Consider the following 162,964-nt stretch of genomic DNA (forward strand, 5'->3'; position numbering starts at 1 on the left):
GTCTAAATCGACCACCACAATGTGCTCAGCGCGCATACCATCGTATTCCACTCCCGACGGTTTAATCGCAATCACGCCGCGCTCGCGGTCAATCTCAGACACGTTGCCCCAAGTGAAGGTCACTAAGCCGTATTTCGGCAGTTTGAGGTTGGCTTCGAGCACACGTTGTTTCAGTTCGCTGTACATGATTTCTCCTTAGGCGGTGACAGCCAAAGCTTCATCAATCACGTTGAATACATCGGTTTTGCTGCGGCAACGACGAAGTTTGTCTAAATCCACGCCCGTTTCGCTGTCTTCATCATCCAACACTTGGGTCACTTCCATCAGACCTTCCATGTGCTCGTCTGAAGAGCTGCCCGCTAGCGTGATCAACACATCAACTGGCTCATCTTCGCCTTCAAAGTAGATTGGCTCTTCTAACGTAACCAGTGCGAAGGCAGTACGAATTACGCCGTTTTCTGGGCGTGCATGTGGCAGTGCCAAGTTAGGCGCGATGCAGATGTAAGGACCCAACTCTTCCACGCTGCTGATGATGGCGTCGTGGTAGGAAGGCTGAATCGCTCCAGAGGCAATCAACATGTCCGTACCAATCTTAATGGCTTCACGCCAGTTAGACGCTTTTGCTTGCAGTTTGATTGAGTTGTTGTCGATCAGTGATTGTTTTAATCCCATTGTTCTATCTCCAGTTTGGGTGCCGTGACTTTGGCTTTTGAAGCCCGGCACCACTGTTGTTATCCGCTGTTTGTTATTGGTTTCTTATCTCTTCATTGAGAGAAGTATTTGGTCATGCTGTTTTATTTTGCTGGTACAAAGTTTTTATTGATGATGTCGAGTAGCTCGTCTCCGAAGGAGTTAGGGTTAAGCATGTTTTGCACCCCGAGTACAAACTTGCCTTCGCCTGGCTCCATCTCCGCAGACAGGTGCTTCGACGATACGATGATGTCCGTGCTCGCAAGCTTCGACTTGTAGTCCGACACTGCGCATGAGTCCATCACGTGAGGAATGCCTTTCTTCTCTAGGTATTTGCCGATCTTCATTTTCATCATCATCGATGAACCTTGACCGTTACCACATACTGCTAGGATGCTTACTGGGCGCAGACCGTCGCTCGCTTTGATTGCTTGCTCTACCGCTTCAATCACTTCTGGCTCTTCACTGATTTCTACTGTGCCTTGCGCGTCTTCTTCAGCACGTAGCTTGCGAGAAGCGAAGAACATGTAAACCAGAGACAGACCAACAAGAACGAAGAAGAACATTTTCGATGCAGACAGACCTTGCATGATTGGTGGGAATACAAGCGCCCAGTCCGCCATGCCCATCCAACCGTTGAACTCTGTACCGTGCTGGCTAAATAGGTGGATAGCCCAAGCAGAACCTAGCACCTCGATGATGCCCATCACGAAACAGATCTTCATCACCGCTTTCCAGCCACCGAAGTGGTTAGCAAATACGCCGATGGTCGCGTTAGAGAAGAACATTGGAATGAAGCCAGGGATGATCATGATTGGTGCATCGAATGCCAACATCGCCAGTACTGCCGCGAACTGACCCAGCGCACCCCACATGAAACCAAATACCATTGCGTTAGGAGAGAATGCGTAGATAGCTGCACAGTCAATCGCCAATACCGCATTTGGAATCACGCGCTCAGAGATGCCTTTGAACGCTTCAGACAGCTCAGCAACGAACATACGTACACCGGCAACAATCACCTGAATCGCAACAGCGAATTTCAGACCCGTTTCTAGGATGTAGATAGTCCAGTGTGTGGTGCCCGCCATTTCTTGAAGGTTATCAAGACCGAATGAAAGCAGAATGATGCCGAAGAACACCGTCATCACGATCGCCGTTGCTGCGATGCTGTCGTGGAAGATGTGTAGCCATTTAGGCAGTTCTAGGTGGTCAACGCTGTCGTTCTTATCACCCAGTTTTGGCGCTACTTTTGTTGCAATCCAAGACGCGACCTGTTGTTGGTGACCAATAGAGAAACCCGCCCCGCCGGTGACTTCTTCAGTTGGCTTGAACATGATGTTGGAGGAGATACCCCAGTACAACGCCATTAACACCGCAGAGTAAATGATGGTTTCCCACATGCTTGCGCCAAGCACAAAGTAGAACACGGCGATCAGGCCCGCTTGCTGGAACATGATGTGACCAGTCAGCATGATGGTGCGGATACCCGTGTAGCGGCGGAACAGTACCAAGAGGATGTTGATACCTAATGCCAATAGAACGGCGTAACCTACCCAAGAGTAGTTATCGCCCATCGCTTCCATGGTGGACATCATGGAGGTGTAAGGGTCAATGACTGAGCCAGTTAGCCCGTGGTATTCAGAAAGTTTAGAAATCACAGGTTTGAAGCCAGCAACTAGGGTGCCCGCACCCACTTGAACCAGCATGAAACCCACGATCGTTTTGATGGAACCTTTAATGATGGTGGTGGCGTCTCTTCTCAGCAACCAATAGCCAATGCATGTTACCAAACCCAGTAGTAGTGGGGCTTTGGTCATAACTTGGCTGTAAAAAATATAGAAGATGTCGTACAAGAACTCCATATCTTTACCCCTAGAGTGTTTTTTATTTGTAATCGTATGTAGGTCAGAGTGATTCCATCTGATGTCGTAGAATCTACTCAGTTTTTGCTCACGAAATAAACTCTAACAATCAAAAGTAATCACGCAATGCTCATTTGTGATTATTTTGATATTTATCAATTTTGCCCTCCAAAAAACCCTACAAATGGTAAGCGGATCACACACAAAAATTAAATTACCAATAAATACAACAACTTATAAATCCTTGTGATGAGGTTCAGATTTTCATCAGTCTTGAATTTGACAATCAAGAGCGTGATTAATAGAATCAAAACAAATCACAAGTAATCACCAAATAATCACTAGATACACATTTCGGTGAATTTGAATCAAATAGGGTGATGGTATGAATGAAGTACAAAGACACAATGGCATTCTGTCTTTATTAGAAGAAAATCAGACGATTAACGTCTCACACATTATTGAGAGCTTTAACGTCTCTCCAGCGACGGCTCGCCGTGATATCTCTAAGCTGGATGAGCTAGGCAAACTGCGCAAAGTACGCAACGGCGCAGAACGCGTCGAAGCAGAAAAGAAAAAATGGTCACCGCTGAACATCAACAGCACTGAGCATTACGAAGAAAAATCCTTGATTGCGATGCAAGCCGCTGAGCTTTGTCAGCCTGGCGACAGCGTGGTCATCAACTGCGGTTCGACCGCTTTCCTACTTGGGCAGAAGCTATGTGGGCAAGACGTGCAGATCGTCACCAACTACTTCCCATTGGCAAGCTACCTGATCAATGAAGACCATGACGATGTGATCATCATTGGCGGTCAATACAACCGTTCACAAAAACTGTTCTTAAATCCGGCGCCCAACTCGCTTGGCAGTTACGCAGGCAATTGGATGTTCACCTCGGGTAAAGGATTAACCGAAGCCGGACTCTACAAGGCTGACATGTTAACCGCGGTGGCTGAGCAGCAAATGCTTGAGCAAATCGACAAGCTCGTCGTCGTGGTAGACAGCTCCAAAGTGGGTCACAGAACGGGTATGTTGTTCTGTCCTACCGAGAAAATCGACATTCTGATCACAGGCAAAAACGCCAACCCAGAGGTCATCAAAGCGATAGAAGCAAAAGGGACACAGGTCATTCTGGTCTAACGCGCCCTAGCCTCTTTCTCGAATAAATAAAAATAATTCAGCTCAGTGCCTTAACCACAAATTAAGGCGCTCGGCTCCCTACATCCCAAATTTAATAAAAATTGTGAAACAAAAAGGTGTTGCTATGAGTAAAGTAAATGAAATCACTCGTGAATCTTGGATCCTAAATACATTCCCTGAGTGGGGTACCTGGTTGAATGAAGAGATCGAAAATACGGTTGTAGAACCAAATACATTCTCGATGTGGTGGCTAGGTTGTACAGGTATCTGGTTGAAGAGTGAGGGCAACACCAACATCTCTATCGACTTTTGGTGTGGTACGGGCAAAAAGACGCAAAAGAATGCCTTCATGAAGAACCAGCACCAAATGATGCGTATGGGCGGTGTCGAAGCGCTGCAACCAAACCTACGTACTGCTATCTTCCCGCTTGACCCATTTGCTATCAAAGAAATCGACGCTGTGATGGCATCCCATGACCATGCTGACCATATCGACGTGAACGTTGCGGCGGCGGTACTGCAAAACTGTGGTGACCACGTGAAGTTCATCGGTCCACAAGCTTGTGTCGATTTATGGATGGGCTGGGGCGTGCCAGAAGAGCGTTGTGTTGTCGCAAAAGTGGGCGATGTGCTTGAAGTCGGCGACATGAAGATCCGCGTACTGGATTCATTCGACCGTACTGCACTTGTCACGCTGCCAGAGGGCACTTCATCTTACGATAAAGAAATCCTCGACGGCATGGACAAACGCGCGGTGAACTACCTGATTGAAACTTCAGGCGGCTCGGTTTACCACTCTGGTGACTCGCACTACTCGAACTACTACGCTGCACACGGCAACGAATACCAAATTGACGTGGCACTGTTGTCATTCGGTGAAAACCCACGCGGCGTGACAGACAAGATGACGTCTTCTGACATCCTACGCGCAGCAGAATCATTGAATTGTGATGTCGTGATGCCATTCCACCACGATATTTGGGCGAACTTCCAAAACGACCCACGCGAAATCGAAGTGTTGTGGAACATGAAAAAAGACCGTCTGCAATACAAGTTCGCACCGTTCTTCTGGCAAGTTGGGGGCAAATACACCTTCCCAACCGATAAAGGTCGCATGCACTACCAACACTTCCGTGGCTTTAGCGACATCTTCAAAAACGAACCAGAACTGCCATACAAAGCGTTCTTGTAATTCCGTCGCAACGTCAGACAGCGAAAACCAAAAGGGCTCTCAATTGAGTCCTTTTTTATTGCAGAAACCGCAGATTATACAGAGCGCATTTTCTGCGACGATTAACATTCGCTATCTAATAAGTAAGAGAGCTTTAAGAGAGGCTAACGCTCTCAAAAAACCTAGACGCTAGTGCACATCTACAAGCATTCTAATAAATGCCAACTTCACTCTAACTTACGCTCAATATCGACAATATCCGCCTAAAGCCTAGAAGAAAAACCACTTAAAATTGAACTACTTAGGCATCTTTAATCGACAAAAATCATTTGATGTACTGCTTACAAGTCCAATGTTAAATTGGTTTCGGTTAGTACATCCGAGTGCAATGTGTGACTGCGTTCGATGTCGCTTAAGTGTCAAATCTCCAAGGATGGAGTACCCATCAGGCACTTGAGTTCCACTTGATGTATGCTCTTATTTTTAATATCAAAAAGGACTCACTAAGAGTCCTTTTTTTCGTTTAGACAACCGTTAATCTCAGATAGCACGTAAACCGCGTCAGACTTCGACTTGCCATTGATGGGTTAGTTGAGAATGAGTCGAGCGTTAATCGGCTGGATAGGACGATTGTTCTTGCCCATGATTTCCATAAACGCTTTCACTTGCGCTGCAGATACCGTTTGAACCTCTTTTAGTACTAACCAACGAACGCCTTCAGAACATGGCGGTGTCGTTAACGAGCCATTGAATCGGTAGTAGCTGTGCTTAGAAGGAATGAGAGACTTGATGCTCACTGGTGCAAAGCTGGTTGTTTTGCCTTTTTCAAAGTCATGCTTTAGCAACTGCTCCAATGCTGGGTTTTCATCTCCTAGCTTATAGAAGACTGCCACAACCGCTAGATTGCCATCCTTATCGGCATGAACAAAGTGCGCCTCTAGCGGGTACTCTTTTCCGTTGATGTGGTTTTCAGATGGCGTATGGAAGTGAAACTGAGAAAGCGTGAACTTTTTATCGTCAACCAGTAGCGTGTTATTACCTTCAACATTGGCTTGCAGAGTATGACCATTATCAATAGCAGAAACGGCATCACCTAAATAGTTGATGTTGATTTCATCCATAATACCCAACACGGTTGATTGAATATTAACAGGACTTTGGTTCTTACCTTGCTGGCAATCTTCAGAGAACTTGCCCCAAAACTCAGGTCCATTCTCGCCTTCGTATCCCCAATGCGCAGCATGTGCTGCAGAGCTCAATAAAAGGCTAATCGCTAACAGTGATTTCTTCATCTTATCCTCATCTAATAAATTAAGAAAAATCAGATAATTAGTAAAACCTCAAAGTCATCACAGTGTCAGATAAATATAAACACATCCATAATCAACATTTATCAAAATGAATTAAGCAAATATTTAAACCACTTTGGAACAGAACTAATAGTGAGATGTGTATTTCACCATCAGACTAGATTATTTCAACATAAAGGAATCACAGCAAAACTGCTTGAAGCCTTATTCTTATACCTTAATAATCCAAACGCAAAACAAACATCGTCTAAAACGCCATCAATTTACCTCGTCATAAAACCAAACTCTAATTCAGGGTTTACTGCCAACTAAAACTATCATTTAAAAAGACATGCGATTATGAGTGAATATATCTACGTTTATGATGACAAAATCTTGGATGAATACCTAGATAAAGTGAATGCTCGTAAAGATATGGTTAATCGATCGACATTAAGATTATTTGCCAATGAGCTTAAAATTGAACTTTCAGTCGGTAGGCTTAAAGCAAAAGAGTTTTACGACTATATAAGAAGACCCAAGAACATCATTAGGTTATTGAAGTAGGGACTATTTAATAATCTGCTCCAGATATTTAGATTCAGCTTCAACTACAGCTAAACACATTGAAACAGAACGTGAGTCATATACTATAATGTTCATCAAACGTTACTACACAATTGTTTGGTTTCACTTTGGTTCCGTAGATGTAATCATCTACTTTTCCTGCTATTGATTCTTTGCAGCTTTAAATGATTAAAGCTGCTTTTTTTCAGTATCGACTCATCGTGAATATTAGGCATAGAAACGACTGCAAACAAACGCAATGCTTCATGATACGCAGCAGTTTCTATGGCGCACTTCGATGCTATCTTTTTTCAAGCATGCCTTTATCAACAATGAAGTCTATGATTTCTTGCAGCCCCTTCCCCTCTTTCAGGTTGGTAAACACATAAGGTTTTTCTGGACGCATTCGAGCGGTATCCGCTTCCATGACCTCTAATGATGCTCCAACATAAGGCGCAAGGTCTATTTTGTTGATAACAAGCAAATCAGAGCGTGTAATGCCCGGTCCGCCTTTGCGTGGAATTTTCTCCCCTTCCGACACATCAATAACATAGATCATCAAGTCAGCCAGTTCAGGGCTAAACGTGGCACTGAGATTGTCACCACCACTTTCGATAAATACCACGTCTAGGTTTTTGTGCCGCGTAGAGAGTTCCTCCACCGCAGCAAGGTTCATCGAGGCGTCTTCTCTGATCGCGGTATGCGGGCAACCACCAGTCTCGACCCCAATAATACGGTCTGCATCTAAGGCTTCTGCCTGAGTGAGTATCTTTGCATCTTCTTGCGTGTAGATATCGTTAGTGACGACAGCGATCTGATAAAGATCTCGGAGAGTTTTGCACAGAACCTCTAGCAATGCCGTTTTACCAGACCCAACAGGTCCGCCAACGCCAATTCGCAAAGGTTGTTTGTAGTCTTCTTGCATAAGAGTTGTCCAAATTATGGATGGAGTTAAAAATTCGATGTGTAATTATTTAATGGCTAATAATGAAAAAGCCGAACGTTATTGAAAGTCACCAATCAAGAGGATGATTTTGAATGGTGATCATCAAGCAATAGGTGATGATTGTTTTAGTGAGTATTGGAGTATTGAATAAGGCACTGAGTTGTGAATGGTTTGAGAGTGATTAGGCAAACTCATTGGCGAAGTTTTTGACTAACTAACCCGTAAATATTGATAACGAAGGTTTGCAATTTTTATCATCAACAATGTCTACATGATTCGACTGGTAGGTTATGTCTCCTAACCACTCTCGAAGCAAAATATACAATAAAAGCCTCACCATTCCATTCCGATATCAGCCCATAAAATTTAGAATTAGAATTCAGGCTAAATTATCTGAACATTGTGACTTCATATCTACACCCTAAGATGTTCAAAATACTTAAAGCACCATCTCTGCATAAAAAACGCTATTATAAGGTGTGCTATTGATGCTCAATTCAGCTATGTGACTCGTAATCTTAATTTTCATGATTGATAAAAACAAAAACATTATTCATTACTTTCAATAAGTTAAATAAAAAATCAATAGCGCCTATTTAGATTTGAGCTCAAATTACTGAGATAAGACACTTTCTTTGATGAATTTATGAAAAGAACAAAGGAGTAGCGTTATACTGTGCGTTGTACTGTCGCATGGATGCTTTTCTTTTAGCCCAACTTACTGCCTGTAGTAAGCCCAATTATGAGATAAGCAATAGTGGAATATAGATATATTGAAATGTTCAAACCCGTAAAACTTGAGGAGTTTTACGTAGAGTATCACTACATCGTCAACATCGCCTTTGCCAAGGGGACGGTTTACATCAATGAACAACAAATCACCATCGATGGTCCAACAACCTTAATCATTCCTCAGTTTACCTGCTTGTCATGTAATTTGACTCAAAAGTCGTCATTCTCACCATTGCAGATTCAGTTGTTAATCGTGACCGATGAGATGCTCGAATCCTCACTGCTTCAACTGCCTCAAAAACGTAGCTTCATTAAAAACACTGTCGCCCATCAACTGCCAACACCAGTGGATGTGGACAATAACTTTCAGCTACTCAAAGAAGTGTATGACTCCTTAAGTAGAGATGCTTTGAAGATCATGTTCTTAGAGCAAACTCTGTACTTCATACTGCTCTCTCTTTGCGAGTCGGGTATCGATGTTTTCAATGTCTTTCAGTTCAATTACGAAGAAAGCAAGCGCGAAGTCATCGCACGAATGATCACGAAAGAACCACAAAGAAAGTGGCAAATTCAAGATGTTGCCAAGCAGCTGTTTACCTCTACCTCAACATTAAGAAGGCATTTGCAGAAAGAGAACCTGTCGTTTAGCCAACTATTGGTAGATGTAAGAATGGGGCTTGCATTGAACATGCTAACGTTCACTTCCTACAACGTTTCACAGATCAGCAACCGCTGTGGATTTGGTAGCGCCGCTTATTTTTGTGATGCCTTCAAGAGAAAATATCACTTAACGCCATCACAGTTCCGAGCTCAGTCTAAGAAGACCAGTGATGCGTCACTTGTCTCCACAAGAAGTGACGATGTGAGCTAACACCGCTCCAAAAAAAGGCAGTGGATGACGGATCGAGCGTAAAGCCTTGCGCTTTCTGCTCAGTCTATTTTGCTTTTCATTTAAATCACCAATCATTGCGTCCAGGTAACGTTTTCTCTCGTCCTTCAGGAGTATGGTGTTTCGCTTTATGCACTAGAAAACTTCACGATATACCCAAGCCACCTCAAAGGCTGGGTCATAAAAATTAGATTTAGGGAAATATTATGTCTAATTCGATCACCGTTACATCTGATGACTACAACAACATCTGTCGATTACTGGATAACATTCCGAATTGCAGTGACGAGCTGCTTAAATTAGAAGATGAAATTGACCGCGCATTGATTGTCGATGCACACGAGATCGACAACAATATTGTCACGATGAACTCTAAAGTGACGTTTAAATTCCTTGGTGAGGAAGAGCAGATCCAGAAAGTGCTCGTGTATCCAAACCAAGTGAAAGATAACTCGCACATCTCCATACTCGCGCCGATTGGCATGGCGCTTATCGGGCTGTCTGTCGGTCAACGCATCGATTGGATACTGCCAAATGGCAACAAGAAAACCATTGAGATCTTGGATGTCGTTTTTCAACCAGAAAGAAATATAGAGTAGAGATAATCCAACGAATAAACCCAATCATCAGCCATCACTCCTAACCAGAGTGATGGCTTTGTGTTTTGATTACACTTGTGGCGGTGTGCCTTCTGCGTTTGACAGAACACAATCCATTTGAACTTTGGCACCTAGCGCGATGTTAGACACAGCAATCACAGTTCTTGCTGGCAAATCGCCATCAAAGAAAGTGGCGTACACCTCGTTGATTGCATCAATATCAGCGATGTCAGTCACTTGAATATTGACCTTAACCGCGTCATTCATCACGTGACCGATACTCTCAACGATCGCTTTAATGTTTTTCAAACATTGCTCAGCTTGCTCTTTAGCCCCACCTTGAACCAGCTCATGGTTCAGCGCATCTATCGGTAGTTGCGCAGAAATGTGGTTATAGTGAGAAAACGCCACAGTTTGCGTTGCAAGCGCATCAAGAGGAGCATTCAGCGTGTTGTTTGCCTTAATCACAATGCCATGGCGATCTTCAACTTCTTGAGGCGGCGTACCGTCACCATGAGAAATCACGGCATCAATTTGTACTGCTGCGCCCATTGGCAGCGCTGAAGCTTGAATAACCGAGCGAGCAGGCATGTAAGCCACGGCTCTTGCGATCGCCGAATCTGGGAAGAAAGTACGGTACACTTCGTTTACTGATTCAATATCTGCTAGATCTTGCAGGTAAACGGTCGTTTTTACGATGTCATCCAGCGGAACATCAATGCTCTCTAGAATGTTTTTGATGTTTTGCAGAGATTGATGAGTTTGTTCTTTTACGCCACCTTCGACCAAGTTTCCTGTCGCTGCATCTACCGGCAACTGTGCGGAGATGTTGTTGTAGTGCGAGAATGCGACCGTTTGTGTAGAAATCGGATTGGTCGGTGCTAGATCAGTATCACGCGACACCTTGATCAGGTCACATGGCTTTTGGGGTGTTGTCCCCTCTCCATTAGAAATAAGCGCATCCATTTGTAGTAACGCTCCTTCAAAAGGCACCGCTTCAATCGCCAGCACTGTGCGCGTTGGTAGAAGGTTCGTAAAGAAAGTCGTATATACCTTATTTACTTCTTCAACGTCATGAATGTTGGTCAAGTAGACATTTACCTTAACGACATCATCCATTACATGATCAATGCTCTCTACAATTCTTTTAATGTTCAAAAGACATTGTTTGGCTTGCTCCTGAATACCACCTTCAACAAGCTGGTTGGTTTGAGGATCAATCGGAAGTTGAGCGGAGATATTGTTGTAGTGAGAAAACGCTACACTTTGCGTTGAATGGCTGTTGAGTGGTGCAGTTTCTGTATTTCTAGAGCATTTAATAATGGTGCCAGTCATTTTAATGTTACCTTTAATTAATGATAAAAGTATTTAACTTACGTGAACATCATTGAGGCTAGAAAGGAGAGCCATTAGCTATATATCATTCCAATTCAATATAGAATAATAATAGAATCAACTGTTTCTGTTATATCCATCTTTTAAACCATAGATAAATAGAGCCAAGATCAACAAAGAAGCGGTGATAATCAGAATAGTTCCTAATATATCGATTTTATTTAAAGAGAAAGTAATCATCCCGGATAGAACCCCAACAAGGATGACTAAATCAATTAATATGCCTCTAAATATTTTCATACCTCTCCTTTCACAAACAATCACATCGTAAGTAAAACTATAAGATTATGCTGATTATTTAGACGCACTTCATTACAACATGCGCGCATTATGTTTAATTTTTACACGCTTTACATTTCAATTTTCCCATTGCCTTTATGTACCTTTTCCTACTCAAAAATTCATCTCTAATATCATTAATAATATGAAACCAAGAAGAACAGAAAAAGGCTTGCATTTGATTTATAAATTAAACAATTAAGTCATAATGTTTTGAAATAATAAGAAATATTTCACACCCACTTGTCGATATAACCCCCTATTTGATAGAGTCCACTCGCTCATATGAATTGAGTAACCTACTCACAGATAACTTTATTCCGCTCTTGCACAACTTAGCCCTATCCAATTTTGGTTAGGGCTTTTTTTGAGGTAGAAAATGAACTTAGAAAGGATTGACTATTCATCGATTGAGGACTTTGAGATTAGGTTAAAGCCCTTCAATGCCACATACTGGAACAAGATATTAAGTTTTCTCAATTCTATTGATGATGTCACCTCCTTTTCTTGCGATTCAGAAGACAACGTCTTTGTCGAATTAGACTCAAGCTTACTCTTCTACAACTGTGAAAATTCAAATAAATACAAGTTTAATTTCGATAACGTTTTTATTTGTCAGTTTAAGTCTATCGCCAGTGATGGGTATAACATCCGCTTATATTCGAATGGTGTTAATTTTTTATCTATTTAACGGATAGTAAGCCGAAAAAAATATGTACGAGAAAACAGATAAGTTATGTCCAAATTGCTTTCGTTGGCTACTAAGAAATACAGCCAAAGGTGAGATATATTGCCCCGATACGATCTCATGCAGAGTGAAGGGTTCATTGAGCATGCCTCCGTTAAAAGTCACCAAAGCGAGACTAAGAAAAACCTTAGTTAACGAAATTAGAAAAGACAGACAACACCAGAACCTAACGGTCATCAACCGAATTAATAAGCTCTTGAGTTAGAACATAACAAAAGAAGTGCTTTCACTTTGAAGCACTCACCGAAACTTGGATAAAGCGAGCAATCTCGTCCAAACCAATACTGATGAACACGACCACCACCGAGTATGCACATGCTCGGTGGTGGTACTTTATTTAAGCCCTAACAACGTAGAAAACAAAAGGACAAACAACAGATGAAGACTGTTATTCATGAAACCCTATTACGCTTATCTTCAGCCCCACAAGAGTCTCATGTTCAAATTAGGCAGGAGCTCTACAACACTCTAAAACTGCCATTCGAGAAGCAGTTAGCGTTATATACCCATGTTCTTGGTCCGGTAAGTTCCGGTCAGCTGTCCAGCAACCAGAGCTTAACCAGAGCGGTAGGCGATGCGGAAAGAATCATCCTAAGTAACAAATAATCGACGGCAAGGAGTCGCTTTCTCACACCTCCCTTAACCAAAAAAGTCGGCCTCACCACTTTAAACGGTGAGGCCGACTGTTATATTGCAGAGTTAACTCCAAGCCCTTGGAATTCTATCTCGCCTTATTTCTTTCTAAGTACGAAAAACAGAATAAACATAGAGCCAATTGCTGAAGTCATCAGACCTATGGGTAACTCCTGACCAGGGATCAGTACTCGGCTCATCAAGTCACTGGCTGAGAGCAGCATCGCGCCAATAAAAGCACATAAAGGCAATAGATAACGATGACTTGGTCCGGAAAATGGTTTCGCGAGATGCGGCACGATAAGTCCAACAAAGCCAATCACACCACTTAAAGAGACAAAGATGGCTGTAGAGAGCGCCGATAAAATAAACACGGTCACACGGAGAAATTTGACGCTTACACCCAGTGAGTTACTGGTGTCCTCGTCCACCAACATGGCATCGAGCGAACGCCAGCGCAACATGGTAAACAGTGCGAGCAAAATAACCCCAACAGAGGCAAACGGCAGATTTTCCCACTTTGCCAGCCCTAAGCCTCCCATCGACCAAAAGAGAATATTACTCGCCGAACGTTGATCGCCGGTATAAATCAAGTACCCAGTAATGGCACTGAACAGGAACGAAACCGCCAATCCAGATAAAATAAGGCGCTCAACCCCTTGAGACTTTTGCAGAAAGAACACCAGGATGACCGAAGCTGCGGATAAGGTTGCCCCTGCAAATGCTGCCACAGGTAAAGACCATTGACCTAACGCCAAATCGAAATGGCTGATAACCGCAACAACGCCAGCCGATGCACCTGCAGATAACCCGAACAAGAATGGATCAGCCAAGTCGTTCTTAGTCACGGTCTGCAATAGCGTCCCCACCATAGCAAGCCCTGCACCAACTAAAATCGCGAGCAGAAATCTAGGAATTCGAATCTCACTCAAAATAACGTTGGTCATTGCAGGTAGCGAGGCGTGGTCAAAGGTAAAAAACTGATAAACCGAGGAAAAGGGTATGTTTATTGTTCCGTAAGAGAGCGAAAGGAACAGTATGACCGATAGCAACATCAGACTTGCCACGATAGCAAGCCAAAACTTTACATTCGAATTACTCATTAATCACGATACCAGCCTCGGGATGGAGCTTGGCTGCAATCTTCTTGATGGCAACCACATTGTTGGGACCTGGCGTCAGCTCACTGTACTTCAACCGCAAAAATTGACCATTTTTCACCGCGTTCGTTTGGCGCATTAGAGGGTTGTCACTCAGGGCTTTTATCGAACTGTTGATCGCTGCATCATCTGAGCTGCCATAATCCACCAAAATGATCATATCGGGATTATGAATGGCGACTTTTTCCCATGGTGCGGTGCCCCAACTAAAGTTTTCGTTGCCCATCACGTTGACGCCACCAGCCGCTTTGATCAGCGCGTGAGGCATGGCAAAGCGCCCACTGGTAAAGGGCTGATCAATGCCTGAATCGTAAAGGAACACCTTCTTGGTTGGATAAGCAGCCACCTTTGCCTCTATTTCGTTGAGGTCTTTCTTCCAGCTCTCGACTAAGTTCTGTGCTTTATCACTCTTATCGAAGACTTTGCCTAGCTTAAGGACATCGCCGTAAAGCAGCTCCATAGAAGCTTCTTGTTTCTTCTTAGTGATGTGAGCGCAGCTTTCGCTGAGTACCAGCGTCTTGACTCCAAAGTGCACCAAGTTTTGTGGCGTCAGATCCGAGCCAAATTTTAGACCGTAGTTCCAACCAGCAAACAGGAAGTCCGGATTCTTTTCTAGTAAAGGTTCTAGCGTTAAGTAACGCCCAGAGATTTCGGGAATATCACCTAAGTCTGCCTTGAACTGATCGGATACTTGATACCAACCTGTAATACCATTTACTGCCACCATGTTAGGTTGTAGCCCCAATGCGAACGCCATTTCCGTCATATTGAGATCTTGGAATACCGCTCGTTTTGGTGCTTGTTCAAACGTCAACACGTCCCCGCAGCTTTCAACACTGACTGGGTAATGTGGTTCCGTCGGTGCATTGGTGTTTGCGTAAACAGAGACAGATAAAAACAACGGCATCAAGCATATTTTTTTCACGGTAACTCCTTAATCTATTTCAAAAAAACGGATCGCTTTTCCTGTTGTAGGATGTAAGAAATGAAGGGTATTCAAATCAAAAGTATCTTTTATCCAGTGAGCATTGAGCGTGTTTTCGACCGTATCGCACACCTGCATCTTGCCTCGATTAATGATCATCACTTGGTCGGCAAAGTATTCGGCAAGGTTTAAATCATGTAACACGGCAATCGTTGTAATCTGCTTATCCTTAACGATTTTGAGGAGCTCTATTCTCGCTTTAGGGTCTAAGTGATTCGTCGGCTCATCTAAAAGCAGCAACTTGGGTTCTTGCACCAACACTCGCGCTAAGTTGACGCGCTGAAACTCTCCACCAGAAAGCTGCCCAACTTTTTGCTCTCTTAACTTCTCCAGTCCAAGCTCGGCGATCACCCGGGTAATGCATTCGTTGTCGTATTGGCGTGTGGAATAGTGAAAATGAGGAAATCGCCCCAGAGAAATATAATCAAGCACTCTCATTTGTGGGTCGACGGTATTATTCTGCCCCATAAATGCAATATATCTTGAACGCATTTTATGGTTATAACTCGAAAGTGGTTTACCAAGAAAACTCAATTCACCAGAGAATATATTCACCGTTCCCATAATGGTGCGAATAAAGGTCGATTTTCCGCACCCATTAGGACCAACAATCGCTAAGAACTCTTTCTCTTTTAGACTAAAGCTAATATCCCTAACTAACTCCGTTTTAATGCCCAGTGACAATCCCTTAATGGTTAACACTTCTTTCACATTAATAAGCCTTGCTAGTTAATATTTAGCCATTATCAAATAAAAAAATCCGTAGTCAATAAAAACAGAAAATAAAAAATATGTTTTTAATTATGATTTAGAAATATATTCATTTTACTTAGAAATAGAGCCCTATCCTTTATTCATGTGAAACGAATAGCAAAGTTAATTGAAAAACTACTATATCAAATAGCTAAATTTACAATCGTGATAATAGATATGAAGTATAGAAAAGTAATTGACTGTAAAACGATAACACTCAGAGAGTTTTATGTGGAACATCATTACATAATATATCTCTCTGAAGCCAAAGGGCTGGTGTCCATCAATGACAGTAAAATCGCCATTACCTCCCCAACTATCTTGATGATTCCTCAATACAGTCGGGTTTGGTGTGACTTACGCAGCGAGCGCCCGACACAGTGTATTGAGGTTCAAATACTGACTGTATCCAACCATACGATCGACTCTCTGATTGCTAAAGTTCCGCAGCGGGCATTTGGTGCCAATAATATCTCTTACGCTATCAGTGACAACTTCGAGATAAAGGACAGATTCAAAATATTAAAAGAGGGGTATGACACCTTAAGTAACCACGTTTTAAAGACATTACTGGTTGAGGAGACTCTGTTTTTTATATTCTTAACAATGAGTTACTATGAAATGGATATTGTTCGAATGTTCAAGTCCGATCATTACCAATCAAAGCGAGAAGTCATCACTCGGATGATAAGCCAAGATCCGACGCATAAGTGGCAAATTGAGGAGGTCGCCAGCAAGCTGTTCATATCCTCTTCCACATTAAGAAGACACTTGAATAAAGAAGACGTCTCTTTCAGCCAATTGCTGTTAGATGTAAGAATGGGCATTGCACTCAATATGCTGACATTCACTTCCTACAATGTCAGTGAGATCAGCCATCGTTGCGGCTTTGGTAGTTCGGCTTACTTCTGTGATGCATTCAAACGAAAGCACAATTTAACGCCCTCAAAGTTCAGGCAGTATTCTAGAGAAAACAACGGTTCATCACTGCTGACACTCAGGTACTAATCACTCCCTCATAGTCAAACAAACGCAATCAAAACGCAGAGTCCACAAAACCTAAAAAAGCCCAATATTGGCGTTAATATTGGGCTTTATATTTTGTTTATAAGAACGGAAGCTTAGCCTTCCACTTTCGCTGGTTCGCCTTTGAATTTGTTTAGCACGGCAGTATGCAGACCATTCTGATACGCCACCGCAACGAGTACAATCACCACACCGATTGACTGTAATAGCGTCACCGACTCACCACTTGTAAATGGTGCAACAAGAACGGTAGTAATTGGGCTTAATAGCAATAGACCTGCGACAACGGTTGGGTCCAAGTTTACCGAACCAATTTGTACAAATACCCAAGCAACCGCATGACCAACAACACCTAAGATCACAATCCAGATCCAGTTGCTCATATTAATCGCATCACCTGCAATAGAACCATCGGCTGCTGATAGTGGCAGTTTGCCGTCGACAAGAACACCCGTGGTAATGTTGAAACCGTGCGTCGTCGCCATAACAATCGCAGCAGGGATAAGCTGAGCAAGGAATACCCACATCAGTGGCTGGAAGTAGCGACCTGCGTTCAGTGTGCCCGACTTACGGCTAGTGTAGAGGTATAGCGCGTAACAAATACCGGATTTAATACCCAGAATCGTACCCACTAGCGCAATTGGGTAGCCCCACATGGTGCTTGGACCTTCGGATGGACCGCCTTCTAGAACACCACCCGCTAGAACAATACCGAACAACATAATCGGTACTAGGAACCAGAAACTTTTCTCCGGCTTAAACTTATCAAACGTCATGGCAAGCAATGGCATGATGATGATCTGTAGGTTAAGCAAGATAGATGAGATGCCCGCACCAATAAAGAAGATCGCAAAGTTCCAAGAGGTCATATCAAGACCAAGGAAAATACCGGCAACAATAGCGAGAGCAAAACCAGATTTATTAATTAAGCCTTTCTTTTTAATTTCGGCAACGGCAAATGGAATTAACACCAAGAAGCCGACAAGACAACGTAAGAAGGCGTTGGTTGCTGGTTCAAAGTTTGCTTCTTTTACCATGATTGCCGAGAACGCTAAGGCGAAAATACCAATCATAATAAACATATAAGCAAGTGGTTTGCTCATTTTTTTCTCTGGTCCAGATGTGGACGCGGTTCTAACTTCAGACATAAATAGCCCCAGAATGTAAATAAAAGTAATATTGGATTTTTAATTAACGCACATTGTTATTTAGTAAAATAAAAATATGCATTAATAAGCCATACCAGTACTCAATGACTGGTATGGCTTAATTAATACAGAGTTAAATAATTTGCGTAGGGAGACGCTAGGGTAAATATCGTTTTTATATTAAAAGAAGATTGATGCTATCTACGATCAGGCAGCATGCCTTCTTTCAAAATAAAGCGAATAATTTCTTCTAAACCAACACCGTCATGTAAGTTCGCGAAAATAAATGGACGATCGCCACGCATCTTCTTCGCATCACGGTCCATAATATCGAGAGACGCGTGTACATATTCAGCAATGTCGATTTTATTAATGATCAATAGATCTGACTTGGTGATGCCCGGACCACCTTTACGTGGGATCTTGTCACCTGCAGACACATCAATAACGTAAATCGTTAGGTCAGACAGCTCTGGACTGAATGTCGCAGCCAAGTTATCACCACCAGATTCGATCATCACCAGCTCAAGATCTGGATGACGCGATTGTAAGTCGTTCACCGCCGCTAGGTTCATCGAAGCGTCTTCACGGATAGCAGTATGTGGACAGCCGCCTGTTTCTACGCCAAGAATACGATCCGATGGCAGCGCGTCATGTTTTAGCAAGAAGTCCGCATCTTCACGGGTGTAAATATCGTTCGTTACAACCGCGATGTTGTAATGATCTTTAAGTGCTTTACACAATTTACGTAGCAGCGCTGTTTTACCAGAACCAACAGGACCGCCTACACCAACACGTAAACACTGTGTCATATTAATTTTCCTTTTGTTCTTTAAAGCAAATTAGCTTCGAAATAGTCTTGAATATTGCGTTTCATGTTTTGCACTTCCTAGCGCTAAGCCAGGAAGCGTTGGACCTAGCTCCCAATCCTCTAAGCTGAGGGCAGATTCGACCGCTTCAACAAGCTTAGGTTGCAGTCGAATGCACAGACGCTGCGCTGCGGTATGCCCCAGCGGTAGTGCTTTACATGCCACCGCCAATTGGTTTTCTAACCATCCCCATGCAAAGCCAAGCAGGCTTTGTCGAACAGGAATATGGTTAAGCTGTGTAACCCAAGCAAACATGGTCACGTATCCAGGTTCTTGAAGCTGTTTTGCCCCTTCAACATGCAGCTGAGGGTGCATTTCAAGATTGGTCAGTAAGTCTATTAATGCTTGACCAAGACGAATGTCTTCTTCACATAACTCAGAGGTTTCGCGATTCGCTAACAGCCAATCGTTCCAAAACGTCACTTCTTGGCAATCGCGATTCGCCCACGAGTGATACAAGCGTGCTAACACAGGTAATTCACAACGCGCTAAACCGTCATCAAGCACGCCTTCTAGCCACGCACCAAGCTCTTCTTCGTTTTTCACCCAACCAAGCTCAAAAGCGCTTTCTAGCCCTTGCGACCAAGCAAACGCACCAATAGGAAGCGCTGGGCTAATAAATTGCATCAAACCAAGTAGTGCTAGATCACCGACTTCACGATCAGAAGTATTAGTGTTCATGCTGATGCCCGTGGTGATGGTGACCATGAGAGTGATCATGAGATTGCTCACGACCAACATGCGCGTACGCACCGGATTCTGGGTCAAAAGGCGCTTGATGATGCGTCAATGTTGCGCCAAGCAATAGTGCCAGCTCTTCAAGCACATGGTCCGGTGTCATTCGTACCCAACAACGTCCGTCTTCATCCTGACCAACCGCGAGCAATGTGTGGCGGTTGCCTAGGTGATAACAAAGGCGAGCGAGAGGAAGCGTGCCGTTGATGTAAGCCGTCGTGACGGGTTCGTTCGCTGCATGGACACGAATCACTTCACCCGTTTTCGCTTCTAGCAGGTCGCCATCACGTAATACTGGTCCACGATCGAGAAACAAACCGACATCATGTCCCTTTTCCGTCACTCCTTTCAGGCGTCCTCGGATACGCAGCTCATAAGGAAGAATAAGACTATCGAATACCTCACATTCCGTATTGGCATCTAATCGTTTTGTTAGTTCAAGCATTGCAAGCCCTTACTGTTAATTAGAACAAATGGTAGCGTTGAGCCAACGGAACTTCTGTTGCTGGTTCACACGTCAATAGAACGCCGTCTGCACTTACTTCATAAGTTTGTGGATCAACGGTCAGTTCAGGACACACGTCGTTGTGCTTCATGTCTTGTTTGGTCTTGTTACGAACGTCTTTACACGCAACAAGCGGGCTGTTCAGACCCAGTTTTTCTTCTAGACCTGTGTTCATCGCAGCTTGGCTAACAAACGTCATGCGCGTCGCTGATACTGCGCGACCTAATGAGCCGAACATGTTGCGGTAGTGAACTGGCTGAGGCGTTGAGATCGCCGCGTTTGGATCGCCCATCGCAGCGCCTGCGATCATGCCACCTTTCAAGATGATGGATGGCTTAACGCCGAAGAATGCTGGTTTCCAAAGCACCAAGTCAGCGAATTTACCTACTTCAATCGAGCCCACTTCGTGTGCGATACCGTGAGTGATGGCTGGGTTAATGGTGTATTTCGCGATGTAGCGCTTCGCACGGAAGTTATCTGCGCCAAGATCTTGGTCTTCAGGAAGTAGACCGCGCTGGACTCGCATCTTGTTTGCTGTCTGCCAAGTACGACATACCACTTCACCCACACGTCCCATTGCTTGTGAATCTGATGACATCATCGAGATCACGCCCATATCGTGAAGAATGTCTTCTGCGGCGATACTTTCGCGACGAATACGAGAGTCTGCAAACGCAACGTCTTCAGGGATGTTTGGATCTAGGTGGTGACACTCCATCAACATATCCAAATGCTCATCAACGGTGTTGATGGTGTAAGGACGCGTTGGGTTTGTTGAAGAAGGCAGTACATTTGGTAATGCACACGCTGCAATGATGTCTGGAGCGTGACCACCACCCGCACCTTCCGTGTGGTAGGTATGGATACAACGATCTTTAAATGCAGCCAGCGTATCTTGTAGGAAGCCAGATTCGTTCAAGCTATCTGAGTGAAGCGCAACCTGAACATCGTAGCGATCTGCAACATTCAAGGCGTTGTGAATACATGCAGCAGTCGCACCAAAGTCTTCGTGGATCTTCAGGCTCATCGCGCCAGCTTTAACTTGTTGCTCAAGCGCTTCAGGCGTACTTGCACTGCCTTTACCTAGTAGACCAATGTTCATTGGTAGATCATCGACCGCTTGCATCATCTTACCGATGTGCCAAGGACCTGATGTGCTGGTTGTCGCTAGACTTCCTGTTGCAGGACCCGTACCGCCACCAATCATGGTTGTTACACCGCTCATCAGCGCTTCATCGATCTGTTGCGGACAGATAAAGTGGATGTGTGTATCGATACCACCTGCGGTTAAAATTTGGTTCTCACCTGCGATGATTTCAGTACCAGGACCAATGATGATATCAACATTAGGCTGTACATCTGGGTTACCCGCTTTACCGATGGCTGCGATACGACCTTGCTTAAGACCAACGTCAGCTTTAACGATGCCCCAGTAATCCATGATGATAACGTTAGTAATAACCGTATCCATCACTGCGTCATCACAACGCTGACTCTGACCCATACCGTCACGAATAACTTTACCGCCACCAAATACGACTTCTTCACCGTAGTGCGTGTGGTCTTTTTCAATCTCAATCCATAGCTCTGTATCACCCAGACGGACTTTGTCGCCCGTGGTAGGACCGTACATGTCTACATACGCTTGTCTAGAAATCTTCATTACTGTTACCTTTACTTAGAATTGTTATCTAGTGAGCCCATCACGTCACCACGGAAGCCGTAGACTTGACGTAAGCCAGCGAACGGAATCAGTTCCACTTCGCGGGTTTGACCTGGTTCGAATCGGATTGACATGCCAGCGGCAATCGCTAGGCGATGACCGTAAGCAAGCTCTCGGTCAAAAGATAAAGCGCGATTCGCTTCAGCAAAGTGGTAGTGCGAGCCAACCTGAACAGGGCGGTCACCCGTATTAGAAACTTTCACTGGAATCGTTGTGCGGTCAGTACACAGCTCAATGTCATCTGCTTTTAGTTGGTATTCACCTGCAAACATGGCGGTCTCCTTAAATAATCGGGTTATGCACAGTCACTAGCTTTGTGCCGTCAGGGAAAGTTGCTTCTACTTGTACTGTTTCAATCATTTCAGCAATGCCAGGCTGAACATCAGCACGAGTTAAGATTTCACGACCAGCACTCATCATTTCTGCAACGGTGCGCCCTTCACGTGCACCTTCCATGATTGCGCAGCTGATCAGCGCAACAGATTCTGGGTAATTCAGCTTAATGCCTTTTTCTTTGCGTCTTTCAGCAAGCAGACCTGCAGTGAACAAAAGTAATTTGTCTTTATCTCTAGGTGTTAATTCCATCGTTTACTCCGTTTCATGATTTTCAATATAAAATCGCGTTATTAGGTGTTTAATAAGGCGTTATAATTCGAATTTGATTAAGTCAGCCAGATTCTTGGTATCACTGGTTCCATGCCAATGAGCAGCGGACGCAATACTTCTCTCGCTTGTTGGAATAAGTCCCAAACTTCGTTTCTTTCGGTACCGAGATAGCGGATGACCAACACGCCGCGTCGCTCACTCACCGCCCAGCGATCAGATGCTGGCATGTGCTCTCGAAGTGCTAAGATGGCTTGTTTTGGATCGTCTAGACCCACCGCCCACATATTGGCGTGAACCGTTGAACCACCTTGTCCCCACTTACCGGTAAAACGCGGATGAGTCGGGTCGACCGTTTGTCTTTCAAGCCACAGCGGTTTGCCATTTTGGTAGAGGTTAAATTGTTGAGTGATGCATCCACTGTTGAATGGCAACTCACTAGCAGGTCGCCCTAGAACGGTAATTTCCCAGCCAAGGCACTTGGCATTTGTACCCAAGTTGATCGTGCAAGTTTGGTCACCAATAGAACCATCAAAAGCAATCGACTCTTGAGGAAGCCACTCTAAAATGGCGTTCTCCTCAACATCCAAGTTGGTGTGTTGTTTCCACGGCACTAAGTTGCGGTCGGCTTTGTATAGCTTGTTTGCGGCGGGGGTTGTCACTAAAGCGTGAGCGTCACTTTGTACACCAATGTTGAAGTTCAGCTCGTCACCACTCACCAAGCCACCAGGCGGGTGCAGAATGTAGACATGGCAACAGCCGTCTTTACCCTCAGGATAGAAAGGTCTTTGGACGATCAAGGGTCCAAAGTGTCGTAGGGTATTTAATCGCGTGACACTGGAATTACCTTCAGCATGAGCACCAAATTTTAATGTCAAAGACGCTAACCACTGACGATTGAGACCAAAACCTTGTTCAACACGAGGTGTATTGGTTTTGTCAGTCGTTGTCGTTTGGAAATCTGTCATATGAACATACCTTTCTACCTACCTTTAAATAAAAAATTAGGATTAAAATGCTTATTACCGTTTCATTGGTAACGAGTGAAATAGGTCAAACTTCAACGAATAACGCTGAATAGAAATAAAAATTACGAGTAATAAATAATGCCTGGTGAAAAGAGACACTTAATAATTCTCTTCTTTAACTTCACCTACAGCGATACTATTAATAAACTTACACAATTACATGAATTTCTATATCGATGCTGTAACGAATGGACACAATATACAGGAATCAAGCGGAGTCTAAATTAGACATTTTGCCCAAAAGATTACAATATAAATGTCAGCATCACTTCATTATTAATGGAATGTTTAAAACTATTTCTGCGTTACTAAATAAAAAATATAAACAGTGAGTTTACTCACAATTTCTATCATTGCTAAACGATGAGATAAGAGTGAATTACCGGAAACCGATAAACTTAAACAATGGATTTTCTGAAGCGGCTTCTGAACTGCTGAGGTGTAGTAAGTTTATTTTTTTTAAACACAGTGCAGAAATAGGCGGAGCTCTTAAATCCACTCAGGTTGCTTATCTTCAATATGCTGAAGTTACTAAACTTCAGATACCGAATCGCGACATTGAGCCTCACCTCGTTGAGGATGCAAGAGAAAGACTTCTGCTCTGCCGATAATCCTCTTCTCAAGGTAGAGATACTGGTCGCCATAGACAAAGCCGCCGCCTCAAGCGTCCAATGCTTCCTCGGTTCACGCATAAGCAGATTGGACAATCTCTCAGAAACCGACAGGTCACTTTTCATGTTTAAGACGATATTGATGTCTTTGTTTTCCAGATGTAGGTGAATCAGAAGTTCAACCACACTCTGTCTAAGCAGCGTTTTATTCAACCGCCCCATACAACGGTGCCCATCAACGACCCGATTCATTAAAAAGACATCACAAAAATCTTTGTTATGAGCTTTTAAGAAATTTCCGCCATCACTCGAACGACACAACTTTCGATTTCTCTTATCAAAGATAAACTTGTTTAACTCATAAAGGTCTTGCTTAATAAAGCCAATATCAAAATCATTTAAGCTAATGAAGTCTAATTCAGACTGCTCAGTTAACTTTGATATATTAACGTGAACAAACGAGTTTTTTGGAATGATAATTAAGCTATTATTAAACTCTTGAACGGGAGAGCTATTAATATTAATGTCTCCTTGATAACCTGAGACTCTGGCAAATATCGTCTTTTTAGTTCTGTAATTGTGTAGCCTAAAATTGCTGGCATTAATATTATGAAAAAACATTGCTATCAAATAATTAACATCTATATACTGTCAAGCATATTAGCAAGATAGTCGATTCTTTGTGCGACATGTATAGATAATCAATCCATAAATGAAGTTATATGACTTCAAATCTAAATCACTCCCCTACCCCTATAGAAAACTGGTCGCACTGCCATCGTGAAAATGGCGTGATTTGATAGGAAAAGATCACCGCTCCGCTAACTCAACTAGCATAAATAGTACTTCTTGGTGTTAGCCTCAGTTAGGCTTTTGACCACCCCTTCTTCTTCAAGCAGAGTGAGCGCTTTTTCAATAGGCAGTCTTAACAACCCTAGCTTTATCATTAACGTATCGACCGATACTGAAGTGTCGCCAATGGACGACAAGCACTGAACAATGCAATCTCTGGTCTTACGCTTTGACTCGTAGTTGCTGATAAACCGCCTTTTGACGGCGACCTTCTCTTGCTTGCTCTTACATTGATTACCCAAATCCATACGAAACCAATTTAAGTCTTCCAATAACACGCTATATGGCTCACCCAAGTTATCAATGACAACGAACTGATCATCCGTTGAGTTGATCACGGTGTAATCCACACCCTCCGATATTCTTGTCTCGCTCGGTGTTTTTATACTCGAGTAGAAGCGAATGGTGTCACCAAGCAAGCTATCGCTCTCTTTCTCCAACTTGCCCGTGGCGACAGCCAAACCAACATCAATCAACTTATAGAACTCGCGCACGATTTTGTGTTTTGGCTGATAGGCACAGTCCAAGTTCAACTCGCAGGTTGCACAGTGATAATGACATTTACATTGGACGTAGGATTGGTTGGAACCATCATAGACCCAGTTATTGCGATAATTAATGTAATACATACTGCCCAGAGCCGTGTGGGTCACATTCACCTTGTTACTTTTTACCAATCTACTCATGGTGGTAACGAGCGTCTCTTGGTCATAAACCCCCTTGATATAGAGGTTTTGAGAAAGCTCTTTTAGACTCACCTTCTGCTCAGAGTTAAATAAATAACCAATGATTTGGTTCTCTAAAGCATCAAGGGCGTCGTTTTCTTTTTCCTCGAATTCTTTTTTGAACTTTCGGACTAAGATTTTCAGTTTATCTTTAGCCAGACGTATCACTTGAGCCTTGGAGATATCATGTGTTGGTTCTAACAAGGAATAGATCTCAAACCCCGCGCCTTCAAACTGTAGGGTGCGACATAAGCCTTGCCTTAACGTTCTAATTTCTTTCTTTTTTCTCCCATCCACAGCATGAACACGCAAGATAAAGTGATGAATCTCTTTCGCAAAAAATACCAATTTCATAATCGTAATTTAAAAATAAAGACCTGAAGAGCTCACTAGCATTTCAAGTGAGTATTAGAAAAATCGGCGAGGTTAAATACGCCAAAAACAAGGAGACAAAACGACCACGATAGTGAGGATCTCTAAGCGTCCCATCAGCATTCCAAGGCTCAAAATCCACTTTGCTGCGTCTGGCAGTGTAGAGAAGTTGCCAGTAGGACCAATAATAGAACCGAGACCAGGACCGACATTCGCCACCGAAGTAATGGCACCGGACAAGCTAGTGACAGGGTCTAAGCCTATGATTGCCAATAACATTGCGATAAAAATAATGGTTAATGCATAAACAAAAGCGAATGCCGTTACACCTTGCACAATACTGTCTGACAAGCGCGCTTTGTTGTAACGCAAGGTAAAGACGCCAGAAGGGTGTACCAACTGAAAAACCTGCTTTTTAAGGAGTGAGGTCGCTATCTGAATTCGGAAGATTTTGAAGCCCCCTGACGTTGAGCCAGAGCACGCACCCATCAACAGAACGAAGCAAAACAAAATGGTTGGTAAACTCCCCCAACTGGAGAAATCGTCCAATGCAAAACCCGTGGTAGTCATCACCGTAACGATATTAAAGGTCGCAATACGAATCGCGTCGATAAACGTATAATCGAGCTTCAATGCCAACCAGCAAGCAACAACCAAACTCAACGCAACCACCAACTTAAAATAAGCTCTGATTTGCGCGTCTTTCACTAAATACGACAGGCTCTTTTGGTTGATTGCTGCCACAAACTGAATGAATGGCATACCACCCGCAAACATAAAGATGATCGCCACCCAATGAGCCATTGGCGAGAAGCCGTTCATGGAGGCATCGGTCGTTGAATATCCTCCGGTAGATACAGTGGTCAGTGCGTGGTTGATTGCATCAAACACAGTCATGCCAGATAGCAAGTAGCTCATCACACAAAGAAAAGTCAGCAGCAGATAAACAGATAGAATACTCTTGGCAACACTCTTCATTCGAGGTGCACTTTTTGTTGACCAATCAGAGGATTCGGTTTGGAAAAGTCGCATTCCACCAACATTGATCATGGGTAGAATAGCGATAGCCATCACGATGAACCCTACGCCACCAAACCACTGAAGCAGCGAACGCCAAAGCAATATGCTGGGTGCCATGTTATCAAGACCAGCAAGAACCGTAGACCCAGTCGTGGTGATACCAGACATGGTTTCAAAATAAGCATTGGTGAAGCTAATTTCATTGATGAATACAAAGGGAAGTGACGCAAACGCGCTGCCTAGAACCCAGACTAGCGTGGTGATCAAAAACGCATCTTTTACCTTGAGAGCGAGTGACGTCTTTCCGCCAATCGCCACGCACACTAATCCCCCTACATGGGTAATGATTGCTGATAAACCAAAATCTAACGCCCCTTGAGTCCCTGTCACTACAGCCATCAAAAAAGGGATATACATAAATAATGCGAGTTTAGATAACAGGAATCCCAAAACGAGAAACACTGGTTTATAGCTAATCATTAAAAATCAGTTCATTTTATTCTTACCAATAACTTTATTATTTATTCAATTTTCTCAATTAAATTCAATTGATATATAAGGTTTAGTCAATGACAGATACAATATGAACAAAAATATAAATCATGCCATTTATTAGCAAGAAACATCAAAACACAATAGGCAGATAGCGCAATGACTTATTCTTATACTTTCGTTACATTGATATAAACAACTGATAAAAAACATCTAAATTAATACTTATAACTTTATGTTTCTGCCTAAAAAGATCCCTCTATTACCTAGTTATTCGATGTCGAGTAACTGCTATATAAACGCAGACTTTTCATCCCCCTTGAGCAATTGCAGTGAAAAGATTCAAATTACATCATGTTTAACAACGGTTTATATCAAGTTATCCAAAACCACCACTGATTTATATCTCTCGAAGTTTTGTTTGCCAATAAGCTCCATCATGAGCAATGGACTCATCAATTCACTCGACATTCTGCTTAAGAAAAATGACGACACTCTATCTTCCATGGATAAAGATTTACTAACCCATGCCATCTACTTTTTTAGGTCTCAGTTCTCAAACTAACGTTGAGCTACCATATAAGCATCGCCATTAGACATTGTTTTCTTTGGAGTTTTTTCTGAACTCCTGAGGCGTTACACCATACTTCTTCTTAAAGATCGTACAAAAGTACGCCGAGCTATTGAAACCACTGAGTTCACTGATTTTTAAAACATTATATGACGTGAATGTTAAGTAGTTGATGGAGATACCTAACCTTACATCATTGAGAATGTGCGAGAAGGCGCCCCCTTCCTTAGAGAGGTTTCTCCGTAACGTAGAAGGGCTGGTAAACATACAACTCGCCGCCAGGTCTAACGTCCACTTCTTCGTTGGTTCAGACATAAACAGCTTGGCTAAACGAGAAGACAGCGATATGTGATAGTCACTGTTAAACAATATGCTGACATCCACACCTTTTTTATACAGCAGTAATACCAAGTGAAAGATACTCTGCTTCAGTGCGATATTTTTAATGCTTTTCAGCTTTTGGCAATTATTAAGTTGTCTATTTGAGTAAAAAATTTCGCACAGCTCTTTACTCTTATACAGAATAAATGACTCATTCTTGTTTTTGTTTAAGATGAGGTCATTAAGCTTTTCGAGCTTCACCTTCATCTTTTTGATGTCAGTCTTGTTGAGAGTCACTACCTCAAATGAGCTCTCATCCCCCTGCCTAAGCAGATCGCACTCAACCATCGCCCCTTCTGGGATAACCAGTAAGCTATTGTTAAACAATGACACTTCGCTTCCATTGATGGCGATGAACCCTTGGTAATTGGAGATCCGAACGAGTAAGCTCCTTTTCGAACGGTAGGGCTTCAGTGTGACTTTCTTTGATTGAACTTGATGGAAAAACATATGCGAATGACCTGATGCTTTTTTCTGAGAGTATCACTCCTCCCACTGAAAACATCATGAGTCATAATCAATGAGATATTTTCAAAATAATATGATGGTATTTCTACATTTCGTATTTATTGGTGTATTTTCTGGTAAAAAAACGCAGTTAACATGATAAGCGTCTGTTTATTATATAAAACAGACAGAAAATCCTACCCTTGTTATTTAACACCTAATAATAACAACCATTTAATTATTCGCTCATTCGATATAACACAGCTAGGTTGGTACACTATCCGGGTTTCTGTTTGTATTTTTTAAATCACCTGAGATATACCACTATTTTCGAAGGAATTATGGAGCGAATTATTCGATTTTTTACTTTCGGTCTTTGGGGAACGAAAGACGAACGACACCTTTCAAGAAAGATCAATCATTCTTACACATCATTAAAAGTCGTTGGCAGGGGGACCGTGTTTATATCTGCCAAAGAGGTTCATCAAGACCTAATGACGAACAATATTTATGAAAGAGCTCGGTTACTCGTTGAGGAGAAATAGTTGTTTTTGTTGCTAATCTTACCAATCTTGGTAAGTGGTTTTTTGGTTTGTCATATCCATCCGTTCTATCGATACAAGGTGCACCGTTATGAAGGGCAGTACCTGTACTTAAAAAGCGCAAACTTAGGCATGATATGTTTGTTTATCGCCTTAGGCTTAGTCTTGATCATTAATCGCTACGCGTATTTTTTCGCAGCCATCACACATGTAGCTCCGATAAAATGGTTACCTGATGCATTGTTGGCACAGACGCCTTATGAGTTTACATCGAACCTACTCTATGAACTTGATGCCTTTACCAATCAAGAGGTTATCAATCTCACCTGGGTGACCATGATTACGTTTTCGATGTTGCTCGTTCCTGTATTTTGGTCTCTGCTCGCCTACATCAAATATTGCATTCGCTACATGACGTTTAGCCCAAAAGAGCGACTGAATGCGAGAGTCTTTTCCGACAGCTCGCTGGATGACTTTCTCTTTAAATCAGCGTTAGAAAAAGGGGACAAAATGGTCATGCTGACCCTGTCGGATAGAAGGTTATATGTGGGGAAAGTACTCAGCCTAGGCGAGCCCAACGAAGCAGAAGGACTCAACCAAGAGATATCGATAAAGCCGGTAATGAGTGGGTATCGAGACAAGGGTACGCTAGAAGTTCATTTTACTAAACACTACGCCAATAGTGATGCCAATGCCGTCACCATCATCAAGCAAGATCTGATCTCTTCAGCCTGCGCTTTTAGCTTTGCAACCTATGAGAAATTGCATCGAAAAGGCTAGAAAGTGGGAAAGCGTATCATCCTACCCACGGTTGATACGCTTATCATACTTCTACGCCGGCTTTACGTTTAAAAGAAATTGCTCTAGTGAACCAATTCCCGCCAGCTCAAAAATCTGATTAAGCACGTTCTGATGGTAATTGTGCATATCAAGGATTTCCTCAATCACCTCTCGCTCCATGCTACCCAGAAAAATGCCCGCTAATATCGCGTCAAACCAGCGGAAAGTACACCGAGCGACGACGTTTTTTACGTTAAGTTCATTTGCCCTAATCGTGATATCCAGCAGCAGTTGGTACTTATAAAAATATAGCTCACTGCCATATTCCTCCGTAATAGGGAACGCCTCCGCTTCCTCGCCAAATATCAACAAGCGATCTTCTATCATTTCTTGATGCTTGGCTTGCACATTGCGTCTGAAATTACTGACTTCCACACCCAACCATGAACCGACCAGCAAGATGTAACTGTCCATGCCTTGAAGGCTCTCAAGTACTTCCTGCTGTTTTTCATAGATGGCCTTTCTCACCGCTGGCACTTTAGCCTTCGGGCATAAACCACGCCAAGCAAGGTCCAATAAAGTCACAAGTTCATTGGGATCTTCGTTATCCGAGTAATAAAAGGTAGAGCGGTTGATGAAGCGATCTGCCAAACGTTGATGTTTATCCCTGTAGAGATGAATCAGACAGGCATCCGTCGTTTTACAATAAGCTTCACAAGGTATAGAAACATAGTGTGATTGGACGCGGTTGACTTGATAGTGCGTGTTCTCGCACGAATGTCCCAGAATGCGTTTTAAGAGGCCCATAAATCTCCTAAAGACCTACAAGAGGTTGATATCCTTAACAAACAAACTTAATGGTGACTCTGCACCCTAGCACGTTGGTTTTTTATTTGGGTCTCATACCGGAAGTTGACGGTTTTTCACTGTAACTTGCTTGAGAATCTAAAGGAGAGAATCCCTGCGCCGTAACTCATTCAAGAGAAGAAGTACGTCAGATCAAAAAAAGCCAGTCTCTCAGGACTGGCTTTTGTTTTGTGGAACGAGGCAGGTTACTTAATAAATGAAATACAGCCCTGCAGAATCACTAAGTTGACGATGTCGATAAAGAACGCGCCAACAATAGGCACCACCATGAAGGCTTGTGGTGATGGACCGAAGCGGTTAACGATAGAGCCCATGTTCATTACTGCGGTTGGCGTCGCGCCCAGACCAAAACCACAGTGACCACTTGCGATGACCGCTGCATCGTAGTTGCTGCCCATCACACGGAACGTCACGTAGTAAGCAAAAAACGCCAGAATCACCGATTGCACCGCCAGAATGATAAGGAACGGGATTGCCAAATCAAAGATGTTCCACAGTTTTAGGCTCATTAGCGCCATCGCTAAGAACAGAGACAGCGAAACCGTACCAAGAATATCGACCGTTTCAACATCCACTTTGCGTACTTTGGTTACTTCCATGATGTTGGTGATCACCACACCGATAAACAGCGCGTAAACGAAGTCTGGAATCATCAACCATTTGATGCCAAAGCTGCTCACCCAGCCTTCTAAGTAATCAGCACCAGTAACACACAATAGAATGATCGATAAACTCTCGACCACTTTCTTCGCGGTTACGCGGTCTTCTTCGTGCTCGTTGTAGGTCACCAATTCAGGGAAACGCTCGTGAGTCTGATTGGTGCGTCCGTATTCAGATTCAAGGTTACGTTTATCGATCAAGCGCTGCGCTACTGGGCTGCCGATGATGCCACCAATCACCAAACCAAAGGTAGCGGATGCCATTGCCACTTCTAAAACGTTGTGCAAGCCGTACATGTCTTGGAAGGTTTGCGACCATGCTGCGCCTGTACCATGACCGCCAGACAGCGTAATCGAACCTGCAATTAAGCCCATTAGCGGGTCTAAGCCGAGCACCGTTGCCAAAGAGACACCGACAGCATTTTGGATAAGAATGTACACCGATGCCACAGCTAAAAAGATAAACACCTTAGCGCCACCTTTAATCAACTGGGTGTAATTCGCAGCCAAGCCAACGGTAGCGAAGAACATCAACATGAAAGTGTTTTGCAGCGGTAAATCGAAAACTAAATCCACGCCATTGAAATGCATCGCGGTGATCGCACATGCGACAATCAAACCACCCACGATTGGCTCGGGAATATTGAATTTCTTTAAGATCGGTAATTTAGCGTTAACGAATTGTCCCAGGAACAACACACAAATAGCTACGAGAAACGACTCTTGTGGACCGACAGAAATGACCTGATTCATAAAACCTCTTTGCCTCCTTTTTCTCATCCTTTGAGTAACAACTCGCAGGTTGAGCGGTATTTAGGCAGTTCAGAGTGCCTACTGAACGTGTGGTTTTCTAGGGTCCAAACCCACTAAATTCTCATTAAATAAGAAAGCAACAACTCGGATATTCACCAAATTCTCACCCAGTGAAAAAACACACTTTTTCACCAAGTTTTGTGGCGCAATTTTCTCGTTTTTTTCGCACTTCTCAACTTATGAGAAGTGAACAATTTTTTGCCATTTTTTAAGGGCAAAAACGTATGCGATTGCGTGCAAATTTTGTGTGAAACTCTGATGCAAACTTTGTCGAATTTTCTTCGACAAAAGTGATTGAGAAAACAGCGCAAGAAGATTGGCGCTTTCTATCCCACCGCCAAGGTGTTATACATATATATAACACCAACTCAGCCAAGGAAACCAATCATGACGCATTGGCATGATCGCCAACCGATTTTCCGTCAGTTGGCTGACCAGATCACCCAGCAAATATTGCAAGGCATCTGGCAAGAGGGCGAAGCTTTGCCTTCGGTACGCAGTGTCTCTGCGGATATGAAGATTAACCACCTGACGGTCATGAAAGGCTATCAGTTATTGGTTGATGAAGGATTGGTAGAAAAGAAACGTGGGCAAGGCATGTTTGTCGCCCAAGGTGCAAAAAAACAGCTGCTTGCTGATGAAAAAGCCCGTTTCCTTGAACAACAAATTCCGCAGATCGCCGACACATTACAACGTCTGGATATGTCACTTGATGAATTTATCCAACAAATCCAAACACATATTGAAGGTGACCAATGAGCGCATTAGTCAGTGTAAAACACGTCTCCAAGCAATATCGTCAGCAGGGTGAAGCGCTGCATGACGTGAGCTTTGATCTACAAGCGGGTCAAGTGCTTGGCTTGCTAGGTCATAACGGTGCGGGTAAATCGACTCTCATTAACGCCCTACTCGGTGCACACGAATATCAGGGCACCATTCGCATCAACGGCTTTGAGCCAATTATGCAACGCGACAAAATCATGCAGAGCTTGTCTTACATCTCGGATGTGAACGTGCTGCCAAACTGGATGACGGTTGCTCAGTTGCTCGATTACACCGAGGGCGTACACCCAGGTTTTAATCGCAGCAAAGCCGATGCCATGCTTCGTCAAACCGACATCAAGCCGCGTGCACACATCAAATCCCTATCGAAAGGCATGAAGGTGCAATTGCACTTGGCTGTCGTCATCGCGACCAATACGCAGATTCTGATTCTGGACGAGCCAACGCTTGGCTTGGATTTGGTTTATCGCGATACCTTCTACCGTCACTTGCTGGAATGGTTCCATGATGGTGAGCGTGTACTGATCATTGCGAGCCATGAAGTATCGGAAATCGAACACCTACTGACGGACGTGCTGATCCTTAAACACGGTCAACCTGTTCTGCAAACCTCAATGGACAGCATCAGCGAAGATTACTTCATTCTCGATGCCAGTGATGAGCATCGCGCACAAATCAAAGCGCTGAAACCACTGTCATCGCAAAAAGGCTTAGGCACGACTAAATGGTTGCTGTCATCCCAATACGCAGAACAAGTTGCAGGGCTGGGTGATGTGTATGGCGTCAAGCTTGCGGATCTGTTCTTGGCATTGCAGAAGGAGGCAGCATAATGAAATCGATTGTCGCGATGTTGCGTAAAGAATGGCTAGAGACCCCATTGGTTACACGCGTGCCGTTGTTTATGTTTGCCTGTGGCGTGCTGCTGTTCGTCAGCTTAATGAGTAGCTCGACACTGCAACACAATATGTTCTTCCAAATGAGCCTTGGTGGTGATGTCAGTGACATCCACAAAGAACTAGGCGATGACGTCAACATGCTGATCACAGGTGGCATTGGTTTATTGTCGATCCTGCTTGGCACTCAATACTTCCCGAGAACGCTGCGTAAAGAGCGCTCAGAGGGCAGTATCATGTTTTGGCGCAGTATGCCTGTCAGTGACGTAAAAACCCATCTAGTGAAGCTGACGTTTGGTTTATTGGTGATTCCATTGGTGTGCTCGGTATTGGTTTTCGCTGCGGACTTTATGCTGTGGATGTTAAATGTTTCAACGGACCACCAGCTGGCGTTGTTGTATCGACAAGCATCACTGGGCTTCGTACTGCTGAACTGGGTTGAATTCTTGCTTCGAATGGTAGTGGCTGGCGTGTTGCTATTGCCGCTCGCACTAACCGCAATGGCAATCTCACAGAAAGTGAACTCCCCCTTGTTGGTCATCTTGATTGGTATTTACGCGCTACGTTGGATGCCAATTGCGATGTTCAACTTCTATGGTCTGGATGATTTCTTCTCAGCAATTTTCTATCTACCACTGCACGCGATTCTTGCGCCAAACCCGTTCAGCGCGATTCCAGATGCAGGTTGGATGAACGTTGGGATTTACGCTTTCATCGGTGTGCTTGCTTGGACGGCTAGCATCAAGTTCAGCCGCACTGTGGACTAACAAGCACAAGCACAAGCACAAGCACAAGCACAAGCAAAACCACACATCAAAAGCGAGGTTCTGTCCTCGCTTTTTTCATTTTCAGCACCATCAATCTTCATTCTCTTTACTTCAACGCAAAAATAATCAGCCTATAGCAATAGCGCTCCGGTGTGGTTAAGTTCATAATCCCCCGCTTAATGCGCTCGGCGCTGTTATCTAGAATTTTTGAAAAGCAGAACATCAACCATGACCACCAAGCCAACAGTCATTATTGGACTGTACAACCCAAAGAGTCCAACCAACGTTGGCGCTGTATTGCGAGCCGCTGGCTGCTACGACGCTGCGCAAGTTCGTTACAACGGCACACGCTACAGCCGCGCAGTAAAATTCCAGACCGACACCCAGAACTCACAAGAACGCATTCAATTAGTGGAGATGGAAGACCTCACTGCTAATGTTGCCGACGATGTGGAAATTGTTTGTGTTGAGTTAGTGGTCGGCGCAACAGCACTGCCGCACTTCACTCACCCAGAGAACGCGATTTATGTGTTTGGACCGGAGGACGGCTCACTGCCGCAAGAGATGGTCGATAAGGCGCATCACGTGGTGTACGTACCAACTCATGGTTGTATGAACCTAGCCGCGACAGTCAATGTTGTGCTTTACGATCGCATGGCGAAAACACTAGGGACGATTGATGACCACCAGCAAGTCGTTGCTAATCGCGACAACAAGAACCGCTTGAAAATGAAAGCTTGCGTCTAGACAGACGAAGCTACTCATTGGCGAACGCCAGATACAAAAAAGGTCACAGCAATACTGTGACCTTTTGTTTTATTTGGCGTCTTAATCTATCTAGCCAAGGAACGAAATGTAGCCTTGTAGGATGATCAAGTTAACGATGTCGATGAAGAAGGCACCAACGATCGGCACAACCATGAACGCTTGTGGTGACGGACCAAAGCGGTTAACGATTGAACCCATGTTCATTACCGCCGTTGGGGTTGCACCCAAACCGAAACCACAGTGACCACCTGCGATAACCGCAGCATCGTAGTTGCTACCCATCACCTTGAACGTTACATAGTAGGTGAAGATAGCCAGAATCACTGACTGCACGCCTAGAATCACCAAGAATGGGATCGCTAGGTCAAAGATGTTCCATAGTTTCAAGCTCATCAGAGCCATCGCTAGGAACAGAGACAGCGACACCGTACCTAACATGTCGACCGTTTCGGCATCCAACTTACGAATCTTGGTCACTTCCAAGAAGTTAGTGATGATCACACCAATGAACAACGCATAAACGAAGTCTGGAATCATCAGCCATTGAATGTCGTAAGTGCTCACCCATTGCTCTACGTACTTAGCACCTGTTACACAGATCAATAGGAAGAACAGTTTCTCAACCACTTTTTTCGCGGTTACTTTGTCTTCTTCGTACTCGTTGTACGTCACCAACTCCGGGAATTTCTCGTGGGTTTTGGCATCTCGACCACCACGACCATACTCAGATTCGATGTTGTTCTTTTCGACCAGACGCTGCGCAACCGGACTACCGATGATACCACCGATGATCAAACCGAATGTTGCTGACGCCATCGCGATTTCCAATACGTTATTCAAACCGTAAACGTCTTGGAAAGTTTGTGACCACGCCGCCCCCGTGCCGTGACCACCTGATAGAGTAATCGAACCAGCGATAAGCCCCATCAGCGGATCTAAACCCAATGCCGCTGCCAGTGAAACACCGACACCGTTTTGAATGATGATGTAGAACGACGCGACTGCTAAGAAGATGAAAACCTTCGCGCCCCCTTTCATTAACTGAGTGTAATTTGCTGCCAAACCAACGGTAGCGAAGAACATCAGCATGAATGTGTTTTGCAACGGTAAGTCGAACTCCAAATCGACGCCGTTAAAATGAAGAGCAGTAATGATGCAGGCAACGATTAAGCCCCCTACAATCGGCTCAGGTATGTTGAATTTCTTTAAGATCGGTAGCTTAGCATTAATGAAATGCCCCAGGAAAAGCACACTGATCGCAACCAAAAAGGACTCCAGTGCACCTACAGATATTAAATGATTCATATCGCCTCTTATTATTGTTCTCTTCATCCTCCGTAATGATTGAGTGTTAGTTTAACCTTCGCTCAATAGCAAATTTTCTCGCTATATTTTTCCGAAAATACTCAAAAGGTTGTGTTAAATGCGCCTTAGGCTAGTTTAAGGGACGGTCGTTAAGCGATGTTCTGATTTACGCGCTATTCGCAAGCCCTAAAATGTAAAAGGAGCCTGTTAAGCTCCTTCTTATCCTCTTCATAGACAAACAGAAATGACTGCTTGCAGGAGATGGATATCGTGTTGTGAGTATTGTCCGAGTGACACTTTCTGAACCGCTATCGGGCTCCCTTACTTAAACAGAATGTGATCATCACTATCGAGCAAAGTTCCTTCCCGTCATAACGAATAGAGCGCCGAGGTGGCGCTCTAACATCTGGGTTTGCTTGTATCCCATCGTAGTTAAAAACTCTGACTCATGGTGTTTGGAACGAGCCGAATCCCGGGAAATTCTCAAGCTTGCAACAAGTGTTCTCGTTACAACGGAGCGAGATTATAACATATCGCTGAAAATTTTCCTCATTTCAGTGCTATTCGCCACTTTCATAGTTTGCTTCTGCAATGATCAACTGTTCAATATCATTACTGCAGATGAAAGCGCGAAGTGCCTCGAACTTGGCTTCATCCCACGTGTAGATTTGCAGGGCGAGCAACTTATCAATGATGTCTTGCTCAAAGCGAAGCTTAACAGGCTTTGCTGGTGTTCCTGCCACCACGGTGTAAGGTGGGACATCTTTGGTCACGACGCTGTTTGCGGCAATCACTGCGCCTTCCCCAATGGTGACACCGGGCATGATCATCGCGCGCATGCCAATCCAAGCCGCGTCACCAATCACGGTGTCTCCTTTGCCTTGGTAAGATTGCTCGATGTCATCAAGGAACGGATACAGACAGAACCAGTCCGTCCTGTGATTATGGTTGCCGCCCATCAAAATCACCGCTTCAGCCGCGATACAAACGTAATCACCGATGTAGAGCTGATCGACTTCCCACCTCGGTTGCCACGCTTTACTGACTTCATCGCCATGCAGATAACGCACGACAGAATCTTCGAAGCCATTATCCCAACAATCGCTGTAATAACTATGGGTGCCTTTGATGTGGATGTTTTGGTTTTGCACCACTTGGTGCAGGTACTGAAATTTGGACCAATGTTTTTTCATGGCAATTACCTCAATAGAGTAAATGTATGCCACGGAACGATTTCTCGTGGCGTTGTTGCTGCGTTCTCAGTCAACGACGCCTATTGGATGCGGGGTTGCAGTAGTAATGGATTATTCATGAATGTGTCCTCCAGCGCGCACACTATAAAAAGCATGTATAATTTTCAAGCAAACCAAACAAATAACAAGATTCCGAAAATGAAAAGTCACTCTGCCTTTGCCTCTCTGCTGCTGTTTGCTGCCACAGCGTCTGCGAGCGAAAACATTAAAATCGAATACCGCCCTGCGGAAACTGCCGACGATCGCTTTGCTGCGCAAGTGATTGAAAGCAGTGAAGTGAACGACATCTTTGTCCAGCTTTCCGATGATTACTTCCCGTTTGATAACCCACTAACACTGACCTACGGTGGCGAAGACGGTCCGCTTTACGATCCAGAAACCCATACCATCCATATTCCCTACACCTTCTATCTGGAATCATTCAACTACTTCACCAACAACAAGTACCAAGAACGTTACGGTAAAGCACCGAAAACGGGCGCGCTCGATACTTTGCTGCACACACTACTGCACGAAGCCGGACACGCTTACATTGCTGATCAAAACATTCCGGTACTGGGTAAAGAGGAAGATGCGGTTGATAACTTCGCCACCATTTTGTTGATTGATTACGTTGATGACGGTGCCGATGTGGCGATCAGTGCTGCGGACATGTTCGCATTCGAATCCGACGACAGACCGGACTACTACGATTTTGGCGAGTACATTGATGAGCACAGTTTCGATCTGCAGCGTTACTTCTCTACCCTGTGTCTGGTCTACGGCAGCGATCCGGAGCAATACAAAGCCTTACTCGATGAAGTAGAAAAAGATTACTTGCGCGATCGCAAAGAGTTCTGCCAATTCAATTACGGCAACATCCGCGATAATTGGCTGCATTACTTGCAAGACAATGAACTAAAAGAAAAATAATCGCGTAGAAGGGATAAGAACTGCCAATAGTGAATTCAATCATGACCAAACTGACCGTATTTTACGATGGCACTTGTCCCTTGTGCGCCAAAGAGATGAGTGCGCTAAAACAACGCGATGCCGAGCAGCAAATCAAAACCATCGACATCTACAGCGAGGCATTCGCTGATTATCCGCAGATCAATCCTGAACAAGCCAACACCATTTTGCACGCTCTCAATAAAAAGGGAGAACTGCTGCTTGGGTTGGACGTGACTCATCGTGCATGGCAATTGGTCGGTCGCGGTTGGTTGTATGCACCATTGCGTTGGCGCATTATCAAACCTGTTGCGGACTGGCTTTACCTCAAATTTGCCAAAAACCGCTACCGCGTCTCCTACTGGCTAACGGGCACTTCTCGCTGCAATAACGGTTCGTGTTCACGTTAATTGTGATCCCGCTTAAAAATGCTACGACCTTAGTCTAAATTTATAAACTTCCTGTACTTCTGATTGATTAACTCAGTTAATCTCTAAGCATTACAACAATAAGTATTAATAATTTTATCAGGCAGACTTATTCAGCTTGTCACTTGTAACGCTACGCCGAGAGAAGGACGTCTCTATGAATCTGACGATCAGAAAACGACTATATATCCTTTCAATAATTCCAATTCTAACCATGGCAATAGGCATGATGTGGTTCACCTACCTACAAACCACTGCCTACAACGAACACGAGATTGAGCAGACTCGAAGTCAAATGATGGAGATGAAAAAAGCTGAGCTCAAAAACTACGTCCAAATGGCGCGTTCCGCTGTCGAGCCACTACTCGCTCAAAACGCCCCACTTGAAGAGGCTCTGCCTATATTGAAACAGCTGGAGTTCGGTCAATCCGGTTACATCTTTGGCTACGATTCAAAAGGCGTTCGCGTCGTAGTGGGTAAAAACACTAAAGGCATCGGGGAAAACTTCTATAACTTGCAGGATAAGAAAGGCAATTACCTGATTCAGGATTTGCTCAAAAATTCCAAAACTGGTGAGTTCACGACTTATTACTTCCCGAAACTCGGTCAGAGCGAAGCACTACCGAAACTCAGCTACTCAGTCTTTATTCCTGAATGGGATCTTATGCTGGGTACGGGCTTCTATACTGACGATATCGATGCCATTGTGGCAAACATGGAAGAAGCTGCGCATCAGGCTCTCAACACCACACTGACTGCGATCGCTCTATTCTGTGTCTCGATTGCAGCCATCGTCGCGGTCTTCGCGGTGTTTGTTAACCGCAGCATCATGAAGCCTATTGAGCAGTTTGATGCTTCAATTCACTCTTTCGCGCAAGGCGATGCCGACTTAACCGCACGCATGGAAGAATCAAGCGTACCGGAGTTCACTCAGCTTAGCCGTAACTTCAATATCTTCGTTGAAAGCCTGCAGGGTATCATCAAGAGTGTTAGCTATGTCGGGCAAGAAGTCGTTTCAGAGACCAACGACATGTCACAGCGAGCATCGCAAGTGGACGAATTGGCTTCAGGTCAACGTGAAGAGACCGAACAAGTCGCAGCGGCAATGACCGAGATGACAGCAACGGCGCACGAGATTTCCAGCAACGCTAACCAAGCGGCGCAATCCGCCAAAGACGCTGATGATAACTCACAGCAAGCAAAACACATTGTTGATTCCGCAGCGAGCTCTGTCGAAGCGCTCGCACTAGAAGTGTCGGAAGCCAGCACGGTGATTTCTCGCTTAGAAAGCGATGTACAAAACATTTCTTCTTCGCTAGAAGTGATTCAAGACATCGCCGAGCAAACCAACCTATTGGCACTAAACGCAGCCATTGAAGCAGCCCGTGCAGGCGAACAAGGTCGCGGCTTCGCAGTCGTTGCCGATGAAGTTCGTAAACTGGCGAGTCGCACTCAAGACAGCACAGGCGAAATTCACCAAATGATTGAGCAGTTGAAGTCTGGCTCGGATGCAGCAGTGAAAGCCATGGGTTCAAGCCAAGCGCGTGGTGAAGCAACGGTTGAGGAAGCACGAGCTGCCTCTGCCGCACTGCAAGAAATCCAAGCCGCAATTGCTAACATCATGGACATGAACACCTTGATCGCAACGGCAACCGAAGAGCAAAGCCAAGTTGGGCAAGAGATTTCACAACGTATTGAAGTGATCTCTCAACAAAGCAGCCAATCGGCACACCTTGCCAACCAAAACCGTGCAGGCAGTGGCAACCTTAACCACAAAGCTAACGAGCTGTACGACTTGGTCGGTCGCTTTACGGTTTAACGCTTTCCTCATCCATTCACTATGCAAACAGCGACGCCAAAACGTCGCTGTTTTTATTTCTGCTATCCTCAGAAGTCTTAGCTATAATGCCGCCAACTAAGCACCTACAAGGGCAAAACCAGATGATTATCATGACTACCAATTTCGGTGACATCGAGATTGAACTGAACCTAGAACGAGCGCCAGTTAGCTCAAAGAACTTCAAAAAATACTGTGAAGATGGCTTCTACAACGGCACCATTTTCCACCGCGTTATCGACGGCTTTATGATCCAAGGTGGCGGTCATACCGAAGACATGGCAGAAAAGCCAACACGCGCCCCGATTGCGAACGAAGCAAACCGTGGTCTAAAGAACCTTGTTGGCACTATCGCAATGGCGCGTACCGATGCTCCGCACTCTGCAACGGCACAGTTCTTCATTAACTTGGAAGACAATGATTTCCTAGACCACACCGCAACTACCAACCTAGGCTGGGGCTACGCCGTGTTTGGTAAAGTGACTGCGGGTATGGATGTCGTAAACCGCATCGCGAAAGTGAAAACGACCTCTAAGCTTGGTCACGATGATGTGCCATGCGATCCCATCATTATTGAGAAAGTGACAGTCAGCGAATAAGCCCATTCGCCTCTTGGTAGAAATCGTCGCAATAAAACGAAAAAAGCGCCTAATGTCTTATGACTTAGGCGCTTTTTGTTTTTGTTGCTGAAAAAAAGAGCAGCGAGTTTACAGTGTAAAGAGTGAGCAGTTCTAGCGATTACATCCCTTTGAACAAACTTTGAGATGCACGGCTCACAGCGAGCTTGTTTTCTCCGACGTGAACAAACATTCTGCCTGCAAAGTCTTTGTTTACTTTGCTAATTTTGCACACTTGCACCACGCTTGAACGGTGCACTTGCCAGAACTGTTCTGGGTTAAGCTTCCCTATCAACTCTTTCAACGAGGTGCGAATCAAATACTCCTGCACTTTGCATTGTCCTTGTTGGGCATATACAGAAACGTATTTTTCTTCCGCTTTGAAATACAACACATCAGACGTAGCAATCAGATGAATATCTTCCCCTTGCGTCGCTTTGATCCACTGAAGATATTGCGGCGTTTGTGGCGCGGATAATTGTTGTAACTGTTCTAACAGGCTGCTCATCTGCACATTACTGCTTTCTTGCTCTCGCTTAGCAAGGCGTGCTTTCACTCTTTCACACGTCGTCAGCAGGCGCTCATCCGAGATAGGCTTGAGCAAATAATCGGCGGCATTTTGTTCAAAGGCTTTGATGGCGTAATCATCGTACGCAGTGACAAACACAATCAAAGGTGGATTGGCGAGTTGATTGAGTTTTTGCGCTAGTGTCATGCCATCCAGAACTGGCATACGAATATCAAGAAACGCAATGTCAGGTTGGTTTTGCTCAATGGCTTGCAACGCTTGTTCACCATCCGCGACTTTGGCTATCACCTCTAGCTCTGGCCACACTTCAGCTAGGCTTTTATCAAGATGACGCCTCAATAGCGGTTCATCATCAGCAATAATGGCAGTAAACCCTGTATTCATTCCTTTCTTCCTTGATTACGATTCCATTGGCCAGCTCATGCGAACACATACGCCACCCTGAGCAGACTCACTGATAGAAACCTCTCCTTGCCCTGCGAACAAAGCTTCAACTCGCTGCTTGAGATTACTTAAACCGACGCCTGACCCCATGTGCCCACTCACGTGATTTAAGCCAACACCTGTGTCTCTGACTTCAATCAGCAAGTTCTGTTGTTCGCGCTTAATCAGCAAACGGACTTCACCGCCTTCTCGCTTCGGCTCAATACCATGGATGATGGCGTTTTCGATTAAGGGTTGAAGCATCATCGGCGGTAACTCGCTTCTACCTAGCCCCTCTTCTACCTCAATCTTGTAACTGAGTCGGTCACCTAAACGGGTTTGCTGGATGCCTAAATAAGCTTCAATTAACGCCGTTTCATTGTCTATGGTAGTTTGCTCTTCACGTGAGCTTTTGAGCGTTGCACGCAGCAGCGCGGTTAACTGTTCTAGCATCAGCTTGGCTTTATCAACATCTTGCGACATGAGCGCACTGATATTTGCCAAGGTATTGAATAAGAAATGCGGTTCAATCTGGCTTTGCATCTGCTTAAGCTGACTCAGTAATAGTGCACGATCTTGCTCTGCTTTCTCGCGTTTGATGGCTTCCAACTCTCGTTGAGCGATTGCATGTTGCTCGCGTGAGTAAAAATAGAAAAAGCACATGGCACTGAATAACAACCCCATGAGTCCAACCGATAGCATACCTGAGATGCCGAAATATTCTCCGAGCCAAAACTGGGCGTTTACCACACCGAACAATAAGCAAGCCGTCAGCGAGATAGCCACTTCCGCCAAACGAGGAATGGTAGGAAACAGGCGGTCGACAAACCATGAGAAGAAGATCGCCGAATAGCCAAATCCAAAGCTAACCAACACATGGATGTAGAATGGACCGCCCCAAACCGAGAACGTCATTGCTGAGATAAAGAGACAAAATGCCGTGGTCACTAATAAACTACGTAACCACACATTCTCAACTACTGATTTTGCTGAACACATTTAAAACTTCCCTTTGATATTAAATACAATCATATGCTTATCATTGATTTGTGCGTAAGCAGATTGGTCGTCTCCAGCTAAAAAGCGTGCGGCAACTTCCACTTCTACACTTTGATCGCCGGTATCAATCCATTGGTAGTTAAGCCACTGCGTGACAATCACACCGCCATCTTGCGGCGACAGCATCACATCTAACGTGGGTGTTATATCGCTTAACCAGCCCATATCCGCTTTGCCGTTCCATGCTGCCCACGCTTCCACATCCCAACTCCAGTGCAGCATTACGTTATGCTGAACGATATTGGCGTGCTGAAACCCTTGAGCGTAGCTTGTTGCAAGTAGAGACGTTTGGGGGTTAATGGTTTGAGAGAGTAGTTCGCCACGCTCTATTGCTTGTTGCCATTCGCTTTTCGACCATGCTCGGCTGTCGTACCAATATTCAGCAATCACGTTGTGTCCGGCTTGGTTTGCCCAGTTCAATCCAATTAAGGCTTGGAATGCACTGCCCTGCTCCTCAACCGAAACGGGTCGGTAAAGATCATCCTGCTGAAACTGATAGCCAACACTTTGCTTTTGCCACAGCATGGAGCCGTGCATGGCGATGGATTCATCCCACACGGCAATGGCACTGGCTCCGAGTAAACCTCGGCGCACATCATCGTAATAACCAATCAGCTGATATTCTGTGTCACCCACTAGCGCATAACGACGAATACCAACACCTTGTTGCTCTACGGCTTGATCAAGTGAACTTTGGTCTTGTTGCCCCCAGCTTGAATCGGTCGCAATGACGGTCCATTCGCCGGCCATATCGTAGTGTGAAAGTGAAAACACGCCCGCGCCCTCTTCTGCGACTAAGCCAACAGGGTTTTGTCGATACGGCTTAAACAGATCCAAAGGTCGGTAGCCATAACCCACGCCCCAATCCACGCGCAACTTACCCAAACTCACATCAAGGGTGGTATCACCGACTTGCCACTCCCCTAGCCAAGCAAGCTCTCGAATCAGCAGTCGGTTATCAGCTTCACTCCACCAATCACTCTCTCCTTGTTGATTGAAGTACAAACCTTGGCTGTACAGAGCAAACAAGCCACTGAAGTTTTGATAGTTGACCTGCACATCCAACAACGCATTGAGTGAATCACGAGAACTGCTCTGCGCCTGCATAAATGCGCTATCACGCTGCTTAGCCGTTTCGTAACTGACAGCCCAATCCCACTCAAAGCTCAATTCATCATTGGCAAAAGCTGGGGCTGCATTGCCCACACACAATGACGCAGCAATCAACAGACTGGTGTTTTTGTTAAGGTTAGGCTGACGCGATTTCATGTCACTTCCTTGCTCGTTTTCATGGATCTACTTACAGAGTTGAGGCTAAAGCTGAGTCGTATTGGCTTTAGGCAAATAGCTTGGGTTGTAGAACTTATTATCCAGTTGCCAAGGCACGATTTCTTGGTACTCGATAACGGTCTTTTTGCTCGGCTGAATGCTATCAAGCAAGGTCATCTCACTGACGTAGTCTTCACCGTTGTCGGTTGCACGCCCGTATAGCGCTTGCTTGGCGAGTTTACCAGAGCGTAAGTAAAGATCGGCTTTGATTGGAAACGCATCTTGCTCAGACAACCACAAATCGATCTTCTGATAGCTCGCCCCTCTAGTTTTCGCGGTTAAAGCAAGGTGATAAGCCGCGACACTTTCTCCGTTCACCGAAACAGCTTCTGTCGCTTTCCATTCACCTTGATAATCTTGGCTCCACGTCAGGGTTGAGATGTCGCCGATAGACGCTTCACCGAGCAGCTTCTGCATTGGCGTAATGCGAATCGGACGGCGGCTCTTCGGCATTTGTAGCCAATAGTTGTCGCCCATCATCAACATCTTTTGCCCAGCTTCGACTGCCGATTTGAACACCACCAGCGATTCACGATTTGGACGCGTGTACACGTGGTAAAGGCGGGTTTTATCTAACTCTTGGTCTTGATATAAGCGCACCAGAGACACCACTTTGGAGGAATCATCTTGCAAGCGATAGCTGTCCGCTTTTTCAATCAATTGCGCGACTTGCTGTGCATCTAACGCTGATTCATTCGCACTGGCATTGATGCTTACAACGCCGCTTACCGTCAGCAATGCAATTGGTAATAGTGATTTGAAATTAAACATAAATCAGTGCCTCCGTAATTGGCTTGTTCACCCCTTTGCGCGCTGAGAAAAACGCCGCAACCAAACAAATCATCAATACTGCAAATCCTGCGACTGCCACCAGCTCCCAAGAGAAGTAAATCGTCAATGGATACCCTTCCGTGCGTCCTGGCGGTGGCGGCATTTGCACATCCACGACCATCAGTAAGACGGTCACTAACGCAGTAAACAAAGCGCCGATTAAGCTGCCAATCACCGCAAGTAACCCTGCTTCGCGCAAGAACCCAGCAATAATTTCGCGAGGGTAGCTACCAAGTGCTGACAAGGTGCCGATTTCACGTGTACGCTCGGTGACCGACATGGTCATGGTGTTGAACAGCGCAACAAAGACCACCAGCGCCATTACTGCGCCCATGATGCCGAAGATACGGTCGTACAAATCTTTCACTTTGAGATAGAAGAAAGCACGTTCTTGCCAAGGCGTAATCTCAATATCTTGATCACCAAAGTTCTGTTTTTGCTTACTCAGAGCCGAAGCCACTTGTTGCTCGACTTGGCTAGTTAAACTGGTGTCAAACAGGAAGACCGATAACGCGCTGACTTTGTCTGAGCCCAACAACGATTGCGCACTATTGATGTGCACGTAAAGCTGGCGTTTATCAAGCTCAGGTACGCCAGTTGAGTAAATGCCACGGACTTTGAAGTCATACGCGTTCAATGCACCGTCGGTTGTGGTCGCCAGCAAGGTAATCCAATCGCCAACATGCACGCTTAGGTTGTTCGCTAAATCAACGCCAAGCATCACTTCTGGCTCTGCAGGGTCATAGCGCGATGCATGAATGTTGGACAGCGTTTGCCCTTCGCGCACATCCAAAAACGGTCCTTTCATATCGAATTCGCGTTCGTTCACGCCAATGCCGATAAAGATCGAGGACTTGTTGCCGTTGGAAATCAAACCGCTGAACTCAACTCGTGGCTGCACGCCTCGCACTTCATTCAACCCAATCAATTGCTTGGTGATGTCGTCGGCGTGAGTTAAACCGTTACTCAGCGGCATCTCTTCTTCTTTGGCGAAGTAACCCGGCGTGGTTAACGTCAGATGCCCCGTGTCACGTGCTGTTGACTCTTTCAAACTGTCGTAGGTGTACAGACCAAAACCACCCGCACTGGTTAACGCAAACACGGCAATAGCGATGATCAGCATCGACAACAAACTGCGACGGCGATTGCGTTGCAGGTTCAACCAAGCAAGGCGAACGGAAACTGGAATTAGCTTGCCCATGAAACCTCCTCCACACTTGCGTGCGTTTGAGTAATTTTGCCGTCCACCAACTCAATGGTTCGATCGCAGCGAGATGCCATACGAGGGTCGTGTGTGGCGACGATGAAAGTGGTACCAAGCTCGTGCCCGAGCCCTTTCATAATGTCGATGATCTTGTTGGCAGTTTGGCTATCAAGGCTTGCGGTTGGCTCATCAGCAATCACCAACGCCGGTTTGTGCACTAACGCACGAGCAATTGCCACGCGTTGCTGCTGACCACCAGATAGGTTATCGGGCATGTGATGAATAAACTCGCCCAAACCAACGTGCTCTAACATTTGTGTGGCGAGCTCGGTTTGCTCTGCTTTTGAAAAGCCGTTGAGGTGTAACGGATACGCCACGTTCTCCAACGCCGTCATCACAGGCACAAGATTGAATTTTTGGAACACAAAACCAAGCTTTTCACGGCGCATTTTCGCCGCCTGCATTTGTCCGGTTGGGTATGGGCAGCCTGCAAATGTCACCTGACCTTGGTATTGAGTATCCAGTATGCCAAGCACGTTAAGTAAGGTGCTTTTGCCTGAGCCAGACGGTCCGCACAATGCCACCATTTCGCCGGCAAGCACTTCACCAGACACGTCTCGCAATGCACGTACCGTTTGGCTACCAAGGGCGTAATCACGGCTAAGTTGATTAAATACGATCATGGCGCCTCCCTAATATTTCGCTAGCAACGCTTTCGCGGTTTGCGTTTCTAGATTGCTATCACCTAACTGCTCCATTTGTGCTAACCATGTTTTGGCTTGTTGAACATCTTCAGCGCGCAGTGCCGCTTCAATGGCGTAGCGATAAATCCACGAAGTAGCTGCGAAAGGTTGTTGGCTAAAACTCGGTTCATCAAGCAGAGAAAGGTACAGCTCGTAGCCACGCTCAAAGTGATTGAACATGTCCGGCAGAGCGGTAAACGTAGTGGCTGCCATGGCGGTGGCTAATTGATATTCCGGCAAGCCTTGTAAGCGTTGTTGCTCTTGCAGTGGTACTGGCTGATTCGCCATTAAATCCAAACCTTTTTGGATTGTGGCAAGACCGCGCTCGGTGAACTTCATCTTGTTCCAAGGCATAAACGCTTCACGACCTTGCAACGTCTCAGCACTGCCTAAATACACTAAGGTCACTGGCGTTGCGCCCTGCTCTTCGAGTTGTTTGGATAATTCGCCGTAAACGGTATCAACTAAGCCAGAGTCACCCTGCGCTGCTTGGTTGAATTGACTGAGTGTGCGCTCGCTTGGGTTAGCCAGAGCCAGATTGCTGCTGAGTGCAAATGCGACGATAAACGTACTTGCCAGTTTAAGAGCTTTGATTGAGCGAGATTGAGAAACCATCATGTACTGTCCTTAGTTGAACGTGATTTGATGGTTTCAGATTAAGGGAGAAGATCGCACGCTGCTTTTGCATGCGACCAATGGCAGTTATGCGGAGTGAATGGTATTGAGGGAGGATGAATGGTTTCGCTCCTCTGAAGCCTGCAAAATCGCTTCGACCATTAAGGTCAGCGCTTTAGGCTGATAGTTACGCTGACGATAAACCAAATAGGCTTCGCGATCCCCGCGGCTATAGGATGGTGCGACGCGCACGAGATTCAATTCAGGCTTAACATGACGTAAAGGGATTGACGCAATTCCTAAACCGTTTTCCACCGCTTTGATCACTGCGGTGATGTCATTGACCACTAAGCGCGGCTTGCAGTTGAGCATGTCCACCAGCTTGTCTTGTTGATAGATAGGCACTTGTGTGGTGTGTGTGCTGGCTACCCAGTCTTGCTTGGCTAAATCTTGTAAGGTTTCAATATTGCCGCCCGCTTGCGCTAGATATTCAGGGCTAACAAAGAAAGCGTGCTCTACTTTAAACAACGGGCGCGCGATCATATCGTCCAAACCATCCAAATCGAACGTCACCACTAGATCACGATCGGTTTCTGGAATCGAATTCACTTGGCTAAGCAGAAGATCAATGGTCACTTTTGGGTAGGTTTTGATGTAATCCTCAACCACCTTATCGACTAAGTCATTGTAAAAGCGGCTTGGCATCACCAATCGGATTCGCCCCTCCACTTCTTGGCTTTGCTGATTGAGCTGCAAGATGCCGGATTCAATCTGCGACATCGCACTGCTGAGCTGATCAAACGCCTGTAAGCCTGTCTCGGTTGCCACCAACTCACGTCCTTTCTTCTCCAGCAATCTCAATCCTAGACGCGCTTCCAGCGCCGATAAACGACGAGACATCGTAGAGACCGGCAGTTCGAGCTTTTTCGCTGCCGCGAGTAGAGAGCCTTGCTCAACCACTGAGCAAAACAGGTACAGATCATCAACGTTTCCAAATATGGAATTCATACTTCTTCCATTGGTTATTTTTTCCAATTTTAGATGAGTATAACCTAGCCCACGTAGAAAAGAGACCCGAATATGCCGTGAACGCGGCGCGTAATAACGAATGAATACTAGGTACAGACGTGAAAGAAAATTTTTATAAATACGCGATATACACTGTTTTTTCAGCGGCTGCTTTGTTCTCCGCTTTTTTAGTCACCTCAGACAATGTTTCCCCTTTCACCACCCAAGCGACACTGCATCGTAATGTCGCAACCATTGCGCCGGAGGTATCTGGTGTGATTACGGATGTGATGGTGAATAACGGTGAATTGGTTGAAAAAGGTCAGCCTCTGTTTGCTATCGATGCCAGCAGCTACCAATTGAAAGTGGCACAAGCCAAAGCCGAACTGCGCCAAGCACGTGAATCAGATTCCGCGAAATGGCAACAATTGGCAGCAGCGAAACAAACCCAAAGCCAACGCGAGTTCGAATACCACAACGCGAAGCAAAAACTGACGCGTAACCAAAAACTGCGCAACAAAGGGCTGGCAACAGAGCAAGAACTTGATGACGCGATCACCAATACACAAGTCGCCAGCAGCGCGGTTGAAGCGGCGAACGCAGAAGTGAAACGCATTGAGGCAGAGCTTTCTACTCAAGACCGTACGGCAGCGATTGAGCTAGCAGAAGCAAAACTTTCCAGTGCAGAGCTCGACCTAAGCCACACCCAAATCGTGGCGCAAACCGAAGGCGTGGTAACGAATTTGCAACTGCAATCAGGCAGCTACATTACACAAGGCACAGCGTCATTGATGCTGGTGGACGAAGCTCATGCGTGGATCAGTGCGGACTTTAACGAAAAAGGCATTGATAAGCTAACTAATGGTCGCGAAGTGTTGGTGTCCTTCGATGCGCTACCGGGCAAAGTGTTTACTGGTGAAGTCAGCAGCCAAGAGCGTGCGATTTACGATACCAACAATGCGAATGGACAGCTTTCTAGCGTGACCAATGATACTCGCTGGATCCGTGAGCAACAGAAAGTGCGTACCCGCATTACGGTTAACGAGTTGGATCCTTCGATGATTTCTGGTTCACGAGCGAGTGTGATCGTTGAAAGCGGCAATCCTATTATGGATGTCATTGGCTCAGCTTGGATTCACTTGGTGGCGATGTTCCGCTACATCTACTAGGGGGTGAACCATGTGGACCTTCGAAAGCCTGTTTCAAAGTCGTTCTGAGCGCAATGAAGCACTGCGCGTTGCCCTTACTGTGACGATTTGTATGGTACTAGGCAAACTACTGAACCTTGATTCTCCAGTTTATCTGGCGCTGTATCCAACCATCATCATGACCAAGAACAAAGACTACTCTTGGCTTGGTCTGCTTCGCACCTTGCTACCTACGTTATTAGCAGCAAGCACAGCATTGGTGGTGACCGAAGTGTTTTCACAGCATCCGTTTGTGGTGTGGACCATTAGCTTGTTCTTCTTTGATTTCATGCGCCGCAGAGCGACCACGCCGCCAAAGAAAGGTCAGATGCTCATGCCAACCTTCAACTGGATTCTGATTGTGGTGTTTGCTCAGCACACCACCATGGACATGCCAATGCGCATTCATGAAATCCTGCTATCAATGCTGATTACCATGGTCGTCGCAAAAACCATGGTAGCTCTGTTCCCTGTTGAACGTGGTGGCAAGCCACCAGCATTTGAAAAAGAACCTGTTACGTTTGAGAACCGAGCGATTTCACTCGCGTTGATTGGTCTGGGTGTGGCGTTCTTGATGATTGTCGACATCATTTCAGCAACGTTTTGTTTGGTGCCAGTGATTGCCGCAGCAACGCAAACCACACACAAAAGCTTTATCGATGTGGTTGACCGCCGTTTTCAAACTCAGGTGGGCGGCTGTGCATTAGCTGTAGTGTTCACCTTACTAATGGCTGGGCATCAATCCACGTTCGGTTACTACACCATCGTATTAGGTCTGCTTGCCTTTATGATTACCGCATCAATGGCAAAAGCAAAAGGTCCAGCCAAAGACGTTCATGCTGATGCGTTATTGGCGACCATGCTGCCGATTCAACTCTACATGACCAGTAACGAGTTAGGCTTGGAGAGCACCTTCCTTCGAGCTTGGGAGCTTACCGTTACTTTGTTTGTACTATGGGCGCTGTACCATTTCACGCACAAGCCAGAAAAAGCCCAAGCCTAATCATGCCATCGCCTTAAGTGCTCAATACTTAAGGCGCCCCTTGTTCTTATCGCGCTCATTTCATTGCGCTGTCTGTACCAATTTCCATTTCAATCTTATAAAAAATGTGGCGCAAAACCTCAGCCTGGTGTATTTATCCATCCCACGACTTTCCAAGTCAGCTTACCCATAACAGGCGGCGTCGCACACTCCTCTCTTGCACACCTTTGCGTGGTGTCTGTTATTTCCAAATTGGATTCTTAGCATCGGAATAGTTTGAGCTCGCAGAGTTCTGGTTGTTTTCGCCCCGCGTTGGGGCGTTTTTAGGTTGTAGAAGATGAACAAGCGTTTCTTCCCTAGGATTGATTTGCCATTGTTGATGGCGATCATTCCGATCATGCTATTGAGTTCGCTCACTCTCTGGAGTGCCAGTGGATTCAATGAAGCTATGCTCTTTAAACACCTCGCTCGATGCGGTTTGACGCTGGTGTGTATTTTGGTGATGTCGTCGATTCCTGCGTCCAGTTATCAACGTTCAGCGCCTTATTTGTATCTGGTTGCAGTTTCGCTCTTGGCTGCCGTTGCCCTGTTTGGCGATAGCACCAATGGCTCGCAGCGTTGGCTCGATATCGGCTTCTTCCGCTTTCAACCCTCTGAGCTGATCAAGCTCTCCATTCCCATTATGATTGCGTGGATGCTGCATCTAGAAGGTGGGCGACCAGACATTCGCAAAATTGCTTTCTGTTTGCTGATCACCTTTATTCCTGCGGGCCTAATTGCCTTACAACCTGACCTAGACGGCGCTATCTTCACTGTGATTTACGCGTTGTTTGTACTGTTCTTTGCAGGCATGAGCTGGAAGATAATTGGCGGCTTTTTGGTGAGCATTCTTACGCTGGCACCAATACTTTGGTTCTTTGTGATGGAAGCGTATCAGAAGAGCCGTGTAACGCAGTTTTTGCACCCTGAATCGGATCCACTGGGTTCGGGCTACCAAATCATCCAATCGTTGATTGCGATTGGTTCTGGCGGCATGAAAGGCAAAGGCTGGATGAATGCCACTCAAGGTACGCTAGGCTTTATCCCTGAAAGCCATACTGACTTTATCTTCTCGACCTACGCAGAAGAATGGGGCTTTATCGGTTGTGTGGTGTTGTTAGCGCTGTATTTGTTCATTACAGCGCGTGTGATGCTGCTAGCATGCCAATCTGAGCACTTCTTCAGTCGTCTGGTGAGTGGTGCGTTAGCGATGAGCTTCTTCCTGTACGCCTTCATCAACACCGGCATGGTAAGTGGCTTGTTGCCAGTAATGGGTAGTCCACTGCCGTTCTTTAGCTACGGTGGTACGGCGATGCTGACTCAAGGCATCTGTTTTGGTGTGATCATGTCGCTGTGTTATTCCAAGTACCGAAACACCTAAACGCTAGTCACAATAGAAAAGACAAACAACACGATCAAAAAAGGCTTCCCTCGGGAAGCCTTTTTTACAACTGGAGAACCGAATTACAGTTCGCCGTTGTGGTATACCTGTTGAACGTCGTCACAGTCATCTAGAAGGTCTAGGAACTTCTGGAATTTCTCTGCGTCTTCACCCGCTACTGGCGTGTGAGTTTGCGGAACGAATGTGATTTCTTCAACGTCGATCGTTAGATCTGGGAATGCAGCGTTAAGCGCAGTTTTTGTTTTGAAGAACTCTGTATGAGGTGCGAATACAGTGATAACACCGTCTTCTAGCTCAACGTCAGTAACGTCCACGTCTTCCATCATTAGCGTTTCTAGGATGATTTCATCATCTTCGCCTTTGAACTGGAATACCGCTTGGTGATCGAACATGTGAGAAACAGAACCTTCAACACCAATTTTCGCACCCACTTTAACAAAGCATTGGCGAACGTCTTGGAATGTACGGTTACCGTTGTCTGTTAGACAGTCTACGATCACGCTTGTGCCGCCAGGGCCAAAGCCTTCGTAACGTGCTGGAGTGTAGTCTTCACCACCGCCGCCGTTCGCTTTGTCGATCGCTTTATCGATAACGTGTGCAGGAACTTGGTCTTTTTTCGCTTTTGCGATCAGGTGCTTCAGAGACAAGTTCATGTCTGGATCACCACCACCGTTTTTCGCGCACATGTAAATTTCTTTACCGTATTTGGAATAAACTTTAATTTTTGCGCCTGCAGTTTTCGCCATAGAGGCTTTGCGCACTTCAAAACTTCTTCCCATCGGGATGTCTCTCTAAATTCAAATTTAATGCGAAGGATTTTAGCAAAGAGTGAACAGTTTTACCTTTCACCTTGCAAAGGAATGGGGAGGAAACCTCATTCGCCGCTGTGGTTTACACCAGAGCCACGGTTCGCTTTATGCGACACCCATTACTCGTTTGTACTTATCGACCGCCTGTTGAAAAAAGACTTTTTCGTCAGCGTCGTTAATCTTAGACAGCTGTTCTTCTATTACCTCTGGACCAGATTTCGCTTCTTTAAGCTTCCAAACCAAAAAAGACGCTTGTTTATCAAGTTCGATTTTGTTTTTCTCGTCAGGCGGTAACAGGGATAGATTGAACGACATTCACAGCCTCAAGGTACTTTAATAAATACTAGCCGCGCACTATAGCACACAGATTTGACTTTTAAGAAGTGAAACGCACTTTACTTGATCAATTTCAAGTTGCTTGTTTCGGATTCGATCGCGTTTGCAATGACTCTGGTAGGTATCGCTCAAAGATTTGCTGCAAGCGCTCTTTTGTCACCGGTTTAGCAACAAATTCGTTCATCCCTGCATCAAAGCAGCGTTGTTGATCCTCTTTAATTACATTGGCACTTAAAGCAATGATCGGCACTTGCTGTCCCCACTCGCCCATCTTGCGAATGTTTTCAGTAGCAATAAACCCATCCATCACTGGCATTTGACAGTCCATCAATATCAAATCGAATTGATGTTCTTGGCATTGTTGAAGCGCCTCTTCACCGTGTTCTGCCACATTCACCTGCATGCCGAGTTTTTCCAACATAATGCGCACGACTTTTTGGTTTACCGCGGTGTCTTCTACCACCAGAATCCAAGGTTTGCCCTCGTCTTTGGTTGGTTTAAGGCTTTTTGGCGCGCTGTCTTCACCGTTACGAAAATCAAGCACGTTCGGTGTACTTGGCGCAATTGGTGTATCACTGACGATATTGAGTGGAATAGTAAATTCAAAACAACTGCCAAGCCCCGGCTCACTGGTCAGACGGATCTCACCGCCCATCACTTCGACCAAGCTGCTGCAAATCGCTAAGCCTAAACCAGTACCGCCGTATTTTCTCGTCGTGCTGCCATCGGCTTGCTGAAACTTCTCAAATACCGCTTGCTGGTTTTCTTTCGCGATACCAATCCCCGAATCAACCACACGGAAATGTACGCTGGCGACGTCATCTTCTCGGTTCACTTGTGACACCATCAACTTAACATGGCCACGCTCGGTGAACTTGACTGCATTACTGAGTAAGTTACTCAGCACTTGTTTGAGCCTACCCACGTCACCTTCCACTTCTGAAGGGAGTTGAGCGTCGATGTCGCAAACCAACTGTAAGCCTTTCTGCTGAGCTTTAACGGTGTGCAGTCTGCCAACTTCATGCAGCAGATCGAGCAGATTATAAGTGGCCGTCTCAAGCTCAATCTTGCCCGCTTCAATTTTAGAAAAATCGAGAATGTCATCGATGATGACCATCAGTGAGTTGGAAGAGCTGTTGATGATGGAAACAAAGTCTTTTTGCTGTTCATCCAACTTGGTATCACCGAGTAAGGAAGCAATGCCGATAATACCGTTCATCGGCGTACGAATTTCATGACTCATGGTGGCAAGAAATTCACTCTTCTTACGGTTTGCCACTTCGGCTTTGTCACGTGCTTCTTCGATTTCCAGTTGGTGCTCACTGACACGCTCAACGCTTCGGTTATATTTGCGTTCTAATAAACTCACTTCATCGAAAAACCAACGCTTAGGGAGCTGCACTTTGCTCGGTACATGGCCACCGCTAAAATCACTCACCGCGCCTGAGAGCAATTGAAGTGGCTTGACCATCAAACGAAACGTCACCCAGAGAACACCGATGATGAGCAAGAAGATCTTGATCGCTTCCGCGATCACAAGAAAAAAGAAGGTTTGCCATAATCCTTGATAGATCGGGCTGAGATCCGATTGCACCGTCACTTCGGCAAGATCAAAGGTTTTTGTGCCCATGTCGTATTGCAAAGGCCATTGACGCTCGATCCGATCTTCCGTCAAGGCCGAGCCTAATTCGAAGATCACTTCATCCGGTGTCGCGATTCTTAGGTAGTCCACTGAGGGTAAGCGCATTGCTCCTTCAGCTTGGGTGTGCAGCAATTCTCTATCTTCCACCCACAGGCTGGCGGAAAAACTGGAAAGGTAGCTGGTTTTCACCTGTTCCAGCTCTTTATCCAAGCGAGCAAGATCATCGTTGAAGTCACGATACAAACTGATGGAAGAAATGATCACGGTAAAGATTAAACTCAACGCAAAAATCGCCAGCATCAGCTGGTTGCCGATACTAAACCGACGTTGAGTTCGCTCTTTTGTCTCCATATGAAATCGCTCCCTTAAACATGCGCTACTATAAATATAGTCACGTCACGACAATAATCGAGGTTAGGATGAAAGGACTCTTACGTACATTAGGCTTTAGTTTTATGGCCTTAAGCGCACACACCATGGCGAGCGAAGTGAACTACTACGTTATCTCTGAGCAAGCTCGACCATTCCAAATAGAACAACAAGGTGAACAACATTCCGGAATTGTGACTGACATCGTCAGTGCTATCTTTGCTGAATCCGATTACGAGGTGAAATACCACACTTACCCATTTAAACGCATGATTTCCGTACTTGAAGCGGGCGGTGAGGAGAATTGGGTCACTTATGGCAGCCCAAATTGGGGCAAGGTGCAATCGGAAAACCTCTCTGAACAACCTATTTACACTGTAAAACACGTACTGGTTTCGAGCAGTAAAGCGCCATTCAAATTCAGCGATATGCAGCACATGCAAGGTCGCTCTATCGTGCTGCTGCTTGGCTTTGATTATCCGAACTTAAGTCCCTTCTTTGAAAACGGCACCGTCAATGAAATGCGCGTGAAAGACTACGACGCCGCTTACCGCGTTCTGCAACGCACTCCTGGTGATACCGCCTTTGTCGAGATGGAATCGCGTGTGGTGTACAACATCAAACGTTTAGAGCTGCCAATGGGAGACTTCCAGATCCAATCTTTCAGCTCTGTCATTCCAGATTACTCAATCTATCTGGCTTTCTCTCCGGAGATGAATCCGAAAGTGCAGAGCTTCATCAATAAACGCCTAGCAGAGCTCAAAAGTTCGGGGCAAATCGACAACATCATCAAAAAATACATCTAACCGTTCATACCTAACCAATCATGAAAAAACCGCCAGCTTGGATAAGCTGGCGGTTTCATCTTTATCTCGTATCTGCGAATAATCTTGTTCGAGCGCTTAATCTTGTTCGACAAATTTGGGGTCGAACATGTGGCCAAGCTTATTAGCTTTGGTTTGTAAGTAATGTTGGTTGTTTGGGTTATTGCCTTCTTGTAGTGGTACCCGCTCAACTACGTTAATGTTCACCTTCTTCAGCGCTGCAAGCTTGCGTGGGTTGTTGGTCATCAGACGCACTTGATCAATATTCAGGTGGTCGAGCATCCCCTTACAAAACGCGTAATCACGCATATCAGCAGCAAAACCCAGGCGCTCATTGGCTTCGACCGTGTCTGCACCTTCATCTTGTAAGTGATACGCACGAATCTTATTGATTAAGCCAATTCCCCTGCCCTCTTGACGCAAGTAGAGCAGCACGCCACAACCTTCTTCGACAATATTTTGTAATGCACGGTTAAGCTGGAAACCACAATCACAACGAGTGCTAAACAAGGCATCACCGGTTAAACATTCTGAATGCAGACGAATCAGCGGTGCTTTACTGTTTGCAGGGTCACCATACACCAAAGCCAGATGTTCTTTTCCCGTCGCGTTCTCGATAAAACCATGCATGATAAACGTGCCCCATTGGGTTGGCAGCTTGGCTTTATCGACAAAGCGCACCAAGTTGTAAGGTTCGACGTGTTTTAGCTCAGCACGTACATTCATCAAAATCTCCCCTAAATGGTTTTCACCCGAGCCGTCACCACCGTCACCCCAAAAGGCATCTTTATGCGAGTGTTCGGTCAAGCAGGCATTCCCTGTTTCCATCAGTTGTTGGGCTAGTAGCGGGTTTTGTAGAAACTTCTCACGGACGATAAACGCCATTACGGAGAGTTTGTCGTCGTCCCAATCTTCACGGACGAGATGTTGATATTTGCGGCTTAAAGCAAAGGCTTCGTCGGGGCTTTTTGCAGTGAGGATTTTATTTTGTAGTGCGCGGTCGTTGAATTTTTGCGCTTGGTAATAGTGTTCGCTGGTGGGCCAAGATTGGGTAGAAACTCTTATCTGCGCTTGGCAAAAGTTGGAGAGGAAACCGTGGGATTCATCGGGTTCATAGAAAAGGATCTGATCAACCATAATCGTACTCCTAACGTTGCTGTTTAATAGTCAACAAAAAGCATATTGCTATTGATATAAGCTTTAGTAACGCAGGGAGAGAAAGTCAAATAACTGGTTGTAAATCATAAAAATGAAAAGGGCAGTCTTATGACCACCCCATGGTTTAATTCCGCAGTGCGAGAATTAGTGAATTAAGCCAAGTTCCCTTGCTTCTTCGATGCTCAAGCCGCTTTCACGGATTTCACGAAGAGCTTCAATACGACGTCTTGCTTCGGCAGATTTCACGGTTTTCTCAGGTCTCACAACGGTTTCTTCTTCAGGGAGTTCCCATTTGTGAGCGATGTTGCTCATCTCTTCATGGTCGATAGAATTAATGGACATATTTCCTCCGAACACACCATGTTTTCGATGGGTAATCTATAGCAAACCCCCAATGCAGAGGTAAGAAAAACTGTGGGGAAATGTGACCCCTTTCGACCTTTCACTAACTCGTTAATAGATTCATCATTTAGTTTTTGCAAAGCGCGTTTTTAGCGATTAAATTTGAAGAATTCCCCCTACGAAAAGTGAGCTGATCCAGCTCTCATTTTTCCCTCGTAAATTCACACTTCCATAACGGAAAAAATTCTTTTTATTACACTCAACTTTCGAGTCACTTCACTGATTAGACGGTTTTGCCTTTCGCAAATCTCACACACCTGATAATGATAATAATTATCTTTTGTATTGGTAAGGTGTAATGATGAGTGAACTAAACCTGAATCAGGCATATCACTCTGATCCTGTCATTCAGATCAGAGAGTTATGTGTGGATTACATCACCGATAACGGCGACTTCAATGCTGTGAAATCGGTGAGCTTTGATATTGGTAAAGGCGAAATATTTGGTCTGGCGGGTGAATCAGGCTGTGGTAAAAGTACCATTGCTTTCTCTATCAACCGTCTGCACAAGCCGCCCGCGTTTATCTCTGGTGGGCAAATTCTATTTGAAGGCAAAGACATCCTTCGTCTGCCTGATAATGAGCTTAATACGCTACGCTGGAGCGAGATTGCAATGGTGTTCCAAAGTGCCATGAACTCACTGAATCCGGTTCTCACCGTTCAGGAGCAATTTGCCGACGTATTACGCCACCACAAAGGATTAACCAACGAGCAAGCCAAAGACCGCGCGGAAAAGCTTCTCGACTTGGTCAACATTCCGAGAAATCGTCTGGGCGAATATCCACACCAGTTCTCCGGCGGCATGCGTCAGCGTTTGGTGATTGCGATTGCCCTATCCCTCAATCCAAAACTGATCATCATGGACGAGCCAACCACGGCGCTCGATGTGGTGGTTCAACGTGAAATCTTGCAGCAAATCTATCAGTTACGTGACGAGTTTGGCTTCTCAGTACTCTTTATTACCCACGATTTAGCGCTCATGAGCCAATTGTGCGACCGCATTGCCATCATGCGCCACGGCAAGATTGTTGAAGTGAATAGCTCATACGAAATCCGCAATCATCCTCAACACGAATATACCCAAAAGCTTTGGGCTTCGTTCCCGAATATTCACGATGTACATAAACAGCCACAAACGGAAGGAGCACCAGCATGAGTGAACCGATCATCCAAATGAAAAACGTGATCAAGGAATTCAAAGTCGGTGGTGGCTTCGCCAAAGAAGAAACCTTCCGTGCGCTTCAGGGCGTTAGCTTTGATCTTTATGCAGGCAAAACCCTCGCGCTGGTGGGCGAATCAGGTTGCGGCAAGAGCACCTGCGCGCGATTAATTACCAAGGTCTATCCAGCCAGCGATGGTGAGCTCCTTTTCAATGGCAAAAACATCAACGACATTACTGCTCGTGGTGAGATTCAGGATTACCGCAGTAAGGTTCAAATGGTGTTCCAAGACCCGTTTGGCTCTTTAAACCCAACCCATACTATTCGCCATCACTTAACTCGCCCACTGAAGATTCATAAGCAAGTGAAAAGTGACAAAGAAATCCCAGCGAAACTACTAGAGCTGTTGGATTTGGTAGAGTTGCCAGAGGAAACGCTGAACAAGTTCCCTCACGAACTCAGTGGTGGCCAGCGTCAACGCGTTAATCTGGCGCGCGCTCTAGCGGTAGGCTCACAACTTATTCTTGCCGATGAACCGACGTCGATGCTGGATGTATCGATTCGCTTGGGCGTACTCAATCTGATGCAACGCATGAAGCAAGAACTGGGGATCGGGTTCCTATACATCACTCACGACCTGGCAACCGCGCATTACATCGCAGAAGAAACGGCAGTGATGTACAAAGGGCAGATCGTCGAGTGGGGAGATACCCAAGCGATCTTAAAGAATCCACAGCACCCATACACTAAGTTATTGATCTCTGCGGTACCGGATCCTGATCTGCCATTTGGTAACTTGGTGGAAAGTGAACCAAACTATTCAATAGATGCCGATGAGATCCGTAGTCGCAGCAGCGTTGTGGTCGAAGACTATGATCAAATCGGACCAAATCACTTTGTAAAACAATGGACTGAGGCAGCCTAATGGATTTGATGACCTGGCAAGATCAACTATCAGATTGGTACGACAATCGGAAGCATGATCAAGTAGAAAGCTTAGAAGCGATCTTATACCAAGCGCCTGTCGCTGTGTTTGGTCCAGAACTGACGGACGAACAGAGTAAAGCGATCGCTTGCTGGCTAGATGGCTGTTTAAGAGTCTTTCAACACGCTAGGCATCAAGACCATCAAAAAGCCTTCCAAATCCTCCAATACACGGGTGCGAAGCTCGAACAATCGGCTTGCCAACCAATGACCGATATTCTTATCAAGGATTGGTGTCTCAAACGCTTACAACATTTGACCGTTCTGGCGTTAGAGTTTTGTAATCAGCAACACGATCAAACGGAATGGCAACAACAAGCGAGCAGCTTGATCGAATCACACATTGCGTTGATGCGATCGTTGAATTGGAATGAAACGAGGAAGCATGATCAAGGGTTACGTCATTGATTCGGAAAGATGATCAAGGTAACAGACGGGGACTTGTCAGTTTAAGCAGGTGCACAGGACAGGAATTTTAGATAAAAAAAAGCGAGTTTCTTGAGGAGAAACTCGCGAAGTCTATTCAGAATGAATGTAACAATATGAGCCAATCTATTAATCATCAGAAAGGACAAAAGGTTGTCTATTCGGGATAAATCTTAGTCTGCCCTCGGAACCGCAATGTCAGTGATTTGTAAGAGTTAGGTCTGATTTCCATCAGTGCAATTCATTGTTACATTCTGAATCAATTCGTCACGCTTATCACTCGAAAAGCATCCACGTGATTCATATTAAATCGCCATTTCATCAAGCGCTCTGAATACCATCTCATCCATGTGGCCTTCAAAAATCTGACGACACACTTTTCGACGAACAGCCAACCCAGCGATCAAACGCTCGATAGTCAGATGTTTCACGTCATTTTGGCCGTTAAACAGCTCCACCGTTTTGCTCAATGTCTCGTATGGCAGAGGGGCGTCCCCTACTCGCAGATAATCAAGCTTGTCAATGAACTCAGAACACTCTTCTTTGATTGAGGCATAGGAATGCCCTGTCATCGCCGATAAAGCCGTTATACTGCGTTCTAGGGCCTCTGGAGAGGTATATTTAGATAGAGTAATGGTTATCTCGTCCGCGTTAATCTCGACCAGGTGCTTTTTCTGTTTCACTCGACGGCCCAAATTGCCACGTGGAGATGGTGCTTTGCGCTGAATAGGCTCAAATTCGCCGTCTATGATGCCTGAGAGCTCGTCTAGCTGCTGCCTTGTAACCATCTCATTACGAAGTGGGTTTGGCAGCGTAGGCGCCATGTTGCGCTTTCCTGCGTTGGTTGTACGAGCGCGAGAGTAGCGCAATACCTCTTCCACATCGCATTTGATGTCGACTTGGTAGTCCATCACTTTGCCATTTTCGATCATGGTCTCGATCGTTAAGTGATAACCCCATAAGTTCACAACAAAAAGATCTTCCGTCCCTTTGCCGTCAGACAGGCGCTTCAACTCACGGATCAGATCCATTGAGAAACGACGCCATTCGATGTTGCGTGCCAGTTTTTGGTTCAACTCACTCAGCAACATGCAATCGGTGTGTTTGCGCACCATGCGGCTACGGAAGAACGAATACAGCTGGAACACCAAGGTGTGCTGTTTCAGAATCTCTGGCGGGAACAAGAAGAAATAATCACGCGTCAGCAGTTCTTCGTAGAACGAAGGTTCCCAGACTAGGATGTACAAGTTCGGCTTAATGCGAATCTCGCCGTCAGCACCTTCTGTTGGCGCTTCTTCCGATGCGGTAATGGTTCTCGCAATGAAACGGAAACGATCACTCTTGAAGCCTTCTGGCATGTTTTCACTTAGCCAACGGCCAGTTAGCTCATGCAATTGGAAATCGGTAAATTCAATTCGATCAATACTGTCACGGATTGAATCACGTGCCGGGCCGCTGTCTTTCTTGCCACGCAATGACAGGATATCCGTGATGTACAACGGGGTTTTATTCGGCACATGCGCCGCATCCATGTGGTACTGATCTTTGTGATGATCATGGTATTGCACGGTCAGTGTAAACAGAGCAAACAGCGTCATCAGATCGTCCACGGTCATGATGTTTTTCGACGATCGTGTTTCAATCACAGCTTTGGTGCCAGAGATCGACACCATGGATTTTTGGTAGCTCTTACGAGTGCGTGGTGGCGCTAAAGCTTGGTCGATGATCCCTGCCCAGTTAGTTGGTGAGACGACAAATTGATCCGCTTCATCCTTCATCATCGGTGGGGTATTCAGACCATGCTCATTCAACAGGCGTTTGTTCACTTGGGTTTGTGCCAAAGCCTTAGAACGTTTTTGCTTTTCGCTCTGACGAACTTTTTCTGTGACTAAGCTGGTGGCACCCAAGGCTGAGATTAGCTGGTTAGGGTTAACGAACTTGTGCAACATGGTTTTACCTGCAAGGCCTTCTTCAAAGCGCACAGGTGTTTGAGTAAACAAACCAATGTTAACGGCAGCACGTAAGCGTTGTTGTAATGCGGCTCTGGTTAGTTGACCGTCGGTTGCTGCCACAATTTCTGTTGTGGAGACCAAACCGTCTTTGCTGCTGAATCCTCGTAAGGAGATCAGATTAAGCAACTCTAAGATGCTCTTGGTAACCCCTTTGAAGTGTTGGTATTGTTCTACCCAATCTGCAGAAGATTCGTGTACCTCAAAAAGGTGCCCATCCTTATGGCTTCTTGGCGCTTTAATCAGAATTTTTTCATCAGCCGTCATTTTAGATCCAGATCACACTAGCCGTAGTTTTGCTATGGTTCCGAAGAATAAAGAAAAACAGATCATAAATAAAGAAAAAATCTTTGTTTTTTAAATAACTGATCTTTTTGATTAATCTGATCTTAATTGATTATATGATCTAATGATCTGGAGATTTTTAACGACGTAAGCTTATGTTTTAAATAGATATTTTAAAGCGGCAATTCGGAACTATGATCATGATTATTCCGAAACGATGATCAACAAAAGTCAGAAAGCATGATCACAAAGCGCCGTAAGCATGATCATTAAGTTTCTGAAAAGATGATCAAAAAGGTCGTGAAACGATGATCATGATGTTTGTACAACTTATCCACAGAAATAAAGGTACGCCTTGGAAAACTTTGTCTTCGTTTGCGGTAAAGCAATGGTTTTTTACCTTTGGAACAATGATCAAGAGCGTCGTTTTGCATCGTTCTGTCGCTGCTTGTGAATACTATTTGCGCAAATGCTGAAACCTTGTCCAATTTTACATCGCACGCCTTGTTTCTCTGTATTATCCCGAAACAAACGGAAGCATGATCATGATATCGCGTTCTACATTTTGTTTTCGGTTTATTTTCATCGTTCCACGTTTTTATCTTTGATTTGGCCTCTATCCCCCAGTCTATCTGCATTCGTCCGTAAATTGGCCGTGAAAAAGCATGCTTCCGAGGCTGAAATTCACTTGATCATTTTTCCGATAAATTGATCGCATTGAAAAATCGATGTGCAATGTACTGGGACACATAATTTCCTTGATCATGCTTTCGTGTTTGCTGCTCTCGACGGAAGAATGATCATGATGCTTCCTTGATCATTCTTCCGTTCAATATCGCTTATTTACATGAATAAGCATACTGGATGTATGATCAAGGTCGTTGCTTCTCGTGTTTTTAATTAAAAACGCTCATTCATCGTCAAACACTAGATTCATCTCACACTATCCGTAATTTAGCGTCTTTCTATAATCGTTCCGGAAAAACTGTAGATTTACATTGTAAATACGTGACAGTGTGACATTTTTATTCTTTCAAAGTTTGAAGCACTTTATTGGCATAGATTTGATTAAATTTTGTGATGTTTTTAAGGTGAAATCATAAAACAGGCGTTTGTGAGTGTTTTTTATGTGATGGTTATTCAAAATGCATGTTCACCTTTTTGTTGTTTTTGGATTGCAGTGCTGTACAATTAAATGCAGATATCCTTCCAACGGAATTTGGCATGAAAAGAGAAACAACGATTGAAAATCTCCAGGAATTAGCAGAACTGACGCAACAAGTTCAAGCTGACCGTATTGAGATTGTTTTGGAAGAGCGTAGTGACAACTACTTCCCACCAATGTCTAAGGCAATGATGGAAACCCGCTCAGGTTTGACTCGCCGTAAGCTGGACGATGCTATCGGTAAGATGGAAGCGGAAGGTCATCAATTTACAAAGAATAATGCCAACCATTATTCAATCACGCTTGAAGAAGCGCACATGCTAATGGATGCGGCAGAAGTGCCTAAATTCCATGAACGCAAAAAGAATTCTGAAAACAAACCGTGGATCATCAACGTACAAAACCAAAAGGGTGGTACGGGTAAATCGATGACAGCGGTTCACTTAGCCGCATGTCTGGCGCTAAACCTAGATAAACGCTACCGCATTTGTTTGATTGACCTTGACCCTCAAGGCTCTCTGCGTCTGTTCTTGAACCCACAAATTAGTGTGGCAGAGCATGACAACATCTATTCAGCGGTTGATATCATGCTTGGTAACGTACCAGATGGCGTTGAAATCGATCGTGAGTTTCTACACAAGAACGTGTTGTTGCCAACGCAATACCCGAACTTGAAGTCGATTTCTGCTTTCCCAGAAGACGCAATGTTCAACGCAGAAGCGTGGCAAACACTCTCTGAAGACCCGTCGCTAGACATCGTTCGTCTGTTAAAAGAGCAGTTGATTGACAAGATTGCGAATGACTTCGACGTGATTATGATTGATACCGGTCCACACGTTGACCCGCTAGTATGGAACGCAATGTACGCATCAAACGCGCTATTGATTCCTTGTGCAGCGAAGCGTCTTGACTGGGCTTCAACAGTAAACTTCTTCCAACACCTTCCAACGGTTTACGAGATGTTCCCAGAAGATTGGAACGGTCTTGAGTTTGTTCGTTTGATGCCAACCATGTTTGAAGACGACAACAAGAAGCAAGTTTCTGTTCTAACTGAAATGAACTATCTTCTAGGTGACCAAGTTATGATGGCCACTATTCCTCGTAGTCGTGCATTCGAAACCTGTGCTGACACCTACAGTACAGTGTTTGATTTGACCGTAGGCGACTTCGAAGGTGGTAAGAAAACACTCGCGACTGCACAAGATGCGGTACACAAGAGTGCACTAGAACTAGAGCGCGTACTGCACTCTAACTGGCCGTCATTGAATCAGGGGTAATGAATAAATGGCATTGAAAACGTCTGAATTAAACGCGAAATTATTTGGTAAAACCAATAAGCGTCGTGTTGCGACACCTCAAGAAGCGCAAACGGCGGCAAAAGACAAAGCACAAACTATCGAACTTGCTGTAGCAGGCGAGAACACCGTTCAGTTTGAATTGGTGCGCATTCCTGCGGATAAAGTGGCGACAGACACGAGCGTATTTGCAGAGAACGCTCGTGAGCAATCTTTCCTAAACGAACACGCTTTATCGGATGTGTTGGTGACGTTGAAAGAACGTGGTCAACAGTATCCAGCGGTTGGTCGTCGCACAGAAGATGGCAAGATTGAAGTATTAGACGGTAGCCGCCGTCGTATGTCTTGTATCTTAGCAGGACAGGATTTCTTGGTTTACGTTGGTGACGGCATCAACACAGACCACGCGAAATTCCTTTCTGATGTTGCAAACGCGCACAAGCCACTGTCTCTATACGAAAAAGGTAAAGAGATGCAGGCGAAACTTGAAAGTGGCGAAGCTGAAGACCAAAAAGCACTAGCAAAAATGTTCCAGTGCAGTGAAGCATTGGTGAGCGGCGCGTTAAAAGCTGCGGCACTTCCGCTTGAACTTCTGCAAGCTTATCCGAATGTTGGTGATTTAGGTCGTCCAACAATTGTTAAGCTGCATAAGCAGTTCTCGACATTGAACGGTGAACAACAACAAAACTTGTTGGATAAGTGTCGCACGTCGGAAGGTTATTTGTGGCAGCGCAGTACAGCTCAAGGTGTGGCTCGTCTTACTAAAGAAGTGACAGAAAGCATCGAAAGCTGGATTGCAGAATTAGCGCCAGCGAAGCCGGCTAAGAAAGCTGAAAAAGTCGATCTAGTTAAAGGTCGCGCAAGCTACAGCCGTAAAGGTAACAACCTTGCTCTTAACTTGAAGAAAGTTGACGACAGCTTGATGGAAGAAATTCTTGCTTTCGTTGAGAGCAAAATGAAGTAAAACTCTTCTTTTTTGAAACCGCCTCCGGGCGGTTTTTTTATGTCTGCAATTTGGCAAAGTCTCGATGAATCGAGATGTGATAACATGGCGTTAGTTCAATGCTTGGATATACGTAATGCTCGCACAATCTGAATTCCTTTCTCAGCTTCAGCTCCAATCTTACAAAGCCTTTCAACGTAGTGGCGTGGTGATTTACGGTGATGCCGATTGGCAAAACGCCTTGATTGCCTACTTCCATCAAAAGCAACAAAATCAAACTTGGTTCTGTGTAGGGGATTGGCAACTAGAAAATACCCACTGCGTAAATGCAAAACAAGGCAATATGTTGCTCGGCCGTGAGTGTGACGTTCTGCTGTTTGACGCGAGAAAAGAGTTTGACGCCAACAGTTTTACCTCGGCTCTTGGTGCACTCGTCGGCGGTGGGCTTTTGATTGTGGTCGCCAACAAAACGCAAGACGCGGATGAAGCGGAACTGTGGCTGCAAACGCAATGGCAACAACTCACCGTTATTGAGGAGAATTTACCATTACCTCCGTTGCCAGATTTCACCCAAGCGGAAAAAGCGCAACAGTACAGTGAGCAAGCTGAAGCGGTTTCTTTTATCGAAAAAGTGGTGACAGGGCATCGCAAACGTCCTTTAGTATTAACCGCCGATCGTGGTCGAGGAAAAACCAGTGCGTTAGGCATTGCATGCGCGCAGCTTCTAGAGCAAAAGCCATTACGAATTCTCGTCACAGCGCCAAGCATCAAAGCGGTTGAACCTGTTTATCAGCACGCACAGAGAATGCTATCAACCGCACAGCGCGTTAAGAAAGACCGATTGGAAGCGGGGCAGGGCTACATTCAGTTCATCGCACCGGATGAATTACTCTCTACTTTACCTGAGTGTGATTTGTTGTTGGTTGATGAAGCTGCTGCGATTCCAGTTCCTATGCTTAAGCAAATTACTGAGCAATATCATCGTCTCGTGTTCTCAACCACCATTCATGGTTATGAAGGTTGTGGCCGCGGCTTTACGCTTAAGTTTGTTGATTGGCTACAAAAGCAAAGACCCGGAATGAAGCTTTGTCATCTTCAACAACCTATTCGATGGGCGACAAACGATAATTTAGAAGCATGGCTTTACCAAGCATTTTTACTGGATGCTGAACTTACCCCGAGTCAGCCTGCTGAGCTTGGCGATATTTCATTAATCAACCTCCGTAAGTCAGCGTTGATTTCTAATCCTTCCGTATTGAAAACGTGCTTTGCGTTGCTCGTTAATGCGCACTATCAAACCTCACCGAATGATTTGCTGCATCTTTTGCAAGATGAACATTGTCAGATCTACGTAGCTCAGAATAACAATGACGTCGTCGGGGTGATGTTAACGGTGGAGGAGGGCAATCTCGATTCGAATCTCGTTAAAGATATTCAGTTTGGGAAACGTCGCCCGAAAGGGCACCTGACGCCAGTGACTATTATCAATCAACTTGGTTATGCTGATGTGGGGGCGCTTTCCACTTTGCGAGTCATGCGAATTGCGGTTCATCCAGATTTGCAAGGGCAGGGTATTGGCCATCAAATGTTGAAGCAGTTGGAACAAACTACGCCGCCTCATATCTCTTATTTGTCCACCAGCTTTGGTGCAACAGAAGAACTGATTACGTTTTGGAAGCAATCTGGTTTTGAATCCATTCGTCTTGGAAGTATGCGAGATGCGGCAAGTGGGTGTTACTCGTTGTTGATGGTTCGTCAGTGTGGCTCACAACAAGGTTGGATAAACGAAGCTAAATCGTTGTTCGAAGAACTGTTGCCATTGAGTGCGGCGTCTACTTATCCTAAGTTAGAGCCAAGTTTGCTTCGTGCACTCTTGCCTGCCTCGGCATCTACTTGCCAGTTCCATTTAACGAAGCGCACTTTAATCGAGAGTTATGCTCAAGGTGGGAACAACTTTGAATCTGTCTCTATTTGGATTCAGCAATGGTTACTGCAATGTGGTTTGGCTGATGTGTCTGATTTGATGATCAGTAAATTATTCTTAAACAAAGACTGGAGTGAGTACGCTAAGCAATATGGCTTGCCGGGACGTAAGCAAGTTGAAGCGCAGATAAGGAATGAACTACAAGTTTTGCTAAATTTACAGTGTAAACAGAACAAGCAATTTACACTGTAAAAGTGGTTAACGGGAGGAGAGGGTTTACACTGTAAATCCTCTCCTTTTTTATTTGGTATTTTGCTGAGGCTGACGGTTGAGATGTAAGGCCAATCTCAATTTACACTGTAAACGGAAGTCTTGTCTTATTAGTTATATATAAAATGAGCTAAATAATAAACTTCCCTTAAAGTCAGATTACCCAGTAGGGATGCTTTACCATCTATTCAAAGACAGGTCGTGATGCATTGGTAAAGTAGGGAGAGCACAACGCAAAAAATGAATCTAAATCGGATTTAGAAATTCTGAGTAAGCTTATCTCTAGCTCATAAGTCGCGGGGCTTCCTTTAGTGATGTGAGCCTGATTCTGAGAATTGAGAGGTTTGTTCAGAAAATGATTTTGGTTAGACTGAATTGGGTGATGGGTAGCAGATGGATTGGTTATGTGGAAGATATGCCTTGAATGGTCGGAAGACAAAACGAGGATTTTTGCCCGTCTACCGGGAGATATTGAACTCGGAGGTGAGCTAAATCAAAAGGAGTTGCCTGAACAGCTTCAAGCAATGAATGCAAGTCAGGCGTTTGTTGATGACGCTGAAGTGGTTCGATTCATTAACTGTGCTCGTGAGCGTAAAGCAGAAGCATACGAAGGCGTCGTCGTCGCACAGATTAAGAATGCTCAGGTAGAAGTTGAACTGTCGAACAACGACATGCTTGCTAGCATGAACATTGTAGGTGCTTTTGGTGGCCGTGGTTTGCGTGGCCCTGAAATCGTTCAAGCACTGGCTCATGCAAGAGTATCGAAAGGCATCAATAAGTTGGCGCTTAAAAAAGTTATGGTCGTCAGCAATCAACTCAAACCCGGAGAAACCTTCACTCAACCTGTCGCCGTTGGCAAACAACCCGTCAAAGGTAAAGACGCCATCTTTACGCCACTCGTCAAAGACATCACCAAACGTATCCTCAAACCGAAAGAAGGCCAATCGACCAGCGACAAGATTGATTTACGCAACTTGGGTGAAACCATTGCCGTTGATATTGGCGACGAGGTTATGCGTCGAACGCCTGCAACCAAGGGTATTCCAGGTTTTACTGTGCAAGGACGCGTAATTCCTCCTCAAGCAGGCAAAGACAGTCCGATTAAACCTGGTAAAGGAACGGAAATTAGCAAAGCCGATCCTAATCTTCTGATTGCTTCTGTATCTGGTACGCCTCTCATCAAAGACAAAACCATCGAAGTTGATAATGCACTGTGTCTCAACAGTGTGGGCGTGAATACTGGACACGTTAAGTTTAAAGGCAATGTCATCATTGGCGGCAACATTGAATCTGGCATGATCGTCAAAGCGACAGGCTCTATTACCGTTGGTGGCTTTATTGAATCTGCGGATGTACAAGCTGAGGGTGATATCCAAGTGGCGAAGGGCATAATTGGCCACACAGTCAGTGATGGTCAGCCGAAGAGTTGCCACGTTCGAACCAAAACATCGATTCGTGCCAGTTACGCCCAGTATTGTGAATTGCAGTCTGGCGAGGATATAGAGCTCGCTGTGCACAGCATGAATAACGACATTGAGTGTGGACGCAACCTGACGGTACTTGATGCCAGCGGTAAAAACGGCACTTTAAGCGGTGGTGATGCCAAAGTCGGAAGCAAGGTGCTTTGTTCGCAACTTGGTGTAGAGGGCGATACCGCAACGAAAGTCGAGGCTTTCGCTCGTTACGCCTTGTACAAAGAGCGCATTGCCAGCTTAAAAGAAGAATACAAATCTGCCCAAGAAGGCACGATGGATGTGATTCGTAAGGAACTTGAATTTAAGAAGCGTCCCAAAGCTGAACGTACCGATGAAGAGCAAGCTCAAATTGAAGTAATGAAAGCGCAAAACAATGCTCGCCTTGAAGAAGTTAAACAGAAGCTAGAACACACTGAGCAAGAGTTTGAAGTCTCGCTGGAAGAGAATATTGTCGAAGCCAAAGATCGCGTATTTACGCGCGTTACAGTGCAATTTGGAGACGAACAGGTGACAACCAAACGCACCCACGGCGGTTGTGTGTTTAGCTTTAACCAATACGAAATCAAAGTGGCGGCAAATTTAGAGGAAGAAGACGTCGTCGCGATTTAACTCTTTAATTGAAAGAATGAAAATGCCCGTGTATTGAGAGGTACTCGGGCTTTTGTTTTTTGAACGTTAGGCAATGTGTTCTTGGTAGTACGCACCAAGCGCATGTATATCGCTGCTGCACATGAGCTTCATTGCTTGTTTAATATGGTTAATGGGCCAATCCCACCATTTGATTTCTGACAACATAGCGACACATTCGTCGTCAAAGCGCTGGCGAACAATATGATTGTGACCAACAACAATCGAGTAGGGCGGAACATCTTTAGTGATGACTGAGCGCGCACCAATCACGGCACCATCTCCAATCTTCACGCCCGGCATGATCATCGCTTCGCTACCAATCCAAACATCATTACCCACAACAGTATCACCTGCGCGTTCAAATCCGCTCTGTACATCTTCTCCAAACTCTTCAGGTGAAAATGGAAAGGTAGAAATCCAATCTACCCGATGGCCTTGATTGCCTGCCATCATAAAGGTCGCGCCAGAAGCGATTGAACAGAACTTGCCAATGATCAGCTTGTCCACTTCGCCATAAGCACCATCTTGCCACTCTCGTTGGGTAACGCTGTCGCCCATCAAATAACGAACCGATTGATCTTCAAATGTTTTACCGTGATAAAACCCTGAGTAATAACTGTAATCTCCCACCTCGATATTCGGGTTGGTGACATGGTCTTTGATCACTTGCCCTTTTAACCAAGTATCGAATGCGTTCATTCGTGATTCTCCGTTCCAATTTTAAGTTGTAAGCAGTGTAGAGCCTTTCTATTATTTCCAGTAGATTGTTTTTAGAGATTCATAATTACCATATGGAAATAAAGTGGCTAAGCTACGTGCCGATGTACATCGCTCTATGTGAAGAGAAGAGTATTGCTGGCGCAGCGAAAAAACTGCGTTGCTCAAACGCGCACGCGAGCCGTCAATTGAGGCAGTTAGAAGAGATTCTGTCCGTACAGTTGATTCAACGTACAACAAGACAATTTAATCTTACTTACGATGGGCTGCGCTTTTATCAGCAAGTAAAGGGCTTGATGGAAGGGGCAGAACAGATTAATGAACAAGTGATGGAAAGTGACCGAGTCGCTGGGCATTTGCGCATCGCGGCGTCGGCGTCATTTGGTTCGGCGTTATTGAACCGAGCATTGATCGAGTTTCGCCAACTTTATCCGGAAGTGACGTTCGAAGTGATCTTCTCAGAAACGCCTTTGGATCTTATTGAGTCTGGCTTTGATGTGGCGTTTTTCTTCACAAACAATCCACCCGAGGGCTATATTGGCCACCATCTGCGCTCTTTACACTGTAAACCGTTCGCACACAAAGCGTACTTGTCTAACAAACCAAGCATAGCTACGCCGGAAGATCTTTATCAGCTTGACCACATTGTGTATCGCAATGAAGAGTTAAACCTCGATACGTGGCACTTTCATCATATGGAAACCAAACAAAAAGTGTCAGTGGCTTTGCAAAGTGTACTTAGCTTTAATTTGGTTCAATCCATGCTTGAAGCCACTCTTGCGAGATGTGGCGTTGCAATGTTGGATGAATTTGCATTGGAGAAACTCAACGGTGAAGAGCGATCGCAACTCGTGCCGTTACTCCCTGAATGGCAAACGGATGCGATCCTACCGCTCTATATTCTTTATCCTAAACGTGAGCATTTACCAAAGCGAACGCAGGCGTTTATTGAGCATTTCAAACAGCAATCATTTTAAGCTGTAATCATTTTAAACTGACAGGTTGTCTTGAGCGTGCAGGTCTTTAATCTCTGCAGTGCCTTGAAAGTGTTGATTACAAGTGCGGCAGTAGAATTGAGGCGTTAACTCGTGATAGTGGTTACCGGTAAAACAGCGTGATACCAACACCATCAAACGGGCTGTTTTGCCGTTGATGTTTTCAGGTTGAGTGTTGATGCGTTTCATCACGCGTTTGTGTTCAGTCGGTTTGTTGCAGTGTGAGCAGAATTTTACAGGCATAAGGCTCTCATATTGATTCAGTGATGATTAATTGATGAGAGAGTACTTTGCTTAATGATGAAAAAGTAAACATGCATGTAATGATAATTGACAGCAATGCCTATTAGGAAACTCATAGAGTGGCTAGTAACTGAAAAGAAGGAAGATTTCACTCCTCGATATTATAAAGGCAGGAAAAATATCGAGGAGGAAATCTTAGCTAACTAAAACGAGTGTATGGACATTTACAGCTCGTAACGTAGCCCGAAGTGGTAGTAGCTTTCATCTGCATGTGCACCACCAAACGAGACTTCTTGTGCGTTGTCGTAACCGCGTGAGCCATTACGGTCAACGTAACTTGTGTAGATAGAAGAGCGAGGGGTCAGTTTGTATTGCACTTCAACTGTCGTATCTTTCAGCTCAAGCTCGTCGCCGTCGCTGTTTTCTAGAGAGCGGTAACCAGCACGTAGCGCCCATTTGTCATTTACACTGTAAACTGCGGTCAGCTCCATGACTTTATCGGTACTGGTTTCAGAGAAGTAACCTTCTAGCTCATCTTCTGAGTAAAGTGCACCTAACATCAAATCACCCAAGTAGTAACGCGTACCTGCACCCCAGAAGGTGTAATCGGTATCGTTATTTTCACGCGCATCGCCTTTGCTCTTTTGCATTGCAACTACAGGGGCGAGTGTGCCTAAATCGCCCATTTCTAGGGTGTAACGTAGTGCTGCGTTGTAGCCGTAATCGAGTTCAGAGGTGCTGTTACCAATAATGTAAGCCACAGATGCATCGAAGTTACCAATGCGGTTTTGGTATTGCAGCGTACCGTCTTGACGGAAAACTTGTGTCGCGGTTTTATCCACTTTATTTGCTTGGCGCGCCATAGATACGTCTGATGACGCGAACACATCACCAATGTCGGTGAACATGATTAATCCTGACGCAACACGACCACCTGTGATTCGACCGTAATCTTGCGCATCAATACCGGCCCAAACGTAACGTGCTGTGAGAGAAGGCTTGTCGTTCACTTGGTTGGCGTATTCTGCTGCACCTACCTGATATTGCGCTTGGCCAATGACAGAGGCGTGTTCGTTGATAGTTTGTGAGCCATTCAAACCAATACGGCCATCAAATTCGCCATTGGCATCACCGTGTTCATCATTTTTATTGGTGACGTTGAAGCCAAGACGCGAGTAAATGTTCAGAACCGACCCGTCTTCTGCTTGGTAAAGTTGAGCGGCCATCGCTGCGTTTGATGCCATCAAAGTAGGGAGAAGTAGAGTCAAAATGTGCTTTTTCATGTGAACGACCTTTTCGTTTCTATTGTTTTTAAGCACGACAAAGCCCCTTCCGAATAACGGAATATAATCAATGTCGTGAGAAGTAGAGAGAGGGTGCGCCCTTGAAAGCTCAAGGACGCGAGCTAGTCCATTCCTATAGGGGTTAGAATGATTTAGCTTAAATCAACGTCTTTGCAGCCAAAGAAGTAGGTAGCTAGGAAGCCAACGATGTAAGAGATAAGTAGGCCACCAATGAACACCATCATGCCGGCAAAGATGCCGCTAGCCGAGGTCATCAAAGGGATTGCAACGATACCAGATGGGCCGAATACGGTGTTTAGACCGACAGGCAGGCCAAGGTAAGAGACCAAACCGATAAAGAAGCCACCCGCTGCGCCACCAATACAAGCGGTTACGAACGGTTTAACGCGCGGTAGCGTCACACCGTAAATCAGCGGCTCACCGATACCAAGTAGACCTGGAATGATGGCACCTTTTACTTGTGTGCGTAGTAGGGCGTCTTTCTTGGCTTTGAAGTACAGCGCCATAGAAGCACCCACTTGACCACCACCAGCCATGGCTAGGATAGGAAACAGCGAGTTAAAACCTTGTGCTTCCATCAGGGCAAAGTACACTGGCACAAACCCTTGGTGGATGCCAAAAACCACGGAAATTAAGAACAAACCTGCCAAAATCGCGGCGCCTAATGGGTTGTCATTCAAGTTTAGGAACAACCAAGACATACCTTTAAATAGCTCACCACCGATTGGCATGATGATCAAAAACGTTACTGCACCCATGATCAAAAGCGTGACAACTGAGGTTAAGATCATGTCCAGATCGTCAGGCATATACTGACGCACTTTTTTCTCGACCTGAGCACCAATGATCGCTGCCATCAAAACGCCAATAATGTTGCCGCGCGGATCAATCGCAAAGCCGAAGAACTCATTCATTCCTGAATAAATGCCCGACGTTGCATCGGGGTTGTAACCCAACACAAATAGCGAAGCGAGTATTGCGCCATTGACGCCTGAGCCACCGAAAGCTTGTTGAGCGTTGTAGCCAATTAGAATGCTCAAGAAAGCGAACAGACCTTTGCCAAAGACCTTCATGTAGGCAATCAAATCCAACATAAACTGGCTTGGCGTTTGGTCGAGCACGAAGATTTGTTCCAATAACGTGGCAAAACCAAGCAGCAAGCCCGCTGCGATAAAGCCGGGAATCAGCGGTGTAAAAATGGTGGCAAACTTACTCAGAAAACGCTGAACCGCACTGGTTTGCTTACTCTTCATCTGTTTTTTCTGCTCTGCAGCGACAGCAGAAAGATCCTGTTGTGATGCGTCAGGCTCTTCACTGTCACCAGAGATTAAGCTGTCGATCAACTTATTCATCATATCGGCAGCTTGCTGAGCTTTACCGGGACCAAGAATGATCTGGAATTGCTCGTCGCTTTCTACCACCCCCATTACGCCGGGAATTTGTTTAATGACGGATTGGTCCGCCAAGTTATTATTCGTGAGAGATAAACGCAAACGCGTCATACAGTTACCGCACTTACTTACGTTGTTACTGCCACCCACTGCGGCGAGCAATTGCGATACTGTGTTAGAGGTAATTTTGGCCATAGGGACTATCCTTCAGGACTAGGGCTATTTAGTTATTATTTAGTGCTGCACGAATAAAACCGTTGTGCTCGGCGAGGCGAGATTTGGCTTGCTCAGCATCCAAATCAGCCAGAATCATTAAAATTGCGGTCTTACAGTGACGCTCACACGCTTCAAGCGCTTTTTCTGCTTGTTCTTTTGTTGCGCCTGTTGCTTCAATCACAATGTTAGTTTGACGCTGAATCAGTTTGGCGTTGGTGGCTTCTACATCCACCATTAAATTGCCAAACACTTTGCCGCTGCGAATCATTGCGCCAGAAGTCAGCATGTTCAGCACCAGTTTCTGTGCTGTGCCCGCTTTCATGCGTGAAGAGCCGGTGACGACTTCTGCGCCCACTACCGGAAGAATGGCGATGTCCGCCGCTTCTGCCATTGCGCATTCTGGGTTACATGCGATTGATGCCGTTGTTGCTCCGACAGATTTTGCGTACTCCAAACCACCTAAAACATAAGGCGTACGGCCACTGGCAGCGATACCAACCACAACATCATGCTGAGTCAGATTCAGAGCTTTTAAATCGTCTTGGCCCATTTGAGCGTTGTCTTCTGCGTTTTCTACCGCTTTCAAAATCGCTTGATGACCACCAGCAATTAAACCGATAACCATATCTGGGTGTGTGCCATAAGTTGGAGGACATTCACTCGCATCAAGAATACCAAGGCGGCCAGATGTACCTGCGCCCATGTAAATCAAACGGCCACCATTGGCGAACGCTGCAGTAATGGCATCGACGGTTTGCGCGATTTGTGGCAATACGGCTTGCACCGCTAAAGCGACTTTCTGATCCTCTTGGTTAATGACTTGCAGCATCTCGATGGTAGAAAGCGTATCGATCTCTGCGCTCGCTGGATTGCGGCTTTCTGTCACCAATCGGCTTAAATCAATTTTCATGTTTTGTACTCTTCGTAAATGTTCAATCTGAGGGCGATTCTATGGAATAAAATATTCAGGTTTGGTGATAAAAATCACACTTGAGGTTATTCTTTGTTCAGTAAAAATTTGGAATAATGACCGAGAATATTGATGAGATAACCTACGTAGAAACAAGGGTTGTTAAGTTAATCAGGCAGTTAAACAAAAGTGTGATTATTTCTGTTTTGGAATAATTTATTTAAATTTTTTGGAATTTTGTTGTGTCCGTTATCAATAAAATCGTCGCAAGACGTACTCAACTCTCTCAAAGTGGTCGTTTGGTTGGCGATTGGATTGTCGAAAATGCAGAAAAAGCCGCCCAATTGACCAGTCAAGAACTTGCTGCGCAAGTGCAAGTGAGCCAATCGAGCATCGTCAAATTCACTCAGAGAATTGGCTATAAAGGCTATAGCGAGTTCAAGTTGGCGTTGAACGAAGAGATTGGCCGTAAGCAAGCGATGCAATCCACCCCGCTACACAGTGACATTCTGGCGGATGACCCGATTGCGGTGATTTCGCAAAAACTGGTTAAAGCGAAAACCGACGCTATGTTCCAAACGACCAATGCGCTCTCTTATGAGGCGTGTCATCAAGCGGTGAAGTGGTTGAGTGAAGCGCGCCGTGTGCAAGTGGTGGGCATTGGCGGCTCTGCACTTACGGCAAAAGATTTGAGCTTTAAACTGCTTAAGCTTGGGATTACCGCGCTATCAGAGCAAGACAGTCACGTACAAATTGCGGTTGCGCGTACGCTCTCTTCACAAGATGTGCAGATCGCGATTTCTTTTTCAGGAGAACGCAAAGAGATTCTGGTGGCTGCGGAAGCGGCGAAAGAGCAGGGAGCAAAGGTGATTGCTTTGTCTGCTCCGGGGAGAAGCCGCTTGAGAGACATTGCCGATATCACGTTTGATACCATCGCCAATGAAACAGAGCATCGTAGTTCTTCCATTGCTTCGCGTACGGCACAAAACGTGATTACGGATCTGCTGTTTATTATTTTGGTGCAACAAAGAGACGAAAGCGCGCGTCAGTTGATCAGTGATATCAGTACCGATATCAAGCAGATCCTTACTTGATCGCTTAGTATAGCTAGAAATTAAAGATCTGGATCGTGCTGCAACAAAGCAATAAACGCATCGAGATGCTTTTCGATCGTGAGATCCGCCGAGATCGGGGGTAATTCCACCGTAATACAAGGTAGTTGGCGTTCATTGCACCAAGTTCCGAAAGACCCTGGCGTTTCGTAATCAACATCGTCAACGATAGGTAGATTGAATTGCTTGCCGAGCCATTTGGCCAAATCAGAATGAGCGGGATCATCGACAAACGCTAATGGCTCATGAAACGAGACCACAAATTTTGGTCTGCGCAGTTCAATCAAACTAATGAGTGCGTCAACTTCTGGCTCTAGCTGTTCTTTGCTACCAGTTTTTACTTTCACGTCTCGAACCGGTGTATGTGAGCTCCAGCGATAGACTGTGCCGTGCTCTGTCCAATTCTGCGTAGGAAACGCACGGTTTAGATCGACTTGATTGGCATTGGCTCGTGTACCCAGTTGGTTTGCGTCTGGGTTCATCGATAAAATCACATCGTGTTTCAGACACTCCGCTGGCAAGCTTCTTAACGCGCACGACAATCCGGCGATTGAGGCTGTCTCATCGCCGTGTGTCCCCGCGAGAATAAGGCCTCGTGAGTTACTTTCTACTTGTGCTGGGAAGTACAACAACGGCGCGCCCAGTACCGATTTTCCATATGATGTCGGCGTAATTAAAAATGCCGCTCTTTCCGTTCTTGGAATTAGACTCACCGTAATCTCCTGATTGTTCGAGTAGTATCTGTTCATCACTCAAGCTATATATAACTCATGTTACAGCCGTTGAACTTAGCATCTTGAGACTACTCGGATATAAACTGAACATTTAAAGTTCGTCAATGCTTGTATGATGAATAATGGTACTTGCTTCAAAAGACGTGTTAGGAGAACGAAAAACGATATGGATTTTAAAAAGCATTCAACAGCGTTGCTGGTTTCCTCTTTATTGACCCCATTTTTATCCGCTTCAGCTCTCGCTGATTCTTTGCCTGATGGTGTGCAACTTGCACCGGAACAACATTTAGTACGAGCAAACGATGCAGAAGCGGCGACGCTAGACCCTGCAAAAGCCGAAGGCTTACCAGAGATGCACGTAATTCGTGATTTGTTTGAGGGTTTAGTGATTCAAGACCGCGATGGCAATATCGTTCCTGGTGTTGCGGAATCTTGGCAAACCGAAGACAACCAAACCTTTGTGTTCCAGCTGCGTAAAGACGCAAAATGGTCGAACGGCGATCCTGTGACAGCGGATGATTTTGTCTATTCACTGCGTCGTGCAGTGGACCCGAAAACGGCTTCTCCCAATGTTTGGTATCTAAAACTTACTAAGATCAAAAACATCGCCGACGTAGCAGAAGGTAAAAAGCCACTGGATGATCTTGGTATCACCGCCGTCGATAAACATACTCTACGCTTCGAACTTGATAGCAAGGTGCCGTACTTTGTCGCAATGACAGGCCACACTTCGATGATGCCGGTACACAAAGCAACGGTTGAGAACAGCGAAAAGCCGTGGAGTGACCCACAGCAGTTTGTTGGCAACGGTGCATTTGTTCTGGATAAATGGGTGGTGAATGAACGCATTGAACTGAAAAAGAACCCAAATTACTGGGATAGCGCGGATACTCATCTCACTGAAGTGACATACATTCCGTTTGAGAATCAAAACGCATCAATTAATCGTTATGCGGTGGGCGAAGTGGACATCACCTCGGATGTACCAACCCACATGGCGCAAAAGCTGAAGAAGGATTACGAGCAAGCGTATACCGCGGTTCCGCTACTTTGTACTTACTACTACGCGTTTAATACTACGCGCCCTCCGTTCGATGATGAACGAGTTCGTAAAGCTGTGTCTTATTCGATGATGCGTGATGTGATCACGAATGGTGTCACACAAGTGGGTAATCTGCCTGCTTATACGTTTGCACACCAGTACACGGCGGGCTTTGATGCGACTCAGCCAGAATACAGCACATGGACGCAAAAACAGCGTGATGAAAAGGCGCGTGAACTGCTTAAAGAAGCAGGCTACAGCGACGGCAAATCTTTAGATTTCAAATTGCTGTACAACACAAGTGAATCGAACAAAGCCATTGCTGTGGCCATTGCCTCCATGTTGAAGAAGAACTTAGGTGCGAAGGTCGAGTTAGAAAACCAAGAGTGGAAATCTTATCTTGTTTCGCGCAGACAAGGTGATTTCGATGTCATGCGTGCCTCTTGGTGTGGCGATTACAACGAAGCGTCTACCTTCTTGAGTCTGTTACGTTCTGGTTCGTCAGGTAACTTTGCTCGTTACAGCAGTGAAGCCTACGACAAGGCGATGAACAGCGCCTTGGCGGCAACCGATGAGAAAGCGCGTCAAGATTTCTATGATCAAGCCGAGCAATTGTTGGCGGTAGATATGCCAATCGCACCGATTTACTACTACATGCAAGCGCGTTTGGTTCGTCCTACGGTTGGCGGTTTTGCCAAGAACAACGTAGAGGGCCGTATCTACTCGAAAGACCTCTATATTAAGAAGTAGCGCTCAAAACAAGTGATAAATATGAAGCCCCGAAGATGTTTCTTACGGGGCTTCTTTTTATTGCTAGCGAGTGGAGAGCTTATTCACGAGCATCGCCACTCGTTTGCCAAGATACTCCGCCGTTGCAACATCTGAGGCATGCAACTGGCCGTCTTCACCGCCTTGAGCAACAATGCCACCTTGCACACCATATCGGTTCAGGTTCTGCTCGCCAGAATTGCTGATCTTATCCAATCCGACCCACATCATGCCATGCTGACTAGCGAGCGTTTGCAGATACTGCAACGTCATTGACTGATCACCGTTCATTGCTCCACCACTGGTAAAGCCAGCCGCGATTTTGCCCGCCCATTTTTGGTAATACCAAGATTCACTGCTTGCATCTGCAAATGTTTTAAACTGCGCTGCTACGCCGCCCATATAGGTCGGTGAGCCAAAGATAATCGCATCGTACTCAGCAAGTTCATCCATTAGGCTAGGGTTCACAAAACGTCCCTCAATAATCTCACGGCCTTCAATACGGTGAGAGAGGATCTCACATTCACTTTGTTGCTCAATGCCTTGTTGTTCAACGCCTGCGGCAATCGCGCGAGCAAGCTGACCAGTAACGTCGGTTTTTGAGAAATAAATAATCGCAATTTTGGACACAATGGTTCCTTTTTCATTGTTGATGTTGAATCGTGCGAATAAGGCTAAAACCTCAAGCTTAGTTGAGGTCAAGAGATGGTTTGAAATGAGTGAACTAAATGTTTGCTGATTGATTTCAGTGTTATGAATGACATTCTTTCACATTATTAGTTAGTCGTGTTTTTATGGTACTGATGATTGGTTATTATTGCTCATGACTAATTTAATGCATATTGAGAGGCTTAGTTTGAGAAAAATTATTTTATTGCTTTGTATTTTTACATTACCTACGTTCGCAGCTTCAGGGCCCAATTATTTGAGTGGCAAGATAAAAAATCTAACAGCTATCCAGGATGGAATATTAATTATGCTAGATACAGGAGTACCTGAAAACTGTGAAGGGACTCCTTATGGCTGGATGTTGATAAAACAAGAATATACAGCGATGTCGTCAGTCGTTTTAGCTGTGTGGGCCGCAAATAAAAAATCGGGAACAGTATATACGTCAGGTAGGCATAATGGCGTTGGGTATTGCATTGTCAATCAGTTCGATCCTGCTAATTGAATGAGGGGGATACTATGAGAAAAATATTGCTTTCAATTACTCTTTTACTTATGTCTGCAAAAGCTATTGCTGATATTGAGGTTGTATCCAAAGTCGTTCCTAGAAATCTCCATGTGTATGACTTCACAGGTAATACTTTTGTGGATCTTAAAGCGCATGGGTGTTCTGGTTCTAGGTATCACTTGAGTCCCAATCATCCCAAGTATGATGCTATTTTCTCAGTGCTTTTAGCTGCTCAGTTGGCAGAAAAAACAGTCTCAGTGCGATATGATGGTTGTGTGAATGGTAGTAATGCTCAAGGGAGTATTATTGGAGTTTACTTAGATTAGTTGTTAAAGCCGTTATTGTGGAGTTCGTGAGATATAGTTGGAAGAGAGCTAAATATAGCTCTCCTCTAAAGGATTCAAATACGGATGTGAGCTATTTTGGGGAACCCCTCTAAACATTCGCCTGAGCGGATTACTAAAGTAACGGGCTTATCGGCTACTCTAGAAGATAACAGCATAGAAAAGTTTTCCTTAGCGAATTGATGATTTTGAGGAAGTATATATTGGTCATTACGTTTACATATTCCTTTTGTGGGTGTCATGTTCTCTAGAGCAACTAAGAAGCCCGAATGACCTTGCCAGTTGTTTATCCACTTTATTTTCCCAAATACTGTAATATCGGAAGCAAAAGTAGAAAATGTGGCCAGAGAGAGGGATAAGATGATGATCCGTAACATGTTTAGTTCCTTTAGAATTATTCAGACAGGTAGCTGGCATAAGCAATTGGTACTGTAACTCTCCAAGGGCTAAGCCCGCAATTTAAAACCCAAAAACCTATAGGAGTTTTAGTGGTAAAAGCAGTCAAAGCCATGCTGTACATCTCTTTAAAGCCGGGTAAGTCCTTGTCCAATTTCACAAGGCCTGAACGTTCACAGTTTTTTGTGTTAGCAAACTTGGAACTAAAAATATAAACATGTCCACTTTCTACCTGTATCTTACTAATAATTTGTTTTGATGTGTTCGCATATGAGTTAAAAGATAGTAGTACTATTAGAATAAACATTATATGTTTCATATTTTGATCTTTCTTTTTAATGGTTGATTAAATTTGAATTTCTACGTTGATTTAGTGATCCTTACCCAGGCTACAATAGATCTTAGTTCTTCACATGATTCGGTATCATGGAATGCCAAATTTTTATCAGTTGTAAAAGCAGCTAAAACAAGTGAGAACTTTCTATTTGCAACAGCTTCATTTGGGCTTTTTACTCGATATAAATTACTACCACATTGATTCTTGATAGTAGATTTAAATTCAAAAACAGTTGAGTCACTATCAAGCTGATAAATATAATCTATTTTACTTTCAAGAACATCTTTTCCAGCCGTTGCTGATGCAGTAAAAAATAATAAAAACAATATGATGTACTTATTCATTGTTCTAACCTACACGATGAACTCTTAAACGTTCACCAACACATGAATCTGAGTTACTGTCTTTATCATAACCAATATTAACCACCTCCTTCATCGAGTATGTGGTTAATAATCTAGACATTACTAGTTGGCGGGACTCAGATGAAATAGCAGGATCAATTGCCATTAGGTCAAAATTAGTACATTTTGGATGGCTGGTTGGCATTCCTTCTACTCTTATTAAAATTAATGTGCTGCCAGGGTAGGTAAGTACACTTGTTACTTTACCCTGAAAGTTCGCTGTATATCTTGCATGCACAATAGCTGGCAATAAACAGACACATATCAGTAATATTTTTTTCATATAAAGTCCCCAAAAGTATAAATTACTTTTTCGTTAATTGAACTGTCCCGATGGTTTCACCATCTCCCCATCTTTCACATGAGGATTTTCCTGTGATAACTACTTTTGAATCTGACATGTATGCAGATAACAATAAGCTGAATTGAGATTTACCATACACACTGTGCTCATCTTTTATCATCCAGTAATTGTTCTTAGCACACTGTGGTTTCTCAGTTCTTTCTCCTTCAATATAAAACCAATGTAATCCATCATCTCGAACTAAAATATGTGTAACTTTTCCCGTTTGACTACTTGAAAAGGCACAGAAACTAGCTGAGAGAAGAAAGATAAAAGTAATTATTCGCATTGAAAATATCTCAATATTATTTGTCAGCATAAATCATTATGTCGGTATCTGATGCTTTGGATGCTAACAACATTGAAAACATCCTATTTCTGGCTTCTGGTACCAAGTCCTTGCTGATCGCAAAAATGGTTTTGTTCGAGCATTCTTCAACTTCTTGTCCTGACGACGTAAGTGCCACTAAAACAGTGTTTGTTTTTGAATAGGTTACGATGCTTTCAATTTTGCCAGAAGTACTAAGCCAAGCTGCCTGTGAAAAGCCAGAGAATAACATTAGCAATATAATGTATTTAAACGAATAAATACTTCGACTAATAATTGACATATCGAATAAATACCTCTTGCCATGATTCAAACGAACTGCAACTTTCTGGTACATTGTCGCCATCAAAATGCACACGGGTTATTGTTTCCCCTGTAGAGCGAGCGCTTAAAAAAATTGAAAAGACAGCTTTGCAGGTGTCTGGGCTCATTACACGGTTTGGCTCACCAGCTACTTTCCAGTCGGAGCCGGGATTACAAAAGAAAACTGGTGTATTCATGGAGCTCAGTTTTACCATTAATCTATTGTTTCCATGGTAAGCGACTTGATCTACTTTTCCTGAACAAATCAAAGATCCAGCGGTAACCGTTGTTGGAAAAAGTAAAAAGAGTGACATTAATAATTTATTTTTCATAATCTATTCCGATAACCAAATGCGATCGAATTTAAGATAACCGTGAGTTGTCCCTCGCATTTGTATTGTAACTTTTCTTTTAGATGCTTGTGCTGCCAGAGCAGTAGAGTAGAACAACTTAGCAAATTCTGGGTTGTCATTTACTTTGTACGCAGCAGCGCTTGTTTCTGTAATGGATAAACCAGCTTTGGATGGTTCTGAGAGGTTAATTGGCTCATCAAAATAAATTAAAATGAGATTTCCACTATTAATGTAGATCCGGTCTACCGTTCCAGTGTAACTACAGTATCCATTGTAATTTGGCGAACAAGTAGGTTTTGCTGCAATAGATGGAAAGGAAGTTATAAAAAACAATGATATGAATAAAATACTTGATTTCATATGCTATTACTCGTTGTTCATCATGAAATAGTGAGCTTGTTGTGAATTACCATAACTTTTTATTTCGCTACAAGAACTTACGTTATAATATTGCATATTAATGGACTTCTTACTTGTTAATGCTGCTAAAGCAATAGAAGCCCAAGTCTTGCACGTATCTGGCTCTATATTGTGATGCTTGGTTGAAACGTTACATAAACCAATCGGATTAGGTGACCAGGTTGTGGAGATTAACAAAAGTCCATTTGACTCAACCCAAGTATGATTAATTGTTCCTTTGCAATGAATTGAGGAATAAGAAAATGTAGAAAACAGTAATGCTAATAAAGTAATTATGATTCGCATGGTGATTCTCTATTTAATATCTATTTGAACAGCTATTTTCGCTTCCACCCAATAATTGAACGATTATGTAGCCACTAGATGCAGATAACTTAACTTTTCCACTGGCTTCTTTACTTGAAGAGAAAGCAAAGCTTGAAAAGAAAAGAGGGATAATCATGGTGATTAAAAAAATTCGTTTCAAAATAGTTCTCCTAAGGTGAGCTGGGGGTATTACTTTCCGGAGGTTTTATTTACTTTGCATCCAACGAAGATCCTCAATGGTAGCATTCAAGGTACAAGTGCCTTCGCCTGATAACGTTACCTCTACACCACTCCTTTGGGCTGCTAATAAAGAGCTAAAAACGAGTTTTTCAGCCTCGGTTGAAGTGTCAAATGCGTAATCGAAACCGATTCGGTTAGTTGCACATTCTGTATTTGCTTTCCCCTTCTATATCGACAAAAACTAGACCTCTGTATACAGGACCATATTCCATTTTTGTTACCAAATCAGTAGAAACTTCTGCTCGAGAATCTAGTGGCATTACCATTACCAGCACGGCTAGAAGAGTGTGGACAAAATTGGGGCTAGTTTTCATTTCGTTGGCCAAATTTACTTTGTTCTCAAGGCGCAAGCGTACAGGCACTTTGTTTCTAAGCAAAAAGTCAAATATCAAAAATGTGACTGAGTTATATAAAGTCAACTTGATATTCATAAAAACATTCAATGTTATTCATGTTTTTGTAAATGTGTATTGAAATGTAATCATTGAGTTATTTATGATTTTCATACATTTATGCGATCAATGGATTGAGTGAGAAGAAACTTTGCTTTTTGGGTTCACGCTACAAACCATAGTTTTTACCGGTTCAGGATCGTTATGCTTTTGCGAACTTCAGTTTTAATACTTGCTTGTACTTTAAGTACCAGCTTGCCGTTGCTGTATCTGAGCTGAGGGATCGTCTCTTAGCTTAGTTAATCGGTTGATTGCTTATTCTAAAAGAGGCAATGGTGATGTTTTTGTCTCATTAGATAACAACGGCCAGCAGTGCACTAACGGTTATTACCTTGATAAAGGAAGCGCGGGCTACGACTCCGTTCTGAGTATGTTGTTGGCTGCTTATCAAGCCAAAACTCCAATAATCATATATGGGAATACATTGATGAAGTGGTCAGGCAGTGCAAGTCCCGTATGTGAAATCTATAACGTTGCATATCAATGACTTTGAGGTGAGAAATGCTTAAAAAGCACTCTATTACTGTTGGCTTATTGTGCTTAGTTTCCATTATGTTTGTTGCCTTTTATTTGAATATTCCTGCCTACAATGAGCAGATAAGTGAAGGTGTTTCTTCATCGAAATCAGAGCCAGAGTTAAACAATAAAGCGACTTCATTAAGCGATGAAGTCGCTTTTCCTTCCCCAGTTATCCAGCTTCAACAAACGATGGTTGATGGAATGATTCAAACATCAGAGCCATCCCTCCCTCTTATTAGGGGAGATTTACAAGCGTTTTCCGACGAAAACATTGATAAGAAATACCCATCACCCAGAGAGCTTGAGGAACTTGAAGCTCGGTTAAAACAACTCAAAAAACTACAGCAAAGCTTATCTCAGTAGAAAGGATTTAATGGTGTCTAATAATAAATACCCCTTGGTAGTTCCTTTTGTTTTTGTATCTATAGCTGCACTTTTTTTTATGTTGCCAGCCCATGCATTAACACCCAGTGACGGCAAAAAAATAGCACTTTCTGGAGATTATATGACCTCTGGCGGAGAGGCTACGTATACGTTACCAATTACCATTAGCCCAGGAAGAGCGGGTCATCAGCCAGATCTGAGCTTTAATTATCAAAGTGATTCTCCTAACAATATTATGGGGATGGGGTGGAGTTTAGGCGGGACTTCCTCTATTTATCGTTGTGGTAAAAATCTTAATACTGATGGCAATTGGGGAGGCGTAAACTTTGATTCTAACGATCGTTATTGTATAGATGGTCAACGCCTTATTGCCGTGAAAGGTGCTAATGGTGCGAATCTAACTGAGTACCGAGTTAAAAAAAATGGCTACGACAAAGTCGTCTCTTTCGGTCGAAGTGGGGACTCTGGACCCGAATATTTCAAAGTTTGGCGTACTGACGGTTCGGTTTATGAGTATGGAGTTACCGCCGATTCTCGTGTTGAGCTTCCAGAACAATCTCACGTCTATAAGTGGGCATTAAACAAAGTAACAGACTTAAGCAAGAATAATCACACTGATTATTTCTATAAAGAAGATGGCAACATTGGTTCACACCAGCTTAGTTCAATCAGTTATGTTGGTGGTAAAGTTTCGTTTGAATATGAATCAAGGCCGGATAAAACATCTCAGTACCTTTACGGAAGTAAGTTATCTCGAATAGAGCGCTTAGACAGAGTAGTCATTCATGATGCAGACCTAAACGAATTAGGTTCATACGACTTAAATTATGATGAGTCTAGAATAACAAAACGAAGCCTGCTTCAAGATATTAGATACTGTACTGAGGACGGTACGTGCAGTACTAAAGTGCTATTTTCTTGGAATCATAATTACCCTAAAGAACTCCACTATCCAACAGAGCCTTCTATTATTGGTGGCTCTACTGGCTCGGGTGTGCTGGTTACGTTAAATGGTCTAAAAGACAGGAAAGAGGCAGAAACAGATTTTAAACACATAAGCTTTTTTGATGTTGATCGCGACGGAAAAAAAGAAGTCTATGGCGCTACTCACAATAAAAAGGAAGAACGTTTTTTATTGCTTCCACCTTCAGGAGCACCTGAAGTGGAGTCTGCAACTTTTGATAAATACACCCTAAAAGGTAGCATTAATGAACCAGTGTTGAACAAACACCAATTTTCTTATAAAGAAGAATGTAAAATGGTGCCTTGGGGAAGTCGTGGGCACTATAAAAAAGTCTGTAAGAATGTTTTAACTGAAGGTCCTGAACCTAAGTCCTACATTCCTCAGTTAGATGGTGTGTTGGTAGACTATAGTAACCAAACGAATAAGTTCGCTGGTGATTTTAATGGTGATGGTAAGGAAACTCTTATTTCCTCGCCAGCAGGAAATTCTTACCCAATACTTGAAGTTCTAGACTTTGATTACGATGGTCTCGATGATTATTACGTTGATTACCGTGGGGAACTTCGTTTCTATCTTTCTTCTCAAGCTCATTCAGTGCTTCGTGTTTCGCCTGGATTCTATGTTCATGGACATCAGTTAGTTGATATTAATAATGACGGTTATGTCGACATTGCATACTTTAAGAAGGGGAATAACTCAGGCTCCTACCGTGCGATTGACTTTTTTATCTTCAATGGAAAAAACTTTGAGCACTCTTACACCACAAAGTCTTTTCCAGCAGAAAGTGTAAATAACAGCAAAGTTAAGTTTATAGATGATAATGCTGATGGTTACCCTGAGTTATATATCAATGGAAAGCGTTATTTAAACAAGTTTGGTGAGTTGCAGTTTGATGGCAACGGTGAAAGTGCGCCAGTAAATATTAAAACATGGGCTGACATCAATGGTGATGGTTTTATTGACTTCGTCAGCGAAAAAGAAAACGCTGGCGTTGATCCAAAACTATTTACTCATACCTCTTCACCCTACGCACTAGATAAGATTTCATATATTCAAGAGCAAGCTGTAGATTATGCCATCTCGTATAAGCCGGCCGCTGACCAGAGTGTTCATAAACAGAAACGTTACTTTGAATTTCCATTCGTGAATACCACTCCTCCTCGTTATTTGGTTTCTCAGGTAAAAAAGCGTCCTAAAGGTTACGAACAAACAACGTATACATACCTTTATGAAGGCGCTAAGTCTCATTACTTAGGTGGTGGCTTTCTTGGGTTCGCTACTATTACTGAAGTAGCAAATGCCGATGTCACGACGACAAAAGTGAGTAGTTATTACCAACTCGATTTAAAAACCGCAGGTGAGTTAAAGAGCGTAAATATATATAAGCAGAATGAGGGAGCAGATGCTTTCTCATACTCTGACGTAGACAAGGTTTCGTCTACCAGTTATCAATACAAAACGAATACGACAGGTAAAATTTATCAGGTTTATGCCGATTCAATTGTTCAATCTCAGTATGAAAAAGGAGCACTTCTAAAAACGTCTACCACATCTCGAACAATAAATAAGTTTGGTAGTGTTACCCGTGAAGAAACGAAGATTGTTAACGAGAAAAATAAGGCTGACACGTTTACTTCCCTCACAGAGAAGCTGTATCAATCCACGGGATACTCGACTACCAACCACGTCATTCACACTATTACTTCTAGTAGTATCTCTGATATGGCGACAAAATTTGCTACTTATCAAGATGGTTTTACTGCTTACTGTTCTGCATCCGGAAGCTCCGTTTACTTTAAGCCAAATGACAAATTTGTGTTGATTCATGGTGAAGTTGACACCCCTATTCTGGTGACGAAACACAATGAGTATTACCGATTTAATCCATCAAACAGTGACATCAATGATTTTAATGGCATTACCCACAAAAACGGCACTTTAGTACAAACTACACAGTCTGATTTTGAGCGTCAGTCGTTGGTAGCGTGTGGTCACTATACCTATGGCAACTTTACTGGTGATTTAAGCCCAGAATTGAGTACAACTTCTAGTTCCATTACTCAACTAATTACAGATACGGGTAAATCGTATTGGAAAGTCGGAGCTGTAAAACAAAGTACAACGACGATTACTGACAATCAGTCGGGATTATCTAAAAACACGGTTTTAGATTATGGATATACATCAAATGGCTTGTTAGCGTCCGTAAAAACCAGTGGCGGAGCATATGAGGCAGGGTCAGTCTCTGGTCGATATTTAACGACCGCATATCGTTATGATGGATGGGGGAATTTACTGTCAGAGGTTCAATCTGGTAGTGATTTGGCGACTCGCACTACTTCACATACTTATGATTCTCGCGGACTTAACCTGAAAACAAGCTCTAACGCGAAAGGACATACAACGACTTGGCACTATGATTCTCAAGGGCGTTTGAAGTCTTCTATTAGCCCATTAAAAGGTCGTACTACCAGTTATGACTATGATGCTTTTGGGCGAGTTGAGAAAGAAACACTGCCAGGGATCGGCAACATCAACAGCAATGTTTATCACTTAGCTAATGAATGTTCTAACGCGCTTGATACTACGGCAAGCTGTGTTTCCGCTAAGTCTGCTACTGGCTCAGATGTGGTCACTCATTATGACTACGCAGGAAGAGAGGTTCGTCAGCTTCATCGAGCTTTCGATGGCAAGTGGGTTGTGGTCGATACATCTTGGGATAGAAACGGCCGTAAGCTTTCCGTTACACGCCCTCATTTCCTATCCGCGACAACATCTGCACCTAAAGTGACATTTGAATATGACTTGTTGGATAGGGAAACTCGTAAAGTAGAACCTGCAAATCGTGGTTCGCTTGCGCTTTTTACTACCAATTATGATGGTTACAAAACTGAAGTTACGGATGCTAGAGGTTATAAACACAGTACTACACATAACGTTCAAGGACATATCATTCGTAAAGATGAGCCTTTGGGAGCGTATCAAACCTATGCTTACTACCCTGATGGAAAACTAAAGACAACGATCGATGCAGTAGGGAATGCCACAAGCATTAAGTACGATAACCTTGGTCACCGTACGCAATTAGATGATCCTGACCTTGGTCTTTGGAATTACCGTTATAACGCCATTGGCGAGTTAGTTTATAAGCGAGATGCGAACAGCGTTACTACTACTATTGATTACGATACGCTAGGTCGAAAGACTAAGCAGGTTGAGGGGGGAGACACTTCCCATTGGCGATATGATGAGCGTGGTGCATTAGGCACCCTATCATGGTTTAGTGGCAAAGGGCAGAGAACGGATTACTTCTATAACACCAAAGGCTTACTATTTGAAAAAGCTGTAACGGTTGGAAGTGAAATTTTCACCACTCAATACGGTTATGATAATTTTGAACGAGTTGGGCGTGAAGTTAGGCCTGATGGGCAAACCATATCTTCAGCATTGGAAAAGCCAGATAACAACCGATTAGCTGTCGAGTTTATCTACAACCAATATGGCTATATGTCAGCGGTTAGAAGCCCTAAAACTTATGCTGATGACGTATTTACTAGTGCGAAATTCCGTGAAGATATTCGTCAGCTTCTGAACGAGGCAATCAATCAAGCAAATGAGTATCTTAAGAAGGCAAGTCGTTATGCAACACAGACTTCTTTCTTTGAGCAAAAAGTTAACGAATACAAAAATAAAACGGTAGATGTTTATAACCTAGACGACTATTCAGCCAGCTTACTGAGTGGCGAGCATCGTTATAAACAATGGTGTGATAGCCTAGGCAATTGTTATCTGCGTCCGGCGACATGGGTGTTGTTGCACGATGATGTCACTATACCGCTCGATATTACTCTAGAGGGGGCAATCTACCAGTTAAATTCATCACTGAAAAATACATCAAATGGTATTCGTAAGCACAGCCTAACGGCGTCTACTATTTCAGAGAATGAGTTTAACAATCTTGCATTAAGCCAGACGGAAGACTTCCTGTTATCCGGAGATTACGACGGAAATGGTCAACCGGACATGATGCATCAAGGTGACATCTATTCTGCCAAAGCTGATGGCCGAGCAAGGGAAGAGCTGCTATTCGCTGCTGAAGACTTAGAGCAGGCAGCCAAGCTTGCGAACAGCTATTACAAACTTTATACCGATCTCGCTGCAAATATGATCGGCCTTTCAGAGAAAGTGGCGGAGTTGAGTGGCCTTTACTGTGAGTATGCGAATGCTCTAGGTGGGGACCATGTTAATGCATCACTACGCAATCAATGTGCGGATGATGGCAGTGTTAGTCAGGCAGATCACCTCGAGACCATTCTGACAAACTCGGAGCTCGCAAAGGTGAGTGGCAATAACGCCTATATCTACTATTGGCAACGTCGTGATACGGATGCGTACGGTCACACCTTAGCCGAGACGCTAGGCAACGGTTTAGTGAATACTTACGAGCATGACACCAGAACTGGCCGCCCTAGCGTTATTGCAACGCATAAAGGTAGTCAGGTATTTAATTCTGGTATCGCAAGTAGCACAGCGAGCAAACGAAATATTCGTTACCTTGGCTACCAATATGATAACCACAACAATGTGACTCAGAGATACGATGATCAGCTCGGCATTACAGATATCTGGACCTACGATGATTTAGATAGAGTCGAAACTAATACCATTGTGTTAGCAGACAAGACACAGCATGGTCTTAATAATCCAGATTTAGCCAGTGGAAGAACATACGGCTACGATAAGCTTGGCAATATAACCTACAAGTCTGGCATTGGCTCTTATCAATACAGTGGTATCAATGCTGGGCCTCATGCTGTCACTAAAGCAAATGGCCTGAACTACGGTTACGATGCTGTCGGTAATATGCTCAGAGCGTATAGGGATAACTCGACAGCAAGTGAACGGAGCATCGAATGGTCTGTGTTCAACAAACCAACAAAAATTGTACGAAATGGTAAAACTGTTGAGTTTTCTTACGATGCAAACCATCAGCGTTATCTGAAAAAGTCTTCTGATGGAACTGAAACCTTCTATTTCGGAAAGACTTACGAAAGGGTGAAAAACACCCACACAGGAGAGTTACAGCATAAGCACTTTATCTTTGCTGATGGGAAGTTGATTGCGTTAAATACGCAAACAACAGATACCAACAATAAACTTAAAGATAAGCAAATTCGTTACCTTCATTATGACGCGCTTAATTCTGTTGATATGGTCACTGATGGTTACGGATTAGTTGTTGAAAGACGTAGCTACGATACATGGGGTAAGCAGCGTAACATTGTTTGGCAAAATGGCGGGGCCGCTGAGGTTATTCAAGAGGCAATAACAAATCGCGGTTATACAGGGCATGAGGAGATTGCTGAAGTAGGCCTTATCCATATGAATGGCCGAGTTTATGATCAAGAGCTTGGACGCTTTCTAAGTGCCGATCCTTTTGTACAGGCACCATATGTTACAGCTAGCTTCAACCGCTATTCTTATGTTTGGAATAACCCATTAAAGTACGTTGATCCCACAGGTTACTATATCCCTAAAGGTACCGATCAAGACAAAGATGCAAATGGAAACAGTACAAATAGAGAAAAAGAGCGCAATGATTATAGAAATGGTCAGCGTGAACGTGATAGAAAGCGCCAAGAGAGAGAAAATCGAAGTCTAGCAGTCTCAGAAGAGGGAGATATTGCGGAAGAAGACACTGAAGTTGGTTGGTTTGGTGCTTTCGTTGCGGTTGCTACTTTTGCTTATGAAATGTCGCCGATTGCCACCGCTGTTGATGTTATAGACGGTACAATTCGTACAGCTCAAGCCCTTGCTGCTGGAGACTATACAGTAGCTGGTGAAATTGCACTTAGTACTACGATAGGTATCGTTGGTAAAAAGGTTAAAGCTACTGCTAAGTTGGCGAAGCTTGTTACAAAGAGTGAAGGGCGTGGCCAGCAAGTTGGAAACATGATAAAAACGGATGGCTCAACTACGGCTAGCTCAATAAAAGCAAAAGCTGAATCGGTAGGCTTTACTCCTAGTCAGACCGCGAATGGGCCTTTGAAAATGGTTGATGAAAATGGAGTTGCCCGTGTGACGATTAAAGGAGGAAGTAAACGTGCACCGGGTAGCGCGAATCCTCATGTTGAGCTTAAAGACTCTAGTGGGCAAAGGGTAAACCCTGCCGGCCAGTCTGTAACGAGAAAAAGCCCAGAAAACCATACTCCGATAGAAAATGATTTATAGTATGAACAATTATTTTGAAATTAACTCCCTAAGAAATATCTATCTTGAAGATTCTTTCGTTTTAGGTATTACAGAAAAGAACAATGAAATTGAATATGAAGTTGAGTTCGTATTAAATGAAAGCCACCCGCTTTATATTCCGCCGAAAGAAACAGAACAATACTGTTACCAGAAGGGTTTGTTATTGTTTAAAGGGGTTTCTTCTGTAACTTGGGAGGAGAGAACGAACAAGTTTTCATTTGATAAGAATGATGAGATTGATTACGGAAATATAGACTGCTTTAGCGTTTCAGGCAGCCACTTTTCATTGAGCGGTGATTGGGGAGCCTTGAAGTTTAAGGCCGATTCTGTTGTCGTTGTTTTCAATTAATAAAGAACTTTGTCGTTGCACTTATTCATGTAGTAAGTAGTGCATCGATGCATAGGGTATTGTATGTGTAAGAGTGTTAGTAGTCTTGGTCCGACTTTTTAAGGTATCAGCTAATGACAAGAAGAATCGTGTTTTCGGAGTTTTTCAACACAATGTCATTCTGTAATGACAACCACAATTCGCCCTCAATGTGTAAACATATTTCAAAACTAAACATAACCCACGAAAAGCCGATGTAGATACATCGGCTTTTTCGTGGGCTATTTCTTTCTGCGGGTATAAATGCGTGAGGCGGTTTTGGGCTCCTCAGGCTTGGCTTTTTCTTTTGCCAGCTTTAAGACCGCTTTTTGTAGCATCAAATTGTTTGGGTAAGTGATTAGGTTGCTGTTGTCGTGCTTGATCAGCACATGGAACATGCGGATTTCCTGAATCTCACCGCTGATGTCTTCGTCTTTATCCACTACTTTAATTCGGTCACCGACGCGGTATGGGAAGACAAAGAAGATCAGAAAGCTTGCTGTGATGTTACTTAGAATCGACCACTGTGCGATGAAAGCCACCCCCAATACCGCAAAGATAGACGATAGGAAGAGTGACACATCGCCATAACCAATGCCGGTTACGATGGCGAAAAGCGAAGCAAACAAAAACAAGAACGCGACGTTGAAGCAGCGCTGAATAAAGCTCAAGCGCGCTTTGTTTACGCCTTTAGTTTCTGCCAAATTTAGGATCGCACGGTTGGCGATTTTCTTTAGCAAGCGATAAGCGATCAGAATGATGACGCCCATCAACACTTTATAACCGATAGAGCCAGCCGTGAAATACTGACTGATTTGCTCTAAATGCATCCAATGATTCATTTCTTCAACTCGAGAATATTAAGAAGGCGCGTGTTATAGCCGATTTTTGCTCGCAAGTAATTAACTATTTTAGATGCCGAGGAATATTCGTGTTGAACAAATTTTGACCGACATCTCAGTTCCGAATTGAGAAGAGATGAACTCTGATATCTGGTGCGTTGGCTGCTGCTAATCTAGAAACGTAACTTACGAGTGTTATGGAAAATGGTAGGGATGCGATGGAAGAAGATGAAAGGGCAATCATGGGATTAGTGGTTATTGTCGGCTTTGTGTTGCTTTGGATATTCCTCGAAGAGTTTGGCTACTTTGGATTACTGACCATCAATAAATAAACCCCGCGAAACGCAGTGTTCAACGGGGCTTTGATTTTCTTTTTGTGCGGTTTTAGCTCACGGCGCGAACTTTACCTTGCTTCAAGTCATTCAGCACTTGAGATTTCGGACCATCAGCAATCACGCTGCCTTTTTCCATCACAATCACACGATCAACAATGTCGAGCATTGAGGTTTTGTGCGTAATCAAAATCAGCGTTTCACTTGGCTTTAACTGCGCTAATTGATGCTTGATGTGCATCTCTGAACGGTTATCCATTGCACTGGTTGGCTCATCCATTAAGAGCACTGGAGGACGACCCAAGAACGCTCGTGCAATCGTCACAGCTTGACGTTGACCACCAGACAACATGCCGCCACCTTCGCCCACTTGGCGCTCTAGACCCGCAGGATCTGATTGAGTAAAGGCGGTGACACCAGCACGGTTGGCGGCGTCTAAAACATCGCGATCATCGGTGAGCGGACGGCCTAGGGTAATATTGTCGCGAATAGAACCGAAGAACAGATTCGAATCTTGCGGTACACAGCCGATATTGCGTCGTACGTCCACGTGGTGAAGTTGCTCGATGTCAGTGTCATCAATACGCACGTGACCCTCTGTCGGCTTGTACAGGCCCATTATCAGGCGTTCTAGTGTGGTTTTACCCGAACCAATACGACCGATGATTGCGACTTTTTCACCTGGATTAATCGTTAGGCTTAAATCACGAATCGATGCCACAGGCGCATCTGGGTAATGGAAGGTCACTCGGTCAATCTCAATCTTACCTTGCACGATAGGACGGTGAATGTAGCGTTTCCCTTCTTCTTGCTCGTCTGGCATTTCCATCACTTGGTTAATGATGGTCATTGAAGACTTAGCTTGGTTGTAGCGCGTAGACAACAATGAAAGCTGAACCATAGGACCAATCGCTCGACCACTTAGCATGGTTGCAGCAATCAAACCACCCATAGTGAGGTCCCCATTCGCAATTAAGTACACGCCTAAAATGATCATGCCGACGTTACTACTTTGCTGCACAAAACCTGCTGCATTTTGAATACTGTCGGTGATACGACGGCTCTTGATGTTCCAGTTTGCCATGTGTGCAACGGCTTCTTCCCAGCGGTATTGGAATTGGCTTTGTGCACTCAGCATTTTCACCGTTTCTAAGCCAGATAAGCTCTCAATCAAGTTAGCGTATTTCTGTGAAGCAAGACGTGAACCTTCTTCAATCGAGCGGCGCAATGGACCTTGGATCAACGCGGAGTGAATCATCAGAATCACCACGCCCACCATAGGCACGAATACTAAGTCGCCAGCCATTAACCAGATGATAATCAGGAAGAGAATCGCGAAAGGTAAGTCAATCAACGCACTTACCGTGGCAGAGGTAAAGAATTCACGAATGGATTCAAACTCTTGCAAGTGGCGAGCAAACGCACCCACAGAAGGCGGCTTGGATTCCATACGGATGCCCATCACTTTGCTAAACAGCTTAGAGGAAATCAGGATGTCGGATTTCTTACCTGCCACGTCGATGAAGTAGTTACGCAGTGATTTGAGCAAGAAATCAAACAAGAACACCACAAAGATACCGCTTGCCAACACCCATAGCGTCTCAAACGCGAGGTTTGGTACTACTTTGTCATACACCAAGCGAGTGAACATTGGTGCAGCGATAGCAAAGATGTTGATAAGGAGAGAAGCGATAAGCACATCGCGGTAGATGCGTTTAGATTGCCACAAGGTTGACCAAAACCAGTGACCTTCTTTGGTTTTGAGCACTTCGGGAGAGCGCTCGTCATAACGGAATTGCTTTTTAACTAAAAAATAGCGACCAGTGTACTGCTCAAGTAGGTCTTCTAGAGGAATGGAGATAGGCACCATTCCGCTTTCTAGGGTGGTGATTTCAGCTTCTTGCTTCTCAACGTTAATGCTATTGAGAACGCAAGAATCACCACCTTTAAGAAGTAAGATAGCCGGCAGAATTAGGCTAGAGATCTTGTCTAAATCTGCACGGTTTTCCTTGGCAACCAATCCGGCCCTTTCCGCCGCTCTTGGTAGCAGAAACGGGGTAAGCTTGCCATCAGAGAGCGGAAGACCGTTAATCAGGGCTTCCGGTGAGTTGGCTAGTCCGTAGTATCGGCTAACGTAAATGAGCGAGTTCAGTAAAGGGTCTTTCATCCTTGGTATACCTTTCTTATTCCTTGTCGACGATGAAGCCTTGGAAGACTTCCACAAAGTGTTCGGTTAGGAAATCCAACTGAATCTGTGTTTCAACACGAGATGCGATCGTGGTAATACCCAAATTATGAGCAGTACGTGAGATCGAAGTCAGCGTGAACTTCTGCTTCTCGTCGTGCAAGTTGTGCGTGAATAGGTAATCCAGTTTTACGTAATTCGGGCGGAATTCCTGAATGTACTCAAGTGACTGGAAGTTACGACCATAGTTATCAACACCGAACTCTGCACCAGTTTGACGAATCGCGTTACACAGCAGGGCTGTATGGTGCGGATGGTCAATGAAACACGCTTCTGGAAGCTCAAAGTGAAGCATAGGTGCAACTTTCGGGTGCTTCTCTAGCATGCTGGTGGTCCAACGAATGAACGATGGTTGAGACAAGCTGCTTTGTGCGATGTTGATTGCCACTGGCTCTTTTAGCTCGCCGCTTTCTAACATCTTGATCATCGATTCAATAACGTATTGGTCGAAGATGTTGGTTGCGTCTAGCTGCTCAAGAGCAAACAGGTATTGGTTCGCACGGTAGGTCTCGCCATCTTTTTCGATGCTTGAGAACACCTCGTTGTGGAACACTTTACCCCAAGTATTCTTCGCAGACTGGAAGCGGAATTTAATCCAATCGCTGTGAATCGCTTCTTCAACCAGCGCTTTCCATTGCTGTTTACCCATAAGGTTAGAAGTGTTTTCACCACCCACGAAGCCGTACGCTTTGTCTGGTTGCGCTTTCGCTTTCGATAGCGCGTTATCCACCATTGATAGGACTTCAGTACGCGTTTTCTGATCTTTACTGTGTGCCACACCCAGTGAAGCTTTTGGCTTAGCAAGGCCGGTTGGGTCGGTATTCAAACCGTTTACACAGTTGACGATGCTGTCAGCCAGAATGCGCAGTTCGCTCTCATCCATGTGCGGGAATAGAAGACCGAATTCGTCGCTTGACAGACGAGCAATGGTTGCTCCCGGAACATCGATGGTGTTTTTCAAACGTTGAGACAACTCTTTCACGTGGGCATCAGCGCGTTGGTAGTCTTTTGTCTCGTAGATGTCACCAATGTATTCAGCATGGAGTAGCGCGATACCCCCTTGCGTTTGCTCTGCCAGCCATTGGTCAACTTGGTTGATGTAGAACGAGCGGTTACCTAGCTTGGAGATTGGATCTAGGTAAGCTTGAGCACGCAGGCGCTGCGCCTCTTTTGCCTGTTCTTTAAATGACAGTTCGATTTGTGCCGACATCGAGTTAATGCCGTCAACAACTGCGATCAAGTCTTTGGTTTTAGGACGAGCCAGTGGGTCACCAAACTGGTTGTTAGCAATCTGGTGCATTTTCTTCACGATGGCCGCTAAAGGTTTGAGTGAGCGACGTAGGATGTAAGAAATCGCGACTAGACCCGCTAGGAAGATAACGCCAAATGCCGATAGCAGGCGAATAAAGCCTTGCCACAGTTGCTCGTATGCTGCGCCTGGGTGACTGATGATTTCCACCTCTGCAAGCTGCATCCAACCACTGGTTACCACACGTTTGTCGTGAATTGCCTTGAATAGATTCAAGTCGATAAACCACTGCGGAACGCTACTTGGCTTGACTGGGTACGAGCGTACGATTTGGTAATCCGAATCTAACGCGGTGAGACGTACGACAGAATAAGTACTGCCATCGAACAACGCATTAATCACAGATTCGACCGCGACCTTATCTTTGTCTTTCAGATAAGGTGCTAGCGCCAAACCAACGGTATTAATGGTGTTGTTGACCTCTGAACGTTGCTGCTGCTCTAAGCTGTCTCGAGTAGTGTTGAACTGGATTACGAATACTGATGCCATCAAGAGTATAAAGACCGTAACCATTCCCACTACAAGCTTCTTATATAGGGTCATGTTTTTCACTCGTCATAGTTAATTTTAGGTTTTTTTAACTGCAACTTACGTTCGCGCGAGCGTAAGTCATTCCAAAGGCTCAAACGTGAGGCTTTTCCTGCTAGCTCTCCAACGCCAGCAGAAGACTTCATAAGCCATAGGTTTGAACCGTTAAAACTGTATATCGGTAGCAAATCGCTACGTCTGGAGGCTCGAACAATCTCTGGGTTGAGGTTGTCGAGGATGAGAGGCTCCGAACTTGGGGTTGGGTAGTAAGCGAGTACCATGTGAAACTGATTCAGTTCGATGGCTTTAACGTAGATCAAACGCATCTTTGAATCCGGTATACCGAGCTCAAGTAGGGAAAAGTATTTGGCGATGGTAAAGTCTTCACAGTCGCCGGCATTACTGCCCAAGAACTCGAGTGGTGTCGCCCAGTAGTCTTTTTTACCCCACAGGTCTATATCGTCAACGAAGTAAAGTTGGTTAAAAAAGTCGTTAACGCCTGCAAGCTTCTCATGAGTCTCCAATGTTTTGAAAAAGTCGATGTTGTCTCGCCAAGTTTTCACGCGCATCCCAGCGCGCTCACCATAGACTGAAGTGACCGTATCGACCCATCGTTGTTCTTTGCTGTTTAACGCGTCGATTTGGAACGAAAGACAACCGATGCTGATTAATAATGTAACTTTACGCTTCAATCTGGGTGGCATATTCGACTCACATCACAAGTGTACTCTTCCAACGGGCTCGTCATTGAGAAATAAGTGCTTTCTATTTAACCACTTATCAACGCTAAACGACACATCGGGCATACCTTGCTGACACTTACTCCTTCAGTGCGTTGGTTTTGGCACTCAAAATTGGCTTGAGTAAGTATTCCAAAACGGTTCGCTTCCCTGTGATGATATCGACTGATGCCGTCATACCCGGGATGATTGGCAAGTCTGCATCTTGTCCAAAATTGGTTTTTTCTGTGCGCACGCGAACAATGTAGAAGCTGTTGCCTTCTTCATCTTGCGTAGTATCGGCACTGATGTGTTCCAATTCCCCTTCAAGTCCGCCGTACTTAGTAAAGTCGTACGCGGTAAATTTCACGATAGCGTGAAGATCTGGGCGCAAGAAGGCGATGTCCTTCGGTGCGATCTTCGCTTCAACTAATAAGGTGTCTTCGGTCGGAACGATTTCGACAATGTCCATACCGGGTTGGATAACGCCACCTACCGTATTGACGTTCAATGTTTTGATGGTGCCTGTTACCGGAGATACGACAACAGTACGATTTACACGGTCTTCTAGGCCAACCGCCGACTCGACTAAAGAAGACAGTTGGTCTTGAGTACTATTCAGTTTCTCTTGCTGCTCAGAGCGGAATTTCAACGCAACATCAATACGGTTAAGCATGGATTCGCGAATAGCGGATTTGAGCACAGGAATCTTCAGTTCACTAGAAGTCATTTCGCGGCGGGTATCGTTAACTTGACGTTGAAGTTTCAGCAGTTCGATACGAGGTACCACGCCTTCATCTGCGAGCGGTTTGGTGATATCCAGCTCTTTCTTCGCGTAACGGTAGCTCTGGCGCAGGTTGCTTACACGCGCTTGGATTTCTACCAAATCTTGTTGTTTCTGTTTGACTTGTTGGTCGATAACCGAAATTTGGCTACGCAAATTGTCCAAGTCTTCACGGTATTCCGCTTTTTGACGTTGGGTTAGGCGAGGTTGGTTTTCTTCTAGGGTTGGTGGGAAAGTCAGTTTGCCGTAATCCAGCACCACGTTTTGTTCCCAGTTGCTGTTATCAAACTCGCGGTTAACTTCCACACTGCTGATCGAGGCGGAAAGTTGTAGTACGGAAGCGGTTAAGTTCGCTACTTGTTGTTCACGTTCACGGAAGTCAGAACGAAAGCGGGTGTCATCAATCAGCAATAGTTGCTGACCTTTTTCAACTTGTTGACCTTCTTTAACTAAGATCTCTTTGACCAAGCCACCTTCAAGGTTTTGTACCACTTGGATTTGAGAAGATGGAATGACTTTGCCTTGGCCGACGGTGACTTTGTCGATTTGCGCCCAAGACGCCCAGCCAATGGCTGCAACAAAAAACAGCACCATGACCCACAGCATTAAGCGGGCGCTACTTGGCGTGTTCAGGAGCAATGCGGCGGTCTTGTCATCGACAAAGTCCAACTCATCGTTGCTAAGTTTGTTGTAGTTGTCTCGGCTCATCACATTCCTTGTTTATAAAGACGGTTTATCTTTTTGATCTTATTATTATTAGCCAACCATGTCAGCATGCTCGGCGAATAAAAATGTGTGAAAGGGGTAAGTGCCCCTTATTTACTGTGCCTTGAACTTTGTTTTGTCCAACTGATGTTTTTTTAGTTTGTCGTACAAGGTTTTGCGCGACACTTGTAATTCTAGTTGAACCTCTTTGAGTCTGCCTCTATGTCGTTGCAAGGCGTCAAACAACAAGCAATATTCAAAGTGTTCTGTGCGTTGAGTCATACTTTGGATTTCAATACTTTTCTCATTGCTCCAATCTTCCATACGAAACGCATCGGGTTTTAATGCTCTCAATTCCGCAAACTGTCGTAGCTGTTTGATATTCTCTGGCCAATCGAGTTCCGTGACCATTCTTACCTCATCAAGGCTTATCTGTGGAGGTTGCAGTTGGTAACGGCTGGCCGAGTGGCGCACAAAGTGTTTGTATAAAGGACCGATATCTTCTTTGCGTTCATTCAAATTTGGCATGCGAATCAGCATCACCCGTTCTTCTATTCCTTTATCGACGCTATTGGCTGCACCAAACACACGTTGTAATTTGGCATGCTGAAACAAGCATTGCCATTGCTTCGTCGAGATGTGTTCTGCGCTGTGTAAGTACAAACTACATTGGCTTTTGCCGTCTGTAAGATGATGTATGGCTTTGTCCAAGGCATCGAGTGAGAGTTCATATAAGTCCTCACCAGATGCGACAATCAGCTCACTTTCTGGTGTGGCATGAATGTCGTGTGCGAACTGAGCAGCAAGCCTTCGCCCTGTGCCATCTTCACCAACAAAAATCAGCGGCTGGTGGAGCGGTGCGCTTATTAAAGCACGGCGAATATCGACCATGGCTTGGCTGTGACCAATCATTTTCGGCCCAACATGGGTTTGCATGTCGAGTTCTTTCTTTAGCCATACGTTTTCTTGCAACAAGGTCAGCTTGTCACCTGCGTTATTGAGGGACTTGAGTAGTTGCTCTGTCGAAAACGGCTTTTCAAGAAAGTCATACGCGCCACTCTTCATCGCCTCAACTGCCGTCTTCACATCGCCATGGCCGGTTAAGACGATAAATTGAAAGTGACTATTTTTGCCAAGCAGGGTGCGCATGAACTCCAAACCGTTCATCACTGGCATGTGAATATCAGTAATGATCAGTGCTGGCGAGTTTGGGTCAATCACACGCAAGGCTTCGACTGCATTGGGAAAGCAAGTCACGTCGATGCCCTCAATCAACAAGGCTTGAGTCACGGCATCACGGATGTGTGGTTCATCATCAACAAAGAAAACAGGACTATGCATGTGAGTTTTCCTCTGCGCTATGAGATGGCACTAAAGGCACGCTGACCACAAAAGTCATGCCGCCAGATGGTTGAGAGTGCGTATCTATGGAATGGTTAGCGCTATGATTGTAAGCACTGAGTGAGCCTTGGTAGCTTTCCAAAATCCGTTTTGAAATGGTCAAACCTAATCCGAGTCCTTCCGGTTTTGTGGTGAAAAATGGGTCAAATATTCTTGCTAATGCTTGTTCTGACATACCTGGTCCATTGTCGGAAACTAAAATATCGCAGTTGGTTTCGTCGCATTGCACGGCAATTGAAATTTGTGGATCGATACAATGCCCCTCCATTGCTTGAGCAGCGTTGTGGAAGAGGTTGATCAGCACTTGTTCAAGCTCCACGCTGTGAATCGCTAACCTCACGTTATACTCGATGGTTGGCACTTTCAGTGTCACACCTTGCTTGATGAGTTTGCTGCTTAGAATTCTCGTCGCGTTGTGCACGGAATCGTGTAAGACCGCTACTTCGTTGTGTGGGTTGTCATCCGTTTTGCGTGTAAACACCTTTAAGCGTGCAATCACTTCGGCAATGGTGTCATTAAGAGAGAGCATTTTATCTAAGTTGTCTGTCACCATCGGGTAGCGCTCCATCACCATTAAGCGTTGAGAGTTTTCGGTGTAAGTGCGTAGCGCTGCAAGTGGTTGGTTGATTTCGTGATTGATGCTAGCGGATAGCTCACCAAGCAGCGCGAGTTTTGCCGCTTGAGTCAGTTCTTGTTGAGTCTGTTTGAGCTCTTGTTGGCTCTGCTCATATTGATGCACGGTTTGCTGTAATTTGTGGTTGGCTTGGCTGAGGATTAAGGTTCTCTCTGTCACCTTTTCTTCCAAATTAGCATTCACGTTCGCGAGGCGCGCCTTGTTGACCAGCGTTTGAAACCACGCCAAGGCAATTAAACCCACCAGCGCGTAGAGCAACAGGTAAACCACGTCCGCCTGCAATACCGCGGTAAGGACTTCTTGTTGGCTAATCAGTGCGACGACACGAAAGCCTTTGTCGAATAAGTTGGTCGCGTAAGCAAGGTAGTTAGGGGAAACCAGTAGCTGATTGTTCTCAAACTGCGTTGCGCCACTTTGCCCGGTCAACTCGCCTCGGTATTGCGGTAGGGTATCGCCATATTGTTGAGTTTGATTGAGTTCTTCTTTCGCAGCTTCGGATAACGGGAAAAGCGCGCGATAGCGCCAATCGGGCAAGTTACTCATGAAGACGACATCGTGTACACCCGTAACCAGCAAGCCGCCATCGTCTTGTGCCAATCGTTGTTCTAACTGCTCTAGGTTCACTTTAACGGTAATCACGCCTGCGACTTTGCCTTCAACCCAAAGAGGGGACGAGAAGAAATAGCCGCGCTTATTTGAGCGTACGCCCAGCGCAACATACTGAGCTTTCTCTCCATTTAGGGCGTGCTGAAAGTAAGGACGAAAGGCAAAGTTAGAGCCCACAAAGCTGTGGTCTTGCTGGTAGTTACTCGATGCGATAACTAAGCCGGTGTTGTCGTGCACATAAATGGTGTCAGCAAGGCTCTGCGTTAGCCATTCGGAAAGCAATTTATTGAGGGACTCAGAACGCTTACCCACTTTAACGGCTTCAAGTAATCTTGGGTCATGACTGAGTAGATTAGGAATTTGCTCAAACTTAGCCAACTCATAGTCGATCTCTTGTGCTACCTGAGAGGCTTGCTGTTTGAGATCCGATTGCCATTGCTGATGTTGGTACTTTGTCGCGTAGTGATGAGTTAAAATAAGCCCAACCATACCGATGGCAAACAGTATCAAGAGAAAATGGCGCAGGGCTTTAGGGTTCAGTAAGTTCACGATTGGCTCACCAGTTTTTAACGCCATGTTATCAAAAGGCATTTAACGATGTTGTGAGCCGCCGCGACAACGAGAAATCGATCCGCTTTTTAGAAGTAGTATTCTGCGCCGATAGAGAAGTAGCTGTCGTTTTCTAGGTAAGCAATGGGTTCGTTACTGGACATGGAGGAAAGATAGTAACCTTCTGCTATCCATTTCCAGTGTTCATTGATGCGCCCAGAAGCGGTCAGTTTGTAGATGGGTGAAGTTTGCTCTAAGTCGAACAACCCAGACAGCAAAAACTCGGTATCTTGGACATCATTCGCTTGCCAACGCAAACCAAGAAAAGCATCGTTGTTGTAGATAGTCGGTGGTGCGTATGTATCCCTATTATCCCATGCGTATTCGACAATTAAACCGAGAGTGCCTTGGCTAAAGGAAAAACCGTACACCGAATATTCAAACCCTGTGACTAAGGTAAAGTAGTCACTGCCCTCCCCAGATTTAAACGTCCCTTCCCATTTGAGCAAGAGGTCACCTTGCGTCCATTGCAATTCAGTTCCGAGCTGGAATATTCGTGCGTATGAGGCTTGCCAGTCATTAGGACGTTCGACGAGCAAAGGTTCTCGGCTATTGCCGTAAAAAGCGCTAATGCCAACGTCTAATGCATCCTGCCAAAAGCTAATCCGTATCGCGCTATCGAGGGCGTTCTCTCCATCAGAATAGATCGCATCATCGTCGACAGGCTTAATCAGGGTTCGCCGTTGATCTGGTTCTCTAAACTTACGAGGCTGGTGGAATGGCAATAACAGCATTTGCACATCTCCCCAGTCAGGCAACCAACGCGCTTGAAGCATGGGTTGACCCATTTTCTCTTCATACCCCAAAGCGATGCGTCCATCATATTGATTTACTACGTTGACGGGTTGGTAGACTTCAGTGACACCCCAGTAAACCACACCATAGCCAAGCAGCCATTCGATCGTTTCTCCTGCATAAGTGATATTGGCTTCGCGCAGATTGATGAACCCTTGTTCGGACTGAAACTCATATTCCGCATAAGGACTGAAGGTTGCTGCCCAGCCAGAATCGTTCCACCACAGTAGACGAGGAGCAATAAGAGCTCGATTGGCGAGTGTGTCACAGCATTGCCCCGTTTGTGCCTCGTCTTTGTAGAGGTCTGCGGTTAACCCAACAAAGCCTTCCGTTTGCCAATCGGCAAATCCTGCCGATGAGAAGGAAAGAGACAAACTGGTGAGTAGTAAGGTGCGCGCTTTCCTCATCAGTTGTGCCTGTATGCGTTACGGAGTTGTTTGGGCTCAAACTGGCTTTGTGGAACATCCACACCTAACGTCATGTTTTTCCATGACAATGAAGAGGAGCGCTTGCTTTTTAAGTTGTCCATTTGAGCGAACTTCGGACGCCAGTAGCGCTGGTTATGTTGCTCATAATCGGAGAGGGTTAGCTGCTTAAACAACGTGCCTTTTCGGTCGTAGTATTCGATTTTTCGTGGTTGATAAATGTCTTGATCAATCCAAGCGACAAGTTTTGAGTAGCCCGAATTTTCGTAGCGAGGGAAGCAAGCCAACAGCCAGTAACTTTGCCCATCTTGTGTTTTTTCTTCGATGAGTTCATAGCGATATTTGTCCAATTCCCACGAACTCATGTCTTCATAAGCAAACTCACTGCCCATAAATGGCCCTGAACGATTGTTAGACGAAATGCGTTTAACCCTTTTGATAGAAGGCAAAAACAGCCATTGATCATCCGCTTCAATGGCGTGGCTAAACGTAAGTAGGGCGGTACCAGCAATGTCTCGTGGCGCTTGGAAGTAAGTGATGATCTTATCGCCATCGTTCTCTTGCTCGATACCTTTGATCGTCAATTGTCTGCGTACCGTGTCGCCATTGGCTGCGACGATCGACATTTCCACGTCCGATGTATAGGAAATATATCCAGTATCTCGGCTGATCATTTCCTTTGCTACATCGAACCCGGAGACATCCTCAGCGGCGGCCGTTGCTGAGAGTGTCATGAGCAATCCGAAAAACATCCTCATAGTTAACTCCTTGTTGAAGGACGAGTTTTGTTGTGCAAGTTACAAGAAATCAGACAGGGGTGAACCTGTACGAGTGGACAGTTTCAGCGGGTATTCGGACAGGATAAAAATAGAAACACAGGAGGTAGCATAAAAACTCCGCAACCAATGTGATTCGCACAAGGAGTATTTGTTTTTATGGAGCTTAATCTTTCAGGTAAGGAAATTAACGAGGTGGTCACCAGTATTGATGACATTTTGGGCCCCTCGGAACAGCGCTACTTCGGTGAAGGCTACAAGCGCACTCAATATGAATGCAACATCAATTACGACAAGGATTCTGCACAAGGATTAGTCAGTGTTGCGTATCGAACAGATTGGTCACAAAAGAAGACGCAATCTCGTCGGCCTCACCTTAGTACGATTGATGCATTTCTGATTGCTGGTCGTGTCTCCTACGCGATCATCAAGCGCCATTATAAGTTGTCAGCCCACCAGTCGTCTCAAGCGTGGATCCGCCACGTGTCGATTAAAGCTGGCGCAGAAGCGTTAGAGGATCTTGATGCGGTGCGCCTTTCTGCCCAGTTACTTGATACCAGCAGTTCACAGGACAGTTTGTTTGGCACCTTAACTCGCGTCAAAACCAAGCTCGACAGTATGGAAATTGAAGTGATCATCGATCATGAGGCGGAAGCGGATCACTCGCAATCTGTCGTGTCATTTTCGGATGACGATGAGTACTTCAATAGCGATTTCCGTTTGCGTCATTGCCACCTTGCGAACAACACCTTTTGTGACGCCATTTGTGCCGTCTCCAGTGACTTGCTGTTTCAATGCCCAGGCAAACCATCAACGGGCGCGATGGGGCATTACCCCAATGCATTGATGATGGTGGATTGGCTGACGTGTTTTGCTCAGCTGTCGCAGTTGGTGATGTATCGCCTCGATAAGTTGGATCGTAATGAGACTCACAACTTGTGGATGCGCTCTGTCACGGTCACAACGCCGTATCCCATCATCCCTCGTCGTAAACACACACTCACACTTCGCAGCATGAAGAATTCTTTAGTGAAAAAGAAAGGCTCTTCATGGCGACTTGCCACCGTAAACGGCTCGGTTTCCGGCCATCCAGAATTCAATCTAACTGCAAAACTATGCCATCAATTACCACAAGGAGAACCAGCGTGAAAATTGCCATTTCAGGAACGTACTCAACCGGAAAAACGACATTAACAGAAGCGCTGGCGATCGCGACTCAAGTTCCACGAACTCAAGCGCGCACCATGCGTGAGATTCTGCCAGATGCGGTGCCGGGTAAAACCTTAGAGCAGTGTAATCCTGCGGAGCTGCTGAACTTGGGGCTTAGTCGTTTGAGTGAGCGTGTTGTGAATGAAGAACGATGTGGTGATCGCTTTTTCTCTGATGGTTCTTGTTTGCATGAATGGGTGTATGGGGCTGCGCGCTTGGAAACTGGGATTAACCCAAATGACAGCGACTTGGTTTTGGCTATGAAAAGACTGATAGGCAAACCGTATGCGTCAATTCACCGTGGTTACATTGATGCTTTTGGCAACGTTGCAAAGCGTCATGCGAAAAAGACCTACAGCAAGTTTGTGCACCTGCCGATTGAATTTGATTTGGTGGAAGATGGCCACCGTCCTGTGTCTGAAAGTTTTAGAACGCTCTCCAATGATCTTCTGCTCTCTACTGTGAAAGAGCTCAACATCCCTTACATCACGGTTGGCGGTGATTTGCGTCATCGATTGATTACCATCGCGGAACACTTCGAATTGCCTTTATATGTTGACCCAGATGAGGCGATCGAAAAAGCGGTGAACAAGGTGAAAGCAGAGGCGATAGAAATAGAAAACCACCGTCTGTCTGTGTTGGCGACTCAGCAGGCTTAATTCAAAGGAAGTCTCGAATAATGAAAAAATGGACAAAACCCAGAGCCTTGCTCGCCCTTGTGGGGTGGCTCTGCATCATGGCCCTAGCGTTTGTTGGCTTAGGGAAACTCGGCTTAAACAATGACTATAAAGTGTTCTTTAGCGACGACAATCCAGATTTGATCGCGTTTGAGAGCATCGAAGAAAAATACAACAGCAATGACAGCGTATTGATTGTCTTGCACCCGAAATCGGGCGATGTCTTTCGGGAAAATGTGCTGAAAGCAGTCATGGAACTGACGGAATATGCGTGGCAAACACCTCACTCATACCGTGTAGATTCTTTGACCAACTATCAATATACCCATGCTCAAAATGATGATCTTATCGTCGAAGATTTTGTGAACGCGAACCAACTCAGCAATACCCAGTTACTTGCGGAGAAGAAAGCGTATGCGCTTAAACAAGCTGAGTTGGTTAATCGTTACTTAGCTCAGGATGCGAACTCGACGGCGATCAATGTGTTGGTGCGTTTGACGACGGAGGGCCAGTCCGAAGAAGTGCGTGAGATCGCGCAGTTCTGGCAAGACAAGATTGCTGAAACTCAGACACGTTACCCTGACGTGCAGTTTTATCTCACTGGTCAGGTGATGCAAAATGACGCGTTTGGTGAGGCGACACAGCGAGATATGGGCAGTTTAGTGCCGGGCGCATTGCTGCTGATTGTCATCGGCACGGGCATTTATCTGCGTAGCTTGTGGAGTTCGGTGGTAGTGACATTAACCATCATCTCTTCAATCTTCATCGCGCTTGGTGCTGCAGGTTGGCTCGGCATGGCAATTACCTCTCCTTCTGCATCTGCACCACTTATCATTTTGACCATGGCGGTTGCCGACTGCATTCACTATTTGCAAGGCTATAAACACGCGCTGAACAAAGGCGAAACCAAGCTGGTGGCTTTGCAGCAATCGATGGAGAAACATCGTCTACCCATTATTCTGACCAGTTTGACTACTGCGGTTGGTTTCTTGTCGATGAACTTCAGTGACTCTCCTCCGTTTAACGATTTGGGCAACATCACCGCGATGGGCGTGATTGCTGCCATGTTCCTGACGTTGTTCTTGGTTCCGGCGCTTTTGGCCGTGTTACCAGCAAGAAAGAGTAAAGTAGTGAAGCGCGCAGGGCTTGCCAAGCCACTTGAAGCCATCGCTCGCTGGGCCATGGTGAAACCTGGATTAAAGATCGCCGTAGTTGTACTTGGTGGTGGCGTCATTGCTGCAAACTTGGTTCGAAACGATATCGATGACACCCTGTTTGAATATTTCGATGAATCTTATGCGGTGCGCCAAGCGAACGATTTCACCTACGCTAACTTAACGGGTGTGGCGAGTATTCAATATGCGATTCGACCAGAACAAGGCGAACTGATTACCTCTCCTGATTTCCTGCATAAGTTGGATCAGTTTGTTCAACAGGCTCGCCAAACCGAAGGCGTGTATCACATTCAATCGCTGACTGACATCATGAAGCGCTTGAACAGCAGCTTGCATAACGATGAAGCGGGTGAATATCGTCTCACCAGTGATCCTGAGTTGTCTGCTCAAACACTTTTGCTTTATGACATGTCGCTTCCTTACGGATTGAACCTCAGCAACCAAGTCGCGTTGGATAAAAAAGAACTGCGCGTTATCGTGACGGCGAAGAAGATGTCGTCCAATGATTTGATTGCTCTGGAGTCGACGTTACGCAGCCAGTTGTTAGGCTTATTTCCTGAAAGTAGCATTAGTCCTGGAGTGAGTGCTGACATTATGTTTGCGCACATTGGTTATCGCAACAACGTGAGCATGTTGACGGCATCTGCCGCGGCACTATTGGTGATTTCCTTCCTTATTGGTTTGATTCTGCGTTCCGTTCGCCTTGGTGTGATTAGCATCTTGCCAAACATCTTGCCGGCTTCCATTGCCTTTGGTTTGTGGGGACTGAGTATTGGTGAAGTTGGCTTGAGTCTTTCCGTCATTGCGAGTATGACGCTAGGTATCGTCGTGGATGACACCATTCACTTGCTCTATCGTTATCACACGTCTCGTAAGGAAGGGAAGTCGGAAGAAGAATCGATTGTTACCGCCGTTCGAGAAACTGGCGTGGCAATCATAGGTACTACCATAGTCCTCAGTGCAGGCTTCTTTGTGTTGGCGAGCAGTTCCTTCAAGATGAATGCGGACATGGGCCTGATGACCGCAATCACCATCATTATCGCGCTTGTGCTTGATTTGTTGTTGATTCCTGCCTTGCTTAAAGTGACTGGGAAATCTGCCAAAGCAGCACAACACAAACCACAAACAGCCTAATTTACTGGCACTCTTGGCTTGTACCACTTGGCTTAGGATATTCGTCCTAAGCCTTTTTTAATCCTCGTACCAGCCTAACTCGATCGCTTTTGACACGGCATGCGTTCGGTTATGTACGTCCAACTTACGATAAATATTCTGTAGGTGGTATTTGACAGTACGTTCACTGATGTTGAGTAAGCGGCTGATTTCCCAATTACTCTTGCCCAGTTTTAACCAAGGAAGCAATTCACATTCTCGAGTCGTTAGTTGGCTCTCTGGAGTAGGGAGCGTTTCCACTCGGATGTTACGATCACAGACATAACTTGAAGCCATATAGAGGTGGGGCGTTAAAAGATACAACGCGTCGATTTCTTCGCTGGAAGGTTGGCGGTCACCAAACGAGGTGAGGTAAATGGCTTTCTTGTCGCCATGATATCCGGCCAGCAGTAAGCGCTTACCGTAATCTGGATGGGTATGTGAGTCCATCAGGGCCATGATGCCGTGATTGGATTGCTGTAATGCCGCGATTAATGGGTCACTTTCGGCGGTTTTTTTACTAAAGCAGTTGGCAAATTGATCGGGAGAGAAACCATAACAGACAGGGTCTGGAGCGTAATCATCACCGAATAAACCGAGGATACTGAATTCAAAATCAATTTCGTTTTGTAGTTCTCCAAACCAAGCATGAATAGCGTCGGAGCTTTCGGCGCACCTGAGCTGGTTGGAGAGTTCGAACAGTCTTAGCTTGTCCATAAGCATATGCCTTTCCTAGCAACGTTGTTTAATGTGTTGTGGTTACCCACTTTTATTATGCATGTCTTTTAGTATACCCAAGCGGCTTCAAAAAAGGGATTGAGAGTCCGGTTTTCACAGCGAATTGAAGTAGGTGAATAAGCTAATAAACTTACGACTCACCTGCATTAGTACCTGAAATTCTGAGGTTTTTTAGGCCACTGGGCAGTAATTATTGTCTTTAGTGGAGCAAAAACGAGCAATATTATTTTGGAATGACTTCACATTGTTGGTTTTCACCCTACTTTCATCAACCTAACGACATAAATCACAGTGATGTCTGGGCTTGTTTGTTACGCTTCGGCATCCCATGCGATGGATCTTTGTAGTACTCCAACCGTAAGAGTCGTACTAGGTCTTTAAACATCCATGTGTGCTGTCCTTGTATTTCCAATTTATCGGGCGCACAATCGACAAAAACGAGTGAAGGAGTGAAGATGGAACTTGCTGATATTCGTCGTGAGTACACAAAAGGTGGCCTGCGTCGTAAAGATTTAAAAGCAGATCCGATTGATCAATTTAACCTGTGGTTAGAACAAGCGGTACAAGCAGGTCTGACTGACCCGACGGCGATGACAGTCGCGACAGTCGACGAAAATGGCATGCCGTTTCAACGTATTGTGCTGCTGAAAAGCGTCGATAAAGACGGTTTTGTGTTCTATACCAACTTGGGCAGCCGTAAAGCACAGCAGCTTGAGCACAACAGCAACATCAGCCTGCATTTCCCATGGCACCCGCTTGAGCGTCAGGTTCACATTACAGGTGTGGCTGAAAAACTCACCGCCATGGAAAACATGAAATACTTCACTTCTCGCCCGAAAGACAGCCAATTGGCTGCGATTGCGAGCAAACAAAGTAGCCGTATTTCAGCGCGTGGTGTACTAGAAGGTAAGTTCCTCGAACTGAAGCAGAAGTTTGCCAAGGGTGAAATCCCGATGCCGACCTTCTGGGGTGGTTTCCGCGTTAAGCCACAAAGCATTGAGTTCTGGCAAGGTGGTGAACATCGTCTGCACGACCGTTTCTTGTTCTCAAATCAAGAAGGCGAGTGGGACATCGATCGCCTTGCGCCGTAATGGCTTTGACAAAGAGATAAAAAACACCGCCTCAATAGGCGGTGTTTTTGTTTTCGAGTTTGGAAATTCAACGTTCGCCGTTGAGAACAACAGACAACTGATGTTTCAGCAGCGTCTTTGGCACGATGGAGCCGTAACCTGCTTCCATCGCTTTATCGATAAGCTCGTTCTTACTGTTGGCTTCAAATTTAGTGCGCAGACGAGCGACATGCCCTTCTACGGTTTTGGTTGAAATCCCCATCACCTGAGAGATGAATTGCGGCTTTTTGCCATACAGCAACAAGAACAAAGTCTCTTGCTCACGGCAAGTTAGCTTCTCTGGCTCGGGCTTAAGGTTAGCGAATCGAAAGATCGATTGCTGATTAGGTGAGCCGCCAATGGCTCGGCAAACCCAATAGCCTACTTCGATGACGGCAGTATCAGTCAGTTCACGACCATAAAAGATGGTGCCAATGATGTTGCCATCGTCATCTCGCCAAGGCGTCTTGGTAAAGATGTGCGCGCGCCAATGACCATCTGGATACGGGTGTATATCGAGGATCTTTAGCGACTCGCCAGTTTCAATCACGTGTTTATCTTGTTCTCGAAACTCTTGCGCGCACTCCGTGGTAGGGCTAGCCATTTCAAAGTCTGTTTTACCGATACAGGCTTCAGGTGAATCGTACCCAATTAACTCGGCGTATTCCTGATTCACATAGCGGAATACCGAATCTTTATCTTTGCATCCCCAACAACCCGGTAGCTGTCGAAGGAGCGACTGTTCTATGGTATTGACTGGAATATTCACAATGGACTCACTACTGCTACTCATCGCCTGCATGATTGCAGGTCGGTATTCTCACTTCGTTTATCCTGCGTTTTTAAATGGCAACCATCACCTTGATCATGCTTTCGAGAATCGCGCCAGATAGAACTGTAAGAGACAAGGTCGAGCAAGATAACTCAGCGTGATGATTAACGTCAGGATACGGTGAAATGGCCGATATATTATCAGCTTATGCCATTGTTTTCATTGGCGATAGGCAAAAAAAAGCCAGCCTGAAGACGGGCTGGCAACACAAGATATAATCTTGTCGACGTGTAGAAGAGGTTCTAAATTACATAGCGAGGGTCTGCTAAGTAAGTTAGAGGTATCAAGTAGATACCGATGAGCTCAGGGTCGTATGCATCCTAGAGCTCGAGGTTTAATGTATTGAATTGTGGGCATATTAGTAAGGGGGGAAATCCCTCTATCCCCCTGTTTTTCAGGCATTTCACACGCTTTCGGTCGTAATTTTGACCTCGTGGCTTACATTGGTTTGCATTTCAACCCCAAAGATCTTTGCTATTGGCTTGTCTCATCTTTGGTAATTTTGGCTATCTGTCCGTTTTTGTTAAAAAAATTGGTTGCACATTGACCGTAAGTTTCTCTTACATGATCATCGTTCCGGAACTATGATCATGTAGAACGCCTTGATCGTGTTGGTTTGATCTTGTGCGATTGGAAGGGGGAAGATTTGCAACCCAACCGAGAAGGTATATGATGCGAAGGTGTAAGCCGACTGTATAAAGACGACTGTTCGAAATGAGTGATTCAGATAACCCGAAAGCCCCGCCATATAAAGAGATCATGCTGCCTAAACCAGCAGAGTTGATCACGCTTCCGTCTTATATGGATTGCCATGATCATGCTTATACGCAGATCGTGATCGGCTTGAAAGGACAGGCTGAATTTGAGGTTCGTGGTCAGGGAAATTTAGTTGGGCCAGGGCAAGGTTGCATCGTAACGGCGTCTTCTGATCATGCTTTCGGCGGCGTGATTCATCAATCAGACATTTTGGTACTCAACATGCCAAAGCCTGCCAACGATGATCCCGAGATGCTGCAGAAAATCAACAATCTAGAGCGCTCTCATCTTTACTTCCAATTGGATGGTCAAATCCAAAAGCTGATTCAAATGTTAGTGCAAGAGATGCGTAATCACCCAGACGATTTACTGCTTAGCCGCGCATGTAACGATACCGTGATCGCTCTTATGCAGCGTCATATCTCTGCATTTGAAACGTCGAAGAAAGAATCGCGCTTTGATTTGGATGCTATTGACCGCTACATCGAACAGCATTTGAGTCATAAAATCAGTGTGGCGCAATTGGCAGGCAGTGTGTTTTTGGGTGAAAGCCAATTCCATAGCTTGTTCAAAGATCAGATGGGCATTACGCCGCATCAGTATGTGCTAGGCAAACGCATCGACATGGCGCGCGATTTGATTGAACAAGGTCACTTAACCTTGGGGCAAATTGCTGAATTAACTGGCTTTTCGAGCCAAAGTACCTTCACGCATACTTTTACTCGTTTACAAGGATTATCACCTTCTCAGTATAAGAAACAGGTTGGTTAATCTTGTTCATTTAGTTGCTTATTTGGAAAGAGCCGCGCATGAGTCGCGGTTTTTTTGTGCTTGCATTTTGCACAGGAAAATCAAATTTTTTTGCGTAATTCTCCGAAAGTTTTCAGCGTTTTTGTTCGTTTCTCACAAAAGCGCAATCTAAATCCTTCTTATTCAAACAAAAATTGCTCAAAATCTATCTGTCTTTGTTGTAAATGACAGGCAAAGATGAATTTTTACAACACAATATATTATCTATTTGCATGTGACTATGTAGATGTTTTGTTATAAAAGCGAGTTTTTAGCAAAAAGCTCGGAGTTTTTGACAAGTATTCTTCTCGCCCTCAAAATACACTGCCAGCCATTGATGATCCTCGAAGCGGTTTTCGAGGAGAGAGATTGAGGAAAACGCATGTTTACTGCAACGAACGTGTTAACACCAGAATTTATCGAACAGCCGCTTGATAAGTTATGGTCACTGATCTCGCCATTGTACATGGTGGACGAGTCTCAATGGCTAGAGCAACTATTGCCACTAGCAACGCCGACAGCGGAAGAAAAATCGGCAATCACGACCCAAACAACCCAGCTTATCGAAGCTATCCGTGCGGATAAGAAGTCAATCCAGATGATTGATGCGCTATTGCTGGAATACAGCCTTGATACCCAAGAAGGTATCTTGCTGATGTGTCTTGCAGAAGCATTGATGCGTATTCCTGATTCAGCAACGGCGGATGCACTGATTAAAGACAAGTTAAGCGTTGCGGATTGGAAATCTCACCTTAAGAGTTCTGATTCCGTGTTTGTTAATGCGTCAACTTGGGGCTTAATGCTAACGGGTAAAGTGATTGGTCTTGGTGAGCAGGAAACCCAGAGTCCAGGTCAGGCTGTAAACCGTCTGGTAAACAAATTCTCAGAACCTGTGATTCGCAAAGCCATGTATCAGGCAATGAAGATCATGGGTCATCAGTTTGTACGTGGTCGTACGATTGAAGAAGCGCAGAAGAACGGTCGCCCAATGCGCGACAAAGGTTTCACTTACTCATTTGATATGTTGGGTGAAGCGGCGCTAACCACGGCAGACGCAAGCAAGTACTTTAAAGATTACCTAATGGCGATTGAAGCCGTAGGTCGTGAAACGTACGGCAGTGATACGAGCCCTGCGCCTTCTGTTTCTATCAAGCTGTCTGCACTTCACCCACGTTACGAAGTGGCGAATGAAGAACGCGTGATGACAGAGCTTTATGACACCTTAACGCAGCTGCTCAAGCGCGCTATCGAAGTCGATGTTGCCATCACGATTGACGCAGAAGAAGCGGACCGTCTTGAGCTGTCACTCAAACTGTTTGAAAAACTGTATCGCAGCGACCTTTTGAAAGGCTGGGGCAAGTTTGGTCTGGTAGTTCAAGCCTACTCCAAACGTGCATTGCCTGTATTGGTATGGCTAAACGGTCTAGCGAAAGAGCAGGGTGATTTGATCCCGCTTCGTCTAGTAAAAGGCGCGTACTGGGACAGCGAAATCAAGTGGTCACAACAAGCAGGTTACGAGAACTACCCAGTTTACACGCGCAAAGAAGCGACGGATGTTGCTTACCTAGCGTGTGCGCGCTTCCTACTAAGTGAAGGCGTGCGCGGTAATATCTTCCCGCAGTTTGCTAGCCACAACGCACACACTGTTACGGCGATTGCTGTAATGGCAGAACACAAAGATTACGAATTCCAACGTCTGCATGGTATGGGCGATTCGCTTTATAACCATGTGATGGACACTTATGGTCAGCCAGTACGTATTTACGCGCCAGTCGGTAGCCATGCGGATCTACTGCCTTACTTGGTTCGCCGCTTACTAGAAAACGGCGCGAACAGCTCGTTTGTGCACCGTTTGGTGGACGCGCGTTGTCCGATTTCAGAGCTGACGCATCACCCTGTTGATGTGTTGACCTCTTTTGATACCTTGCACAACGGTCAAATTCCAATGCCAACTGGCATTTTCCCAGAGCGCAAAAACTCATACGGTGTGAACGTTGATATTGATAGCGAAGCGAAGCCGTTTGAAGCGCAGGTAGAAAGTTTCCTAACCCAGAGGTGGACAGCAGGTCCGATCATCAACGGCGTGAAACATGCCGAAAGCATGATCAAGGAAAACTCCGCAGAGATCATTACTGCCCCTTACGATCGTCGTATTGAAGTGGGTCAGGTGGCTTTCGCAAGCCTTGATCATGTTTCCGCTGCAATCGAAGCGGCTGATGTTGCATTCCCAGAGTGGAAAGGCACCGCAATTGAACAAAAAGCGGCGAGCCTAGATAAGCTTGCGGATCTGATGGAAGAAAACTTGGCTGAGTTGGTGGCGATTTGTCACCAAGAAGCGGGTAAGACGATTCACGATAGTATTGATGAAGTGCGTGAAGCGGTCGATTTCTGTCGTTACTACGCGAAACAAGCGCAAAACCTTCAACCGTTCGAATTAGAAGGTTTTGATGGCGTGAAACGCATTTCTAGCCGCGAAGGGCTTGGCGTATTCGTTTGTATCAGCCCATGGAACTTCCCATTAGCGATCTTCCTTGGTCAAGTCACAGCGGCATTGGTTGCAGGTAACACAGTTGTGGCTAAGCCAGCTGAGCAAACTAGCTTAATTGCAGCGCGTGCGATTGAATTGATGCTAGAAGCAGGCTTCCCTGCTGGTGTGATTCAGCTATTGCCGGGTCGTGGTGGTGAAATTGGTCATGCACTAACGTCTCATGATGCGATTGCAGGTGTGGCATTTACCGGTTCGACAGCGACGGCGCAACGCATCAATGTGACGCTTGCCGAGCGTAGCGCGAAGCCAGTACCGTTTATCGCTGAAACTGGCGGTCAAAACGCCATGATTGTGGATAGTACGGCACTGCCAGAGCAAGTTGTGCGTGACGTGATTCGTTCCGCTTTCGCTTCTGCTGGTCAACGTTGTTCTGCTCTGCGCGTTCTGTTCGTTCAAGAAGACGTTGCAGATCGCATCATCAACCTTATCCAAGGTGCGATGAATGAACTGCATGTTGGTATTCCTTACCTGCACAAAACGGATGTGGGTCCGGTTATCGACAGCAATGCGAAAAATAAACTCCTTGCTCACCTAGAGCACATGACAAGCACGCAAACCAAAGTTGCTCAATTGCAATTGGACGAAGCGTGTCAGCATGGTGATTTTGTGTCGCCAAGTGCATTCGAAATCTCGGGCATTGATGTTCTGAAAGAAGAGCAATTCGGTCCCATCTTACACATTGTTCGCTTTAAAGCGTCTGAGTTGCCAAACGTGGTTGAGCAAATTAACCAAACTGGTTTTGGTCTCACAATGGGCATCCACAGCCGTAACGAAACCACTTACCGTTGGATTGAAAAACACGCTCGTGTGGGTAACTGCTACATCAACCGTGATCAGGTTGGCGCGGTGGTTGGCGTTCAGCCATTCGGTGGTCAAGGTTTGTCGGGTACAGGTCCGAAGGCTGGTGGTCCTCACTACCTATACCGCTTTACTAAACAACATCTTGTTCAAGCAGAGAAGGCGTAAGGAGTCGCATTATGGTTCATCAGATCACGTTTTTTAAAGATGCATTCTCTGCGTGGGAGCAGTGGAATCTGACCGATTTTGATTACAAATGTGAGCATTTGCTGGCATTTAAATCTGCGATTGAAGAGCAGCATAGCGTGGTTGGCAAAGTGGTGTCTTACCACTTACAGCAAGCGTCGTCTCTGTTGGCAGAAACTCATCAGTTAGTGGGCCCTACGGGTGAAACTAACGAGCTGTACACAGCGGGTCGCGGTGTGGCTTTGGTCGTTTGTGAAAACAACCTAGAACACACAGAGAACGCACTGTACAGCACATTTGCAATGATCACCTGTGCTTTGATTGCAGGCAACAGTGTGGTGATTTGCAGTGACAATGCAGAGCTTAATCAATTGGTTAAGCATGCTGTGGCGTCAGCAAACTTCCCATCTAACTTAGTCCAAGTGGTTGCGTACGATGCGTCTTCCCCGTTGTTAGACAGTGACGTACGTAGTGTGGGTTATGTTGGGCATTCACAGGTTGAGCACGCGCTTAACCTGCAACTGGCTAAGCGTGACGGTGCCATCGTCGGCTTAGTTTCTGAAACGGATTTAGAGTCACCGACATTGACTCATGATCCTCATCTGTCGTTGCGCTTCATTACTGAGCGTACTCGAACGATAAATATTACAGCAGTGGGCGGTAACGCGACTCTACTCGAGTTGGGAAGCAACTCCCACTAACCTGACTTGTGATACCAATCTGAATCAAAAGGGCCTGAGAGCTTATCCGGATTGGTATCTCTTGCTTTGATGTATTGCTGCGATGGCAAAATATCAAAGAGGGCAAGGAAGGAAATAATTATAACGAGGACTATCAAATGATAGAAAATAGCTTTGCTATCACGACCACTTTCGTGGCGTACTTACTAATTATGGTTGCCATTGGCGTTTACGCGTATAAGAGGACTTCCAATTCATCAGACTACTTCCTAGGTGGTCGTAGCCTTGGTCCATGGCCAGCGGCACTTTCTGCAGGCGCATCAGACATGAGTGGCTGGTTGCTACTTGGTCTTCCGGGGTATGCATATGCAGCAGGTATTGAAGCGTTCTGGCTAGCAGGCGGTCTGCTTGTGGGTACATGGCTAAACTGGTTAATCAGTGCAAAACGTCTACGTACGTACAGCATTCAAACTGATGCGCTAACGCTGCCTGAATTCCTGTCGCGTCGCTTTAACGATAAGTCGAAACTGATTCAGACAATCTCTGCTTTCTTCATTCTTCTATTCTTCCTTTTCTACACCAGCTCAGGCTTGGTAGCAGGGGGCAAACTGTTTGAGACCGTATTCGGCTTGGATTACAGCATTGCCGTTATCATTGGCACGGTGTGTGTGGTTTCTTACACGCTATTCGGTGGTTTCTTAGCGGTATCTTGGACGGACTTGGTGCAAGGTCTATTGATGGCAGCAGCACTAATGATCGTTCCAGTTGCCGTGATGGATGGTGGTCTAGGTCAATTGGCGACGGACATGCACAACATTAACCCAGAGCTACTAACGCTATGGAACGATACGAAAGGCGAGCCTCTATCGGCTATCGCGATCATCTCGTTGGTGGCATGGGGTCTAGGTTACTTCGGTCAGCCACACATCCTAGCGCGTTTTAAAGCTTCTCGTTCGAACAAAGACCTAACAACAGCGCGTCGTATCGCTGTGGGTTGGACTGCGCTTTCTATGGCAGGTGCAATGCTAGTTGGTCTTGTTGGTCTAGTGTGGGTAACTGGTCACCCAGGTACACAGCTAGATGACGGTGAGAAAATCTTTATGCTATTGGTGAACACGGTATTCCACCCAGTGATTGCAGGTATCCTATTGGCGGCAATCCTAGCGGCGGTAATGAGTACTGCGGATTCACAGCTTCTAGTATCTTCATCTGCTCTAGCAGAAGACTTCTACAAGCAAGTGATTAAGCCAGATGCAACGTCTGAAGAAGTGGTAATGATTGGTCGTGTAGGCGTTATCGTGATTTCTCTTATCGCGCTATTCCTAGCAATGACGCCAGACAGCTCTGTTCTAGGCCTTGTATCTTACGCTTGGGCAGGCTTTGGTGCTGCGTTTGGTCCAGCAGTTGTACTTAGCCTTTACTGGAGCGGTATGAACCGTAACGGCGCACTAGCGGGTATCCTAATCGGTGGTGTGACTATCGTGGTTTGGAAACAGCTAACAGGCGGTTGGTTCGATGTGTACGAAATCGTACCGGGCATCATCTTCTCTACTATCGCTATCGTGGTAGTGAGCAAAATGACCGGCGGAGCAGCGCTAGAAGTACTAGAGCAACACAAAGAGTACCAGAAGAAGTTGGTTGAGCTAGACTAATCAATCTCAAGTGAAAACAAAGCCCGCGTCCGTCGCGGGCTTTTTTGTGCTTACTCGATGGTGATTTGAATGACCCGTAATACCTCAATTCGAGAATTTCTGAGGTATAGTGAAAAACGTGTTGACCCGTCTATCAGTGTAGGGCTGATGCTATGTCTGTACCGACAAAAGGAGCCACTATGCTAACCGTAACCCAACTGGCCAGAGAGTGTGGACTCTCTCGTACTACGATTCTTTACTATGAACGTGAAGGCTTGCTAGCACCTGCACATCGTTCAGAAAACGGTTATCGATGGTATGGAGAAAAAGAGATTCAGCGTTTAAAAAACATCTCGTCTTATCGTTCTTATGGGTTACCGATTTCCAGCATACGCACTTTGTTGCTACAGAAAGGCAAATCTCAAGCGGAGATCTTGAAAGACCATTTCAATGAACTCGAGCGCGAGATTCAAAACCTGCGAGCGTAACAAAAAGCGATCGTGGTGCTATTACAAGAACCACAACTGATAGAGGATAATATTGTGACTAAAGAACGTTGGGTACAAATCATGCAAGCTGCGGGTTTCTCTGAAAACGACATGGTGACATGGCACCAGAAATTTGAAGAGATGGAGCCTGCTGAGCACCAAAAATTCCTTGAATCTTTGGGTATTGAGCAAGACGAAATTGTGCGCATCCGTGCGCTATAATTAGCGCCTAAGCAGCGTATTAAAAACCGGTTAAATAAAAATAAGCCTCTTCGTGAGGCTTATTTTTTGTGGCGCTATATTTAATAAAAAAGTTTAATCATAAACTGCCTAGTGACGGATTTTTGAGTAAACCACAGTGTTACTCAACTCCCCTGAGGTAGAAAGGCGGTCGTGTCTCAACTCACCTTCAAAATCATAACCACAACGCTCTGCGACGGCACGGCTTTTTAGGTTGGTTGAATCTGCCGTAATAGCAATGCGCCTTGCACCAAGATCTTCAAACGCATAGCGCTCAAGTTCTAACACCGCTTCGGAAATGTAGCCGTTACCAACAGCGATATCATCTAACCAGTAGCCAATCTCAAATGCTGGTACTTCTTGGTCTCTAATCATCAAGCCAACGGCACCAATTAAGCGATCGCTTTCCTTTTCGATAATGAAGTAACGCAATTCCTCTTCGAAGTTTTCAAAGTTGGCGATGGCTTTTTCTGTTCCCTCAATCATGGCTTCTAGTGTGACCACATGTGGCACCCAAGGAAGGTACGTTTCGAGCGTTTTCTGGCAACGTACCACGACTTGATGTGCTTCTTTTGCACGTTCCAAACAAGCGGGGATTAGCTTAAGACGTTTCGTTTCCATATCGGCTATCCTTTGGGTGAAAAATGAACGAAAAATCATTTAATCAGATGTACTTAGAATGATCTAGTTGTTCGTATACCCAAATAACCTCTAGATGCTAGGTTCAGCGAGAATGACTTGGTTTGTATACGCGGCGGCGATTTAAAGGTCTAGTGGGTCTAAATCAAGAATCGGCAACAAAGTATACAAGCCAAGGCAGTTCGCCCTTTGGGAGCGTGTCATTGACTCGATTGCTGCGTCAAACAACTTGGAAAGAGCTGGCTATTACGCTGCGTTGTTTTCCTTGACCTCGAGTCAATGACAACGCTCTGAATCCTGCATCATGAAGTCATTTGGGTATACAATATTATTCACTTGGTTTGTTTTGAAGAACCTGAGAGAATCGTATGGTTATTAAACCAACTAGGTTCATTATGAAACTTTTAGTAAGAAACTTGGCTCGTGAAACAACCGAGCAAGAGATGCGCAAACTATTCTCAGCGCACGGCAAAGTAGAACTTTGTACTCTGGTTCTTGATCAAGAAACCGGTTTATCGAAAGGCTTCGGCTTTGTGATCATGCCAGATGAAGCAGAGGCGATTGCTGCACTGGAAGCGCTGAACTTGACCAGCGTAGCGAAAAGCAAGATTCGCGTGAAAGTCGCTCAAGACTAAGAGAGAGAAAAGCCAGCATCATTGCTGGCTTTTTTGTCTCTTCAAACGAACGTTTTTTGATAAACACAAACTTCACGCTCTGCCCCTTTAGGGCCAACCCAAGTGTTTTCGACATAAGGTACATTGAGTTTGTTTATCACCGATTTGGAACGTTGGTTTTCTACTAAGTGCAGTACCTTAATTCCGGCTAACTCAAAGTCGACACGCGCGAACTCGATGAGGGCGTTCGTAGCTTCAAACGCGTAACCCTTCCCCCAGTAAGGGACACCGAGCCAATAACCTAAAGTGCCATAGCCATCCTCAACTCTCGGTATGCTCACGGCACCTAATAACTCCCCTGACTCATGCAAGGTAATAGCGAAGACGACACCTCTGCGCTCTTTGTACATTGGCGCATGTCCGTCAATCCAAGTTTTCGCCATAGGCAGCTCTTAAGGATGCAGAATGTTCGCGGTCATATCTGCGATAATTTTTTCACCCGCAAGTAAAGCGACGCGCTCGCTATCTTCATGCTGGAAAGGTCGTAGAATGAGTCGTTCAGTAAAGAGTTTGGGTTGTGTTGGCATAACGGAATCACCTTACAGATTGAATGACCCACACATCAAGATCAGGTCGGTAAGTTGTGTCGAAGTAGCCCAAATCATCGAACGCAAATCGGACGCCAGTTTCGTTGGCTCTTGGTTGGTTACCACAAATCACATTAAACATCGTGCTGAGGAAGCGTCCGTGGGAGACCACCAAGTAGCGACCACTGCCACGTCTGATGATAGATTGAAGGGCAAGGCTTGCTCGGGCATAAAGCTCAACGCCGCTTTCCCCTTCATTGGCAGAGACGACGCAAGGTTGGTACGGGTTGACGAAATCAGCCATAGGGTATTTGTGTTGAGATTCGCTAAAAGGTAGCCCTTGTAACGGGCCGTTATCACGCTCCATTAATTCATCATGCGTGGTCATAGGGGCATTTAGGTGTGTAGAAAATATCTCACCAACATGGCGTGCACGCTGCATTGAGCTACTTAAAATCGCATCGTACTTTCGCCCTTCTTCGGCAAACTGCTTTGCGCGATTTTCGGCCTGTTGAATCCCTACTTCGGTGAGTGGACTGTCGAATCGTCCTTCATGAACGCGTAGATCATCTGCAAGTGAGCGTCCATGGCGGACGAAGCTAATATGAATCATCTTACTTCCTTGTTTATCTCTTTGGAACGGCTGTTCTGTACGAAGAGGTAGTCTACTCCACTGCTTGTTTTGCACACAATTCACACTGTAAATTGAAGCTGTTTTGGAGAGATAAATCCGTCTTCTCTCGTAGGCAAGCAGAGCAATATGGGCAATACCGAATGTAAAAAATAAGTACGAACAATCAGTTATGTATGATGTCTCGTAGTATTACATACATAGGTGCTATTTTTCATAATTTGGTCGAAAAATTGAGGTCTGACCAAGGTCTCAGTTTTTGAGTTCTTGGGTGTCATTTTTTGGATGTGGAACACAAAAAAGCAAAGGGGCTTTTTTATTGTGGAATTAATTTGAACAAAATATGTCAATTGTCAGTAGCACAGGAAATCAGGGAGAAAGGAAATGCCTAATATTTATTGCTCACTTTGCAAAAGAACAACGCAGCATAAAGTGATCATGAAGCGTTGTGAACCAGAGCATATCGCTACGCTAACTGGCAAAGTCGTGAGTTTTACTCAGTTGATGGCAAAGTTTGTATCAGGTGAGCATTACTACAAAATGGAGCCGCAGTACTACTGTCGTTGTTGTAACCATCGCGCTATTGGTGAAGTGGTTCAGCATCCAGCGCGACAGACATCAGCAATTATGTAATTGACTTTAAGCAGCCAGTTCTTTCTCTGCTGCAAATGGCATTCCATCGATCATAACTGGCCAGCCGTAAGAGGCATATTCAGACGCCAGAGATTTTGCCACTTCGTGTGAAACGGTCGTGTACGTCCATTCACCAACACCAAATGGCTTGTACGCGAGTTGTAGGGTTAACATTGCTTTATCCTCATTATTTTTTGTCTATTATTGCCTTAATATTCGGCTCATTTCTTTTTTTTAAAGCTCATGTTTTTCTATTCAAAGTTCATCATTCCATTTTTTTGTTAACAAAATTATCTTATTAATAAAGTAATTCATATTGTTTGGGTTATTTATAAATTGGTCGCATAAATGTTTTTGTTTTTAGAATATTTGACGACTTTTTGCTCAGGGCAAACGTTAAATGCCTGCGAGTTTCACACGTTGCTCATTTCACTATTTGCAAACTGAATAGTAACTATTAATCTGGTGATTCCTGAGTTGTTAAAAGAATGCAGTTAATGAGTTATCAACTAGACAGAATTGATCTACAGATTTTGAGAACGTTGCACTCTCGAGGTCGAATTCCAGTGGTGGAATTGGCGAAGCAAGTTAACTTAACCACATCACCATGCTCTGAACGCGTAAAACGGTTGGAAAAAGAAGGTTTCATCAATGGCTATCACGCAGAGCTCAATGCCGAAAAGCTTGGATTGGATGTGCAGGTCTTCATTCATATTCGCTTAGATCAAACCAGCTTTTCGATTTTTGAAAAGTTTGCTAAAGCGGTAGAGTTAATGCCTGAAATAGAAGAGTGCTATTCGCTGTCAGGTGACTTCGATACCATGATCAAAGTGCGAGTGAAGAACATGAAGGCTTACCAAGAGTTTATGTCGAGTAAGCTTGGGACGTTGCCTGGTGTGATACAAACTCGTAGTGAAGTGGTCATCGAAGAACACAAGACTGGGTTTGGTGTCAATCCAGAGCTGCTTGGTTAATACCTATACTTAGGTTCACATGATAGACACAAAAAAGGAGCCATGGAGGCTCCTTTTCAATTTTCGTACTTAGCTTGTATCAATTAAGCGCTGACGAAAGTGGTCAATACGCCGATCAGGCCACCAAATACGCCACCCCAAACGACGAGCCAGCCAAGATGTTCTTTAATCATCTTCTGTACGATTTCTTTCACCAACGCTGGTGTCAGTTCGCTAAGGCGCTGATCGATGATGCTTTCGATGTTCTGCTTGATTTCATCCATCATTGCTGGCGATTCCATCTGCTCTTTTAGCGCTTCTTTAATGCTGTCGCTCTTGCTTAGATCGATAATGGATTCTTGCATCTTCTCTACGAATGGTTGGCGCATAGGTTGCAGTGCTTCTGCTCCGCCAAACACCGCTAGCATGCCACCAAACTGAGATCCTTCGATGACTTCAACCAGTGAGTCAAACGCTGGGTTTAGGTCGACTTTCTCAATCACGGGTTCAAGATTGATGTTCACACCACCCGCCATTTCTTTGTTTAAGAAACGGTCGATGTTTGCTTCAGTAAAGAACTGCTCCATCATCAGGTTTTTGATTGCCAGCTTGAACTCTTCGAAACGCGCTGGAATGACGCCTGAGCCGTATAAGCCGGGTACTTTTTCAAATAGCATATGAATGGCTAGCCAGTTAGTGATCGCGCCAGAAAAAGCGAACAGACCTGCGTACCAAAGGTAATCATTTTGAATGTGATATCCCGCGCCCATCATGGCGATAGCGAGGATATTAGTCAGCAAACTTTTGTTCATAGTGACCGATTATGTATGAGTTGATGAAGTAATAAGTGGGCATGATTTTATACCCAACCGACAGCTAGATGCTAGGTTGAGAACAATAGGATTCATGTGGGCGAGATAGAGTAGGGACAAAAACAAAACCCGACAATCATTGTCGGGCCACTGCTTTTTCTTAGAAACTCTAAGATTATTTTTTATTGTGCTTTTAGAAGCGGAAGACCTTACGGCAAAGTTGGCATTTCCATCGCTCTGAGTAGCCGAATAATTTATCCGCCCAACTTTGTTTTACTTGTACGATCTGCATTGAACCACATTTACACATAAGCTAATTACCTTATTATTAGATTAATAACTAAGCCATCAATTGAGTATAGCTGTTTCTCAAAAAGTGAAATTACAAATGAATCCAGCGAGATACTCTGCGTTGTGTCCACTGCTAACGAATACGCAACGGGGCGCTATACTAGCAGAGAAAGTGTGATTTGCATCCATAAAGTTGTTTCATGGTTGAGATTTTGAGTGATCATGATCACGCAATGTGTTGGGTTGGTTTCTGAAGAAAACGGATGGATATAGCAACATTGAATAAAAAACGGCGCTTGGTGCGCCGTTTTTGTGTGGTGATTTACTGCTATCTAAAGAGCATTAACTCTCCAACTCTTCCGCAAGGAAGCCACCCGTTTGGTGCGCCCAAAGCTGAGCGTAAATGCCGTTGTTGGTGATAAGCTCTTTGTGTGTGCCTTGTTCGACGATGTTGCCTTTATCAAGCACAATCAAGCGATCCATTTGTGCAATGGTCGACAAACGGTGCGCGATGGCGATAACGGTTTTGCCTTGCATCAGCTCGTTCAAGCTTTCTTGAATGGCGGCTTCCACTTCGGAGTCCAGTGCTGAAGTCGCTTCATCAAGTACCAGCAAAGGTGCGTCTTTTAGCAGTACGCGTGAAATCGCAATACGCTGGCGTTGACCTCCAGACAATTTCACACCGCGCTCACCCACTTGTGCATCGTAACCCACGTTGCCGAATGGGTCGGTTAGGGTTTCGATAAACTCGTGTGCGTGCGCTTGCTTAGTCGCTTTAATCAGGTCTTCTTCAGTCGCATCTGGGTTGCCATACAAAATATTGTCGCGGATTGAGCGGTGTAGCAAAGACGTATCTTGTGTCACCATACCAATATTCGAGCGTAGCGAGTCTTGCGTGACGCTCGAAATTTCCTGCCCATCAATCTTGATGCAACCTTCCTCTACATCGTGGAAGCGCAATAACAAGTTCACTAAGGTGGATTTACCTGCGCCAGATCGTCCAACTAAGCCCACTTTCTCACCCGGTTTGATATTAAGGTCGAGGTTGTTTATCACGCCCTTTTTCTCACCATAATGGAAGCTCACGTTATCGAAGTGGATGCCGCCTTGAGAAACTTGCAGATCTTTCGCATCGGCTTTGTCTTTGATGTCGATAGGTTTAGATAGCGTCTTCATGCCATCTACGACAGTACCCAAGTTTTCGAATAGGGCACCGACTTCCCACATGATCCACATCGACATACCATTGATACGCAGGGCTAAGCTGACAGCAATTGCAATGGCACCAACGCTAATCGCGCTATCCAACCACAAGTAAATCGACAGTGCAGCCACCGAGAACACCAATAGATAGTTGGAGATCTCTACCGCTACGTCGAAGCCGGTCACCAAGCGCATTTGGCGATAGACGGTATTCAAGAAGCCTTTCATGCCTTCTTCGGCGTACTCGGTTTCTCGTTTACTGTGCGAGAACAGCTTCACGGTTTGAATGTTGGTATAGCTGTCGACAATGCGCCCTGTCATGGTGGAGCGTGCATCGGCTTGCTCAGTCGCCACGGCCTTTAGCTTCGGAACGAAGTGGATCTGAATCGCGATGTACGCCATTAGCCAAACCAACATTGGGATCATTAAGCGCCAGTCAGCCGCCGCCAGCATGACGATAATACTGGTGAAGTAAACCAAAACATAAACAAACACATCCATCGTCTTCATGACGGTTTCTCGCACCGCCAGTGAGGTTTGCATCACCTTAGTGGCAACGCGACCTGCAAAATCATCCTGATAGAAGTTCAGACTTTGATTAAGCAAGTAACGGTGTGCAAGCCAACGTACCGACATCGGGTAGTTACCCAGCAAAGTTTGGTGAATCAGCAGCGAGTAAACCACCACCAAAATTGGCATGACAACCAGCAATAAAGAGCCGTAGAAAATAAGGTCCGCTTTGTTGTCTTGCAAAAAGGTTTCTGGATTGCTGGTGGATAGCCAATCAACCAACTGACCCATGGCGCCAAATAGAGAGACTTCTACGATAGCCACAATCGTCGACATGATCGACATAATGATCAGCGGTTTCTCAAAGCCGCGCGTGTAATGGCGTAAAAACGCAAAGATCCCCGCTGGGGGTTGGTCAGGCTGTGATTTGGGGAACGGCTCAGTAAAGCCTTCAAATCGTTTAAACATAACTCATCCTAAAGTTAATAGTTGCCATCTCAGTAATTGAATCCATCAATTCTTCCTGCCTTGGACGAAGCAGTTAATACCGAGTATGAGATAAGACATATTGTGGTCTGCTAGCCAGAAAAGCAGACGTTTTTGCGTATGTGTGAGAGGCGAAAAAATAGTCTAACCGATTGCTTTTTAAATGTAACTAGTTGGTTATAAAGAATTCGCTAGTGCATTATTCTTGAGATGACCATTCACACGCCACAAAACCGTAAATCGGCACGGTGACAATAAAAAGTCGGATAAAAAGAGTTTTTGTCAGTAATATTTACCTTTGGCTGATGGATTTATTATTAAAAACAGCAAAACCGAAGTTAACAATAAATTTACAATCTCATCATTCTAGTGAAAAGGAATGTTTGGATGCTATTACACGAATCAGTGCCTCAGAATGCACATGGAAAAGAAGAAAGCACGCAAAGTGCTCTGCGTCATACCGCAAATTGCGTTGTGATGGTGCCGCCGAAAGAGTTTCGTTTTAACGAAGAAACCGCGCAAGACAACGAGTTTCAACACCAAGTTTCTCTGACTCAAGAAGAAGTCTCACGTAACACCATGACTGAATTTTCCGCGATGGTTGAAACCTTGCGTAAAGAAGGCGTGCAAGTCGTCGAGTTTGATTACCCTCAATCAGACATTGCCACGCCAGATGCGGTGTTCCCGAACAACTGGTTTAGCACTACCCCAGAAGGCACTTTGTATACCTTCCCGATGGCGTGTGATAACCGTCAGTATGAAGTTCGTCCAGATGCGCTGGTCGCTGCATTAGCGCAAGCGGGTCGAGAAGTGCATCAACAAGATTCATTAACCGAATACCTTGATGAAGAAGCCTACCTAGAAAGCACAGGCGTGATGGTGTTCGACCACTTCAACAAAACCGTTTATGCCGCGCTCTCACAGCGTTGTGATCGTCTGGTGTTAGAAGATTATGCCAAACGCATTGGTTACGATCGTGTGATTTCTTTCCAAACCCGTTTGCCTTCTGGTGCGCCGATTTACCACACCAACGTCATGATGGCGGTGGGTGAGCAGTTCTGCGTGATTTGTGACGAAGTGATCCCTGAGTTTGAGCGCCGCTTTGTGCTTAAATCGTTGGCGAAAGACAAGCAGGTTATCTCGATTTCACTTGAGCAGATGAACCAGTTCTGCGGCAATATCCTGCAACTGGAAACGGTACGTGGCGATAAGGTGATTGCTATGTCTCAATCAGCTTACGATGCTTTCTCTCCAGCACAAAGAAATCAACTCGCGACACACGGTAAATTGCTGCCATTTGACGTTTCTACCATCGAATCGATCGGCGGTGGTTCTGTACGCTGTATGCTTGGCGAAGTGTTCCTGCCAAGTCGCAAAGCCGTGTTATAAACCAACCCTGAATTTCCCCCCCAAAAAAGCACCATATTGAAAGATGTGGTGCTTTTTTATTCGTTTTATCTAAGTAAGACGCTGAGAATGAATACCAAACCATTCGTTTCATCTTAATGTGCTCTGAGTATGATTTTATCCATACATTCTGCAGGTGTACTAGTTAGCTGCTATTTATATGTATTGTGTTTCATATAAATATAAAGGCTAGTTTATGGTTACGATCAACACGTGCAGAAGGGCGTGGTTGTATTGTTTGATAGGAGTAATGTCATTACTTACCATCTTTGGCTGTAATGACTCTATCACTGAAACGACTACCTCATTAACATCTCAAATTTCTCACCAACAAAGCTTATCACTTAATGTCTCTAATCGAGTCGATGAGACAGAAATGTCCAATCTAGAACTGCTGTTTGTTTTTGATGTTGCTAACCAGGATGAGGCGTTTGCCGTTCGAGTACAAGATGTTCTTGGTAGAGAAGTAGCTGGTTTCCATCAGGGGGAAGCATTTCAAAGTAACGTTGTAGTTGTGCCTGAATCTGGCATTGTGCCATTCACATTCGATGTCGATAACGCCAGCGATGTGAATGGCGGAGTGGCTAAGATGACGGTGATTGTTAGAGGGGATGGTTTTTTCTCTAACTCTCAAGTGTTTGACCTGACCCAAACTACGATGTCCGATAACTATTGGATTGAAATTGTTCCTAAGTCAGAAAAGACTGAAGAGGCAACTACTTTTGCGGAAGAACGTGTTGAGCTAGATGGGCACGTGACCCGCTCTTCCGTTGATGTTGCAACGGTGCCCAAAGATGACAGCACGGACGGAGGTAAAATCCTTGATGGTGCGACCGCTAAGTTGTCGATTCCTGCAGGAACAGGATTTATCGGTGAAGATGGACAGCCTTTTACGCCTGTAGGAGAGGTTTCTGTTTCGATGATGCTGTTTTCAGCGGATCCAAAAGGCCTAGCTGATGATGAGAATAACCCGTTATACCTTTTCCCTGGTGGTTTATCGCCAGACGGGTTTGATGGCGAGCTCCCAAGTGATATCACCTCACCTGACAGCGTGACCTTTATTTCTGCTGGTTTTGTTGCGATTGAGATTGGCGATGAGAGCGGCAACAAAGTGTCTTCATTCGATGGAGAAGGCGTCAATTTGGAGTTTGAAGTGCCAAAATCCACGATAAATCCGCAAACAGGTGAACCACTATCTTTGGATGACGGCACGATCCCTATTTGGAGCTATACCGACTCTACGGGTAAATGGCGCTATGAAGGTGATGCTGTCATAGAGCAAGAAAACGAAAACACCTTTACCGTCTCGAAACCAATCACTCACCTCTCATACTACAATCTGGACTGGTACAGACAAGATCGTTGTCAACTTGATGTCGACGTTGTGGATGCGAATGGCGACCCCAATAATCAAAAATTACGCCTCTCCTTCGCCAAAGCTGGCGGTGGTTGGGCTTACAAGCCTTCTGGGTGGGGCGATGACCCTGAAAAGTTAAACATCAATCGAGTGCCTGCCTTTGCTGGCCATTTTGATCTGCTCGACAGCCAAGGTAATAGCTTACTAGCGTCGATCGAAGTGGACGGTGAGGTCATTGAAGTAGCCGATGGAGCAGAGGGACTCGATCTCGATGACTTCTGTTTTGGTGTATCTAGTGACTCCACTAAATTGTTCAAGGCTACCTTGAATATTGTAAACCCTCCTCGTATTGATATCGAAACAGGGCTGTCGTTAGTTTGCCCAATCGACGAAACGAAAACTCAGACAGTCGACTCGGGCTATTACTACTTATATTCCGGTTATTCTTATGAAAGTTCGGGTGAAGTAAGCGGGGATAGCATTACGTTTTCCAACTTGGTTGAAGACGGGTTATATCGACTCTATTACTACGGTGGGCAGACTTGGGCACAAGTAGAATTTACCGCCAAAGCAGACACGACCACTATTTCACTGATGTCACTTCAACTGTGTGACAAAATTGACCAAGCCATTAAAGCCCGCTTGGTATGTACCGACGACGATATGGCCGTCACGCGCTTTAAAGCCGCACCTGAAGCGTATTTTTGGATGTACAACCAAGACTATTCTCACTATTTATGGGGGAGAACAGACTCTGATGGTAGCGCCACGCAAAGTGATGCGGTCGAATCGATTGAATACATGGGCTCAGCCTATTCTTACTTTGAGAACCGTTATTACTGGGGTGAACGTACAACTGCCACGACGAGTGCCGATAACGCGATCACTTTTGATATTCAGTTACCAAGCTCCAATGAATATTGTCTTGCCGAATTACCGATTGATTACCTTCAAACGTTCGTTTTTGCTGAGAACACAGAAGCGCTGGCAGACGGTGTCGCAGAAATCATTATTACCGTTCAGGAGCGCGATGAGTTTGGTACGGCTCGTGAATCGAATTCAGGCGATCTTACCTTGAGTGCTGAACCTGCTGAAGAGGTCATGATTTCTGGGGTTACTTCTAATGGTGATGGTACATATAGCGCCAAGGTAACGTCTACAAAAGCGCAAGAAGTCGTTATCTCCGGAAAGATTGATGACAATGCTTTAGGAGGCTCTGCGACAGTAGAGTTTATTCCTGTGGTTGATTTCTCAAATGCCGTCTTTAGTCGAGATAAAGCGTCCGCCAGTGCGGATGGTAGTGAGCAAATTAAGGTGACTGTACAACTCAAAGATGCGGATGGAAATGACTACACATCATCTGGTGGTGACATCAAGTTTGGCGAGCTTTCTGGGTTAACTTTGAAGTCTTATCAAGATAATGACGATGGCACTTACACTGGCGTGTTCACCAGTGAAACGTCAAAAACCTTCAATATCACAGCATCGATTGCAGGTAGCGCACTATCTAGCAGCATAGATATCGCGTTTACGCCCGTGTTAGATACAAACAGCGCTGACTTCTCACTTGATAAGAGTTCAGCAAGCGCAGATGGTATTGACGTCATTACCGTGATCTTGCAGCTAAAAGACAAAGAGGGAGATGATTACACCAGTTCTGGTGGTGCAGTCGTTTTTGATACACCAAATGGGTTAACTAAGTTCGACAGCCAAGATAATGGCGATGGCTCCTATACTGTGAAGTACAAGAGCTCGACGTCAGGCTCCTACACAGTGGGAGCTTCGCTAGACGGCAGTAAATTTGTTGAATCCATTTCCTTTGAATTTACTCCAGTTCTTGACCTCAGCAACACCGAGTTTACTTCTGATAAAAGCTCAGCCAACGCTGACGGTAACGAAGTTATTACGGTGACGGTTCAACTGAAAGATTCTGAAGGCAACAACTACACAAGTTCAGGCGGCACTCTTCAGCTCTCTATGCCAACAGGCGTTAGTTCCGTTACTTCTCAAGATAATGGGGATGGTACTTACACTGTGAGTTTCTCTAGCTCGAGTGCAGGTAACAAATCAGTAGGAGTGTCGATTGGTGGCACCCAGTTATCCAGCTCTATTTCTTTGTTTTATGCTCAGGTCTTAAATCTGTCTGCTGCTGTATTCAGTCGTGATAAAGAATCCGCGAACGCAAATGGTAGTGACCAGATTACCGTAGCGGTTCAACTAAAAGACACCAATGGTGCTGACTATACATCGTCCGCGGGGGAGATTTCATTCTCTGTGCCTAGTGGGGTAACGGAAAAATCAAAAACAGACAACGGTGATGGTTCGTATACGGCAGTCTTTACAACGGTGAATGCAGGTAGTTATACCTTTGGTGCGAGCATAGGTAGCACTCAGTTGGCTAACGATGTTGAGCTTACTTTTAATGCTGTCATTGATTTATCGCAGTCGACATTGCAAGCCGATATCACCACTATTGCAGCAGATGGCAACAGTACTGCTCAGCTGACAGTCACGCTGAAAGACTACGCTGGCAATGCGTTTGTACCATCATCGAACAGTCCTGAGCTCACGATTACAGAGGGCTCTGCTAATAAGACGGAATTAGTGAATACAGGCGATGGGGTTTATACAAGCAGTATTAGCGCTAGCGTTGCTGGAGAGGTCACTGTTACCGCGACCTATGACTCTGGAACCATTGGTACATCAAACTTCACATTTGAGGCGGTAGCGCCAAGCGCTTCTCAGTCTACCATCACGAGTGATATTTCCACCTTTGGTGTGGGAGGCGCTCATAGCGCAGTTATCACGGTTGCTTTAAAGAAAGCCGATGGTAGTGCTTACACACAAAGCTACGGAGAGTTGGTGCTGAGTCCACAAGGTACGGGGTTAAGCTATGGTACTCCTGTAGATAATGGTGATGGTACGTACACGGTGTCAGTTACTGCAGATACTGCAGGCAGTTATGTCGTGAGTGCTACTTTTGGGGATCTCTCATTGAGTAATTCGTTGCCTTTAACGGTTACCCAAGTCGATGCTGCAGAAAGTGTTGTAACACCTACGGAGTTAAATGGTTCAGGTAATATCACGATCACGCTTAAAGATTCGAGTGGTACTAAATTAGAGCATGGAGGGCACAAAGTGACTGTGAGCTCTTATATTCTTACTGCTGGCGCGTTTGCTGAATTTAGTAATGTAGTTTTAGAAGATGCAGACTTTGAGATATATGCTGCAACTAGTGCCGCTGATAACGGAGATGGTAGCTACACCATTCCGGTTACCTGCCTGAAATCAACGGGTGTTAGAACATTTTCTGTAGAGCTTACAGCGGATAGTGTTGTTATTGATAGCGTAGATGTAACCTGCCCGTAAATCTCAGACAATACGAAGAAAAATGCCACTCAATATTGAGTGGCATTTTTATGTTTCGTCACTGTTAGGTTTGTTTAATCTAAAGCGACCAATTCTTTCTCATGGGTGTTTTCGCCCACCTCATGACAGCAATGGTTGTGGTGATCCTCGTAGCCATCATACGCGCATTCGCCAATATTGTTTCTAGGACAGATAAGATAGTGACTTCTATCGAGCAACTCTGTTTGACATATTGGACAGTACTTTTCCATAGCAACCTCCCACAACTAACGATTGAAAATTTCGTCCGTAGACACGAGTTCAAAGGTAATTTTAGACCCTAGATTATGACCGTGATGTGAAGGTTTTATGTGAGGGGAGGTGTGCGCTAACTGTCTTGACAAAGCTCTGACCGAGGGCGGAGTGAGGGTTCTTCTCGCATTTTCATTAGTAGTTTGATTTCAAAAGAAAAGGGGAGATTTAAAGTGTCGTTTTATACTTGATACTTTGCTGTATCTCGCCATAATTTTGCAGTTTCTTTTAGAAGCCACATCACAAAGATATTTGTCTTCATTTCGCGAAAAATTGTTGGAGTATTTTGGCTGTTTATAGGTTCGCTTTGAAGTCTTGGGTTTTGGCAATATGTCAGGCGAGAAAAGCACAGATAAACACAAGGTCAGCGGCTGGACTGACCTTTTTCTCGATAATTATATGAGGCTCAGTAGCTAAGCTCTTCTTTTGGAAATGTGCCTTCACCATTAGAAACGATAGCGTCTATTTGGATAGAAGCGTCCATAAAGATTTCTGATACACCGATGACAGTGCACGCCGGAAGTTCTTTATCAAAGTAGCTTGCTAAAATATCCTCCACAACTTGCAAGTCGCTGATATCTTTTAGCTGAATATTCAGCTTCACGATGTCGTCCATGACATGGTGCACGCTTCTGATGATGGCTTTGATGTTGTCGAGGCATTGCATGGTTTGCTCGCCTATGTCACTGGTAATAACTTCGCCATTCGACGGATGGATTGGCAGTTGTGCAGAAACGTTATTGTAATGCGAGAAGGCGACAGTTTGAGTTGAGAACTTGCTGATTGGTGCCGCCTCTGTGTTGTGGGCGCGAATCACAATCCCATGTCTATCTTCAATGGCTTGTGGTGGCGTTCCGTCCCCATGAGAAACCGTCGCGTCTATTTGTACCAAGGCGTCCATTGGTAACCCCTCAGCTTTGATGACAGTACGAGCGGGCACGTAGGCAACGCTTCTTGCGATCGCTGAGTCTGGGAAAAATGTGCTGTAGACTTGATTGACAGCAAAGGCATCGTCGAAACTTCTCAGGTGGATATTGAGTTTAACAATGTCATCAAAAGGGACATCAATACTATTCAGTATGCTCTTGATGTTTTTCAAACATTGTCGAGTTTGCGCTTTGATCCCGCCTTCAGCAATATTGCCTGTTTCTGGTTCAATCGGCAGTTGGGCTGAAATGTGGTTGTAATGTGAGAACGCAACACATTGGCTCGACAGCAAACTGGTTGGGGCTTTCGCTGTGTTTCTTACCAACTTGATCAGCTCGCAAGCTTCTTGAGGGTGTGTACCTTCACCGTTCGAAATGAGCGCGTCGATTTGAACCAAAGCGCCTTCTAAAGGCAGTGCAGCAACGGCAATTACGGTTCGAGTTGGAAGGTGGCTGATGAAGTATTGTTTATAAACCTCATCGACAGCATCCAGATCGGTCATAGATTTAAGATAAATCGTGATTTTAACGACGTCATTTAAGCTGTGCTCGATGCTATCCACGATAGACCTAATATTGCTTAAGCATTGCTTAGTTTGCTCTTTGATGCCCCCTTCCACTAACTTTTGGCTTTTTGGGTCAATCGGCAGTTGCGCTGAGATATTGTTGTAATGGGAGAAAGCTACCGATTGAGTTGAGCCGTCGTTGATTGGTGCATTTTCTGTATTTCTAGATACTTTGATGATTTCGCCGTGCATTTCGAATGTTCTCCAATTCTGGCTGCTGTAGGAACGCTGTGGGTACGCTGATACAGGCAATAGATAGCCAGATCTGCCGCTCAAAACAGAGGCAAGTCTGGCTATGTGTGCCGAATAAAACGTTAGTTAGTGAATGAGATCGTTATAGGGTGCTGAGGAAGGTTAGGATTTTGTCTTCGTGACGTTTGATGGTTTCTTCGCTTGGCGTGATGGCATCTTTATGAGTGAAGTAAACCAATATGGCCATTTGCGCTGTTAAGCGGTTCTCTGCTTCGTCGAATGCCACAGAGTATTCACTTTCTAGCGCACCGCGAGTGACTTCTTCTTTATCGTTTGCAGGTAAGCAGTGTAGAAGCATGGCACCTGGCTTCGCTTTTGCCATTAGTTCTTCCGTGATCACGTAGTCAGGCATGAAGGCAGCCAAGCGCTCTTCTTTCTCATCCATTTGAGTAACCCAGTAGAAGCTGTCGCCGTAGACCACATCACAATCGCTGATTCGCTCTACATCATCGGTGATCTCGATATGACCGCCAGACTCTTTGCAGAACGATTCTGCAAGCTCGACCCATTCTGGTTCCATGTGGTATTTAACCGGACCAATTTGCTTAAAGCCCATGCCGTATTTCGCACAAGTTAGCATCAATGAACGGCACACATCAGTAGCGTCACCCATGAATGCCAACGTCAGTTCATTAAGCTGGCGACCATCAGTGATGTGCTCACGAATAGTAAATAAGTCAGCCAGCATTTGTGTTGGATGGAAACGGGTATCTAGGCCGTTGATGACCGGTACGGTAGACATGTTTAACAAACCATCTAGCGTTTCAGGACTGTTAGTGCGAGCCATGATCACATCACACATGCGTGACAAAACACGTGAGGTATCATCAATCGATTCTTTGCCGCCAAGGTGGATATCTTTTGGCGATAAGAACAAAGCGTGACCACCAAGTAGCGTAGCGGCAACTTCAAATGAAACGCGTGTGCGAGTTGAGCCGGCTTCGAAAATCATACCTACTGACTTTCCTTTGAACAGCTGTGGGACCGCATTATCTTTACGCGCTTGTTTTAGGTAGCTCATCAATTCCATCATGTTGTCCATTTCTCGGACTGAGAAATCTTTCATAGACACCATATGCTCAATGTTTGCTTTGTGTAGGTCAGTTGCACTTGAAGAAGGTAATTTCATAATCATATTCCTATTTTCATCTGGGGCTTACCTAAGCTCGCCCCTTTTATTTTGAGTCGTTGGATTCGTATGGATTTAAACTTGAGGTACTTGTTGAGTAATGCAGTGGATATTGCCGCCACCGAGCAAAATCTCACGAGCAGGAACACCGTTTACTTCATAGCCTGGGTAGAGCTCCTCTAAGAGCGCAATCACCTCTGCGTCGTATCGCTTATCGAGTAGAGGTAGAACAATCTGGTTGTTCGTGATGAGATAGTTCGCGTACGAGGCAGCCAGACGCTCACCGGCTTCACGCTCCATCCCTTCGGCAATATCAATCCCTGCCGCTTCCTCTTTTGCCATGTACAAAGGACCTGGCATTGGCAGCTTATGGACTTTGATTCTTCGGTCTTTCGCGTCTCTTTGATTTGTGAGGCAGTCGTAGGCTTCGCGACTGATTTCGTACTGCGGATCATTCGGGTCATCACACCAAGTCAAAACCACTTCACCGGGTTTGACGATGTGGAGAATGTTATCGACGTGGCCATTGGTTTCGTCGTTGTATAAGCCACGAGGCAACCAAACAATTTTCTCCACATTAAGGTGCTCACGGAGAATTTTGCTCAGCTCTTCCTTGCTTAGCTCTGGGTTACGGCTCTCGTCCAGTAGGCATTCTTCTGTGGTGTACAATGTGCCTTCGCCATCGATGTGAATTGAGCCACCTTCAAGGATTATTGGTGCTCTGTAACGTGCATCAGCCGTAATTTCACACATTTTCTGAGCCACTTGATCATCGCGTTTCCATGGCCAATACAGACCATCCACAAACCCGCCCCAAGCATTAAACTCCCAGTCGACACCACGACGCTCACCGTCGTCATTTACGACATAGCTTGCGCCGATATCACGCATCCAAGAGTCATCGGTCGACACTTCCAAAACGCGAATATCATCAGGTAAGCGAGATACCGCATTGTCATATTGCTCTGCGCTTACCAGCATCGTGACAGGTGTGGTTTTGTTGATTTGCTTGGCTACGTCGGCAAACACTTTTTGTGCAGGCTTCGCACCGTTACGCCAGTTATCCGTGCGCTCTGGCCAAGCCATCCAAATTTCACTCTGAGGTTCGTGCTCACCAGGCATTCTGAACCCGTCTTGCTTTGGTGTGGTTTCTAAAAGCTTTTTCATTGTCTATCTCCTGAACTAAGCCTCAGCTTTTTGTTCCATTTGTTGATTTTTGCGTTTCAAGGCACCGAGTAAGATCCACTCGCCAATTAAGATTGTGGTGATGACGCCGATTAATACCGGAGCGGTGTAGTTCCAATCGGCAACGGTTAGGTCAAGTGCTTCTGGGAAGATGAAGAGCACCACCGCTTGTAAAATGACGAAGAAGCACACAATGGACATAACAAACTGCAACCCCATGCCGCCAGGGACTTTAAATGGGCGTTCGCGCTCACCATCTACCAAGCGCAGCTTGAGATAAGCAGGGAACATGAACAGATAAGGCAATAAAAAAATGCAGCTTGAAAAGGCGAAGATGGACCAAAACAAGTCGTCATTACCTTGAGCAAATAGGGCGTATGACAAGATCACCACGGTAGAAACTGTGCCGGTGATATTGTTCGCACCCACTGGAGATCCCTTGTCCGACATTTTTGCTACAGCGGCTGGTAGTTCACCTTCTTGAGCGGCTTCGGCAGCAGCGCGACTTGCACCCATTGTCCAACTCACCATGTTGCCGATGAGCGTTAATAGTGCACAGACACCAAAGAAATACACCATGGCATTGCCCAATGGACCATCACCAAATAAGGTTTTAAATGTGTCGATTAACCCAGCGACCAGACCGATACTTTCAACAGGTAACGCCATCAGAATGCCAATCGTGCCGAAGATGTAGAGGAACGCAGTGATACCAATAGAAAGGAATACGGCTTTTGGCATATCACGCACGTCCTTCATCTCTTTCGTCATGGTTGCAACCAATTCGAAACCCATTAGGTTGAAGACAATAGCAGGAAGAAACGCAACCGCTGAGTCGAGAGTTGGCACCATGGCAGACAAAGAAAATTCGTTTGCGACGCCATGTTTCATTGCGTAAACAAAGCCCCCTACACCTAGCGTGCCGATCACTAAGATTTTTAGGATGGCGCCTACATTCGTGACCCAAACGCCAATGTCTGCCGATACGTTGCAAATCCACACGGTGAACCAAGTCAACGCAATGCAAATCGCTATTTGGCCCCACAACGATAGATCTGGCATGAATAGCTCGGCAAACATGCCTGCAAACATGATGTATACCGCTGGCATCCATAGACCGACGTTAATCCAATAGAACCAAGTGGTACGAACTGCCCATTTAAAATTGAACGCCTCTTTTACCCAATCATAAATACCGCCGTCACCAGGGTAGGTCGTGCTTAATTCCGAGGTGATGAATCCATAGGGAATGACGAAAAAGATCAGCATTACGACCCACCACCCGATTGAGCTGACCCCGATACTGGCGGATGCCGTGAGTGTGTCGACCACCAGTACTGCACATAACGTAAATAGTGCAATACTCATGACCCCCATTTTTCCTTGAGTTTCGTTGCTCATTGTTTCGCTCCTTAACTACCGAATATGGCAATTATTAAAAGTGAAATTTATGTAACGAACCTTGATGCGAATTTAATATCGGCTGTGGATAGGTTAATTGCGCTGGAAATTAAAAGAAGTTAGGCATTTTTAGAGGAAAAAAACGTAATTATCGAAATACTTGTTCTTGATCAATTTATGAAATTCAGATTTTTCTTACTTAGCTAAGCACAAAAATATATACGAGATCACATATCGAGTTTCAGTGTGCTAATAATAATGAGTTCGTGATGTCAATAAGGTTTTCTAAGCCAGAATATGGACAGGAATCGAATTGTGATTTTTATCTCCAATCCTTTGCTGTGAATTCAATACAGTGAGTTGAGTCTATTCTGACGTCACTTATTTGGAGATTTAGATATGTCAAAACCTATTATTGTTGTGGCTGTTGGGGGTAACGCTCTATTGCAACGTGGAGAGGTGATGAGTTGTGAAAACCAACAGAAAAGTATCGCGCAAACCGCGAGTTCACTGGCTGAATTGAGTAAAAACTACCGTTTAGTCATTGTGCATGGTAATGGTCCTCAAGTTGGCCTGCTTTCTTTGCAGAATAATGCTTACAAAGATTGTCCTCCTTATCCTTTTGATGTTCTTGGAGCAGAGACGCAAGGCATGATTGGGTATTTGATTCAACAAGGACTTAATGCTGCGATTGAAGACCGCTATACCACGACGATACTGACGCGAATTGTCGTCGACGAAAACGACCCTGCTGTTGCGGATCCTTCCAAGTTCATCGGGCCAGTGTATACCGAGGAGCAAGCGAAACAACTTGCTGAGGCAAATCATTGGGTTGTGAAACCTGATGGTGCGCATTGGCGCCGTGTCGTCCCTTCTCCTAAGCCACAAGAGATCTTAGAAATCAAAGCAATCAAAGACTTACTTGAAAAAGAACACCTGATCATTTGTGGTGGCGGCGGCGGTGCGCCAGTGATTGAAAAAGACGGGGCGTATGTCGGTTTTGAAGCGGTTATTGATAAGGACATGACAGCGGCATTAATAGCAGAACAAATTGGGGCGGAGCATTTGCTGATTCTGACCGATGGCACCCACGTTTGTCTTAACTGGGGAACACCACAAGAGCAAAAGCTAGAGAATGTGAGCATTGAGCAAATGAAGCAATATTCTTTCCCTGCAGGATCGATGGGACCGAAAGTCGATGCATGCTGCCAGTTTGTTGAAAAAACAGGACAAAGTGGTCATATCGGTGATTTATCTTTTGCGTTAGAAATCATTGAAGGGAAGTCTGGTACACATATACAACCATAATATGCAAATAAGTTAATTCACAAATCAATAAGGTCGCATGTCAAAGTTACGGTCGCTTTTGGCGGACATTGATAGTGTGACCTTATATATTAGGTGTTAATTAAAATTTGGAAGGACAACATCACGATGCGAAAAGTTAGTACGGAAACAAAATTGTTGAAAATTAACGAAGCAGTTGTCCGCTTGATGGAAAGGCGAGAAGCGACGGATATTTCCATGTACGACGTTGCTAAAGAGTGCGGAATGGCAACGTCAACGGTTTATCATCATTATCCGAATATAGAAAACTTATTTCATAGTTTATTGGAGAATGTTTTTGTCGATTTCGACTTATTATTAAAGCAATGTGTTGATGAAGAACAAGTTCTACATTGGACCGATATTAATCGAATGATAGAAACCGCTTATGTGAATTACTACAATAACAATCCAATTGCCAAAAAGTTGATATTAGGGCGCCACACGTTTGCAGAGTTAGGTCATGCAGATACAGAACACGACCTTGAGCTAGGACATCAAGTTGAGATGATTTATCGCCAGTTCTTCGACATTCCTCAGCTACCTCAACCGATTAATATTTTTGCTATATCCCTGCAAGTTGCCGACAAAATCTATTCTCTCTCTTACCGCAAATATGGCTACATCACCCCAGAGCTGGCAAAAGAAGCCCTTCGCCTGTCTGAGTCATACCTTCAGCTCTACATTCCCCCAATTTGTCAGAAAGTTGATTTTCATGCGTGCTGAAGCAAAACACAGATAAAAACAAGGTCAGCTGTAGGGCTGACCTTTTTGGTTTAACATGCCTCAGCGTGATGCTCTTGTTGAAAGCGAGAATCTTGCTTTGAATGTTTCGGTACAAAACAGAGCTTGTCTGCGGACATCTTCAAACCATTTTGCATCTTGATATGAGTGACGGCCCAAATCACGCAACCATGAGGGAGGTTGAACAGTGAGCGAGTTTGAGTGAAAAGGACGCCATCATCATAAGCAGGTGTAACGTTGATAGCTTTACCTTGCCATGCTTGACGAACGCTTTTCACATCAATGTTAGGCGCCAATCTTCGAATGGTTCTAACGTTCCGTTGCCATTGGAGTCTCTGAATTGATAACCATCAACACTCAGTACGTCATGTACTCGAGAGAAGACTTCTGGTTGAACATAGCTGTTGTCATCGTCGGATGAATTACACCCTGCGAGAACAAGCGCCACTGCGATAGGAGTGAGTTGGGTAAGACGTTTCATGTCGCTGTCCTAATGTTGGTATAGTTGTTTGTTCTAGACCAATATTAATAATTACCCGCATTTTGGTTAACCAAATTTAATTAAACTACAGATTTGGATCACCATATTTTTTATTTAGGTGATTTAACTCAATCTATTATTAAAAATAGGTTGACCACATTAAATGTTATCGTGATTTTGAATTGAGGTTTTGTTTGATTAATTTCATTTAAATCATGTAGTTATATAAGTGTTAGGTTGCTTCCAAATTCTATGTAATATCATGACTGCTATTATTTACTTCGGAACGATTACTTGATTATAAAAAGGGACAAATACATCAGTTATCATTCACAGTTTTCATCTGATTATTAATTTTATTTGATTGATACAAGCGATATATAGTCAGTAAGTTGGTGATGATAAATGTACTTTCGACCAATGAGCCGCCGATAGAGCCAAGCCAAATATTGTGGCTGACCCAGCAGAACGAATTAAACAAAATTAAGCTGCGTAGGGTGATGCCTTGTTTGGAAAAGAGCGCCCAAGTGGCGACGGACGATCCGATTACCGTGAGTAACTCAAAAAAGTGGGTGATGTTTGGTAGGGTCATCAGCCACATCAGGGCAATGAAGAACCACATCACTTTGCGTGATTGGGTTTTGATTGAGGCGAAACTGCGAATGCCATTAATGATTACGCCAATGGCCGCGACAGCTGCCCCCATTAGGGTAAAGTGAATACCCATGATGAAACAAAACGCCATCATCTGATAGCGAAAGCGCATGTCGTCTTTCTGCCAGAATGCCATCACGCCAACCATAAACGCGATGCCACCAACGGCTTGTGCTAACCAGTTTTCCATTTATTTTCCTAGAGTGTTGGACTTTGATTCATCTCGTTAAGTGAGTAGGCAAATGACCATCCTGCAAAGTTGCCGCTCTTTTAGAGTTCGATTCGCTCTGTGAGTAGATCCTGAATCACGCTCGTGCCTCGCTTTTCAGGGTGACGATTAGGGCGATATTTGTCATATCGTCATTCGACGAGCCTAGGCGAGATCAGGAATCTACTTACCGGGATAACCCAATCAATTGAGCTACGCTTTGAACGAATCAGCCCTCCACAAAGGGAGGGCTGGGCACTTCATCTAATTCGCTAAGGGGTTACCCAAGAGCCTTGAGGTTACTTACCAATCATTACTCATTTACAAGTGCTACTGCTTCGCGAGTTAGGCGAGCAAGTTCTTCCCAGTTGCCCGCTTCGATCAGCTTCTTGTCTACCATCCACGTACCACCACATGCCAATACGCGCGGGATAGCTAAGTAATCTTTGATGTTCGCAGGGTTAATGCCACCAGTAGGCATCAGTTCAATGTCGGTGTATGGCGCAAGTAGCGATTTCACCATGTTGATGCCGCCAGAAGCTTCGGCAGGGAAGAACTTCAAGGTGGTTAATCCCATTTCCAGTGCAGCTTCAACTGTGCTTGGGTTGTTCACCCCCGGTACGATATCAATCCCGATTTCTTGGCACGCTTTCACGGTATTTGGGTTAAAGCCAGGCGATACGATAAAGGTTGCGCCTGCTTCTTTTGCAGCAATTGCTTGCTCTCGGTTCAGTACCGTACCTGCGCCAATCAGCATGTCTGGCTGGGTTTCACGCAGTAGGCGAATCGCTTCTACCGCGGCTGCTGAACGGAAGGTGATTTCAGCCGCTGGTAGTCCGTTTTCTGCCAGTACTTTACCCAGTGGGATAATGTCTTCTGCTTTATCAATGGCGATAACAGGGATGACTTTCAGAGCTTTCAATTGTTCTTTAATACTAGACATGAGTGTTCCTTAAACGACGCCAAGCGCCGGTTGTGTGAATGCTTTGGGAATGATGGCACCGCGATGTTGAATCACAGCACCTGCCAGTGCGTTGCCTCTTTGACATGAGGTCGCTAGATCGGCGCCAGCAAGGTATGCTGATAAAAAGCCCCCATTGAATGAGTCGCCCGCCGATGTGGTGTCCACCACTTGAGCGACAGGTTGGGTCGGCACGGCTTGTGGAGCCAGAGCCGCGCTCGAACCCTGATTTGTTGAGTCTTGAACCAAGCAACCATCTGCGCCGAGTTTGACGATGCATTTGCCCACGCCAAGAGAGGTAAGGCGTTCAATGGTTTGCTCTGGTGTTTCGTCACCCCAGATCAATTGCTCATCATCAAAAGTCACCAAGGCAATGTCGGTCAGTTGATACATGGCTTGGTACACGTTTTTAACGGTTTGATTATCGTCTTGAGGCCATAGCGCTGGGCGGAAGTTGCTATCAAAAGCAATCTCAACACCTTGAGCTTTAAGCTCGACCAATAAGTTGAGCAGCAAAATTCGGTCTTCTTCCGGTAAGATAGCTAAAGAAATACCGCTGAGAAATACCGCATCAACCTGAGTTAACGCTTGTTTAACCATTCCAAGATTTGGATGTTGAAGTAAGTAACGCGCAGCTGATTGGTTGCGCCAATATAAGAACGTACGCTCACCTTGGTCATCAAGCTGAATCAAATACAAACCCGGTGTACGAGTTTCATCGCGCAGCACTAAGTCTGTCGAAATGCCTTCTTCTTGCCAGCGAGTGAGCATGCCTGTACTGATCGGGTCATTGCCAAGTGCGGTAACATAAGAAACTTTAACGTCATCGGATTTGGTATTGGCTTCGCAGCCGCGGCTCAAATAAACCGCAGCGTTGAGCGTATCCCCACCAAACGTTTGATGCATTGAGCCGAACGGTTTGCCATTCAGCTCAATCATGCATTCACCAATAATGGCGATGTGCTTCATTGGTTACGCCCTCTCTTCAAAGTAGCGTTTTGCGTTACCAAAACAGATGTCTTCGACCATAGGACCAAGCAACGATAGGTCATTTGGAACTTCGCCGTTCTCTGCCCAACGACCGACCATGTCACACAGGATGCGGCGGAAGTATTCGTGGCGGGTGTAAGACAAGAAGCTGCGCGAGTCCGTTAACATGCCGACGAATTGGCTGAGCAAACCAAGTTGAGAAAGCTGTTCCATTTGGCGTTGCATGCCGTCTTTCTGGTCGTTGAACCACCAACCCGAGCCAAACTGCACTTTGCCCGCGATGCCACCACCTTGGAAGTTACCAATCATGGTCGCCATCATTTCATTATCACGAGGGTTCAAACAGTAAAGAATGGTGCGAGGCAGCTCGTTGGTTTGATCCATTTCATCTAACAGATGTGCCAGTTCAAAGGCAAATGGTCGATCGCCAATCGAGTCAAAGCCAGCGTCGGCACCTAACAGTTGGAACATGCGTGTGCTGTTGTTGCGCTGCGCGCCAATATGAAGCTGCATGACCCAGCCCAATTGCGCGTAGCGTTTGCCGAGCCAAACTTGAACTGCGGTAGAGAACTGCGCACATTCAAGCTCAGACAACACTTCGCCATTCAAACGACGGGTCAGCAACGCATCTAAATCAGCTTCGCTTGGAATTGGCGCGTAACGGACGATCTCAATGCCGTGGTCTGCCGCACGACAACCATGTGCATTGAAGTGCGCCAAACGTTTATCGAGTGCACTCAATAAATCATCAAAGCGGCGGATCTCAATGTCTGCTACTTCGCCCAGTTTGTGCATGTAATCCGCAAACACGTCCAATTCAATCTTGAACGCTTTATCCGGACGCCAGCTTGGCAGCACTTTGACGTTAAAGGTATCGTCTTCTGCGATCGCTTTGTGGTGTTCTAGTGAATCGATAGGATCATCAGTTGTGCCCGCCATTACAACGTTCATTTGCTGCATGATGCCGCGAGCTGTAAATTCAGGTGTCGCCAGTAGCTCATTACATTGATGCCAAATTTGGTCAGCAGTATCTGGACTAAACAGTGTTTTGGTAATGCCGAATGGGCGACGCAGTTCTAAGTGTGTCCAGTGGTAAAGCGGGTTGCCCAAGGTTTGAGGAACCGTCTTCGCCCACGCCATGTATTTGTCATAATCGCTCGCGTCACCGGTAATCAAACGCTCTTCAATGCCTGCCGAGCGCATACCACGCCATTTGTAGTGATCGCCTTCAAGCCAGATTTGACCCAAGTTATCGAACTGACGATTTTGTGCCACTTCCGCTGGATTTAGGTGGCAGTGGTAATCATAAATTGGCTGGTGGAACGCATGCTCATGGTACAAGCGACGCGCAGTTTCATTTGAGAGTAAAAAGTCTTCACACAAGAAATTCTTCATCGTTAACTCCTATTACAGCGCAGCGACGGTGGCACGAGCACCGTTATCGATTAGCGATTGGTAAGCACTGCTCACCGCATCAATCACTTGTGGGTTTTGACCAAGCTCTGCAGGGAAGATGGCTTCAACCGCGAGCAACGCAGGAACAACAGAAACGTTCAAGCCGTGTTGGTTGCAGATCTGACGTAGTGTCTCTGCCATTGGATCGCGGACATCAATGTCGTTACCTTGCTCGTCTACGCCGGATACGTAGCGCATCCAACCTGCAATCGCTGTTGCCAACCATGAGAAGTTAGAGCCTTGAGCAAGGTGGAATCGTAAGCTGCCACCCATGCGTTGTGGGATCTTCTGGCTGCCATCCATCGCGATTTGCCATGTTTTGTGTTTCAAACTTGGGTTGGTGAAGCGCTCGATAAGCAGTTTAGCGTAGCTTTCTAAATCGGTGCCTTCTGGCATGGTCAGCGAAGGGGCTTGTGCTTGCATCATCATGTCGAATGCCGCTTTGCGGTAGCCTTCATCTGTCATGGTGTCAGAGATGTGCGCGTAACCGCCAAGGTAACCTAGGTAGGCTAGGAACGAATGGCTACCATTTAGCATGCGCAGCTTCATTTCTTCGTAAGGCACAACGTCGGCAACAAATTCTGCGCCAGCCACGCTCCAATCTGGGCGACCAGCCACGAAGTTATCCTCGATAACCCATTGGCGGAATGGTTCACAAGCGATGCCACATGGATCTTCACAGCCAAGTAGCTCAGCGATTTCAGTCAGTGTCTCTTCGGTTGCTGCTGGCACAATGCGGTCAACCATGGTGCAAGGGAAGGTAACGTTGGTTTCAATCCAGTCACACAATTCTGGGTCGAGCAGTTGAGCGAACTCAAGTACCGCTGCTTTTGCTACGTGACCGTTCTCTTGCACGTTATCGCAAGACATCACGGTAAATGGCGTCAGACCGCGTTCACGGCGCATCTTCAGCGCTTGCACGATGTAACCCAGTGCCGATTTTGGCTCAGTTGGGTTGGCAAGGTCAGCAATGACTAGCGGATTGTTTTTATCAAGCGTGCCCGTCGCTGGGTCAGCGCAGTAGCCTTTCTCGGTAATTGTCATTGAAACGATCGCCACTTGTGGCTCTGTCATTTTTTCTAACACCGCTTGAATGCTGTCGAGGCTTGGGTGGAGTGATTCGGTCACTGAGCCAATCACTTTTACCTCTGTCGATCCTGCGCCTTTTTCTGCCACTGTATAGAGGTGGTCTTGTGCGCGCAGCGATTGAATTAACTCTTCACCACCAAATAGGTTGATTTCGCAAATGCCCCAATCCGAGCCTGTTTTGCTTAGCATTTCATTGGTGAATAGAGCTTGGTGCGCTCGGTGGAATGCACCAAAACCAAGGTGAACAATACGGCTTTTAAGCGTTGAGCGGTCGTAGTCCGGAAGCAGAACGTGGTCATTCAGAGTGGAATTCGAAATAGTCTTCATTTTGGTATCCCTTTTCCCGCAGGTGAACCTGCGGGATGGTTTATTTTAATCATTCGAATCTAGAGATCGTAACTCTAGAGCTTGTCACTAAGCGCTTAGTAGCCAAGAACAAGGTTAGGCAAGAACAGGCTTAGTTCAGGAATAAAGGTCACTGCCATTAGTGCCGCAATCAGTGCAACGTAGAATGGAAGTAGAGGCTTAATCACTTTGTCGATGGCAACGTTCGCCACAGAACAACCGATGAACAACGCGCTACCTACTGGTGGGGTACAGATACCGATAGCCAAGTTGAACGTCATCATGATGCCGAAGTGCACTGGGTCGATGCCCATATCCAGCGCGATTGGTAGGAAAATTGGCGTAAAGATCAGTACCGCTGGTGTCATATCCATGAAGATACCAACAATCAGCAGAATGATGTTGATGATCAGAAGAATCATCAGTGGGTTATCTGAAATAGCCAGTAGAGCGTCTGCGATCATGTAAGGAATATCAGCGTTTGCCATTGCCCAAGACATACCCATAGATGCGCCAACCAACAGCAATACGATAGAGGTGGTGACTGCAGATTCTAGGATGATCTTAGGAAGGTCTCGCCATTTCACTTCACGGTAAATCAGTACAGCAAGGGCGAAGGTGTACACCACCGCGATAGCTGAGGCTTCTGTTGCGGTGAAGATACCGCCGATAATGCCACCCATGATGATCACAATCAGTGCCAGAGATGGCGCTGCTTTTAAGAACGTATCCCAAACCATTGCAAGAGAAGGGCGTGCTGCGATTGGGTAACCACGACGTTTCGCAATAATGCCTGCCACTACCATGATGCTCAGACCCATCAAGATGCCAGGAATGTAACCCGCTAGGAACAATGCTGCGATAGACGTACCACCAGACACTAATGAGAACACGATCAGTGTGTTACTTGGTGGGATCAACAAACCAGAAGGACAAGACGTAATGTTTACTGCGGCAGAGAAGTTTTCATCGTAACCGTCTTTCTTTTGCAGTGGAGACATAGTACCGCCAACCGCTGCAGCAGACGCAACCGCTGAGCCAGAAATAGAGCCAAACATCATGTTCGCCATCACGTTTACGTGTGCTAGAGAACCAGGAAGACGGCCACCTAAAACTTTAGCAAAGTTAATCAGGCGAAGTGCGATACCGCCTTGGTTCATGATGTTGCCCGCCAAGATAAAGAACGGGATTGCCAATAGGGCGAAGTTATCGAGACCTGCCGCCATACGCTGCGCGACAACGGCGATAGCAGGCTCTAACGGTAAGCTCATTAAAATGGTCGCTAACGACGACAAGCCGATAGCAAAAGAGACCGGTACACCAATCGCAAGCAGGACTGCGAAGCTACCGAATAGGGTAAGAATTAATTGCCATTCCATTGTGGAACCCTCTATTGATCAAGTTGGGTGTCGGTGAGTAGGGCTTCACCAGACGTCAATTGTTTGATGCGGTCAAAAGCAAATACCGCAGAGTAGAAGATCATCAGTGCGCCACTAATTGGAAGGCAGAAGTAGATGTAGCCCATTTCCAAGCCTAGTGCTGGCGTTAACTGACCCGTAGCCAGTGTTTTCATCGCCAGTTGAGTACCGCCGTGAACCAATACCACGTAAGAGAACAGGGCAATGGCAATTTGGATGACGATTTCATTGATGAGTTTGCGTTTGCCTTGCAGCTTCATTGTCAGCAAGTCGATAGCAAGGTGACGTTTCAGACCAGTGGTGTATGCGGCACCAATAAGGGCTACCCACATAAAGAGATAACGAGCAAGTTCATCGGTCACGGTACTTGGTCTACCAATAACGTAACGAGATAGCACTTGCCAGACCACGCAAAAAACGAGGAAGGTCGACAGAGAGATGGTAAAGGCGGCCAACCCTCTATTTATGTATTTGACCAATTTATTCATTTTAGTTTCCTTTCAGTAAATACGCGTATCTCATAACAATTGGTTTACCAATGTAAGAATGTGTTTCTGTGTAGGGCAGTAACATACGCTAATCTTTCTGGTCGGATTATAAGTTAGCCGATTTGGTTGTCACGTGAGCAGGTTCACAAATGGATTGGTTGACCAATTTAAGGGTTCTTATTGTGATTTTGGTCAATCAATTTGCTTTTTTGTTTTGACGATAGGTTTTTCGATCGCCAATAATGACCTCGAAACAAGAAATACCGTGAAAAATTAAAACTACCCTACATATTGGACAACCAATCCAAGGAGAATAGAACAATGATGACGCGTAAGACTCTTTTAAGCGCTGTAGTAGGTGCTGCAATGACCTTCGGCGCCACTGCTTCTGCTTATGCTGCGACCACTTTGAAGCTAAGTCACAACCACCCTCGTGACCATGCAGTACATAAAGCAATGGACTTTATGGCAAAAGAAGTTCGTGAAATGACAGACGGTGAAGTTCGTATCCGTATTTACCCAGATGCGCAGCTAGGTACACAGCGTGAATCCATGGAGCTAATGCAAAACGGCGCTCTAGATATGGTGAAGAGCAACGCGGCAGAATTGGAAGCTTTCTCCCCAGCTTACGCAGCATTCAACATGCCTTACTTATTCCGCGATAAAGACCACTATTACAAAGTGACAGACGGTGAAGTAGGTCGTGAAATCCTTAACTCTTCTGCGGATAGCGGCTTTATTGGTGTGACTTACTACGACGCGGGCGCTCGTAGCTTCTACACCAATAAACCAATCAATACGCCGGAAGATCTAAAAGGTCTGAAAGTGCGCGTACAGCCAAGCCCATCTGCGATTGCAATGGTAAAAGCGTTAGGTGGTAACCCAACACCATTGGCATACGGTGAGCTATACACGGCCTTGCAACAAGGCGTGGTCGATGCGGCGGAAAACAACATCCCATCGTTCAGCTTGAGCCGTCACAGTGAAGTATCGAAATACTTCAGCTTGGATGAGCACACCATGGTGCCAGACATCTTGGTTATCTCTACTAAGACGTATGACAAGCTAACGCCAGAGCAGCAACAAGCACTGATGAAAGCAGCGGCAGACTCTTCTGAATACATGAAGAAGCTATGGGCTGAGTCAGAAGCGAAAGAGCGCTCGAAAGCAGAGAAGATGGGTGTGACTTTTGTAGAGCCAAATAAAGCGGCATTTGTTGAAGCGGTTCAACCAATGTATGCGGACCTAGAAAAGACAAATCCTGAATTAAATGAATTGGTTGAGAAAATTAAAGCCGTTCAATAATTCACAATTTAATTAGTACGAAACAATCGAAAACAACGTGTTACCACATTCTGGTACATAGAGGTTGACCAATTGTTATTGGTCGTTATGATGGCGTGAGAAGTTAGATGGAATATAGTGATAATATCATCATGATGCCTTTTGAACCGAAAAGACCGTATCAAGAGATCGGTTTAGTCCTTAGACAAGAACTCATCAACGGCCACTACAAGGTCGGAGATAGGTTGCCGCCTGAGCGCGATATCGCAGAACGTCTCGACGTTAGCCGCACAGTAGTGCGCGAAGCGATCATCATGCTGGAGCTGGAAAACCTTGTCGAAGTGAAGAAAGGTTCAGGGGTGTATGTCATCAATATTCCATCTCAACCGAACTCCCGTGAGAACGTGATCAGCGATGATGCCGGTCCGTTTGAAATGCTCCAAGCTCGCCAGTTGCTTGAAAGTAACATTGCGGAATTTGCAGCGATGCAAGTAACGCCAGGCGATATCGTGAAAATGCGCGCAGCCCTTGAGTTAGAACGAGAAGAACTCGCCAGTGGCACCGCAGATTGTAACGGTGATGAGAAGTTTCATATGTGCATTGCAGAGGCAACCCAAAACTCTGTGCTGGTGGACATGCTGAAGCAATCTTGGGAGCGACGCGAGAGCAGCCCAATGTGGAATAAGCTCCATTCCCGCATTGCTGGTCAAGACTACCGTGAAGAGTGGTTAGACGATCACGCCAAAATCCTCGCCGCATTGCAGCGTAAAGATCCTATCGCTGCGAAAAATGCCATGTGGCAACACCTTGAAAATGTTAAACAGCGCCTGTTAGAGCTGTCTGACATCGATGACCCAGATTTTGATGGTTACTTATTCAGTTCCAACCCTGTTGTTCTGCAGGGTGGTGAAAACAGTTAACCACATTGCCGGCTTCGGTCGGCTCTAGTCAGCGCAGCTGCATTATCGTGGCTGCATATTAAGAAGTCGTTGTGCACTTAGCTTGAATAATTCGAGCGGGCTGAGTGCGTCTTAAAAAAGGTGAGTGTCATGGAACAAACTTGGCGTTGGTACGGTCCGAATGACCCAGTGTCGCTAGACGATATTCGTCAAGCAGGCGCAACAGGCATCGTGAATGCCTTGCACCACATTCCAAATGGTGAAGTGTGGTCGAAAGAAGAGATTTTAAAACGTAAAGCCATCATTGAAGAGAAAGGCTTAACGTGGTCAGTGGTTGAAAGTGTTCCTGTTCACGAAGAAATCAAAACTCAGACGGGCAACTTCCAACAGTGGATCGATAACTATAAACAAACGCTGCGTAATCTAGCAGAGTGCGGCGTAGATACGGTCTGCTACAACTTTATGCCAGTACTCGACTGGACACGTACCGACCTAGAATTTGAAATGCCGGATGGTTCTAAAGCATTGCGCTTTGACCAAATCGCTTTTGCGGCATTTGAGCTGCACATTCTTAAACGTCCGGGCGCCGCAGCGGATTACACCGAAGCAGAACAAGCGCAGGCGCTGGAATACTTTAACAACATGACGGCGGAGCAAATCCAGCAACTGACAAGCAACATCATTGCTGGTCTGCCGGGTGCAGAAGAAGGCTACACGTTAGAAGAGTTCCAAGCACAATTGGATCGCTACGCAGGCATCAGCAAAGACAAGCTGCGTGAGCACATGGCGCATTTCTTGGCAGAGCTCATGCCTGTGTGTGAAGCGCATGGCTTGAAGCTTGCTGTACATCCAGACGATCCACCGCGCCCAATTCTTGGCTTGCCGCGTATTGTTTCAACCATCGAAGACATCGATTGGTTAACCGAAAAAGTACCGAGCAAGATGAACGGCTTAACCATGTGTACCGGTTCTTACGGTGTGCGTGGTGACAACGACCTAGTGAAGATGATTAAAAAGCACGGTGACCGTGTTTACTTCACTCACTTGCGTTCGACCAAGCGTGAAGAAAGCAACCCGATGACGTTCCACGAAGCGGCGCACCTTGATGGCGATGTGGATATGTACAATGTGGTGATGGCGATTCTGGATGAAGAACAACGCCGAGCAGAAGTAGGCGATCACCGTTTAATTCCAATGCGCCCTGACCATGGTCACCAAATGTTGGATGACTTGAAGAAGAAGACCAACCCAGGCTACTCAGCCATTGGTCGCTTGAAGGGCCTTGCTGAAGTTCGTGGTCTAGAAATGGCACTAAAACGCGCGTTCTACACAAAGTAACGATTTACAATGTAAAACACCTTCAAAAGCGTAGAGTCTCGGCTCTGCGCTTTTTTGTTTTAACCATTCCAAATAAGAATAGATGCTAGTCATTTTCGTTGCTTTTAGCCGTTGGTGTTTGACTTTAATATACTTTCAAAGCCAAGAGGTGAATCTGTATGACGGTGTTATCAGTGTTGTTATTGCCAGCTTTTATCGGCGCTAGCTTGGTGAAAGTAATCGTTTGATGCAGGCTCTGAATAGATTCAGATTTATCTCCGGTCTGTTTATTTGGGCGTGATATGTGAGGGCGTAAAAGCTTTCTACTCCAACCCATGTCATGCCCTTTTAATCTTAAATAATGTGAAACTAAAAGGGCTAAGTAATGACAACAAGTAAATTTACAGCGGGTGATTTGTTTCCTTCAATCTCTTTGCCAACAGTTAATGGTGGCAGCATCGAGTTAGGTCAACCTTCTGGCAAAGCAGATTGGCGCCTGGTGGTGGTTTATCGAGGTAAACACTGCCCATTGTGCTCTCGTTACCTAAATGAACTGGAAGCGCTAAAAGCTCAGTTCTTACAAGTTGGTGTCGATATCGTAGCGGTCTCGGCGGACAGTGAAGAGCAAGTTACTCAACACATGGATAAACTAAACGTCACATATCCAATCGCTTATGGTCTGACAGTAGCTCAGATGCAAACACTTGGATTGTATATTTCTGAGCCACGCTCTGACAAAGAAACAGACCATTTGTTCGCGGAACCCGGTTTGTTTGTTGTTAATGACCAAGGTCGAGTACAGATCATTGATATATCAAACGGCCCATTTGTTCGTCCAGAACTGAATGTTTTGCTGTCTGGTTTGGCGTTTATTCGTAACCCGGAGAATAACTATCCGATTCGTGGTACTTATCAGCTTCATACTTAAGTCTTGCATTATGCTTGAGGTTGAATCTCCTCAATGAGTGACTTGCTTTAAAATAAGATGGCTCACTTGCGAGGTTGTGGTAAAGTCCGCGCCTGCGATTTACCGCATCTTTTACTGCCTCTTCAATCAAAAGCACAAGGTTAAGCTAATGCCATTTTCTACTCTCTCTTTGAGTTCTGAGCTGATTCACGCACTGCCAAAAGACTTTAAGAAGCCAACTGATATTCAGGCTTTGGCTATTCCTGAGCTACTCAGTGGTAAAGATGTGTTGGCATTGGCAAATACAGGCAGTGGTAAAACCCTTGCGTATGGTTTGCCTTTGTTGGAAAAGCTAAGTGTAAATCCAGAGCAAAAAGCGCTGATTCTAGTACCTACACGTGAACTGGCGACACAAGTGAGCGAGGCGATTAACCAAGTTGGTCAATCTATTGGTCTCAACGCAGTGTGTTTGTGTGGTGGCGTTGATAAAGAGCAGCAACTACAAGCACTTGCGTCAAATCCCCACATTCTTGTGGCGACAACCGGTCGTTTAGTTGATCTGGTGAACAACGGTTTGGTCCTGAGTAATATCCATTATCTAGTGTTGGATGAAGCGGATCGTTTACTGGATATGGGCTTTTGGCCAGACGTGCAAAATATTGCAGGGCAGATTTCAAACCAGCGTCAAACCGCGATGTTCTCAGCAACGTTTTCTGATGAGTTGAAGGGCAAAGCCAAGCAACTCATGCACGCACCAAAACAGGTAGCAGCGCATCAAGAAAACAGCACCAATCAAGCTATTGCCGAAACGCTGTATCTGGTCAACAAAGGTAGTAAAACCAAGGCATTGATTACACTGATTCAGCAGCACGCTTGGACGCAGGTATTGGTGTTTATCGGTGCAAAAGAGAACGCTGATGGTTTGGCGAAAAAGCTGAATAAAGCGGGTATCTCAACCAATGCGCTGCATGGCAATAAGAGCCAAGCAGAAAGAGAAGAAGCGCTGGCGCAGTTTAAATCCGGGCAAACACAGGTGTTGATTGCGACCGATCTCTTAGCGCGCGGTATTCATATCGAACAATTACCAGTGGTGATTAACTTTGAGTTGCCAATGCACGCAGAAACTTATGTACATCGCGTAGGACGTACCGCTCGTGCTGGTAAACAAGGCGTGGCGATGTCATTGGTCTGCCATGGCGAAGCGGAAGCGCTTGCGGCGATCCGTAACCTGACTCAACGTGAATTGCCAACGCAAGGCCTAGAAGGTTTTCCGGTAACGGACAAACCCTCAACAGGTGAGAGCAAACGCGCTCCGCGTGATAAAAAAGCCAACCGCCGAACCAATGCTAAGAAGAGCATTAAACAGTTCCAATCAAAGTCGAAGCGTTGAGCTGCTAAGCTAAAACAAGACCATAATCATAAAAAGCCATGTGGGAAATAAACCACATGGCTTTTGTTTTATTAGGGCTCATTATCGAGGCGCTTTTTCTGGTCGATGGCTCTGACCAATTAATTTCATCACTTTGCCTTGTTTCCACATCATTACTCCAGTGATAGCAACAAGAGGAACAAGAACAAACAACGTTAAGGTCATGAATGCATCGTTTGTCTTCAACGGTGAGTAGAGTGCTGCGCCTACAAGCAGAGCGCAAAAAATATGTGTCCATCTTAAAACCAATCTTACCAACTGTCCGTTCATCGTTTCTCTCCTTTGCTGTGTTAAGAGAAACAATACGGTCTTATGCTATCGATATTTGCAGTTTGCGACGAAGTGTCTTATCGAGCCGTGAATGGAACTATTTGAAGATAAACGGTAAGAGTTAATTAACCCATTGTTTATATGTATTTTTTCGCTTCTGTAGTCTATTTGGTGAATGAATCGTGTCAACGTTTGAGGAAGGATTATTCAATCTTATGGTTATTGTGTTTCTGGTAGGCTCTTTCAATGGTTTTGACTAGCCATTGATTGAGTGCTGCATCACGGTGACTTGATGGGTGACAGGCAACGAGTTTGATATTGCAATCAAAATCGTTGAGAGCAAAGTGCTTAAAACCTTCCAGTTTTGGAAAATAGGGAAGCGGGGTGACACAGTCGGTGTTTGTTATGCAACTTAAAAAAGCGTTTAGATCTTCAAACTTGAATTGAATACGATGTGCAATACCTTCACGTGTTAAGTGCTGAGAGAAGTTAATATATTCCGAGTTCCAGCCATTCACGCGCAAGATAGCTAAGGGGGACTGTAATGCTTCTTCAAGGCTTCTGGCCGGATGCTCCTTCCTTGCATATAAAGAGAATCGGTTTTCACCAATCACCTTTTGCTTGATCTCTTTTGATCAAAGGTCACTCCAAAACCCAACGGCGACGTGCACTTTTTCAGCAAGTAGATCTTGATAAGTAGAAGCTTGTCGGTTAATGAAGCTGAAGGTTGCCTTCGGGGCATCTTTTGCCAACATTTGCATTAAGTGTGGTTGAAAAATGTCTTGTAAAGCAGCGTTAATAGCAATCACGATCTCACCCTGAAATTCTTTAGGGTCAAACTTCTCGTTGGCAAAGGCCATTTGAATATCACTTCGTACCGCTTTGAGCTTTCGTTCTAGCATGACGGCATAAGGTGTTGGTGAGAGGCCTGACGATTTACGGATAAACAATTGATCGCCAGTTTCATCACGCAGCTTTTGTAAGCTTTTTGATAGGGCGCTTGGTGTTTTTCCAAGTCGTTTCGCCGCCGTACTGATGTTTTGAGTTTCTGCGATGGTAAGAAAGACTCGAATCAGGTTTAGATCAAAATGGTACTCAGCATGATGTTTCAAGAAGTGGAATCGATGATGAGTATTGTACTGTTATCCTTAATGCTAGAGCTTATTGCATGTCAATATATGTAGCTTTGATCAAATAAGGCCAAGCTACGAGATGTAAGCTTGGCCTTATTCTATGATTAATCTGCGTCTTTCTGGCGTTTATCCATTTTGGCGATCAGCACGACAGAGAGAATGAGCGTTGCATAAAATGCGATGTACCAAATCATAACGAATCCTTACTTGTCTGCGAGTTGAGGGCCGCGGCGAATCAGCCACGCGATATAGAGACTAAGGCTAGAGAACAGCACTGTTGTGATCATGACAAGCGTACCGATAGGGAAGCCAGCCGACTGCCCGTTTTGGTAGTTACCCCCACCAGTAAAGGTCGGAAGAACTTCGTAAATGATCCAAGGCTGACGACCAACCTCTGAAAGAGCCCAACCTACCAAATACGCCACCAATGCCATTGGAAGTGCAAGCATGGAAAACTTGGTCATCCAAGGTGAAGCGGTGTGCAATGTGTTTTTGCAACTCTTCACAGACCAGTAAGCAAACACGCCTGTAAGCAGAATCCCTAAACCAACCATAATGCGGAAGCTAAAGAATAAGAAAGTCACGTTTGTCATGGTGTCTTTGGCAGCATTTTTAATATCCGCATCGGTTTCAGACAAAATGTCGTCGGTGTATTTACCCAGCAGGTAAGCAAAGCCAAGATCTTTATGGTGCGCAAGCAGGCGTTGCTCCGCTTCTTGGTTAGTGCGGTCTTGCTGGTATTCCTGCATGGCTTGGTAGGCAATCATACCGCTACGAACTCGTTGCTCGTTTTCGTTGAGTAGTTGTTTGATGCCTTTAATCGGGTTCTTTTCATCACTACCTAATAGAAAGCCAAGAATGTAGGGTACGGAAATCTCATACTTGTTGGTCATCTCCTCCATATCAGGAATCGCAAATAGCACCAAGTGTGGGTCTGCATCTGTTTCCCATAGGGCTTCAAGCTGAGCCAGTTTCATCGGCTGAGTTTCTGCCACCGCTCTGCCTTGTTCATCGCCAGCGACCGCCAAAAATAGAGATAGCAGTAGACCGCTGACCGAAGCAATAAGTACCGTCTTTTGTACGAAGAACGCATGCTTTTTACGTAGCAAAAAGTAGCAGCTCATGCTTAACACAGCAGCAATACCGACAATGTAGGTAGCAGCAAAGTTATGGGCAAAACGTAGCGCTGTCATTGGCTGGAAGAAGTAAGCAGAGAAGCTGTCACGAACATACATCAAAGTATCTAAATCGAATGATGATGTGGTGTGAGGCGCATGCATCCAACCATTGACTGCAATGGCAGAAGATTCCGCAATCGCAGGCATCAGAGGTAAGATCCAAGTCGCGACCACATGTATTTTAGGCGGCAGTCGCTTCCATCCTGCTTGGCTGGTAATAAACGCAATCAGAGTCAATACGATCAAGGTTGATGGAATACGGCCAGTGAGATCTTCAGGATCGAGCACTTTGACGTAACTCCACCATACCGTCCAATCATCAGAAAACGGTGGTGTCGCAATGCCTAAAAATATGATCACAATAAAAGTCGGTAACAGCATTTTGCTGATGTACATTGCGGATGTTTTGTAGTCGATACGGGCTTTGTTGCGTAAATCGATGGAACTAAATCAATAGCTTGCGATCTGATCGGCTACATTCATTTAAGTCCTTAGTCTCATGCCTAAACCGCGTTACAAAACAAACAACTGGAAGCAATACAATCAAGCACTCATCAACCGCGGCTCTCTGACGTTTTGGATTGACGAGGAAGCGATAAGAGAGTGGAAACAAGACAAACAAAACAAGCGCGGGAGGCCTCGTATTTTCAGTGATTTAGCCATAACAACCGCCTTGATGGTAAAACGTATTTTTTCAATGCCACTTCGTGCTTCGCAAGGCTTTATGGATTCCGTTTTTCAACTTGCTCAACTTCCACTGCGTAGCCCTCACTACAGTTGTATCAGTCGTCGAGCCAAAGACGTTAATATGAGTTTCAAAACGAAAACCAAAGGGCCGATTCAGCACCTTGCTATCGATGCGACAGGTCTTAAGGTTTATGGTGAGGGCGAAAAAGTCAAAAAACATGGCACGGATGGTAAACGTAGAGTGTGGCGGAAATTACACCTCGCAGTAGATACGAGCACTCACGAAATTATTGCTGCAGAATTGAGTTTATCAACGGTGACTGATGCTGAAGTTCTGCCAAACTTACTTAAACAAACACGCCGAAAAATCCTTGAGATATCAGGTGATGGTGCCTATGACACAAGGGATTGCCACGAAGTAATCCAAATTAAACGAGCCGTAGCGCTTATCCCTCCAAGAGAGCGGGGGTTTGTTGCGTAATTCGATGGAACTAAATCAGGAAGTTACGATCTGATCGGCTACATCAGTTAATCATCGTAGCCTTATGCCGAAACCTTGTTACAAAACAACTAACTGGAAACAGTACAACAAAGCCCTAATCAATCGTGGTCCACTCACTTTCTGGATTGATGAAGAACCTATCAGTATTATGGTACTAACAGTTTGCATCCGTACCTTCCGAACAAACACCCAATAAATCCGGTAGATAGAGATAGCTTTGATTTAGACAGAGAAGCTTACTGGATAGAACGAGCAAACAACGAGATGAAAAAGAGATAGGCTATGTTAGATTCAAAAGTAATCAATTACTTAAAAGATAAAGAACAATGGTTTGAAGATGTCACTGCGTCTTATGAGCAAGCTTTGAGTTCAGTTGGCTTGGATTTGGATAGTGATATCGCTCAGTTTTATTTACATGCAGAGGATGGAGCTACTTTTTATAGTAAGAAGCAAGAAATATATCAAATTTGCTGGTTTGTCATTAATTCTGACTATCTTGATCTTCTTTCTTTAGTTAGAAATACTTACGAATTGTCAGAAGACTACATTCCGTTGAATGACCTTTCAAATGGCACCTACTTTTATAATAAAAAAGACCAAAGTGTTATTTTTCTTGAAGCTGGTGATGTTTTTTCTGCATTTAAAGAGGGGCATTTTCTGCATAAATGGAATGATTTCAATCAATTTATACTGTGGTTCTTTGAGCTAGATTGAGCTCAATATAGGCTTTGTTGCGTAATTCGTTTTGGAAGTCGATCAGGTCTATTTCGGTTAATCGTTAGCCAATACGGCAAGTTTTAGGCATACCAAGCCCTGTAATCTTATTCAACGCTTTGATCATCGCGTAGGTTTCACCCACTTGTGCGTTGTAATTTCTTAGACTTAACCGTCCACCAAGCAACTGCTTCACTCGATACATAGCGGTTTCAGATAGGAAGCGTTTATGGTAACCATAGCGCTCTTTCCAATGCTTGTTCGAACCATATAGTTTTTGGCAACCCACCGCTAAGTTTCTCGGATGACCTCGTTCCCAGAATGCCGCCCGCTCTCGGCTTTGTTGCTTAATTAAGTGATAAGACATGGCTGCCCCATGTTGATTGATACTTAAGCAATACACTGGGTTTCAGGCATACCAAGCCCTGTAATCTTGTTCAACGCTTTGATCATAGCGTAAGTCTCGCCAACCTGAGCGTTGTAATTTCTTAGGCTTAGTTTCCCACCTAACAACTGTTTTACCCGATACATTGCTGTCTCTGAGAGCGAGCGCTT

143 protein-coding genes and 6 pseudogenes (1 of these 149 running past the window's edge) are annotated in these 162,964 nt (G+C 45.0%); 59 read left to right on the plus strand and 90 right to left on the minus strand.

Annotated features, from left to right (window positions below; translation table 11 throughout):
* The 3 genes from QTO06_RS02970 to QTO06_RS02980 all read right to left on the minus strand — a co-directional run.
* Window positions 1–186, minus strand: the beginning of a protein-coding gene (locus QTO06_RS02970) for an L-ribulose-5-phosphate 4-epimerase (RefSeq protein ID WP_331406827.1). It extends 507 nt beyond the left edge of the window; the window shows 186 of its 693 coding nt (coding positions 1–186); its start codon is at window positions 184–186; the stop codon falls past the left edge of the window.
* Between the two features lie 9 nt (window positions 187–195).
* Window positions 196–672, minus strand: a complete 477-nt coding sequence (locus tag QTO06_RS02975; RefSeq protein ID WP_009702554.1) for a PTS sugar transporter subunit IIA — start codon at window positions 670–672, stop codon at window positions 196–198.
* A gap of 122 nt (window positions 673–794) precedes the next feature.
* Complete coding sequence (locus QTO06_RS02980) at window positions 795–2,555, minus strand: PTS ascorbate-specific subunit IIBC (RefSeq protein ID WP_005434683.1); 1,761 nt, start codon at window positions 2,553–2,555, stop codon at window positions 795–797.
* Between the two features lie 385 nt (window positions 2,556–2,940).
* Here QTO06_RS02980 and ulaR point away from each other — a divergent pair, with 385 nt between their 5' ends.
* Together ulaR and ulaG are read left to right on the plus strand one after the other, a co-directional pair.
* A complete protein-coding gene (ulaR, locus tag QTO06_RS02985) occupies window positions 2,941–3,696 on the plus strand; it encodes an HTH-type transcriptional regulator UlaR (RefSeq protein ID WP_005448893.1) in 756 nt (251 codons plus the stop codon).
* Window positions 3,697–3,820: 124 nt separating this feature from the next.
* Complete coding sequence (gene ulaG, locus QTO06_RS02990) at window positions 3,821–4,888, plus strand: L-ascorbate 6-phosphate lactonase (protein WP_005448892.1); 1,068 nt, start codon at window positions 3,821–3,823, stop codon at window positions 4,886–4,888.
* A gap of 566 nt (window positions 4,889–5,454) precedes the next feature.
* Here the strand turns inward: ulaG and QTO06_RS02995 are convergent.
* On the minus strand, window positions 5,455–6,159 hold the full coding sequence (locus tag QTO06_RS02995; RefSeq protein WP_047514541.1) for a carbonic anhydrase: 705 nt from the start codon (window positions 6,157–6,159) through the stop codon (window positions 5,455–5,457).
* An 865-nt stretch (window positions 6,160–7,024) separates the two neighbouring features.
* Window positions 7,025–7,648 (minus strand): urease accessory protein UreG, encoded by a 624-nt coding sequence (gene ureG, locus QTO06_RS03000; protein ID WP_033008130.1) that lies wholly within the window; start codon window positions 7,646–7,648, stop codon window positions 7,025–7,027.
* Between the two features lie 799 nt (window positions 7,649–8,447).
* On the opposite strand from ureG (QTO06_RS03000), the gene QTO06_RS03005 reads away from it, so the two are divergent.
* Entirely contained in the window at window positions 8,448–9,272 is an 825-nt protein-coding gene (locus tag QTO06_RS03005; RefSeq protein WP_009696575.1) for an AraC family transcriptional regulator, read from the plus strand.
* 224 nt (window positions 9,273–9,496) lie between these two features.
* Window positions 9,497–9,889 carry a nucleoside diphosphate kinase regulator gene (rnk, locus tag QTO06_RS03010; protein ID WP_009696573.1) on the plus strand — a complete coding sequence of 131 codons (393 nt, stop codon included), beginning with the start codon at window positions 9,497–9,499 and terminating at the stop codon, window positions 9,887–9,889.
* 69 nt (window positions 9,890–9,958) lie between these two features.
* Here the strand turns inward: rnk and QTO06_RS03015 are convergent, their stop codons facing one another.
* Window positions 9,959–11,224, minus strand: coding sequence for a RidA family protein (locus QTO06_RS03015; protein ID WP_331406828.1), 1,266 nt, complete (start codon window positions 11,222–11,224; stop codon window positions 9,959–9,961).
* Window positions 11,225–12,689: 1,465 nt separating this feature from the next.
* Between QTO06_RS03015 and QTO06_RS03020 the strand changes: the two genes are divergently transcribed.
* Window positions 12,690–12,917 carry a PAS factor family protein gene (locus tag QTO06_RS03020; protein ID WP_038869823.1) on the plus strand — a complete coding sequence of 76 codons (228 nt, stop codon included), beginning with the start codon at window positions 12,690–12,692 and terminating at the stop codon, window positions 12,915–12,917.
* Window positions 12,918–13,042: 125 nt separating this feature from the next.
* Here the strand turns inward: QTO06_RS03020 and QTO06_RS03025 are convergent, their stop codons facing one another.
* From QTO06_RS03025 to QTO06_RS03035, 3 genes are read right to left on the minus strand one after another with little or no spacing between them, the layout of a single operon-like run.
* Complete coding sequence (locus QTO06_RS03025; RefSeq protein WP_331406829.1) at window positions 13,043–14,047, minus strand: FecCD family ABC transporter permease; 1,005 nt, start codon at window positions 14,045–14,047, stop codon at window positions 13,043–13,045.
* Window positions 14,040–15,029: an ABC transporter substrate-binding protein gene (locus QTO06_RS03030; protein ID WP_331406830.1), complete on the minus strand. Its 990-nt coding sequence runs from the start codon at window positions 15,027–15,029 to the stop codon at window positions 14,040–14,042. Before QTO06_RS03030 ends, QTO06_RS03025 begins: the two co-directional genes overlap by 8 nt.
* Before the next feature lie 9 nt (window positions 15,030–15,038).
* Window positions 15,039–15,800: an ABC transporter ATP-binding protein gene (locus QTO06_RS03035; protein ID WP_152163962.1), complete on the minus strand. Its 762-nt coding sequence runs from the start codon at window positions 15,798–15,800 to the stop codon at window positions 15,039–15,041.
* 273 nt (window positions 15,801–16,073) lie between these two features.
* Here QTO06_RS03035 and QTO06_RS03040 point away from each other — a divergent pair, with 273 nt between their 5' ends.
* Complete coding sequence (locus tag QTO06_RS03040; RefSeq protein WP_331406831.1) at window positions 16,074–16,850, plus strand: helix-turn-helix transcriptional regulator; 777 nt, start codon at window positions 16,074–16,076, stop codon at window positions 16,848–16,850.
* 113 nt (window positions 16,851–16,963) lie between these two features.
* Here QTO06_RS03040 and QTO06_RS03045 read toward each other — a convergent pair whose 3' ends face one another.
* The 12 genes from QTO06_RS03045 to QTO06_RS03100 form a co-directional block, all read right to left on the minus strand.
* Window positions 16,964–18,016 (minus strand): DMT family transporter, encoded by a 1,053-nt coding sequence (locus tag QTO06_RS03045; RefSeq protein WP_010453618.1) that lies wholly within the window; start codon window positions 18,014–18,016, stop codon window positions 16,964–16,966.
* A gap of 197 nt (window positions 18,017–18,213) precedes the next feature.
* Window positions 18,214–18,828, minus strand: a complete 615-nt coding sequence (gene ureG, locus QTO06_RS03050) for an urease accessory protein UreG (RefSeq protein ID WP_186176411.1) — start codon at window positions 18,826–18,828, stop codon at window positions 18,214–18,216.
* Between the two features lie 30 nt (window positions 18,829–18,858).
* A complete protein-coding gene (locus QTO06_RS03055; protein ID WP_228558695.1) occupies window positions 18,859–19,605 on the minus strand; it encodes an urease accessory protein UreF in 747 nt (248 codons plus the stop codon).
* Complete coding sequence (gene ureE / locus QTO06_RS03060; RefSeq protein WP_009696562.1) at window positions 19,556–20,065, minus strand: urease accessory protein UreE; 510 nt, start codon at window positions 20,063–20,065, stop codon at window positions 19,556–19,558. The genes QTO06_RS03055 and ureE overlap by 50 nt, the downstream gene beginning before the upstream one ends.
* Before the next feature lie 19 nt (window positions 20,066–20,084).
* Window positions 20,085–21,788, minus strand: a complete 1,704-nt coding sequence (gene ureC, locus QTO06_RS03065; RefSeq protein ID WP_038869838.1) for an urease subunit alpha — start codon at window positions 21,786–21,788, stop codon at window positions 20,085–20,087.
* 11 nt (window positions 21,789–21,799) lie between these two features.
* Complete coding sequence (locus tag QTO06_RS03070) at window positions 21,800–22,120, minus strand: urease subunit beta (RefSeq protein ID WP_009696560.1); 321 nt, start codon at window positions 22,118–22,120, stop codon at window positions 21,800–21,802.
* Window positions 22,121–22,130: 10 nt separating this feature from the next.
* Entirely contained in the window at window positions 22,131–22,433 is a 303-nt protein-coding gene (gene ureA, locus QTO06_RS03075; RefSeq protein ID WP_009696559.1) for an urease subunit gamma, read from the minus strand.
* Between the two features lie 77 nt (window positions 22,434–22,510).
* Window positions 22,511–23,419, minus strand: coding sequence for an urease accessory protein UreD (locus tag QTO06_RS03080; RefSeq protein WP_331406832.1), 909 nt, complete (start codon window positions 23,417–23,419; stop codon window positions 22,511–22,513).
* A gap of 458 nt (window positions 23,420–23,877) precedes the next feature.
* On the minus strand, window positions 23,878–24,711 hold the full coding sequence (locus QTO06_RS03085) for a helix-turn-helix transcriptional regulator (RefSeq protein WP_331406833.1): 834 nt from the start codon (window positions 24,709–24,711) through the stop codon (window positions 23,878–23,880).
* Between the two features lie 209 nt (window positions 24,712–24,920).
* Window positions 24,921–26,021 carry a hypothetical protein gene (locus QTO06_RS03090; RefSeq protein ID WP_331406834.1) on the minus strand — a complete coding sequence of 367 codons (1,101 nt, stop codon included), beginning with the start codon at window positions 26,019–26,021 and terminating at the stop codon, window positions 24,921–24,923.
* A 72-nt stretch (window positions 26,022–26,093) separates the two neighbouring features.
* Complete coding sequence (locus QTO06_RS03095) at window positions 26,094–27,539, minus strand: TrkH family potassium uptake protein (RefSeq protein WP_331406835.1); 1,446 nt, start codon at window positions 27,537–27,539, stop codon at window positions 26,094–26,096.
* A gap of 604 nt (window positions 27,540–28,143) precedes the next feature.
* Window positions 28,144–28,836 carry a helix-turn-helix domain-containing protein gene (locus QTO06_RS03100; protein ID WP_226982138.1) on the minus strand — a complete coding sequence of 231 codons (693 nt, stop codon included), beginning with the start codon at window positions 28,834–28,836 and terminating at the stop codon, window positions 28,144–28,146.
* A 659-nt stretch (window positions 28,837–29,495) separates the two neighbouring features.
* Between QTO06_RS03100 and QTO06_RS03105 the strand changes: the two genes are divergently transcribed.
* The gene (locus tag QTO06_RS03105) at window positions 29,496–30,272 is read left to right on the plus strand and encodes a hypothetical protein (protein WP_050902350.1); all 777 of its coding nucleotides are present in this window, start codon (window positions 29,496–29,498) and stop codon (window positions 30,270–30,272) included.
* A 51-nt stretch (window positions 30,273–30,323) separates the two neighbouring features.
* On the opposite strand, the gene QTO06_RS03110 is transcribed toward QTO06_RS03105, so the two are convergent.
* Complete coding sequence (locus QTO06_RS03110; protein ID WP_331406836.1) at window positions 30,324–31,079, minus strand: hypothetical protein; 756 nt, start codon at window positions 31,077–31,079, stop codon at window positions 30,324–30,326.
* 245 nt (window positions 31,080–31,324) lie between these two features.
* Window positions 31,325–32,551, minus strand: coding sequence for a sodium/glutamate symporter (gene gltS, locus QTO06_RS03115; protein WP_331406837.1), 1,227 nt, complete (start codon window positions 32,549–32,551; stop codon window positions 31,325–31,327).
* Between the two features lie 447 nt (window positions 32,552–32,998).
* On the opposite strand from gltS (QTO06_RS03115), the gene QTO06_RS03120 reads away from it, so the two are divergent.
* The 4 genes from QTO06_RS03120 (at window position 32,999) to QTO06_RS03135 (ending at window position 35,801) form a co-directional block, all read left to right on the plus strand.
* Window positions 32,999–33,370 carry a GntR family transcriptional regulator gene (locus QTO06_RS03120; protein ID WP_005428840.1) on the plus strand — a complete coding sequence of 124 codons (372 nt, stop codon included), beginning with the start codon at window positions 32,999–33,001 and terminating at the stop codon, window positions 33,368–33,370.
* Window positions 33,367–34,224 (plus strand): ABC transporter ATP-binding protein, encoded by an 858-nt coding sequence (locus QTO06_RS03125; protein WP_331406838.1) that lies wholly within the window; start codon window positions 33,367–33,369, stop codon window positions 34,222–34,224. Before QTO06_RS03120 ends, QTO06_RS03125 begins: the two co-directional genes overlap by 4 nt.
* Window positions 34,224–35,054: a hypothetical protein gene (locus QTO06_RS03130; protein WP_331406839.1), complete on the plus strand. Its 831-nt coding sequence runs from the start codon at window positions 34,224–34,226 to the stop codon at window positions 35,052–35,054. Before QTO06_RS03125 ends, QTO06_RS03130 begins: the two co-directional genes overlap by 1 nt.
* Before the next feature lie 228 nt (window positions 35,055–35,282).
* On the plus strand, window positions 35,283–35,801 hold the full coding sequence (locus QTO06_RS03135) for an RNA methyltransferase (RefSeq protein ID WP_331406840.1): 519 nt from the start codon (window positions 35,283–35,285) through the stop codon (window positions 35,799–35,801).
* A 90-nt stretch (window positions 35,802–35,891) separates the two neighbouring features.
* Here the strand turns inward: QTO06_RS03135 and gltS (QTO06_RS03140) are convergent, their stop codons facing one another.
* Both gltS (QTO06_RS03140) and QTO06_RS03145 read right to left on the minus strand, forming a co-directional pair.
* Window positions 35,892–37,127 carry a sodium/glutamate symporter gene (gltS, locus tag QTO06_RS03140; RefSeq protein WP_005428854.1) on the minus strand — a complete coding sequence of 412 codons (1,236 nt, stop codon included), beginning with the start codon at window positions 37,125–37,127 and terminating at the stop codon, window positions 35,892–35,894.
* A 560-nt stretch (window positions 37,128–37,687) separates the two neighbouring features.
* A complete protein-coding gene (locus QTO06_RS03145) occupies window positions 37,688–38,320 on the minus strand; it encodes a CatB-related O-acetyltransferase (RefSeq protein ID WP_047514589.1) in 633 nt (210 codons plus the stop codon).
* Between the two features lie 198 nt (window positions 38,321–38,518).
* Here QTO06_RS03145 and QTO06_RS03150 point away from each other — a divergent pair, with 198 nt between their 5' ends.
* From QTO06_RS03150 to QTO06_RS03165, 4 genes are all read left to right on the plus strand, one after another.
* Window positions 38,519–39,292 (plus strand): DUF4344 domain-containing metallopeptidase, encoded by a 774-nt coding sequence (locus tag QTO06_RS03150; protein ID WP_199478843.1) that lies wholly within the window; start codon window positions 38,519–38,521, stop codon window positions 39,290–39,292.
* Between the two features lie 41 nt (window positions 39,293–39,333).
* Entirely contained in the window at window positions 39,334–39,720 is a 387-nt protein-coding gene (locus QTO06_RS03155; protein WP_331406841.1) for a thiol-disulfide oxidoreductase DCC family protein, read from the plus strand.
* Between the two features lie 175 nt (window positions 39,721–39,895).
* The gene (locus QTO06_RS03160; RefSeq protein ID WP_331406842.1) at window positions 39,896–41,557 is read left to right on the plus strand and encodes a methyl-accepting chemotaxis protein; all 1,662 of its coding nucleotides are present in this window, start codon (window positions 39,896–39,898) and stop codon (window positions 41,555–41,557) included.
* A gap of 122 nt (window positions 41,558–41,679) precedes the next feature.
* The gene (locus QTO06_RS03165; protein WP_005448882.1) at window positions 41,680–42,174 is read left to right on the plus strand and encodes a peptidylprolyl isomerase; all 495 of its coding nucleotides are present in this window, start codon (window positions 41,680–41,682) and stop codon (window positions 42,172–42,174) included.
* Window positions 42,175–42,313: 139 nt separating this feature from the next.
* On the opposite strand, the gene QTO06_RS03170 is transcribed toward QTO06_RS03165, so the two are convergent.
* The 8 genes from QTO06_RS03170 to QTO06_RS03205 form a co-directional block, all read right to left on the minus strand.
* Complete coding sequence (locus QTO06_RS03170; RefSeq protein ID WP_331406843.1) at window positions 42,314–43,105, minus strand: LytR/AlgR family response regulator transcription factor; 792 nt, start codon at window positions 43,103–43,105, stop codon at window positions 42,314–42,316.
* A 15-nt stretch (window positions 43,106–43,120) separates the two neighbouring features.
* Window positions 43,121–44,143 (minus strand): sensor histidine kinase, encoded by a 1,023-nt coding sequence (locus tag QTO06_RS03175; RefSeq protein ID WP_331406844.1) that lies wholly within the window; start codon window positions 44,141–44,143, stop codon window positions 43,121–43,123.
* Complete coding sequence (locus QTO06_RS03180) at window positions 44,144–45,472, minus strand: hypothetical protein (RefSeq protein ID WP_331406845.1); 1,329 nt, start codon at window positions 45,470–45,472, stop codon at window positions 44,144–44,146.
* A 45-nt stretch (window positions 45,473–45,517) separates the two neighbouring features.
* On the minus strand, window positions 45,518–46,303 hold the full coding sequence (locus QTO06_RS03185) for an outer membrane lipoprotein-sorting protein (protein ID WP_331406846.1): 786 nt from the start codon (window positions 46,301–46,303) through the stop codon (window positions 45,518–45,520).
* Window positions 46,296–47,564: an ABC transporter permease gene (locus QTO06_RS03190; RefSeq protein WP_221072610.1), complete on the minus strand. Its 1,269-nt coding sequence runs from the start codon at window positions 47,562–47,564 to the stop codon at window positions 46,296–46,298. The genes QTO06_RS03185 and QTO06_RS03190 overlap by 8 nt, the downstream gene beginning before the upstream one ends.
* Complete coding sequence (locus QTO06_RS03195; protein WP_331406847.1) at window positions 47,552–48,250, minus strand: ABC transporter ATP-binding protein; 699 nt, start codon at window positions 48,248–48,250, stop codon at window positions 47,552–47,554. The genes QTO06_RS03190 and QTO06_RS03195 overlap by 13 nt, the downstream gene beginning before the upstream one ends.
* A 9-nt stretch (window positions 48,251–48,259) precedes the next feature.
* A complete protein-coding gene (locus tag QTO06_RS03200; RefSeq protein WP_331406848.1) occupies window positions 48,260–48,928 on the minus strand; it encodes a hypothetical protein in 669 nt (222 codons plus the stop codon).
* An 84-nt stretch (window positions 48,929–49,012) separates the two neighbouring features.
* Window positions 49,013–49,933: a LysR family transcriptional regulator gene (locus QTO06_RS03205; RefSeq protein WP_045371256.1), complete on the minus strand. Its 921-nt coding sequence runs from the start codon at window positions 49,931–49,933 to the stop codon at window positions 49,013–49,015.
* Between the two features lie 119 nt (window positions 49,934–50,052).
* On the opposite strand from QTO06_RS03205, the gene QTO06_RS03210 reads away from it, so the two are divergent.
* The 3 genes from QTO06_RS03210 (at window position 50,053) to rodA (ending at window position 53,522) form a co-directional block, all read left to right on the plus strand.
* Window positions 50,053–51,102 (plus strand): HlyD family secretion protein, encoded by a 1,050-nt coding sequence (locus tag QTO06_RS03210; RefSeq protein WP_331406849.1) that lies wholly within the window; start codon window positions 50,053–50,055, stop codon window positions 51,100–51,102.
* Between the two features lie 10 nt (window positions 51,103–51,112).
* A complete protein-coding gene (locus QTO06_RS03215; protein WP_154203017.1) occupies window positions 51,113–52,123 on the plus strand; it encodes a DUF2955 domain-containing protein in 1,011 nt (336 codons plus the stop codon).
* Window positions 52,124–52,439: 316 nt separating this feature from the next.
* On the plus strand, window positions 52,440–53,522 hold the full coding sequence (gene rodA / locus QTO06_RS03220; RefSeq protein WP_009706701.1) for a rod shape-determining protein RodA: 1,083 nt from the start codon (window positions 52,440–52,442) through the stop codon (window positions 53,520–53,522).
* A gap of 83 nt (window positions 53,523–53,605) precedes the next feature.
* Here rodA and QTO06_RS03225 read toward each other — a convergent pair whose 3' ends face one another.
* From QTO06_RS03225 to QTO06_RS03235, 3 genes are all read right to left on the minus strand, one after another.
* Window positions 53,606–54,322, minus strand: a complete 717-nt coding sequence (locus QTO06_RS03225; RefSeq protein WP_331406850.1) for a YebC/PmpR family DNA-binding transcriptional regulator — start codon at window positions 54,320–54,322, stop codon at window positions 53,606–53,608.
* 135 nt (window positions 54,323–54,457) lie between these two features.
* On the minus strand, window positions 54,458–54,667 hold the full coding sequence (locus tag QTO06_RS03230; protein ID WP_005428896.1) for a DUF3283 family protein: 210 nt from the start codon (window positions 54,665–54,667) through the stop codon (window positions 54,458–54,460).
* A gap of 94 nt (window positions 54,668–54,761) precedes the next feature.
* The gene (locus tag QTO06_RS03235) at window positions 54,762–56,681 is read right to left on the minus strand and encodes an ATP-binding protein (RefSeq protein WP_331406851.1); all 1,920 of its coding nucleotides are present in this window, start codon (window positions 56,679–56,681) and stop codon (window positions 54,762–54,764) included.
* Window positions 56,682–56,749: 68 nt separating this feature from the next.
* On the opposite strand from QTO06_RS03235, the gene QTO06_RS03240 reads away from it, so the two are divergent.
* Entirely contained in the window at window positions 56,750–57,505 is a 756-nt protein-coding gene (locus QTO06_RS03240) for a substrate-binding periplasmic protein (protein ID WP_032802822.1), read from the plus strand.
* Between the two features lie 96 nt (window positions 57,506–57,601).
* Here QTO06_RS03240 and ribA read toward each other — a convergent pair whose 3' ends face one another.
* Together ribA and QTO06_RS03250 are read right to left on the minus strand one after the other, a co-directional pair.
* Window positions 57,602–58,660 (minus strand): GTP cyclohydrolase II, encoded by a 1,059-nt coding sequence (ribA, locus tag QTO06_RS03245; RefSeq protein ID WP_331406852.1) that lies wholly within the window; start codon window positions 58,658–58,660, stop codon window positions 57,602–57,604.
* Between the two features lie 165 nt (window positions 58,661–58,825).
* A complete protein-coding gene (locus QTO06_RS03250) occupies window positions 58,826–59,023 on the minus strand; it encodes a PA3496 family putative envelope integrity protein (protein ID WP_009706697.1) in 198 nt (65 codons plus the stop codon).
* Between the two features lie 361 nt (window positions 59,024–59,384).
* Between QTO06_RS03250 and QTO06_RS03255 the strand changes: the two genes are divergently transcribed.
* Genes QTO06_RS03255 through QTO06_RS03265 form a run of 3 tightly spaced genes read left to right on the plus strand, consistent with a single transcriptional unit; the run spans window position 59,385 to window position 61,635 of the window.
* Window positions 59,385–60,239, plus strand: a complete 855-nt coding sequence (locus QTO06_RS03255) for an ABC transporter ATP-binding protein (RefSeq protein ID WP_009706696.1) — start codon at window positions 59,385–59,387, stop codon at window positions 60,237–60,239.
* Window positions 60,236–61,168 carry an ATP-binding cassette domain-containing protein gene (locus tag QTO06_RS03260; RefSeq protein ID WP_331406853.1) on the plus strand — a complete coding sequence of 311 codons (933 nt, stop codon included), beginning with the start codon at window positions 60,236–60,238 and terminating at the stop codon, window positions 61,166–61,168. Before QTO06_RS03255 ends, QTO06_RS03260 begins: the two co-directional genes overlap by 4 nt.
* Entirely contained in the window at window positions 61,168–61,635 is a 468-nt protein-coding gene (locus QTO06_RS03265; protein WP_331406854.1) for a transcriptional regulator, read from the plus strand. The genes QTO06_RS03260 and QTO06_RS03265 overlap by 1 nt, the downstream gene beginning before the upstream one ends.
* A gap of 323 nt (window positions 61,636–61,958) precedes the next feature.
* Here QTO06_RS03265 and QTO06_RS03270 read toward each other — a convergent pair whose 3' ends face one another.
* Window positions 61,959–63,929, minus strand: coding sequence for a replication initiator protein RctB domain-containing protein (locus QTO06_RS03270; protein WP_005435856.1), 1,971 nt, complete (start codon window positions 63,927–63,929; stop codon window positions 61,959–61,961).
* 1,242 nt (window positions 63,930–65,171) lie between these two features.
* Between QTO06_RS03270 and QTO06_RS03275 the strand changes: the two genes are divergently transcribed.
* The 4 genes from QTO06_RS03275 (at window position 65,172) to QTO06_RS03290 (ending at window position 71,628) form a co-directional block, all read left to right on the plus strand.
* Window positions 65,172–66,389: an AAA family ATPase gene (locus QTO06_RS03275; protein WP_005428912.1), complete on the plus strand. Its 1,218-nt coding sequence runs from the start codon at window positions 65,172–65,174 to the stop codon at window positions 66,387–66,389.
* A gap of 7 nt (window positions 66,390–66,396) precedes the next feature.
* Entirely contained in the window at window positions 66,397–67,371 is a 975-nt protein-coding gene (locus tag QTO06_RS03280; RefSeq protein ID WP_012130357.1) for a ParB/RepB/Spo0J family partition protein, read from the plus strand.
* 115 nt (window positions 67,372–67,486) lie between these two features.
* A complete protein-coding gene (locus tag QTO06_RS03285; RefSeq protein WP_331406855.1) occupies window positions 67,487–69,526 on the plus strand; it encodes a GNAT family N-acetyltransferase in 2,040 nt (679 codons plus the stop codon).
* Window positions 69,527–69,948: 422 nt separating this feature from the next.
* Window positions 69,949–71,628 (plus strand): DUF342 domain-containing protein, encoded by a 1,680-nt coding sequence (locus QTO06_RS03290; RefSeq protein WP_331406856.1) that lies wholly within the window; start codon window positions 69,949–69,951, stop codon window positions 71,626–71,628.
* A 66-nt stretch (window positions 71,629–71,694) separates the two neighbouring features.
* Here QTO06_RS03290 and QTO06_RS03295 read toward each other — a convergent pair whose 3' ends face one another.
* Window positions 71,695–72,348 carry a CatB-related O-acetyltransferase gene (locus QTO06_RS03295; RefSeq protein ID WP_038895047.1) on the minus strand — a complete coding sequence of 218 codons (654 nt, stop codon included), beginning with the start codon at window positions 72,346–72,348 and terminating at the stop codon, window positions 71,695–71,697.
* A 92-nt stretch (window positions 72,349–72,440) separates the two neighbouring features.
* Between QTO06_RS03295 and QTO06_RS03300 the strand changes: the two genes are divergently transcribed.
* The gene (locus QTO06_RS03300; protein WP_038895048.1) at window positions 72,441–73,343 is read left to right on the plus strand and encodes a LysR family transcriptional regulator; all 903 of its coding nucleotides are present in this window, start codon (window positions 72,441–72,443) and stop codon (window positions 73,341–73,343) included.
* 12 nt (window positions 73,344–73,355) lie between these two features.
* Here the strand turns inward: QTO06_RS03300 and QTO06_RS03305 are convergent, their stop codons facing one another.
* The 4 genes from QTO06_RS03305 to murQ form a co-directional block, all read right to left on the minus strand.
* Entirely contained in the window at window positions 73,356–73,604 is a 249-nt protein-coding gene (locus tag QTO06_RS03305; RefSeq protein ID WP_020197822.1) for a hypothetical protein, read from the minus strand.
* A 224-nt stretch (window positions 73,605–73,828) separates the two neighbouring features.
* Entirely contained in the window at window positions 73,829–74,887 is a 1,059-nt protein-coding gene (locus QTO06_RS03310) for a porin (protein WP_009706687.1), read from the minus strand.
* 152 nt (window positions 74,888–75,039) lie between these two features.
* The gene (murP, locus tag QTO06_RS03315) at window positions 75,040–76,494 is read right to left on the minus strand and encodes a PTS N-acetylmuramic acid transporter subunit IIBC (RefSeq protein WP_331406857.1); all 1,455 of its coding nucleotides are present in this window, start codon (window positions 76,492–76,494) and stop codon (window positions 75,040–75,042) included.
* Between the two features lie 28 nt (window positions 76,495–76,522).
* Entirely contained in the window at window positions 76,523–77,425 is a 903-nt protein-coding gene (gene murQ, locus QTO06_RS03320; protein WP_009706685.1) for an N-acetylmuramic acid 6-phosphate etherase, read from the minus strand.
* Between the two features lie 242 nt (window positions 77,426–77,667).
* On the opposite strand from murQ, the gene QTO06_RS03325 reads away from it, so the two are divergent.
* The gene (locus QTO06_RS03325) at window positions 77,668–78,519 is read left to right on the plus strand and encodes an SIS domain-containing protein (RefSeq protein WP_005428937.1); all 852 of its coding nucleotides are present in this window, start codon (window positions 77,668–77,670) and stop codon (window positions 78,517–78,519) included.
* Window positions 78,520–78,539: 20 nt separating this feature from the next.
* On the opposite strand, the gene mpaA is transcribed toward QTO06_RS03325, so the two are convergent.
* Window positions 78,540–79,250, minus strand: coding sequence for a murein tripeptide amidase MpaA (gene mpaA, locus QTO06_RS03330; RefSeq protein WP_285376651.1), 711 nt, complete (start codon window positions 79,248–79,250; stop codon window positions 78,540–78,542).
* 187 nt (window positions 79,251–79,437) lie between these two features.
* Between mpaA and QTO06_RS03335 the strand changes: the two genes are divergently transcribed.
* The gene (locus QTO06_RS03335) at window positions 79,438–81,063 is read left to right on the plus strand and encodes an ABC transporter substrate-binding protein (protein WP_331406858.1); all 1,626 of its coding nucleotides are present in this window, start codon (window positions 79,438–79,440) and stop codon (window positions 81,061–81,063) included.
* Between the two features lie 63 nt (window positions 81,064–81,126).
* On the opposite strand, the gene QTO06_RS03340 is transcribed toward QTO06_RS03335, so the two are convergent.
* Window positions 81,127–81,711 carry a flavodoxin family protein gene (locus QTO06_RS03340; RefSeq protein ID WP_331406859.1) on the minus strand — a complete coding sequence of 195 codons (585 nt, stop codon included), beginning with the start codon at window positions 81,709–81,711 and terminating at the stop codon, window positions 81,127–81,129.
* A gap of 193 nt (window positions 81,712–81,904) precedes the next feature.
* Between QTO06_RS03340 and QTO06_RS03345 the strand changes: the two genes are divergently transcribed.
* Entirely contained in the window at window positions 81,905–82,255 is a 351-nt protein-coding gene (locus QTO06_RS03345; RefSeq protein ID WP_331406860.1) for a hypothetical protein, read from the plus strand.
* A gap of 14 nt (window positions 82,256–82,269) precedes the next feature.
* Window positions 82,270–82,584: a hypothetical protein gene (locus QTO06_RS03350; RefSeq protein WP_331406861.1), complete on the plus strand. Its 315-nt coding sequence runs from the start codon at window positions 82,270–82,272 to the stop codon at window positions 82,582–82,584.
* A 74-nt stretch (window positions 82,585–82,658) separates the two neighbouring features.
* On the opposite strand, the gene QTO06_RS03355 is transcribed toward QTO06_RS03350, so the two are convergent.
* The 8 genes from QTO06_RS03355 to QTO06_RS03390 form a co-directional block, all read right to left on the minus strand.
* Window positions 82,659–82,979 carry a hypothetical protein gene (locus tag QTO06_RS03355; RefSeq protein ID WP_331406862.1) on the minus strand — a complete coding sequence of 107 codons (321 nt, stop codon included), beginning with the start codon at window positions 82,977–82,979 and terminating at the stop codon, window positions 82,659–82,661.
* Window positions 82,980–82,996: 17 nt separating this feature from the next.
* On the minus strand, window positions 82,997–83,317 hold the full coding sequence (locus tag QTO06_RS03360) for a hypothetical protein (protein ID WP_331406863.1): 321 nt from the start codon (window positions 83,315–83,317) through the stop codon (window positions 82,997–82,999).
* Between the two features lie 41 nt (window positions 83,318–83,358).
* Window positions 83,359–83,679, minus strand: coding sequence for a hypothetical protein (locus QTO06_RS03365; protein WP_331406864.1), 321 nt, complete (start codon window positions 83,677–83,679; stop codon window positions 83,359–83,361).
* A gap of 4 nt (window positions 83,680–83,683) precedes the next feature.
* A complete protein-coding gene (locus tag QTO06_RS03370) occupies window positions 83,684–84,022 on the minus strand; it encodes a hypothetical protein (RefSeq protein WP_331406865.1) in 339 nt (112 codons plus the stop codon).
* A gap of 22 nt (window positions 84,023–84,044) precedes the next feature.
* Window positions 84,045–84,401, minus strand: a complete 357-nt coding sequence (locus QTO06_RS03375; RefSeq protein ID WP_331406866.1) for a hypothetical protein — start codon at window positions 84,399–84,401, stop codon at window positions 84,045–84,047.
* Window positions 84,402–84,679: 278 nt separating this feature from the next.
* Window positions 84,680–85,045, minus strand: coding sequence for a hypothetical protein (locus QTO06_RS03380; protein ID WP_331406867.1), 366 nt, complete (start codon window positions 85,043–85,045; stop codon window positions 84,680–84,682).
* 3 nt (window positions 85,046–85,048) lie between these two features.
* Window positions 85,049–85,426: a hypothetical protein gene (locus tag QTO06_RS03385; protein ID WP_331406868.1), complete on the minus strand. Its 378-nt coding sequence runs from the start codon at window positions 85,424–85,426 to the stop codon at window positions 85,049–85,051.
* Between the two features lie 358 nt (window positions 85,427–85,784).
* The gene (locus QTO06_RS03390; RefSeq protein ID WP_331406869.1) at window positions 85,785–85,952 is read right to left on the minus strand and encodes a hypothetical protein; all 168 of its coding nucleotides are present in this window, start codon (window positions 85,950–85,952) and stop codon (window positions 85,785–85,787) included.
* A gap of 1,033 nt (window positions 85,953–86,985) precedes the next feature.
* Between QTO06_RS03390 and QTO06_RS03395 the strand changes: the two genes are divergently transcribed.
* Genes QTO06_RS03395 through QTO06_RS03405 form a run of 3 tightly spaced genes read left to right on the plus strand, consistent with a single transcriptional unit; the run spans window position 86,986 to window position 94,952 of the window.
* A complete protein-coding gene (locus QTO06_RS03395; protein WP_331406870.1) occupies window positions 86,986–87,366 on the plus strand; it encodes a hypothetical protein in 381 nt (126 codons plus the stop codon).
* 13 nt (window positions 87,367–87,379) lie between these two features.
* Window positions 87,380–94,582, plus strand: coding sequence for an RHS repeat-associated core domain-containing protein (locus tag QTO06_RS03400; RefSeq protein ID WP_331406871.1), 7,203 nt, complete (start codon window positions 87,380–87,382; stop codon window positions 94,580–94,582).
* 1 nt (window position 94,583) lies between these two features.
* Window positions 94,584–94,952, plus strand: a complete 369-nt coding sequence (locus tag QTO06_RS03405; RefSeq protein WP_331406872.1) for a hypothetical protein — start codon at window positions 94,584–94,586, stop codon at window positions 94,950–94,952.
* Between the two features lie 260 nt (window positions 94,953–95,212).
* Here the strand turns inward: QTO06_RS03405 and QTO06_RS03410 are convergent, their stop codons facing one another.
* Window positions 95,213–95,800, minus strand: a complete 588-nt coding sequence (locus QTO06_RS03410) for a mechanosensitive ion channel family protein (protein WP_331406912.1) — start codon at window positions 95,798–95,800, stop codon at window positions 95,213–95,215.
* 209 nt (window positions 95,801–96,009) lie between these two features.
* Between QTO06_RS03410 and QTO06_RS03415 the strand changes: the two genes are divergently transcribed.
* Window positions 96,010–96,144 carry a hypothetical protein gene (locus QTO06_RS03415; RefSeq protein WP_009706678.1) on the plus strand — a complete coding sequence of 45 codons (135 nt, stop codon included), beginning with the start codon at window positions 96,010–96,012 and terminating at the stop codon, window positions 96,142–96,144.
* 52 nt (window positions 96,145–96,196) lie between these two features.
* On the opposite strand, the gene QTO06_RS03420 is transcribed toward QTO06_RS03415, so the two are convergent.
* From QTO06_RS03420 to QTO06_RS03455, 8 genes are all read right to left on the minus strand, one after another.
* Complete coding sequence (locus QTO06_RS03420; RefSeq protein WP_331406873.1) at window positions 96,197–98,311, minus strand: type I secretion system permease/ATPase; 2,115 nt, start codon at window positions 98,309–98,311, stop codon at window positions 96,197–96,199.
* A gap of 16 nt (window positions 98,312–98,327) precedes the next feature.
* Window positions 98,328–100,241, minus strand: coding sequence for a bifunctional diguanylate cyclase/phosphodiesterase (locus QTO06_RS03425; RefSeq protein ID WP_331406874.1), 1,914 nt, complete (start codon window positions 100,239–100,241; stop codon window positions 98,328–98,330).
* 5 nt (window positions 100,242–100,246) lie between these two features.
* Window positions 100,247–100,930: a transglutaminase-like cysteine peptidase gene (locus QTO06_RS03430; protein WP_199452995.1), complete on the minus strand. Its 684-nt coding sequence runs from the start codon at window positions 100,928–100,930 to the stop codon at window positions 100,247–100,249.
* A gap of 115 nt (window positions 100,931–101,045) precedes the next feature.
* Window positions 101,046–102,437 carry an HlyD family type I secretion periplasmic adaptor subunit gene (locus QTO06_RS03435; protein WP_039987641.1) on the minus strand — a complete coding sequence of 464 codons (1,392 nt, stop codon included), beginning with the start codon at window positions 102,435–102,437 and terminating at the stop codon, window positions 101,046–101,048.
* 111 nt (window positions 102,438–102,548) lie between these two features.
* On the minus strand, window positions 102,549–103,775 hold the full coding sequence (locus QTO06_RS03440) for a sigma-54-dependent transcriptional regulator (protein ID WP_331406875.1): 1,227 nt from the start codon (window positions 103,773–103,775) through the stop codon (window positions 102,549–102,551).
* On the minus strand, window positions 103,768–105,666 hold the full coding sequence (locus QTO06_RS03445) for a sensor histidine kinase (RefSeq protein ID WP_331406876.1): 1,899 nt from the start codon (window positions 105,664–105,666) through the stop codon (window positions 103,768–103,770). The genes QTO06_RS03440 and QTO06_RS03445 overlap by 8 nt, the downstream gene beginning before the upstream one ends.
* A 47-nt stretch (window positions 105,667–105,713) precedes the next feature.
* Complete coding sequence (locus QTO06_RS03450) at window positions 105,714–106,886, minus strand: malate transporter (protein ID WP_331406877.1); 1,173 nt, start codon at window positions 106,884–106,886, stop codon at window positions 105,714–105,716.
* Window positions 106,886–107,638 carry an outer membrane lipoprotein-sorting protein gene (locus QTO06_RS03455; RefSeq protein ID WP_443088828.1) on the minus strand — a complete coding sequence of 251 codons (753 nt, stop codon included), beginning with the start codon at window positions 107,636–107,638 and terminating at the stop codon, window positions 106,886–106,888. Before QTO06_RS03455 ends, QTO06_RS03450 begins: the two co-directional genes overlap by 1 nt.
* 201 nt (window positions 107,639–107,839) lie before the next feature.
* Between QTO06_RS03455 and QTO06_RS03460 the strand changes: the two genes are divergently transcribed.
* Genes QTO06_RS03460 through QTO06_RS03470 form a run of 3 tightly spaced genes read left to right on the plus strand, consistent with a single transcriptional unit; the run spans window position 107,840 to window position 111,875 of the window.
* On the plus strand, window positions 107,840–108,829 hold the full coding sequence (locus QTO06_RS03460; protein ID WP_331406878.1) for an AvrD family protein: 990 nt from the start codon (window positions 107,840–107,842) through the stop codon (window positions 108,827–108,829).
* On the plus strand, window positions 108,826–109,548 hold the full coding sequence (locus tag QTO06_RS03465; RefSeq protein WP_005435798.1) for an ATP/GTP-binding protein: 723 nt from the start codon (window positions 108,826–108,828) through the stop codon (window positions 109,546–109,548). The genes QTO06_RS03460 and QTO06_RS03465 overlap by 4 nt, the downstream gene beginning before the upstream one ends.
* A 20-nt stretch (window positions 109,549–109,568) precedes the next feature.
* Window positions 109,569–111,875: an efflux RND transporter permease subunit gene (locus tag QTO06_RS03470; RefSeq protein ID WP_331406879.1), complete on the plus strand. Its 2,307-nt coding sequence runs from the start codon at window positions 109,569–109,571 to the stop codon at window positions 111,873–111,875.
* 57 nt (window positions 111,876–111,932) lie between these two features.
* Here the strand turns inward: QTO06_RS03470 and QTO06_RS03475 are convergent, their stop codons facing one another.
* Window positions 111,933–112,610 (minus strand): response regulator transcription factor, encoded by a 678-nt coding sequence (locus tag QTO06_RS03475; RefSeq protein ID WP_331406880.1) that lies wholly within the window; start codon window positions 112,608–112,610, stop codon window positions 111,933–111,935.
* Window positions 112,611–113,086: 476 nt separating this feature from the next.
* On the opposite strand from QTO06_RS03475, the gene pdxH reads away from it, so the two are divergent.
* A complete protein-coding gene (gene pdxH / locus QTO06_RS03480) occupies window positions 113,087–113,722 on the plus strand; it encodes a pyridoxamine 5'-phosphate oxidase (RefSeq protein WP_009706666.1) in 636 nt (211 codons plus the stop codon).
* Between the two features lie 67 nt (window positions 113,723–113,789).
* On the opposite strand, the gene QTO06_RS03485 is transcribed toward pdxH, so the two are convergent.
* Complete coding sequence (locus QTO06_RS03485; protein WP_027726839.1) at window positions 113,790–114,509, minus strand: helix-turn-helix transcriptional regulator; 720 nt, start codon at window positions 114,507–114,509, stop codon at window positions 113,790–113,792.
* A gap of 777 nt (window positions 114,510–115,286) precedes the next feature.
* Here QTO06_RS03485 and QTO06_RS03490 point away from each other — a divergent pair.
* The 5 genes and pseudogenes from QTO06_RS03490 to QTO06_RS03510 all read left to right on the plus strand — a co-directional run bounded on the left by QTO06_RS03490 (window position 115,287) and on the right by QTO06_RS03510 (window position 122,670).
* Window positions 115,287–116,099: an AraC family transcriptional regulator gene (locus tag QTO06_RS03490; RefSeq protein WP_331406881.1), complete on the plus strand. Its 813-nt coding sequence runs from the start codon at window positions 115,287–115,289 to the stop codon at window positions 116,097–116,099.
* A 400-nt stretch (window positions 116,100–116,499) separates the two neighbouring features.
* Entirely contained in the window at window positions 116,500–119,631 is a 3,132-nt protein-coding gene (putA, locus tag QTO06_RS03495; protein ID WP_331406882.1) for a bifunctional proline dehydrogenase/L-glutamate gamma-semialdehyde dehydrogenase PutA, read from the plus strand.
* Between the two features lie 11 nt (window positions 119,632–119,642).
* Window positions 119,643–120,350, plus strand: a complete 708-nt coding sequence (locus QTO06_RS03500; RefSeq protein ID WP_331406883.1) for a 1-pyrroline-5-carboxylate dehydrogenase — start codon at window positions 119,643–119,645, stop codon at window positions 120,348–120,350.
* A gap of 137 nt (window positions 120,351–120,487) precedes the next feature.
* On the plus strand, window positions 120,488–121,981 hold the full coding sequence (gene putP / locus QTO06_RS03505) for a sodium/proline symporter PutP (RefSeq protein ID WP_331406884.1): 1,494 nt from the start codon (window positions 120,488–120,490) through the stop codon (window positions 121,979–121,981).
* 179 nt (window positions 121,982–122,160) lie between these two features.
* Window positions 122,161–122,670, plus strand: a pseudogene (locus tag QTO06_RS03510) (MerR family transcriptional regulator).
* A 108-nt stretch (window positions 122,671–122,778) separates the two neighbouring features.
* Here the strand turns inward: QTO06_RS03510 and QTO06_RS03515 are convergent.
* Window positions 122,779–123,309 (minus strand): GNAT family N-acetyltransferase, encoded by a 531-nt coding sequence (locus QTO06_RS03515; RefSeq protein ID WP_331406885.1) that lies wholly within the window; start codon window positions 123,307–123,309, stop codon window positions 122,779–122,781.
* 413 nt (window positions 123,310–123,722) lie between these two features.
* On the opposite strand from QTO06_RS03515, the gene QTO06_RS03520 reads away from it, so the two are divergent.
* Window positions 123,723–123,962 (plus strand): RNA recognition motif domain-containing protein, encoded by a 240-nt coding sequence (locus QTO06_RS03520; RefSeq protein WP_009706659.1) that lies wholly within the window; start codon window positions 123,723–123,725, stop codon window positions 123,960–123,962.
* A 41-nt stretch (window positions 123,963–124,003) separates the two neighbouring features.
* Here QTO06_RS03520 and QTO06_RS03525 read toward each other — a convergent pair.
* Together QTO06_RS03525 and QTO06_RS03530 are read right to left on the minus strand one after the other, a co-directional pair.
* Window positions 124,004–124,528 (minus strand): annotated as a pseudogene (locus QTO06_RS03525) (GNAT family N-acetyltransferase).
* 7 nt (window positions 124,529–124,535) lie between these two features.
* Window positions 124,536–125,141: a histidine phosphatase family protein gene (locus tag QTO06_RS03530; RefSeq protein ID WP_331406886.1), complete on the minus strand. Its 606-nt coding sequence runs from the start codon at window positions 125,139–125,141 to the stop codon at window positions 124,536–124,538.
* Between the two features lie 402 nt (window positions 125,142–125,543).
* On the opposite strand from QTO06_RS03530, the gene QTO06_RS03535 reads away from it, so the two are divergent.
* Window positions 125,544–125,792, plus strand: coding sequence for a hypothetical protein (locus tag QTO06_RS03535; RefSeq protein ID WP_331406887.1), 249 nt, complete (start codon window positions 125,544–125,546; stop codon window positions 125,790–125,792).
* Window positions 125,793–125,798: 6 nt separating this feature from the next.
* Here QTO06_RS03535 and QTO06_RS03540 read toward each other — a convergent pair whose 3' ends face one another.
* Complete coding sequence (locus QTO06_RS03540; RefSeq protein ID WP_009706656.1) at window positions 125,799–125,966, minus strand: hypothetical protein; 168 nt, start codon at window positions 125,964–125,966, stop codon at window positions 125,799–125,801.
* Between the two features lie 323 nt (window positions 125,967–126,289).
* Here QTO06_RS03540 and QTO06_RS03545 point away from each other — a divergent pair, with 323 nt between their 5' ends.
* The gene (locus QTO06_RS03545; RefSeq protein WP_331406888.1) at window positions 126,290–126,766 is read left to right on the plus strand and encodes an Lrp/AsnC family transcriptional regulator; all 477 of its coding nucleotides are present in this window, start codon (window positions 126,290–126,292) and stop codon (window positions 126,764–126,766) included.
* Between the two features lie 83 nt (window positions 126,767–126,849).
* Here the strand turns inward: QTO06_RS03545 and QTO06_RS03550 are convergent, their stop codons facing one another.
* Both QTO06_RS03550 and QTO06_RS03555 read right to left on the minus strand, forming a co-directional pair.
* Window positions 126,850–127,557, minus strand: coding sequence for a DUF445 domain-containing protein (locus tag QTO06_RS03550; protein ID WP_331406889.1), 708 nt, complete (start codon window positions 127,555–127,557; stop codon window positions 126,850–126,852).
* A gap of 633 nt (window positions 127,558–128,190) precedes the next feature.
* Window positions 128,191–130,029 (minus strand): ABC transporter ATP-binding protein, encoded by a 1,839-nt coding sequence (locus QTO06_RS03555; protein ID WP_331406890.1) that lies wholly within the window; start codon window positions 130,027–130,029, stop codon window positions 128,191–128,193.
* A gap of 405 nt (window positions 130,030–130,434) precedes the next feature.
* On the opposite strand from QTO06_RS03555, the gene QTO06_RS03560 reads away from it, so the two are divergent.
* Window positions 130,435–131,436, plus strand: a complete 1,002-nt coding sequence (locus tag QTO06_RS03560) for an arginine deiminase-related protein (protein ID WP_331406891.1) — start codon at window positions 130,435–130,437, stop codon at window positions 131,434–131,436.
* A gap of 268 nt (window positions 131,437–131,704) precedes the next feature.
* Window positions 131,705–136,180, plus strand: a complete 4,476-nt coding sequence (locus QTO06_RS03565) for an Ig-like domain-containing protein (RefSeq protein WP_331406892.1) — start codon at window positions 131,705–131,707, stop codon at window positions 136,178–136,180.
* A 697-nt stretch (window positions 136,181–136,877) separates the two neighbouring features.
* Here QTO06_RS03565 and QTO06_RS03570 read toward each other — a convergent pair.
* The 4 genes from QTO06_RS03570 to QTO06_RS03585 all read right to left on the minus strand — a co-directional run bounded on the left by QTO06_RS03570 (window position 136,878) and on the right by QTO06_RS03585 (window position 141,930).
* Window positions 136,878–138,155, minus strand: a complete 1,278-nt coding sequence (locus tag QTO06_RS03570; RefSeq protein WP_331406893.1) for a RidA family protein — start codon at window positions 138,153–138,155, stop codon at window positions 136,878–136,880.
* A gap of 142 nt (window positions 138,156–138,297) precedes the next feature.
* Window positions 138,298–139,344, minus strand: a complete 1,047-nt coding sequence (gene argF / locus QTO06_RS03575; RefSeq protein WP_009706650.1) for an ornithine carbamoyltransferase — start codon at window positions 139,342–139,344, stop codon at window positions 138,298–138,300.
* Between the two features lie 75 nt (window positions 139,345–139,419).
* Window positions 139,420–140,511, minus strand: coding sequence for an agmatine deiminase (aguA, locus tag QTO06_RS03580; RefSeq protein ID WP_331406894.1), 1,092 nt, complete (start codon window positions 140,509–140,511; stop codon window positions 139,420–139,422).
* A 15-nt stretch (window positions 140,512–140,526) separates the two neighbouring features.
* Window positions 140,527–141,930 carry an APC family permease gene (locus QTO06_RS03585; protein ID WP_331406895.1) on the minus strand — a complete coding sequence of 468 codons (1,404 nt, stop codon included), beginning with the start codon at window positions 141,928–141,930 and terminating at the stop codon, window positions 140,527–140,529.
* A gap of 399 nt (window positions 141,931–142,329) precedes the next feature.
* Here QTO06_RS03585 and arcC point away from each other — a divergent pair, with 399 nt between their 5' ends.
* Entirely contained in the window at window positions 142,330–143,238 is a 909-nt protein-coding gene (gene arcC, locus QTO06_RS03590) for a carbamate kinase (RefSeq protein ID WP_054822445.1), read from the plus strand.
* Window positions 143,239–143,364: 126 nt separating this feature from the next.
* Window positions 143,365–143,982, plus strand: a complete 618-nt coding sequence (locus QTO06_RS03595; protein ID WP_331406896.1) for a TetR/AcrR family transcriptional regulator — start codon at window positions 143,365–143,367, stop codon at window positions 143,980–143,982.
* 50 nt (window positions 143,983–144,032) lie between these two features.
* On the opposite strand, the gene QTO06_RS03600 is transcribed toward QTO06_RS03595, so the two are convergent.
* The 9 genes from QTO06_RS03600 to QTO06_RS03640 form a co-directional block, all read right to left on the minus strand.
* Window positions 144,033–144,278: a hypothetical protein gene (locus tag QTO06_RS03600; RefSeq protein ID WP_443088829.1), complete on the minus strand. Its 246-nt coding sequence runs from the start codon at window positions 144,276–144,278 to the stop codon at window positions 144,033–144,035.
* Window positions 144,275–144,481 (minus strand): hypothetical protein, encoded by a 207-nt coding sequence (locus tag QTO06_RS03605; RefSeq protein ID WP_331406897.1) that lies wholly within the window; start codon window positions 144,479–144,481, stop codon window positions 144,275–144,277. The genes QTO06_RS03600 and QTO06_RS03605 overlap by 4 nt, the downstream gene beginning before the upstream one ends.
* A gap of 319 nt (window positions 144,482–144,800) precedes the next feature.
* A complete protein-coding gene (locus QTO06_RS03610) occupies window positions 144,801–145,325 on the minus strand; it encodes a YgjV family protein (RefSeq protein WP_331406898.1) in 525 nt (174 codons plus the stop codon).
* Window positions 145,326–145,656: 331 nt separating this feature from the next.
* A complete protein-coding gene (locus QTO06_RS03615) occupies window positions 145,657–146,286 on the minus strand; it encodes a bifunctional 4-hydroxy-2-oxoglutarate aldolase/2-dehydro-3-deoxy-phosphogluconate aldolase (protein ID WP_005500114.1) in 630 nt (209 codons plus the stop codon).
* A gap of 9 nt (window positions 146,287–146,295) precedes the next feature.
* Complete coding sequence (locus QTO06_RS03620; protein ID WP_331406899.1) at window positions 146,296–147,273, minus strand: sugar kinase; 978 nt, start codon at window positions 147,271–147,273, stop codon at window positions 146,296–146,298.
* A 3-nt stretch (window positions 147,274–147,276) separates the two neighbouring features.
* A complete protein-coding gene (uxaC, locus tag QTO06_RS03625) occupies window positions 147,277–148,689 on the minus strand; it encodes a glucuronate isomerase (RefSeq protein ID WP_331406900.1) in 1,413 nt (470 codons plus the stop codon).
* Between the two features lie 12 nt (window positions 148,690–148,701).
* The gene (locus QTO06_RS03630) at window positions 148,702–150,165 is read right to left on the minus strand and encodes a mannitol dehydrogenase family protein (RefSeq protein WP_331406901.1); all 1,464 of its coding nucleotides are present in this window, start codon (window positions 150,163–150,165) and stop codon (window positions 148,702–148,704) included.
* Between the two features lie 95 nt (window positions 150,166–150,260).
* Entirely contained in the window at window positions 150,261–151,562 is a 1,302-nt protein-coding gene (locus QTO06_RS03635; protein WP_005449959.1) for a TRAP transporter large permease, read from the minus strand.
* An 11-nt stretch (window positions 151,563–151,573) separates the two neighbouring features.
* Window positions 151,574–152,089 (minus strand): TRAP transporter small permease, encoded by a 516-nt coding sequence (locus QTO06_RS03640; protein ID WP_005449960.1) that lies wholly within the window; start codon window positions 152,087–152,089, stop codon window positions 151,574–151,576.
* A gap of 321 nt (window positions 152,090–152,410) precedes the next feature.
* On the opposite strand from QTO06_RS03640, the gene QTO06_RS03645 reads away from it, so the two are divergent.
* The 5 genes from QTO06_RS03645 to QTO06_RS03665 all read left to right on the plus strand — a co-directional run bounded on the left by QTO06_RS03645 (window position 152,411) and on the right by QTO06_RS03665 (window position 157,886).
* Window positions 152,411–153,394, plus strand: a complete 984-nt coding sequence (locus QTO06_RS03645) for a TRAP transporter substrate-binding protein (protein ID WP_331406902.1) — start codon at window positions 152,411–152,413, stop codon at window positions 153,392–153,394.
* Window positions 153,395–153,501: 107 nt separating this feature from the next.
* Window positions 153,502–154,293 (plus strand): FCD domain-containing protein, encoded by a 792-nt coding sequence (locus tag QTO06_RS03650; protein ID WP_331406903.1) that lies wholly within the window; start codon window positions 153,502–153,504, stop codon window positions 154,291–154,293.
* Between the two features lie 129 nt (window positions 154,294–154,422).
* On the plus strand, window positions 154,423–155,610 hold the full coding sequence (gene uxuA / locus QTO06_RS03655) for a mannonate dehydratase (RefSeq protein ID WP_331406904.1): 1,188 nt from the start codon (window positions 154,423–154,425) through the stop codon (window positions 155,608–155,610).
* A 364-nt stretch (window positions 155,611–155,974) separates the two neighbouring features.
* Window positions 155,975–156,517: a peroxiredoxin-like family protein gene (locus QTO06_RS03660; protein WP_331406905.1), complete on the plus strand. Its 543-nt coding sequence runs from the start codon at window positions 155,975–155,977 to the stop codon at window positions 156,515–156,517.
* Window positions 156,518–156,665: 148 nt separating this feature from the next.
* On the plus strand, window positions 156,666–157,886 hold the full coding sequence (locus tag QTO06_RS03665) for a DEAD/DEAH box helicase (protein WP_331406906.1): 1,221 nt from the start codon (window positions 156,666–156,668) through the stop codon (window positions 157,884–157,886).
* A gap of 81 nt (window positions 157,887–157,967) precedes the next feature.
* Here the strand turns inward: QTO06_RS03665 and QTO06_RS03670 are convergent, their stop codons facing one another.
* From QTO06_RS03670 to QTO06_RS03685, 4 genes are all read right to left on the minus strand, one after another.
* A complete protein-coding gene (locus tag QTO06_RS03670) occupies window positions 157,968–158,195 on the minus strand; it encodes a hypothetical protein (protein WP_331406907.1) in 228 nt (75 codons plus the stop codon).
* A gap of 203 nt (window positions 158,196–158,398) precedes the next feature.
* The gene (locus QTO06_RS03675) at window positions 158,399–158,809 is read right to left on the minus strand and encodes a hypothetical protein (RefSeq protein WP_331406908.1); all 411 of its coding nucleotides are present in this window, start codon (window positions 158,807–158,809) and stop codon (window positions 158,399–158,401) included.
* Between the two features lie 21 nt (window positions 158,810–158,830).
* Window positions 158,831–159,307 carry a LysR family transcriptional regulator gene (locus QTO06_RS03680; protein ID WP_331406909.1) on the minus strand — a complete coding sequence of 159 codons (477 nt, stop codon included), beginning with the start codon at window positions 159,305–159,307 and terminating at the stop codon, window positions 158,831–158,833.
* A gap of 224 nt (window positions 159,308–159,531) precedes the next feature.
* Window positions 159,532–160,902 carry a cytochrome ubiquinol oxidase subunit I gene (locus tag QTO06_RS03685; protein ID WP_331406910.1) on the minus strand — a complete coding sequence of 457 codons (1,371 nt, stop codon included), beginning with the start codon at window positions 160,900–160,902 and terminating at the stop codon, window positions 159,532–159,534.
* Window positions 160,903–161,005: 103 nt separating this feature from the next.
* Here QTO06_RS03685 and QTO06_RS03690 point away from each other — a divergent pair.
* From QTO06_RS03690 to QTO06_RS03700, 3 genes and pseudogenes are all read left to right on the plus strand, one after another.
* A pseudogene (locus QTO06_RS03690) lies at window positions 161,006–161,656 on the plus strand (IS5 family transposase); the annotation flags it as partial.
* Window positions 161,657–161,738: 82 nt separating this feature from the next.
* Window positions 161,739–161,840 (plus strand): annotated as a pseudogene (locus tag QTO06_RS03695) (IS5/IS1182 family transposase); the annotation flags it as partial.
* A 137-nt stretch (window positions 161,841–161,977) separates the two neighbouring features.
* A complete protein-coding gene (locus tag QTO06_RS03700; RefSeq protein WP_331406911.1) occupies window positions 161,978–162,409 on the plus strand; it encodes a hypothetical protein in 432 nt (143 codons plus the stop codon).
* 64 nt (window positions 162,410–162,473) lie between these two features.
* Here QTO06_RS03700 and QTO06_RS03705 read toward each other — a convergent pair.
* Window positions 162,474–162,746 (minus strand): annotated as a pseudogene (locus tag QTO06_RS03705) (IS5/IS1182 family transposase); the annotation flags it as partial.
* Window positions 162,747–162,799: 53 nt separating this feature from the next.
* Window positions 162,800–162,964, minus strand: a pseudogene (locus tag QTO06_RS03710) (IS5/IS1182 family transposase); the annotation flags it as partial.

It is taken from the genome of Vibrio sp. M260121, assembly GCF_036533715.1.
Lineage (GTDB): Bacteria > Pseudomonadota > Gammaproteobacteria > Enterobacterales > Vibrionaceae > Vibrio.

Coding starts and splice junctions, on each gene's coding strand:
- QTO06_RS02975 (WP_009702554.1), bottom strand. CDS start 672: ATGGGATTAAAACAATCACTGATCGACAACAACTCAATCAAACTGCAA.
- QTO06_RS02980 (WP_005434683.1), bottom strand. CDS start 2,555: ATGGAGTTCTTGTACGACATCTTCTATATTTTTTACAGCCAAGTTATG.
- ulaR (WP_005448893.1), top strand. CDS start 2,941: ATGAATGAAGTACAAAGACACAATGGCATTCTGTCTTTATTAGAAGAA.
- ulaG (WP_005448892.1), top strand. CDS start 3,821: ATGAGTAAAGTAAATGAAATCACTCGTGAATCTTGGATCCTAAATACA.
- QTO06_RS02995 (WP_047514541.1), bottom strand. CDS start 6,159: ATGAAGAAATCACTGTTAGCGATTAGCCTTTTATTGAGCTCTGCAGCA.
- ureG (WP_033008130.1), bottom strand. CDS start 7,648: ATGCAAGAAGACTACAAACAACCTTTGCGAATTGGCGTTGGCGGACCT.
- QTO06_RS03005 (WP_009696575.1), top strand. CDS start 8,448: ATGTTCAAACCCGTAAAACTTGAGGAGTTTTACGTAGAGTATCACTAC.
- rnk (WP_009696573.1), top strand. CDS start 9,497: ATGTCTAATTCGATCACCGTTACATCTGATGACTACAACAACATCTGT.
- QTO06_RS03015 (WP_331406828.1), bottom strand. CDS start 11,224: ATGACTGGCACCATTATTAAATGCTCTAGAAATACAGAAACTGCACCA.
- QTO06_RS03020 (WP_038869823.1), top strand. CDS start 12,690: ATGAAGACTGTTATTCATGAAACCCTATTACGCTTATCTTCAGCCCCA.
- QTO06_RS03025 (WP_331406829.1), bottom strand. CDS start 14,047: ATGAGTAATTCGAATGTAAAGTTTTGGCTTGCTATCGTGGCAAGTCTG.
- QTO06_RS03045 (WP_010453618.1), bottom strand. CDS start 18,016: ATGTCTGAAGTTAGAACCGCGTCCACATCTGGACCAGAGAAAAAAATG.
- ureG (WP_186176411.1), bottom strand. CDS start 18,828: ATGACACAGTGTTTACGTGTTGGTGTAGGCGGTCCTGTTGGTTCTGGT.
- QTO06_RS03055 (WP_228558695.1), bottom strand. CDS start 19,605: ATGATCACTCTCATGGTCACCATCACCACGGGCATCAGCATGAACACT.
- ureE (WP_009696562.1), bottom strand. CDS start 20,065: ATGCTTGAACTAACAAAACGATTAGATGCCAATACGGAATGTGAGGTA.
- ureC (WP_038869838.1), bottom strand. CDS start 21,788: ATGAAGATTTCTAGACAAGCGTATGTAGACATGTACGGTCCTACCACG.
- QTO06_RS03070 (WP_009696560.1), bottom strand. CDS start 22,120: ATGTTTGCAGGTGAATACCAACTAAAAGCAGATGACATTGAGCTGTGT.
- ureA (WP_009696559.1), bottom strand. CDS start 22,433: ATGGAATTAACACCTAGAGATAAAGACAAATTACTTTTGTTCACTGCA.
- QTO06_RS03080 (WP_331406832.1), bottom strand. CDS start 23,419: ATGACAGATTTCCAAACGACAACGACTGACAAAACCAATACACCTCGT.
- QTO06_RS03085 (WP_331406833.1), bottom strand. CDS start 24,711: ATGTTTTTTCATAATATTAATGCCAGCAATTTTAGGCTACACAATTAC.
- QTO06_RS03090 (WP_331406834.1), bottom strand. CDS start 26,021: ATGAAATTGGTATTTTTTGCGAAAGAGATTCATCACTTTATCTTGCGT.
- QTO06_RS03095 (WP_331406835.1), bottom strand. CDS start 27,539: ATGATTAGCTATAAACCAGTGTTTCTCGTTTTGGGATTCCTGTTATCT.
- QTO06_RS03110 (WP_331406836.1), bottom strand. CDS start 31,079: ATGGGCCTCTTAAAACGCATTCTGGGACATTCGTGCGAGAACACGCAC.
- gltS (WP_331406837.1), bottom strand. CDS start 32,551: ATGAATCAGGTCATTTCTGTCGGTCCACAAGAGTCGTTTCTCGTAGCT.
- QTO06_RS03120 (WP_005428840.1), top strand. CDS start 32,999: ATGACGCATTGGCATGATCGCCAACCGATTTTCCGTCAGTTGGCTGAC.
- QTO06_RS03125 (WP_331406838.1), top strand. CDS start 33,367: ATGAGCGCATTAGTCAGTGTAAAACACGTCTCCAAGCAATATCGTCAG.
- QTO06_RS03130 (WP_331406839.1), top strand. CDS start 34,224: ATGAAATCGATTGTCGCGATGTTGCGTAAAGAATGGCTAGAGACCCCA.
- QTO06_RS03135 (WP_331406840.1), top strand. CDS start 35,283: ATGACCACCAAGCCAACAGTCATTATTGGACTGTACAACCCAAAGAGT.
- gltS (WP_005428854.1), bottom strand. CDS start 37,127: ATGAATCATTTAATATCTGTAGGTGCACTGGAGTCCTTTTTGGTTGCG.
- QTO06_RS03145 (WP_047514589.1), bottom strand. CDS start 38,320: ATGAAAAAACATTGGTCCAAATTTCAGTACCTGCACCAAGTGGTGCAA.
- QTO06_RS03150 (WP_199478843.1), top strand. CDS start 38,519: ATGAAAAGTCACTCTGCCTTTGCCTCTCTGCTGCTGTTTGCTGCCACA.
- QTO06_RS03155 (WP_331406841.1), top strand. CDS start 39,334: ATGACCAAACTGACCGTATTTTACGATGGCACTTGTCCCTTGTGCGCC.
- QTO06_RS03160 (WP_331406842.1), top strand. CDS start 39,896: ATGAATCTGACGATCAGAAAACGACTATATATCCTTTCAATAATTCCA.
- QTO06_RS03165 (WP_005448882.1), top strand. CDS start 41,680: ATGATTATCATGACTACCAATTTCGGTGACATCGAGATTGAACTGAAC.
- QTO06_RS03170 (WP_331406843.1), bottom strand. CDS start 43,105: ATGAATACAGGGTTTACTGCCATTATTGCTGATGATGAACCGCTATTG.
- QTO06_RS03175 (WP_331406844.1), bottom strand. CDS start 44,143: ATGTGTTCAGCAAAATCAGTAGTTGAGAATGTGTGGTTACGTAGTTTA.
- QTO06_RS03180 (WP_331406845.1), bottom strand. CDS start 45,472: ATGAAATCGCGTCAGCCTAACCTTAACAAAAACACCAGTCTGTTGATT.
- QTO06_RS03185 (WP_331406846.1), bottom strand. CDS start 46,303: ATGTTTAATTTCAAATCACTATTACCAATTGCATTGCTGACGGTAAGC.
- QTO06_RS03190 (WP_221072610.1), bottom strand. CDS start 47,564: ATGGGCAAGCTAATTCCAGTTTCCGTTCGCCTTGCTTGGTTGAACCTG.
- QTO06_RS03195 (WP_331406847.1), bottom strand. CDS start 48,250: ATGATCGTATTTAATCAACTTAGCCGTGATTACGCCCTTGGTAGCCAA.
- QTO06_RS03200 (WP_331406848.1), bottom strand. CDS start 48,928: ATGATGGTTTCTCAATCTCGCTCAATCAAAGCTCTTAAACTGGCAAGT.
- QTO06_RS03205 (WP_045371256.1), bottom strand. CDS start 49,933: ATGAATTCCATATTTGGAAACGTTGATGATCTGTACCTGTTTTGCTCA.
- QTO06_RS03215 (WP_154203017.1), top strand. CDS start 51,113: ATGTGGACCTTCGAAAGCCTGTTTCAAAGTCGTTCTGAGCGCAATGAA.
- rodA (WP_009706701.1), top strand. CDS start 52,440: ATGAACAAGCGTTTCTTCCCTAGGATTGATTTGCCATTGTTGATGGCG.
- QTO06_RS03225 (WP_331406850.1), bottom strand. CDS start 54,322: ATGGGAAGAAGTTTTGAAGTGCGCAAAGCCTCTATGGCGAAAACTGCA.
- QTO06_RS03230 (WP_005428896.1), bottom strand. CDS start 54,667: ATGTCGTTCAATCTATCCCTGTTACCGCCTGACGAGAAAAACAAAATC.
- QTO06_RS03235 (WP_331406851.1), bottom strand. CDS start 56,681: ATGGAGACAAAAGAGCGAACTCAACGTCGGTTTAGTATCGGCAACCAG.
- QTO06_RS03240 (WP_032802822.1), top strand. CDS start 56,750: ATGAAAGGACTCTTACGTACATTAGGCTTTAGTTTTATGGCCTTAAGC.
- ribA (WP_331406852.1), bottom strand. CDS start 58,660: ATGGTTGATCAGATCCTTTTCTATGAACCCGATGAATCCCACGGTTTC.
- QTO06_RS03250 (WP_009706697.1), bottom strand. CDS start 59,023: ATGTCCATTAATTCTATCGACCATGAAGAGATGAGCAACATCGCTCAC.
- QTO06_RS03255 (WP_009706696.1), top strand. CDS start 59,385: ATGAGTGAACTAAACCTGAATCAGGCATATCACTCTGATCCTGTCATT.
- QTO06_RS03260 (WP_331406853.1), top strand. CDS start 60,236: ATGAGTGAACCGATCATCCAAATGAAAAACGTGATCAAGGAATTCAAA.
- QTO06_RS03265 (WP_331406854.1), top strand. CDS start 61,168: ATGGATTTGATGACCTGGCAAGATCAACTATCAGATTGGTACGACAAT.
- QTO06_RS03270 (WP_005435856.1), bottom strand. CDS start 63,929: ATGACGGCTGATGAAAAAATTCTGATTAAAGCGCCAAGAAGCCATAAG.
- QTO06_RS03275 (WP_005428912.1), top strand. CDS start 65,172: ATGAAAAGAGAAACAACGATTGAAAATCTCCAGGAATTAGCAGAACTG.
- QTO06_RS03280 (WP_012130357.1), top strand. CDS start 66,397: ATGGCATTGAAAACGTCTGAATTAAACGCGAAATTATTTGGTAAAACC.
- QTO06_RS03285 (WP_331406855.1), top strand. CDS start 67,487: ATGCTCGCACAATCTGAATTCCTTTCTCAGCTTCAGCTCCAATCTTAC.
- QTO06_RS03290 (WP_331406856.1), top strand. CDS start 69,949: ATGTGGAAGATATGCCTTGAATGGTCGGAAGACAAAACGAGGATTTTT.
- QTO06_RS03295 (WP_038895047.1), bottom strand. CDS start 72,348: ATGAACGCATTCGATACTTGGTTAAAAGGGCAAGTGATCAAAGACCAT.
- QTO06_RS03300 (WP_038895048.1), top strand. CDS start 72,441: ATGGAAATAAAGTGGCTAAGCTACGTGCCGATGTACATCGCTCTATGT.
- QTO06_RS03305 (WP_020197822.1), bottom strand. CDS start 73,604: ATGCCTGTAAAATTCTGCTCACACTGCAACAAACCGACTGAACACAAA.
- QTO06_RS03310 (WP_009706687.1), bottom strand. CDS start 74,887: ATGAAAAAGCACATTTTGACTCTACTTCTCCCTACTTTGATGGCATCA.
- murP (WP_331406857.1), bottom strand. CDS start 76,494: ATGGCCAAAATTACCTCTAACACAGTATCGCAATTGCTCGCCGCAGTG.
- murQ (WP_009706685.1), bottom strand. CDS start 77,425: ATGAAAATTGATTTAAGCCGATTGGTGACAGAAAGCCGCAATCCAGCG.
- QTO06_RS03335 (WP_331406858.1), top strand. CDS start 79,438: ATGGATTTTAAAAAGCATTCAACAGCGTTGCTGGTTTCCTCTTTATTG.
- QTO06_RS03345 (WP_331406860.1), top strand. CDS start 81,905: ATGACTAATTTAATGCATATTGAGAGGCTTAGTTTGAGAAAAATTATT.
- QTO06_RS03350 (WP_331406861.1), top strand. CDS start 82,270: ATGAGAAAAATATTGCTTTCAATTACTCTTTTACTTATGTCTGCAAAA.
- QTO06_RS03355 (WP_331406862.1), bottom strand. CDS start 82,979: ATGTTACGGATCATCATCTTATCCCTCTCTCTGGCCACATTTTCTACT.
- QTO06_RS03360 (WP_331406863.1), bottom strand. CDS start 83,317: ATGAAACATATAATGTTTATTCTAATAGTACTACTATCTTTTAACTCA.
- QTO06_RS03365 (WP_331406864.1), bottom strand. CDS start 83,679: ATGAATAAGTACATCATATTGTTTTTATTATTTTTTACTGCATCAGCA.
- QTO06_RS03370 (WP_331406865.1), bottom strand. CDS start 84,022: ATGAAAAAAATATTACTGATATGTGTCTGTTTATTGCCAGCTATTGTG.
- QTO06_RS03375 (WP_331406866.1), bottom strand. CDS start 84,401: ATGCTGACAAATAATATTGAGATATTTTCAATGCGAATAATTACTTTT.
- QTO06_RS03380 (WP_331406867.1), bottom strand. CDS start 85,045: ATGAAAAATAAATTATTAATGTCACTCTTTTTACTTTTTCCAACAACG.
- QTO06_RS03385 (WP_331406868.1), bottom strand. CDS start 85,426: ATGAAATCAAGTATTTTATTCATATCATTGTTTTTTATAACTTCCTTT.
- QTO06_RS03395 (WP_331406870.1), top strand. CDS start 86,986: ATGCTTAAAAAGCACTCTATTACTGTTGGCTTATTGTGCTTAGTTTCC.
- QTO06_RS03405 (WP_331406872.1), top strand. CDS start 94,584: ATGAACAATTATTTTGAAATTAACTCCCTAAGAAATATCTATCTTGAA.
- QTO06_RS03410 (WP_331406912.1), bottom strand. CDS start 95,800: ATGCATTTAGAGCAAATCAGTCAGTATTTCACGGCTGGCTCTATCGGT.
- QTO06_RS03415 (WP_009706678.1), top strand. CDS start 96,010: ATGGAAAATGGTAGGGATGCGATGGAAGAAGATGAAAGGGCAATCATG.
- QTO06_RS03420 (WP_331406873.1), bottom strand. CDS start 98,311: ATGAAAGACCCTTTACTGAACTCGCTCATTTACGTTAGCCGATACTAC.
- QTO06_RS03425 (WP_331406874.1), bottom strand. CDS start 100,241: ATGACCCTATATAAGAAGCTTGTAGTGGGAATGGTTACGGTCTTTATA.
- QTO06_RS03430 (WP_199452995.1), bottom strand. CDS start 100,930: ATGCCACCCAGATTGAAGCGTAAAGTTACATTATTAATCAGCATCGGT.
- QTO06_RS03435 (WP_039987641.1), bottom strand. CDS start 102,437: ATGAGCCGAGACAACTACAACAAACTTAGCAACGATGAGTTGGACTTT.
- QTO06_RS03440 (WP_331406875.1), bottom strand. CDS start 103,775: ATGCATAGTCCTGTTTTCTTTGTTGATGATGAACCACACATCCGTGAT.
- QTO06_RS03445 (WP_331406876.1), bottom strand. CDS start 105,666: ATGCCTTTTGATAACATGGCGTTAAAAACTGGTGAGCCAATCGTGAAC.
- QTO06_RS03450 (WP_331406877.1), bottom strand. CDS start 106,886: ATGAGGAAAGCGCGCACCTTACTACTCACCAGTTTGTCTCTTTCCTTC.
- QTO06_RS03455 (WP_443088828.1), bottom strand. CDS start 107,638: ATGACACTCTCAGCAACGGCCGCCGCTGAGGATGTCTCCGGGTTCGAT.
- QTO06_RS03460 (WP_331406878.1), top strand. CDS start 107,840: ATGGAGCTTAATCTTTCAGGTAAGGAAATTAACGAGGTGGTCACCAGT.
- QTO06_RS03470 (WP_331406879.1), top strand. CDS start 109,569: ATGAAAAAATGGACAAAACCCAGAGCCTTGCTCGCCCTTGTGGGGTGG.
- QTO06_RS03475 (WP_331406880.1), bottom strand. CDS start 112,610: ATGGACAAGCTAAGACTGTTCGAACTCTCCAACCAGCTCAGGTGCGCC.
- pdxH (WP_009706666.1), top strand. CDS start 113,087: ATGGAACTTGCTGATATTCGTCGTGAGTACACAAAAGGTGGCCTGCGT.
- QTO06_RS03490 (WP_331406881.1), top strand. CDS start 115,287: ATGAGTGATTCAGATAACCCGAAAGCCCCGCCATATAAAGAGATCATG.
- putA (WP_331406882.1), top strand. CDS start 116,500: ATGTTTACTGCAACGAACGTGTTAACACCAGAATTTATCGAACAGCCG.
- QTO06_RS03500 (WP_331406883.1), top strand. CDS start 119,643: ATGGTTCATCAGATCACGTTTTTTAAAGATGCATTCTCTGCGTGGGAG.
- putP (WP_331406884.1), top strand. CDS start 120,488: ATGATAGAAAATAGCTTTGCTATCACGACCACTTTCGTGGCGTACTTA.
- QTO06_RS03515 (WP_331406885.1), bottom strand. CDS start 123,309: ATGGAAACGAAACGTCTTAAGCTAATCCCCGCTTGTTTGGAACGTGCA.
- QTO06_RS03520 (WP_009706659.1), top strand. CDS start 123,723: ATGAAACTTTTAGTAAGAAACTTGGCTCGTGAAACAACCGAGCAAGAG.
- QTO06_RS03530 (WP_331406886.1), bottom strand. CDS start 125,141: ATGATTCATATTAGCTTCGTCCGCCATGGACGCTCACTTGCAGATGAT.
- QTO06_RS03535 (WP_331406887.1), top strand. CDS start 125,544: ATGCCTAATATTTATTGCTCACTTTGCAAAAGAACAACGCAGCATAAA.
- QTO06_RS03540 (WP_009706656.1), bottom strand. CDS start 125,966: ATGTTAACCCTACAACTCGCGTACAAGCCATTTGGTGTTGGTGAATGG.
- QTO06_RS03545 (WP_331406888.1), top strand. CDS start 126,290: ATGAGTTATCAACTAGACAGAATTGATCTACAGATTTTGAGAACGTTG.
- QTO06_RS03550 (WP_331406889.1), bottom strand. CDS start 127,557: ATGAACAAAAGTTTGCTGACTAATATCCTCGCTATCGCCATGATGGGC.
- QTO06_RS03555 (WP_331406890.1), bottom strand. CDS start 130,029: ATGTTTAAACGATTTGAAGGCTTTACTGAGCCGTTCCCCAAATCACAG.
- QTO06_RS03560 (WP_331406891.1), top strand. CDS start 130,435: ATGCTATTACACGAATCAGTGCCTCAGAATGCACATGGAAAAGAAGAA.
- QTO06_RS03565 (WP_331406892.1), top strand. CDS start 131,705: ATGTCATTACTTACCATCTTTGGCTGTAATGACTCTATCACTGAAACG.
- QTO06_RS03570 (WP_331406893.1), bottom strand. CDS start 138,155: ATGCACGGCGAAATCATCAAAGTATCTAGAAATACAGAAAATGCACCA.
- argF (WP_009706650.1), bottom strand. CDS start 139,344: ATGAAATTACCTTCTTCAAGTGCAACTGACCTACACAAAGCAAACATT.
- aguA (WP_331406894.1), bottom strand. CDS start 140,511: ATGAAAAAGCTTTTAGAAACCACACCAAAGCAAGACGGGTTCAGAATG.
- QTO06_RS03585 (WP_331406895.1), bottom strand. CDS start 141,930: ATGAGCAACGAAACTCAAGGAAAAATGGGGGTCATGAGTATTGCACTA.
- arcC (WP_054822445.1), top strand. CDS start 142,330: ATGTCAAAACCTATTATTGTTGTGGCTGTTGGGGGTAACGCTCTATTG.
- QTO06_RS03595 (WP_331406896.1), top strand. CDS start 143,365: ATGCGAAAAGTTAGTACGGAAACAAAATTGTTGAAAATTAACGAAGCA.
- QTO06_RS03605 (WP_331406897.1), bottom strand. CDS start 144,481: ATGAAACGTCTTACCCAACTCACTCCTATCGCAGTGGCGCTTGTTCTC.
- QTO06_RS03610 (WP_331406898.1), bottom strand. CDS start 145,325: ATGGAAAACTGGTTAGCACAAGCCGTTGGTGGCATCGCGTTTATGGTT.
- QTO06_RS03615 (WP_005500114.1), bottom strand. CDS start 146,286: ATGTCTAGTATTAAAGAACAATTGAAAGCTCTGAAAGTCATCCCTGTT.
- QTO06_RS03620 (WP_331406899.1), bottom strand. CDS start 147,273: ATGAAGCACATCGCCATTATTGGTGAATGCATGATTGAGCTGAATGGC.
- uxaC (WP_331406900.1), bottom strand. CDS start 148,689: ATGAAGAATTTCTTGTGTGAAGACTTTTTACTCTCAAATGAAACTGCG.
- QTO06_RS03630 (WP_331406901.1), bottom strand. CDS start 150,165: ATGAAGACTATTTCGAATTCCACTCTGAATGACCACGTTCTGCTTCCG.
- QTO06_RS03635 (WP_005449959.1), bottom strand. CDS start 151,562: ATGGAATGGCAATTAATTCTTACCCTATTCGGTAGCTTCGCAGTCCTG.
- QTO06_RS03640 (WP_005449960.1), bottom strand. CDS start 152,089: ATGAATAAATTGGTCAAATACATAAATAGAGGGTTGGCCGCCTTTACC.
- QTO06_RS03645 (WP_331406902.1), top strand. CDS start 152,411: ATGATGACGCGTAAGACTCTTTTAAGCGCTGTAGTAGGTGCTGCAATG.
- QTO06_RS03650 (WP_331406903.1), top strand. CDS start 153,502: ATGGAATATAGTGATAATATCATCATGATGCCTTTTGAACCGAAAAGA.
- uxuA (WP_331406904.1), top strand. CDS start 154,423: ATGGAACAAACTTGGCGTTGGTACGGTCCGAATGACCCAGTGTCGCTA.
- QTO06_RS03660 (WP_331406905.1), top strand. CDS start 155,975: ATGACAACAAGTAAATTTACAGCGGGTGATTTGTTTCCTTCAATCTCT.
- QTO06_RS03665 (WP_331406906.1), top strand. CDS start 156,666: ATGCCATTTTCTACTCTCTCTTTGAGTTCTGAGCTGATTCACGCACTG.
- QTO06_RS03670 (WP_331406907.1), bottom strand. CDS start 158,195: ATGAACGGACAGTTGGTAAGATTGGTTTTAAGATGGACACATATTTTT.
- QTO06_RS03685 (WP_331406910.1), bottom strand. CDS start 160,902: ATGTACATCAGCAAAATGCTGTTACCGACTTTTATTGTGATCATATTT.
- QTO06_RS03700 (WP_331406911.1), top strand. CDS start 161,978: ATGTTAGATTCAAAAGTAATCAATTACTTAAAAGATAAAGAACAATGG.